The organism is Rubritalea spongiae, assembly GCF_042652385.1.
GTDB classification, from domain to species: Bacteria; Verrucomicrobiota; Verrucomicrobiia; order Verrucomicrobiales; family Akkermansiaceae; genus Rubritalea; species Rubritalea spongiae.
This window is the reverse complement of sequence record NZ_JBHSJM010000001.1, coordinates 169,184-399,869: the sequence shown is the minus strand read 5'-3', so window position 1 is coordinate 399,869 and position 230,686 is coordinate 169,184. Positions and strand designations below refer to the sequence as shown.

Below are 230,686 nucleotides of genomic sequence, written 5' to 3'. Positions count from 1 at the left end.
GAGGAGCCCAAGAATTCCATCAAAACGAGTAATGTAGAAGCTGATCAATAGTCCATAACTGAAAAGCGCTCCACCGAATGCTACACCAGTAGCTGCATTGTCTTGTTCTAATTGTGAGTGGAGAGTTTTATCGATGAAGCTGGAATAGAGTTTGCTGAATGCGAAAATAAGTGTTTGCGAAATTGCAAACCAAAGGAAGGAGAGTCCGATTTCTACAGGAAGTGTGTAGATGTCTTCTCCTGCAATACTGGCGCGAATGATGAGTGCTGTGGTTAAATAGACTGCCGCTTGAACGGCTCCTACCCCGACATTTTTATCGGTAACGAGTTCGCGTTTGGTTGAAAATTGGGGCAAGACACATTTGTCATTGAACCAACGTGATAGGAGCAGCATGGCACAGCCGATCGCTCCCCAGATCGCGGTATTCGTGAGGTCTGCAACTAGTGTCGTAGTGTCCGTGGAGCTTGGTGAATTGAGAACGCCACTGAGGATGATGCCGACAGCTAAGACGAAGCCAGCAAATGAGAGGGCGATCGCTTTATTATCAATATGGGTGATTTGTTCATTGAGCTTGTAGCCAGAGAGGGCTTGGTTCACGAGCTTGGCAATCAGAAGGATCACCAACGAGAGTGTGAGGTAGAGGATGATTCTCCAGTCGAGTAATTCGAGTACTGGAGCGAGGTCTGAAAAGTTATCTAACATCGTGTGAATGAGTAAGGGTTATTTGCCACCTCCGAATGAGGAACCTGAGCGAGAGCTGGAAGAAAATCCTGAGCGGGCTGAGCCGAAGCCTCCACTACGGACGGTGCGCGATGGGTTTCGAGCTTGGAAGGTGCGCTGGCTCGTTGTGGGATTTTTTAGCGGAGCTTTGATGCTTTGTGCTGATTTGTTGAAGTTCGGAGACTTCACGGGTTTGCTAATGCTGGAATAGTTATTTTGTTTGATGTTACTGCTGTAGGAAGCATTTTTGTGGAAGCCTCGGTACTGATCGTAAGATCTAGGACTATAACTATTGTGATAAGAAGGGTAACGGTTCCACCCCCATGATGAATGGTAGGGTGAGTGTGCGTTCCAGAGGTAGCTCCATAGGAGAATCTCGCCGATACCGGTGTGGTGGTGATAGTAGTGGTTGTTGCCGTAGACTTGAGAGTTGCCACGTGTTTCAACATTGGCCGCGTCGCCGTCTTTTTCGAATTGGATGGTGCAAAGCTCTTGTTCTTCACCGGGAGCGACTTCGGTAGTGAGAGATAAGGCGCGCTGAGAGTCGGTGACGATTTCGGTAACTTTAATGAAGTCGACCTTGTCATCCTCGTTGAGGTCGAGGTTGTTGACTTTATTGTTAGGGGTATTGAGTTTCTTTTCAAATTCTTCGGCAGATTTGGATTTTGTTGCTAAATCGGTAACTGCCTTGAGATCGAGTCCATCGGAAGCAGATTGAACGATGGTGGTGACGTACTCAGTTCGGCTGCATTGAGTGAGCGTGGTGCAGAAACTCAGACAGAGTAATGAGCATATGATTCTAGAATGGAGCATAGGATTTTTGATGATTAGTTTTTCCAAGCTGATAGGTAGTGAGGAAGGACGGCTGAATTGGAAAGTGTGTTGATGTCTTTGAATTCTGAATGCAGTTGGTTTTTTCCAAAGTAGGTGGCTGCACGCATTCTATCAGGTGTTAGGTATTTTGTAGGGACAGAAATATTCTCAGTTTGTTGGAGTCTTTCTTTAAGGGCATTTGGTGAATAGATTGAGGAATGGGAGGCTATCCACCAGCCCCATTCGCCGAATGATGGGACATGATCGTGGATGGGCAAGGTGCTAAATCCAGCTTTTGCCATTGTACGGCCGATGCAGAGGAAGGCTTCTTTTGCTTGGTATGGGGATGTGGATTGTTGGATGATAATCCCGTCTGCAGCGAGTTTATTTTTGAGTTCGCCATAGAAGTGCAGGCTATAGAGTTTTGCGAGTTCAGGTCCAGATGGGTCAGGGAAATCGAGAATGATAATATCAAACTGTCCCGTGGCGGTACGGATGTACTTAGAGGCATCGATATTACGGATGGTGAGCTTTACTGCAGATGTATCGACATGTTTGATGCGTCGCTGAGCGGGCTGGGTGAGTGCAGTTTCTTGTGATGCTGAGATTCCTTTTGCTGGAAGCTGAGTGAGTCGCTGATTTTTAAGGCTGTTATTGTTGAGTGTACTCAAGATGGGGTGGTTTGTGGCGAGTTCAGTCATTGCTGGGTCGAGATCGACGAGGACTATCTCTTCGACTTGTGGGTATTTAAGAACCTCTCGAGCGGCCATGCCGTCGCCTCCACCGAGGATGAGGATACGTTTGGCATTTTTATTTAGGAGAAATGCCGGGTGTACGAGTTGTTCGTGGTAGATGTGTTCATCGTCTGCAGAAAACTGGATGTGGCCATTGATAAAGCAACGAAGGTTCCCAGTGAGGCTCTCGGTGAGCACAATGTGCTGATAGGGGCTTGTGTGGGTGAAAACGACTCTGTCTCGGTAGAGGTTTTGTTCAGCGTGGATCGACCATTGATCCGAGCGGAGAAAGCCGGTGGTGATGATCGCGATGGTGGTTATCGAGACGATGAGTGGGAGGTAGTTCGATTTTGCTTTAAAAAAGAACCAGCAGAGGAGGGCTGTGAAAATACTGATGTAGGCGAGAATGTACGCGGTTTCGTGGAGGGTGAAAAATTTTGGCAGAAGAAAAACCCAGAGGAGAGCACCAATGAGAGCTCCGATGTAATCCATTTTTAGGACTGTCGCTAAATTGGTTCTGATATTATCAGAATACGCCTCGTTGAGTCGCGAGATGAGGGGGATCTCAAAGCCAATGAGTATGCCGATGACACTGATGAGGGAGTATTGGACGAGCGCGAAATGGTAGGGGAAGTAGGAAAATGCTAGGAGCATGAGAAGCGGTCCAAAGCCTCCAAGAGTGGCTAGTAGCAGCTGAGAGTATATGAGGCTATTGAGTAGCTTTTTATTGCTGATCCATTTTTGGATTTCAGCACCCATCCCCATGCAGAAGAGCATGACGGCGATCACAATGGCCCATTGTTGGACAGAATTCCCTATGAGGTCTGCTGCGATTTTCGAAAAAGTGTATTCGTAGGCGAGCCCACAACCACCCATAATGAAGATGACGAGACCGAGGATAAATCTCGATTGTTGCTGGGTGTGTTTCTCTGGCTCGCTCATTGCAAAATCTGATAGAGGTCAGCATAGATTCGAGTCTAACAAAATTATAAAAAATGGCTGAAATTATAGAGAGTGAGGAATGAAGAGATTCAAAGATGACGCAGAACTACACGATTAAGTAGGTTGTGCAGATGTCGTGAAATATTAAGGTTGTTGCTGCAGTATATACATTTCTACTGTTCAAGAACACCTCAAGCACCACCTATGAAGCTTAGTTTATTTAGATTTAGTCCCGCTCTCTTATGCATTTCTTCGCTGCAATTAGCAGTGGCTGAAAAATATCCCCACGTTGCTGTAGAAGATTTTCAATTGCCTGATGACTTAGAGGTGACGCTGTGGGCGAAGTCTCCGATGTTTTTTAACCCAACTAATATGGATGTGGATTATAAGGGACGGATCTGGGTGAATGAGGGAAGAGCTTATAGAGCGTTTCGTAACAAATTTGCGTCAGAATATGCTAAGAAGGGGGATCGCATCATGGTCTTGGAAGATTCTGACCAAGATGGAACAGCGGATAAGAGTCATGTGTTTGTTCAAGATCCTCAGTTGATTGCTCCTCTCGGTATTGCAGTTATCGATAATAAAGTCGTGGTTTCTCAGCCTCCTTCGATCATTGTCTATCACGATGTGAATAGGGATGCGGTGTTTGATCCTAAGGTAGATAAGAAAGAAGAACTTCTCACTGGATTTGGTGGTTTTGACCACGATCATTCTCTTCATGCAGTGACTGTGGGACCCAGTGGGCAATGGTATTTCAACTCAGGTAATGCTGGGACACATGTGGTGAAGGATAAAGACGGGTTTACGATTCGCGTAGGTAGTTCTTACAAAGGCGGAGCACCTTCGGTCACTAAGAAGGGGCCGAACCAAGGAGGGAAAGCGGGTTTGGTCAGTGATGATGGACATGTCTATGTGGGGTCTGTGGCTCTACGTATGAACCCTGACGGCACTGGATTAAGAGTGATCGGTCACAACATGCGCAATAGTTATGAAGAGACGGTGACCTCATTTGGTGATGTGTTTCAAAATGATAATGATGATCCACCGGCGTGCCGAGTCACATGGCTGATGGAATATGGAAACTTAGGGTTTGCTTCCGATGACGGATCGCGCACCTGGTTGAGTGAGCGTCGTCCAGGGCAGCGCATGTCTTCAGCGCATTGGCGTCAGGATGATCCTGGAAAGATTCCAGCAGGTGACATTTACGGGAACGGATCACCTACTGGGATCACCTTCTATGAAAATGGAGCTTTGGGTGAGAAATGGGAAGGGCTTCTCTTATCTGGTGAAGCGGCGCGTAATGTTGTGTTTGGTTATCAGCCAAAGCCAGAAGGCGCAGGGTTCGAGCTCAAGCGGACTAATTTCTTTGGAATCAAAGAGTCTGCACTTTCTGGCAAAAGCGAGGTGAGTCCAAATAATTTCCGACCAGCTGATATCACAGTGGGAGCGGATGGATGTATTTATGTAGCAGATTGGTTTGATCCAGGTGTAGGTGGTCACAAGATGGCTGACCAGAAGCTCGCGGGGGCGATCTATCGCATTGCGCCGAAAGGTAAAAATCCACAGACTCCAGCAATTGATCTCACTACGACTGAGGGGCAGATCACAGCACTGAAGAGTCCAGCGATCAATGTTCGGAATCTTGGGTTCACAAGGCTTAAGGCACAGGGTGAAGCTGGTATTCCTGCTGTGAAGACTTTGCTTGGAGAGGATTCAGATTACTTTAAGGCTCGTGCGATTTGGTTACTTGCGCAGATGGGGGACAAGGGGATTGCTGAAGTGAAAAATTTCCTTCAATCCACCAATGATCCACAGCTGAAAATTGTATGCTTCCGCGCATTACGTTTTATTGATCACAAGGTTTTGGAGTTCGCTCAGTACTTTTCCAAGGATGATTCCATTGCTGTAAGAAGAGAAGTTGCTCTCGCACTGAGAGATAGCAGCTGGGAAGAGGCTGGAAGTATTATATACGATCTTGCTGTTCAGTATGATGGCGAGGATCGCTGGTATCTTGAAGCAATCGGAACAGCCGCTACAGGGAAAGAAGTAGAGCTTTATCAAGCGCTGGTTAAGCAATTTGATGCAGCATCGCCAGTGAAGTGGTCAGTTCCGATGGCGCGACTAGCATGGAGGTTGCATCCAGATGAGGCGGTGGACGCATTTAAAGCACGAGCTATCGATGGCTCCATTGACGCACCGTTACGTGAAGAGATGCTCACAGCTCTTGGGTACATTGATTCTGAACAAGCTGCTTTGGCGATGGTAGAGATTGCCGAGAATGGCCCTAAAGACACTGCAGAGCTTGCTAAATGGTGGTTACATAGTCTCAGCTCTGGAAAGTGGAAAAATTATAAAGGGAAAATGAAAGGGTTTGATAAGAAGCTTAATGCGCTTTCAGATAAAGAAGATTACATTGTACCCATTGATGGACCAGCTCTTACAGAGCCGAGTGTAGAAGAAGTCTTGAAGCTCACAGGTGACCCTGAAAAAGGCAAAGCAACGGTGACTCGTTGCTGGATGTGTCATCAGATCGACGGGCAAGGTGTCGAGTTCGGGCCGACGCTTACCGAATGGGGAATCGGTCGTTCAGTGGAAGCGATTGCCGACGCGATCATTAATCCAAGCGAAGGTGTGGCTCATGGTTTTGACGGGACTATTGTGAAAATGAAGTCTGGCAACACGATCCAAGGCATAAGCTTATCAGGTGGTGGTAAAGCTAAGCAGCTGGTTGTTCGCGTGATGGGCGGTAAAGAAGTCGAAGTGAATTCTAAAGGCATCAAGGAACGTGAGGAAATGGAACGCTCACTGATGCTTTCAGCCGGCCAGTTAGGCTTGAGTTCGCAAGACGTGGCAGACATTGCTGCTTATCTACGTGAGCTTGGCAAAGAGAAGTCTGGCAATTAAGAAGATCTAGATTTATCCACTCCATGTGCCGCCTGTGATACCATTCTCCCGGCTATATTGTCGGAATGGATGATTTTGATATGAACGCTAGTCAGCGGAGCTGATTACAATAAAGAGAGGCATTACTTCGGCTTCATTTCTGCGTTTTTCCTCATTCATGTAGCCTGCTACAATCCTTCGTCTTGCCTTGAGATGAAGGCCAAATTAACACCGCCATTCCGACAATCTATCCACTCAAATGGTATTACAGGCGGCATGTGGAGTTTTTTATTTACTGGATAAGGGGAAATTCTACGTGCCAAGCTGCGTTATTTAGCGCAATTGTGGTGTGTAATTTAATTTATGCAAATCACGTTAAAATTAAACATAAATCGCTAAACTGGAGTTGTTAGTGTTTATTTATTAATGCAGTGTGAAGCTACATGGAGCTCTAGGGCGTTGCACGGCTAGTGAGTGCTAGTACCTCGGAATGGATGGGTCAATTTCAAGTGACCAGAGGTCGATTCCTCCACGCATGGAGTAGGTGTGAGTGAAGCCTTGCGCGCGCAGGTAGAAGACCGCATTGAGTGAGCGGACGCCGTGGTGGCAGTAGATAATTGCCGGTGTGTCTTTCTCTGGAAATTCAGCTTCGGCTTTTTCCGTGAAGTTGGAGAGAGGGACTAGAGCGGAGCCATCGATCCTACAGAACGCGAACTCGTTGAGCTCGCGGCAATCGATAAGCAAAGGTGGGACTTCACTAGCCAGTAATTGCTGGCATTGAAGTGGATCGAGCTCGTTGGTGTAGGTCGGGTCGGGGAGAGTCATTAATCTACGATGACTGGGGTGCCATTTGAGGCATTGTGGAAAAAGAGCTTGGCCATTTCTTCTGGGAGGCGCACGCAACCGTGAGAGGCTGGATAGCCAGGTAGGAATCCTGCGTGCATGCCGATCGCACCATTGAAGCGCATGAAGTAGGGCATAGGCGCATGGACGAATACTTCACCTGGACCAGCCTTGTGTTTACGGGTGTCTGCATCGCTGACGATGGTTTGGCCAGTAGCTTTGTCTTTAATAACACCGTAGAGGTTAGATGCGTGGTCGATAGATTTCTGGGTTACCTTAAAGCTGCCTCGTGGAGTGCCGTGTCCGTCGGAACCAGTAGAAATAGGTGCAACGCCTACGAGGGTGCCGCCTTTGTAGAAATAAGCGCGTTGGTCGTGGAGGTTAATGCGGATTTTCGGGCTGCCAGTGACGCCTTCGTCATCCCAATATCCGCGTGGTGCAGCTTGTCCATTATGAGTGAGTGGGGCTTGGCCTGGCTGGGTTTGCTCAAAGCCAGAGAGATAGGAACTGCCACCGTAGATTGAAGAACTCCCGTAGTATGAATCATAGGGGTTTCCGCAGCTAATTAAAAATAAGGAACTTAGTGCGACTAGAATGATGGAAAGGAGTGATTTCATAGAGTGAACTTGTTAGGACTATGAGAGAGCTGGCGCTGCGGGTCAAGAAAGCTCTCAAGTTATCAGTGTGAGGAAGCACGGAGGGATTTGTTCCTAAATTTTACCAGGAATAGTGGTAATCTTTTATTCTTGGGGCGTGACAGTCACATTATTCTTACCTATTTGTGGTGTAGATTATTATGCAACGCACCGCCAAAAAAATCACCCGAATCCTCTCCGTCCTTGTGGCATCAATCAGCATTGTAAGTTGTGCTTCGAAAGATGAAGTGAGCAGTGAACCAGCAGAGGCGGCTACAGGAATGAGTGTGAATAGTGGTTATAGCAATTCTAGTGTGCGTGGACCGGTTCCTCAAAACCCGAATGTCCGTCTACCTTCTGACATTTCTGGTAGTAGCTCGGTCACGATTACGCATGGCTCACGTTCGCAGAAATACATCGCTCTCACATTCGATGATGGTCCTCATCCTGTTAACACTCCGCGCTTGCTCGACATTTTGCGTCGCCGCAATGTGAAGGCTACATTTTATGTGATCGGTAATTTAGTGGATCGCTACCCGCACATCGTGAAGCGGATCGTGGATGAGGGGCACGAGATCGGGAATCACACGTGGACACATCCGAATCTTAAGAATCTTGGTGACAGTAACGTACGGAGTGAATTAGATCGAACTCGTGATGCGATTGTTAAAGCATGTGGTGTGCAGCCGCTGACGATGCGTCCGCCATACGGCTCACTTTCTAGCGCGCAGCGCAACTGGATTTATCGCGATTATGGATATCCGACTATTATGTGGGACGTGGATCCTCTGGATTGGAAAAAGCCAGGATCTGGTGTGGTGGCGAGCCGTTTGATAAATGGGACGCGCAATGGTTCCATTTTGTTAGTGCACGATCTTCACGCTGGCTCAGTGTCTGCAATGCCGCAGACGGTAGATACCCTCCTTCGTAAAGGTTATCAATTTGTGACAGTTTCACAATTGATCGCTGCTCAGGGAACTGTCGCCGTGAGATAAGCCAACAATGCTAGGGGAGGAATATCTCAAGAGCCGCGATGGGCTTATAGAAATTCTCCGTTACACACGGGCGCTTGCGAAGCGCTCGAAAACGGAGTTAGAGGATGGTGAGGAAGAGCTTGAGAAAGGCCTTTTGCGACCGTTCCGCTTCGTCGTCTTTGGGGCGGACTGTGGTAAGACCAGCTTTCTGCAGCGGGTTGTGGAAATGGAGCTCTCCGAGTTTGAGAACCAAGAGCAGAATGTTTGCATCTTACGTGACGCTGGTTATCGGGTTTTCGAAAAATTAGAGGATGTTTGTGAGAAGCGGTACATGCCACGGCTCAAGGGCTATGAATTTGTAGAGGTGCGAGCGGTAGAATCGGCCGATGAGAAAGCAGCGGTTGAGCATTTATTGGAAGGGGCGGATTTTGTCTTCTGGCTACTTCCTGCGGAGAATCCGTGGTTGGCAAAAACATGGGACATGGTGGAAGATGCGTATGAATTTTGTCGTCATAAATGTGCGATCATTTTGCACCAATCGGATCGCCGTTCTGCAGCGGATATCCCGATGTTGCTAGGTCATATCAGCGATCTAGTGAAGCAGCGTGTTAATGGGCAAATTCCTATGCTCGCTGCATCGTCGACGACTGGACAAGGGATTGATGAGATTAGAGCGCGTGTGAGTTACACTTTAGATCGATGTCTCGACCGTCGCAGAGAGTTGCGTGGGGTTTATCAAAAAGTCTTTGAACTTTTGACGCGAACAGAGAGCACCATCGATGATCGCTCACGAACGCTAGCTGGAGATCAGGAGTATCTTCAATCGATCGAAGCTCAGATTGATCGGATGCGAGCCACTGAGGTGCAAGAGGTAAGTGCCAATATGGGGCAAATGGGTCAGTTACTCCAAGGTCAAATCAAGCGAATCATGCGCTTTACTGCTTTGCGGACGAACATGATTTCTAGTCAGATTGCATTATTTGGCAAAGGGGACATGGCGATGAAGGTGGAAGGCTACATGATAGAACGCGTGAGTAAGGATGCGGAAGCCTTCGCTGCCAATGAGGCGGAAAAGATGCGGATTCAGTGTCGTAATAAATGGTATGAAATGAAGCCTCACCTTGAGGATCGTTTGGGGGTAAAGGTGGAAGAGTTCGATGAAGCGAGTTTCGATGTGCAGGAGGAAATTTTTTGTGAAGGAATGCGCAAGGCGATGCAGCAGGCCTTACTTCACCTTAAGTTGAGAAGGTTTTTAGATGTCTTGGTAATGAAGAGGCATCGGGTAATGAAGAAGCTTTTAACGTACTGTTTGTTATTCCTCTTTCTCGCTGGCTTAACGGGCTTTACTGGGCCTGAAGCGATGGGGGTTATTCCTATGGTGTTAGGGGGAATCGGTGCAGCGATTTTACTCGTTTCAGTGTATTATGGGCATAAGACCGCCAAGCTGATGAAATGTTCTTTTGCGGAGTCTCTGCAAGACGCGGCTCCAGCATTGCGGAAGTCGATGCGTGATGGCTACATCGATCGTGTTCGAGCCTATTACCAAGGTTATGCGCCAATGTTTGAAAGTATGCGGAGGCACATTTCTGATGCCCGTGAAGAGCTGCTGCCGCAGCAAAAAGTGGCTGGGCAGCTTTTCTTGCGTTTGAAGGCGCTCGAGCAGGAGATCTAATTTTTTAGCCTTCGGGGAGTTCGGGAAGGGCGTCGAGCAGTTCCTGGTAGCGTTCGACATCGAAGTCGCGCTTGTCGATGAACATGCGGTTCGACTCGTCTGCTAAACACAGAGCGATCATTTTTAGCGCTTCTTCTTCGTCGACATCTTCAAGTTCGAGGATGCGGTCGTATGCTTTTTTGACGTAGGGTGTGTCCTTTGAATTAAGTTGTTCTTGGACAGCGGGGATGAGTGAGGTGACGAGGTCAGTTTCTTCCATGATGAGTTGTTAGGTTAGAGAGTTAGACGATTTTGTTAGCTGGTGCGCCTTCGAGAAATGTCTCGATATTGTTTACGACCCCTGCGAGTAGACGCTTGCGGGCTTCGATAGTACTCCAAGCGGTGTGTGGAGTGATGACTAGCTGTGGGTGGTCGCAGGTGATGAGTGGATTGTCAGTAGCTGGTGGTTCGGAGGAAAGTACATCGATTGCGGCTCCGGCTATGGTGCCTTCAGAAAGTGCTTGAGCGAGCGCAGCTTCATCGATCAATGGCCCGCGTCCCGTGTTGATGAGGTAGGCGCTGGATTTCATTTTTCCTAACACCGAAGTATTGATGCATTTTTCTGTGTCAGGAGTGAGCGGGCAATGGAGTGAGACAAAATCGCAGTTCGAATAAAAGGCTTCGGCACTGAGGCGCGGGAGCTCAGGCAGGGTGGAGTTTGGCGAGCCCTGGCGTTCGAGAACGAGAATGCGCATACCGAAAGCGATCGCTAACTTGGCTACGGCTTCGCCAATGGCTCCCATGCCGATAATTCCGAGTGTTTTACCTTCGAGATCAAAGCAGGGGTGGGCGAGGCTGGTGAAGATCGGGAAGTTAGGCCAGTCGCGGCTCTCGGCGTTGAACTGGGGGATCTGGGTAGCGAAGTTGAGGATGTAGGTGAAGACGTGTTGGGCCACGGAAGGAGTGCTGTAACCCGCGACATTGCTGACGGTGACTCCTGTGGATTTTGCGGCATGGAGGTCGATCTGATTGACTCCAGTGGCGCAGGAGACGATGAGTTTGAGGTGGGGAGCTGCAGCGATGTTGGCGGCAGTCATGAGAGCCTTATTGGTAATGACAATGTCGGCAGACTTGATGCGTTCGGGGATTTCGCTTTCGCTGGAAGCGGGATAGCAAGTGAGGGTGCCGAATTGCTCGAGCACGCTGAGGTCGAGTTCACCGCTGTGTAAAGTGGAGGCATCTAAAAAGACAATGTTCATCGGGTGCAGTCTTGCTTAGGTTGAGCTGTTGGTGCAAGCGCGGATCATGATAAACTGGCACTTGTGCGGAGAGGGAAGCTGGGCTATGGGACGGGCATGAAGGCCTTTCAGAAAGTGGCACTCGCCGCCTTGATATTTACTTTGTTGTTGATGTTTGTGGGCGCCGTGGTGCGAGCGACGGGTGCGGGGATGGGGTGTCCAGATTGGCCAAAATGTTGGGGTCAGTATATTCCACCGACCTCTGTCGAGCAGATTGATGCCGACTCTTTACCGATCGAGCGCTATCAAGAAAAGGCTGCTCGTCACGGACGCGATCCAAGTGAAGTGACGCGCGAGAATGTTTTGGCGGAATTTAATCCAGTGCACACGTGGACGGAGTTTGTGAATCGTCTCTGCTCTTTGCCAATTGGCGTTTTTACACTGCTGACGCTGGTGATGTCGTTTGGTTATTTAAAGAAAAAACCGTTGATTCCAGTGTTGGCGGTTTTAGCGACTTTTTTAGTGGGGTTGAATGCGTGGATGGGCGCGCGGATTGTGTATTCTGGGCTGCAGCCAGGAACGATTACTACGCATATGGCTTTGGCAATTTTATTGCTCTGTGTGCAGGTGGGGATTGTTTGGTTAGCTAACGATGAACGCTGGAGGATCCAAACGAGTCAGCTGGGGCGCAATTTGAAATGGTATGGGCTAGTGGCGTTTATTTTCATCATCGGCGAGGGTATGATGGGTTCACAGGTGCGTGAGATGACTGATGCCTTGAAGAAGTCCCACGGTGATGCTCCACGGATCGAGTGGAGTGCCGAGCTCGAGCAGACATGGATGTATTTGGTGCACCGCAGTTTTTCATGGGCTGTGTTATTGACGACTTTGATGTTTTACTGGGTGGCTCGGAGTTGCCGGATCGGTGGCGCGGGCTGGCATGAAAAGGTCGTCCTCGGCATCGTGATCGCGCAGATGGTACTTGGTCTGGTGCTCTCGCAAGTGGGAATTTTACCCGTGGTGCAGGTGCTACACATCGGGCTGTCCTCGATCTTAGTGGCGGTCTTTTTCCACTGGCTGTTAGCGGCGTTTGCTAGAGCCCAAACTCAGCGTCTATGAGTGCTGAGAAAGAGCATTGGAAACGGACGTTCTCTCTAGATCTGCTTCGGGCTGTGCCGATGGGGATTACGGAGACTGTGAGTTCTACCTTTGCGATGTTTGTGGCGGTGGGTTTGCTGGATGTGGGCACACTTTCTAAGAGTGCCATCATCGCGGGGCCCGCACTTGGCATGCTCTTGAGTATGTTTTCCGTGGCAATGGTGCGTCGGATGGGATTGTCGGCGAATGTGGCTGCAGCGATTGGGTGGATAGGAGCGGCTCTGGGCTATGCTTGCATTGCTCTATTTCCTCAGCAGGAACTTCTTTTTGTAGTGAGCATCGTTTTTGCGACCTTGTCGCACACGGTGGTGTTGCCGCTCCAAGCTCAGATTTACCGGCAGCATTATCCCGACAGGGTACGTGGGAGGCTGTTTTCGATGGTGGGAATGTTGAGATCGGCAGCTGCAGCGGGTTTTGGCTTTTTTGCAGGGGCTTGGTTGTTGAATCAAGGAGAGGGTTTTAGTCCTTTATTCTGGGTGTTTAGCGTGGCGAATGTGGTACAGGCATTGTTTACGCTGGGAATGGGTAAAGTGTACTTGAGAAAGTCGCAAAAGCTCTCGCTGCTGTCTTCATTTAGCCATTTAAAGGAAGATAAGGTGTTTCGGAAGTTGATCAGCTCGTGGATGATTTTAGGGTTTGGTAATTTGCTCTGTATGGCCCTTTTTGTCGAATATATCACGAACCCTGACTATGGGTTTGGTTATGGTGCGGAGAAGGTGAGTTTGATTACGACGACAGTACCGATGTTGATTTTCATCGTATCCATAGTCGGCTGGGGGATGGTGTACGATAAGATGGAATTTTACCGACTAAGGGTGATCGTGAATGTGTTCTTTTTCGCTGGTTTGTTGGTGTATTTTTTAGTGCCGAGCTTCTGGGGGCTGTGCATCGGCATGGCGCTGCACGGTGTGGGGAAGAGTGGTGGGAATGTGTTGTGGTCGCTTTGGACTACAAGGTTTGCACCGGCGGATAAGGTGTCTGAGTATATGTCCGTACACACGTTTTTCACAGGGGTGCGAGGGATGATTGCAGCCTTCCTTGCTTTCTCATTGGCGAAGACCTTAGGACCGGGAAATGTGGCGCTGATTGGAGCAAGCTGTATTCTGATTGCATCACTGATGCTGCTTCCTGAATTGAAGGCAAATTGGCATAAGAGAGTGTAGGGTGAAGACGTGGTCGTTTTTTAGGGGGAGCTCAAATAGCTGTCGCTATTATGCGGCCATGCCTTTGATGAGAAACTCTTTGAGTACCTTCGTGGCCCAAATACGGAACTGTGTAGCTTGATAGCTATTGACGCGGTAGCTGATGGGTATGATGGCGTCTAAATTGTAGAAATCTGCAGTGCGCCTGACAGATCTGTTTCCCTCTTGGCGAACTATTTCCAATTTGGAAATGGTTGAATGTTCATCAAGTTCGCCCGTTTCGAAGATATTTTTGAGATGCTTGTTAATCGCTGGGACACCAACATCAAATGATTCTGAGAGCTGCTTCTGAGTAAGCCAGATTGTTTCATCCATCACGCGGCATTCAATTGGCACTTTACGGTCTTTCCCACTATATAGAAAGAGGACGTATAGTTTGGCAGTTCGGGATGGCGGTGGAATACTGATTGATGAATAATGAATTATTCGAGGAGGCGGCGCTTGAGCTCGATTTTGAGGAGGGTGAGTCCGTTGACCTAGACGGTGACGTCGTAGCGGATCTTGTAGGAATCTTCCATGGTCACTTGCTGGGTGACTTGGAAGCGGTTGCGCTGGAGGTCGGTGTCGTCGAGGAAGTCGAGATAGGTGGTGTCCGAAGATTGGCTTGCACTCCCATCTGGTCGTACGCAGTCACGCTCTAACGCCATCTTATCTCGCAAGACCTTGGCTTTTTCAAAGACAGCATTCGAGCGGGTGAGGTGGTTCATCACCTTGCCGAACTCTGACTCAGTGAGTATGACGCCATTGAAGGCTTCGAGCTGAGCCTTGAGGTTCGCCAACAGACTCGCTTCGTCGACTACATCGGCATTTTCATAGCCGAGGGAAATGAGTTGCTCAACGAGAGTGTTTTCGAGGGTTTGTTCGGATTGAGGCATCGATTGGGTGAGGTTACATGTATGCTTTATAAAATATTCAAATCTCCAGAGGATTGCTTGAGTAGCTTGGGGAGATCGGCGTGTGGTAAAAGCATTCTCGCGTGCGGCGTGTAAACTTGATGTATCCAGTGGTAACAATGCTTTAGCCATTTTTTCCAATCGGATTCCATATCACTAGAGGTAATGTTGTTCTGTTCCATGATCTCATGAAGAAATTCATTATTAATTGCGATCAGAGAAGTTGCTACATGCTGGTATTCATCCACAATTTTTGCTGGGAAAAGAGGGGTTCTTGGAAGGTCTCTATTTTTACTATCTCTATCTCTGTCAGATTTTAGTAAACCTTCTTTTGAGGCTGAGAAAAAATCGAGGATGTTAAGAAAAGAGTAGTATGCTCCATATGCGCCCATTAGCAGGTCAGAGCCGCCAAAGATGGTTTGAAGCCAAGATTGTGAATTGAAGTATTTTTTTAGGAACGTATCAGTTTCTTTACAATTACCACCGAGTGATTCAACCCAACCAGTGATTCTATAATTTAAGAAGAGGTGGTCTTTTTCGTGAGAGTGATATCTCTCCGAGATTTGTGTTGTGGCTAGATTGTATGCAAGTTTTGGTTGCTGACGGTGTAATGTGAAAGAGCCTATGATTGCTTGAAATGTAGAAAGTACTAGGTCTGGAAGATCTACCCATATGGTGTAGCCACTTCTGATCCATCCTTTCGGTTCTCTTATCCAATCTATGAGACTTAGTTGGTTTTTGAATCGTTCGTTATCTGAGTCTATAGCCGCTAATATTATAGCGAACAGGTGATTGTAAATTTCGACGGCTGAACAAAAGAAGCTTGGTAAATCCTTGCTTACTTTTGGCGTATTAGCCTCATTATTTTTCCTCCATGCACATAAAGCTACTTCTGCTGCATTTTTATGCTTGTGGACAAACTTAGTCCATTCAGCAAAATCATTGTTTTTTGCTAGATTTAAAGCTGTCTCATAGGTCTCTAGTGGAGAGTGATTATTATCTAACACCTCTTCGTTAGATATAGCCACTGAGGGTGACGCTTGATCTGATTTTGTAGTGAATGGGTTTGTGCCAAGTTCTGGTTTTTTGAATACCTGTGCACTGTGAAGTTCACGAGCAAGCTCTTCTAGTTTTTCTTCGAAACTATTGTCTTTACTAAAATCTATATAATATCTTGTGCTCAGACACTTAGGTAACACTTTTGTCTCTGCCGATTGCCTAGTGATAGGGATAAATTTGCGCGTCCCTAAATCTGCAACTAGTTCGCCAGTTACAATCATAGCTTCGTAGCCAACTCCACCTTTGCCGTCATCAGCCTTTCTGTTGTAAGCTTCTGTGCATACCATCAGAACGCGTTTAGAATTGCTGACTCCTCGCTCCATGAATTTTGGAATGTCATCACCTAAGCCAAGTTCCCATTGATCTAGTAGTACATCGACCCCAAGTTGTCGCAGGCGAGTAGCTAATTCTCTAACCCAATTCTTATGCTCGTCCGAATCGTGAGAGTATGAGATTAGAACCAATGGAGCAGCGCTATTATCGTGTTCTACAAATTGTGTTTGTGTATCTTGAGACATTAAGGGAAAGATAAAAAAGATTAAACAAACATCTGCTGAAGCAGACCTTTTTTGAAGGTTTGGGTTTGGGTGAGTTGGTGGGTGACTTGTTCGATTTTGGTGTCGATTTCGGTGAGGAATTGGGCTTGTTCGTCTTTTAAAGATGGGATTAGAACCCAAACTAGTTCAAGAGTATCTTGTCCAATGCTGTATCGTGTATTAGCGTAAAGATGAATCTTATCTGAGAGACAATTGAAGAAGATGAAGTCAAGGATGTAGTCGCGGAATTCATCGGCTCCCATTTTGCCACGCAGGGTGTTGGCGATGTTCCAGAGCTGGGATTCGAGTTGCTTCTTTTGGTTTTCTGACATGTTCGCGTGGCAAATTTAAGCGGTCTATATAGGTAGATCTAACTAACGATTCATGTCAGGAAAGCATATGAAACAAGTCGAGCCCATGCCAAAGTTGTGCAAAAAAAGAGTGCAATTCCTGACCAGTCTAGCAGCGACTAACGATTAGGAACTTGATAAAAGTATCTGGTGGTGGGCAAGAATTTTTTAATTAGATGAGATTTAAGGTAGGAATTCCGATCTCCGATGTGATTGATGTATTAGCTCTTTACGTGCTTTTTTATCAGAATAGCGTGCGTGGATTATTATGAAACGTCTTGTTCCAGTATTTTTTGCCTTTTCTTCTGTCTTTGCTCATTCTGATGAAGTTGGCGATAGTGACCCTTCCAGCATCGAATCTCGAAAAGAGTACATCGAAAAGCTAACCCATGATGCTCCTAGTGAAGAGGCTCTAGCGCGGAAGCAAAAGTCCATCGCATTTCTAAAGGGGAAAGGAGTTCCAACTATAGAACACCTTCCTGTAGTGGCTGATTCAAAAAGTATGAAACCACGGACAACCAAGGAAATAGCTGAGCGTCTCGTTGCTTGTACTCTGGCTGCAGTAGGGGGTGAAACTGGTGATGCTAAGCTGATGGCGCAGCTGGTTACCGAATATAAAGCAGAGGATTTGCTTAGCCCTGATGAGGCGGATTTCATCAAAAATGGTTTGGGTGATCAGCAACAGCGTACTCAATTCTCATGGCGTTACGAGAGAGCATGGGTGTTACTATGGGCGTTGGGACTCATTGATGATCTAGAATATCCAACTAATATCTGTGATGTGTCCAAGATAGTGGGAATCATCCGTGACAATTCACTGGATTCTCTTATTGAGAAGGCTAAGCCTAGGTCAAAGACTGAGCTGCTAGATGCCAAAGATCTAATTTATCGACTTCACTGGGCAACGACCGAGGAGAGGGTGAACAAGACATTTGAACTTCCTGCTGAACTTGAGAGAGGTGTGGTATGGGAGAGGCATGCTGCTCTCAATTGGTTAATAGGGTATATGGGGCAATCTTGGGACGAGATTACCACTGATACATAAATCGTAATAACCGCTTTCTTTCTAATAGAATAGCCATGGCGGTAGAAAAAAAGAGCGAGAGGAAGTTATTGAAACAGGGGGGGGAGATATCACTGCGTAGTAGAAAACGGGGCCCCTGTGATTATAGCCCTTTTCACTCGCAAAGTCACTTGGCACAGAAATGGTGGCTCTGATCGGAGCAAACTGTATTCTGATTGCTTCACTGATGCTGCTGCCAGAGGTGAGGGCAAATTGGAAAAAGTAGTTTCACTCGCTGCTCTTATTTTTTAGGATGGAAGTATGTTGAAGCATTGGGTGAGTCTTGGTGGGGTTGCCCTGCTGAGTAGTTGTGCAAGCCAGTTTCCCGGGGAGCCGAATTCGGCCGTCTCAGAATATAGTGAGGGGGAGAGGCATCGGCACGGAATGGATATGCAGCATGCTCACCGAGTAGAAGCCTACGATAGAGCGCATTTTCATCCCAATAAGAACTGGGAGGTGACGCGGACGGTGGCCGAGGAAAAGAAACGTCGGTTAGATCGGTATTATGATCAACGCAGGATGAGCATGGTGATGCGGCCTCGTCGGGTTCGGCACTAAGAGCTCTCTTCTAGGGTTTCGTCGTCGGCTTCGTCGGTCGATTCGACAGGTATTTCGTCGTCAAATGTTTGGCCGGCTTCGATGGCTGCGAGTCGCTGGCGTTCTTCATCGTGTGAGACGATTTGGAGGGTGGCGTTGATGCCATCGCGGATGGCGGCGGCTTTGAGGACGTTGCGGATGGCGCTGGCGGTGAATCCGTTGCGACCGATGAGGATGGCGACGTCGGCTTTATTGAGAACCAAGCGGAATCTGATGTGGTCCTCGCTGACTTCAGCCACCTTGAGCTGCGCGTCTTCAGGGTGACTGATGAATTGCAGTGCGATGAATTGAAGGAAATTGCGAATTTGCTCCGTGGTTTCTTGCATGGCTTCACCATCTAACTATTCGGGATGATTCTCAAGTGAAAATGTAAGTGAGGCTTTTGATTGTTGGGTGTTGGGGAGTGAATTCTTCTTGTAAGTTTGAGGGCTAAGAGAAAGACTTCTGGCATGCGCTACGCAGAGAAACTTGCACAACGAATTAATGCTACGGGTTCACGTCTTTGTGTGGGCCTAGACCCACGTCCTGACGATTCTGGTGGGATCGAAGCGATCCCAGAATTACTGAAAAAAGTGATCGATGAGACGTGGGAGTATGCAGCGGCATTTAAGCCAAATATGGCGTATTTCGAGGCGATGGGTCTCCGAGGTTTAGAGATTTTAGAGGAGATGTTAGGCAACATGCCGAAGGAGGTGCCTATTATTTTAGATGCGAAGCGCTCTGACATTGGAGAGACGCAAAAGTATTATGCGCGATCGTACTTTGAGAATTGGAATGTTGACGCAGTGACGCTGAATCCATTTTTAGGTTATGATACGATGGAGCCATTTCTTGATTGGGAAGGGAAAGCGATTTACATTCTCGCGGTGACTTCGAATCCTGGGAGTGCAGATTTTCAGCGTCAAATGGTGGGAGATCGCTATGTTTTTGAACTTGTTCAGGACATTTGCAAACGTGCTCAGGAAGAACAACGCAAGTCGGATGTTGGGATGGTCGTGGGGCTTACCAATGCGAGTGATGATGTGTTGAGCCGTATCGAAGATTTTCCACTGTTGATTCCAGGGCTCGGTGCTCAGGGTGGTGATTTAGAAAATATGGCAGGTAAAGGGCGTACTGCTCCGGATACAATCAACGTCTCACGGGGAATTATGTACAAAGAGATGGAGAAGGGTTACGCGCAGAAAGCGAAAGAGTGGGCTGATAAGATCGCGGCAGCTTATCCTGCTTAATTTCCGATGCTGACAAGTCTCCGGCTTATTGATTTCCGCTGCTTCGAAGAGCTCAGTCTTGAGTTTTCTGAATGTGGCGGAATTTTTATTGGCGATAATGCGCAGGGGAAAACTTCTATTTTAGAGGCGATCTGCGTCTTGGTACGTTTGCAGTCACCGCGTGCGAAGACGATGCGTCCACTAGTGCGATTCGAAGCCGCAGGTTTAGGACTGGCTGGTGAGTGCTGGGAGCGGGATTTAACGCTTCGTTATGGTCGTGGTGGGGCTCAGTTACAGATCGATGGGGAGAGCTTAGAAACGCAGAATCTCTATCTGCAACAAAGTGGATTGATCGTCTGGATGGGGAATGAAGATGTAGATCTGGTGCGAGGTAGCGGTGGTGGGCGCAGGCATTATTTAGACTTTATTTGTTCGCAGCTCGATAGCGGATACCGACGGGCACTTTCCCGCTATCGGAGGGCATTGAAGGCGCGCAACTTGCTGCTGAAAGATAGGGTTTCAAGCGATGCTGAGCTTAATGCCTATGCGGAAGTTCTCATAGAACATGGTGATTATCTGACAAAAGTACGAGCACAGACTCTGAGCCTGCTGGAACCACTGGCGAGTACTGCTCAGCAGGAAATCAGCGGTAGGGACGAAAAGCTGGAATTGCGATTCCAATCTGGAAGTGGAGGAGACATGCGTGAAGCATTAGCTACGACAGCTGAAGCAGAGCGGAGACAGCGCCAGACACTGGAGGGACCGCATCGGGATGATGTGAGGATCACAATCAACGGCATGCCGGCAGCGGATTTTGCAAGTGAAGGACAGCAACGGACGATTGCCTTGGCATTAAAATTAGCGCAAGGCGAAGCGATCCAATCGATCGCGGGGCGGGTTCCTGTGTATTTATTAGATGATATCTTCGGTGAGCTAGATCCTGATAGAAGGAATGCCTTGATGAAGTATTTGCCGAAACACGCGCAAAAATTTATTACGACAACCACGATTGATTGGTTGCAAGGAGAATGGGCGGATTGGGAGAAGTACGACGTCTGTGAGGGGCGAGTAAAAAGGCTGCTCGCGGAATCGTAAATTTGTGCGAGGGAAGCTTCGTGACAATCGAAGCGGAAAAATGAAAGGAGAAGAAAATACCGGCGGCCGGGATCGAACCGGCACTCACAAGGAACTCGATTTTGAGTCGAGCGCGTCTACCAATTCCGCCACGCCGGCTTCTCCTTAGTGCGTGGGGATACTGCTAAATCTTTTGGAAATGTCAACGTGACAGATTGTCTTTTTTTACGATTTGTTAAATTATTGGCAAAGCTGTTTGACGAGGTCGACTTCGTTGGTGTGCGGGGATGTCGATTCTAAGATTTGAAGTGCTTGGTCGAAGCTTGGCACGTGGAGTTGTTCGCGTTCGATTTGGACGAAATCTCGTGGGTAGAGTGCGGTGGAGAAGCGTGCTTCGCAAAGGTGAAGGCAGCACCATGCGCGGGCGATACGGAGTTCGGGCTGCGGCTGTTTCCAGTTCATTCTGCTGGCGAGGTGTTGGAAGTGGCGGACGGGGTTGCCGAGGAAGGCGTTTTCGGCAGAGTGTTCGATGATCCAGAGGATTGGCTGATATGGGATGGGGAGCTGGCTGAGGATGGGGGTGTCCGCAGGGAGTTTCGCCATCATGGCCTTGTCTAGCTGGAGGATGGCTTGTGCGGGGCGTGCTTGGAGCCATTGGGACTGCGCAAGTTCGTGGCAAGCGTTATAGAATGACTGGCTGCACTCGGCTCTGAATGGTCGGGTGTGGGTGCTCGGGAGAGTTTCTGTGACAGCGGGCAGGTATGGGCACGGATGAATATGATCTGCGCTGTGCTGAGTGTTGAGAGGTTCGCTCAAAATGCTTGGGTGCGTGAATTGGGATTGAATATGTAAATTCTGCTGACAGTACTAACGCGCTTTGGAAACAAAATCAACAAACTCACTGCGCAACATCTGGATCGGGGTGGTGTTCTTTTTGATTTTTATTCCACCGGGTTTGTGGACGCCTGCGCTTCCGAACATTTTGGAAAGCTATGATGCATTGTGGGTGATTCCTTATGCGGCGGCTGTTGGTCCTGTGGTAGCTATTTTTTCGGCCTTGTTGTTTGCCTCGATGGCGGACCGGAAATACGAAGCGCAGAAGCTTCTTGGCTGTTTGACGATTTTCGGGTCAGGCTTCTTGTGGTTGCAATTTTCGGTTCTCTCGTGGGGCTGGAACCCATGGTGGTATGTATTTTTTCAAGGCTGTAACGCATTGATCTCGGCGCCGATGATTCCGATGCTGACGACGATTGCCTTAGCGAATACGGACAATCCACAGAAAAAGTTTCCGCTGTATCACCTGTGGGGGACAATCGGGTGGTTGACTGCGGGGGTATTGGTGAGTTGGTTGGCGCTGGATGCTTCTGCTAATGCTGGGAAGATTGGAGCCTTTGTGCGGCTGGGTTTGGGGGGCTTATGTTTTCTTTTGCCAGTGACTAAGCCAAAAGGGCAAAAAGCGAAGACTTGGCAGGATGCGCTGGGGTTGCGGGCATTTCAGTTGTTTGCGAATAAGTCTCTCCGCGTGTACTATATTTCAGCCTTAGTTTTTGCGATCCCGATTGCTGCGCACTACATGTACGCGCCGAAGTTGTTGAAGCAGCTGGCTGAACTGGAGGTGAATGCTGTGGCGATGCAGAGTTTTATCGCAACTTGGCTGCCAGGGCCGAGTGCGCAGATGGCGCTTGGGCAGATGATGGAGATCGGCGCGATGTTATTGCTGAGCTGGATGGGTGCTCGGGCACGGGTGAAACCATTTGTGATTATTTCAATGAGTTTAGCGGTAATTCGCTACGGCTTGTACGCTTACGCTGGGCACACGGGCTTGATCTACATTATGTGGGTCGGTGTGGCGCTGCACGGACCGATCTTTGCATTCTTCTCGGTGACGGGAAAAGTGTTTGTGAATCGGCGAGTGAGTGAGGATATGCGCGGACAGGCGCAGGCTTTATTGGCGCTGATGGGAGGAAGTGTGGGACAGACGACTGGAGCGCTGAGTTGTGGCTTGCTCTTTACGTGGTCGGAGGCTGGGAAAACGTGGGTGGGTTGGACTCTGTTTTGGTCTATCCTTTCTTCCGTGGTGTTACTTTGCCTAGCGTATTTTGTCCTTGGTTATAAACAGAAGGATGAAACTAAAAACGCCCAGAGTGCTTAAGCTCTGAGCGTTTGAAAATAGTTTGAGAAACTTAGCGCTATGTGCTCTGGAGAGCTTCGATGATGGCGGCGCCCATTTCGGCTGTGCCGACTTTGGTTTCACCTTCGGCGCCAGTATATAGGTCGCCTGTGCGAAGGCCTTTATCGATGGCAGTGTTTACTGCAGCATCGATGGCATCAGCGGCAGCGTTTTCACCGAGTGAGTACTTGAGCATCATGCTTGCGGAAAGGATTTGAGCAATTGGGTTAGCAATGCCTTGACCGGCAATGTCTGGTGCTGAGCCACCAGATGGTTCGTACATGCCGAAGTAGAGGCCGTTGTCCTTTTTGTTGCCGAGTGAGGCAGATGGAAGCATGCCGAGTGAACCGGAGATCATCGCCATTTCATCGGAGAGGATATCGCCGAAGAGGTTACCTGTGACGAGGACGTCGAAGTCAGATGGCTGCTTGATGAGCTGCATGGCTGCATTGTCGACGTACATGTGTGAAAGTTCGACCTCAGGGAAATCTTTAGCGACTTCAGTCACGACTTCGCGCCAAAGGATGGAGCAGGCGAGGACGTTTGCTTTATCAACGGAGAGAAGGCGCTTGTCGCGAGCCATGGCAGCGGTGAAAGCGACACGGCAGATGCGCTCAATTTCCATTTTGCTGTAGACCATGGTATCGTGTGCGGTCGGGTTTTCCTGATTGTCATCGCGACCTTTTGGTGTGCCGAAATAAATGCCGCCAGTGAGTTCGCGTACGCAGAGAACATCAAAGCCATTAGGGATGAGTTCGTTCTTTACTGGGGATGCGTGTTTGAGAGCTGGAAGACAGACGCCCGGGCGGAGATTTGCGTAGAGATTGAAGTGTTTGCGCAGTGGGAGGAGGGCGCCACGTTCTGGTTGGTCGTCAGGTGGGAGGTTTTCCCATTTTGGACCACCAACTGAGCCGAAGAGGATGGCGTCAGCTTTTTCAGAGGCTTCTACAGTTGCTTGGGGAAGTGGGGTGCCGTGGGCGTCGATAGCTGCGCCGCCGACGAGGCATTCTGTGGTTTCGAGGGAGAATCCAAATTTTTTAGAGGCGGCATCGAGCACGAGGAGTGCTTGTTCCATGACTTCTGGGCCAATGCCGTCACCAGCGAGAACGGTGATATTGTGGTTCATGCGGCTGGGTCTAGCAAAGGGTGTTGTGAATGAGAACTACAATTTGAGAAATTCTGAGTGAAATTATAATTGTACTCGCAGAATGCCCCAAGCAAGATCCGGCCGTGGATTTTCTTTATACTCAGTTTCCTTCGTTTGCCGATTCCTTGCTATTTCACCTTGTGTTGATTTTGATCGGGCTCGTTGCTCTATATTATGGGGCCGAATGGCTGGTGAAAGGCGCCTCTGAGATAGCGGTGCGGGTGGGGATTTCACCCTTGGTGGTCGGCTTGACAGTGGTGGCGTTTGGTACGAGTGCTCCTGAATTATTAGTCTGTCTCGAGGCGAACCTTGGTGGGCGGCCCGACGTGGCTCTGGGGAATATCATCGGTTCGAACATATGTAATATTGCTCTCATTTTAGGCGTGTCCGCAGCGATGAAGCCGATTGTTATTAATCGGCAAATTATTCGTCGCGAGATGCCGATCTTGATCGTAGTCACCCTTGCGTTTATTGTGATGCTCTACAATGGTGATATTGGAAGGTTTGAGGGCGGTCTGTTGTTCGCAGGGGTGGTGATTTACGTGGTGGTGAGTATTATTCAGTCGCGCAAGGAGCATAAGCCTAACGATTTCGGGGAATTTAGCGCTGAGGATGTTGAGAGAGTCAAAAAGGCGGGCGCGCTCACTATTTTCATGGATATTGGATTTATCTTATTGGGGCTCGCGGTACTGAAGTTTGGCTCTGAATGGCTGGTTGTCGGTGGTGATTTCACTGCACGCCGTATTGGAGTAGACGATTCCATTATCGCGCTGTTCTTGTTTGCCTTCGGAACTTCACTTCCTGAGTTGGCAACATCGATTGTCGCGGTAAAAAGAGGTGAGGGTGATATCATCACAGGAAATGCTGTGGGGTCGTGCATTTTTAATATCCTGGCAGTCATCGGGATTACTGCTCTTGTGAAGCCTGTGGCAAAGGGGGATATTCTGATGGTGGATCAGATGGTGATGTTGGGAGCGACTGTGGCAATCTTTTTGTTTATGTGGAGTCGCATGCGTTTGAGCCGTATGGAAGGGGTGTGCTTACTTCTGGCATATGTCGCTTATTCAGTGGTGCGTTACAATATGACGTGAGGGAGGCACAAAGAAGGCCACGTAGGAGAGAGTCCTTACGTGGCCTTGCTATGAACTTGTAGAAGCAACGTAGATTTACGCTGCGTCTGTGATTTTCTTCGCTTTTTTGAGTGTTGTTTGGCTTAGTTTGCCATTTACTCGGCGTGAATTGTCGACAAGGTCTTTTAGTTCCTTGAGGCAGTCTTCTGCAGCTTTCATGGCTTTACGTGGTCCACCGTATTTCTTGTCTGAGAAATACTTGGTGAATGTGGTGCCAGCGCGGCTGAGACAAAGTCTCCAGCCTTGGAAGGCTGTGGTCTCGTAAGTGAAACGTGTGAGATTCTTTTTTGATTTCATGATGGTATTCGGGTGGGGTTCCTTTGGTTCTAACATTAAATACCATTTCTAACTGTTTGTCAACTTTGTCACGGGTGTAAGAGTCTAACAAACAGTTATTTAGATTTCATGAGATCCTTTTATTGTTGTTAGATGAATCTTCCAATCTATTGTTTTATAGGAGCTTGTCGTGATTAGATTATCGAAAAATACAATTCAATACTTGTCGAATTAATTAAGCGTGCACGCGATAATTTTTTTCAGGAAAGTTACCTATTTCGCTATGTGGCGCTTTATTTGAAATTTTAGCGCGTCAAAAACGGGAAAGTGTGATCGGAGTGAACAATGAAGTTCAATGGTGCGCACGAGAGGAGTCGAACCTCCACGCCCTAGGGCACTGCCGCCTGAAGACAGCGCGTCTACCAATTCCGCCACGTGCGCACATAGCTGATAGCGCGGGAACGCTAGAATGTGAGCTGGGTGTAAGCAAGTAGGATTTGAACAAAAATGTTTTCCGTTCGGAGGGCGATTTTCTAGGCTCGTTGGTATTGCTTGGCTAGGAGTAGCTTAGCGGTGGATGAGTCGTACTTGGTAGGCGCCTACTAGTTCTGATTGATCAGGTGAGATGAATGCGGCTCTGACGAGGTGCTTGCCTTTGTTGAAATTGAGACCCGTGAATGTCATGCCTTGGGCGCTTTCGTTGACTTTTTGGGTGTAGATCTCGCGACCGATAGTGAGGCGAGCAGTCCAGCCCGTGAGGTCACGGTCAAAGTCGAGCGGGAACTCTATACGCATGTCACAGCGGCCGGAGTGCTCGAAATGTGTTTTCCAGAAGCCTTCTTCTTGGTAGCCCCATGCTTTAGAGATGCGATCTTGCCAAGTGAGGACGAGTGGATTTTCGTTTTCACGATCCACGAGGATATAGGGAGTGCCGCGGTCGCGAATACGTGTTTCTGTGACGTCGTCGAGCCAAGTGTTATAGATATTGAGGAGTTCGACGGATTTGTCTTCGTGCTGTTCGATAAGGTTGGTGGTTTCACCGGGGTCATTATCGATGTCGTAGAGTTCGAAGTTACGTGATTCGAGGCGGGACTCTTGTGGGTTTGAGGGGTTGAGGAGTTTCCATTTGCCTTGGCGGACCATGAAATGGTGGTGTTTGATGGGGGTTGCGCCATTGTGCCACTGAATGACGAGTGGTCGCTCAGGGAGAATTTTTCCAGGTTCAAGGATTTGTGGAAGGAGGGAGCGACCATCGAACTGGAAAGCTTCAGGTGTTCCTAATTCGCATGCATCAAGAATGGTGGGCATGATATCAATGTGTCCAGCGACATTATCGATGACTTCTCTACCTTTTTTAAATTTTTCAGGCCACTTGATCCAGAAGGGGGAGCGAATTCCGCCTTCGTAGATATCTCCTTTTTTTCCGCGGAGCTCTCTATTGAAGCGTAGAGAGTCAGGGCCATTATCGCTGCAGAAGACAATAATGGTGTTGTTGTTGAGTTTTTGGGAGTTGAGGAAGGCATCGAGTTCTCCAAGGTTTTGGTCGAGGTTGTCGACCATGGCTGCAATGCGTGCGAGCGTGTCTTTATCTGTATCCTTGCTCCACGCGCTAAGGTCTTTGGCCTGGTACTTTTTCAGCAAGCTTTCTGGTACGTCACTATAGGGAGCATGAGGGACATTTACTGCGATAGTTGCAAAGAAGGGTTGCTGGTTTTCGTTGGCTTCAGCGATGAACTTTTTAGCAGCGTCGAAGAAGACGTTAGTGGAATATCCGACAGTGCTAATTTCGCTGTCATTTTTGAAAAGAATGGGGTTGGTGTAGCGCCCTTGGTTTTCGATAGGATCAGAGGGCTGGCCTAAGCCTCCTCCACGGAATACGAGTGAGGTGTCGAAGCCTTGGTCACTAGGACGCATGGGGAAGTGGTCGCCCAGATGCCACTTGCCGAAGATGCCAGTCTTGTAACCTGCGCCGCTGAGGGCTTCGGCGAGGGTGATTTCATCGCTAGCCATCATTGAGCGGCCGAGTGAGGTGTCGATGACTTTGGTACGTATGTTGTATCTGCCAGTGAAGGTTGATGCGCGAGTGAGCGAGCCGACTGGGCTGACATAGAATGTTTTCCAACGGATAGATTCTTCGGCCAGTTTGTTGAAGTTTGGGGTGTCGATCCACTTGTTCCCTTTGAAACCAATATCTCCGTAGCCTAGATCGTCAGTCATCAGGAGGATGACGTTAGGAGGCTGTTCTTCAAGAAGTTCTGATGGGTCAAATGGGGTGATGACCTCTCCCTCCGTTTGGGCGTAAGCATTGAAGCAAAGCAGGCTACTGGCTAGGAGAGTTTTGAACGTTCGACTCATATGGTAATATACTGCCGAACTTTCCGGGTTCTTACCAGTAAGAATTGTGCAGGATGTAAACATTGCTCTTGTCGTCTTTGGAGGGCTGCTATAGGCACGAGGTCTGGCTCGTTCTTCAGATGAAGAAGGGCTGATAATCACAATATATCATTATGGCAATTCAACGCGCGTTACTCTCCGTTTCTGACAAGGCCGGCTTGGTCGAATTCGCGAAAGGGCTCCACGACTTTGGTGTCGAGCTTCTCTCCACTGGCGGCACTGCTGCAGCACTCCGCGATGCAGGACTTCCTGTAATCGACGTTTCTACATTTACTGGCGCTCCTGAGCTTTTTGAAGGTCGCGTGAAAACTCTTCACCCGAAGGTGCATGGTGGTCTTCTACACAAGCGCGATGACGAGACTCATCTTGAACAGGCAAAATTACACGACATCCCGCCAATCGACATCGTGGTGGTAAACCTTTACCCATTTGAAGCAACCATTGCTAAGGAAGATGTGACTCTTGCTGAAGCGATTGAAAACATCGATATCGGTGGTCCTTCTATGCTTCGTTCTGCTGCGAAGAACTACAAGAGTGTGACAGTGGTTACTGATGTAGAGGATTACGATCGGGTACTTGCTGAGATGAATGAGCACGAGGGTGACACAACCTTTAAGCTTCGTGAAGAGCTTGCTGTGAAAGTGTATAAGCGTACTTCTGAGTACGATGGTGCGATCACGAATTACCTGAGCCAATCGGCAGAAGGTACGACAGCGAACCTCAGCATCACACTTCCGCTTGAAAGAGAACTGCGTTATGGCGATAATCCACATCAAGCTGCGAGACTGTATGGACACTTCGATAAGTGCTTTACACAGCTGCAAGGGAAGGAACTCTCCTATACAAACATTCTCGATATCGAAGCGGCTGCTGATTTGATATTTGATTTTGCACGTCCAACAGTTGGTATTCTCAAGCATACGAATCCATGTGGTATTGGACAGGATGACGACGATTTACGTGTGGCATGGCAGAAAGCATTTGAGACGGATACGCAAGCTCCATTTGGTGGGGTGATTGTAGTAAACCGTTCGCTTACTGAAGGTCTTGCACGCATCATCTCTGAAATTTTCACGGACGTTATTATTGCGCCTGACTTTGACGCTGAAGCTCGTGCTATTTTGCAGAAGAAGAAGAACCTTCGTTTGATCAAGATGAACATTGACGAGTACTCGGTCGCTAAAAAAGAGCCACTCGTTCGTTCCGCTCCTGGAGGTATTATGGTGATGGATCGCGATCATACGACACTTGGTCTCGATAACCTTGAAGGTCGTGTGGTTACTAAGCGCCCACCTTCAGAAGAGGAAATGCGCGCTATGCGTTTCGCTTGGAGAGTCGTGAAGCATGTGAAATCCAATGCGATTGTTTATGCTAAGGAAGATCGTACTCTCGGTATTGGCGCTGGCCAGATGAGCCGTGTGGATTCTTCACGCATCGCTGTTTGGAAGGCTGAAGAAGCAGGACTTTCGCTCGATGGTGCTGTAATGGCTTCAGACGCGATGTTGCCATTTGCAGATGGACTTGAAGCAGCGATTGCAGCTGGCGCAACTGCTTGTATCCAACCTGGTGGTTCGATCCGTGATGAAGAGGTGATTGCAGCGGCTGATAAGGCAGGTATCGCAATGATCTTCACAGGGCACCGTCACTTCCGTCATTAGTGGTTAAAATTTAGAATTTAGTAAATAGGAACCATAATTTCTCATGCGCCACTCGATTACTCGGGTGGCGCATTTTCTATTTTGTGAACAACTTGATCTCTCGGTTTTTTATTCACGATTCATTGAGCAAAGGTCTTGCCACTGGTCGGCGGAGTGTTACAACAAAGCCACATCATGTCAGGCAAACTTACCTACAAAGAATCAGGAGTCGACACACGCGAGGCAGCTGCGCTCGTAGGCGACATCGGGACACACGTTCGCCGTACTCAGCAGCAACGCAAACTTCATGGAGCCTTTGGTCTCTTTGCAGCTTGTTTTGACCTAAGTGAGTACAAGCAACCAGTTATTGTGACAGGTTGTGACGGAGTTGGTACTAAGCTCGATATTCTTCTCGATCAGAAGCAATACGGCATTGCGGGTAAAGATCTCGTTGCAATGAGCGTGAATGACATCATCACTACGGGTGGTGATCCGCTGATGTTCCTTGATTACGTAGGAATTGCAGCTCTCGACAAAACCATGATCACTGAGTTGATCGCTGGCATGTGTGACTATCTTGAAGATTGTGGTTGTATTCTCGCTGGTGGTGAGACTGCTGAAATGCCAGGAATAGTTCCTGAAGATGTGGTGGAGCTCGCAGGGTTCTGTATCGGTGCAGCGGAGAAGCCAAATCTCATTGACCCGACTCAACTAAAAGAAGGGGACGTGCTCGTCGGTTATCCATCTGATGGACCTCACGCCAATGGCTGGAGCCTTATCCGCCGTGTGCTTGCTGAGAATCCAGACCTTTTTACTGAAGAAGAACTTACAGAACTTCTCGCTCCAACGCGTCTCTATCACGATGTGGTGGCAGATGTTCGCAAATCAGGCGTAACTCCAAAAGCGTATGCACACATCACTGGTGGAGGACTCCCAGAAAATATTGAACGCCTCTTCCAAGGCCTCGGCGCCGATCTTGAAATTCCATTCTGGGACAACAAGCCAATGCGTAAACTTTTTGAATACGTAGATGCTGACGATAAATTCCATACCTTTAACATGGGCATTGGCTGGGTGACCATCGTAGCAGCTGAGGATGCAGATAAAATCCTCGATGCAGGCCCTGGCGGCACGGTCATCGGAACGGTCGTTTCTCAAGAAGGCGTGCGCGTAGTTGAAAAATCTGCATAAAGCGCCACTGTACTCTCACACTCACCCAGGAAACGGCAATTTCCTGGGTGTTTTATTCCATACCGAACACACTATCACACAGTATTTATGAGCGACCCATTGAAACATGAGTGCGGCATAGCCGTCGTTCGCCTGCGTAAGCCAATTAGCTACTACATGGAGAAATACGGCACTCCACTCTGGGGCTTAAATAAGCTTTTCCTCTTGATGGAAAAACAGCGCAATCGCGGGCAAGACGGAGTCGGCATCGGCTCATGTAAATTAAATGTCCCACTCGGACAGCCATACATTTTCCGTCGTCGAAGCGTGCAAAACGATTCCTTATCTCACATTTTCAGTAAAGAGATTAAGTCCTACAACAAACTGGCGAGGAAGGGTCTTTTAGATCCCAACTGTCCAGATAGCGTTAAGGCTGATTACGACTTTGCTGGTGAAATTCTCATGGGGCATTTGCGCTACGGAACTTCCGGTAGATTTGATGAAGGCTCGTGCCATCCGTATCTCCGCCGCAGCAACTGGCCTACACGCACACTGATGGTGCAGGGTAATTTCAACATGACCAATGCTGGTGAACTCAATCGCACGATGATTGAGCGCGGCCAGCATCCAGTGTTTGGGACTGATACTCAGACAGTACTTGAGGAAATAGGCTTCCATCTCGATGAGGCGCATACTGACCTTTATCATGAGCTGCGCGACAAAGGAATCGATGGGAAAGAAATCCCGAATCATATTTCTGACCAACTTGACTTGTACAAGGTGATCTCTGAATCGGCGCAGAACTGGGATGGCGGTTACGCTATCTGTGGAGCCGTAGGTAATGGTGATCTATTCGTTATGCGGGACCCGCGAGGGATCCGTCCATGTTCCTATTATATGGATGACGAAGTGATCGCTTTCTCCTCTGAGCGCGTGCCATTGATGACTGTTTTTGAAGCTGACAAAGAGGAAATTCATGAGCTCGAGCCAGGAACTTGTACTATCGTTTCTCACCACGGCGAAATGCGTAACGAGCGTTTCCATAAGGAAGAAGAATTGAAGCCTTGTTCGTTCGAACGCATTTACTTCTCGCGTGGAAATGATCCCGACATTTATCGCGAACGCAAGGCGATGGGTGCGGCTCTTGTCGATCAAGTCGTTCAGTCGATTGATGGTAACTTCGATAAATCGGTTTTCTCATTTATCCCAAATACAGCTGAAACTGCCTATTATGGATTGATGGATGGTCTCCGTTTGTTCCGTCGCCAAGAAGTTCGTTCTGAGCTCCTAGAGGCTCTTAAATCAGGGACGCTGAATGAGGACATGCTGGACGATGTCATTCTTAAGAATTGGCCTAGCTCGGAGAAGGTGACTCAAAAGGACATCAAAATGCGAACTTTCATTTCTCAGGAAAAGGGGAGAGCGCAGTTGGTTTCACACGTGTATGATATTGCCTATGGGGTGGTGAAGCCTGATGACGTCTTGGTAATGTTAGACGATTCTATCGTTCGAGGCACGACCTTGAAGAAATCGATCTTGAAGATACTTTCTCGTACGAATCCACGCAAGATTGTGATTTGTTCAACGGCTCCACAGATCCGTTATCCAGATTGCTACGGCATTGATATGTCTGAGCTCGGTAAGTTTATTGCATTCAATGCTGCGGTTTCATTGCACAAGAAAAAGGGTAACGAAGCGATTTTCGAAGAAGTACACGAAGCATGTATTGCCGAACTGAAAAAGCCGAAAGAAGAACGCATCAACCAAGTGAAGCGCATTTATGCTGATTTTACGGTTGAGGAGATTTCTGCAGAAGTCAGTAAGTTGGTGTATCCGGAAGATGTTGAGTGGGACGGTGAAGTAGAAATCATTTTCCAGACAATCGAAAATCTTCACGCATCGATTAAAGCTGATTGTGGGGACTGGTATTTCACTGGCAATTTCCCGACAGCTGGTGGTATGGCTACAGTTAATGCGGCGTATATCAACTGGTTCGAAGGGAAGACTGGCCGCGGATACGAAATGTAATGGTTATCCACAAGGGCGAAGTTCCTAACTAACTCATTTAAAAGAGCGCCTGTACATGAGGCGCTCTTTTTTGTTTCATTCAATGACTGAATAGTCCTGAGTTTGTTGTGTGGGCTTCTTTATTGGGAAGCTTCGAATTGTTTGTTGACGATACGCTCGATGCCTTCTTTGGCGAAGCGGCTTTGTGGGTAAATGCTGCGGGCTTTGATGTACCATGAGAGGGCTGAGCCTGTCTGTGGGGTGCCGCTGCTTGTTTCGAGTTTTTGGGCTTTGCTTAGTGCGTTGGTGAAGTTGCCGACTTGCCCGATGAGCTGCGCCTTGGCGTTAGCAATTTTTGGGTCGTCGTAGTACTTGTTTTGGGTGTCGAAGATTGCTTCCCAAGCGGCGTAGGGTTGGCCAGCTTGGATCAGGCTATTGGATTTCGCCAAGGCGCTTTCGATCTCCATGATACTGTCGCCAATTTCTTCGAGCTGGTTTAACCGAGCCTCGTCATTTTGCTGGCCGAGCATCACCACGAATTTCGACTTACGTGGTTCTTCGACCATTGCTCGATAGTTTTTGTCGGCGAGAAGGCGGTCAAATTCTTTAACGGTTTCTGAGCTCATGTCTGCGGCAGTTTCACTCTGCATCAGACGCGCATCAAGTTTGTCGTTAAAGTCTTTGATCGTTGGGTTGCTAGGCCAGTGTTTTACTGCATTTTCGATGGCTATTTTTGCGCGTTGCGTGTCTTTTTCAAAGAGTGCGAACTTGGCATCGCGAACATAGCCATCAGACGCGCGTTTGTGGGCAGCGATGTAGGAATTGGCCTTCGACCCGTTGTAGTCCTTCGCTTGCTTTTTGAGTGACTCATTGAGCTGGGTGGCAATCTCTAGTTCTTTGGCAGAGAGGGCTTCGATGAGGTCGTGGCCATCTTGGACGTATTGTTGAATGCGTTCTTTTTGACCTATAGGAACAGTTTGGACAACCGGCATGAACTCACCGATGGCAAAAGCTTCGACAAGACGCTCACTAGCAGCGTGGATACGATTGCTTTCTAGGTTGTTCTGGAAGGCGTCGATGAGAGTTTTTGACTTACGAATTCCTTCATTTGCCGCAGCGTCAAGGCCAGCGACTGTAGGGTTGACCCCCATGCTTTCGCTGAAGAATTTCTCAGTGTCAGAACCTTTTTGGAGTTTCATTTTTTGATCGCCATCTTTGTAGAGAAGGTTGTAGAAACGCGCGGCCATGACGACGTGTTCAAAGCGGCGCTGGACGAAGAGCTGCAGCATCATCGCTTGATACTGTACTTTAGATTGGGTGAGGCTGATGACGCCGGAAGCTTCGTACTTTTTCTTGATCGCTTCGATCTCGACGAGACGTTTTTTCATCATCGACATTTCCACACTTTCTTGGGATTTCGTAGTGGTTGTCGTTTTGCCTGATTTCTTAATGGAGACGTCACCGAGGTCGCCTTTTTTCTCCAGAATATTGACGTTGTGAATGATACGCCGGCTTTCTGTTTGGAGTTTTTCGATGGCTTCTTTCTTGTTGCCGACTCCAAGGATGGCGAGGCGCGCGGAGTAGATGGAGTTGGCGAGTGAGTCGCAGATTCCGCCGTCGCCAGGGTATTCGGAAGCCGCTTCGAGGAGCGTGTAGGCTTCTTTAAGCGATTGGCCATCTGGATTGATCGGGGAGAGGTACTCGAGAATTTTCTCGATGCGTTCACGGTACTCGATAGCTGCTTGAGATTCAAAATCAGTAGAGGCGAGATAGGCTTCGAATTGGCCGCCAAGGTTGTTGTCCATCAGCGAGTAACTGCGGCCTTGGAAAGTGATGGTTTTCTGGGTGGGATCGATGAGAGGGATTTCTTCGCCGTGAACTGATGGGCTGCTCGACTGATGGCGGTTGATTGTGGTGTTATTGGAAGAGCTATTATTTGAGCTACTCGCAGAGTTACCAGTAACTGCATTCGTTGCGCTGGGTGGGGTGAGCACTTGGGCGGTGAGTGGTAGTGAGCAAAGGCTGGCGATAGTGAGAATGTGTTTCATTAAGACTGCGGGAATAGAAATTATTTAGCGGTGTAGCTTGTGGCGACGAGAGCTCCTTCTTTACGAACATCGACGACGAAGTTGTAATTTTGCTTGGTCTCGAGGTTTGGACCATCGACTTCAGCTGGAACGAGGATTCCGACGCTGTTGGGTAAATCTGGTGAAATGCTTTGGTCACTAGTGTCGACTTTGATCAGGACGAATTTGCCAACAGTCGGATCGTGTTGGGCATTTTCGATAATTTCTCCGGAGATGCTGTATTCGCTGCCCCGCAAGCTGTTGCCATTGTGAATATACGATTCTAGCGGGAAGTCCTTGGCTGCTGGAGTGTCAGATTGGTTGAGGAAAGTATATCCAAATATGATGGCTATAATTGCGACGATGCTGCCGATCAATATCGAGCTGGAATTTGAGTTGTTGCGTTTTCTTCTAGATCTACGAGACATAATGAGGAGTTGCTATAAGTTTACTAAGAATTGGAGAAGTAATGGTTACACTTAATGTTCCCACTGGTGGCGTTTGATGCCGATGTATGAGGCGATGATACCTACCGCGATTTGGATGCCGAGCACGTAGAGACAGATAGTGCTGGAGGATTCGAGTGGGGTTTCAGTGACTGTTTTGACTGCTGCTTGGTAGCGATTGTCGAGTGACTCAATGCTACCGGCCCATGCCCAATAGGCAGAAATGAATGGGCGAGTGATTTGGCCAACGAGCTCAGGTAGGGCAAGGACGGCACCTGAGAGTGGAAGTTGGAAACCAACGAGGTAGATCGAGAGTAGTGAAGCTTGTTCGGAGGTTTTCATGAGTGAGGAAATGCCTAAGCAGATCGCAGTCATGGCTGCATTCACTAAAATGAGGAAGTTGAGATGATCGAAAAATCCTGTTGAACCAGCGGCTTCTGGGTAAGGCCAGAATTGCTCGACAAAAATGGCCATCCAGACTGACTGAACAAGTATCATGCAGGAGAGGAAGGTGATTTTGCTGAAGAGGTAGGCGAGTGGTCGCACGCCTCCGAATTTTTCCTTTTCGAAGATTTTGCGTTCACTCGCCACTTCGCGTGCAGCGTTGTTCGAACCCATCAAGGAAAGTAGGACGACTTGGAACATGATAATCCCTGAGACCGCTCCGCCGACTTTTGCTCGGTTTTCACCGATGGCTTGAAGGTTTCTCACAGCATCCTGCGATGTCATTTCTATGGTGTCAGGGTAGATGCGCAGCGCTTCATTTCCTTGAGGCCCAAAGAGGGCAACGAGGCAGGGGAAACAGAGCAGGATGGCGATTTGGAGAAAGACCTGAGCTCTGTCGCGGAAAAATATTTTCCAGCGTCTTCCGAGAAGGGTGGCGTATTGACTGAAAAACCCTGGAGTCTCGATTGGCTCTGGAGCTTCTTGAATGAGGTCTGATTCCTCGGGAGCTGCAGCGATTTTACTTTTACGGCGTTTTGAGCGTTTCGATTTTGCGGGTTTGTTTTCGATCAATTCCGTTGTTTCATCGAGTTCGATGTCTTCTGACGCCTCCTGAGTTTCTTGCATTAATTTACAATGAGGAAGGGCTAGCGTACCGGCATCGATCAACTTCTGGCGCTCGCGCATGATCTTGTCGAAATAAGTAGGTCCGTGCTTGAGCCAGGATTTACGCCATTTTTCGGAAGGTTGCTTGGCAAGACGTGGGTAGATTTCTTCGGTGTCTGCTACAGAAAAATAATGGGTGAGCCCTTCGGGAACTCCGTGGTAGGCGACGCGACCTTCGTGAAGAACGAGGATGGAGTCATAGAGCTCGAGGTGAGCGAGCGAGTGGGTGACAGAGAGGACGATGCGGCCGTCCCTTCTTGAGAGAGCGTGCAGGCGGCGGACAATGTCACGTTCAGATCGAGGGTCGAGGCCAGAGGTGACTTCGTCACAGAGAAGGAGCTGTGGGTCGGTGACTAGCTCCATAGCTAGACCTAGACGGCGTTTTTGTCCGCCAGAAAGGACTTTGACTTGGCGGTCAGCAATCTCGGTAAGACCGGTTTCTTCGAGGACGCGGTCGATGCGTAAATCGAGGTCGTCGAGGTCGCGTGTTTTTACGCGGAGGCGAGTGACTGCTTCGATTGATTCGTCGACGGTGAGTTCATCGTAAGCGATCGAAAACTGGGGGACATAGCCAAGTTCTGCTGGTTCGAGATCGCCTTCTTCTTCGAGATTTCTGCCATCCCAATAGATGGAACCTTCGGACATGTGGTTGAGTCCGGCGATGGTATTAAGAAGTGTCGTTTTGCCGCAACCAGAAGGTCCAACGATTGCCATGAAGTGGCCAGCAGGGACTTTGAGGTTAACTCGGTCGACTAAGTTGACGGGTTCACCGTCCTTCTCAATGGTGAAACAAAAATCTTTTAATTCTAGCACGATACTGGGGCTATAAGGTGAAAAGCAATGATGGTTACACAATCTTAAATAATTCACTCTGGCGAGAAGAAATCTTGAGCTGTCACGGTGATGAGCTAGTTTCCCGAATATGTCACAACGGAGAAAGCGACGGAATTTAGCCACGGGAAAAGGGAAATCAGGCTCTTTGATGAAATGGCTTATTGCTATCTGTGTGATTCTGTTAGTTGCTGTTAGTTTAGCATACAAGTCGGCTATTGATTATCTCCACAGTACTCGCTTCAGAGAAACGATTGCTGTAAAGATCAGCGAGGTGATTGGCGCTCGTTCACAGTTAGGTGAGATGCAGTGGAGTATGTTGCACATGGAAAATGAAGGGTTTTCAGCCCGTAGTGAAGGAGCTCTGCAGAATGTACAGGCGAATGGGATCGAGCTCAACGTAGCCAGTGACTTTTTAACAAGCGATGCTTGGACATTGTCGGATGTGGTGGTGCAGACTGCGGATATTGAATTGGATTTAACAAAGAAATTCACTACGATTGATGCTGAGATAAAACCAAAGAGCTGGATTGAGAAGCAACTCCCAGAGAAAGCGGAAGTGACTGGTTTAAAGGTGCTGCGTGCTGATGCCAAGGTGGGGACCACGCTGGGAGATATTGGTGTTTCCGGGACGTCGGTTAGCATAGAAAAAGAGGGATATGGATATTCCGCTGAAGTCGTGGGAGGAAGTGTCGATTTGCCGTTATTTGTCCTGACGCACGCAGAATTAGAACGAATGAAAATGCGGATGCTGAATCAACGCGTGGTGTTGGATTTTGCTGAGTTGAGTGTGATGGATAGCGGGAGGCTTGAACTTGATGGTGAGGTGGATTTTTCAGCTGACAGTATTGATTATGAGCTGCACGGAAATGTGACGGGCTTGAAATGTGCGGATATCATTAATGAAGATTGGAAGCAGCGACTGAGCGGCGATGTAGAATCGAGCTTTTCCGCTCAGCCAAGTGCGGGCGGCGACTTGGATGTGCGTGGCAATGTGCTTATTCGTGATGGTCAACTGACAGCCTTGCCAGTGTTGGACACGATTGCTGCGTATACGGCAGTGCGAGATTTTAAGACGCTACGCTTTTCGGAATTTCGATGTGATGTGTTTCGACGGGGTTCTTTATTCCGCTTGAGTAACATTTACCTCCACTGTGACGGCTTGATGCGGATAGAGGGCTATCTTGATTTCAAAGGTCAAGAGATCGCTGGGACATTCCAAGTTGGACTCAATCCAGGGACTGTGAGTCATATTCCAGGGGCTGAAGAAAAAGTATTTTTGCCGGGTAAAGAAGGCATGAGTTGGACGACAGTGCGGATCGGCGGGACTGTGGATGATGTGACTGAAGATCTCAGCGATAGGATGGTCGCAGCTGCAGGGGAAAGGCTTTTTGAAATGATTGGAGGAGAAATGATGCTCAAGTTTGGCGGGTCTGCTGAAGATCGGGCTAAGTTTTTGAAGCAACTTCAAGAAGGTGAAGTGAACCAACTTCTTAAGGGGACGAATGGGTCGGTATTAGAGGTCGGCAAGGATTTATTAGATTCAGATGAGCTACTTACTGATCCTGTGAAGTCTGGCACTGATTTGCTACAAAATGGCTTAGGCGGATTTTTCGGAGGAAGTTCAAGGGAGAAACCGAGCGATGAGAAAAAGGAAGATGAATAGTTTCATCCGTGGTTGATATGGTTTAGAGTGGAGGTGTTAACCTCAAAATAATAATGATCCATTCAGAACTTCAAGACGCCCTTAACGCACAGATCAATCAAGAGCTTTCTGCTGCGTATAACTATCTCGCGATTTCGGCTTATTTCGATGAAGAAAACTTAGGAGGTTTTGCTAAGTGGATGCTTCTGCAGCACCAAGAAGAACTTGAGCACGCGCAGCGACTTCAGACGTATTTAATGGATCGCGGTGGCCATCTGGAGTTGGAAGCGATTGCAAAACCGAGGTCGCAATTTTCTGGGGCGCTCGAGGCTTTTGAGTTTTCGCTGACGCAGGAACAAGAAAACACTCAGTCTATCAACAATCTCTACGAGATCGCTCTGCGTCATAAAGATCACGCGACGAAGAGTCACTTACAATGGTTCTTAGACGAACAGGTAGAGGAAGAAAAAAGCGTGGAAGAGGTGATTACCACGCTAAAGCGCATCGGTAGTGATGTAGCTGGTTTGCTCTACCTGAACGAGAAACTAGGTGAGCGCAAAGCTGAGACTGTGGCAGTCTAAGACTCTTTGTCTTTTTCGAGATCTTCGAGAACATGCTTGGGGATTTCGATTTCGACGAACTCTTCACCTTCAAAGAGACGGCGTACGATGTTGAAGCTGAAAAGCAGGGTGAGCCCGATCATGAAAAAGCTGAGTTCCATGAAGACTGGTGAGCTCATGTAGCCGGCGATCTTGGCTGCGACTTCACCAGGGAAGCCTTCGAGTAAAAAGACGCTCGCGCCAACGATTCCTAGGACGAGGAAGAATCCGCTCATAAAGATGCAGCCGATGATTAGCGTCTTAACCCACTTACGTTCCCAGGTAGGTGCATTTTTTGCAATTTTAAGCAATGCGATGAGCCAAGCGACGAAACCTCCACTGATGACAATTCCCCAGAAAGTCATGCGCTCAGGAGTGAAGAGCAAATCAGCTAATTCTTTAGCTACGTCACCGAGACCACCAGGTCCTAGCACGGAGATCACTTTGATTGCCATCAGAGCGATGACAAGAATCAGGAAGATGGCATAGCCACCGATGAAGCAGATGCGAAGCATAGAGGACAGGTGCACTGGGTAGCTGGAAGTTTCAAGCTCAATACACTAATTGTGGCTGAGTGACTTCATGAGAAAGATGAGTTCTGTTTTATTGATATTTAGCATTCTAGGTTGCAATTACAGACCTAACAGCTATTGGAAGAGCTCATATTAAACGGCTATGAAAGAAAAAATCCTCAAGTTTCTCGCGACGTGTGTTGCTGTCGCAATGGCAGTCTTTTCCTATATTCAATGGTTTATGGGAGATGACACAGTGGTGATTGATGCAGCTGAAGATGCTGAAGTTTTGGCGAAAAATGAAGGGTATGAAAAGATCCACCATCTGGACCAAGGAGCAGTGCAGCTGCCACTATTCATTTTGCTTTCCATGAAAAGTAAAGGGTCAGATGAGCTTCTGGTTAACGCTATGCAGGATTATGGATTTATCACTAAGAATTCAGAAGCAAATCCAGAGGCCATGCCCATTGGTATGTCTACTACGCAAGTAGGAGGTATGAAGTACACCACGATGAACTGTGCTGTGTGTCACACTGGCAAAATTCGTGTAGATAATAAGGCCTATATCATTGATGGAGCTGCAAACCATTTCCATACGATGGCTTGGGCAAAGCACGTAAAAGAATCTATCGAGGCGACATTACATAGTGACGAAGAGCTCTTAGATTTCCTCATTAGAGCAATTCAGAAAAAGACTATTGTAATTAAAAGTGGGGTAACTGGTGAGCCTTACGATGCTGCCAAGATGGAGCGAGTGAAAGAGAACGTACTCAAAGATGATGCCGGGAAGATGTCATTAATGTCTGGTCAAAAATCATCTGTGCAACCTGAGGATGTGGCTGGAATGGCAGCAGAGGAACTTGAAGAATTTGTTATAGCGAAGGCTCTTAATGCTGCGTTGGATGAAGCGAGAGAAGTGAAGTCCTATGAGCTGGATGCTGAGGAAATCTTTGAAGAACAAAAGGTGCGTTTGGAGAAATATATTGATGAGGATAAGAAGCTTTTCACTGCCCCACTAAGTAGTGCCAGTGGTATGAACAAGACATCAGGAGATAAACCTCACGGAGCGTTGGAAGATATTGTGGAATTAGTAAAGCTGATGAAGTTTCAGCTAGAATACGGAAACAACATACTTGGTATTGTAGATCGACTTGGAGACTTTGGCCCAGGTCGAGATGATGCCTGGTCCATCTTGACCAAGCTACTTTGCGACAACAAGGATCACAATGGTGTACTGATGTACGGTCAGTCATCGGCTGGGGCTCCAGCAGATGCTTTACAGTTGAACAAACCAGCACCAGTGAAGGTTCCTAACTTGTTCTCTATTTCGCACTATCACCGTTCAAAAGAATTTAAGCCTGGAGTGTATCATTTTCATTATGATGGGAATACCAATACCATGGTGGAAAGGAATCTACTTCAGGCGTTGGCTATTGGTTCGGTCCAGTATTATGACGAGGCTGCGGGAGGAGAAGCGACTGAGGTGAAGCTTCCTGCACTGATGCAGGCTGAAAACTATTTTTCTTCATTAAATATTCCCAATTTCTCAAAAAACTTTCCTCAGTATTTCGACGAGAAACTAGCGAAAAAAGGAGAAGAAGTCTTCCATAGAGAAATCGAAATTAATTATACAGACAGAAATGGAGAAAAGCAGACCATTAGAGAGTCCTGTTATTCCTGTCACCAGACTAAGCCTGAAGGGCGTGAGTTTCCGATTGAGCTCATTCAGACTGATCCTAAGCGTTGGGCATTCTTCAATGAGAAAAATTATCGTCGAAATTTGGTCAAACTTGGTGAAGTCGCTAAAACTCTTACCGAGAATACTGCTAAGGCACAGAATTTCGATATCGATAGCATTCCAGAAGAAGCAAAAGATCGCAGATGGTACGTAGATCAAACTGGGTATTATGCTCGCACACTAGAGGGAGTCTGGGCGAGCCCACCTTACTTACACAATGGTTCGGTGAGAACGATAAGAGATCTACTTAATCCGGCATCTGAGCGAAAAAACTATTACCTAGGTTCACGAAATTACGATGTAGTTAATCTTGGGTACATGGATGACAAGGAAATGGATCCAAATAATACAGGGAAAAAAGTGCCAGCATATTTCCTTCAGGCCGAAGCGTATACTGACGAGAATGGTGTAGAGCATCCAGCAATCAATGGTGGCCACGAATATGGGGTGGACTTCTCTGATGAAGATAAGGCGGCGTTGATCGAGTACTTGAAGACGCTTGGAGATTCTTAATTTGCAGTTAGAATGCTTGTATGGAATTCACTGAGATTGATCGCGAAGAGTTTCGGCAGTTACTGATAGAGATCGGTCAGACGTGGATGCCTTTCGGGAAGTTCGGACCGAAGAGCTATCCGCCTCGCGGGGTGCCGATTATGGATTTGCCGCCAGAGTATCTCACATGGTTCAAGGAACGGGGCTTTCCCAAAGGTCGACTTGGTGAATTGCTGGAAGCGGTTTGTGACCTGAAAAATGTTGGCATGGATATGGTATTCGAGCCAATGCGAAAGGCGAATGGCGGGCGAGTGAGTATTCGTAAACGCAAACCGAATACTGACTTTTAATGAGGTTCTTTGAGCATCGTTTTACGATTTCTCTAACGAATATTTTTGGTAGGCTAAGGCTGTTAGAGCAAGGTCACCGATTGCTAGGCCTCGGAAGATGAAGGCATTGCGGTCGTTATCACATTTTCGGCCTGAACATTTTCGTAGAACTAGCTCTGATAAATCGCCCGTGATCAACTCGGACGATGCGAGTTTATTAGGTTGAACGGCTTCTTGTTCTAGGTCATCGATAACGACTTGATTGAAGGCTGCGAAACTCTCCTTCTCCCAGGGTGCCGCCAAATCGGTAATTGCTGAAAATGAGCCGGGCTTGAGCCAGTTGGCGTCGAGAAAAGGCGTGAGAGTTGGTGAGTATGTGACTGAGCTGATCACGATATCTGCGCTAGATACAGCTTCCTTTGCTGTTTTGCAGATGACAGTAGGCAAAGCTTGTTTTTTGGCATCTTGGCAGAGTTTGTCGATGTTTGCTTGTCCACGACCAAACATGCGCACCTCTTTGATAGGGAATAATTCAGTGAATGCGTGTAGGTGGCTTTTGGCCTGCACTCCACAACCGACAAAAGCAATGACTGAGGCATCCTTGCGCGCCATGTGTTTGGCTGCGGTAGCGCTGAGGGCTGCGGTACGGACCGCTGTTATCCAGTTTCCGTCGAGTAAGGCTACGGGCAAACCGCTCTGACTATCGAGCATGGTGACTAGACCGTTGATTTGTGGGAGTCCTCTCTCAGGATTGTGAGGATTGAGCACAAGTGTCTTAACAGCCAGTAGGGATGGTTCGTCAGTAGCAGCTAAGGCAGCCATCATGTAGCGTCCATCATCGGGCATGATGACCGTTTTCGGGGCGCTCCAAGCCGTTTTATTTTCAACATTTGCAATCAAGGTTTCTATACTGCAAATCGCATCCTCAGTGCTAATGTCCAAGGCGGAGAGCTCTTGTTCTGAGAGATAAGGGATGGAATGCTGCGTGGTCATGCAGTCTACATACAATCTGTGTGGAATAAGGTAAAGGGTACCAAGTTTGCCATTGTCGATCTTTGAGATATTTAAGGGGCACTCATTATTTCATCGTCAATTCGACTTTGCTCAAAAGTCTGCTAGAATACTGCTAAATATGAAAACATATCCTAGAACACTTTCTCACATTGGTTTATCTGTTCCTGATCTCGAAGCTGCTGTGCGTTTTTATCGAGAGGTAATGGGCTGGTACGTCATCATGGAGCCCACTGAAATCATTGAAGAGCCAGACACCGCGATTGGAGTGATGTGCGAGGATGTGTTTGGTAAAGGCTGGGGGAGTTTTAAGATCGCCCACATGTCGACTGGGGACAAAATGGGGGTGGAGCTGTTCGAATTTAAAAACAACGAGAAGCCTAAAGAATTTGAGTTCTATAAGACAGGGACGTTTCACTTCTGTGTGCAAGACCCCGATGTGGAAGGGCTGGTCGAGAAAATTGTGGCTCACGGTGGTAAGCAGCGCATGCCGATCCGTTATTATTACCCAGGTGAGAAGCCGTATCGGATGGTCTATGTAGAAGATCCATTTGGAATCGTATTTGAAATTTACTCGCACAGTTACGAACTGACATATTCTGCTGGTGCGTATTAGTGGTCAGAGTGCAAAAATCCTTTTGCTATAGCTTGACCAAAACGTGTCCTCCTTTTACGCATAGGCATGGAACCACTCTACGAAGGTAAAGCGAAGCGTCTTTACGCAACAGAAGACCCGAACGTACTTCGTATGGAGTACAAAGATGAAGCTACTGCATTCAATGCGGAGAAAAAGGCTGAGTTTGAAAATAAAGGTCGCCTCAATACCGCCATAACTCTTGCGATCTATCGCATGCTCGAAGCTAAGGGAGTTGAAACACACATCGTCGAATCTATCGATGATACCAACATCCTCGTGAAGAGCGTCGACATTTTGCTTGTTGAAGTGATCGTGCGCAACGTAGCTGCAGGTTCATTCTGCAAGCGTGTTGGCGTGGAAGAAGGCACCGCATTTAAGCAGCCGATTGTTGAATTTTCCTATAAGAGCGATGAACTCGGAGATCCATTGATCAATGATGACTATGCTCGAGAAATGGGACTCGCAACTCCAGAAGAGTGTGCTGAACTCAAGGAAAAAGCTCTGGTGATCAATGAAGTGCTTATTGACTTCTTCAAGCGTGCAGGACTCAAGCTCGTTGATTTCAAGATTGAATTCGGACGTACTAAGGATGCTGATGCGAAGATCGTCCTCGCTGATGAGATTTCTCCTGACACATGTCGCCTCTGGGACCTTGAGACAGGCAAGAAGCTCGACAAAGACCGTTTCCGTCAAGACTTAGGTGGTGTGATGGAAGCGTATGAGGAAGTCCTCAAGCGCGTTGAGCAAATTAGCTAACAAGTAATCACTTTCTCAAATTTAAAAAGGCCACGGAGAATGAACTTCGTGGCCTTTTTTTTATAAGAAGTGAGAGGGTTTACTCAGCGACTTTGGCTTTGTCTTCGAGCCCGAGTTTTTTGATTTTAGGAGCGATTATAGCTCGGCAATAGCCATTTTTCTGTCCGTTAATGCGGTAGTAGTCTTGGTGATAGATTTCAGCTGGGTAGAAGGTACTGGCTTTGGTGATTTCAGTCACGATGGGTGATTTGAAATCCTTTTGCGCTTCTTTGAGTGAGGCTTCTGCGGCTGCTTTCTGGGCATCAGTATAATAATAAATGGCTGAGCGGTATTGGGTGCCAATGTCATTGCCTTGGCGGTTAAGAGTAGTTGGGTCATGTGCTTTCCAGAACCACGCGAGGATCGTTTTAGTGCTGACTTTTTCAGGGTCGTAGACGAGATGGACGACTTCGGCGTGACCAGTTGTGCCAGTGCAGATGTCGGTGTAAGTGGGGTTTTCTAGCTGTCCACCCGTATAACCAGAGACGGCGGATTTTACTCCATCGAGTCGGTTGTAGACGGCTTCGACACACCAGAAACAGCCAGCTCCGAGGCTAATTTGTTCGTGACCTTCAGGGATTTCTGGCATTTTTGCGGGTGATTTATCGGCAGACATGGCTTGTTGTTTGTTAAAGAATAAAGTGGCTGCGATTCCAAGGACTGCGAGGATCGCGATGGATTTTGGTTTCATCATAATGGCGGAGTGTGTTTCTAGGTGTGAGGGCGATGGGGTAGTTCTATTCCTTTTGTTTATAATGAGGTGCAGCTGGGATGTGGCTGCTTAAGGAATCTGAGCGAATAGATTGTGGAGTTTAGAAATTGGCTTGTAAATGTCATAGCGTTTTCACGCATCGTGTTAGATAAACTGCGTGGTCTTTATTTAAGCTTGGATGAGTTGCAATATTTCCTCTATGCATAAGTGATGAGCGCTAGGCCGACAGCGATAGATGTAATTGAAGTGCGTAAGAAATATCGAGGAGGTGTTGAGGCGCTGAAGGGCCTATCCTTGCAAGTTCCACGCGGTGAAATATTCGGCCTGCTCGGACCGAATGGAGCCGGGAAAAGCACCTTGTTGAAAATATTGCTGACGATCATTAAGCCAAGCCATTGCAGAGGTGTGATGTTAGGTCATCCCATTGGAGATAAACAGACACTCGCTAAGGTTGGGTATTTGCCAGAGCATGTACGATTTCCTGATTATCTAACCGGAAGGCAAGTGATTCGTTATTCGGCAGGGCTTTCTGGGATTTGCCAAAAATTCTGTAAAAAGAGGGAAGAGGAATTGTTAGGATTTGTTGGGATGATGGAATGGGCTGATAAGAAGATGAAGAGCTACTCGAAGGGGATGAAGCAGAGGATAGGATTGGCGCAAGCTTTAGTGAATGATCCAGAGCTCATCTTTTTGGATGAGCCGACTGATGGGGTGGATCCGCAGGGCAGGAAAGAAATGCGAGGTGTGCTGCAAACATTACGTGATCAAGGACGAACTGTTTTTGTGAATAGCCATTTGTTAGGTGAACTTGAAATGGTCTGCGACAGTGTTGCTATCCTGAATCATGGTGAATTAGTGAAACAAGGGCGCTTAGCGGAATTGACTTCAGAGGTGGCGAGTTACCAAGTAAGTTACCACGGACATCTCGGAGCTGAGCTGAGGGCTCGATTATCTGAGCTGGGTGAAGTGCATGTTTCTGAACCCTTGTTAGAAGTTGCAACGGATAATTCTGAAATCATTCAGCCAATCATAGATTTGTTACGCTCGCATCAGGTAGTGATCGATGAAGTGAAGAAGTCTAAGCAGAGCTTAGAAGATTTATTTTTATCAATTGTAGACGGCGCTCAGCAAGGAGGGAGAAAGTAATGATTCAGGTGCTTACATTGTTAATGGATTCATTTCGGATGCTACTGGCTCGGCGTTTGTTTTGGGTGAGTGTAGTTCTGTCTTCTTTACTCGCTTTACTGTATTTGTCGATCAGCCTCGAAGCTAATGGGGTTGGGCTCTTCTTTGGTTTAAAATTGATAGAGAACCCAGTGATGCGACTGGGGACGCCTGAGGGTGAATATTTTTATGTCACCTTGTTCACCTCCTACATGACACGTTATTGGCTGGGAAGTGGAGCTATTCTGTTAGCGTTAATTTCGACAGTGTCAGTGTTTCCTGAGTTTTTACGTCAGGGGTCGATAGAGGTTTCGCTGTCGAAGCCGGTATCGCGGATGAAGCTGTTTCTAGTAAAGTATTTAGGCTGTCTGTTATTCGTTGCTATCCAAACTGCGATCTTTGCAGGCATTGTTTTTTTAGCGATTGGGCTGCGCTTGGAATATTGGAATTTCAGTGTGTTTTGGGTAATTCCGGTGATTACCTTTGTGTTTAGCTTGCTGCATTGTGTGCAAGTCTTGGTCGGTGTGCTTACGGGTTCGAGCCTTGCTGCTTTGTTGAGTGCAATTTGTTTTTGGGTGATTGCGTGGGGAATGCAGATTGCGGAGCAGACTCTTTATCTAAATACCTATGCGATGGTGGAGGAAAAAATGAGTATTGATTGGAAATCGGGGGAGGTGAAAGGATTGGATGAAAGGCAAGAGGTTGACCCAGATGCAGCCAAGAACTATGACTTGGTGAAGAAGTTGAGCATGCCCTTACCGAAGGTGCGTGATGTCACCTTGTATCTCGAGCAGTTGGTGCAGTTCCGTGATAGTGGATCGGTTCTTGAGCAGGTTGATTTACTCTCTTCTGTGGAGAAAAATGAAATCCAGTATAAGAGTCAACGTGCTGATAGACGTACTCGAGAGAGGTATAGTCCGGTTTATTTCTTAGGTACATCGCTGTTGTTTGAGGTGCTTTTGTTAGCCATCGCAAGTTATGCTTTTGCTCGAAAAGATTACTAATCGAGAGCGTAGTAACAGTGATGGACAGCGGTGAGAGTCAAAATCGATTGGAATCACTATCGACAGTCTTAAGTAGCTATTTGGACCAACAATCCTTGGAAACTCTTGGCGAGAATGACAAGGTGAGGCGTTTTACCGAATACTACATCGTTACACGGCCAGTCTTGAAAGCCTATCTCTCTGCTTTTCTGGCATCGAATGATGCTGCTATCGAAGATTGCATCCAAGAAGCCAGTCTTGTGGTTTGGAAAAAATGGGATGAGCAATGGGATCTAGACGGTTTCCAGAAATTCATTTTTGTTACTGGAAAGTTCAAAGCGCTGAGCTGGTTGAAGAAGCATCAGCCTGCAAAAAAAGTTCGTCTATCGAATTCATTGATGGAACGACTAGCAGATAAGACGATAGAGCTAGAACGAGATGCCCGACTCGACAGTTTACATTTATGCATGGAGAAGCTGAGTCCGAAGCACAGGGAAATCCTTGATGCTCGTTATGTGCAGCAAGGGGGCAAAGCAATTGGTGAGCTTGCTGAGAAAATGGATCGATCGGTAGGGGCCATATATAAACAATTAGAGAGGCTGCGAACTATCCTGCGCGATTGCGTCTCTAAAAATAAAAGCTTTTAGTAATCATGAGTGATGAATTCATAGTGGGTAAGGAAGATCTGCCAGTGAGCGTGGAGGTTCGCGAGCTTGTCGATAAATTCATCGATGGTCGCTTGAGTGAGGAGGAAAATGTTCGACTCGAAGCGATTTTGGAATCTGATGAACAATCCTTAGGATATTGTGCGGAGCGCATGCGCTTTCATGCTGAGGTCGAAGAATTGATGGCTCCGGTACGCGTGGAACTTCTGCAAAAAAGACACTTAGTGGTGGAGACAAAGAGCGGTTTGGCGACTGTATCTAAAGCTGTCAGTAATGTAGTTCGAGTGGGGAGCCCTAAGTTTGATTCGCCCCTAGAGCTTCCGCCAGGATTGAAATCTCCTAAACAGATATTCGCGTATGGATTAGCTACTCTTGCGATTGTCGTTGTGATACTTACGGTTGTTTTTTACATCATTCGCAATGATGAATCCTCCACTCACTCAGCTAAGTTAGAGCTAAGAAATGCTTCGTTCGAGGCGCTTCCTATCGACAAAGACAACCCTCCATACATTTACACGATTTTGGATTGGCAGGACTATTTTCAGACTAACAAAGTGATGGTTTGTGATGTAGAAAGAGCTACCTCTGGACAGAAAATGGCCCGTGACGGGAAATACGCAGTACTTATGAAAGCTGGAGGTTTTCTCACGCAGCGATTGGCGTTTAACGATGGTGAGACATTAACTGCAAAAAAAGGGCTGAGGTTGAAAATTTCGGGCTGGGCAATGCCAGAAAGCTCCGAGTCAGCAGCGGGTTTATGGATTTCATCACGAGTGGTGGTTAGCGCCTACCCATCGATGGCGCAAGTGAAGCCCGATGAACAAAAGGTCGAAATTGACAGTGAAACTTGGGAAAAGTTTGAAGTGATTCTGTCGTTGCCGAGCGATAGCTTGATGATGGCTCCATCGATAAGCGATCGGAGGAATTCCACAAAGGGGGTAGTGGATATTACTGGGTTAGATTTAGCAATCTCGATCGACAATATGTCCGATAATCCACTGTACTTGGATCATCTTAGTATAGGAGTATTGCCGGATGTCGAAGGAGCAGTGACTGGTGAGTGAATGCGCCTTATTGTTCTGATAGAAAAATTTCTGAAAAAATATGTCAGGAATTTGAGGGATGAGAAATAGCTAAGTGAATAAACCAAGCTGTGGACGATGAGGGTCAAAGAGCGAAGCTGAGCTTTGTAGGCCTCTAGCACAGATTATTCGCTTTATTATGTACAAAATCTATATCCTAAAACTAGTCCAGCGTATACGAATCGCTGTTGGCGTGGCCGCTGTGGCTGGCGCATCATTAGGTCATGCAGATCCTAAAAATTCCAAGCAAGAAACTGAGAGCAAAAAGACCACAACGGACACGAGCGATTGGGCTCCCAAAGAAACTCCAGAAAAGGTATCTTTAGATTATTTCTCTATTCCTGAAGATGAAAACTTAGAAGTCACCCTGTGGGCTCAGTCTCCTATGTTGTTTAACCCAACTAATATGGATATTGATCACAAAGGTCGTATTTGGGTTGCGGAAGGCGTGAATTACCGTCGTGAATCAGGGAGACGTAAAGAGGGGGATCGGATTGTGGTGTTAGAAGATACTACAGGTGATGGGAAGGCGGACAAGTCACACACCTTTGTTCAAGATACGGATCTTGAATCACCACTGGGTGTTGCCGTTTTCGACAACAAAGTGGTGGTTTCACAGCCTCCTAACTTGTTGGTCTATACTGATGTGAATCGCAATTTGAAATACGATCCAGCTGTCGACAAAAAAGAAGTTTTATTGACTGGTTTCAATGCGCGTCAGCACGATCATTCCTTGCACTCGGTGACTGCAGGTCCAGATGGAAAGTGGTATTTCAATAACGGAAACTGCGGAGCGATTTTTACAGATAAATCAGGGAAAACATTTAACATGAATGGTTCCTACCGAGGTGGTGGTGGAAAGTATTATGTAGCCCATAATAAGCTTCGTGGAAAAAAATCTGATGATGGATTTCTGTGGACTGCAGGCTTCGGGGTGCGGATGAATCCTGACGGAACGAATGCTGAGATTATTGGACATGGTTTCCGCAACTCCTATGAACAATCGATTAATTCGATGGGGGATGTTTTCCAAAACGATAATGATGATTATATGAGCTGCCGTAATTCTTATGTGCTTGAATATGGCAGTGCCGGATTTTTCTCACGCGATGGACAACGTTCGTGGAATTCCTTGCGACGCCCTGGGCAAACTGTTGAGCGTGCACATTGGCGCCAAGATGATCCAGGTACTTTTGATTCTGGTGACGTCTATGGATTAGGTTCACCGACTGGTAATGTTTTCTACGAAAATGGTGCTCTTGGTGATAAATGGCAAGGGTCGTATTTGGCTTGTGAAGCTGGACGGAACACTATTTTTGGATATCAGCCAAAAGCGAAAGGTGCCAATTTCCTGTTAGAGCGTCTCGACTTTTTGACTACTAATGTGAAGAAGCAATTCATCGGCGGTGATACGACTAAAAAATTAAAGAAACAAAGTGATACAGAAAATAAGGGAGTGCTGTTTAGACCTTCTGATATATCAGTCGGTCCGGATGGTGCTATTTATGTAAGTGATTGGTATGATGGACGAGTGGGCGGCCACTCCACATTAGATACTACTTGTTCTGGAGCTATTTACCGCATTGCACCAAAAGGGTTTGAATCCGAGGTTCCTGAGTTCGACCTGAGCACCACGGAAGGACAAATTGCAGCTCTGAAATCGCCAGCAATCAACGTGCGTCATCTTGGTTTTACCCGTTTACGCGAAGGCAAGGAGAAGTCTCTTCCAGCTGTTTTGAATCTTCTGGATGATTCTAATAAGTATGTAGCATCGCGTGCTATTTGGTTGCTTCCATACTTGGGAGAAGAAGGAATGGCAAAATGTGTGACCTTACTTTCAGACAAAGATCCAGATGTGCGTGTGGTTGCTTACCGAGCTCTACGTCGTACGAATGTTGATATTGTACCATTTGCTAAACAACTAGCTAACGACCCAAATGCCGCAGTACGCCGAGATATAGCTCTTTCTATGAGACATGTGAGTGCGAAAGAGGCACTGCCTATCATGGTTGAGTTGGCAAAAGCGTACGATGGTGAGGATAAGAACTATTTGGAGTCGATCGGCCTTGGCTCTGAGAACAAAGAGAATGCAATTTGGCTCGGACTCAAGCAGGCGATGGCTGGTGAGGATGCTGAAAAATGGTCTGAGGCCTTTGCTAAGATTACTTGGCGCTTATGGCCGGCTGCAGCAGTGCAAGATTTAGAAAAGCGTGCAAACAGCAAGTCGTTGACCCAAGAGCAAAGAGATTTTGCCGTGGAGTCACTTGCATTCATAGATGACAAGTCTGCTGCAGAAGCAATGCTAAGTCTAGCAGGTGAGAATTCAATAGTGAAGGACTCCACCGCTTATTGGTTGCTCAGGCAAGGAACTGGGCCGTGGTCTAAATTCAATGTTAGAAAAGGACTGAAAGAAAAAGGGATCTACGATCCTGAAAAAATCACAGTCAACTCTATCAGAGTGCCAGCTCCACCCAAAGTCAGCAAGTTTCCGAGTGAGGATGAAATTCTTAAGCTTGAAGGTGATCCTAAAAAAGGTGCGGTCAGCATCCAGCGCTGTGTCATGTGTCACAAAATCAATGGGGCGGGCCCTGACTATGGACCAGCATTACAAGGGTGGGGAGCTACGCAATCACGTGAAGCGATCATTAAAAGTATCGTGAACCCTTCCGCAGATATATCTCATGGCTACAAGGGCAAAGAAATCACTTTGAAAGATGGTACGGTGGTTCAGGGACTTGAAACTCCGGGGAATCCAATAGTGATGATGTCGACTGGCGGAGTTGTTCAAATGATTCCACGCGAGCGTGTCAAATCTAGTAAGAGTATGTCTCGCTCACTAATGCTTTCAGCTGAGCAATTGGGTCTCAGTGCGCAAGATGTCGCTGACATTGTGAGTTACATGCAGCAGTGGAAGTAACTTTCCCATATCGATAGAAAAATATAAAAAAGCCGAGACCTGTGATGGCTCTCGGCTTTTTAATTGGTTGATTAAAAGGGGGGCTTAGTGATGACATTCACAGGCGTACTCCTTGTTGTCACAGGATGTGCAGCCACTGAGGTTTAGGGTGAACTTGCTTACGACTTCTTCGGAGTCGGCTGATGGTTTAATCGCTACAATTGTTGGGAAGTTGTTCCCCATTGGTAGTGGCTTATCGGAAACTAGGGAGTCGCCTTCTAGTTTGAAACTTAGCTCTGTAGGGTTCCTGCGCTCACCTGTAACTACAGTGATATTTTGCTCTTCTGGAGCGACTTGTTTCATGTCCTGATCGAAGAAGCTGATTTGAATCTTACGGTCATCGCGGACGAGAAACTCAGCCTGTGGGCTTAGCTCTGTGATCATACGTCCTTGGTTCGGTCCCGCCTTGACGTGGTCGTGCCCAGAGTGATCGCCGTGGTCATGTCCTTCATGGTCGCCGTGGTCGTGGCCGGCGTGGTCATCGGGCGCTTTTTCGACTTGAGTACTTGGCTTCTCGCCGCATGCTGTGAGGAGTGCGAGACTGAGTACTGTCAGTGGTGTTAGTGTGTATTTTAATTTCATAGTTTTTAGTTTATTGGGTTAGCCAACAGCGGGGGAGTTGTTAGCTAGAGCTTTTTCTGCTGCTTTGCGACCAACGAGATAGAAGACAGCGGGGTTTACGATGAGTCCTAACAAGGTGCTAGAAACCAAACCGCCAGTAATTACGATGGCCACAGGGTGGAGAATTTCTTTACCTGGCTGATCGCCTGCTAGAACTAGAGGAATGAGAGCCAAACCAGCAGAGAGTGCGGTCATGAGGACTGGGACGAGGCGTTCTTTGGTACCACGGATGATCATTTTTCGATCAAAGCTCTCTCCTTCGTGTTTCATCAGATGGAGGTAGTGCGAGAGCAGCATGATGCTATTTCTCGCAGCAATTCCAGCCACGGCAATAAAGCCAACGAGTGTGGCGATGCTAATATTGTTGATAGTCATCCAAGTGAAGGCAATACCTCCGCTCAAAGCGAGAGGGATATCGCAGATCACTTGAATCGCAAAGTTGAGGCTGCCGAAGTAGGTATAAAGCAGCAGGATTACAACTAAGAGTACAATGGTTGAGGCGATGAAAATACGTTTGGAGGCATCTTGTTGGGCTTGGTATGCTCCTTCGATGCTGACCCAGTAGTTTTTGTAAGCAGCCTTGTTCATGACCTTTTCATCGATGCCCTGTTGGAGGCTGGTGATCATCGATTCCAGATCGCGCTCAGTTGGGTTAATTTTTACTACGAAGCGCCGTTGGGTATTCTCGCGCATGATGACGTTGGGTCCTTTTGCGTTGCGAATTTCAGCAATTGCCTTGAGCGGGACGCGCTGACCTGAACGGTTCGTGAGCATGAGGTCTTTGAGCTTTTCAGGATCTTCACGCCATTCTGCAGGAAGACGCATGACCATATCTATTGTACGTTCACCTTCAAAAAGCTCAGTGACGGTGGCGCCACCTAATAGGGTCGAGAGCTTTTGATTTACTTCTGCTGGTCGGAAGTTGTATGCGAGCGCTCGGTCGCGGTCGACTTCGATGCGGAGTTGGGGAATCGGAGCTTGTTGTTCGATACTGGCGGCTTCCAATCCTGGGATATCTTCACACACTTTTTGGATGTCTGTTCCAATCTGGCGCAGGGTTTCTAGGTCTGGGCCGAAGATTTTCACAGCGACTTTAGCCGAGACACCACTGAGCATATGACCGATGCGATCTTTCAGTGGGCCAGAAATGACGCTGAAGGTTCCAGGAAGATTCTCGCTGCTGATGCGTTGACGGATCTCGGCGTTAATTTCTTCTCGAGATGTGTCGTTTTCTTGCAGCTCGATATCGAATTCAACGGTCGACACAGGCACGACGTGGTCACCACGTTCTGCTCGACCTACACGGTGTCCTACCGATTTTACATCGGGCATATCTAACAATAGCTTGTCGACGACGGCAGCAATTTGACTAGTTTTTTCCAATGAGGTGCCAGGGCTGGCGGTCATAGCGACGACGATGGTTTCTTCCTTAAACTCGGGGAGGAATTCTTTACCGAGTTTCGTGTAAAGCATGGCGGTGGCTGCTAAGAGAATGATAGCAACGGCGATCACGAAGGCTGGAGCTCTGAGAGAGAGAGCGAGGAATGTTCGTTCAAAGAACCATTGCATACCTCGGACGATGAAACTTTCCGTATGTTTTTTTCCCGCTTTAGGTTTGAGGAAAAGCGAGCAGAGCACGGGAATCACAGTAAGTGAGACAACAAACGATGCTCCCATGCTGACCATGGTGGCGATGGCAATAGGAGTGAAAAGCCTACCCTCGACACCACTCAGACTGAGTAGCGGAATGAAGACCATGATGATGAAAAGCGTGGCGTAGAGGATCGAATTTCTCACCTCGCCAGAGGCTTTCGCGATGACTTCGAGGCGAGGCAGTGGTGTTTTGAGTGATGCGTTTTCGCGTAGACGGCGGAATACATTTTCAATATCGACGATGGCGTCATCGACCACAATACCGATGGCTACGGCAATACCGCCCAGAGTCATCGAATTCACACTCAAATCCATTATAGAGAAAATGACTGCTGTCATTGCGAAGGAAAGCGGGATGGCTGTTAGGGTGATTAATGTTGTACGGACATTGAAAAGGAAGATGAAGAGAACGATGACGACCATGATGGAGCCATCGCGGATTGCTTCGACTAGATTATCAATGGCGAGATCAATGAAGCTCTTCTGACGAAAGAGAGGTTCCAGATGCACACCAGATGGCGCTTGTTCTTGGAGTTCTTCAAGCGTTGCTTCTACTTGCTCGGTAAGCTTGATCGTGTCGTAGCCTGGCGACTTTGTGATGCTCATGATGACTCCCTTGCGGCCATTGACAGCGGCGTCGCCACGCATGGGTTCGATACCCCATTGTACGGTAGCGACATCGCTGATGGTAACAGGTCGGTCATCTAACATCTTGATGACTGTCTTACCGAGTTCTTCTAGGTCGGTAGTCATGGCGAGGTTGCGGATCATGATTTCCTGCGCTTCGGAGGAAATAAATCCACCAGTAGAAGTGCTTGCTGCCTGGCTTGCTGCTTCGCGGAGTTCTTCAAATGTGACACCGTGGCTGAGCAGTTTGTTAGGATCTGGTAAAACCTGTACTTGTTTGATTCCTCCGCCCATGGAGAGAACTTCGGCGACACCAGGTAGGCTCTGAAGCTTTCTGCGCACGGTCCAGTCAGCATAGGTGCGGAGGTCGCTTGGCTGCGTGCTTCCATCTTCTGAGGAGATGCCAACTAACATGATTTCACCCATGAGAGATGCGACTGGTGTCATGTAGGGAATGACGCCATCAGGGAGTTCTACTGACTGCAGTCGTTCTTGAACGAATTGGCGTGCCGCATAGATGTCGGTGTCCCAGTCGAACTCGACGAAGACGAGAGAAAGCGCTATGTCGGAAGTAGAACGGACTCGGGTGACACCATTGACGCCCATGAGAGCGCGTTCGAGAGGCATGCTGATGCGTTGTTCGACTTCTTCAGGTGCACGTCCGTCGGCTTCGGTTAGAATGGTTACCGTCGGTTTTGTGAGGTCGGGAAGAACCTCGACAGGGAGGTTGATCGTCTTCTGAAAGCCGAGAGCTAGGACTAGGAAGGCGAGAGCGAGAATGATCGCCCGATGCCCTAGCGAGAAGCTGATGAGTTTATTCAACATGGCCCGACTTCTTGAGGGTTACGATGAGCAGCAGTCCTAAAGTGACAGCATTGGAAATGCTCAGAAAGAGAACGATAGGAGAACTCCAGATTGCTTCTTTTTGCGGTCCTTGGGCTTCGGCATCGCGCGCTGCTTTTTGTGCGGCGGTGAGCTCGGAACCATCTTCGTTGTGCTCGTGTCCATGAGCAGCATCGAGAGCTTCTTTAAGCGAGATTCCTCCTCCTTGGGCGAATCCCAAAAAGTAGGCTCCATGGGTGACGACTTCATCAAAACGGGTGATACCAGATTTGATTTCGACAAAACGGTCATTGCGCTCGCCGACAACGACGGGGCATTTCACAAAGGCATTTGGTAGATCAAAATGCTTCACGAAGACATATGGGTCAGCTAAGTCACCTTGCAGTGCTTCGCGTGGGATAGAGATGACATCGTCGCGTTTTGATAGAATGATCGAGAACTCGGTTCGCATGTTAGGACGGAGCTTGAGCTCTGGATTTTTTAACAAGAAGATAGCTTCCAAGGTGCCAGATTCGTGATTGGCTTCTGAGCCCATGCGAATGAGCTTGCCTTCGAATGCTTCATCACCGAGAGAGATGACTTTGATGTGTGCGGTGGCTCCGAGCTTGAGTTTAGATGCTTGGCTTTCAGGAACGCTGGCGACTGCCCAAACTTGCTTGAGATCTACAATGTCCATGAGTTCCTGTGCTGGCTCTACTGGCTGACCCAGGGTGACATGGCTTTCAGTAATGACGCCGCTCATCGGGGCTTCGACGTCGATTACTGGAGGGGGGGAACCAGGTTGGCGGCTTTCGACTTTCAGTACGCTTTCTCCTTTTTTGACAATGTCACCGACGATGGGCGGTGTTTGGACAACGCGTCCTGAGAATCGCGTGCTGATGACGGCGTGTTTGTTAGGGATGGGTTGGATGTGGCCAATAGCGAAGACTGTATGCTGGAATGAAGACTTTTGACTTTTCACTGTTTGCACCCCGAGGTTTTGGACACCTTGCTCGGAGAGGATGATAGTGTTGGTGGCATCAATGCTTTCTTCAGCATTTGTGAATGTGAGCAATGCAGCGCTCACGATCATAAAAATGGATTTCATATTCTTTTGAAATAAAATGGTTGGAGCGTGTTAGAAGCTGGATTTCTCTAGGCCAATCGCGGCAAAATAACGCACACGAGCAGTATGGAATGCTTGCTGGTTACTGAGGTTTTGCGACTGCAGAGCGAGCTGTTGGCTCCGTGCTTTTAGTACGGAAGTAAATGGAGCTTGGCCGTTGCTGTAGGCTTTTTCTAATTGCTCTGCATTGTCATCAGCCAAGGGAAGAAGTCTGTTGTTGAGCTTTTGCGTTTGATTGAGCCAACTTTGCATTTCAGCGTGTTGGGTAGCGACTTCTTGTCGGATTACGAGAGCGAGAGCTTCTTTTTCCTTCACAATACGCGTGGCAGAAGCTCGGGCCGATTGAATGTTTCCTTCGTTTTTATTGTAAAAATTCAGAGGAACGCTGACACCGACGCCGACGGAGCCTTCCGTTTCTAGTCCTTCTGGGGCATCTTCTTCTCGATCGACAGAGGTGAAGATACGACCTTCGACATCTTGGTAGCGATTGGCTTTAGCGAGAGCGATTTGTTGCTCGGATTGATTGATTTCAATGAGTTTTGCACGGTACTCTGGGCGATTGCCCAAGATGAGTGTCGCGCTGGGCATTTTGAGTGTTGGCAAGCTCCCGGTAAGTTGGAGTGGTCGTGCTGGATCGACGCCGATATAGGCTTTTAGTTTATTGAGGAGAATATCCTCTTCGGTGCGTACGCGATCGAGCTGAGATTCGAGGGTGACGGCTTCGACCTTCGCTTGGTTGGCATCGAGTGAAGAGAGAACTCCTTCCTGGACTGAATCTTCAATGTGTTTGGCGAATTGGTTGAGAATTGCGCTTTGTTGTTTGAGGTACGCCGCGCTTTGACGCTTGTGAATGATTTCGACAGCAAGGATTTGCGCTTGAGTAATCAGGGCTCGTTGAGCGACTTTGATTTCTTCTTTCGCGATGGCGAGTTGCTGGCTTGAGATGTGTTTCTCTAGTCGCAGTCGATTGGTGATGGGGAAGCGTTGGGCGAATGTGACTTCGAGTCCACCTTCCGAGGTTTTGACATTTTTATTGAGATCAAATTCTAGTTCAGGATTGGATAGTCTACCGGCTTGAACGACTTGGCCTTGCGCTTCTTGGATGCGTAGTCTTGCCGCGCGGAGTTGCGGGTTGTTCGAGCTGACGCGCGTGGCGATATCGCACAGCTTGAGTTTGGCTGATTGGTTGACTGGACTGTCCTTGCTTAGACTGAGGTCAGCAGCTTCAGGTTTGGCTATGATGAGTTCTGGAGTGGAACTGCAGGCACTTAGTGCGAGTGCGCCACTGAGTGTCGTGGCTATGGTGAAATTTTTCATAATCTTTGATGCAATGCGACTTATGGCATTGTTAGAAATTGTTTGTCTAAGGGGGAATAACGGCAGATCCGCTGTGGGATTCTCACGAAAAAGAGGTGAGAGCTGGTGTAGACGGTGCCGCAAAATCAAGAATGCGGTACAGGTCTCCTATTCAAGTAGGAGTATCAAAGAAGAAAACGGCAGTGCTGTGAGCAGAGTTCAGCAGCCGAAGGAGGGGGAAGAGAGATGTTGGTTGCAATGGGAGGAGCTTTGTTAGAGCGGGCATCAAAGTCGGCTAGCCGGCTCCATTGAAGGACTTCGACGAACTCTGGAGTTTCGATATCGATGCGGGGAGAGGGTAGAGAGCTCAGTTTTACGGGCTCACTGTCGTGACAAATGCAGTCGCAGTTATCGTGGTGATGATGGTGATCATTGACTAGAATGATGACATCGGTGACGCCATCATTCGACTTTTCAACGTGGATATGTTCTTCGTGTAGATGGCTGATACCGTGACCATTACACGCACTAGCGACTTGGAGCGAAGCCAAGAAGCAGAGGGTGAATATGGCAAGAAGAGAGCGCATCAATAGGTAGAGCAATAAAGTAGGTGGTAGCTTTCGGCAAGTCAGATTTTTTAGCGCTCAAATCTTGGTACAGATCAAATGGTGCTAGTTGATGAAAAATGAGAGCCCTAAAAAGTTTCCTTCGAAAGTTTGGTTGAGCTGTCGCCAGAGGTCGTCCTTGGTACGTTCGCCCTTTTCTAGGTAGGGGACCGCGGCGTGGCCGGTGATCCATAATACGACGTCGGTTTCTTTGCTTTCTTCGAACACGCGCTTGAGGTTGATTCCCATTTCTTTAAAGCGCCAATGAGGAATGAGCTTTTCGCCGTTGAGAATGGCTTCGTACTCGGTGAGGAAGAGGTGCCAGTCTTTAACCATTTCAGCAGTGATTGTGATACCTGTAACTGAGTTTTGTTTGGGTGATGGAAGCCATTCTTTACGGTCATCGGTTTCAGCTAGGACAGATTCCCACATCGCTTTACTGAGGGTAACCATATTGAGCAAATGCTGGCGCGATTGTACGAGGCGTTCGGGCTCATTCACTGGCATTTTTGCGAGATGGAGGGCTGCGATGAGGTTGGCGATGTCGCCGTAGTTTTCATCATTTGCACCAAGTGCATTTAGAGTGTTTTTTGGCTTTTGGAATAGATTGTTCGAAATGGCGTTGAAGGCTTGTTCAAAGTCGTGAGCGAGGACGAGATCGCTTAGGCCGAGGCTTACCTGAACGTAGCCTTTTAACCAAATGAGGTCACTGCGGTCGAAACCAATGGTGCCGTCGAATTGATCGAATTCTGCTGCTTGTTGTTGGGAAACGGGGCGGCGTGAATTGATTTGAAGGAAGAGTGCCATGGAGGACTCGAGTTCTGTTCTTTTGCCGTCTTGGTTGACATCGAAACGTACTTTGGTGAGGTCGAGCGGCAGATAGAAATCGTCGTCGCCTAGAGTGGTGAGCGTTTTTTCTATCGCATGGAGGTTCTTATGAAACTGTTCAATGATGGTTCGGAATTTGGTGTAATCAATCTTTTCTGGGTTCGGATTTTGTGCAATGGGGGCTTGGTTGCGAAGACCTATGGTGCGGCTGTTTACACCAAAGCCGTAGGTGTAGAGTTGTTGTTGGAGGTTTTCGATACTCGATCCGAGCTGGCAAATAGCGTTGACGAACTTGCTTTGATTGTCGGAAGTTTGAGCGTATTGTTCGATCGCTTGGGGGAAGGCTCCTTGTTCTAACTGGGACTGTAAGTCGGAAGCTTGGGCTAAGGAGAGACAGGGAGTCAGGAGGAATGAGGCGTATATTGCTTTCATGATGAGTGCAGGCTAACAGCGAAGGTGCTGTCTAAAAAATCGATATTTTTTATAGAAGTATCGACTATGGTGATTATGTTATGTTAGAAACGTTGTTGGCCATCAACGAAGGTGGCCGTGGGCAGTAGGTTTGTGTCGAGGATGGCGATGTCTGCGGTGAAGCCTTTTTCAATTTTCCCGTGCTGTGAGAAACCGAGTGCTTGGGCTTGGTTCAGAGAAGTGGTTTTGACGAGTTGAGTGAGCGGGAGCTTGGTGTATTCCGCGGCTAGTTTAAGGCCTTGATTGTAGGTGAGTGTGGAGCCGGCGAGGGCTCCGCTTTTTTTCAGTCTTGCGACTTTGTTTTCTACAATGACGTCGAGCCCTCCTAGCGAACAGCTTCCATTGGTGAGCCAAGAGCCAGCCATTGAATCGGTAATCAGCTGGATACGGTCGATGGATTTGAGTTTAAAAACGAGCTGGATGAATTCGGGAGAGAGGTGAATGCCGTCACAGATGAGTTCTAGGCTGAGGTCATCATCGAGGAGTCCTGCACCGACTGTGCCGATCTCGCGATGGTGGAGCCCAGTCATTGCGTTGCCAAAATGGGTGAGCTGGCTGAGTCCCGCTCGTTTCGCTGATGCTATCTGAGTATAGTCAGCTTCGGTATGTGCGGCAGAGGTGAGAATTTCTAGCTGATCTGCAGCAGCGATGAGCTGGATGGCATTTCTCTGACATGGGGCAAGGGAGAGAAGACAAATGGGAGTGACTGCGTGGATTGCATGAAGCTCTTCGATACTGGCCTGACGGACGTGTTGAGGGTTCTGGGCGCCAGCTTTGTTGGAGTTAATGTAGGGGCCTTCAAGGTGGATTCCTGGAGTTTTTACGAACTCTTGTTTTGCTCGATATTGCTTACATTTGTCAGCAATTTCTAGCAGGATTTGCTGAGGTTGAGTGAGCGTGGTGGGAAGCCAAGTGGTGACACCTTCGGCGAGCTTTTGTTTGGCAATGTGACGGATGGATTCTAGGTCATTATCGCAGAGGTCAGCTCCAGCGGCACCGTGGGCGTGGATGTCGATGAAGCCAGGAAAGGCGTATTGGCCTTGGGCATCGAAATGTTTGTCCGCCTGTGGGATTGGCTGGTCAGAGCGGTAAACACCTGAAATGAAGCCGTTCTCAAGAGCGATAGCTCCATGCTGGAGTTCGAAATCTGGGGAGATGATGTGCGCATTTGCAATGAGAGTGGTCATAGCGATGGAAGGAGCGCACTTGTTCGCTCTTTTCTAGTGCTGAAGGAGCTGGCGATTGTTATAAATGTAATTGTAGCCAGAAATGAGAGTGAGCGCGGCTGCTAGCCACATTGTGGTGGGGATGATATAATGCTCAGGAGCGGCTAACCAAACAAAGAGTCCTACGACTGGGTTGGCTGCATTTAGGTGGCTGAAGCTGATGTCGGTGAGACAGCCAATGACGAAGATTAGCTGGAAGGTGGTTTTCCATTTCCCTAGTTTGTCAGCGGCGATGACGACGCCTTGTTCTACGGCAATTTGGCGCAAGCCAGTGACCATAAACTCACGACCAATGATGAGACAAGTGACCCAGACTGGGCAGTAGCCTTGGACGGAGAGGAAAATGAAACCGGCTGAGACGAGGATTTTATCAGCAAGTGGGTCGAGCAATTTCCCGAGTGCGGTGACGAGGTTGAGCTTGCGTGCGAGATAGCCATCGAGCCAATCCGAGATCGCTGCTATCACGAAACTCCAGAGTGCGATGTGGGTAGCCCAAGCTACGTCAAAAGAAGCGGCTGCAATAAAGATCGCCGTTAAGAAGAGGCGGAGAACGGTGATAGAGTTAGGCAGGTTCACTCAAACCACTGTGCATAATGTTAGGAGTGGGGCAAGGCTAATGAGGAGACAAGATCGTCTGATCTTGCATAAAAAACACCTTCCAGCTGGGAGCGGGAAGGTGTTTTAGAAATGGAATGGAATTCAGTTTACGCGAGACCGTCCTTGGCAGAAGCGAGGAGGTAGTCACGGTTAAGCTTAGCGATGTTGTCGACGCTGATTTCTTTAGGACAGACAGCTTCACATTCGTATTGGTTCGTGCAGTTGCCGAAACCTTCTTCGTCCATTTGGCGAACCATTGCGAGAGTACGCTTGGTCTTCTCTGGTTGGCCTTGGGGAAGCTTGTTGAGGTGCGCTGCTTTCGCGGAAACAAATAGCATGGCTGAAGCATTCTTACAGGCTGCCACACAGGCACCACAGCCGATACATGCAGCTGCGTCGAAAGCCTCATCCGCAAGTTTTTTCTCGATCGGCATGGAGTTCGCATCAGGTGCGGCACCTGTGCGGACGTCGATGAAGCCACCAGCGGACATGATGCGGTCAAAAGAGCTACGATCAGTGATGAGATCTTTGACTACAGGGAATGCTTTAGCGCGGAATGGTTCGATCCAGATGGTCTCGCCATCTTTGAATTTACGCATGTGGAGCTGGCAAGTGGTGATGCCTTGTTCCTTGGAATGCGGGATACCATTGATGGTAAGTGAGCACATGCCGCAAATTCCTTCACGACAATCGTGGTCGAAAACGATTGGGTTGCCACCGTCGTTGATGACGCGCTCGTTAACGATGTCGAGCATTTCGAGGAAGGAAGCTTCTACTGGGATTTCCTTCGCTTCGTAGGTTTCGATAGTACCACGGTCATTTGCGTTTTTTTGACGCCAGACTTTGAGTGTGAGATTGAGGTTGGCCATGTCTGTGTAGAGATGCGCGGTATTTGATGCCGAGCATTGGTGTTTAGTTGAGAATCTGCAGTTAAAAGAGTCCTACTGGTCTGGCATTTTTAAATGCCATATTCAGCTTTTTGAAAAGAAGGAAACAACGGGATTGGAAAATAATTTCAAATCCCGCTCAGTTTTAAAATGAATTTAATTAATCTTTCTTTTTGGTGTTTTTGAGTTCGATCGGCTTGCGTTTAGGGAGAGTGACTTTCACAGGTTTATCGCTTTTCATTGGTTTAAGAGCGATTTGTTGGGATGCCATTGCTTGGCCGAGGTTGATCTCAGGAGTCGTCGGGTGGTTACTTGGGCCATCGAGGTCTTGAGGTAGGCTCTGGAGGAGTTGCTCAAACTGATCGAGGCTCTGGGTGGAGCGGAAGAGGTTGCCGAGAGCATCTGCTTTAATAGAATCCATCAAGGACTCGAAGAGTGCGTATGCTTCGTTCTTGTATTCGACGAGTGGGTCTTTTTGCCCTTGGGCGCGGAGGTGGACACCTTCGCGGAGGGCGTCCATGTTGTAGAGGTGTTCCTGCCAGAGACGGTCGATTGCAGTGAGGATGATCTGACGCTCGAGGTGATCAAGGTATTCTGCAGGTTGATCGGCGACTTTAAGTTCGTAGGCTTTTTTGACTTCAGCGATGAGCCACTCAGCGTTGTCGTCGGCATTGCGATCTTGGATGCCGCTTTCTTCCATGCTGAGCGCGAGTGGGAAGGTGGAGTTAATCCAACCGAGAAGCTCTGTGTAATCTGGGGCTCCTTCATCGCGCTCTTCCATGAATTCATAAATGGTCGCAGGGATCATTTCTTCGATCACTTCGTTGAGAAGTTCACGAGGATCTTCGGATGAGAGTACTTCATTGCGGTAGCCGTAGACGACTTCGCGCTGCATGTTCATCACATCGTCGAAGTCGAGAACGCGTTTACGCCATGTGTAGTCGCGTTGTTCAACGCGTTTCTGAGCTGTTTCGATGGAGCGGTTGAGCCATTTGTGTTCGAGTGCTTCACCTTCTTCCATGCCAAAGCGTTCCATCATGGTGGTCATGCGGTCCGCGGCTGCGAAGTTACGCATGAGATCGTCTTCGAAAGAGATAAAGAACTGGGAAAGACCTGGGTCACCCTGACGCGCACAACGTCCACGAAGCTGGCGGTCGACACGGCGTGACGGGTAGCGCTCACAGCCGATGACGTAGAGGCCACCGAGTTCGGCAACGCCTTCACCGAGTTTGATGTCGGTACCACGACCAGCCATGTTAGTGGAAACTGTGACAGCTCCTTTCTGGCCGGCATTGGCGATGATTTCTGCTTCTTGTTCGTGGAATTTCGCGTTGAGAACCTTGTGGTTGATCTTGTTGCGCTTGAGAAGGCGTGAGAGCGTTTCAGAAGCATCGACAGAGGCCGTGCCTACGAGAACTGGTTGGCCGCGCTCTTGCGCTTCGGCTATTTTCTTAACAACCGCATTGTACTTTTCACGGCGTGTTTTGAAAACTTGATCGTTGTCATCAACCCGTGTGTTAGGGCGGTTGGTTGGGATTGGCAGAACGTCGAGACGATAGATGTCGTGGAATTCCGCTGCGTCTGTTTCAGCAGTGCCTGTCATGCCTGCGAGTTTTTCGTAGAGACGGAAGTAATTCTGAATGGTGATCGTTGCGTAGGTCTGCGTTTCACGTTCGATAGTCACACCTTCTTTCGCTTCGATTGCTTGGTGGAGACCATCGGACCAACGGCGGCCTGCCATTTTACGACCAGTTTGCTCATCGACGATGACTACCTTGTTTTCTTCGATCACGTACTCTACGTCTTTTTCATAGATACAGTATGCTTTGAGAAGTTGGGAAATAGAGTGCATCTTCTGCGCCTGCTCATCGAGGCGACTCTGAATGTGTTCTTTTTTCGCCGCTTTTTCATCATCACTGAGGGAACTGTCGGCATCGATATCAGCGTAGGCTTCCGCGAGATCTGGAAGAACGAAGGCTTCTGCATCGTTCGGATCAAGGAAGTTGCGACCATTGTCCATGAGGTCGGCATCGTGGCCTTTTTCATCAATGGTGTAGAAGAGTTCTTCTTTGATCGCGTAGAGGTCTTTCTTCTGCGTGTCCTGATACATCTCTAACTCAGTCTTCTCGATGAGACGGCGGGAGTCAGGATCCTGCATGAAGCGAGCGAGTTGCTTGGAGCGTGGCTGGCCGAGTTTGATTTTGAAGAGTGCGCGGCCGGCGGTTGCTTCATCACCTGCTTCGAGAGCTTTTTTAGCTTCTTCAGCGAGTTCGTTACAGAGAACGTTTTGTTTTTTCACGAGCGCTTCAATGCCGCCTTTATAGACATTGTATTGCTCTGAATTTGAAACTGTGGATGGACCTGAAATGATGAGCGGGGTACGCGCTTCATCGATGAGAATGGAGTCGACCTCATCAATGATCGCGAAATAGTGACCGTGCTGAACTTGCTCTTCCTTGGAGGAAGACATGCCGTTGTCACGGAGGTAGTCGAAACCAAACTCGGAGTTTGTACCGTAAGTGATGTCACACTGGTACTGGGCGGCGCGTAGCTGTGGAGGTTGCTGGTTCTGGATACAACCAACGGAGAGGCCGAGATACTGGTAGAGTGCGCCCATCCATTCGGAGTCACGCTGTGCGAGGTAGTCGTTGACTGTGACGACGTGTACACCGAGACCGGTGAGAGCATTAAGGAAAACTGGGAGAGTTCCGACGAGAGTCTTACCTTCACCCGTTTGCATTTCGGCAATCATGCCATTGTGAAGAGCAATACCACCGACGAGCTGGACATCGAAGTGAACCATGTTCCAGGTCGTTTCGCTGCCGCCGAGGTTAATTGTGCGGCCACACATGCGGCGAGCACCATTTTTGACTACTGCGTAGGCTTCTGGAAGGATTTGTTTGAGGTAGGTGTCGCGCTTTGCTGGGAATTCTCCTTCGATTTCAGCGAAAGCAGCTTTTGCGGCTTCAATCGATTCTGGGGATGCTTCTACTTTTGGCAGCGATGGATATTCATCACGCAGGTCGGCGAAGCGAATTTCGAGGATTTCTGCGAGTGAATCGAGAGCTTCAGGATCTAAGGATTCGATGGTGCGCTTAGTCGGAGCGTCGAGTGGAAGATAGCGATGGAGGTGGTGCTGCCACGCAGTAACTTTCGCTAAGACAGTAGCTTCTGACTCTTGCTGGAGTGCTTCCTCGATTTCGTTGATCTTGGCAACGATCGGGTTCATGCGCTTGATCTCGCGCTGATTCTTATTACCGACGATTTTTTGGAGAATCCATTTAAGCATAGCTGTGTGCCCGGATTAGAATGATGGGCTCGAGCTGCATACACCCGTTAGCCTCGATAGGCAAGGGACTTTGTGTATAGCTTTGGCTTAAATCTTCGCCTTTAGTTTGGCGAGAAGCTTTGGGTCGCTTTTGAGTTCGGCGACGAGAGTAGTGATGACGCCGAGTGTGGCCTTGGAGACGTGGTGCTCCATACCCTCGACATCAGCGTAGATCGTTTCTTCATCTATGTCGAAGAGACGGAGGAACTCAGTGAGAGTGTCGTGTCGCTCGATGATGGCATTGGCGATGGTGTGGCCTTTTTCGGTGAGCACGGTGCCGCGGTATTTTTCGTGGTTCACGAGCCCCTCGGTGTCTAGTCGACGCAACATGTTAGTGACCGAAGCTTGGGAAATGCCGAGGTTTTTAGAGATGTCGATGGGGCGGGCGTAGCCTTTTTCTTCGATCAGATTGAGGATCTGTTCGAGGTAGTCGTCCATGGCTACGGAGCCAGATGTGCGGGATGAACTCACGGTGTTAATTTAAAATTAGTGATGTAAAATTAATAGTCTTCGACAGGGCTGCGGGAGTTGGCGATGGAATCGTTTTGGTCACCGCGCGCGGCTTCTTCACCGAGGACTTCGATACGGAGTTCCATGATTTCCTCGTCAACTTTGTCCCAGCGTTTTTGGTCGAAAGCGGGGAACTTTGGTAGCTTTTTCTTCACTTTTCGTACACGCTTGAGTGAGGCTTGGACATCGAAGAGGGAGAGTTCATTGAGGGCTTCGAGTGCTTTTTCGGCGGTATCTGTTTGATGGCAAATGAGCGCCATGTCATTGCCCGCTTTGATTGCCATTTGGACATCGGTGCCGCGGCCGTAGGTGTTGATGATAGCACCCATGTCGAGGTCGTCGGTCATGATGAGGCCATTGTAGCCAAGTTGCTCGCGTAGGAGACGGGTGACTACATTGTAGGAAAGTGAAGCGGGAAGGCCTGGGGTTTCGGGGTCGAGTTCGGAGAAATGAGTGTGAGCGGTGAGGATGCCGTTCATCTCTGGCCATAGTGCAGTGTAAGGCAGGAGGTCGCTGGCTAGGAGTTCTTCCTTGGTCTTATGGGATGTCGGGAGCTTGTGGTGCGGGTCGACATCGGCGAGTCCACACGAGGGAAAGTGCTTGCCACATGTGAGGGTTTTCATTCGGCGCAAGTTGCGGTTGTAGACGCCGGCATTGTTAATGACTTCTTGAGCATCACGCCCGTAACAACGACCGCGGAGTGCATTGTCGGTATCGGACTCGTAAGCAATGTCTAATACTGGCGCGAGATTCATATTGATCCCCAACAAAGAGAGTAATTGGCCAGTTTGGATACCGTGCCACGCGAGTGATTCTGGTTTGCCTGCGATGCGGAGCTGTTCTGCAGATGGTGGGGTGTTGCCGATTTCTTTGGTGCGGGTAACGCGTCCTCCTTCTTGGTCGATGGCGATAATGGGAGGGACATCGCAAATGTCTCTGAGGGAGTCTGTGAGTGCGCGCACTTGTTCGGGGCTCTCGACATTGCGTCCGAAGAGGACAAAACCGCCTGGCTGGATACGACTGAGGTAGTGTTTCTCATTGCTTGAGAGTTCAGTTCCTTTAATGCCGAGAAGGAGAAGTTGGCCGTACATGGCGGAAGGTTGGAGTAGCTGCTTACGGGTGGCAAGTAGCAAGTACGGGGGATTTTCAGTTCCCAGTTGCCAGTGTGATCAATTGAATTTATAAACCAACTATATGGCCAAGAAACCAGTAGTACTTATTATTCGCGATGGCTGGGGAGTGAATCCCGGCGGTCAAGAAACTGCAGAACGCGACGGCAATTCCACACTCCTCGCAGATACTCCATTTCACGATCAATTATTAGAAACATACCCGAAGAGTTTTGTTAGCGCATCAGGGATGGATGTAGGCCTTCCCGACGGGCAAATGGGCAATTCCGAAGTTGGACACCTCAACCTCGGCGCTGGACGTATTGTCTATCAGAGCCTCACGCGCATTAATAAATCGATCGATGATGGTGAGATGCCAAATATCGAAAATTTAAAGAAGGCATTTGAGAAAGCCAAAGGGGGCACTCTCCACTTCATGGGCTTGGTTTCTGATGGAGGGGTGCACAGTCACCAAGATCACCTTGCTGCATTTGTGAAAGCAGCGGCTGAGGCTGGAGTAAAAAATATTTCGATTCATGCGATCACGGACGGTCGTGACACCTCCCCGACTGGTGGTGTGGATTACCTTAAAAAGTTAGAGACGGATATCGAAGGAACTGGAGCGAAAATTGTTACTGTGATTGGTCGGTATTATGCGATGGATCGCGACACTCGCTGGGAGCGCAATAAGCTCGCTTGGGACGCCTTAGTACTGGGTCGTGGCAAGAAATTTGACGGCAAAGCCAGTGATGCGCTCGCTGCGGAATACGAAGCGGGTGAGACTGATGAATTTATCAAGCCCATTATTTTAGCTGATGCAGACGAACAGCGGATCACGGATGAAGATGTGGTATTCTGGTTTAATTTCCGTGCTGATCGCGCTCGGCAGTTATGTAATGCGTTTCTCAATGGGAAGGCTTTCGTCGCTTTTGATAAAGAAGTGAATCCTAATCCGCATTTCCTCACACTCACTGAGTACGATGAGAATTACGAATGTGATGTGGTTTACCCATCGAGTAGCATGAAGAACGTGTTAGGTGAAGTGGTGGCTGATGCGGGACTGAGCCAGCTGCGGATTGCTGAAACCGAGAAATACCCACACGTGACTTATTTCTTTAATGGTGGTGCCGAGACTCCATTTATGGATGAGGATCGCCAGATTGTGGCATCTCCATCTGTAGCGACTTATGATCTCCAACCAGAGATGAGTGCACCAGAGGTGACCGCAACTCTGGTAGAACGCTTGAAGGATTACGATCTTGTAATTCTTAACTTTGCTAATCCTGACATGGTGGGGCACACGGGTATCGTTGAAGCTTGTAAGAAGGCGTGTACGACTATCGACCAAGGAGTGCAGGCAATCGTGGAGGAGACATTGCGTCTCGGTGGTAAGCTTTTGATCACTGCTGATCACGGCAACTGTGAGAAGTTGATTAACGAAGATGGCTCACCGCATACCGCACATACGACCAATCTCGTGCATGCCATTTATGTGGCAGAGGACCATGAGGGAGTGAATGTGAAGGATGGTATTCTGGCTGACATTTCACCAACACTTCTCGACATGTTAGGTGTTGCTCAACCAGAGGAAATGACTGGGAGTAGCTTGCTTGAAAAGAAGGCTAACACCAAATGAGATAGGATGAGAAGAGAGGTGAGGCCGCGCCATGGTTGCTGGTAAGCTCATGCATTATGGAAAATAACACAAAGCAAGCAACAGTAGTCGGCGTCGACCTCAGTGATAAAAAACATCAAATCTGTGTACTAGACAAGAATGGAGATACCCTTGTCGAAAAAACTATTCCTAATAGCTACGCAGGACTCGATACACTCTGCACGAATTACCCCAATGCACTCATCGCTATGGAAGTCGGAACTCACAGCCCATGGATTAGCAACTATCTCAAAGACCGAGGTCATAGAGTCATTGTCGCCAATGCGCGTAAACTACGCGCCATTTATTGCAACGAACGCAAAAGTGATAAACGAGATGCCCAAATGCTCGCCAAGATCGCGCGCGTTGATACAAGCTTGCTGTACCCTATAGAGCACGGGTCGGTTGATAATCTCGAAAACCGCCAACGTATCGCGATGCGTGACACCTTGGTAAAACGACGTGTTGATCTCATCAACTCTGTTAGGTTTAGCCTTAAAAGCCTTGGGGTACGGCTGATGTCCCCTAGTTCAGCAAGTTTTGCAGGCTATGCAAGAAAAGCACTCGCCACATATCCAACTAAACTTGAGTTAGTAGAACCGCTACTCGTAGTGATTGAAACGATGACTGAGCAAATCAAAGAATCCGATCGCTACCTCAAAGAGGAAATGCTTGAAATGCACCCTGAAGCAAAGCGTTTGATGCAAATACCTGGCGTCGGAGCTCTATCAGCGGTTAGCTTCGTTCTGGCTATAGATGATGCATCTCGTTTTAAAAACTCACGAGATGTAGCTGCCTATTTAGGACTCGTTCCACGAAGAGACCAATCTGGAGATGTCGATAAGCAGCTCTCCATAAGTAAAGCGGGCAACAGGCAGATGCGAACACTACTGGTTCAATGTGCACAGTATATCATGCGCAAAAGCAGCCCTGATAGCGACCTTAAGAGGCATGGTATGCGAATCGCAGAGCGTGGTGGACGAATCGCAAAACGCAAAGCGATCGTCGCTGTAGCACGCAAGTTGAGTGTGGTTATGCTTACACTCTGGCAAAAGCAGATCGATTATCAGCCACTTGTGGCATTAAAAGCAAAAACAGCCTAACAGCTATCGAAAACAAGTTTCAATGAACAACACAAATCGATTTTCCAGAACGACTGCGGGCATATCGTCAACATGCATGAATGTGTAAATGAGAGAGCAGCGTTCTGAAACTTTAAACAACGAAACGGAACCAATCCTGCACCGTAAGCCAAGTAGAGCTTCAATAAGAGTGCGTATAAAAGCCAGATTCCGTTGTTCAACACACTTCATCACAAACCAAATAGAAAGGGACTTCAACTTACCAGTTGACCTCTCTTCACATAAAAGACTAATGACTTTTTGGGTAGCTTGAAGAAATGCGCTACGCGAAAACGGTGGTGACGGCTCCTGCTTTCATAACAAATTGCACTGTCGTTTGCCTCATTTGAATTGCGAAGTGGTATTATATCATTCTCCCGGCTATATTGTCGGAATGGATGATTTTGATATGAACGCTAGTCAGCGGAGCTGATTACAATAAAGAGCGGCATTACTTCGGCCTTCATTTCTGCGTTTTTCCTCAGTCATGTAGCCTGCTACAATCCTTCGTCATGCCTTGAGATGAAGGCCAAATTAACACCGCCATTCCGACAATCTATCCACTCAAATGGTATTAATTTACCCTTCTTCTAAAATCTAAAAAAGCCTCAGTTGAACGTATCAGCTGAGGCTTTCTTTTTTAATTGGTGGATTTCAGAGAGCTTATTCTCCAGTTTCTGGAGCTGCTGCTTCCTCGGCAGCTTCTTCGGCGTCAGCCTTTGCTTGCGCATCGAGAGCTTTTTTAGCTTCGAGCATTTGTTGCTCGATAGTTTGGACGCCGCGCTCAGCCCAGAGGATGCCACTGTCGTCAGTGGTGAGGATTTGGGCCGCACCGTGCTCGACTTTAGTCATGTGCTTCCGAGCGGTATTGAGCTGGTTTTTAGTCATTTCATCAGCTCCTTCTAGCATTCCCTGTTCTTCAAGGCTACCGATTGTTTTGTCGAAGAAGTTATAGAAGCTTTTAGATGCGTAGCCGAAGATTTGACCGTCAGAAGGAAGGTCTTCCATCGTCGCTTTGAAAGCATCGCTTTGGGCGAGTGTGTCTTCACCGTTTGAGCATTTTGTTAAAAAGTCACCAGTAGAGCTGAGCCAGATGAAGTCGCCGGCTTTGTCGACTTTCAGAACTGGGGAGTAACCCATGAACTGAGCTGCCATTTCTGGAGGGAGTGAGTATGTGCTAGTTTCGCCTTCGTCTGTTTTAGCAAATGGAAGACCACTACCGCCGATTACCATTGGTCCTACTTTCTCCCAGATCCAGCTGAGACCGTCGATACGGATAGTGAGGTTTGGTTTGTCGAGTTCGCCGAATGGGGTCGGGATTTTTTGTGCTTCATCGAGGTCGAGGACGAAGTTGAGACGGAGGTCGAGTTTTTTGAGGAGATCGGAACCTGTCATGCCTAGCTGCGGGACTTCTTCAGCCATGCCTTCCTCTACTTCTGCTAAGTCTTCAGCTCCGCTGAGTTTAGCGATATCTTTGAGCATTGGCTCCAGAGTAGCGAGGTTGAAGTTTACTTGGCCAGCGAGGTCTGCTCCAGCGGGGGCAATGTCAGCAACGGAGAGACCCTTGTGTTTACTTGTAGTGAAGAGTTTAAACACCCCTTCATGATTACCTCCGTTATCGAGATGGATTTTATTGATCCACTCAGTGCCATCTGGTGTGGATGACTGTGCGTATGATTTAATGGAGCCAAGACCTAGTACTTTGTAGAGTTCTTCTTTGTTGAGGTCTTCAGGGAGCTCTGGAGCTGCGGATGAGCTGAGAGCTTGGTCGATGAGGGTGGTGTAGTCGCTGATCGGGCCTTCCTTGTAGTTGGCTGCAGATTTGTCAACTCCTTGAGCAAAAGCAGGTGATGCTGCGAGACCGAATGCGAGGTATAGTGGTGTTTTCTTCATGTTTTTTAAATGTGTAGAAACCTCTAACAGTAAATGCGCGCATATGCGACTACAAGATGTGTGGAGATTTGTAGTTCATGAAAGGAAGTTGTGAGTGTTCTCGCAAGAAGAAAGAATGCTGTGTTGAATTTGTAGCGGGATGAGACTGCGAATTGTGTTAATGGTGACGAGTGGACTTAAAAGAAATTCTAGATTACTGTATGGCATTACCCGAAGTGGAAGAGACGACACCCTTCGGACCCGATGCTTTGGTGTATAAAGTGGCTGGGAAGATATTTGCGGTGACGCAACCAGACGATGTGCCATCGCGCATTAATTTAAAATGTGACCCGGATCGGGCACTGGAATTACGAGATCAATACGAATGGGTAAAGCCTGGATGGCACATGAATAAACGTCACTGGAATACCGTGGTGTTAGATGGAGGTGCTCCCGATGCTTTGCTGGTCGAGTTAGTGCGACATTCCTATCAGTTAGTCGTAGCGGGAATGAAAAAGGCTGAGCGTGAACGTCTTCAGCAGCTTTTAGACGACTAGTGTGTATTTGTTCGTAGTTTCGCTTGCGTGAAGGCTATTGCTGGAGAGAATCCGCTCACTTGAAACCTCTGAATTTTATTTTTCTATGAGCAACGCCACATTCTCTGAAATCGCCCAAGCTCTTCGTGAGCACAATTCTTTTATTATCATGAGTCACGTTCGTCCAGATGGTGACGCCATTGGTTCACAGCTTGCTCTAGGACATGCACTTGAGGAAATGGGTAAGACAGTCCATTACATCAACGAAGATGGTCTCCCTGAGAACCTCGCTTTCTTGCCACATTCGGATCGTATTGTTCAGCCACAGGGTGAGGAGCTTGATGTGGAAGTAGCGATTGCTCTCGACTGTGCAACTAAGCCACGCCTTGGCGATAATGCTCTCAAGGCTGCATCTAAGGCAAAGCTTTGGATCAACATGGATCATCATAAGTCGAATCCAGGATATGGAGATCTTAATTTTATCGATTCAAGCTCACCTGCGACTGGTCAAATCCTTTACAATTTCATCACTGCGGAAGGGCTTCCTCTATCAGACGTGACACGTGACTCGATTTACGTTGCCGTTTCTACGGACACAGGGTCGTTTCAGTACAGTGGTACTACGGTGGAAACTTACGAAATGGCGGCTGATCTAGTGCGTCGCGGACTCGATGTCGGGGGGATCAATGCGAAAACATATGATAGTCATCCGTATCGTCGTGTGGAGCTCACGCGCCGACTCCTTAATACCCTTGAAATGGCTGATGATGGTCGTTTGGCTGATTGGAGATTGGTGTACAAGACACAAGAGGAGCTCGGTCTCAAACCTGAAGATAGTGAAGGCTTAATCGACATGATTCGTGCGATTCAAGGTGTAGAGATCGCCGTTTTCTTTGAGGAACTGCAGGACGGTCAGATCCGCGTCAGCATGCGTTCTAAGAACAAGGCAGTGGATGTCTGTGAAGTCGCTAAAATGTTTGGTGGCGGCGGTCACACGCTAGCAGCAGGCATCCGCACTGAAGGAACTTTAGAAGGCGTACGCGAGCAAGTTCTCGCTGAACTACGTAAGCGTCTCGATGCATGTGCATAACTGGGTATATAAATAGTGTTTTTCTAAACACCGAGATCTTGTAGGTTTCGGTGTTCATTTTTTCTCGTAATAAAATACCTTTAATCACGGTTGCTTCGGTGACCACTCATTCGGAATAGTAATAGCATGTTAGAAGAAGTACCCAGTGGAGTTCTCGTGGTCGATAAAGACTCGGGGATGACCTCGCACGACCTTGTGGCGATAACGCGCCGTCAGCTCAATTTTAAGAAAATTGGTCACTGTGGCACGCTCGATCCGATGGCGACGGGGGTGATGATGCTAGTGATTGGTAAAGCTACGAAGTTACAAGACAGATTGATGTCTGAGGACAAGGTGTACAATGGGTCACTAAAGCTCGGTGAAACCACTGGTTCTCAGGATAAAGAAAGTGATATCGAAGAGGTGAAGGAGGTTCCACCTCTAAGTGATGAAGAGGTCGATGCTGCGTTCAATCATTTCGTAGGGGATTTTGAGCAAATTCCACCAATGGTATCGGCAATTAAAAAGAATGGTGTGCCGCTCTACAAATTGGCTCGTAAGGGGATCACTGTGGAGCGTAAGCCGCGTGCAGTGAAAGTGATGGACTATCAGATCCACCGTGTGGAGTTGCCGGAGGTAGAATTTACAGTCAATTGTACCAAAGGTTTTTACGTAAGAACTTACGCGCATGATATAGGCCAACGTCTTGGCTGTGGCGCGCATTTGATTGCGCTGCGTCGTACGCGTTCGGGCAAGTTTGACCTCAGTCGTGCGATTAAAACAGAAGATCTCAAAGTCGCGAGCCGCGAGCAAATTATCGAAAAAATGATCAAGCTTGATGAGATCGCAAAGATGCTGGCTGAGTAAGTTTATTTGCGTGTTAGATTTTCTATTCTAGTTTCACTCCGATGCAGGTTTTCCATTCAACAGCTGAACTTTCAAACCTACACGCATCATTGCACCTAGCTCTCGGGGTGTTTGATGGCGTGCATGTGGGGCACCAAGAGGTGATTCGTCTAGCAGTCGAAGGGGCGCGAGCTGAAGGCGGTCAGGCTGGAGTAGTGACATTTGAACCGCATCCGATTCGTGTACTCGCTCCCGAGCGTGCTCCTCGGCGGATTTTGGCATCGATCGAACACAAGGCGGAATTGTTAGAAGATCTCGGTGTGGATTTCCTCTGCGTGCAGGAATTTACACTCGATTTTGCTCAGAGGGAAGCGCGCGAATTCATTGAAACTCTTGCGGGGTCGGCTGGGATGCTGAAACGAGTTGCGGTCGGCGAGGATTGGATTTTCGGTAAAGCCAGAGGTGGCAATGTACAGAGGCTCAGAGAGTGGGGAGAGGAGTTAGGTTTTACTGTAGATGCGGCACCACCTGTAATGGTGCAAGGAGAGCGCGTAAGCAGTACACGGATTCGCCAGGCTGTACGTGATGGAAACCTAGCAGGAGCAAAGGAGATGCTAGGACGAGACTACACGGTGCAAGGCACAGTGGAACGAGGTAGACAACTTGCTCGGCAGTTAGGTTATCCTACGGCTAATGTCGTAGCGCACAATGAGCAGCTTCCACCAGATGGAGTCTGGGAATTAGAAGTGGTGATTGATGGTGCATGTTTCAAAGCAATCGGGAATTTAGGGCGTCGTCCTACAGTTGAAACGGAGGACGCACGGCGCTTGCTAGAAGTACATGTATTTGATTTTCAAGGAGATTTATACGACCGCGTGATTGAGGCTAAATTCCTCAAATTTATTAGACGTGAGCAGAAGTTTGAGTCGGTTGAAGAGCTGAAAGCGCAGATTGAGGCCGATGTTGCTTCAGTGCGTTCCTTGTAGTTAGTTACAGTGTCGAATCCCCTTGACGCTGGGGCTGCGCTTGGTGAGATTAAACTATCTTAAGTATTTATGAGCCACGAAGAATTACCAGAAGCTAGTTTGCGGGACATGTATTCGGACTATTTCCTCGATTACGCGAGTTACGTGATCTTGGAGCGAGCCGTGCCGTATGTGGAAGATGGTTTGAAGCCTGTACAGAGGAGGATTCTTCACTCGCTCAATGAACTCGATGATGGCCGATACAATAAGGTGGCTAATGTAGTGGGGAACACCATGAAGTACCACCCACATGGTGATGCCTCGATTGGTGATGCTATGGTGGGGCTTGGTCAAAAGGATCTACTCATTGATACGCAAGGAAACTGGGGGAACGTCCTTACTGGTGATCGAGCTGCCGCGCCTCGATACATCGAAGCTCGGCTTACATCCTTTGCTAAAGATATCACTTTTAACCCTAAAACGACGGTCTGGACGCCTAGTTACGATGGCCGAAATCAAGAGCCTGTCTGTCTTCCTGTAAAATTTCCGCTCTTGTTAGCGCAGGGGGTGGAAGGTATTGCCGTCGGTTTGGCGTGTAAGATTCTACCGCACAATTTCAATGAGTTAATCGAAGCGTGTATTGCGGCTTTGCGCAAAGAAGATGTTAACATTTTACCTGATTTTCAAACTGCAGGTATCATGGATGCTAGCGATTACCGCGAAGGTTTGCGCGGTGGCAAGGTGCGAGTGCGCGCGCAGATTGAAATCGACAGTAAAAAGCTATTGCGCATTACAGAAATCCCCTTTGGCACGACAACTGGTGGCTTGATGGACAATATTGTCGCAGCGAATGAAAAGGGGAAAATTAAGATTGCAAAGGTGGTGGATAACACCGCTGCTAATGCTGAGATTTTGGTGCATCTTCCTGCGGGTATAGAGCCTGAAATCGCACGCGACGCGCTCTACGCTTTCACGGATTGCGAAGTGAGCATCTCTCCTAACAGTTGTGTGATTATCGATGGGAAACCGAGGTTTATGGGAGTGAATGACATTCTCAAGTACAGCGCTTTCCATACAAAAGATCTTCTTCAACAAGAGTTAGAGATCCGCCTCGGCGAGCTGAATGATAAGTGGCACTTTAGCTCGCTCGAGAAGATCTTCATTGAAAATGAAATTTATCTTAAGATGAAGGAGTGTTCGAGCATGGAAGAGGTGATTTCTGTGATCGATAAGGGGCTGACCCCGTTTAAGAAATTGCTCCAGCGCGAGGTGGTCGAGGATGACATCGTGAAGCTTTCTAAGCTGCCATTCTTGCGCATGACGAAATTCGATAGCGCGAAGGCAGATGAAGCACTGAGAGCGCTTGAGGAGAGTATTGATGAAGTTGAAAAGAATCTTCGCAACCTCACGCGTTATACGATTTCTTATTTCAAGAACCTTCAGAAGAAATACGGCAAAGGGCGTGAGCGCAAGACCGTGATTTCTAGTTTTGAAAAAGTAGATCGCACGCAAGTGGTTGTCGCCAATGAAACCCTCTACATCGACCGCAAGAATGGGTTTGCGGGCTTTGGCTTGAAGAAAGAGGAGGCTCTAGAAAAATGTTCTGAGCTCGATGACATCATCGTGATTGGAACTGACGGGAAGATGAAGGTGATGAAAATTGCTGAGAAGCTTTTCGTAGGTAAGCGCCCACAGCACATTGCTGTTTTCCGCAAAGATGAAGAGAAGATATATTCACTGATCTATCGTGAGGGCCGTGATGGACCTGTACGTGCAAAACGTTTCAAGATTGGCGGCGTGACGCGCGATAAAGAATACGACCTAGCAACTGAAACCAAGGGGACCCGCATTCTCTACTTTGCGGTGCACGACACGGAAGCGGAATCTAACGACAATATGGTGCTTGTGCATCTTAAGGCGCAACTTCGCCTCCGAAACCTTTCTCGTCCATTCAAGTTTGAGGACATTGCAGTGAAGGGGAGAGGGGTAAGAGGAAACCTCGTGACCAAACACGCCGTCGATCGCGTAGTACGTGCTCCTAAGAATCAAGAGCTTGATTTAGGAGATTCGTGAGATGAGTGGGGCACCGATGGATAGATCTGAATACTGGATCCGCTTCGTATGTGCCTTCCTTGTTTTTGGTATGCTCAGCTTCTTTTCCATTTATAAGTGGATCTTCGAATCAGGCCCATTAACCCTGATCGTCTTTCTCGCTGTATTAATAGGTCTTAGTCACTATCTGGCCAAGCGCGGCGATGAAGCCTGGCGTAGCCTGTTGGGCTGGTTTCACTGGTGCTGAGGAGTCTCGTTCGGTTGGTGAAGCTACCGCAACTTCCTCAGCACGTTTTCTGCATAGGTGATGGTCACGCAGGCCATGACGACGTTAATGGCGCACATGGAGATCCAGAAGCCGGTAAGGTGGATGTCGAAGTGGTAGACGGCGATGCTGAAGACGATAAGGGGTAGGAGGAGTTTGCGGATGACTGCTTCGATGAAGCCGTACATGGGGCGTTTCATGGCCTGTAGGAAACCAATGTAAACAAACCCGATCACATAGGCCCATTGGATACAGGCGACGATGCGGACGTATTGTTTTCCAAGTCCTTTGACGATCGGATCTTCAGTGAATAGTGAGACTAGTGGCTCTGCGCAAACGAAGAGTAATAGGGAGGCAGTGATAATGAGGTAGAGGCCGTATTTCAAACAGAGGCGGACGCAGTCGTGTACTCGCTCGAGTTCTCCTGCGCCATTGTTTTGTCCGACAATCGAGACAATGGCGGAACCGATGCCGATCGCTGGGAGGAGGGCGATTTGTTCGATACGAGTGCCAACCCCGAAAGCTGCGACTGCGGCGTGATCAAAGTATTTGAGGAAGTAGGTGGTGACAAAAAAGCCGAGGGCGACCGACATTAGGTTGAATGCGGTGGGAATACCTTGGCGCAGAATCTGCGTGTATATGCTCCACTTGGGTAGCAGGTGGTGGAAGCAATGGAGGGTGACGTGGCCGCGCTTGACCACCACAGCACAAAGGAAGAGGGCACTGAGTGCTTGGATACAGACGGTGGCCCAGGCAATACCACGAATGCCCATAGCTGGAAGACCAAAGCCTCCGTAGAGGAACCACGGGTCGAGAATGAGGTTCGCAAAGAAACCGACAATCAGCACGCGGCTGTAGGTTTTGCTATCGCCGTGGGCTAGCAAGATCGCATTCATCATACTACAGAGCATGAAGAACAAGCTGCCGCTGAACAGCGGACGGATGTACTGGGTGGCAAGTTCTAGGTAATTTCCTGATGCGCCGAGTAGCTGGAATAAGGGGCTGGAGAAGCTCAATCCAATGGCGGCCACAACGGCAGCGCTGATGCAGGCAAGGGAGAAAATTTGGGCGGACAGCGCGACCTCGGATTCTTTGTCTTTTGAACCAATCGCGTTGGCAATCAATGCCGAAGAACCACGCGAGAGGCCGCCGCTGATGGCGATGATGATGAAGAAGACGGGGAAAGAGAGCGCCATGGCGGCGAGTGCCTCGGTAGAGATGCGCCCCGCGTAGAAAGAATCCACCACATTGTACATGGTGTTAAAGAAATAGCCAACACTCATGGGGAGAGCGATGCGGCGAATGTGTCCTGGAAGTGGACCAGTGGTGAGCGAAGGGCCTGCCATATGCTCTACGAAGCTGAGGGAGATCTGCTAGAAATGCAAGCCGAGGGCGTCACGAGCAATAGGTTTCGGCTTTAATCTAAAAAACGCCTCGAGCAGATGGTGCTGCTGAGGCGCTTGGGTGATTTGAATATTATAAACTAGAGAAGTTACGCGGTGAGCTCGTCGAGGGCTTGTTTGAGGAGGTCGAGAGCTTGGGCGACTTCGGCTTCGGTGACGTTGAGGGCGGGGAGCCACCTGAGGGTCTCGGCACCGGCTGGGACGGTGAGGAGGCCTTTTTCGGTCAGCTTGAGCACGAGGGCTAGGGCGGGGGTGACGCCTTCGGCTGTGGTCATGGTATCTGCGTTAAGGGCGAAGCCTAACATCAGGCCTTTGCCCCTGAATTCAGCGATTGCTGGGTGGTTCCACTCGGCGACGGCCTCTTTGATTTGTTGTTCTCTGGCGAGGACGTTGTCGTTGAGCTTGGAGTTTTTGATTTCTGCTAGGACGGCGAGTGAGGCTGCGCAGCCGAGTGGATTACCGCCATAGGTGGAGCCGTGCGTCCTAGGGCCGAGTTGGCTGCTGAGTGTGACGCCATTTGAAATTTCTCTATCGCTGACCCAGAAGGCACCGATGGGGAATCCTCCGCCCATGCCTTTTGCCCATGAGATTGCATCTGGCTTCACATTGGGGGCAATAGCTCTCCATGCCATGTCGTGACCGAGTCTGCCGAAGCCGGCTTGGACTTCGTCGAGCATGAGAAGCAAGTCGTGGTCGATACAGAGGGCTTGTAGCCCATTGAGGAATTCTTTAGTTGCAGCAAAGATCCCACCTTCTCCCTGGATGGGTTCGAGTAAAATAGCGGCAGTTTTGTCTGTGATCTGAGCTTTGACTGAATCGAGGTCATTGTAGATCGCGTAGTTGATTCCCGGAAGAATCGGGGCGAAGCCGTTTTGAATAGAGTCTTGTCCTGTGGCAGTGAGTGTTCCCATGGTTCTGCCGTGGAAGGAATTTCTGAAGGTGATGACTTCGTGTCTCGGTGTGCCGTTGGACGCTGGCTTGGCATTGCCAAATTTTCTCGCGAGTTTGATGAGACCTTCATTGGCTTCTGCGCCTGAGTTGGAGAAGAAGACTTTGCCAGGTGTTTGGACGAAGTCTTCGACGATGGTTTTGGCGAGCTCGGCTTGTTGTGGAATCTCGTATAGATTCGAGCAATGCATGAGCTTGGCTGCTTGGTCTTGAATGGCGGAAACAAGTTTTGGGTGGCAATGGCCAATCGAGCAAACTGCGATTCCGGTACAGAAATCGAGATACTTTTTGCCTTGGTCATCCCAGAGGTAGGAGCCTTTAGCTTTTTCAGGAACGATGGGGAATCTTCCATAAGTAGGAAGTACGTATTGAGTGAATGTGTCGTGTGTAGACATTTTTAAATAGAAAGTTGAGTAATTGAAAAGTGGAGCAGTTAGATTGGTTTCTAACATCTATCCGATACGTAGCAAGCCACTCAGGCTAAAAACTGAATGTTGCCAATTTCAAATAACACTGAGCAGGACTCTGTGTTAGAGCATATCAGGGGTGATGATATGCTTGCCGCCACAGCGGGGGCAGGTGATCTCGAGTGCGTCGTCGTCTTGAAAGAGTTCTTCAGGTTTGTCTTTGTATTGAGCAAGCGAAGGAAGGAACTTTTCTGGGGAACAACCACAGTGGAAGCGAAACTTTCGTGTTTCTAGTACTTTGGTTTGTTCCACGTCCATGATCTTTTCGACGTCTTTGTCGCTGAGGTTTTCAAGCCATTCGAGGTCGCAGTCTGGTTGAGCAGCGATGAGCACGAAGTTTTCATCGGGGAGACGGAAGGCGCGCGCAGGGCGTTGTTCACTTTGAGCGTAATAGCTTTCAATCCAGTGTTTAGGATCGTTGTCCTCGAGCTCGATGGTGGATCGTCGGGCTTCCTTGCCTTCGACCACAGTCTGGCTGTAGAGCAGATTGCGGTCGGCTTCTCTCACACCTTCGGTAAAAAGGTGGCCAGTGATACTTTCGTGAATCGAGTTTCCAGTGACGAAAAAATTCACACGTGGTGCGCGTAGATTGACAGTCCAGGCAATGGTTTCAGCCCACGGGCGTGCGACGAGGTGGAGTGTCAGGAATGCGAGTTGCTCCTTGAGAATGGTGTCGAGCTGTTCCTTATGGCGCAGTTTGGAATCCATGAGATGGATGTAGTAGTCGGTGTAAACCGGCGCAAATTGACCACGTACCATCAGCGCGTTGCGTTCGCGGATGAAAATCGATTCTACTTTTGTGAAATCTTCTACGGTGTCCATGGATTCGTTTCTATTAAGTTATGAGCAAAGTGTTCAAAGGATGGCACTTCACTGTGTAAGGTGGGTCTACTGATGTGTCATTTACACATGCGAGGGGGGGGAGCGCTTTTTAGCGCGCGAGTGACAAGTGGCAACTCATTTTAGCTTTTATGAAAAAGAAAAACTCCCACACCCCCGAGAGGGCATGGGAGACCTACTATCTACACAATGAAAATGATATGTTGAAATTGAGTGGGTGTCGCTTAGGCCATGTGGGCAAATTGCTTCACCACACGACCTAGTCAGCGATGTTGATTTTTTTAGGCAAGCTGTCCTCTCGTTTAAGGATGCTGACTTTAAGAACGCCTTTATTGAGCTGTGCGCTGGTGGTGGCAAGATCGAGATCGCTGTGGACGTTGAGCGCGAGCTCATAGTTGCTTGGGCGCTCTACTTGGTTCAGCAAACTCCACGATTCTTCTTGAGCGTTCTCACGCTTGGCAACGATTTTGAGTTGTTGCTTTTCAGAAGTGATGGATACGGCTTCTTTTGCCACACCAGGTAAATCAATGTGGATATGTACTCCTTCGTCGTGGGTGATGGTGCTGTATTTAGGGGCTTGGGTGTATCCTTTGGAAATTTCAGCTGTGTTTGTCATGGTAAATGGTCTTTCTATCTTGGTGTTATTGAATCTCGATAGTTTTCACGCTTTCTTCCTGCTCTTCTTTTTTAGGAAGGGTGATATCGAGTACGCCGAGTTCTAGCTTGGCCGTGATGCTGTCGACGTCGACTTCTTCGCCTAGTGCGTAGCGACGTGAGAGAGCTGGGCGCTGAGGTTCTTGCTCGGCACTTTGCTCGGCTTTTAAGATGAGTGATTTGTCTTCATAATTGAGGCTGATGTCTTCTTTGTCGAAACCTGGAAGGTCGATGCGGATAAGCCAGCCTGAGTCAGTTGAAAAGAGCTGGTGACTTGCTTGTGGACGCAGTGCGCTGTCGAATAAGGTGTTAAATTCGTCAAGCAGGCTGCGTGTGGTATTGGGTGAAAATGTTCTCATAGTATTTTTCTTTTTGTTATGGTTGTATCCATAATTGCAGCTTGTGTGCCAATGGGTGTTTTTTATGTATATTTACTTTACTATAAGTGTTTAGAAGTGTTTTTTGCAACATTGAGAATGTGGTGAAATCACTCAACATTTGGATATATTGACTCACTGTGAGTCATTTTGACGTGAAGTTTTGTCACACACTGCTCCAATGGATATTACAGCTGTTGCTGGTGAGTTGCGGGAAACAAAAAAGGGCGCCGAGATGGCACCCTTTTGAAAAGATGTGTTTAAAAACTGCTTTAGAGTGTTTTAGCTTGATCGAGTCTTGGATGACCGTTTTTGAGGTCGTCACGGTTGAGGCCTTTACCTTTATTCATTTTATCCATCGAACGAAGGGTGGCTACCATGCCGTGGATCGCTGCTAGAACGTCACCGGTGTGACCAGTTTCGGAAATGGTGTGCATGTTACGGATTGGGAAGCCGATAGAGGTTGCTGCGCAATCAAAGCCAGCGAGGGCAGCTGCCATGGCGTCGGTTCCTGTGTCACGACCAGCGAAGTCCATTTGGTAAGGGATACCTTCTTTCATGCATGCCTCTTCAATGATGGTGTTGAGGTGTTCACTGGTGACGGCTCCTTTAGTAATGGTGAAACCTTTACTCATGGCGAGTGAGTTCATGCGTTTTGAACCAATTCCTGGGGCTGCATCGTAGTCATGGTTGACATCTGAACCGATCAGGATGTCTGGATGCATTTCGCCTGCGATGGCAGTGGCACCGAAGCGACCAATTTCTTCGTGGGTTGCGATGGTGTAGAGAACGCGGATATTTTTCAGAGCTGATTTCGCAAGAATCTTTGCGATTTCAGTCACCACGAAACAGCCGAGCCCATTGTCGAGATAGGCGCCATAGAATGAGTTTTCTGAGAAACCTTTCTTGATAGGGCGCTTGAGTATAATCGGGTCACCGGCGCGAATGCCGAGTTCTTCGATTTTCTTTTTTGGATCCTCGCCATACATTTGTAGTTCGAGGTAAATCATCTCTGGCTTCAAACCTTTTTGGCCGGTGCGCTGTGATGGTTCGGAGAAGTGAATGGCGCCGAGAGCTTCGATGGTGCCTCCTTCGATGCTGCGGTATTCGCTCGGTTGTTTTGGGTTCTGGCAGAAGAGAGTGACTTCGTGGCCAATCAAGGTGCAGGGGAGGAATGAGTCGGAGTTGACCCAGATTTTTCCATCGGAATCGATCTTGCGGACCTGAAGACGAATCTTATCAGCGTGGCCGATGATCATTACGCTGGTCATGTCATCGCAGCCCGGATGGGTGTCGACGACGAGGCCTGCATTTCCTTTAAATTGGTGGATTGCCCAGTCTTTTGGAATGAATTTCTCAAAGGCTGGCTTGAGAATGCCGTAGGACATCGAGGCTTCGAGTCCGATGGGTGATGGGGCGGCGAGGACTTCACGCATGAAGTCGAACTGGGATTTTGGCATGGGTTTCTCCCACGCTGGTTTGGCTTTTTTAGGCACGGTTCAGTTAATCGATTTTAGTTAAATGAAAAATTAAAGCATGTGGTCCATGCGGTCTTTTTTAGTTTGGAGATACTTTTCGTTGTGCTCGTTTGAGCATTGGCGAATAGGAAGTTGCTCGACGATTTCGAGTCCATAGCCTTGGAGTCCGACCATTTTTTTGGGGTTGTTCGTAAGAAGACGAATTTGGCGTACGCCGAGGTCGTGAAGAATTTGTGCACCCATGCCGTAATCGCGAAGGTCTGCGCCGTATCCGAGTTTCTCGTTGGCTTCGACGGTATCGTAACCTTGCTCTTGAAGTTTGTAGGCATGGATTTTTGCGGGAAGTCCGATGCCGCGACCTTCTTGGCGAAGGTAGAGCAGGACACCGCCTTCATTAGAAATGTGTTCGAGCGCTTGGTGGAGCTGCCCACCGCAATCGCAGCGACGCGACATGAATACGTCGCCAGTAAGGCACTCAGAGTGAACGCGAACTATGACTGGCTTAGAAGAATCAATTTCACCTTTAACGAGCGCTAAGTGGTGTGAGTCGTCGGTATCGATTTCGTAGAGGTGGCAATCAAATTCACCGAAGTCGGTTGGCAGCTTAATAACCTCGGTGCAGTGAACTAGCTTCTCTGATTTACGGCGATATTCGACAAGCTGAGCAATGGTGCAGGCTTTGAGCCCATGTTGCTGCTGGTATTCACCAAGGTTGCCAACGCGTGCCATGTCACCATCTTCGTTCATGATTTCACAGATGACACCGGCTGGTTCTAGTCCAGCGAGGCGCGCGAGGTCGACTGCGGCTTCGGTATGACCGGTTCTGCGGAGAACTCCACCTTTGACAGCAGCCAATGGGAAAACGTGACCTGGCTTGACCAGCATTTCAGGAGTGCTGTTAGGATCAGCTAGGATTTTTAGAGCTGCAGCTCGATCAGCGGCGGAGATGCCGGTGGTGATGCCTTGAGCTGCATCGACAGAAACGGTGAATGCAGTTTTAAGTGCTTCGGTGTTGCGTCGACTCATTTGAGGGAGATCGAGTTGTTCCGCTTGATCTTCAGAAATTGGTGCGCAGATGAGGCCGCGACCGTGAGTCGCCATGAACGCGACTACTTCTTTTGTGACTAGCGAACCAGCGCAAATGAGGTCGGCCTCATTTTCACGGGTTGGGTCATCGGCACAGATAATGATCTTACCAGCGGCGATGTCTTCGATAATTTCTTCGATAGGACTGAAAGTGAGTGCGCTCATACTTTTGATAGGGAAACCATTGGGCAGGTAGTTGGAAAAAGAAAGTGATTTAAAACAAAAATCGTCGTTTCAGAGTGAAGGCGATGGGGATTGTTTTTCTTCATAGGCAGGATTGCCGATTCTAAGAACTGCGTTAGTCTGGTGGGGAGATGTTTGATTTAGCCAGTGATTATACGCCGCAAGGTGATCAGCAGCAAGCAATTGATAAAATGGTCAAATCCTTGCGCGCTGGGAATAGGCATCAGTCAGTGCTCGGGGTGACTGGTTCGGGAAAGACATTTACGATGGCGAACATCATCAAAGAGGTGGGTAAGCCGACTTTGATCATGAGTCATAACAAGACCTTGGCGGCTCAGCTTTACTCGGAGTTCAAAACCTTTTTCCCCAACAATGCGGTTGAGTACTTCGTGTCTTACTTCGATTACTATCAACCTGAGGCCTACATTCCGGCATCGGATACTTATATCGAAAAAGACTCGGCGGTGAATGACGAGATCGAGCGGCTGCGCTTGAGCACGATGGGGAGCTTGCTGACGCGTGATGATGTGATCGTGATCGCATCGGTGAGTTGCATTTACGGTTTGGGGTCGCCAGACGACTATAAGGAAATGATGCTGACGATTCAGGAAGGCATGGAGCTTGGACGTGATGCTTTTTTGGAAAAGTTAGTGGAACTTTTATTCGAACGCAATGACGTGGCATTTCAGCGTGGTCATTTTAGAGTGAGGGGCGATGTGGTGGAGGTGCGGCCAGCCTATTTAGAGGACACGGCGATTCGTGTGGAATTTTTTGGCGATGAGGTTGATCGTATTTCTGAAGTCGATGCGACGAGTGGCAAGAAGCGTTGTTCGATGCCACATTATCTTTTTTATCCAGCGAAGCAATTCGTGACTTCTAGTCCGAAGCTGAAGAAGGCGATTCAAGAGATTCGCAAGGAAATGAAGGCAACGGTCGAGGCGTTTGAAGCGGAGGGGAAATTGATCGAAGCGCAACGTATTCGCATGCGAACCGAGTATGACATCGAGATGATGCAGGAGATGGGGTTCTGCCAAGGAATTGAGAATTACTCACGTCACATTACTGGCAGGGAAAAGGGTGCTAGGCCTTATACTTTATTGGATTTCTTCCCCGAAGATTATTTGTTGTTAGTCGATGAGAGTCACGCGACGATTCCGCAAGTGGGAGGAATGTTTGAGGGTGATAAGAGCCGTAAGACAGTGTTGGTGAATCATGGGTTTAGGTTGCCGAGTGCACTCGATAACCGTCCGCTTCGTTTTAATGAATTCATGGAAATGACGGCACAGCGGGTTTATATTTCAGCGACACCTGGCCCATTTGAAATGATGAATTCGCGCCCAGAGAATAAGACGTATGTACCTTGGAAACGGGGTGAACTGTCGGCGAATCAAGCGATTAAGATGCTGCGCAAGCAAGTTTCACCGAGCCCATCTAGTGAAACGGTTGAGGAGTTTGATGTGGGGACGCGTGGGGCGAGTTTGATCGCCGAACAGATTATTCGTCCGACTGGTTTGTTGGATCCGGTTCTAACTATTTTACCCTTGGAGGGGCAGATTGATAAAACGATCGAGCTATGCCACGACAGGGTGAAGAAACATGAGCGGGTGTTAGTGACAACGCTTACTAAGAAGACGGCAGAGGATCTGGCTGATTACTTGGAAAAGGTCGGGTTGAAGGCGCGTTACCTACATGCCGATATTGATGCGATTGAACGGGTGGAAATTTTGCGAGCCTTGCGGGCAGCTGAGTTTGATGTGTTGATCGGGATCAACTTATTGCGGGAAGGCTTGGATCTACCTGAGGTGTCTTTGGTGTGCATTTTAGATGCAGATAAAGAAGGCTTTTTGCGCAATGAGACGAGTTTGGTGCAGACGGCAGGGAGGGCTGCGCGTCACGTGAATGGCGAGTGCGTCTTGTTCTGTGACAAGGTTACGGACTCGATACAGCAATTGTTAGATATCACGAAGTACAGAAGAGAAATTCAGATTTCCTATAATAAGGAGCATGGGATTACTCCTAAGAGTGTAATACGCGCCGTGCAGAAAAGCCTGCAAGAGCACTATGCTGTGGAGAAAGAAAGTAAGAATCTCAATCAGGCCATGGTTGCTGAAGATGAGATGACGTACAATGTTTTGGAACTAATTGCTGAGTTACAGGAAGAGATGCGTGAAGCTGCTGGGAAGTTAGAGTTTGAACGCGCTGCGCATCTGAGGGATCAGATTGAACAGCTACAGAAAAAGCAGCAAGCGAGTGCTCCCGTGAAAAAGGTTAATTACAGGGATATTTAGAGCGAAATCTTGGAGATAATCATTCATCAAGCTTTATAAACAAAAAATCGCCTAGCAGCTGACGCTACTAGACGAATCTTTAGGCAAACAGGGAAAATTCGAAGTTAGGCTGGAGTTCCAACAAGGAGCTCACCTTCTTCCTCCCTAATAGGGTAGGTGTCTAATTTATAGGCGCTATCAGTAAGGCATTCGCCGGAGATTAATGAATAGCGGTACTTGTGAAGTGGGCAGATGACTATTGGCTCACCATCTGCATCACCAGTAAGTCCACGTGAAAGCACCATTCTTTGGTTTTGTGGGTTGAAATTCTGTACTGCATACCATTTTTGTTCGGTAGGTATGTTAAAGATGGCGATTTGCGTACCATTAACTTTTACACAACTTCCTAGATGTTCAGGAAAGTTAGAAGTGGGTCCAATTTTTGTCCATGTGAGTTCTTGAATCATAATTTGGTAGTGTTGTTGGGTTTATGCGTTAGCGAGTTCGTCGGATTCTTTTTCGTCAGACTCATTGAGGCGAGCTGGGCAGATCTGACCACGGAGGTCTACAAATTGGACAGTTTCATCGACATCGTCTGAGTTCTGGAAGTGCTTGAAGCGCTTCATCTTCTCAGGATCGTTTATGGCGTTTTTCCATTCACATTCGTAGGTGTCGATGAGGTGAGCCATTTGAGCTTCGAGCTCATCACAGATGCCGAGTGAGTCATTGATGACTACATCTTGGAGGTGTTCGAGACCTCCTTCGAGTTTGGTCATCCAGGTGGAAGTACGCTCGAGTCTGTCCGCTGTTTTTATGTAGTACATGAGGAATCGGTCGATGTACTTGATGAGTGTTTCGCGATCGAGATCGGTCGCGAAGAGGTCTGCGTGACGTGGTGTGATACCACCATTGCCGCAGACGTAAAGATTCCAGCCTTTTTCTGTAGCAATGATACCAAAATCCTTAGACCGAGCTTCAGCGCATTCACGGGTACAACCAGAAACTGCTGACTTCAGCTTATGCGGAGAACGGATGCCGCGGTAACGTTTTTCTATATCGATAGCGAGGGTGGTGGAGTCTTGAACACCGAAACGGCACCATGTAGAGCCAACACAGGATTTCACTGTACGAAGAGCTTTGCCGTAGGCGTGTCCAGATTCGAAACCAGCATCGATAAGGTCTTTCCAGATGGCTGGAAGTTGGTGAGCGCGAGCTCCCAAAAGATCAATACGCTGACCACCTGTGAGTTTCATGTAAAGATTGTACTTCTTGGCAACTTCACCAATCACGATGAGACCATCAGGGGTGATTTCACCACCTGGGATACGGGGGATGACAGAGTAGGTGCCGTCCTGCTGGATGTTTGCTAGAAAGGCATCGTTAGTGTCTTGAAGGTGAGCATTGGTTAGAATTGGATCATTCCAGCAAGAGGCGAAAATGGATGCAGCCGCAGGTTTACAAATTTCGCAGCCCATACCTTTACCGTGCTTGGCCAGAAGCTCATTAAAATTCTGGATGCCGGTTGCACGGACAATTTGATACATGTCTTGGCGTGACATTTCAAAGTGCTCACAGAGGTGGTCATTCACTTCGGCTCCCATCTCCTTCATCTTGGATTTAAATAGGTCGGTCATCAGCGGCACACAGCCACCACAACCGGTGCCAGCCTTCGTGCAGGCTTTTATTTCTCCGACAGATGTACAGCCATCTTCAATTGCGTTGCAGATTTGCCCCTTGGTGACAGCTTCACAGGAGCAGATTTGTGCAGAATCAGGAAGGTCACCCACGCCGACACCTACTGGTTCACCATCGGAAGCTGGTAGGATGAGTTGCATCGGGTCACCCTTGATGTCCATGTCATTCATGTACATCTGATGGAGGGAACCATAGGCGCTGGCGTCACCTACGAGGATGCCGCCGAGAAGTTTCTTCCCATCGTTAGAGACGACGAGCTTTTTAAAGAGTTTGTTGTGGGTGTCGTTAATAACAATTTCACGAGCATCTGAGCCTTCTGGGATTTCAATTGCGCCGAAGCTAGCAACATCGGTTCCGATGAGCTTGAGCTTAGTGGACATATCTGCGCCAGTGAAGGTAGCTTCAGTACCCATGAGAAGATCGCTGACTGCGTCGGCCATTTGGTAACCTGGAGCAACGAGGCCGTAGATCATGCCTTCGTAGAGGGCACATTCGCCAATGGCAAAAATGTTTGGATCACTAGTAAGTAGGTAGCTGTCGACTTCGATACCACCACGTGGACCGACGGTGATGCCTGCATCACGAGCGAGTTCGTCACGTGGACGGATACCTGCGGAGACGATGATCATGTCGACATTGAGTTCAGAACCATCGGCAAATTCCATTCCTTTGACGGAGTCATCACCTGCGACATTTGAAGTTGATTTTGATAGGTGAACCTTAATGCCACGGTCTTCGATGATATCTTTCAGAAGAACACCAGCTGCTTCGTCGAGCTGTCTCGGCATAAGGCGTGGAGCAAACTCCACGACGTGAGTGCGAAGGCCGAGGTCTTGCGCTGCTTTAGCTGCTTCTAGACCTAGAAGGCCACCACCGATGACGGCGCAGGTTTTTGCATTTGCCGCGTATTCCTTCATGGAATCTAGATCTTCGATAGTACGGTAGACGAAGACGCCTTTCTTTTCGATACCTGGAACTGGTGGCACAAAAGGAGCGGATCCTGTGGCCATGACGAGTTTGTCGTATTCAACGACTTTACCCGAAGAGGTGATGACGCGTTTCGCGTCTTTGTCGATTTGAGTAACTTTATCTCCGATGTGAAGTTCAACACCATTTTCTTCGTACCACTCGAAATGAGTCATGCTGAGGTCTTCGGCAGTCTTGCCTGCAAAATACTCGGACAAGTGAACGCGATCGTATGCTGGGCGAGGTTCCTCACAGAATGTGACGATTTGAAATTTTTTATCGACGTCTTTTTCGACAAGGCGTTCACAGAATTTGTAACCAACCATGCCGTTACCAACGACTACTATTCTCTCTTTCATAACTATTGCTAAAATGATTTATTGCTGCCCAGTACTCAGCATGTCGCGTGCCACAAAAACACCCAGCCAATGAATGGGATTCATCAACTGGGTGAATTGTGTTTGAATAATTAAACTACGAAGAGTTTTTAGAAGCTGTAATTCAGCTCTACAGAGAACTGAGCGACATCTTCATTGAAGCGAGCAAAGTCGGATCCGCCATCTGCAAAGTAGTATGCGTATTTAGCAATTGCTTTGAAGTCTTCAGCGAAGCTTTTCACGGCAACTGCGTCGAGTTCGAAGCCGTAAAATTGATCCATTTCATCGTCCCACATACCGTGAGCAAAGCCTTTAAGAGCAATGCCGCCTGGGATCTTAGTTCCTACAGAAGCATAAAAGTCGGTGAGGCCGTTCCATTGAGCTCCTGTTGCGGTCAAGCCCAATCGATCGTTGATGAAGACATCTGCAAATCCGTTAAAGGCATGAACTGTAGCGAGTGGGGTTACGAAGCTTTCGCCAAGGCGTTCAACTCCGAAGTTGTAGCTTATACTGTTTACCTCGCTGCCGTAGAAGACATGGTAGTAGACGGATTCATAGTCATCTTGTTCGCCAGCTTCTGTTTGGTAGGCGAATTCCGTGTGGAGTTTGCCACCGTTAAGGCCAAAATCAAAGAATCCACCATAGGTATTGTTGCTAGCGCGAGCGAATTGCTGCTCGGCAAAGTCCATGAGATACACATAACCGTGTAGGGAGTGTTCCCCGAAGTTATATGCGCCATTAAGTAAGTGTGCGTCACCTTCTAAAGCTTTGACGGCATCTTGAGCGTCTGTGCCAAAAATGCGGTTCACTCTATTAGAGTAAGCATACTTGAGAGTGAAGTCATCATTGCCATACATCAGGTGTGCTGCGTCGAGCGTTTGTTCATTTTGGCGCCAACCGACATTACCGATAAATGCGGCATTATCATAGATGAGGCGCTGACGACCGACTCGAGCGAGCGCACCGTGTCCTTTGTATTGGCCGTATAGTTGATTGAGTTCGTTGTTTTCTGGGTCCCCAATGGCGGTATTGTTTGCTTCATAAGGGGAGAAGTTGGCGGATTGCGGGGTGCCTACTTGGTAATCGTCTATGAATGCGAGTGTGTGCTCAGTTTCGACAAAACCAGCAAAGCCTTCTGCTTTACCAAGGTAGAATCCTGGGCGAATGCGGAATGTGCCGGCCCAAGAGTTTTCGCTATTTGGGCCGCCGCCTACGTTGCGTTGCTCAATGCGAGCTCGCGCATCAACTGAGAATTTAAACCAATCTTCTTTGGGTTGTTCAACGACTGGGACTTCACCTGCAAAGACTGCTGTTTGTGTGAGCGCCAATAATGGCAACAATGTATTTTTATTCATATCGACAGGGAGATCAGCAGTGGATGTGCCAAGATGTTAGGGTGGGGAGTTAGTAGAAATAATTTGTCATATTAATGAGATTCATTATTAGTGTTATATTGAATTCACATTAGGATCGTTCATTATACTAAAAAAGCTCCACTTATAACAAGCGGAGCTTCTTAAATATTCGGAGAATTGCTTTAAGATTAAGCTCCGATTTCTTCTAGCTTCTTTCCAGTATGAATTGCCTGATCCATTTGATCGCGGCAGAGGCCGATAAATTCTTCCTCAGGAAGTGAGAATGTTTTTCCGCTATTGGAGAATACTCCCCAATTGCGTCGCGGAGGAGGGGAGGAGATGGTGTGGGCTATGAGTTCACCTTTTTCGAATTCTTTTTTAGCAACCCACGGGGGAATGATGCCAACTCCGAGACCGATTTTGGTCATTTCTTTAATAGCTTCCATATTTCCGAGCGAGAGTGGGTGGCGGTATTTTACTACGTTTTCACTAAAATGTTTCGTGATCAGGCGCATGGTTTCACTTTCTGCGCCATAGGCGATAAGTCGAACGTCGGTGAGGGAGCCGCCTCGGTTGGTTTGACGTTGCACCCAGTCGTGATCTGGTGAGGTGACAAAGCAGAGGGTGTCTTCGGTGAGTGGGGTGAAGATGAAGTTGTTGTCGCTTGGAGCTAGGTGAATACCTATAGCGAGATCTAGTTGTCCGTGGGCAAGCTTCTTTTGCATAGCCATAGTGTCGCCGAGGTCGACAGTGACTTCACATTTTGGGTGCTTTTTAGCAAACTCTCTGAGGACGGCAGGGAGGATGTATTGGCAGATTGTATCAGAGGCACCTACACGTATAGAGGAATAGCCCCAATGCTTTAGTGTTTCAATTTTAGTGAGTGAAGATTCCAGTTCAGCAATCACACGTTTGGCGTGATGGAGAAAAACTTCTCCGTATGGGGTAAGTGTGATGCGTTTTCCCATGCGCTCGATAAGGCTGCAGTCGAGTTGCTTTTCTAGTGACTTTATAGAGTGGGATACCGCTGACTGTGTAATAAAGTTCTTGTTAGCCGCTGCAGTGAATGACCTCGTCTCCTCAAGAGCGATGAAGATCTTGAGCTGTCTGATTTCAGGTAAGTTCATGGGTGTGTGAAATAAAATGTGGAGTTCTAGATGGTGGCCTAGTGAGCTCTTATATGGCTTAGAAAGCAGAATGCGTACCATTCGAGTGAATGAATCGCATTCATTTTTTTGATGTATCCTGAATCATTGTGGGAGCTTGGTTTGGCACGGGTAGTGCTGAGTGGCAGATGTTCCAAAATTATGAAAACGAACCCGTTCATTAAAAAAATTAGTACGCTTGTGAGTATCGCAGGCGTGATGGTAGTACCTGTAGTTTATGCCGAGCAACTCGATGTAGAAAAAGACTCACTGAAGTTTGGTTTTATCAAGCTGACTGACTGTGCTCCTATTGTTATAGCGAAGGAGAAAGGTTTTTTTGACGATGAGGGACTACAAGTAGATGTAGTGGCTCAGCCAAACTGGAAAACTTTGTTAGATAATGTGATTTCAGGTGATCTAGATGGTGCTCATATGTTGTCAGGTCAACCGATTGCAGCGACAATTGGTTTTGGCACCAAGGCGCACATCGTCACATCCTTCACCATGGATCTCAATGGTAATGGTATTACCGTTTCCAATAACATCTGGTCTCAGATGCAGGAAAATGATCCTAAGTTAGACTCAGACACACCGCCGCATCCTATTACAGCGGATTCTTTAAAGCCGATTGTGGTGGAAAAGTTAGATGAAGGTGAAAAGTTACAAATGGGTATGGTGTTCCCAACATCTACTCACAACTATGAGTTACGCTACTGGCTTGCTGCGGCAGATATTCATCCAGGGATGTATACCAAGTCCGATGTGGGAGGACGCACCGATGCTCAAGTTGAGTTATCAGTAACACCACCACCGATGATGCCGGCCACGCTCGAATCAGGCAATATTCAAGGCTACTGTGTCGGTGAACCCTGGAATCAGCAAGCTGTTGCAAAGGGGATTGGTGTTCCTGTGACAACGAATTACGATATCTGGAAAAATAACCCAGAGAAGGTGTTTGGCGTTTCGAAAGCATGGGCTGATGAGAATCCAAAGACGAACATCGCGGTTACTAAGGCTTTGATTCGTGCTGGTAAATGGCTCGATGCAACAGATGAAAGTGGCAAACTCGTGAATCGCGAAGAAGCTGCACGTATTCTTTCTCGTTCGAACTACGTGGGTGCTGATTACGATGTTATCAAGAACTCAATGACTGGTTACTTCTTCTTTCAGAAGACTGACAAGCGTGAGATGCCAGATTTCAATGTGTTCTATAAAGAGTTTGCAACCTATCCATGGTATTCTGATGGTATTTGGTTTCTTACCCAGATGCGTCGCTGGGGGCAAATTTCAGAACCTAAGTCAAAAGATTGGTATTTCGAAACAGCGAAGAGCGTTTACATGCCAAGTGTTTACCTAGAGGCGGCCAAGATGTTGGTTGAAGAGGGTAATATCGATAAATCTGAGATTCCTTGGGATACTGATGGGTTTAAGGCGCCAACGACCGACTTTATTGATGGAATTGAGTACAATGGTAAAGAGCCAATCAAGTATCTCAATAGTCACAAGATAGGTAATAAAGATTCAGAGTGATCATATAAACTGTATTCATAGTGTAATATTAAGGCTACCCAGAAGTGGGTAGCCTTTTTACTTTATTATTAGATGTAGCAGTGGAGTTCACTGGAAAGATGAATGCATCTAATGATCAATGGTCTAGCGACTGCTGAGAGTGTACCAAGATTATTTCTACGTATGATATGAAATTCCTAAAACAATTAAAATACACACTTCTCAAAGCTATCGATCTTAGCGGTCTTACTTTTTTAGCTCCTATAGTGAGGCTTTGCTATGGTGAAGAACCTAAAGTCCAAATGCAGAAGATTGGGCAATGGATTCTTATACCGCTTGCAGCAGTGCTCGCCTTCCTTTTCCTCTGGCATATCACCTCAGGGGGGATTCAGACCAAATCTGGCACTTTGCCCAACCCGGCGCAAACCTGGATTGGATACAACGCTATTGATAAGCAAGCTGAGCGTGAAAACCTTAAGATGAAAGCCTATGAGCTCACTGGTGAAGAGCGAGAGACAATGCTTCAGCAAGCGCGAGCGCAGCTTGTAGAAGTTGAAAAGCGCGTTATCACTTCTAATCAAGCGGTCGATGAGGCTAAGGCGGCTGTTACTGAAAAGACGAAGAAGTTGATCGATCCACTCGATGCTGAATACGATGCCAAGAAAGCTGAGTATAAGGCGGCTGCAAATGCGCGCAAAGAAGCTCTGATCGCGAAAGCTGATACTTTAACTCAAGGTAATCAAGCTGCGTATACAGCTTACCTCGAGGAGGTGAAGGCTGCGGAAGAGCAATATGAATCTGAAAAAGAGCACTTAAGTGTTCTGAAGAAGGAAATTAGCAAGATTCGCGACCTGAAGTCTCCAAAAGTAGCTGATGCATTGCTTGCTCAGACACTCGCGGCAGAAGAGGCGCAATTTCTTAAGAAGCAGATCGAGTTGCTCAGTGATCGCAATAAGGCAATTGAGATTGAAGAGGCGAGTGGTAAAATTAGTGAGAGCAATACCGAGTTTCTCACGCTTTCAGGTAAGGAGGCGTATGATAAAGCGCGCTCGATCGCTAAAGCTGAGTCACGATTGAAAAAGGCTGAAGAATCAGAGTATGCGAAACCTGCAACGATTTGGTATCAGGTAAAGCGTTCCATTTTCTGCGTGTTTACAGGGTTCATTATCGGCACAGCAATTGCAGTTCCTATCGGAATTCTCTGTGGTCTCAACTCGACCTTCATGGCGGCAATGACTCCCTTCATTGCGATTTTCAAGCCGGTATCACCGATCGTGTGGCTTCCAATCGCTTTAATCATTGTTTCAGGCCTCATTCCTGATCCAGACAACAATCCACTGATGGAATTCCTTTGGGATTTGCCGATCATTGGTGAGTATAAAATTAACCCAGCATTTATTGCGTCCGCGGTAACTGTAGCACTCTGTTCACTATGGGCGACTTTAGCAAACACGGCGCTTGGAGTGGCTTCGATTGATAAAGATCATATGAATGTGGCTCGCGTACTCAAGCTTGGCTTCTTCGCACGCCTCTTTAAGATCGTTATTCCATCTGCGCTTCCATTAATCTTCGCAGGTCTGCGCATTTCACTTGGTGTCGGCTGGATGGTGTTGATTGCTGCAGAACTTCTCTCATCCTCAGAAGGTATCGGTAAGTTTGTTTGGGATCAGTTCAATAATGGTGCTTCTGATTCGCTCGCTAAGATGATGGTGGTGGTATTCCTCGTCGGAATCATTGGACTCATTCTCGACCGAATCATGATCGTCTTCCAACGAATGGTCACATTCGACGGGGCAGTAAGCGTTTAAATTTCTACCTCAATTACGATTATGGCAATTTTAGAAATAGATAATGCTTCAGTTAGTTTTGGGCCGCCATCCAACAGGACTGATGTGCTTACGGATCTCAATCTGCAAGTCGAAGAAAATGAGTTTGTGGCTGTCATTGGTTTTTCGGGGGCTGGTAAAAGTACTTTGATGAGTTTGCTGGCAGGTTTGCAAAAACCAACGACAGGTGAGGTGCGGTTCAAGGGTGAGAGTATTAAGGAGCCTGGTCCGGATCTCGGTCTCATGTTCCAAAACTACTCCTTACTGCCTTGGTTGAGCGTGGTTGAAAATGTGAAACTTGCGATCAATGCTGTGGATCCGCGACTCTCCAAGAGTGATCTCGAGGAGCGCGCACGGCACTACGTGAAAATGGTAAAACTCGACCATGCTTTTGATAAAAAGCCGCACGAGTTGTCCGGAGGTATGCGTCAGCGAGCCTCACTTGCGCGCACGCTCTCACTCGATCCAGAAGTGCTCCTTCTCGATGAGCCGCTTTCAGCACTCGATGCTCTGACGCGTTCCGAATTGCAGGATCAGATTCTTAATATTTGGGAGAAAGATAAGAGAACTGTAGTGATGATCACCAATGACGTCGACGAGGCTGTGTTGATGGCTGACCGCATTGTGCCTTTGACCATGGGGCCTGGCGCGACGCTGTCTGAGGAGTTTAAGGTGAATATGGAGCGCCCTCGAGATCGGCACACATTAAATGATCACCCCGAGTTCATGCGTCTCAAGTCTGAGATTACAGCATTTATGATGGGGCTCAACAAGGAGAGCAAGAAGCTCAGTGCTGATATTATTCCTATGCCGAAGGTGACTCCGAAGAGTTTTTCTCCACCTTCACTAGCTCCGACATTCAAACAGAATCCTGTATCTAATAAAAACTCCAACAACGTAGCTTAACATGTCTGAGAATTCAAAATTTGTAGAAATCTCCAATCTCATCAAGGAATACCCGAATCCATATGGGGATCCATTCCGCGTCGTTGAGGATTTTAATCTAAATATCAGAGAGGGGGAGTTTATTTCGCTGATTGGTCACTCTGGCTGTGGTAAATCCACTGTGCTTACAATGTTGGCTGGACTGAATGAGATTTCAGGCGGTGGTATCATTGTTGGAAATAAAGAAATCGACGGGCCAGGCCCTGATCGTTCTGTGGTCTTTCAAGCACCTTGTTTGATGCCGTGGCTGACAGCGTATGGCAATGTAATGTTAGGAGTGAAAAATGTGTACCCTCATGTCGATAAAGCGACACAGAAGCAAATCGTAGAGCATTCGCTTTCGGTTGTAGGTCTTGGTGATTCTATGAAGAAATACCCAAAAGAGCTATCGGGAGGAATGCAGCAACGTGTTGGCATTGCGAGAGCGATCGCTCTGCAGCCAAAAGTCCTCTTGCTCGATGAGCCCTTCGGGAGACTCGATTCATTAACCCGGATGGAGCTTCAAGATGTGATTATCGATATCCTCGAGCGTGAAAAACTGACCGCGATGATTGTGACCCACGATGTCGATGAGGCTGTTTTTATGGCGGATCGCTGCGTTATGATGTCGAATGGGCCTAAGGCTGGGCTCGGTGAGATCTTGGAAATTGATTTCCCTCGTCCGAGGAATCGAGAAGAGATCTTCAGTGATCCTAAATTCTTCGAGTATCGCGAGCATCTTTTGGCTTTTCTTGAGCAACGTTCACACATCAAAGGTGAGACTCGTGTTTTCTCTGGGGAGACTATGGGATTCCGAAATAAAGAGCAGATCCAAGATCTGGCAGATAAAGCCATGGGAGTGGTCGCGTAATTCGAGTACATCAAATCATGAGCGACAATCATGCTATCCATGATTGTCGCTATTTTTTCGCGTAATGTCTTGGCACATGCATTGCTTTCATGACTAGCGTGAACACCAATGATAAGTTAAACGTACTCAATCTAAAGAATCCAAGTATACGTACATTGCACGTCTCTTGGGTGGCATTCTTTATTACTTTTGTCGTCTGGTTTAACCACGCTCCACTTGGCGCGGTCATTTCAGAGGCATTTAATCTCACCAAAGCTCAGTGGAAAGCGCTTCTTATTGTGAACGTGGCGCTGACGATACCTTCCCGAGTCATCGTAGGGATGTTAGTTGATAAACTAGGACCGAGGAAAACATTTTCCACCCTTCTTGTCACTGCGGGCGTGCTTTGTGCCTTATTTGCTTCTGCGCAAACTTATGAGCAATTAGCTCTCGCGCGATTCGCGATGGGCTTCGTCGGTGCAGGTTTTGTGATCGGTATTCGCCTAGTGGGTGAGTGGTTTCCTGCGCGCCAAGTTGGCTTGGCTGAAGGGATTTACGGCGGCTGGGGAAATTTTGGTTCAGCTGCAGCAGCAATGACACTACCTACATTGGTGACTATTTTCGGCGGTGAAAACGGCTGGAGGTACGCTCTTTATTGTACTGCGGTGATAGCTTTCTGCTATGGTATCTTTTTCTATATTGTCGCTCGTGACACGCCAAAAGGTTCCACATATTTCAAGCCAAAAAAGAGTGGTGGTATGGAGGTCAGTACGCCTCGCGATTACTATTTCCTCATTTTAATGACCATTCCAATGTACATCGCGCTAGGAGTTTTAGCGTGGAAGCTGATCTCTGTAGGGTTGTTGACGCAAACGACGGCGAACATCATATACGTAGGTTTGGTTGGACTCTTCGCCTTCCAGGTGAGTCAGATTTATCGAGTCAACAAAACCATGCTCAAGGAGGGTGGAGTGCCAGAGATGTTCCGCTATAAGTTTAAGCAAGTTGCTATTCTTGATCTCAACTACTTTGTGACATTCGGGTCTGAATTAGCGGTCGTATCGATGTTGCCATTCTTTTTCATGGAGACGTTTGATCTCTCTCCAGTAACTGCGGGTTTGCTCGCTTCTGGGTTTGCATTCATGAACTTAGTGGCTCGTCCAGCAGGGGGGCTCATTTCTGATAAGTTTGGACGACGCAAATCGATGATGATTTTCATGGTGGGGCTGGCGATTGGTTACTTCGTGATGAGTCACATCGATAGCACATGGGCAATTCCTCTCGCAGTGATTGCTACTATGTGTTGCTCGTTCTTCGTTCAATCTGGAGAAGGCGCAGTCTTTGCAATGGTGCCACTTGTGCAGCGCCGCATGACTGGGCAAATTGCTGGAATGGCTGGCGCCTACGGGAATGTGGGAGCAGTGGTATTTCTTACGATTTTCTCCTTTGTAGATGCCTCGACCTTCTTCATGATCATCGCAGCATCTAGCTCAATTGGCTTCATCGCAACCTACTTCTTAGATGAGCCTGCCGGTCACACCGCTGAAGTCATGCCAGACGGTTCAGTGGAGTTGATCGAAGTCTCTTAATAACCACTATGATCACTACATTACCCACTGAGCAGACACTTACTGTCTCAGTGGGACAATGCTCCCGTGCGGGAGTAAAAGAGCAAAACGAAGACTGTATCGGAGTACGCATCCCTGATACAGATTCTTTATTTACTAAAGGTATCGCCGCCGTAATCGCGGACGGCGTGAGTGCTGCGAGTGGGGGTAAATTAGCGGCGAAGATGTGCGTGCAGAGTTTTCTTTCTGATTACTACTGCACTCCAGATACCTGGTCAGTGAAGACCTCGGGGCATCGAATCCTTACCGCCTTAAACCGTTGGCTCTACAGTCAAGGACACAGTGAAGGGTTATCTGATGAAAAAGGATATTTATCGACTCACAGTTCGATCATTTTCACCTCAAATACGGCACATATTTTCCATATTGGTGACACTCGAATTTATCGAATTCGAGGAGGTGAGATCGAGCAACTCACCAACGATCATAGCGTTCAAATTTCGAAAGACACTACGTATTTAGGCCGAGCCATGGGCTTAAACTTAAATGCAAAAGTTGATTTCAAGGAATGCAGTATCGAAGTTGGAGATCTTTATTTGCTGAGTTCTGATGGTGTGCACGAGTGGTTGCGCGACAAGCAAATGTTAGAAATGGTTAGTCTGCACGATTCACTTGATTCTGCAGCTAATTCGATTGTCGAATCTGCGCTACTTTCAGGTAGTAATGATAATCTTTCTTGTCAGTTAGTGCGGATTGATAGTTTACCCGAGGCTCATCAAGAGGAGCTAGAGCGCTATCTTCGCGAGCGTCCTTTCCCGCCAATACTCTATCCAGGGATGAGTGTTGATGGGTTAGAGGTGGAGATGGTGATGTTTGAAAGTAGACGTAGCCAAGTCTATCGGGTGCGTGATAGTGTCACTAAGGAGGTGTTCGTGATGAAGACCCCATCGCCCAATTTTCAAGATGATCCACAGTACATTGATCGATTCATCGCAGAGGAATGGATCGGACGAAGAGTGGATCATAAAAATCTCATTAAACTCATTGAGCGAGAAAAGAAACCGACCTTTCTCTATTACTTGATGGAGGAAGTGAAGGGGCAGACCTTAGCTGAATGGATGGATAAGAGCAAAGGTGATGTGGATACTTTGAGGGTGGTTCGCATTGTAGAGCAAATTGTTTCAGGAGTGCGAGCGCTGCATAGAAAAGAAACGATTCACCAGGATTTAAAGCTCGATAATATCATGCTGGCTGAGGGTGATCGACCAGTTGTTATCGATTATGGATCCTGTAAAATCGAAAGCATCCACGGAAAGGGGCAAGGAGTTGAACAGCCGACTGCGCTCGGAACGATCGATTTTTCAGCACCTGAGTACAGGCTTGAAATCGATTCTTCAATCGGTGTGAGGTCTGATCAATTTTCTATCGCCATGATCGCCTATCATTTGTTGACTGGTGGAAAATGCCCTTACGGAGATAAGTGGACAAAGGCGCAGACCTACCAAGACTTTAGTCATTTGGAATACATACCCGCTTATAAGTATCAGCCGATGGTCCCGGTCTGGATCGACGGCGCTTTAAAGCGGGCTTTGAGTATAAATGCCAACTCTCGTTACACCAGTATGAGTGAATTTGTGAGCGACTTAAAAGAGCCAAATCCGCTGTATGTGGAATCTCGTCACATGCCGCTGATGGAACGTAATCCTGAGAAGTTTTGGCAGGCTATTTCTACAGTGCTTTTCATTGCTCTCATTCTTGTTTTGCTTCTTAAATGATGAATATAGATCATCTTTATATTGCGGTTTCATTCATGACCTAGCGGGTGCATGGCACGCATATTGCTTAATTGATGGCGTATGACAGGGATGAACAAGGGGATGCCGATTTTAGATCGCGTAGACTCATCGAAAATAACTGAACTTTCTAATGCGGCCACAGAGGTGACCTTGATTGATCAGTTGTTGACTGAGCAACGCAGCTTGTCAGCTGTCGAACGTTTCAGTCAAAAGCATGAGGCGGAAAGTACTCCCATCCAGTCGAAATACTACAAAGACCTGATTCCTATCCGCAAACCATCAACTGGCGAGCAATATGCTTTCGAAGTCGATATGGATAAGTGCACTGGTTGTAAGGCCTGCGTGGTTGCTTGCCATAGTCTCAATGGACTTAAAGAAAAAGAATCATGGCGTGACGTTGGGACCATTCGCGGTGAAGTCGATGGCGTTGCCGAACAACAGACTGTCACCACCGCTTGTCATCATTGCATAGATCCAGGTTGCTTAAGTGGCTGTCCAGTTGGGGCCTACGAGAAAATGGAAGACACTGGAGTTGTGAAGCATTTGGATGACCAATGTATCGGTTGCCAGTATTGCTCACTCAAGTGTCCATACGATGTTCCTAAATACGATGACGATCTCGGGATTGTGCGTAAGTGCGACATGTGTCATGAACGACTTGCTGAAGGGGAGGCGCCAGCTTGTGTGCAATCTTGTCCGAACGGTGCGATTTCTATACAGGTGATCAATGTCGCGGTATCGCGAGAGAAATCGATGAAAGGCGGCAGCATGGTTGCTGGAGCATTCCGCTCAGATTACACACTCCCGACTACCAATTTCCGTAGCAAGCGTAAGCTTGATACAAACATGCTTCCAGCAGATGATAAGGATCTAACGCCAGCGCATAATCACATACCGCTTGTGTGGATGTTGATGCTTACGCAGGTAGCTGTTGGTGCATCGATCACATGCTTTGTCGGCCAGACTTTCGCTGCTGATGCATTCCAAAAAGTTGCGCTCGCGCTCTCCGCTCTCGCCGTTGTGTTAGGAAATGTTGGACTGGTTTCAAGCTTGCTCCACCTCGGTAGCCCACTCGGTGCATGGCGAGTCTTCCTCGGGTTGAAGACTTCATGGCTCAGCCGCGAGATCCTCATCTTTAGCGCCTGGATGCCAGCGCTCATTGGTTATGCTGCTCTACTCTGGTATCCTGTCGCACAGGGATTCCTTCCTGAGCTTCTCACATTTGAAATACCATCGATTATTACGACTGGAGTCGGAGCCTCGGCAGCTATCCTCGGTCTGCTCAGTGTCTTTTGCTCAGTAATGGTTTATGTGGATACCAAGCGTGCCTTCTGGAGCATGCCGAAAACTTTTGCACGTTTCTTTGGTACAGCGCTGCTTGGCGGGTTTGCAGGACTTGTTTCAGCTCAATCTATATTGAATGACTCTGTTGGTCTCTCTGCTATAGTAGGACTCTTAATGGCTCTTTTCCTAAAAACGGCCATTGAGTTCTCCTTACTCAAGCCAGCGCAAGAAAAAGATTGGAGCTATGCTAAGAAGAGCGCATTGATTCAGCTCAAATCTCTAACGAGCACGCTCAGAGTGCGTGGAATCTTCATTGCTCTGGCAGTTCTAAGTCTAATCATTAGCCTCAGTTTCCCATTAGCTGGCCTGCTCTGTCTACCTTTGGTTCTGGTAGGTGAGTGGATAGAGCGCAGTATTTTCTTCCAAGCCGTGGTGACCCTCAAAATGCCTGGTGAACTTAATAAAGCCCATTAATATGCTCACACTTCCAAAACAACTCCAGAAAGTGGTCCCGCCAATTCGTCAGTGGGAGGGGCCGAAAACTGCAGAACTTTTACGTTCACCAGGGAAGTTTGGCTTAGGTCAAGTCCCCGCCAATCTAGTGCCAGATTCTACGACCAATGTGGTGTGTGGCTTTTGCTCCACAGGATGCGGTCTAAATGTGCATCTTAAAGATGGCCAGGCCGTATCGCTCACTCCGTCGACCCAATACCCGGTAAACATGGGGATGGCGTGCCCAAAAGGGTGGGAGGCGCTAACACCTCTAGAGGCTAGCGATCGCGCGACTACTCCTATGATCCGTCGCAAACGCGGCGGCGATCTGGAAGCTGTCGATTGGGACGAAGCGATGATCCAATTTTGTGAGAAGCTTAAAATGGTGCAAGAAGCGCACGGCCCAGAGTCCGTCGCCTTCCTTAGTACTGGTCAGATCGTCACTGAAGAAATGGCATTTCTCGGTGCTCTCACCAAGTTTGGTATGGGAATCCTTCATGGCGATGGCAACACCCGCCAGTGTATGGCGACCGCTGTAGCTGCTTACAAACAAAGCTTCGGCTTTGATGCTCCACCATATACCTACCAAGATTTTGAGGAATCCGACACCATCGTGCTCGTCGGCTCAAACCTCTGTATTGCACACCCGATCATGTGGCAGCGCATCGAGCGTAATCAGCACAATCCAGAAATCATCGTTATCGATCCACGTAAGACCGAGACTGCAGTGGCCGCTACACAGCATTATCCAATCGCTCCGAAGTCTGACCTCGTCTTTTTCTACGGACTGGCCAATGTCCTCATCTCAAAAGGCTGGGTCGACGACAGTTACATCGCTGAGCACACCAACGACTTCGACGCTTTCCGCGAGCACATCTCCAAATTTACCCCTGAAATGGTCAGTAAAGAAAGTGGCATTTCTGAGGAACAACTTCTGCATCTCGCCAAAACGATCCACCAAGGGAAACGCGTTTCTTTCTGGTGGACGATGGGGGTCAACCAAGGTCACGAAGGGACGCGCACAGCTCAGGCACTCATCAATCTAGCACTGATGACTGGTAACATAGGTCGTCCAGGTACTGGTGCGAACTCGATCACCGGTCAGTGCAATGCAATGGGGTCGCGGCTGTTCAGTAACACCACCAATCTACTTGGAGGTCACGATTTCGCAAATCCACAGCACCGTCAGAAAGTTGCCGACATCCTCGAGATCGACGAGTCGTGCATACCGACACAAGCCAGCTGGGCCTACGATCAAATCATTGATGGTATTTTCGAAGGTAAGATTAAAGCCCTGTGGGTTATCGCCACTAATGGTGCGCACTCATGGATTCATCAAGACCGCTTTAAGCAAGCGATGGAGAAACTCGATTTCCTCGTGGTACAAGACATGTATTCCATGACCGAGACAGTGGCTCACGCAGACTTACTCCTACCTGCTGCTGCATGGGCAGAAAAAGATGGAGTATTCATCAATTCTGAACGACGTATAGGCCCTGTCAAAAAGGTGGCGATCGCGCCTGGCCAGGCATTGTCTGATTTTAACATTTTTCGGCTCGTGGCCCGTTATTGGGGTTGCGACGACATGTTTCGTCGATGGACGAATCCTGAAAATGCATTTAAACTAATGGCTTCTCTCAGTGAAGGTCAACCATGCGACTTTTCAGGCATTAACGATTATCGTATGATCGACGACTGTGGAGGAATCCAATGGCCATGCCCCCCTGATGAGGTGGAGGGTTTAGAAAATGACAACGAGCGCCGGCTCTTCAGTGATGGTAAGTTTTTCCACCCTGATCAAAAAGCAAAGTTCTTGTTCAGTGAACCCACACCAGTGGCCGAACCAACTGACGATGAATTTCCCTTTGTACTGCTTACAGGTCGTGGAAGTTCAGCACAATGGCATACCGAGACTCGCACCAAGAAGTCTGAAGTGCTACGCAAGCTGCATCCTGCAGAGATTTACGTCGAAATAAATCCCAAGGATGCGCAACGTCTCAAGATCGAGCCTAACAGCAAGATCGTGGTGAAGTCGCGTCGCGCAGAAGTGGAAGTAACCGCAAGTGTCACTCCGAGCGTGTACCCTGGCCAACTCTTCATGCCAATGCATTACGCAAAAATGAACAAGCTCACCATGGGCTCCTTCGATCCATACTCACGCCAGCCGAGTTATAAGTTCTGCGCTGTAAATGTATGCTTATAGTAGAAAATAGTGGCATTGGTATATTCGCTGTTGGCGCATCAAAACGGAATGGTTTTATTCATTTTTGATGAAATCGTTCTTTTGTTTTGTCATGAGCGTTTAAACTCTCTAACGGTTTTCGAGTCGGTGAATTTTGTTCTTCGTGTGCGCTAAGAATAAAATTCACATTGCTATCTAAATTATTGTCACTCAAGAAAACTCACTATTCATGCAATTATTCTATAGGGAGGTCATCCTTACGCTTTCTTTAGGCTTACATGCCATTGGCGCTCCAGACGACGAGGTTCGTTCATTTACAAGATCGTCAGATAATAAAAGTATTGAAGCTCACGTTGTTTCTTATGATGGGAAGCAAGTTGTTTTAGCTGTGCAGGGCAAAAAGAACTACACGTTTGATTCTGCTATTTTCACAGAAGACGACCAACAGTATTTCCAAAAATGGGTTTATACAAGTAAAGGTATGCCAGCTCCTAATGAGCTAGATCCACGTATCAAGCCAAGTGCAACGTTTAGAGTCGAAATGCCGAATCTTGCTCAAACCTACACCAATAAGCCTGCAGGTTTTACAATTTCTCTCCCGCCAAACTATAGTTATCCCGAAGCAACACCACTTTTAGTATTTCTTAACGGGGGGACTGGGAGCGAAAGCCTTAAACAGGCTAAAACAATTGCTGGGTCTATGGGGTATATTCTAGTCTCGCTACCTTATACCTCTGAAATAGATAAAGATGGCCCCCTAGGAAATTCAGAAAAGAATATGGAGCTTATCGAGGCATACCACAGTGTCATGTTAGAAAGGCTTCGTAAATTAGTCCCAAATCTATCGCAGACGCATCGAGTAATTGTGGGGAGCAGTAATGGAGCACATATTATAGGCTCGGCAATAGCTATGGATTGGGACTGCTATTTAGATTACTTCAATGCATTTGCTCTTTGGGAAGGAGGTGGATCAATTTCTAGAAACTTCAAAGCGGCTCGAGGGAAGGAATATCAAGTTTGGGTTGGTTGGGGAGAAAAAAGTGAGTTTAAGGATTTCACTATTGGGGTAGCTGAAGCGATGGATGAGTCGAGAGTCAATGTTACGCAGCAGGCTGTAAAAACTGCAGGCCATGGCCTTAATAAAGAAGCAACTTTATTGATAAAAGAATGGTTGAAAAAAATTGCTGAACCTCACATGCAGGGTATAGGATCTTAAACTTTCCTATATGCTTAGCCCTACAATCATTTAAGACTTACAGCTTGAAAGGGATTATGCTTTAAATGAAAAATCATGATCCAAAATCCCTTATACTGTGTTATGTTCAAAACACTTGCGTTGATCCTCACTTCCACCAATATCCATGCAGCAACGCAAGTTTCAGCCCCTCACGCCAATCTTTCGTATATAGGAAAGGCTCTTATCAAAGAACAGAGCACACATACTTTCCAAGAGCTAGATAAGTTCCACCTGTCTGATATTCATTTGAATCAGGGCACACTTGCTCAGGCTCTCAGTGTTATTTACTCGGAATATAAAAAGACGTGTGTACTCACCAAACAGCAGCCCCTCAAGATTCAATACACAGGGGTAAGCACCAAGAGCAGAACGCTCAATGTAACACTCAGCGGAACATTTGCAGAGTTGAATAAACTCGTCGCAACCTATTACGGGTGTGAGCTCCAGTATACACCAGCTAGCAATACAATTGAGTCAAAATTCTTAGCTCCCGATAGCGCTATTACTCAAGCTGAGATAACGCTTCCACCTGATTGGGCTCAGATCTTGGAGTTGGCACCATTTGCGGAAGCAGGGGAGACAAAGGATGCCGAGGAAAATTCACTCAAAAAACTAACAGCTTTGCTGGATTTGGAAGAAGATACTCAGTATGCATATTCCTCAAAAAAGTGCACGCTGAGTGTCAGTGGTAGCCCTCTTTCGATTGCGAAGCTCCAAAAGATTTCCAGTATTTTGCAAAAGAGGAAGCCTAAACAAATACGGGTAGCCACGAAGTATGTTGGATTACCCAATACACTAGACGTACTTGCTGATACTCTAGTCGGAGACAAAATGCTATTTCTTAATGATGGGCAAACACAGATGATTATGCGCAGTATATGTCAAATTAAAGGGGCCAGCATAATGACTGCTCCGAGCACTATTTCCAGGAATCAAGAGCTTGCACAACTTGAAATTATAGATGAGTTCGAATCTGGAATAATTACCAAGAAAAAGCAATGGACTGGGTTGCGGATGCATCTCTACGGAGAACTCTGTGGTTTTGATATCACTTTAAATCGAGAAATATTTATCGGCCAACGTGAAGGGGTTCTGAAAAAGGTCCATTATTACGATTACAAGTATCTTAGCAGGACTAGGGATGGAAATACGACAGCACGCTATTCACACAGTCGCGATGGAGTTAATTATTACGTGTTCATGACCAGTAATATCATCGATGCCACAGGAAAGCGAGTGAAGGACCTAAACTAAAAAGTTGTAACGACCTTTAGAAAATCGAATATATCGATTGTTATGTTGCCTCTATTGACAGCATAGAGGATTGCTTTTCGAGCCCAGACGAACACACTGTCATATCCATGAAAAAGGTCGCTAAACACACTCTAACTATTCTATATCGCTGTATCGGCTATGGTTTGTTAGTCACGTTTGTTTCCATAGTCTCGATTGTTGTCTATGTGTTAGAGCAGCGAGCTGACCTTGATATTTGGCATGAGGTTGATCTTGATACTGAATACCGCGAGTCGATGGACTTGCAGGATTTTTCTGAATACCTCGCACTTGAAGATCGGCTTTTTGAGCAACTGGAAAAGGAGGTTTATGAGAAGACTCCTGCTGGCGACGCCACTTCGATTAATCGGTTCCACAAGGGGAGCATGATGGATCCCACGAGTATGACAACGAATTGGAACAGGACCTTTATCATGGAGCAAAATGAGCCAAGTGCTGGAGTCCTATTGCTCCATGGTCTCTCAGATTCACCCTATAGCCTTCGTCATTTTGCAGATAAATTCTATCAATCAGGTGCCAACGTTATAGGATTAAGGATTCCTGGTCACGGGACCGCTCCGTGTGGGCTAGTCGATGTGAAATGGAAGGACTGGGCTGCAGCTGTACGTCTCGCGGCAAAGCATTTGAAACAGGAGATTGGCGACAAACCGTTTTATCTGGTCGGATATTCGAATGGCGGTGCACTCTCGGTGATCTATTCCTTAGAATCGATCAATGAACCTGCACTCCCAATTCCCGACGGAATTATCCTGCTCTCACCCGAAATAGGAGTGAGTAAGGCTGCGTCCTTGGCTGTATGGCAAGGGCGAATGGGGCATTGGCTAGGTTTAGACAAGCTTGCTTGGAACTCTATCAAGCTAGAATACGACCCCTACAAGTATTCGTCATTCGCGGTCAATGCGGGTGATCAAGCTCACCGCATTACGCACGAAATTGAGAAACGTATTTCAAAAATGGAAGGTGATAGGGGACTTGGTGCCTTCCCACGCGTGCTCGCATTTCAGTCCGCAGTTGACGCCACGGTCACTGCGCCGACTCTGGTATCCCGCTTATTTTCGCGACTTCCCGAAAAAGGGCATGAACTCGTCCTTTTCGATATTAACCGACGAAAAGGGATTGAACATTTACTTACGAAAGATCCCGCCGCTGAGTTTACTCCTTTATTAAAAGGTTCTGAGCATTCCTTCGCGTTGAGTGTGGTGACTAATGCACGAGAAGAAAATGCTGTCTCATCTGAAGTGCTACTCAAGCATCGCGATGCGGGACAGTCAGAAATCACGAGTACTCCGATAGGGATTGACTGGCCACAAGATATTTTCTCGCTTTCTCACATTGCCCTCCCATTTCCAGAATCCGATCCGCTCTATGGCAGTGGAGGGAGTAAAAAGGCTGCCACTCTTGGGAATCGAGCCCTTCGAGGTGAGCGAGGCACCTTGCTCATCAGTCCAGGGGAGATGTTGCGTCAGAAGTGGAATCCTTTTTATCCGTGGATGGAAAAAAAGACGCTCGAATTTATGAAACTTTAGCTCTATGTCTATGAAAGTCCATGCGATCTTAGATTATGACCGCATTGCAGATCTCCAACTCCATTAGTTATTTTAATGAAAGCTTTTCGCAAACTCATCACGATCCCTCTCTTTTTACTCTCTGCATTAGTCGCAAGCAGTGAATTCTATACTCCGAAAGACGATCTGGAATCTCTTCAGAAAAATAAAAAAGAAGATGCTGCGCTACCAAACGTACTTTTGTTAGGCGATTCGATTTCAATTGGCTACACACCTACTGTGGTCGAACTATTGGATGGAAAAGCTAACGTGAGCCGCCCGACCAACAAAGCTAGAGTTAACTGTGGTGATACAGAGAGGGGACTCAAGGATCTCGATAAGTGGCTCGGCGATAAGAAGTGGGACGTGATCCATTTTAACTGGGGACTGCATGATTTATGCTACAGACACCCTGATGCTAAGGTGTACGGGAAGCGTGACAAAATCAACGGCACCGTTTCCGTGCCAGTTGAGAAGTATCAAGAGAATCTGGAACAGTTAGTTGAGCGTTTAGAGAAAACGGGAGCGATTTTGATTTGGGCGAGTACTACTCGAGTTCCCGAGGGTGAAGCTGGAAGGTTTGTGGGCGATGATGTGAAATATAATGCCGCAGCTAAGCAAGTGATGGATAAACATGAGGTGACTATCAATGACCTCCACGCGCTCACAGCGAGTTTCGGCCCCTCATTATTCTCGAAGCCAGGTGATGTTCATTTCTCTAAAGCTGGTTCTGAACAGCTGGCAGCTCAAGTGGCTTCCGAGATCTCTAAAGCTCTGGACAAATTAAATACGCCGAAGGAGTAAAGAGATCTGAAAGCTTATTTCACCGTTGTTGATTTCAGCTTATAAATTTCCTCCAGTCGGCGAGATGCGAGATATTCTTAGCACCATTTATGGGATCTTTTAGCACATAAGGCTCACAGATAAAACCTGGGTAGTCCTTACCATCTTTAAGTTTAACTTTCCCAATCCCTAATGGCGCAGGAATATTGGCGACAAAGGATCCAAATTTATCTGTAGGAATTAACCATACTTCTACTTCAATGGCGATGGCATCTTCATTGTCTTCAGCAAGTCTCAAAACACCTGGGCGAGGAGGGATGTTGTCACCGACTGGGGGCAAGGCAAAGAACTGATACAAAGGTGCAGTCTGCGTCTTTTTCCATAGCTTAGCATTACGTGTCGTGAGTTGCCAATTAAGTGCCAAACCTTCGAGATGCGCACCACATACGACGATTGGATTCCATCCAGCTGGAACCTCAGAGCAGTCATGTGAAATACAAGGGGCATCTTCCATGAATTTAGTGGCGAGGTCTAATAATTTTGCATCGTGGAATGCAGGCGCAAAAGCAGTCACACCAAATGGCATTTTATTTTTATAGAAACCTGCTGGGAACGCAGTGGCCGAAAAATCTAGCAGATTCATGAAGTTCGTATAATAGCCTAAGTTCGAATTGAGTTCGACGGGATTAGCTTCTACTTCTTCTCTGGTGTAACATGTGCCAATGGTCGGTGTAAGTATGAAGTCGACCCTTGCAATAGTCTCATCAGCAATTCGTTTGAGAGACTTTAACTTGTATTCAGCCTTAAAGGCATCTGCTGCTGTAAGGTTCTCCCCACCAGCAATGATAGACCGAGTGACTGGGTGCAAAATTTCAGGGTTCTTCTGTATAATATCTTCTATCGCGACATAACGTTCAGCTACCCATGGACCTTCATAAAGTAAGAGGGCAGCGTCGAGAAATGGAGAGAAATCTATGGTGTGCTTTTCGCCACCCATAGCTTCCAATTTCCTCACTGTATTAAAAAATAGCAACTCAGCCTCTTCGTTACCAAAAAAGTCCAACTGTGATGCATGGGGAACTCCAAAGCGAAAAGTGGATCCTAGCGCACCTAGTGGTGCAGCTTCGGGTAGCAGCTTATTCTCTACAGCATAAGGGTCTGCCGGGTCGAACTTCGATGCCACATCATAGACTTTTTGTGCGTCTACAGCGTTGTTGGCAAATATCGACACACAGTCTAGAGACTTACAAGCAGGAATGACCCCAGTGCAGCTCAATAGTCCTTTAGTTGGTTTATGGCCTACAATATTATTCAATGATGCAGGAACTCTGCCGGAGCCAGCTGTGTCAGTACCTAAGGAAAAACTCACTAAACCTTTTGCGACAGCAATAGCGGACCCTGAACTAGAACCTCCGGGGATATACTCAGGTACACAGGCGTTTTCAGGCACTCCGTAGGGAGAACGAACACCGACGAGGCCAGTGGCAAACTGGTCGAGGTTTGTTTTACCTATGGGAATCGCGCCGGCGGCAATGAGTTGCTCTACCACAAACGCAGATTCTTTTGCGAAGTATTTGAAATCAGGACAGGCAGCGGTAGTTGGTGCATCAGCTAGGTCAATGTTGTCTTTGATCGCAAAGGGTACTCCATACAGTGGTAAATCAGCTGGATCTTTCGTTTCTAGTTCTCTTGCATAATCGAGTAATTCTGACTCCGAAAGAAGATGAATCCAGACAGCAGATGGTTCGAGAGCTGTTAGCTTTGCATGCAGTAGTTTAACTAGCGATGAAGGTGTGAGTTCCCCGGCTTGGTAGGCTGTGGACAGTGAAGAGATTGTTAGGTCGGGCAGGGTGGTCATTGAAAGAATGCGTTAGTAATTTTTGAAAAATCGCGTAGTTAGTTTTGGATTGAGGCAAGTATGTCTCCAGCTTTCACTGAGGCTCCTTCTTCTGAAAAGATACCTGTTACTCTGCCTTTACAGGGGGCGGTGACGGGGAACTCCGTTTTCATGCTTTCAATGATCATGAGTGTTTCATCTTCTTCTACTTCAGAACCTTCTTTTACGAGAACCTTCCATAAACTACCAACGATAGGGGCGTAGACTGCTTCGTCAGAATCTGGGATCTCGATAGTGTCTTTCTCAGTCATAAGCTCAGAGTCTACTGCAGAGAAGTTCATCGCTCCGGTGCGTTTCCAGTCGAGCCTCTCTTGTTCAAATGCTTCTTGTTGGACTGATCTGAACTGTTGGATGTCATCCTCATTTGTTTTGAGGAAGTCATGATAGTCGGAAACTTTAAATGTGGTTTCCTCTATCTTCACCTTGTACTGTCCTGTGAGAAACTGCTCACGCATTTCTAGCAATTCAGATTCAGAGACGGGGTGCCATTTAATCTGATCAAAAAAGCGCAGTAACCAAGGCTGCAAGAATTGCTCTGTCTTGTGGTAACGATTCCAAATCGGCAATGTGCGACCAACGAACTGGTACCCACCGGGGCCTTCCATACCGTAGATGCACATATATGCACCGCCGATACCTACCGCATTTTCAGGTGTCCACGTCCTCGCTGGGTTGTACTTAGTCGTGACTAATCGATGCCTTGGATCTAGCGGAGTGGCTACAGGTGCGCCGAGATAAACATCTCCGAGACCTAGGACAAAATAGTTTGCATCAAAGACGATTTTTTTCACATCCTCGATCGAGTTTAGACCGTTGATTCGTCTGATGAATTCGATGTTTGATGGGCACCATGGAGCATCGGATCGGACGATCTGCATATATTTTTCAATCGCGAGTTGGGTGCTAGGATCATCCCATGAGAGGGGAAGGTGGACAATTCTGCTAGGGAATTCCATTTCGCTCACTGGAGGCAGAGCTGTCTCCTTTTTAGCGATTTCATCAAAGACATCATTGAGGCTGACAATGAGTGGATCGAATTGGACTTGGAGTGAACGAATCCCTGGAACTAATTCTAACAAACCATCAAAAGGTGAATCACTCAGTGCTTGGTAGAGTGCTTGAGCTCGAAACCTTAAATCAAGATCGAGCTCCATTTCACCAAACTCGATTAACACAACTCCATCACCACTTTGGCGGTAGGTAGTTTGTGGACAGTCTACTGAATTGCTCTGCTTGATGATAGGATTTGTTAGAGGTTCAGAAGGCTGAGTTGTGGTGAAAGGCTGTTTGATGCTTGCAGTAACATCCTCCATTATTGAGCACAGCTGTTGCTCTTGTGCTGCTAATAATTGTTCTGCTGTAGTATTTGAGATGTTGATAAAACGAATTTTATCTCCTGCTTTAAGTTGGCCAATTTTCCAGAGGTCAGCCTTTGCTACTACTGCTGGGCAGACGAAACCACCGAGACTTGGGCCGTCGGGGCCGAGGATGATTGGCATATCACCGGTGAAATCGATCGAGCCTATTGTGTAGGCATTGTCATGAATATTCGATGGATGAAGTCCAGCTTCGCCACCGTCTGAACGAGCCCATTCAGGTTTGGGACCAATGAGTCGAATCCCAGTTCTATCAGAGTTGTAGTGCACCTCCCAGTCGCTTGAAAAGAAGCTATCAATGTCGGACTGTGTAAAGAATTCGGGTGCGGCATGTGGCCCATAAATCACATGGATTTGCCATTCATTGGATAGCGTTGGGAATTGGGTTTTATCGACAAGAGCATGACTGGTCGTTTTTTCAGTCGGCTTAATTTGAAGAATGTCACCAGTTTGCAATGGACGGCCAGCGTGTCCACCAAACTTCCCGAGACGGAAGGTGGATTTACTGCCTAGATAGTCAGCAGCATCAAGCCCGCCTTGGAATGCTAGATAGCAACGCTGTCCAGCACCTTGCGATAGGCCTAGCTTGAGTACGTCTCCTTGCTTCACTTCGAGGATCGTGTTGGTGAATACATTCTGCCCATTGAGATGAGGCGACATATCAGCACCCGCTATGCAAATTGTGGTATCGCAGCCGAAGCGCAAAGTGGCACCTTTCACTGAGCATTCTAGTCCCGCTTCGGTAGGGGAATTTCCTAATAGGATATTAGCTAAGCGGAAATTGAGTGAATCAAATGGTCCTGAGGGGGGTACACCCACATCCCACATACCTATGCGACCGGGGTAATCTTGGATTGTTGTTTCGAGACCAGGTTGGAGGATTTCTATACGTCTATCTTCATAGGTGAAGTCATTCAGAAAACGGGTGTGTACTATACCCTTGATGAATGCTTCGGATTGGAGCGTAGCTTGTAAAAAACGTAAATTGGACTCGATGCCGAAGATCTCAGTCTCCGTGACGGCGCCTAATAATGCCTTGCGAGCTTCTTCTCTATTGTCTTTATAGACAATGATCTTGGCGAGCATAGGGTCATAGAATGGTGAGACTTCTGTGCCTGAAGTTAACCAAGTGTCGCAGCGAGCATCTTTCGGAGCAACGAAGAGATTTATGAATCCTGTGCTAGGTTGAAAATCCTTTTTAGGATCTTCTGCGTAGACTCGCACCTGCATAGCGTGACCCGACGGTTTAAGATGCAATGATGAAAGCGGTGGCATGTCGTCAAAACCTAGCTTCACCATCCATTCAACAAGATCGATACCCCATACTTCCTCCGTGACGCCGTGCTCGACTTGCAGACGCGCATTTACTTCTAGGAAGTAAAAGGTCCGATCAATGTCATCCCAAAGAAATTCCACGGTTCCAGCTGAGCGATAGCGCACGGATTTCGCTATCTGAGAAGCCGCGTCAAATAATGCTGCACGTTCATCGTCACTGAGACCTGGAGCAGGAGCTTCTTCAATGACTTTTTGGTTGCGTCGTTGAGTTGAACAGTCGCGTTCACCGAGCGTAAGAATATTTCCTTCACCATCACCAAAGACCTGAACTTCAATGTGTCTCGCACGCTCAATATATTTTTCTATGAAGACGCTGGAATCAGAGAAGTTAGAATCGGATAGACGTACGACTTGAGCGAATTTTTCAGCAACCTCATGCGAATCATAGGCAACTTGCATACCAATTCCACCACCACCAGCAGAGGATTTAATGATGACTGGATAACCAATTCGCTCTGCAACAGAAATAGCCTCCTCGTCAGTGAATAAAAGATCACTACCTTCCAATAATGGCACACCGTGTTTGCGTGCGATGTCTCTACATAGGTGCTTAAGACCACAAGTTTCCAGTTGATCAGGAGTCGGACCTAGGAATTCGATGCCATGATCAATACATTGTTGAGCGAAACTAGCATTTTCACTTAAAAATCCATATCCGGGGTGGATGGCATCCACTTGAAGTTTGACAGCTTCTTTAATGATATGCTCGGCATTGAGATATGTTTGTTGAGGGGCGTTACCCGGAAGATGGATTGCTTCGTCGGCCTCGAGCACGTGAGGGGAGTGCTTGTCAGCATCTGAATAGAGAGCTACGGAGCGGATTCCAAGTTTGCGAAGCGTGCGTTGGATTCTACAGCTAATGGCACCACGGTTGGCGATGAGAACTTTCTTTTGCATGGTTTATTCCCAGATGAAAACTTCAACAGGTGTTGGGTTGTATGCGTTACAAGGATTGTTGAGTTGCGGGCAGTTAGAAATGAGGGCGATCACATCCTTCTCTGCCACCATTTCGACGTATCGACCAGGAGCTGAGATTCCATCAGCAAAGCTAAGTTTCCCTTCAGAAGTGACAGGCACATTCATGAAGAAGTTGATATTGCACGTGATGTCGCGCTTGCCCATCTCGTGTCCCCAGCCATTGAGACCGCAAATAAAACTATCACGACATGCGTGCATGTGCTCTTTTTCAAATGCATAGCGCATGACGTTAGACTCACGGGAACAAGCACCGCCAAGAGTATCGTGCCGGCCACAGGTGTCTGCAGTGACCTTGAGAAGCGCATTTCCTTGATTACTGTATAGTATAGTCCCCGCTGTGATATAGAGGTTTTTCTGACGTTGAATCGTGTCGCTTGCACTGTATCTGTCAGAGGTGTCTTTCGCGCAGTAAAAGAGCGTGTCTGCAGCTTGATTTCCTTCTAGATCAAGAATGCGAAAGGTTTGTCCCTTCTTGATTTTATGCATCCAGTGATCTCCGGCTAGGATGACTTTTCTGTAAAATGCCTTATTTATATCTTTGTTAGATTCGATCATTTGAATGCCTAGGTTAGGAGTTTAGCAGGTAGTAGTTCTCAGTATTCTTAAAAGCCCGTATATTTTCGGGGCGTGAGTTTTTACAAGCATCGTCATCAGCCACAGGATCAGCATTGAAGACTTCTAATGAAACTTTCTTTGCCTGATAGTTTGATGAATTATCTAAAGGGTGAGGGCAGCTGTTGAGTACGACTAAGGTATCCATTTCAAAGCGCAGCTCGATGTAATCCCCAGCTTTTGAGTTTCCCTCGACGAAGTTGAGGTTTCCTAATTCATCAGGAGTGACTTTGCTGAATAGATTGATGTTGGGTACCATATCTCTGATGCCGAGCCCCCATTTACTTAGCTCGATGAGGAAGTTCTCATGACCGTCACGGTAAAAGTCATTGCCTGCTTCTTGGTAGGTTTTTACGCCATACTTTTCCTCTATTAATTGTTGGTTAGAACAACCACAGACAGTGTCGTGCCAACCCACTGTATCAGCTGTAATACTTGCTAAAATGTGTCCCATGTCTGAGTGTAAACAGTAGGGATGAGTGAGGTAGAAAATGTACTGACCTTTTAGTGTGTCAGGCATGTTGTAGCGCTCTAACATTTGATCCGCGTTGTAGAGCAGTACTCCGACATTTGCGCCTCCTTCTAGATCTGTTATCCGCAGGGTTTTGCCGCGTTTGATACGTTGTGACCACATGCCAGAAGGCTGTAGTGTCCATTGGTAAAGTGCTGATTTTGACATGGTTTTAAATACTTGATGAATTATTTGAACGTGGGTGGATCGGGGGCATAATGATTGAGGTGAGTGCCAAGTTGCCGGTACGTACACCTTTGCAGGACGTGAGACGGTCACATATGGCTCGCAATTTTGAAGCAGGTCCTTGAACCAAAAGTACTTCCATTGTGTTGTCGTCTTCTAATAGGACATGTTGCGAGCTGATTACTTCATCAATGTATTCTCGCTGGATTTTAGAAATATTCTCCAAGAGACCTATACGAGACTCATCGTAGACCAAGGTGATCGTGCCCGCGACGGTGTCGTCTCCATAGTGGTTACAACTAGCAATCAGGCTTTGATTAATCATTTCGGATATTGCCTGCGACCGACTTTGAAACCCTTTTGTTTGAGTGTACTTATCAAGATCTTGGTAGACCTCTGGACTGAGGGACACACTAATGCGTTTGACCTTTTCTTTCTTTAGCTTCTTCCGTTCCATAATTTGGTTATTCAACTTCATCTCCTTTCTTCGTCATTTTGAAAACAGGGGCTTGTTCTTCATCCATCCGTGGGTGGATAAGTTTTTCTAAACGTTTCTTTACCGCTAAGAATTCTGGTTGCAGGAATTGATCTAAGGAGCGAGGGCGTGCGACTGGGTTTTCGATCAATTCAGCAATTCTTCCCGGGTTAGGTTCGAGCACTAAAATCCTATCCGAAAGGTAAACGGCTTCATCTAGATCATGGGTGATGAAGATGATAGTGATGTCGACCTTGCTCCAAATCTGAAGGAGAAGGCTTTGCATTTGCGCTCTCGATTGAGCATCAAGTGCACCAAATGGTTCATCCATGAGCAAGATTCGAGGTTTATTGGCGAGGGCTCGAGCGATTGCGACTCTCTGTTTCATACCACCTGAAAGTTGGTGAGGGTAAGAATCGGCAAAGCGTTCTAAACCAACAAAAGAAAGCCATTGAAGGGCTTCAGATTCAGTTTCCGCGCCCTTACCGACAGTCATTTCTAATCCAAACATCACATTTTGTTTGGCCGTAAGCCACGGGAAGAGAGTGTAGCTCTGAAACACCATGCCTCGGTCTGGCCCAGCCCCGTGGATTTCGTTCCCTTGAAGTTTCGCCACGCCGGAGCTCGGGGTTTCGAAACCAGCGAGGATACGCATCAACGTGGATTTCCCACAACCTGAGGCTCCCAAGACAATGAGAAATTCCCGATTGTGCACTTCAAGGTTGATGTCTCTTAGTGACTCTACATCTTTTTTGCCGCGAAATACTTTTCCTAATCCCTCAACAGAAAGCTCGATGGGGCGTTGCTTAAGTTTGTCGAAGCGTTGTTTAACATCTGCTGATTGGAGACGGTAATCGGGAAGTTTAATGGTGTTCATATCGAGAAATGGAGATTGGATTAAGAGCTGTTATTTTTCGTTTGATTGCCAAGGGAACAACTTAGTTTTGAGGTAGGCTAAAATTTGATCAGTAATGAAACCTGTGATTCCAATTAAGATGATGACTGGGTAGACGCGATCAAAATTCCTTCTAACGCCTTGAGTGTCGATAACTTCCGTGAGCCCTGTTTTAACACCAATGAGTTCTGCAATGACTAGCCATGTCCATGCCCAGCCTAGGGCGATGCGAAGATCGTTGTAGATAGATGGGAGACTTGCAGGAACGACAACACGAGTGAGCAGCCCTTTGTTCTTAGCACCTAATGTCTGTGCAGCTTCTAACAAGGGAAGATCCACCATGCGTACTGTTTTTGTGAGCATTAACAGCAGATGAGGAAAGGTTCCAATGAAGATAAGAGCTACTTTAGGAGATTGGTGTGCACCTAGAATAGCGACTAAGAGAGTTCCGAAGGCCGGCGCTGGCATATAGCGGAAGAAGTCCCAGAATGGTTCAAAAAGTTTGGCGAAGACATCATAGGTGCCGGCGATCACGCCAAGCGGAATTGCAATCAAAGCAGCCATCAGAAAACCTAACAGTACTGTTTGTAGAGAAGTGAGATAACGGTCGAACATGCTTGGCTTATCACCAGTAGGCTCAGCCTCCCAATCGCGGATCCCTGTTTCTAATACCTCATGTGGAGCTGGTAAGAATACTGGATTTGCAGGTCTCCCTTGAGGAAGTAGATTCAGTAAAGGTTGCTTAGGGAACTTACTTTTCTCGTAAGTAGGAGAGTAAGAGGAGAGAATAGCCCAGTTCTGTTTGATAATCTCAATATTTTCCTGAGTAAGTGGCCTTTTTCCTAGGATAGATGGATCGGCAGCAACTTTACCCCAAGCTTCATAAATCAAGTCGTCTGAATCAGACTGCTCGTCAGAAATAAGCCCATTTTTCACTAGAATATCTGAGAGGCGTCGTACTATTTTGAGGTTTTCTCTTTTTGAACCACCTGTTTCTCCAGCGGCCCGTTCATCAAGAATTAGCTGATTCTGTTCCTTGGTGATTGCAACAAGATCAGGTAAATAATCTTTGCGCACATGATCACCTGCAGTGTAGACCGTGGATCCAAAGACTCCACCAAGATCTAACTTAACATCAGGATGCCAAATGAAAGGAGTGTAGCTTACAATGCACCATATAAGTAGTGGCAGGATAAATGAGAGGGCACTCAGCGATGCTGCGCGACGCTTGTTCAGGGGCTTGGCAATTCTAAACCAAGCTTCTGTCCGCTTGTGCTTAGTTGTATTCGCAGCACTCATAATAATATTATTTAATCAATTGGTAATACTTTCATTTTTACAAAAAAGGCCTCTGTCGCCGAGGGGAACGATGAGGCCTCTCAGTATGGAAAATTATTTTTTGAGAGCTTTCGTTAGGGAAGGATCGAGGTAGTTTTCGATTTCTAAAGGCTTCTCGTACACTTCGAACTTCACATTGAAGCTATCGACAAATTTGGTTGATCCGTAGACCGACTCTAAACCTTCGCTTTTTTCCCATTTAGCGAGTGCTTCATCAAGACTGAGGATATAAGTACCCTTAAAGAATGGTTCGTATTCCTCTGGTTTGACATCTACGCGTGCCGCAAGGATTTTCAGCGCTTCATCCATGTTATCTTCATCATGGAGATAATCCACGACTTGATACCAAACTTTGACCACTTTGGCCCATTCATCTTTTCGGGTAGCAAGACTTTCTGCATCAACACTAAGTAGGTCATAGATGATACCAGGTGCGTTCTTAGATGTGTATACAGCAGTGGAGCCATTTACTGCTTTGAGAGCGTTACCGGAGTTAGGTTGCCATGCACCAATCGCATCTACGGCACCAGACTTGAGAACTTCCGCAGTCTTATCAGTCGGTGTATTTACGATTTCTACATCATCAGGCTCGAGACCGTTGTCCTCCAGAGCTTTAAGTAAGAGTAAGTGGCAGACAAATCCTTCTTCAACACCCACTTTTTTTCCTTTGAGCTCCTTCACTGATGTGATGCCAGGCTTAGCAACGATCATGTCATTGCCGTTAGAATAATCGTTAATGATAATACCGACTGATGGCTTACCTGTCGCGCCAGTAACCAAGGCGTCACCATTGGTCATACACACTGCATCTACTTTACCTGCCGCATATGCATCCATTGATGCTACATAATCAAACCAGAGAAATTCAACGTCGACTCCGGCTTTTTCAAACCATCCTTTTTCGATAGCAATTTCCCAGGCCACCCAACCAGGCCAGTCTGAGTATGCAATTTTTAAGGCTTCGGCTTGACCGAAGGTGGTCGATGCGAGGAGGGCGAGCGTGGCAAGTGATTTCTTAAAGTTAGAAATGAGTTTCATGGTGTGGGTATTATTTAACGCGAGTTTATTAATACTGACCTTCACATCATTTTACTGACGTATCCAAATGAGATCAGTTAATGAGTACAAAAGCATTGACCGTGCCAAATGCGCTTTTGAATCACTCCCAAGATGCATGAATTCAATTAATAACTTCGGAACCGTATTAATGGTGCCCGTACTAAAAAAGTCAGACGATTAGTCTAAAGTCATGGCCTGAATCGACTTCGATAGCTCCAGTGCCATGATCAATGAGTAAGTAGCCATTCTTGCTTAAGCCTTTTCCTATACCTCGAAAAACCTTTGAGTCCATAGTGTATTGGAGCTCTCGATTATAAAACAAGTCTAGGGGAGCAATACCCTCTATGATACTTTGATAGTGATGCTGGCATAGGCTCACTTTCTGAACGAGTTGATTCAAGATAGTTGAAAGTAGCTCTTCGCGAGAAATTTCATAATCGAGCTGGGAAAATATTGAGGTTGCAGTCTCGAGTACAGGTGTCGAATTTACGTTGATACCAATTCCGATCAGCGTAAATCCTTTGATTTGCTCAATGAGAATTCCAGCCACTTTGAGTCCATCTATATAGATGTCGTTTGGAAATTTCACCTGTGGCATGAGCTTGTATGACTGCATTACATTGGCCAGTGCCAGCGCCACACTTGTAGCTACTTTATGCACCTCGGATAGCGGGAGCTCGGTCTCGATTACAGCTGTCATTAGTAGATCTTTTCCTGCTTCACTCTCCCATGAGTTTGCACGTCTACCGCGTCCGCTTGACTGTTGCTCCGCTAGGAATACGCATGGGGAGGATGGGGGATTTTTTAATATATACTCCTTGGCTTGCTGGTTGGTCGAATCTGTTTCCTCAAAATAGTGAAGCTCCCAATTTTTTTCAGTGGATCGAAACTGGCTGGCTGAAAAGAGAGAGTGCATGATATGGGTGTCTAGTTATAGGCTTGAATATATTAGCTAGAGACTGAGCTCACCGTTAACAAACAAAAAGGCCGCCCAATTGAATGGACGGCCTTTCAAAAAATCTTCTAACTAAAAATTAAGCTTCGAGAGCTGCTTTCTTAGCCTTCTTGATGATGTCACGAACTGTGTCAGAAGGTTGCGCTCCATTAGCGATCCAGGCGTCAGCCTTTTCAATGTCGATAGTGAAGTTAGTACCTTCTTGCATCGGGTTGTACGCTCCGATTTGCTCGATGTAACGGCCATCACGACGCTTGCGGCTGTCAACGGCTACGATCTTGTAGTAAGGACGATCTTTCGTGCCTTGGCGATTTAGTCTTAGTGCTACCATAATAATAAATGTTTATTTGATAAACGCTTTCCCAGAGAGTCCAGGTCGGCGGGTGCGCGAAACTTGCACAGAAGTGGGTGCTTTGCCAAGTTAAATCTGATGAAATTGCTTGATAATCATATACTCTAGGCGAAAAAAGCGGGATTTCTCACCGATTGTTGGTTGCTGAAATAAGATTTACTGTTAAGAAGTCGCTCCGCCCAGAAATTTTCCACACTTTTACTGAACTAAAACAAAGCCATGTTTGTCGATAATATCCGAGTATACTGTAAAGCCGGTGACGGTGGTAACGGAGTCGTGCACTTTCGCCGTGAAAAATACCTTCCTAAGGGTGGCCCTGATGGTGGTGACGGTGGTGACGGTGGTGATATCATCATCGAGTGTAGTCCCAATACCGACAATCTACGTGAGTTTTTCTACGACCCTAAGCTGGTTGCTAAAGGTGGAGCACACGGCGCAGGGGCACGTAAGCATGGTAAAAATGGCAAAAAGGTAATCGCTCGGGTTCCTCCTGGGACCGTGATTTACAAAAGCCCAGCGCTTTCTATTAAGGATGCTGTGGAGATGGAGCGCGAGGAGGGGATCGATCTCGAACCTGTGGCCGATCTTACCACTCCCGGTGAAACATTTGTGCTATGTAGGGGAGGAACTGGCGGAAAGGGGAACTGGCATTATAAGTCATCGACTAACCGCGCACCAGAAGAGCACACGCTCGGAACCGAAGGTGATGAGGGAGTCTACTATTTTGAATTACGTCGAATTGCCGACGCTGGAATGGTGGGATTCCCTAATGCAGGGAAATCCACATTGGTGGGCAAACTTTCAGCAGCTGCACCAAAGGTTGGCAACTACCCATTTACCACACTTCAACCAACTGTCGGTGTAGTCGAGTTCCCTGGTTTCCGTCGCTGCACTGTGGCTGACATCCCCGGACTCATTGAAGGAGCCCACGAGAACCGCGGCTTAGGTCACGAATTTTTACGTCATATCACACGTTGTCATCTATTACTTTTCGTAGTCGACATGGCTGGTTTCGATGGTCGAGACCCAATCGAAGATCTTCAAACCTTACGTACAGAAGTGAAAATGTACGATGAGGAACTAGCGAAGTTCCCATGGATTGTAGTAGCTAATAAAATGGATCTTGAGGGGGCTGAGGAAAATCTTGCGGATTTCAAGATGCGCTTCCCTAAGGTGAAAATCATTCCAGTTTCGGCTGAAAAGGAAGAAGGTCTAGATGAGCTACGTGAACATCTCAACGAGAATGTGGCGTATCATCTACACGGCACTAATCATCAAGACGGGTTAGATGACGAATTGGAAGAAAGTGAATCTAACTAGCGTCTATCATTCTGTAAATTAGCCAGTTGAGTGTCATTTTCATGAACTTTAAGTAGTTTTATTTATGGCGAAATTTGAGCGTGTATTCGTGTATGGCTCTTTGAGAAAAGGGGCTTCGAATGCACATCGTATGGCAAAAGCGAACTTCCTTTGTAAGGCAATGGTTGCTGGTGAACTTTATCAAGTGAGCTGGTATCCAGGTTTGGTGCTTAATGGGGCATCACCGGTGATTGGTGAAGTGTATGAAGTACCTCGTAAGCTGATGGATGATCTCGATGCGTACGAAGGCTCCGAGTATCGGCGTCTTCGCAGAATGGTTACTGATTCAGGCGGTGCGCAGCATGAAGTCTGGATTTATGAATTTATCGCAGACGCAAAAAACCTCCAAAAAATCCCGAGTGGAGATTGGATGGAGGTTGAGAAGGGGCTTTGAGTGAATGCTCAGCGCGTCGGCAATCCTACATGCTTATTCACGAGTGTAATCTTGTGAGGGTCGTAGGTATCTTTGGGAGAAAATAGCCAACCTGGTTGGCGGTCTAGCACTTGATATCCTGATGCTTTAAACTCAGGGAGAAAGAGATTGCTCGCAGGATCGTACACTTTGCGTCCTGTGTAGGAGCCGGTGATTTTATAATCATAGTTTTGATCGTAACCATGGCGAGCATTTGATGGGCCGCTTTCAGGGAGTCTATCTGGCTGGGGCCGTACGGATTCATTCATCATCACCAGCTTTGCCTCCGACCAAGGCTGACGAGGTTTTCGTACATATCCCCAAAAACGAGTTTTCGAGACGAAGTAACGTCTGCCGTAATAAAAGTCTCCAGTGGGTTCCGTGAGGATTTCAAGCTGGCGTTGCTCGGGGCTAATGTCACGACCGCCGAGGCTGCCGCTAGATCCTGAGCTCGCCGACGTGCTTGCGCAGTTAGTTAGACCTACGCTCATGAAAACAGACGAGACAACTACGAGAGCCTTTGCTGAAAGTGAATGCATCCCCACATCCTTTACGGATACTCAGGCGCGTCAAGTTCAAGCAGGGCTCCACGCTACACTTTTAAATTCCGCATTACATACATTGTGTTAAGTTATTAGAAGTGGGTAATATGGAGGTTCTGCTCGGATTATGAAGCTTTGGTGCTTTTGTTGGCTTAAAATGTTTTTGTGAGTCACTGAAGGCTTGCTTGCATGAGCGTGCAGATTTATTGAATTTGCGTACACGCAACCGGCGTCTTCTCCAACCCAACTTCATTCTACACGTGCCACTCAACGATATACGAAAAAAAATCGATGCGATTGATTCTCAGCTCATTCAAATACTGAACGAGCAAGCTAACAATCCTAGTGATCACGCTGCGTTCGTAGAATCAGAAGTACGCTCCAAGCTCAACAGCATCAGTGATGGCCGCATACCTGAAGATTCGATATTCTTTATTTACCGTGAAATTATTTCAGCGGGTTTAGGCATCACTAACGAATCGAAACTGAGCAAGCTTGTCCAGCTGCTCAATGATCGCGCCGACTGTGTGCACATCGTTGGCGAAATTAAGAAAAAAGAAGGTTTACAGATTTACGCTCCTGAGCGTGAAGAATCCTTATTGCGGAAACTCTCTTCCATGAGTGACGGCGTCATTTCTGAAAAATCAATCAGAGCTATTTATCGTGAAATCATGTCAGCAGCGCTCGCTCTTGAAGACGATTTAAAGATTGCCTATCTAGGACCTGAAGGCACGTGGACGCATCAAGCTGCTATCTCTAAATTTGGTCACAGTGTGGAGTATTTACCACAGGCCAATTTCTCTGACGTTTTCGAATGCGTGAACCACGGTGATGCAAGTTACGGTGTGGTGCCGATAGAAAACTCTACGGAAGGCGCCGTTTCTCACACGCTTGATTTATTTGTCGACTCTCCATTGAAAATTTGCGCTCAGATTCTTATGCGGATCGAAAATGGTTTGATGGCTGACATTGATCGCGACGCTATTAAAACTCTCTACTCGCACCCGCAGGTATTCGGTCAATGCAAGAACTGGATCCTTGAGAACTTGCCACATGCTGATCAAGTTGAAGTTTCTTCCACGACTAAAGCGGCATGTATCGCTAAGGAAAAAGCTGGTGAAGGAGCTGCAGCAATGGGCGGCCCGCTCGCTGCTGAAATGTACGGCTTAACGATGTTAGAGTCGGGGGTTCAGGATAATTCGAACAACACGACTCGCTTCTTGGTGATCGGTGAAAAAACTTGCCCACCTACTGGCGACGACCGCACTTCCCTGCTCTTTTCAGTAAAAGATGAACCAGGTTCCTTAGTTAAAGCGCTGCAAACTTTTGAGGCTCAGTCGATCAACATGTCAAAAATCGAGTCACGCCCATCGAAGCAACGCGAATGGGAATACTATTTCTACGTCGATGTCTCCGCTCACGCTGAGGATGTCAATGTCGTCAAGGCTCTGGAAGAACTTAAGAAACATTGCTCAATGATTAAAATTCTAGGCAGCTATCAAGATATAAAAATTTCAAACACAACTAACTAATACTTATGCACTCCTTCGAATATAAAAATGGATCTCTCTACTGTGAAGATGTTGACTTGCAGAAAGTGGCAGAGGAATTTGGCACTCCAACATACGTTTACAGCGCAGAAACACTTCGCAACAACTATACGCGTCTAGATCAGGCTCTAGCTGAGCTCGACCACGGAATCGAGTACGCAGTAAAAGCTAACTCTAACCTTTCTGTTCTTAAACTTCTCGCTGACCTTGGTTCCGGTTTTGACATTGTATCAGCTGGTGAGCTCAAGCGCGTGATCGCAGCTGGAGGCGATGCTGGAAAATGTACATTTGCAGGTGTTGGTAAGACTCGTGCTGAAATCGAATACGCAATCGAACAAGGCATTTACTGCTTCAATGCTGAATCTGAAGCTGAAGTGGCTTTCATCGATAAAGTAGCTGGTGACCTTGGTAAGAAAGCGCCTGTGGCAATTCGCGTGAACCCGAATGTAGACGCGAAAACGCACAAGTATATTTCCACTGGTAAATCTGAGAATAAGTTCGGTGTCGATTTCGAATACATTGAAGATGCCTATGATCGCGCATCCAAACTTGAAAACATCACACTCCGCGGATTGCAGATGCACATTGGTTCACAACTTACAGATGTGAAGCCATTCATTGAAGCGGCAGAAAAAGTGGCACCACTCGCTGCTAAATTGAAAGAGCTTTACGGGATCGAGTTCTTCTCTATCGGTGGAGGGGTAGGCATTGTCTATTCCCCTGCCCTCGCATCGGGTTCTCAAGACTGGTGGGATAGTCACACAGAAGAAGCTCGCCCACTAACTCCTGAGAAATACGCTGATGGCGTGATTCCGTTTCTCAAAGATTTAGGGCTTAAAATCTTAGTTGAACCAGGTCGTTACATCGCTGGTAACGCTGGCGTGATGCTTACTGAATGTCTTTACGAAAAGAAAGGTTCGGCCAAGACATTCAAGGTGGTGGATGCCGGCATGAATGATCTCATTCGTCCAGCTCTTTACGAGGGTCACCATGAGATCTTGCCCGTCGCCGAGCCCACAAAAGAAACTCCACACATCACTATGGACGTGGTAGGTCCGATCTGTGAAACTGGCGATTTCTTCTGCCAAAACCGCGATCTCCCGGATTTCGCGGAAGGTGAATTTGTGGCCTTGCTCAGCTCTGGTGCCTACGGATTCGTAATGGCGTCTAACTACAATACGCGCGGACTTCCTGCAGAAGTGTTGATCGATGGCACATCGACAAAAGTGATTCGTCCACGCCAAACTGTAGACGACATTCTCGCTACTGAGATTGCTAGTCTTTAAGCACTAACTTCAAAAAGGTTCCTGGAATAAGTCGTGCCCATGGCACGGCTTGCACAGAACTCACTAAAGCTTCCTCCTCTGTTAAACGCGGTAGAGGTCTAGACTTTTCTATGCGGCTCACCATTAGGTGGGCCGCTTCTTTTTCCACTGACATACTGAGCCAGAGCATGACAGTGCTTAATCCTAGACTGAAGGCTAATAGGCAGATGCCAATTATGAGAGGAAGCTTCCCTAAGAGACAACTAAAGCTGATGATTAAAATGATGAAAAGTGGCGCCGTGTGACCGAGTTTGAGCATTTTAAGTCTCCAACCGATTGGTCCGCTATGATTTTCGTGAAGTAAGATAAGCCCGAGATTGACGATCGCTCGAGCGTGGTGCGACGCGAGTTGACTCTCCTCATAATGCGCTGGAAGTTGAAGGGTCTTTTTTTGGGGATGAATCGCGCCCCTCTTGCCGCTGAAGGTGATGATGACATCTTTTCGGCCTAAATCGCATGAGAGCTTTTTAAGTATTTCTCTGACAGATGCACTGACTTTTTGTTCATTTAAAAGAATGCGGAGCCCAAATATATTGGCGAAAACGCCTCCAATGATGAAAGGGATCAAGGAGGCTAGAATCAATAATCTCCACATAGGAATTAATTTTTAATCAAACTCGCTGGAAGCGGGCTATGCTCGAAGCGTGCATGTTGGTGAGTGAGATCCCAGAACATAGAGGAAATGACAGCGTATTGATGCTGTGAACTCGACATTCGTTTGTGCTCCCCAGCTTTTGTGGTCAAAGAGTTGAGTGCTTTATGACTCGTATGTATCGCAGATTCTCTATCGCCCATGGCAAAATATACTTCAGCTAATGTGTCTAGGTAAGCTGGCTGATCGGGCTGAATACGCAAGGCGATTTCTGAATGGCGTTTGGACGCATCTAACTTAGCAACGGATCTTGAGCCGAGCCAAGCGATGGTGTTGTGCGTATTGTGTGCCTTTGGGTAGCGCTGAATTTCCTCTTCTAATTTTTGCCAAGAAAGCTCGAACCATTCATTGCGTTCTTTTTTTAGATCAACTTGTAGCAGACTAGGGAAAAAGTGATTAGCGAGAAGACCATCGCCTACTAACGAATTATGCGCATAATTTAAAAACTCTATCCCTTGCTGACGTCTACCATTTTCTAACAATGCCATCCCGTAGGTGAAGTTCGCATTAAATCCAAGGCGTAGCGGCTGGACCGCTGAAGTTAATGGATGAGCGTTAGGGTCCATGTAGATCGCAGCTTCAACGATAGCGAGCGCGGATGCCGTTTTCCATTGTTTTCGATTAATGAGCTGATGAGAAACGTTGTTGATGTGATTGAGCGTCATGTAGAACTCCCAATTAGAGGCATTATAACTTGCTAGATTATGCATCCAAATTTCGAGAGCCTCGTCTTGGTAGCCAGACTCATGAAGAATCACAGCCATGCTGTTGAGTGTTTTAGAGAGTCCTAAACTAAGTGTTTGCGCTCGCCCCATGAGTTCCTGATATCGTGCTTCATTGCCAAGCTTTCTGTGCGCAGCTGCGTAGCGCGTGAGGTGGACAGCATTACGTTCGTAGAAAGTAGGCTGGAGGTCATAGGACTGGATGATCTCCTTCCAGTGCATTTGAAGCACGGCAGCTTCTCTATATTTTTCTGTATAACGAGAAACGTCTGGAACCAACTCCGTGAGTGTTTTTGCATAAGCGAGCACGCCAGCATAGTCGCCTCTCTTTTCTGCACAATAAATTAAACTCTCTAAGCCTTCGATGCGTTTCTCTTGATCTAAGTCTTCAACGAGTGCGACCAGTTTCGCTTCGATTTCTTCACCTCGGTCAGAACTCTGTGGGATTGCCATCAGGTGGCATAGATTTTCAAATCGTGTATGTACCTCTTGATCTAACCTTCCTAATAAATTCCAAATTGTGTCTATATCCGGTGATTCTCCAAAGATCCGGCTTGCCAGCTGGACGGTTTCCTCATCATTGGGAGCATCCTCTTCTATAAAACTGAGCATGAGCCCCGCCATGTCGTCTTGTGGCATACTTGCTAGTACATCTCGCCACTGCTCTTCATCTACTTTTTTGAGGGCGCTGAGGTATTCCTTATAAATAAAACGAGCTTCCTTTATTTTTCCCCGTTGATGGTAGAATTTTGCAAGATCTTCGACCTTGTTCTTAGATGCGTTATCTAGATGATTTTTATCTAAATCGAGTTCGTGTGCTATTTGCTGACGGACCCACTTTTCAAATGATTGATAATCGAGTTTCGGATCAGGGCAGCCAAAAAGGCGGAGTTCTTGGATTGATGATTCAAGGCTTTGATAATAAGCGCTCGCTAGTGGCTTGCTCGCTTTTTCTAAGAGCACTTCTCCAGTATCTCGCTGACCAAGTAGCATCGCGAGAGCGCTCTGGTAGAGGACTAAATTCTCATCGCGAGACTCACTGAGTTTCTCAGAAAATTGAATGGCACTTCGCGTGGAGTTCTTCTGATAGGTATTTTTGAGGACTTTCAGCGCATCGCTGTGAAGCTCTTCATGACTGCCATCAATCAACTCATTCAACACCAAATGAGGATTCCCTTCGATCATTGCGATGACGCTAAGGACGGAGTCTAGGTGTTGATCTTCGGCAAATTCTTTAATCAGCGCTAGGTCACCTTTGCTTTGGAGCAGATGAAGCATCCATTGCTGGCGCTCACCATTCATTTCAAGTTGCTCTATCTTGGAGATCTCTTCTTCCAGTTGGCCGTTCTGTTTTAATAAATGGGCTAGGGCTCGGAGGTTGAAGTTCTCATAAGGAGCCAGTCGTAAAATGGAAATTGCTTCTTCGATTCGTCCGTCTGCGGCCTCTGCGTGAGCTGCTGATAGAGCGAGTTGTCTTATACTGCGCTCTCTCGCGAGTTGCTCGCGCATTTTGTCGTCCTTTTCGTTGCGAAGTAAATAGAGAGCTTGCTTATGCGCCTGCAACCCTACCAGCGACTCTAGCGCCTCAAGTTTTGTGTGAACTGTGTGCGTGTTGTTGTATTCAGCAATCGCTTTGAGAACCTCTTTGTTAGTGGTCGGGAAAATGCCAGCTTCGATATTCTGGATAAGCATTGATGAGCGTGAAGCGAGCTCCGGATCGTCTGAGTCGCTCGCCGATTTTAAGTAAGGTAACATCACCGAACCTAAGCCCCAAATAGTACTAGTGGCATTTTCTCGCTCACTGAAGCTCTCGGATCCGAGTTCTTCGATCAAACTGCTATAAGTAGAATCATCTTGCTCAGTTGTGCTGTCAGCAAGGTCTGCTGCCAACATTACATGACTCACACTCGCGCACATGAATAGGAGTTTCAGATGGTAGATGGGCTTCATTAACTATTGATCAAGCTTTACTCCAGATTGCCGTCTCTTTCAAATGACTATTTGGCAAGACGGGAATAAGAAAAGGCCGAGTCAGTGTTTCCTGAATCGGCCTTTTCTATCAAATTAATTGAGTAAGTATGTTTACTCTTCAGTTTTTTTTGCAGCCTTTTTAGCAGTAGTTTTTTTAGCTGTTGTTTTTTTTGCAGCCTTTTTAGCAGTAGTTTTTTTAGCTGCTTTTTTCGCTGTTTTCTTAGCTGCAGGCTTAGCTTCCTCTTCCTTTGATGGTTTAGAGATTTTTTTTACTGGAGCTTTGGCTGCTGCCGCTGCATTTGCCTTTTTTCGACGAAGGTACTGCTTGCGACGACGACGTTTGATTACTTTGTTGAATTGCTGTCCCATAATAGATGTAAGATATATTTAAGCTTTCCGAAGCAGGTCTAGCAAGACGAAAATTGCTCACCAATGGAAAGCTTCAGGTATTGACCGTCGTGGCTCCTGTGAGTAGCTCTGTGCTGTATATATCACCCTTTGGAGTATCTTCTCACTTTGGGAATTCAACTTATTTACTATCAATAACATTATGGCTGGTCTCATTATCAAACCTCGTTCCCGCATTTTTCATGGTCATGAATGGGTGTACGCATCTGAGATTCAAAAAACCTTGGGAGATCCACAGGCTGGCGACCTTATCCAACTTAAAGATTTCCGCGATCGCCCCCTCGGCACTGCCATTTTTAATCCGAACTCGCAGGTAGTTGCGCGTCGCATTTCACGACGAAAGCAAAAGCTGGATCTTGAATTTTTCGAGCGTCGCGCTCAGCAAGCTATTGAGTTGCGTCAGCGACATAGCAAGTCAATCGATTTAAACATATGCCGGCTTATCGACGCCGAGTCGGATGGCTTACCGGGGCTCATTGTCGATTGCTATAATGAACACCTCGTGCTGCAACTACTAACTCCCGCTATGGTTATGCAGAGGGATCTCATTGTTGCTGCTCTCCTTAAACTGCTGAGTCCACGATCAATCGTTTTGCGAAATGACTCGCCGCTATTGGTAGATGAAGGGGTTGAACCCGAAATTACGGTGCTTCATGGGCAACTCACTGAGCCATTTCAGCTTAATCTGAATGGGCTGTTGGTAGAGATAGACGTTTTCAATCAACAGTCGCCTCTGCTGCCCGTCGATAGAATACATACGTCCAAGGACCTTGCTCCCCTCATGAAGGATAAACGAGTGCTCGAAGTGTTCTGTGGGCATGGAGTGTTATCTCTGTCATCCGCCGTAGCTGGAGCGATTCAAGTGACTGCCGTTGATGCCTCAATAGATGCGATTAATGCGGTAACTCGCAATGCTGAGCTCAATGATGTGAAAGTTGATGCTCTCAGACATAACCCCTTTGATTTCCTCAAACATCACGATGAGAAATACGATAGCATTATCCTAAATCCGTCCTTTCTTATAAAAAATAAAAAGACGCTGAACGAAGCACTTCGAAATTATCGGGAACTACACCAACGCTGCTTGCAGCTACTCAATCGCGATGGCGTCCTGTCGACTTTTTGTGATTCCCATCATATCTCACGTGATGCATTTCTTCACAATGTAGTTCAAGCATCGGTTGACGCGAAGTGTAGTCTTCGACTACTACGCTCATATCATCAGAATCTAGATCACCCAGTATTACCCAGCATCCCAGAAACTGATCATTTTAAGGGGTTTAGTTTCGAGCTTGCCCCGAGCCGCTAAGGATAAAGATTACTATTATCAAAGCAATGCCAGCTGATTACCACACCCACACACCACTCTGCATGCATGCAGAAGGAATCCCAGAACAGTATATCGATGCCGCTATCGCAGCGGGCCTTACCGAATACGGAATTGCCGACCACGCTCCAGTAGGTGAAGGTTTTTTCGATGACTGGAGAATGCTCGATTCGCAATTACCTGAGTATTTTGAATGGGTGGAGCGAGCGAAATCTCATGCTAGTGATAAGCTTTCCGTCCGTGTAGGAATGGAATGCGACTGGCTTGCTGGCTGCGAAAGCTGGATAACTGAACTCAGAAATCGTCATCAATGGGATTACTTGATCGGCTCCGTACACTACATCAACGATAAGTGGGATTTCGATAATCCTAAATGGGTCGGCTCGAGATGGGCAGAGGCTGACATCGACCAGGTTTGGGAGACATACTGGCAGACATACATAGAGATGGCGGATAGCGGATTGTTCGACATTCTCGGGCACTCCGATCTCATCAAAAAGTTTGGCCACAAACCTGCTGGAGATCTATGCCGTTTTTACGAACCGGCTATCGATGCGATTGCTACGTCTGGCGCTATTATTGAGCTGAATACTGCTGGCTGGCACAAGCCATGTGCAGAACAATATCCTCACAGTGAATTTCTCGAACTAGCACGCGATGGCGGGATTGACCTCGTGATCTCCTCAGACGCTCACCATCCCGATGAAGTTGCTAGAGATTTTGAAAAAGCGAAAAAGGTGGCGAAGGCGGCTGGATATATTGAAACGACTCTGATCAAGCAAGGGGTTAGAAGTTACGAGGCGCTTTAGTCTGCTGAGAAACGATTTCCCTTGTTTGCTTATGGGATCGTTCTAGCTTCGCGCTATGTTTTATTTAAACCTTTGTGCTTCGCGCCCTCTATTAGTGGGCGGTGTGAGTGAGTGAGTCGCCTAAGTTTGAGCATGTGCGTTACAAACCGCCAAGTACACTCACGCAGCAACGTCAGCTTATCGTAGCCTGCTCCCCTCTTCGTAGTAATGTGAATCTTTCTACGATACTCCGCACTGCCGGTTGTTGTGGAGTGACCGAAGTGATCGCTACGGGAACAGCGAAGGTGAATCCAAAAATTGCGCGTGATGGTGCTGAAAATGTAAAACTCACCGTCAAACGTAGCCTCGTGCCAGCACTCAAAAAGCTCAAAACCGAGGGTTATACATTAGTCGGTCTTGAGCAAACGACCAATTCATGCTCACTCCGTGAATATTCATTTCCACGCAAATGCGTTCTGGTGATTGGCTCTGAGCGCGAAGGCTTGTCGCAAGAGTGCCTAGATTTGTTAGACGCTGTCGTTGAAATCCCCATTTGGGGCCTCCCTTTTAGCTATAATGTGGCCACCGCAACTAGCATCTGTTTAATGGAATACTGTTCTCAATACCCCGAGGGTTAGCCGCTGCTGGTTTCCCTATTCGAGAATGTGAACTGCGCTAGCATCCGCAAGGTGGATACTATATGTGCTGGGGTTCTTCTTGAGTGGTCCAGTAGCGATTATCTGCTTTCCTAGTAGTTCACTCCTAAGTTGTTTAAGGTTTAGATCGGGAAAAAAGGTGCTGGGGTTAGCTGTCGCGCAGATCGTTCCTCGACGCGCGCTTGCTGGTGTGCAGGTGAGAACATAGATATCACCATTCGCGAGGATGATGTCCTTTAACTTACCCTTGAGGCCGATTACTTCACCAAGGTGCTGGTGGGCCGCTTTAGTGTCTTTGCAGGTAAGAATAACATCAGCTGCAGAATCGACTAGAGCAGCTTGAGTAACGGAGGTTGCTACTGCTTGATGCGCTTGTTTCTTCGGTGACTTTTTCTCAATAGGCTCTTCCGTCAAAACTTTAAAACCTGGATCGTCGTTAGAGTTGTCACGCGAAAGGTAATAGGCACCAGCTCCTAGCACGAGTATGAATAGAACAAGCACGACCAACACGGGAGACTTCTTTTGGTCTTCTAATTGCACAGCTCCGACAGCGGCTTCTGGTACCTGCCCGATATCTTCGTCCTGTAGTAAGTCAGTCGCAATTCCAGCGAAAATCGGCGTAGGTTGATCAACTGTAGATTCATCTTGCGCAACAGTAGAATCATTGTTGTCAGATGCTATCGCTTCCCTAAGAGCATTTAAAGCCTCTTGAGCACTGCTATAGCGTTGGTGAGCATCAGCGTTTACCAATCGTGTATGCCAAGCTTGAAGTCTTGAATCGTCAGTGTATTCACAGGCTACATTCTCAAGAACCTTCCCGAGAGCATAAAGGTCAGACTGAGCTGTTGCTATATCCCCATTGATGAGTTCTGGAGCTGTGTAGTAGTCGTTCTCAAAGCGATTCACTCCATGTTTGCAGCGCAGCGCTCTTATCGGATCCCATAAAATAACCCAAGGCGACTTTCCTTCTGTTTCTGTGTAAAGAATTGTTTCTGGAGTGAGCCGAGCTTGTAAAACGCCTCTCGCGTGGAGTTCAACTAATCCTTTTAAAATGGATTGAGCCATTTGCGTGAAATTTTCTAAACCTAGACTCGGATGGTCGGCTTGTATTTGGACTAAAGAAGTTGCATTTAACCATTCAAATATAGAACATGCTTTCCCGTCATTAGAATCTAAACCTCCGTCGATTATATTACGGACACTCGCAATTTTGAACGCCTTAAATTGTTCTAAAAGCTCAGTGAATTGATCTTTCCATCCTTCGATTTGACCAATCTCCGATGAGTCATCGACAAGATACCTTTTGATGAGACACTTTTCTCCAGATCGTTTATCCAGCGCTTCATACACTACATAAAAAGGAGCTTGTTCAACCATCTCCTCAATCTGGTAATTTTCTTCAATCATAATTCTGCTTTTAATGTTCCCTTGGCTCTTAAGCGTGCTCATGGGGGGCAGTGATTATCGACACGCCAACTACTTAGCTGGCTGTGCTATTTCATCAAGGGTAAATCACGAGATATACTTCATTCTAACTATGAAAATATAACCACGTCTACCAGCCAGTACTTTCGATCTGCCACTCTTCTACGAGGCTTTGATCGAAATCCTCAAAAAAGCGAGAAGCTGTCTGCATGTACTCACCAGTATAGCTTCGTGGGTTGGTTGTCGGATAAGTTAAATAAAGCTCATCTTTTGCCCTTGTCAGAGCTACGTAGAACAAACGGCGCTCTTCCTCTAACTGCTGTGCGTCCTCAGTTTCAAGAATGCGTTGATTGGGAAACATTCCATCGGCGAGCCATACCAAGAAGACGACTTTCCACTCGAGCCCTTTTGCTTGGTGAATTGAACTGAGCGTGACGGCTTCTTCGGATTTCTCTTCTTGCTTCGCTTTCGGATCACCATCAGCGGAACTCATCAAGGAAAGCTGCGCGAGAAATTCATTCACATCTGTGTAGCCTTGCGCATACTGCATGAGTTGCTGGATATCTTGTTTGCGCTGTTCGTAGTTATCAAAACTCTCACGCATGTAGTCATCGTAAACTCCTTCGCTAATGCTGAGGATCATTTCAGAAGGAGCTTGAAAACCTTCTCGGGTAACGAGTTCGTCGAGTGTGTAACACAATTGCTCCCAATGCGCTGCAGCCTTCTTCGGCACTTTAAATTCGCTGAGGTATTCAGAAAATGCCAACGGTGGATCTTCGTGCTGACTCACAGGACACTCTAACCAAGCTTTCCAGAGGTTGTCTGCACTTTTAGGGCCGATGCCTGGCAGCATATTAGCCATCCGCTTGAAGGAAATTTCGTCTCTGCGATTCACTGCAAAACGGATAAATGCTGAGACATCTTTGATGTGCGCTTGCTCGAAAAACCGCAAGCCAGAGGTAATCTGAAATGGAATATCGCGCGAAGTCAGCTCCATTTGAATTTCCATACTTTGATAGTGCGCACGGTACAGCACAGCGATCTCGTTGAGGTCCATTCCCTCGCCTATCAAATCCTCGATTCGCTGCGTGACGAAGTCTGCCTGTGCTCTAGGGTCAGTCAGTGGAATCACTGCTGGCACCATACTCCCCTTGTCGCGTGAAGCACGCAGTTCCTTGGGAATTTGACTCCCATTGGCTTTAATCGCAGCATTGGAGAGTTCTAAGATTTCCGGACGACTGCGGTAATTCGTCTCGATTTTGTAAACATTGGCATCGGGATAGCGCGCGTGAAAGCTGAGAATGTTATTCATGTCAGCTCCTCGCCACGAATAGATCGATTGCGCATCGTCTCCCACCACCATTAAACTGTTTTTTGGGCCTACTAGAATATCGATTAACTCACACTGAATACTGTTCGTGTCTTGATATTCGTCCACTAACACATAACGGAACTTGCGCTGATAAAGCTCGCGCAGGTCTTCGTCCTTTTTCAGCAACTTGAGTGTGAGGCCGAGAAGATCATCGAAATCCATGCTGTTAGTATCGAGCTTCTTCTTCACGTAAGAACGTTGCAGCTGCTTGATCTCTTCCTCCCATTCTTCAAAGTAAGGATAGGATTCTTGAATAATATCGCGCACCGAACTCTTAGTGTTCTCCGAGAGACTGAAAATGGTGAGAAGAACGTCGGGTTTAGGGAAACGGCGATTTTTCGTATCAATTTTCGCCTCAGCGATTAACGCTTTGAGCAACGATTTCTGATCATCTGTATCGAGGATAGAAAAGCTGCGAGTAAAACCTAACTCGTCGGCGTGGCGACGGAGAATACGGTTGCAGATCGAGTGGAATGTTCCGCCCCACAGCTCACTAGTGTCGTGAGGAATGAGTTCGGTGACACGCTCCACCATTTCCCGAGAAGCTTTGTTCGTGAAAGTGAGGAGTAAAATGTTTTTAGCTGCGACCCCTTGATCTAATAAAAAGGCAACACGGTAGGTCAGCGTGCGAGTCTTACCGCTCCCAGCTCCAGCAATAACCAGAGCATGGCCTGGACGCGAAGTAACTGCAGCGTATTGCTGGTCGTTCAGCTCGGCTTGATAATCGATACCTGAAGCTGTGCCGTCCTTCTGGCGGGACTTGAGTTTGTATTCGCGTGCCATCGGGTTCTACTCTGCAGCTTGCTTGAGGAACTTCAAGTACTTGGAATGCTCGTCCTCAAACAATTCTTTACCTTCTAGCTCGAGGGCTTTCGATAACATCGTTTGTGCAAGTTCTTGTTTGGTGAGTTCGAGCGCGCATTGACCTCGGCGCAAACAGAGGTAGGCGTTGTCAATAGACGACGAGTCACGATTGAAAACTTCATCGAATTTCTCAAGAGCTAGCTCAAACTCGTCTTGTTCGAAATAATTGTCGCCGATGTTAGAAATTAGCCATATGTAGGCTTTCCATTCTTCTTTCGGTTCAGGAAGGAGTTCGTAAACATTAAGAAGATCGCGATTTGAAGCGTGAAAACGTTCTTCTTCCTGCGCTTCGAGCGCCTTGTTACAGAGCTCGACAACTTGCTCTTTCAGTCCTGATTCTAAATCCTTCATAGCGTATTTCTATTGTGCTCCAAGTTTGTCTCCAACTGCAATTTGTCCGCTAACGAGAAAATCTTTCGCTGCCATCCTGCGTTTCCCATCGGGCTGCAACTCTGTAATGCGCAATCCACCTGTTTCGCAGGCGATAATAAGGCCATCATCAACGCTCACCACTTCTCCATCTTCTGCATCGACATCGTACAAGATTTCGCATTGAGGGAAGATTTTGAGGCGCTTCGTTTTTCCTTTCGTATCTATAAAATAAGTTAAGGTTCCTGGCCATGGATCGTAAGCGCGAATCCGTCGCTCGATGATTTCAGCAGGTTGACTCCAATCGATTTCACCATCGTTACGCATCAATTTAGGAGCGTAGTTAGAGAGTTTGTCATCTTGAGGTTGACGTACTGCGGTTCCATCAAAAAGCATTTGTAGGGCTTTGAGTAGACACTCTGGCCCGTCGTTCATAAGGATGTCGTGCAACTCACCACCTGTAATCTGCGGAGTAAGTTTGAACGGTTTGCGAAGAATTACATCACCCTCATCAAGCCCTTCGGTGACATGCATCACTGTCATCCCCGATTCTGCGTCACCTTGATCAATCGCAGCTTGAATGCAGGAGGCTCCACGGTGTTTTGGCAGAAGGCTCGCGTGTAAGTTAATGATTGCTACAGTAGGGATTTCTAACAATACCTTAGGCAAAATCTGCCCGTAAGCCATCACCACGATAACATCGGGATTAAGATCACGTAGAATTTGTAGTTCGTCCTCTGCTTTAACTTTGATTGGTTGAAAGACAGGAATATCTGCCTCTTGCGCTACTGTTTTAATGCGTGGTGGCGTGAGAACTTGCTTTCGGCCTACTGGTTTATCGGGCTGAGTGATCAGTGCGACCGTATCGTAGTTGGAATCGGCGATGAGTGCTTCGAAGGCTGGGATAGCAATATCCCCTGTCGCCATGTAAACTATGCGTTTGCTAGACATAAAAAATGTGTTGATTGTTTATACAAAAAAAGAGCTGCCGCGGCAGCCCTTTTCAAAAGAAATCGTGTGATCTGCTTAGATAGAAACCTTGTTCATTTCCTCGTAGAAAGGAAGGGAAACGATTTTACTAATGATGTCGTGCATGACCTTGATTGGCTGCTGAGTCGCATCGATGTCAGTGCGAATTTCATCTGGGTAAAACTCAAGGATCGGCTTGGTCTCCGCTTCGTAGGTGCGGATGCGATCTTCAATCACAGACTCAGAAGCATCGTCGATACGGTTCTCACGGAGTGCCCGCTTTTGCATGCGGCGAGCAAGCTCGCTGCGGTCTGGGCAAGAAAGATGGAAAATATGATGAACATCGATGTAGTCGCTGAGGATCTCAGCTTGTTTTACATTGCGTGGAATACCATCGAGAATAAGAATGTCAGTTTCTGGGAAGTAGACGTTGCCCTCTTTCCAGTTTTCAATTTGAGCTTCCCAGAGCTGAATAGTGAGTTCGTCAGGCACGAGCTGACCTTTACTGGAGTATTCTACAAATTTTTTCCCGAGTTCAGTGCGGGTGTCGAGTGAACGAAAGACGTCACCGCAGGCGCAGTGGAAGAAGCGTGGAACCATGCCCAGCGCTTTGCCTTGGGTGCCTTTCCCTGATCCTGGAGCTCCGAGGATGAGGATTGCCGGGCGTTTACTATTGCTCTCTGTTGCCATAGGCGCGGCATCCTAGGGATTGTCGTCTCTAGAGCAAGCGGAATTCTCGCAAATTGTGACACCTTTGTCTAATTACTCGAGCAAGCTCTTCAGTCCATCGAAGAAGCTTTCGGTCTCCTCTTCTGTCGCTTCTGCTCCCATGATGTCGTCGTAATCCTCTTCGATAATGTCCTCAAATGAAATTTCTTTAAGAAACAGGCTCGGCTCACAGCTCGCTTTTTCGCCATACTTAGTGCGCCAAGCGCAGTAGCTCATGGTGAATTCGTCCTGAGCGCGAGTGATGCCTACGTAGAGGAGGCGACGCTCTTCATCAGTTGTCCCCTCTTCTAAACTCCGTTTGTGAGGTAAAATGCCATTTTCGAGTCCAACGAGGTAAACGATTGGAAATTCGAGCCCTTTCGATGCGTGCAGCGTGATCATGCACACGCCCTTTTGCTTCTCGATGTCATCATCCTTGTCTGACTGCAAGGCCATGTGGTCGAGAAACTTCTGCAAAGTTTTATTTTTTGACGAAGCAAAGTTGAGGTCGGATAGAAGGTCGTGAATCCCTTCTGCGCGCTGTTGCTTTTCATTGTCCGTTTTGCAGTGGCGGCGCATCCATTCCTCATAACCGACTTCTTCTAGAAATTCTTTAAAGACATCTCCCATCGGCTCTTCGTTTTTGAGAATGCGCTCGTGGTATTTGAGCACGAGTTCGACAAAAGTGTTCACCGAGTTCTTCACTTTTGTACTGAGCTGATTCAGCACATCCTCAACGCCCATCGCCTCCCAGATGCTGCATTCACGTTCACGGCTCGCTTCTGTAATTAACAAGGTTGATCCCTGCCCTATTCCACGCGGTGGCGCATTAAGGATACGTAAAAGTGGTACGTCAGAAATAGGGCTATTCAGCACCTGCAGGTAGGCGATGCAGTCGCGTACTTCCTTGCGATCGAAGAAGCTTTGCGCACCCACCATGCGATATGGGATTTTCATTTCACGCATTGCAGATTCTAAGTTGCGACTCTGTCCGTTGGTGCGGAATAAAATCGCGAAATCTTCCCACGGAATTTTTTCTACAGCATTCCGTTCATGGATTTCCTCGGCAATAAATTGTGCTTCCTCCTCATCTCCAGGCATGGTGATGAGTCGCAATGGCTTACCACCTTCTTTGTGAGGTTTGAGTTCCTTTTCTCGGCGACCGTAGTTGTGCTTAATCAAAGAGTTAGCTGTATTTAACACAGCTGCTGATGAACGGTAATTAACCTCCAAAAGAATGATTTTCGGGTTGGGGAAGAATCGCTCGAACTGCAAGATGTTGGTCACATCCGCTCCACGCCAACCGTAGATCGATTGGTCATCATCCCCGACCACACAGACATTGTAGGGTTCTCCTACGAGCTGCTGTAGCAACTTCATCTGTAAACCATTGGTGTCTTGAAATTCGTCCACAGTGACGTGAGTGTACTTTTTGCGAATTTGTTCACGGATATCCGCGTGCTCACGTAAGAGCTTTTCCGCGAGCAGGAGCAAATCATCGAAATCAACCGCATTCTGCGCGCGCAGCTCGTTGTTGTACGCCTTGGCAATTTCTGCAACGAGGTCGTCGGCTTGATCTTCTGCAGGAATGCCGGCGTTTTTGTTGTTTGAAATGAGGCTGATGACTTGGTTCGCTTCGATATTGAGATCCTTCCCGCCTTTGCGCACGATAAGTTGTTTGATCATACCCACCTGGTCTTGGCCTGAGTAGATCGTGAAATTCTTTTTATACCCAAGCTTCTCAATGCCCTCTCGTAGAATGCGGACGCAGAGTGAGTGGAATGTACAGACGGTCATCGCATCGGCTGCTTTTTTGGACACCATGCCAGCGACACGCTCATTCATCTCGACTGCTGACTTATTTGTGAAAGTCACCGCTAGAATGTTTTCGGGCTGAATTCCCTTTTGCAACATGTGAGCGATGCGACAAGTCACAGTCCGCGTTTTCCCAGTCCCAGCACCTGCAAGAATCAATACAGGGCCATCAATCGCATCTACTGCTGCGCGTTGTCCATCATTGAGACTAGAAAAAGAAAAGCCTGTTGCCATGGAGCGAGATAGAATCTAGCTCGAGGTGAACTGTCAAATCAGGAATCGCTCAAACGTAAAAGAGAGCGAGTAAGAAGCCTTAACGCATTTTGCGAAGCAGTTTCTCCCCCATGAAATTTTCGCTAAAATCCGTACCATTGATCCGTATTTGAGTCTTAGGGTCATGCAAAAGACCATATTCCTCATTGTTGTGGATTTGTGAATTGCCGATGTTTAACCGAGTTTCTGGCCATTGTGCAAATATGCCTGAATGAGCATTTTTTGAGATGTCACATGTGTTGAGTTCGGCCGATGCACCTTTACTCACATACACCCCAGAGTGGGTGTTGAATGAGATTGAGGAATCTCGTATGAGTAAGCGACTATTGGCATCAACCACGACAGCGCCTGCCTTAGCGTTATTTTGAATGCTGCACTTACTCGCGTTTAAAGAGGCTCCCTGCCACACCTCGGCGCCGCACCCTCCATTGAGATTGAGCTGGCTACCAGTGATGTTTACTTGAGATTGCTCACCGTGGATGGCGATTCCATCGCTTGAGTTACGTTGAATTTGAGAATTCTCTATAACTACGCTTCCCTTCTTCACTTCGATCCCGTGACCGGAGGAGTTGGTCACCCTAACATTTCTAAACACCACTGATGCAGCGTTAATATGAACCAATGATTGAGTTTGATCCTGACTAGTGCTCAAACCACGCAATTGCAGATCCTCCATGATGAATGTCCCTTGAGTGTGCTTGATTTGAAGCAAGGGTGTCGCCAAGGTTTGCCCTTCAATGATTGTTAGGTCAGGTCCAGCGCCTGTAATCGTTAACTCCTTGTCAATGATGGATTGAAGGAAGAAAACTCCCTTACCTAGACGGATATGACTTTTTTGAGGAGCCACGAGCAAGGCTTCTTCAAGGTCGGCGAAGTCGCCTGGCACAGCTATCGTCTCTAGGTATGCTTCGAGTTTCTTTTTCAATGCGATCAATGAAGGATGGTCTGGATACTTAGGGAGCGCACTGGCGAGGCGAGTGTTCAACTCGGTTGAGAAGCGACCGTGATCAAATGCGCTAATTTGCTTGGCTATTTCGCGCGCCTCATGGTCGATCGCCTTTTTTAAATTCAGAGACTTTAGCTGTGCGTTTATCGCTTCAGATTCAGCATACACTTTCATCTGGGAAAGATATGACTCAGCGGATTCTATATCCCACTCAGACAATGACTTCGTGAACTTTGCTGAAAGGTCTATGAGGATACGCTCTTTTGCTTTCTCCACCTTTTCTTTCAATCCAGCAATCTCACTTCGGCCGAACAATGAATCGCCTTGCTCGATTATTTTCTCGGCAAGATCAAATTGTTTTTTGTGAAGCTTCGTCTCGAAAACTTCTAACACTTTAGCTCGTTCGGCATTTCGTTCTAACTTGTGATATCTAGCAATCACCTGAACAAGCTCTTCAGAATGTTTTGCATACACATCTAGCAACGATGCTCTGCGAATCTGTTTTTTTGCTGCATCGAACTCACTCTGTTCGAGCGCTTCGTTAGCTAACTCAATCGCCTGCTGCACGTCTCGGCTAAGCTGCCTATCAGCTGCCTCAAGACGCTCTTGCTTTGATGCTTTCAGACGCTCAATCTCCGCATTTTTCAAATAAAGAAAGCAGCCCACTCCACTCAAAATGAGCAAGAGAAGAAAAGCAAGGAAACGCAATAAAGCTTTCCCTCGAGGATGTATTCTGGCGACGACTAGCATCTCAAAAGGGAAACTAACATGAGTTTAGCAATTTAGTCTACAAAGCTCTGAATCATCGGCATCCTTCGGCTCATACCGAAAGCCTTGGACGTCACTCTAATAGTTGGAGCTGCCTGCTGTCTCTTCCACTCGTTTAAGTCTACTTTCCTCTGAATCCATCGCACTGTGGGCTCATCGTACCCATGGCCATTGATGATATCTTCCCCAGATTGTTGGTAGTCAATATAGAGCTCTAAGATGAGATCTAATAAAATATAGGGAGGCGCTACTTCCTTACCATGTTTGTGTGCTTTTCTCGAGAGTTCTTCTTGTTCAGCGATGAATTCTTTAGGTATGAATTCGTTCTCAATGTTGAGATAGTTCGCCAGTTTGTGGACGAAAATTTTAGGAACATCTCCTAACACTCCAAGACCATTTGATGAGTCACCACCTACCACTTCATGACCAATGCTGAGGTCAGATCTATTTGCGGATGAAAGCATCAGAAAATGGTTTTCTCGAGCATACGCCATCAGCAGCATTGATCGAATGCGAGACGCTAATCCCTCATCTACAAGTGGATGGCTCGAGTCTTCCATGATTTCACTTATAGCGCGATCTGCAGATTGTTTTATAAGATCAGTGGAAACCCGCTTAAACTCGATGCCAAGCGTTTCCGCTAATTCTACGGCACGCTGTTCGGACTTACTTATATCACCATCGTGTTCAGCTATAACTAAAGCCTTTACTGATTCCTTTCCCAAAGCTTTCACCGCTAGACATGCTACCACAGAGGATTCGATATCCCCCTTCAGAATCATGCATGCTGAGGAAAATCCCGTTTTCTTTACGTAATCCTTAATCCCTAACTCCAGAGCATCGTTAATGTCTTTGATGTCTTTACTGCGAGGTTTTGGTGCACCATTACCTTTCGTGTCGAGATCTACAACTTTATAACAGGCCTTGAAACCTGGGAGGTTGGCGATTTCGTTTCCACTTTCATCGAGGATTAACGAGTTGCCATCGAAAACTAACTGTTCATTCATGCCAACTGCATTGCAATAGATAATGGGCGTCTTAGCCCCACAAGCCAAAACCTCCAACAAGTTAGATCGCTTCATTGGACTCCCCTTATAAAAAGGTGCAGCACTGATATTGATTAACAGATCAGCCCCGCTCTCAACCAGCTCACTTGCTGGATCCCTGTGATATAACGGGCGACGAATAAAATCATCTAGCCAGATATCTTCGCCAATAGTAATTCCTATTTTTACTCCATTGTACACAAATGGCTTACAATGGTCAGCCGGTTCAAAATGTTTATGCTCATCGAACATGTCGTACGAAGGCAATAATGTTTTCCAAACTTTGCGTCTTATTCTCCCTTGGTGGAGAAATGCTGCTGCATTGCGAAACGGTTTTCCAGGTTGTACAAAATCGTGGTAATCAATATAACCCACGATTAATGGCACATCTCCAGTTTCGTCAGCTAGATAGTCCAGCGCCTGGAGACACTTTTCTACGAATGTAGTTTTTGTCACTAAGTCTCGCGGTGGATAACCGACAAGCGAGAGCTCAGGTGTGACTACAATATCTGCGCCTGCATCCACACAAGCTCGATAGGCTTGCATAATGCGTTTTGCGTTCTTGGGGAAATCTCCAACATCCGAATTGATTTGCGCGATACCTATCTTCATGTGTGTCTAATAATCATGCATATGATCTAACAATTTACCAGAGTCCGTATTTACCAAATTGGAGAGCGTACATCCCCATGATCAAATTTGCGACTGCATGCATAAGTACGCATGCAGTAAGACTCTTAGTTTTCACTGCGAGGAAATACATGAGAGAGCCAAAAAAGAATGCACCGACATAATCGACTGGAGCGTGAATCCCCATAAAGCAGGCCGTCACAATCAAATAAGATTTCCAATGGAATTCACCAAATGGCTTTTTCCAGTAATTGCCATCTGGGTCTATAATGAATCGCATTAGGAAACCTCGCCAGAAAATTTCCTCTACCAATGATACGATAACCACAGCTCTTAGAAAGCGAAATATGGTAGAAGTCCAAACACCAATGGCGCCGAACTCTACTTCTAACTCGCTAGGGTTAAATCCATCACGCCGCGGCATGAGCCCGAGGTGCTCAAGGAACCCGACATTGTCCTCAGTGTAGCCTAACACATCGAATAAATGTGTCGGTAAAATCCAAAGTCCAATCCCAACAATTCCTAACACTGTCGCCAATAGCAATCCGCGAGCTGGCTTGAAATCGTAGTGTTTCCAAAAGAATCCCAATAACCCAGCGATCAATATTGTCTGCAGTGGGTACATCCACTGCTCAGGCCACTCGCGCCACCATGGCGCGTCTGGATGCGCCCACTCGAGGCCAGACTCGTTGGCGACCTGCATCAGCAGGTTGAGGATTAAAAACGCCGCAAACGGCACTACGTGCGCGTACGTCTTACTCTCGCGGATAGAATGGAGTGTCATTGTTAGGAGCTTTGCAGATCACTAACAAAAGCTTCCATGCGATCCATAGCAACTACTATTTCATCCATCGAAGTAGCGTAGCAGCATCGTAAGAAACCTTCACCGCACTTCCCAAAGGCATCACCTGGTACAGCTGCCACGTCCTTAGCATCGAGCAATCTCAAGGCAAATTCCTTACTGCTCAGGCCTAGATGTGATATCTCTGGGAATACATAAAACGCTCCCCCAGGTGTGTGACACGGTAGGCCCATTTCATTGAGACGCTTCACCATGTAGTCACGACGCTGATGGTAGCTTGCCTTCATCTTTTCAACTGACTCAGCACCATTTTGTAAAGCTTCGATCGCCGCAGCCTGTGAGGTGATTGGCGCGCAGAGCATTGAATATTGGTGAATCTTCATCATCGCTTCAATGATCGGCTGAGGTGCACAAGCATAACCAAGACGGAAGCCAGTCATCGCAAAGGCTTTTGAGAAACCATGGAGAAGAATCGTACGCTCTTTCATTCCTGGTAAACTAGCGATCGAAATATGATCGGCTTTCTCGTAACGAAGCTCACTGTAGATTTCATCAGAAATCACCATCAGATCATGCTTGATACAAAGTTCGGCGATTTCTTCTAAATCTTCTTTCCCTATAGTTGCTCCGGTTGGGTTCGTCGGGAAGTTAAGCATCAGCACTCTGCTCTTAGAAGTAATGACTTTTTCAAGAGTCGACGCCTTTAAGGAAAAGTTATCCTGCTTGAAAGTTTCGACAGGTACAGCATCTCCGTAAGCCATGGTAATGCTCGGGCTGTAGGAAACGTAACATGGTTCGTGGAAGATCACTTCATCGCCTGGATTGAGCAATGCGCGCAGTGCTAAGTCGATCGCTTCACTCACACCAACAGTGATCAACACCTCGTTAGAGGCCTCATAATCTACCTTAAAAAAGCCACCAACATACTCAGAAATCAGCTTACGTAATTGAAGTAAACCTAAGTTTGAAGTGTAACTGGTATTGCCTTTTTCGAGTGAATAAATAGCAGCTTCACGGATATTCCATGGTGTCGCGAAATCTGGTTCGCCAACACCTAGAGAAATGACATCTGGTCGACCTTGTACGAGTTCAAAGAAATCTCGGATCCCCGAGCGAGGAACTTCGCCAACTTGACGGGCGATTTTGTTAGTATAATCCATCGTGAAAACTCACTTTTAAAATTATGGAGAAACAGCGAGACGACCTTCCGTCTCTTCCTGTTCAAAAATGAACCCGTATTCTTTATACGATTTTAGTTTGAAATGTGTCGCCGTGGAGAGGACACCATCGATCGTGCTAAGTTTTTCACTCACAAAGCTCGCGACCTCACGCAAGCTTGGTCCTTGCACAATGACTAGAAGGTCGTAGCCGCCGCTCGCTAGATAACACGCCTCCACTTGCTCGAATCGAGCAATACGCATGGCTAGCCTATCAAATCCACCACCGCGTTCTGGTGTTAGTTTTACTTCGATAAATGCAGAAACATTAGTATCGCCAGCTTGATCGCCATTGATGACAGCATGGTAACCTAAAATTGTACCATCATCCTCGTAATCAGAAATTTTTGCAGCAACCGCATCGGCATCCATTTTGAGCGCTTCTGCGAGTTCTTGGTGAGAATAGCGTGCTTTCTGACTGAGTATTTGAAGTAATGGATCAACGGACATGACGCGCTCTGGTTAACCAATCAGAACAGATTTGCCAACGCTGATTCTTACTAATTACACAAATAAATGCGAAGGCTATCAAGCGGCATAATCCGCATTCAACTACAAGAATAGTGCGCTAAGCACTATGCTGTAGCAATATAGATCGAAGCAATGCCGCCACTGAGTGGTATACAGGATATATCTCGGTATCCTTGATCAGCGATGAGCTTGCACATAGCTTCACCACTTGGGAAATCACCAATCGATCCAGCTAGGTAGCTGTATGCCCCTTCTTCACCTGTAAGCACGCCTGCAATCTTAGGTAAAACCTGATTGAGATAGAAATTATAGGGCTTGCCTAAAATTCCCTGTGGCGTGGAAAAATCGAGCACCAACAAGTGGCCGCCCTCGCGAATCACTCGTCTCATTTCCGTAAGTGCACCTGCGTAATTCGCCATATTCCTCAAGCCAAAAGCCACGGTCAGCACATCGCAGGTATTATCCTCAAATGGCATATTCATAGCGTCTACCACCTGAGTTTGCTTCACGCCTCGTTTAGCAGCATGTGCTAGCATTTCTGGACAAAAATCAGATGCTATCAAATTTGCATCTGGGCACACTTTTTGAAGCTCCAGAGCTAAATCACCAGTGCCAGTGGCGACATCTAAGATGTCATTCGGCGCCCATTTTTTGACGATGCACCCTACCTTCTTACGCCAGAGAATATCTGTCCCCAAACTAAGCACATGATTAGTCACAACGTAGCGGTCAGCGATCTTGCTGAAGGCATCTTTTACAAAATTAGGATCTTGCATAGTAATTTTCGTTAGTCTGGAAGAATGTCACGATAGATCCCTGGGTCACTGTTAGGAATTTCTATGGCCCCAATGGTCTTTTGGTAAAATTCGCGTGGGCCAACACCGCCTATCACACCGTAAACGTAACCGTTATCTTTCAATGCTTCCATTGAACGGAACAGCAAAGCCTTGCCAATGCCTGTGCCTCTAGCATCTTCTCCCACCCCAGTAGGGCCGTAAAAACCTTTCGCCGTGGTCTCAATACAAGCAAACCCCAACACCTCTTTTTCGCGAGTAGCAATGAAGCAAGTGATAGGCTGACGACTAAATGCCACCTTCACCTCGCTCACCCACTTGGGAGAAAAATGCGCGCCAACCCAATCAGCCACAATGTGACGTTCATAAGCATTCGCTCTACGCAGTATGATTCCTTGTTCCTCCAGCCTTTGATAGAGCTCAGAGGAGTCAGGAAGTTCGTAAAGGTTGACTAACATGTCGATCATGACACCAAACTAATTCTATCAATTCAGCTTACAAACCTAAAAGCTCAAGAAATGGCCAAGCTTCGATCTCTCGCTGCTCGCGGATCACATCGGTGATCACCTCAACACCGCACATGTCTTCGACAATTCCTTTGTTAGTGATTGTCGCCGTGTCGAGCTCTTCCACTAAATTGTTGAAAATGAGACCAGCAGGTTCAATGCCGCGAGACCGCATGGCCTCTACTGTGAGCAAGGTGTGATTGAGAGCCCCGAGTTTGTTGCCAACCACCAGAACGACGGGATCGCCAATATCTATTGCCATTTCCGCAATCATGTAGGATTTACCCGCTACAGGAACTAGCAGGCCTCCCGCTCCTTCAGTAATCACCGCTTGGTGGTGCTGCTTGAGTTGCTTGTTGTGTCGAACCAGCAGCTCTGTATCAATCTCTTGGTTTTCAAACATTGCAGCTACGTGTGGTGCTGCCGGAGTTCTTAGCCAAACAGGATTAATCTGATCTGCCGTAACTGTGTCGTCCGCAGCGTCAACTAACTCCATGGCATCATTTCTATCACCACAGCAGATTGGCTTGTAGCCAATCGCATCGACTCTTTCAGCACGTAATGCTCGAATAATCAACGATGTGATATACGTCTTGCCGCAATCCGTATCTGTGCCCGTGATGAATAGTCCTTTGCTCATGTCTTGGGAAAAATGCTCTGGAGCAAAAACACATGACTTGCAAGCCTAGCTCGCAATTATTCGACGACTATTCTGCCGGCTCCACTTCCTCAGAACCTTCTCGATTCTGGAAACTGAAACTCTCAATCTCTCCACTAATCAGAAACCAAATCACGATCGCTAGAATCAATGCGGTTATCTTTGCTATCCAATGTTTCTTCAGCATCGTCGTCGTTTTGTTTTTGTTCCGGCAAAAAGATGCCTTCTAACATCTCTCGAAATTCTGTGTCGGTAAGATTGCGTGTCAGCTTTCCATTTTCAGCAATGGAAATGGAGCCAGTTTCCTCACTCACCACCACACACACCGCATCTGTTTCCTCGGTAAGTCCAATCGCGGCTCTATGTCGCAAACCGAGTGTGCGATCGCTCATTTCACGCTGACTAACTGGGAATACACAACCAGCTGCAGCAACTCTGTTTTGAGCTAAAATCATCCCGCCATCGTGCAATGCTGCTTTCGGGTAAAAAATACTCTGCGCCAACTCAGGTGAGAACTCAGCATCAAGTGGAACACCAGTTTCCAAATGATCCTGCAGACTGATGTCGCGCTCGAGCGCAAAAAGAGCACCAATCCGGTGTTTAGATAATTGGATGGCCGAGTCGGCGAGCATCCCCGTAAATTCAAGTTGTTGGTTCTTTGTAAAAGTAAAAAACTTGCTGCTGCCCAATTTTGCGAGCGCGCTGCGCAACTCAGGTTGGAAAATAATCACCAATGCAAATACACCAAATAATCCAGCGCGAGTCAAAATCCATGCAATAACCTTGAGTTGGAATAAAAATGCCAAGGAGGTAACAATGGCGAGAATCATTACTATCCCCACCAATATAGAGGCTCCACGAGTTGCGCGGAAAGTGCGATACAGTTGATAAATACCAATCCAAAGAATTAATATCTCAACTCCATCTCGCCAATGTTCTAGCAGAAATTGCATTGTACCTCATTTCTAGCCCTAAGCATCAGTCTTGAAAAGAATTATCTCTCCCCCAACACAAAGAAAGCGCCCACCTCGTCTCCAAGGGGGCGCTTAGTAAATTTAAAACTTAAAAAAACTACTCGCTAGCAGCTTCTTCTTTTTTCTCTTCTTCTGCAGGAGCATCAGCGTTGAGTCCCTCAAGGAGAACAGGAGTGACGTCGAACTTATCTTTAGTGAAAGCAAAGACTTCAGTGCGGGATGCGCTGCGTGCTGACTTGTCGATCACTAGGTCAAGATCTTGCTCGCGAGCGTAATCTGCGATCTTCTCTTGGATTTTTTCGATGATTGCACGTTGCTCTTCGGAAACTTGCTCACCGAGAGCTTTGTTCTGGCGCTGAAGCCACTGACGGCGCTCGTTGTCAGCTGCATTTCCTTCAGAAACTTTAAGCTTAATCTCACGCTCAAGTTCAAGGCGCTTCTTGTCACTGATAGTAGCATCACTGCGCTGCTTGCTGAGTTTTTCGATTTCAGTTTGTAGACCACGGATGTGCTCAAGGCGGCTCGCATTGTCTTTCTGGATACGCTCTTGGTCGACTTTAACCTGAGCTTGGACCTTCTTCGTCATGTGGTACTCATTGAAGAGTTTTTGCACATTTACAGATGCGATCTTGAGATCTTCAGCATTTACTGAAGAGAGGCCGATCATGGTTGCTGCTACAACGAGGAAGGATTTAAGAATTTTTTTCATATAAAACGGATAGTATGTTTAACGCTTGGCAAAAATGTGAACACCTTTCCCTGTCTCGTCAACGATCATCCCGATTCTTTTTTTACTTTATTCTTCTCCACCCAGCCTCCACCTTCCCGCCACCAGCATTATGGAAATTGCAAACACAGTAACAGAGCTTCTGTTAGCTAAGAAAAGGTTCCCCTTCCCGCCCGTACTCGTTCCCACGATGGGAGCTCTCCATCAAGGACATGTGGCGCTTATTAGAAAAGCGAGAGATATAGCGGGTCCCAATGGCTGTGTTGCGGTGTCGATTTTCGTAAACCCAATTCAGTTTAATAACCTTAACGACCTAGAAAATTACCCCAACAAGCTCGCGAACGATATTTCCATCTGCGAGACGGAGGGAGTTGATTTGCTATATACTCCTTCTACTGAGAGCCTTTATGCAGGTAATCGCTCGATAACCATAAACGAGAGTTCGCTCTCAGCACAACTTTGTGGCGCGGCTCGCCCCGGCCATTTTGATGGAGTTTGCACCGTTGTCGCTAAACTTTTTAACCTGTTTTCTCCTATCGATGCAGTCTTTGGAAAAAAAGACTACCAGCAACTCGCAATTATTAACCGTATGGTGCGCGATCTTAATTTTCAGACAGTAATTCATGGTGTTGACACTGTCAGAGAGCAAGATGGCCTCGCTCTATCGTCAAGAAACGTAAGGCTATCCGTTAAAGCTAGAACACAAGCACCAGTTTTACATAAAGCTCTTAAATCCGCCTGTGAGCTTCTTGAACGCGGTCAGAAAGATGTCGCAACCCTGCTTAAGCACGTGCGTGAACACATTTCCCAAAACGCACCACTTGCGAAAATCGATTACATAGAATGCGTAGATGCAGCCACGCTGCAGGCCGTAGACTTACTCAACCACAAGTCCATTATAGCTATCGCAGTATTTTTCGATGATGTTAGACTTATCGACAATGTCGAACTCAACCCAAACTATTAGAGAATAGCTATGCAATCAGACTTTCTTGTAATTGGCTCAGGTATCGCTGGCTTATCATTCGCCCTCAGAGCTGCCGAACACGGCACCGTTGTTATTCTCACTAAAGGTGAAGCGATAGACTCTAACACTGCTTGGGCTCAGGGTGGAATCTCAGCAGTCCTTAATCCCCCGCTTCGCTCGGATGGTGATAACTATGAAACACACATAAAAGATACCATCGATGCAGGCGCAGGCCTTTGTGATGAAGGTGTCGTGCGAGCGATCATTGAAGAAGGTGATGAAACGATTAAGGAGCTCGTCAGCCTAGGCGTAGTCTTCGATAAGGAACCTGATGATGACGACCGATTCGCCTTGGGAAACGAAGGCGGCCATTCCAAGCGTCGCGTCCTTCATTCCAAAGATACCACGGGCCACGCCATAGCTTCAGCTCTCATTCAAAAAGCGAAAGAACATCCGAATATTACTTTTCTGGAGCACCGATTTGCCATCGATATCATTACTACAGGGAAGCTGGGTGTCGTAACAGAAGATCGCGTTCTCGGCGCCTACGTCCTCGACGAACAGTCCGATGAAGTTGAAATTTTCCACTCTGATAGAATTGTTCTCGCTACTGGCGGCTGCGGCAAAGTGTACCTCTACACAACAAATCCCGACAGTTCAACTGGTGACGGACTAGCAATGGCCTGGAGAGCTGGAGCAACAATCTCTAATATGGAGTTTGTTCAATTCCACCCAACTTGTTTCTATAACCCTGCAGCGCGTGGAGCTAAGGCACGTTCATTCTTAGTGTCCGAAGCTGTCCGTGGCGAAGGCGGAAAGCTGATAAATGCCAAAGGAGAGGAATTTACTCTGGATCATGATCCTCGTGGCTCGCTAGCGCCGCGTGACATCGTGGCCCGAGCGATTGACCACGAAATCAAAAAGACTGGCGCGAGCTGCGTCTATCTCGATGTCACACACAAACCAAAAGGGTTCATGAAGGAGAGATTTCCTAACATCTATCGAACACTGTTAGGCTTTGGTTTGGATTGTGAGAAAGAACCGATCCCCGTCGTTCCTGCTGCGCACTACCAATGTGGTGGTGTCAATACAGACGCCAATGGCAAAACCACCATCCGCGGACTCTTCGCAGTAGGTGAAGTAGCCTGCACTGGTCTCCATGGAGCTAATCGCCTCGCATCTAACTCTCTTCTCGAAGGTAATGTGGTGGCTCGTCGAGCGCTTGATGCGATGATGAAAAGTTACCCCCCATCTAGCCCGTCCCCGTCTTCTCCAAAAATCCCAGAATGGCACATCGGAGATGCGACGCGCATTGATGAACAAGTACTAATTTCACACAACTGGGATGAGATTCGCCGATTAATGTGGAATTACGTCTCAATTGTCAGAACTGATAATCGTCTCCTCAGAGCTGCACACCGCTTGCGCAATTTACGTAAAGAGGTACGAGAATTCTATTGGGGCTTCAAAGTGAACTCTGACATTCTCGAGCTTCGAAACCTCGTCACCGTGGCGGCACTCGTTGTGGATTGTGCAATACGGAGAAAGGAGTCGCGAGGAATTCACTACACTCTCGACTATCCTGAACGTGACGAGAAGTACTGCAAGGACACTGAGCTGCGCCGATTTTAAGATTCTTCGAGCTCTCGGAGCTCAGCTGCGAACCCTCCAGATAAAATCGGAAACCGGCACCAAGTCTTCGGATCTAGATTTTTGTCATCCACGTGGAAAGATGGCGCATAGCGTTCACGCTTCCATTGGTTGCGGCACCACAATCTGAAAAACTTGACCACCCAAGCCTTTAGTTGTGAATAACTATATCTCTCACCAAATTCATCAGCAATTAAAGTCAGGGTGTCTTTAGGGGAGCGTTTATCTCGAATTGTCGCTTTCTCGATCGCTTCTAATACTGGATATGGCATGAGATCAGATTCATCTGTTTGCCCTTGATCGCTCGGTCTGAGTTCAGCTGTTGGTTGTAGACTATTGACGTAATGCAAAGCTGGGATGGTTCCCACTTCGTCGCTCCCAACAGCCTCTAACCACACTAGCCACTCACGGAGAAATGCTTTATCAATCCCCCCCACTGGACTTAAACCACCAGAGGTATCGCCATCCATAGTAGCGTAACCCACTGCTGCTTCAGAACGATTACTCGTTGCCAACAAAAGTGCATTGCGCACATTCGCTAACATCCAAATCCCAGGAGCTCTTACTCGCGCTTGAATATTTTGCAGAGGAATGTCGTCAGACTCCCAAGTGAGTTGTCGACCCAATCCGCCACTGACCATTTGTGTGTAGCCATCCACTAGCTTTCCGATTGACCACGATTGGTATTCAGCGCCTATAGCGACAGCCAACTTTTGGGCGCTTTGCTCAGTCGCGTCGCCGCTATTTTCTGAGGCTTGGTAAACGCAGGCTAAGATAACTTTCATCCATTCTGCTGACTCAGCAGGAAGCGCCATGTACGCTAGGCGATCGCGCACACCACTTTCGCCTAACTCTTTCACCGCAAGTTGAATCGCTATAAATACTAAACAGCTCACAGCGGACGAGTCAGCCCCACCGCTGAGTGAAACCACAAAGCCGCGAGAATAGCTCTTCCGCATATAATCAAAGAGAGCGAGTCCTAATGTGTGTGTAAATTCTTCTTCTTTAGAGTAAGTGCAATGTTGGGCGAGACTTGTAGGAGCTCTATCGCTCAATGCAACTTCCCATTTCACAGTCACCAATCCGGGATGCGGCTTCACTTCTACTCTGCGACTAGCTGTGCTAGCCACCCTTGAGCGATTTAACTCGATATCGACATGAGCTGAGGAGAGTACGTGATCCTTGAAGCTAAATCTCTTTCCACTAGCCACCAGATCGCCACAATTTGAGATGAGCGGTCCACCATCAAACACGACTCTGCCCGACTCGTTTCCTAACAAGTTAGCGTAGAGGTAGACGCAACCACATGATCTTGCGCCTTCGTTGATAAAGCGTTCCCGCAATTTTTGTTTGCCAAATGCGAAATGGCTCGCACTTGGATTGAATAAAAAGTCGATACCATATGCTGCTAGTTTCGAGCCAGGTCGTGTCGCTGACCACGCATCTTCACAAATTTCAAAACCAAATCTCACTCCGCCAATATCGAACATTAGATCCCCCATCGGGATTTCTTTTCCAAGGCAGCGAGTAGTAACTACTTCACCTTGCGGCCATTCTGAGAACCAGCGCGGTTCATAGTGTAAACCATCGCCCGCAAGGTGTTGCTTCCCGACAAGCCCAACCACTTCACCATCCACGATGACTGCCGCGGTGTTAAATAATGTGTGGTGGTGGCGCCAAGGAAGTCCAACGCTGAGGATGATATCATTCGCATACTTAGCAAGTTCACCCAACATCCATTCAGCGCGCTCGGCAGTGTTCGGCATTAAAAAGGCATCCTCACAGCCGTAACCAGTAAGTGAAAGCTCAGGCAAACAAAGGATCTGAACACCCTCAGACTTTGCTTGATCAATAATGGCTAGAATGCGACTGAGGTTCCCCTCCCAGTCGAGCGGAGTTTGGTTAACGCTACCTGCGGCTACGTGGATAGTCTTCATAGAATGCTGATGAATCCAGCATCACACATGCATTCTTGCTCGTCCACCCTCGACTAACAAAAAGTACAATCTTGATATTTTTACACCATCTACCTATTTACCTCCTATGGAATCTTACGAAATTTTGCGAAATGCCTTTAAAGAGACCTCTCCGAAGGTCGTTGCTTCTGAACTAGGTGTCTCCCTCTCCCTCGTTTATAAATGGTCTCAGGATCAATCCGATACTGGATCGGGGAGTCGAAACCCGATCGATCGCGTCGTTAATATTTACGAGCTCACCCAACACCAAGGCATCATCGAGCATCTGGCTGAACGCTGCGGGGGGTATTTTGTGCGCAACCCTGAGAGTCATTGCCAGAAAGGATTCCAATACCTACCTGCTACGAATGCTATCGTAGGCCAGTTTTCAAACCTTCTGACACGTATTTCCACTGCCGCGCTCGATAACTCAATTACCAGCGATGAAGCTGAAGAAATTCGACAAGTTTGGGATCAACTCAAAGGTTACGCTGAAGGTTTTGTGCGTTGTTGCGAAGAAGGCGACTTCGAAATTATGCATGAACGCCCAGATACTCCTCAAAATACAGCTCTCGAAGAACCGAAGCAAACACTCTATTAATGGTTCCCCTCGGTGATATCTCGCACCCAGTTGAGGTAGGCTTCCGCACCACCGTCGACACCAGTGTAAATGATTTCAGCATTTTCGTATGGGTGTAACTCTTTTAATACTGCCTCTAGTTGATCGTAGCGTCTCCGAGAGGTTTTCATAATCGCTAGGTACTCCTCGTCTTGCTGTACTTCACCACCCCATTGGTAAATTGATTCCATCTTGGGTAATAGATTCATGCAAGCAACGAGTTGCTTTTCCACTAACTGTGTGCCAATCTGTCGCGCACATTCCCTCGTCGGAAAAGTGCATAATACAATGATAACCTCCATTTCAGCTAAGCTTACATGAAAGACGGCTTCCTCGACAAGCTCATCAAACGACTCGATCGATTTTCTCCTAGCGAGGTGCAAAATCTCGTGAGTCGCCTAGTACGAGAAAAAGGCTTCTTAGAAAATGTCTTCGAAGCTCTGCGCGAAGGTGTCCTTATTCTCTCGCCAGAAGGCGTCATTACCTTTGCCAATAGAGCAGTCCAAGAGATGTTTGGCCTCACCAATCAGGCGCTTGGGCAACACATTAACTCCGCAATACGAGGATTCGACTGGAGTGCTGTAGCAAAGCCTGAAAGCACCACAAATAGAGATATGGAGGTGTTTTACCCTGAACACCTTACACTCAATTTTTACATATCACCATTAAATGGTTACATCGCCAAAAACGATGAACATTTAGGCTATGTGATGCTCGTTAGAGACATTACCAAATCAAAAAAAGAAGCCGAGGAAATGCTAGAGAGTGAAAAGCTCAATGCTCTCACCTTATTAGCCGCTGGCGTCGCTCACGAAATTGGTAATCCACTTAATTCTTTAGATATTCATCTCCAGTTAATGCAGCGGAAATTGCGCAAACTACCAAAAGGAGATCAAGATGAACTCGGCGCCTTATTAGCCACTGCTCAAGGTGAAATTCACAGGCTCGACTCCATTCTCAAACAATTCCTACACGCAGTGCGCCCCACTGCCCCAGAGCGAAGTAAGGTACACCTTCACGATGCGTTAGCCACCACGCTCAACACACTCAAAGCGGAGCTTGAAAGCAAGCACGCGAAAATCATTCTTGGGCTAGCAGAAAGCACTCCTCTCTTGGAGCTTGATTCCACTCAGATTCAGCAAGCTCTATACAATCTCATCAGAAATGCTGCGCAATCACTTCCTGCATCTGGCGGCACCATCCTCATTCATTCAGACGTTGATGAAAACGAAGTCACCCTGAGCATCAGCGACAATGGCTCAGGGATTTCACCGGAAGACATGGGCTCACTTTATGAACCCTACCGAACCACTAAAAAATCTGGCACAGGTCTCGGTTTGATCGTTGTGAGGAGAATTATTCGTGAGCACGGTGGCGAGCTCGAGGTGCAAAGCGAAGTCGGTGAAGGCACCACAGTGACCATTCACTTCCCGCGCAACGAGAATCAACTAAAGCTGCTCCCCGTCGCATCACCCACAATCGAAATTGAAAGTTAACTTATGGAGCCCACTGTTCTCATTGTAGATGACGAAAAATCCACCCGCGATGGCTTGCGCATGGCACTGGAAGATTCATTTGATTGCTACGTCGCATCGGATATCCGGGAAGCTATGAATGTTCTCAAATCTGAGAAGATTGATGTGCTCCTTACAGATCTCAGGATGGGCGGCGACAGCGGCATGGATTTACTTGAAAAGGCACTCAAGCTGAGTAATCCGCCAATTGCTATCATGATGACAGCCTACGGCTCCGTCGACACTGCAGTAGAAGCAATGCGCCGTGGAGCTTGGCATTTCGTCACCAAGCCTCTCAACTTAGATGAGGTGGAATTGCTCATCAAACGTGCGCTCAGAAATAAAACGCTAGAAGCTAGTAATAAAAAGCTAGAGAGCGAAAACCAAGAGCTGCGTCAAAAAGTAAGCAAACAATCACACGGGCTCGAGCGCCTCATCGGAAAATCGCCAGCAATGGCGCAAATTCACAGTATGATCACTCAGATTGCACCGACCAAAGCCACGGTTCTTGTCGAAGGTGAATCAGGCACCGGTAAAGAGCTAGTCGCCGGCGCGATCCATAGCCTTAGTGGGCGTCCTAAGGAAAAAATTATCACCGTCAACTGCGCAGCCCTTTCACCTCAACTGCTAGAAAGTGAGCTTTTTGGCCATGAAAAAGGAGCATTCACAGGCGCGACTCAGCGTAGAATCGGGCGCTTCGAGCAAGCGAATGGCGGCACGATTTTCCTCGATGAAATCGGTGAGATCGACCAGACCACTCAAGTGAAGCTCCTGCGCGTTCTTTCCGAGCGCACTCTCGAGCGAGTGGGATCAAACATCCCGATAAAAATCGATGTGCGCGTCATTACCGCCACTAATAAAAATTTAGCAAAAATGGTCTCCAAGGGAGACTTCCGAGAAGACCTCTTCTTCCGGCTCAATGTCGTTAAAGTCACTATCCCTCCGCTGCGCGAACGAAAAGAAGACATTATCTTGCTCGCTCATTCCTTCCTCAAGGAATTCTCAAAAGAAAACAACAAGCAGATCAACTCATTCTCTGAAAATGCTTTACAGCTCATCCAGAATTACAATTGGCCGGGCAATGTGCGCGAACTCCGCACCGCAGTCGAACACGGTGTCGTGATGTGCAATGGCGACCAAATAGAGGCGGCACAACTCCCTCTTAACGTGCAATCTGGCGCATCATTACTTCACCTAGAAGCCCAACCTTCGAGGAACTCTTCTGATGAATTTAACCCTTCTGAAGAAAACACCCTTGCGCCACCCCAAGAATTCAACTTGCATGCTCTGGAAAGTGTGACAATCCGACAAGCACTCGCTCACACGAATAATAATCGTACAGCGGCAGCTGAATTGCTCGGCATCAGCCGTCGTACTCTTCAAAGAAAACTCAAAGATTTAGGTATCTAATAACACCCTCTAGAATGACTCCATCATCCAGCCAATTTGATTCAGGAACCTTTTTTAGGCGCTCCATTTTCGCAGTTCTCTTGATCGGCATTTTCCTGCTCAACACTACCTTCAACTTCAAAGGGCTCACCCACTCTGGCGGCATTGATCAAGCGCAAGTCGCTCGAGAAGTTGCCAAAGGAAATGGCCTAACGACCCAGTTTGTTCGGCCACTCGCTATTCAGCAGCTCATTGATAATCAAAAGGAAGTCAACCTGGAGCACATGTTTGAGACCTACCATTCTCCACTCAATATTCTTGTCTACGCTGGAATATTGAAAATGGTGGGTGGCGACGACCCTACAAATTACCTCATGCAAGCAGACGATGGATTCTACTTTTTAGATCAAGTCATTGCTATGACTTGCGCCACGTTTTTCATCATATCCATCGGAGTAAATTACTTATTGATCAGCAGAATCTTTGACAAGAAGGTCGCCTCTGTAGTGGCTATCATCATGCTCTTTTCCGAGTACATGTGGCAGGTCACTCATAGCGGCCTCCCGCAAATGTTGATGCTCACTCTGTTTTCCACAGCGATGTATCTATCGTGGAGAGCTGTCGAAGCACAAGAAGCTGAGCGTTCACCTCTCGTTCCTGCGCTACTTTCCGGATTTTTCTTCGGTCTGTTAGCGTTAACTCATTGGATGACACTATGGATCTTCATTGGTTACTTCATTTTTGCCACTTTCTATTTTAGACCGCGCGGAGTCATCGCTGTAGCCTTATTGGCTATCATCAGTATATTCATTTGTGGCCCACTCATCTTTTACTACAAACACACCGGTCAATTGTTAGGAACTGCATTCCACGCTATTCACGGCACAGAATCTGTCTTCCGTATTATGGAAACTCCTGGTTTCAACGTGAAAGGCTTACTCGGCACCACTGCCAATGAAGCACTGCTACAAGCTTCGAATATTCACAATTACTTGGGCGGACTAATCATTGCTCCAGCTTTCTTTATCGCCTTGCTGCACCCATTTCGGCGTTCTAGCATCTCCCTCTTCCGTTGGAATATTCTAGTAATGTGGATCTTTGCCGCGATCGGTATGGCCATCTACGGCTTGCGCAATAATGCGATTGATGCCAACCAGCTGCACATGCTCTTTGCTCCATTAATGATGGCCTACGCTGTTGCAATGATGAGCATCATCTGGTCGCGTTGCGAGTTAAGTAAACAGCCAGGGCTTCTTGGTAATCTCCACTTCGTAGTAATCATTCTAGTTACTGCAGCGCCAATGATTCTAACGGTTAAAAACCTTGATAAAGCCAGCGTGCGCAATGCTTCAGTCGCAGGCATTCACGCCTTTAGCCTTAATAAAACTCTAGCAGAGAATACGGACGAGACCGACATTATTGTCTCTGATCAACCATGGGCAGTCGCTTGGTATGCTAACCGTCACGCTATCTGGACGCCGACCAGCTACGCCAATCTCGAAAAAGTAGAAGAGCTCGCTCAATTAGCCAATCCGATCTCCGGCATCCATGCATCAAGTATGAGCTACCGTGGTGCAGACATCCGCAGCACATGGATTAATCAGCGTGACCTCACGCCTCTTTCCTACTCGGTGTGGTTTAGCTTTTTTACTAACTCGAATAGCTACCTTTACCAAAACAACACAGAGATAAACGCCCTAATTAATCCACAAACTGGTCGCTATCCAAAACCAGTCTACCTCTCAGGTTTACTAGAGCCTAGCGTTTATTACACAACGCAAGATTAAGGTGACATCCATACCACACTCGTTAAATCCTCACACATTTCATGCCTAAAAAACCACACAACTTTGAAGCCTCAATGGAGGAACTCGACTCCATCGTCGAACAAATGGAGTCGGACCAACTCCCTCTCGAAGAGCTCATTAGTCACTATGAACGTGGCGCTAAGCTTTTAAAAGAATGCGAATCCGCGCTCTCAGTTGCTAAAAAGCGACTTGAAACTATCAAAAAAGGTGACACCAAGGGCGCCGACGCATCTAACCAGCGTTCAGCAAACAGCACTCCATCATCCTCAGACGACGATGAAATCAGACTCTTCTAACATCTCCGAGCCGCTCCCGCGCCTCCTCTCCACCATCAACGAACCTGGTGACCTCAAGAAACTGCATCGTACAGATTTACCTGAATTGGCTCAGGAGATTCGTGATGTCCTAATCTCACGTCTATCTGTCACTGGTGGTCACTTGGGGCCCAACTTAGGTGTTGTCGAGCTATCGATCGCTCTTCACTACGTTTTTAACTCACCTACTGACAAGTTTACTTTCGATGTCTCTCACCAAGGGTACGTCCATAAAATGCTCACCGGCCGTGCGAAGGATATTCACACGATCCGTACGTATGAGGGATTGAACGGGTTTCTACTGCGCACCGAATCCGAACACGATTGCTACGGGGCAGGACATGCAGGCACCGCTGTTTCCGCTGCACTAGGAATGGCTGCTGCGCGTGATTTAGCAGGCAGAGATAATGAAGTTGTCGCCGTCGCTGGTGACGCAGCTTTCACCTGCGGGACCACACTCGAGGCGCTGAACAACATTTCAGACGCTACAAAAAAATTCATCGTCGTTCTCAATGACAATGAGTGGTCGATTGACAGAAATGTTGGAGCCCTCGCTCGTCATTTCAATAGTCTTCAAACGAGCTCCACCTATTCATCCGTCCGTAGCAAAACGGCAGACATCCTTGAGAAAATTGGCGGCATGAGCGCTCGCAAACTCGCACACAAGCTTGAGCAAGGCGCCAAAAACTTACTCGCCCCTAGCGTTCTCTTTGAAAAGTTCGGTATCCGCTACTTTGGTCCGATCGATGGTCACAACATTGAAACCCTCATTGACACTTTCGAATATTTGAAAGCTCAAGAGGAACCAGTCGTCCTTCACATTATCACTGAAAAAGGTCGAGGCTACAAACCTGCTCTCAGTAATCCAGGAAAATTTCATGGACTTGGAGCCTACAAAGTTGAAGACGGATCCACTGCCGCCTCAGACCTGCCTACCTATTCAGAAATCTTCGGCCGAACACTCACAAACTTCGCCAAGAAAGACGAAAAGATCACCGCTATCACCGCAGCTATGCCTGGTGGTACTAAACTCGACATCTTCAAAAAAGAAGTGAACGAGCGCTATTTCGATGTTGGTATCGCTGAGGAGCACGCAGCTCTGTTCGCCTGCGGCCAAGCCTGTGAAGGCTTCCGTCCATTCCTCACCATCTATTCCACCTTCATGCAGCGCGCTTATGACATGATCATTCATGACATCGCGCTTCAAAACCTCCCTGTGAGACTCTGCATGGATCGCGCAGGATTGTCTGGTGACGATGGTCCGACCCACCACGGACTTTTCGATATCGGCTACCTTCGCGTCGTGCCTGACATCATCCATATGCAGCCAAAAGACGAAGAAGAATTCGTCGACATGCTGTGGACCATGGCAAATTACGACGATGGTCCAACAGCTATCCGCTATCCGCGTGGTGCTGGCACCGGTGCTTCACCTAAGGCTGAACCAAAGCTTCTCACCATCGGCGAAGCAGAACTCGTGCAAGAAGGTTCAGATGTCTGCCTCATCGGTCTCGGTCATCTCTTCGAAATGGCTGAAGAAGTAAAAGACGCGCTCGAGTCCCAAGGATACTCCGTTACTCTCATCAACCCTCGCTGGATCAAGCCTCTCGACGCAAAACTCATTACCGAGCAAGCAGCGAAATGTAAGATCGTCTGCACCTTCGAAGATCATGTTCTCCCTAACGGATTTGGTGCAAGCATCATCGAGTTGCTCGCTGACGCAGATATCAACACCAAAGTCGAACGCATCGGCTGGCCGGATAAGTTTGTCGAACACGGCAAAGTCCCGATTCTACGGGAACTTCACGGTGTCACTTCTGAAAATGCCCTCCAGCTGATCAGTAAACATCTCAGCTAACACCCATTCTCTTAAAGGCGTACATTGTGCGCCTTTTTTGTTGCCCTTTTTTCACCGATTTTTCCATTGGCATTTTAGATTCCACGTCTAGTCTCACAGCTGTGAGTTATCAGGTATTCGCTAGAAAGTATCGCCCTAAGACATTCAACGACGTCCTTGGCCAGGATCACGTGATCCAAACCCTGCGCAATGCAATCGACCAAAATCGACTCGCTCACGCCTACCTCTTTGTCGGGCCACGAGGCACAGGAAAAACATCCACTGCCCGTATCCTATCAAAGGCGCTTAATGCCCCAGACGGACCCAGCATCGACTTCGATCCCGATTCAGACATCGCTCAAGAAATTGCCGAAGGCCGATCACTCGACGTCCTTGAAATCGATGGTGCCTCTAACAATGGTGTAGAGCAAGTCCGTGATCTGCGTGACAATGTCCGTTTCGCCCCCTCTCGCTGTCGTTACAAGATTTACTACATTGATGAGGTTCACATGCTCACCACTGCAGCGTTCAATGCTCTGCTTAAAACCCTTGAGGAACCACCCGAGCATGTGAAATTTATCTTCGCGACCACTGAACCTAACAAGATCCTCCCGACTATTATTTCCCGCTGTCAGCGCTTTGATCTGCGCCCTATCAGCACTCAAACCATCGCTGACCACCTCGCCTACATCGCAACTAACGAAGGCGTCACTCTAGATCCTGCCGCTGCCTGGGCTGTCGCAAAAGGTGCCGATGGCGGCATGCGCGATGCCCAATCGATGCTCGACCAACTCGTTGCATTTTGCGGCAATCACGTCACTGAACCCGATGTTTTAGACGTCTTCGGCTTCACTTCTCGCGAAACTGTCGCAGGACTCACACAGAGTATCCTCAAGAAAGAGACCTCTGCCGCCTTAAACATTCTCAACGAGCAAGCGAAAGCTGGCAAGGAGCTCAGCCAATTGTTAGACGATACCATCAGCTGCCTTCGCGCATTGCTGGTAGCAAAAGTAGATCCACAAGCTGGTAGCGACGGAATCCCGCAAAACCTTTGGGAAACACTCACCGATGTTAGTAAAGGTGTTCAAACTGACCGTTTACTCAACCTCGTTGACATCTTCGCCGACACTGAAGCTCGCATGAAATGGGCAAGTAACAGAAAGCTCCATTTCGAAATTGGTATCATCAAATCCATTCAGTCACTCAATGACGCGCGCATTAGTGATGTCATCTCAGCACTCGCCGGTGCAGGCACACTCAGCCCCGAGCAGCTTCCCACGGAGGTCCCTGCTTCCGAAGAAGTTACTAACAAAGAAACTGCTCCAGCGCCAGAAGTCGAACCGGGCAAAGAGCCTGAAGCTAAACCAGAGCCGGTCATAGAGCAACCTGAACCAGTCGCTCCACATGCTGAAGAAAAAGTAGAAATTGCGGAGCCACAAGCTGAACTCGTTCAAGAACCACCAGTTTCCGCCAGTACTCAGCCAGCGCAACAGACCTCTCCACCGCCGCTAGAAAAACGCAGCGTATCCGACACCATTTCTGGCCTAGACAGCCTCATTGAGACGGCCCCAGAGCAATCAGAGGCTCCACCAATCATCGATCCAACCGCTCAGAAATCTGAAGCGCTCCCAAAAACTGAAACAAAAAAAGAAGCTAAAGCAGAGGACGACGAGTCGCCTCCTGAATTCGATGAAGAAGAATTTTATAAAGATCCTCTCATTGTGAGCGCCTTAGAAATTTTCGAAGCTACTCTTAAACCCGCTTAACCAACTCAAATACATTTTTCATTATGGATATTAACAAACTCATGAAACAGGCCCAGCAAATGCAAGCTGGGATGCAGAAAGCACAAGAAGAACTCGCTAACCAAACTGTCGAAGCATCTGTCGGAGGTGGTAAAGTCACAGTCGTCGCTACCGGAGCTGGCGAAGTAAAAGACATCAAAATCGACCCATCCATCGTCGATCCTGAAGATGTAGAATTCCTTCAAGAACTCGTCCTCAAAGGTGTCCAAGAAGCCATCACCAAAGGCAAGGAAATGGCCACTGGCGAAATGTCCAAACTCACAGGCGGTCTCAACATCCCAGGCCTCAGTTAAATCACCTTATTCAAAACTCAGCACACATGACACGCGAAGACATCGCAGACGTGCTAGACAACATCGCCCTTCTGCTCGAGCTGAAGGGCGAAAATGTTTTTAAGACTCGCGCCTACAAAAATGGTGCAGAGATCGTACGTTCACACGATGAAGATATTGTCCAGCTCGCCAAGAATGATCAGTTAGAGAACATCGCTGGCATCGGAAAGGCGCTGCAGGAGAAAATTCATGAACTCGCTACGACGGGTAAACTTGAATTTTACGAAAATTTAAGAGCTGAGTTTCCACCCACTCTTTTCGAGCTATTCGACATCCAAGGGCTGGGGCCGAAGAAAATCAAAGCCCTCTACGACAAACTCGACATCGACTCCATCACTTCCCTAAAAGAAGCCTGCGAAACTGGCTCCATCAGCGAACTTCGTGGCTTTGGCACGAAGACTGTCGAGAAACTCCTCGCTGCTATTGAGTTGCGCGAAAAATTTGCCTCGCACTTCCGTCTCGGCGACGTCGCAGTCATGGCTGAAGTGCTGCTAGAATCCGTTAGGAATCACCCAGCAACGCTACGTTGTTGCCACGCTGGATCCTACCGACGCTCGAAAGAAATCCTACACGACATCGACATTCTAGTCGCCACGGACAGACCTGCGGAACTCACCAAGTATTTCTCAGAGCTCGACGAAGTAGAAGAGATCATTGCTTGCGGTGACACCAAGGCATCGATTCGACTCGAAAATGGCCTGCAAGCGGACTTGCGAGCAGTTTCTAACAAAGCTTTCCCTTTCGCCCTACAATATTTTAGCGGCAGCAAAGAACACAATGTCGTCCTGCGCCAACGTGCGCTCAAGCGTGGTTGGTCGCTTAATGAATACGATTTCACAGTCAAAGAAGGCGCCGAAGAACCTCCGCCTATCAATGATGAATCGGATATCTACAAAGCACTTCAACTAGACTTCATCCCGCCCGAGTTGCGCGAAAACCGTGGTGAGTTCGAAGCCGCAGAAAATGGTCAGATTCCACGCCTTGTAGAACTCGAAAACCTACGCGGAACCTTTCATAACCACACAACAGCATCCGATGGTCGCAATAGTCTCGAAGAAATGGCCGAAGCCGCTATCGACTTAGGACTCGAGTATCTAGGTATTGCAGACCACTCGAAAGCTTCATTCCAAGCAAACGGCCTCTATCCAGAGCGCTTGCTAAAGCAAATTGAGGAAATTAAAAAACTCAACCAACAATGGGACGGCAGCTTCCGCCTCCTCGCTGGCTCAGAAGTCGATATTTTGAAAGACGGCTCACTGGATTTCAGTGACGACATTCTCTCACAGTTAGACTACGTCGTCGCTTCAGTCCACAACGCTTTCACACTTCCTGAAAAGGAAATGACCGCACGTATCATCAAGGCAATGGAGAACCCGCATGTTACCATGTTAGGGCATCTCACGGGACGACTGCTCCTTCGTAGAGAGGCCTACGCTGTCAATGTGGATAAGATTATCGACTGTGCTGCAGAAACAGGAACGATTATTGAACTCAATTGTAATCCGCGTAGACTCGACATGGATTGGCGCCATTGGCACAAAGCAAAAGACAAAGGTGTGAAATGTGCTATCAATCCAGACGCTCACAGAGTAGAACAATTACAATTCTTGGCCTTCGGTGTTAGATTAGCTCGCAAAGGCTGGCTCACTAAAAACGATGTCATCAACACCAAAACGCTTCCTGACGTTCTCAATTTCCTAAACATCCAATAAAAATCTAACCAACACTCTTCATGTTTACTCAATCACTTGCTCAAACCTCGATAGAGGGCCCAAGCTTCGTCACACTCATCATCGCGGGTGTACTTCTCCTCTTTGGCCTCATTTTCTTTTACCTCATTCTCAAGTTCTTCAAGACTTGGCTGCGCGCTCGCCTCTCACAAGCACCCGTCGCATTTGGAGCACTAATCGGAATGTGGCTCAGAAAAGTTCCCTTCCCACTCATTGTCGATAGCCGCATTACAGCTGTCAAAGCTGGCTTAAACTACAGTACTGATTTATTGGAAGCGCACTACCTTGCAGGTGGTGACGTCGCAGACGTCGTCCTCTCACTGATTGCCGCAGACAAAGCTGGGATCAGCCTCCCCTTCGAACGTGCTTGCGCAATCGACCTCGCAACCAAAGATACCGGTAAGACAGTACTCGAAGCGGTCCGCACTTCCATCAATCCGAAAGTGATTGATTGCCCTACTCCGACCAATGGAATCAACAAGATCACCGCAGTCGCTAAAGACGGTATCGCAGTGAACGCTAGAGCGCGTGTCACAGTGAGAACCAACCTCGACGGCTTTGTGGGCGGTGCTACAGAAGAAACCATCATTGCCCGTGTCGGCGAAGGTATCGTAACTTCCGTGGGTTCAGCTGAATCCTATAAAGCCGTTCTCGAAAACCCCGACTCCATTTCTAAATTAGTTCTCTCTAAGGGAGTCGATTCCTCTACTGCATTTGAAATTCTCTCCATTGATATTGCTGACATCGATGTCGCCGACAACATTGGTGCACGGCTCCAAGCAGAACAAGCTGAAGCCGACAAGCAGATCGCCCAAGCGAAAGCTGAAGTACGTCGCGCAGCCGCAGTGGCCGAAGAACAAGAGATGTCAGCTCGCACGCAAGAAATGAAAGCGAAAGTCGTCGAAGCTGAAGCGCAAATCCCGATGGCTATTGCTGAAGCATTTCGCAACGGCAACCTAGGTGTCATGGACTACGCGAAGTACCAGAATATCAACTCTGATACAAAAATGCGTGATTCTCTCTCCGACGGCGAAGAATAAGTCTAACCGACTCAACTAATATGCCTTTTTACGAACTACTTGCACAGGATGATGGATTTCCAGTTCAGGGAATCCTATTCCTAGTTATTGCTATCTTCAGCTTCCTCAAGTGGCTCTACGAAAACATCGTTCAAAAAGGCAAAAGTCAAGAATCTGAATCTAATGATCTAGAAGATCTCTACGATCAATACCGTGACGAGATTAGACAACGTCAATCACAGTCACATCAACAGCCTCCTCTCATCGAGGAGAGCAGCTACTCTCCTCCGCCTCTTCCAACTCAATCCTCGCAATCAGCATCACCTTCTAAGAAAACGGACAGCTCAACTCCCCCGCAAGGTTCACCACAACACATGCAGCAGGAGATCGAGCGCCTGCGGCTTAAAAAAGAGCGCGCAGCCTACAATGTCGATTTTCCTAGCCCCAATAATGACTTCAAAAAGAATCGGCCCGTCACCGGACTCCGCGCGGAACTTCAAAAAAAGAACTCTTTGCGCAAGGCGATTCTTCTCCGCGAAATCATCGGACCTCCAAAAGCTCTGCAGGATTAGTGCTATAAAAATCTCTTGAGAGTCTTCGTGGCTCATGTGAGCATCGTTGAATCAGCCTAGGAGTTTGTTCGTCAATAGGGGCAAGACTTAGCTTATAAGACATTAAAGTAACCGTGAGAAGTCTTCCTCACTCGGTTCATTAATAGGGACTTCGTTCATACCATGGCGAAATTGAGACATCGCCTCATAAGCTCTCAAGCGGGCATAGTTAATCTCGCCAATCGGTTGATGAACATTGAGACAATGCGCCGGCGAGTACGACAAATTCTCTCCGAACTCAAAGCGCTCCTGCGTTCCCACAGCTTGCTTTGGAAGTGTGAGCGTAGCCACTTTAATGTATGGACTGTCTGACTCTTTCCAAATTTGCATATTGTCCTTCAGAGAAGTCGTTTTATCGTTCTTAAAAAACTGCACGCAAAAATCAAAGCTCGCTTCACCGGCCTTCAGATGGCTTTGTATATTCTGAGACAAATAAGAATCTGTCAGCGGCTTGGGCTTGTTGCTCTTCCTTGCTGAAGTCGGAATAAGCGTGTATTTTACATACTGATCCCCGAGCTTATAGGGCGTCATACTCCAGTATTGAATATCTAACAAACTCGTCTAATTTTTGAAAGATTGAGCCACGTACGAAATTGTCTTGTATTGGCCAGTCTTAAGCAGGAGCCACAAAACAGCAAACATCCTCTTCTCAATAAACAGCTTCGCAGCTGGAACAAAGCATTTCAAGTTAGCGAAGAAAAACGCCGGCCAAGAAATCAAGATGAAGTCCTGCGTCGCCAGTTCTTTATTAAATTTCACAAACCTCTCACCATCAACACCAAGCAGTTTAATCGCCATACCTCGAGCGTCTTTCTTCTTATCCGCCTGTGGGCTCGGGCTGGAATGTGAGGCGCGCACGAAAGCTTTGTAAATCCGTGGTTTAGCAAACACACCGATACGGCATTCTTCTGGGAGATTAGGCTCAACCCGAAACTCTGCCGTCATTAACCCTACTGTCTTAGAATGTGCCGAGCGTGTATAGAGACCTTCAGCTTCTTGACGGTTTTTGCCAGACTGCATAATTTCTATGAGTTTTTCTGTTAGCCTTAATTGCTCATCACTCACCTCTTCCATGCCTAACAAAACATTACCAAATTAGTCTGTGTGGCAATCAAAATCAGCTGTGCCGACTAACTCAAATTGCCCCACTTATCCCATCATCTCAATAGAGCTTGGAGGTGAACCGTAGAATATAGCAGCGCCCCCCCAGTATATAAAAACACCTCCGCAGAGCAAATGTTACAGATGCTCTCGGAGGTGGATCTAAAGTTAAGAAAAAACGTTTAGCGAGTTTCTACTTTTCGACTAAACAAACTTCCTTTTTCGTGAACGCCTTCTAACACAAATTGGTGAATCGTTGTGAGGTCGTAACCACTACAAAGGAACATCTGACGATTCCTGTTCATCAAGTATTGAGCCGCCTTAAGTTTTGTTACGATGCCACCTGTCGCAAACTTATTGTTAGGAGTATGTTCTTCAGTAAGTTTGTCTGGGTCGATCGAATGCACATCCTTGATGATCTTAGCTTTAGGGTTCTTTGACGGGTTGTCGTCATAATACCCATCAATATCACTAAGCAGTACTAACAAATCTGAGTTAGTGTAATGCGTGATGTGCGAGGAAAGTTGGTCGTTGTCACCGAAAAGCTGGTCTTCCGTCGTTGAAATATCATTCTCGTTTACAATCGGGAGAATTCCGTTTGCCAAAGTTGTCTCAATAATCTGTTGGAAAATAACAGTATGCACTCTGGAATCGAAATCTTCCTCTGTGAGAAGAATCTGTGAAATGCTGATGTCGAAAATATCAAACATCCTCTTGTAGTTACTCATGAGGATTGGTTGTCCTACGGATGCCAAAACCTTCTTACTGATGTCTCTCTTACGATCCAACTGCAAGGCGGTGTAACCAGCTGAGACTGCACCAGAAGTCACAAGAATCACCTCATGTGTCTTTTTAAACTCTGCAATCAGTGAAACTAAGTTGAGCATACGCTCTTTAGCGATATGGTTTGCTTCAGTAATAACTCCACTGCCGACTTTAATAACGATCCGTTTTTTCTTCATTTATAGGTATCCTATGACGAGCTTCCGTCTCGCGGTTCCTCGTCTATAAAAGCTCTTTCAGCTTTTTTATTTATCCAGGCGCCATCGCCTGTTGCTCCGCTTACTAGCACGATTCTCCCACTATTCCAATGGAAATCCTGTTACTCAATTACACCTAACAAGAAACAACTCATTCAATAATAGCTGGTTACATTTGTTATTTTAGACTTAAAATAGAGGCTCTTCATTAAAGATTGGGGACATGAGGCAAATCAGCCAACATGCCCCCTATGCTTAATAAGCTAAATATAGGTCTGAAGGGTTACCCCCCTTCAAGTCCAACATAATCATACATACACCATTCAGGTAAAGCTGCAGTCTCAGCTCGAGCCGCTGCGACGCTCCATTTACAAGTTTCATGATCAAGGCTTGTGTTCTAAAACATTAGCCAAAACTAAATGAATAGGACAGGCTGCCGTAAGTAGGATTTACACTCAGTTCTCAGCTCTTAAAGCCAAAGAACGCCTCTTAGAGTGCAGCCCTCAGGTTCTTGGCATCGATGAACACATCTTGCACAAAGCTCAGCGCTTTAGTACCACGCTCTGTGATCTGAAGAACCACAGTGGTGGAGGGGCGTAGCAAATCTAAACTCGAAACATACTTCACCCACAGTTAAAAAGCTATCGAGGTGGTCTAGCTGCTATGCGCATACGTCCTGAACGTCTCAGCTCTAAACAAAAGCGAACTCTACGTGAATTATTCAATACCTCTCCAACCCTCAAACACGTCCAACGACGAGCATACGGATTTAGAAGCTTCGAAAACTACAGATTACGCGTGATCGCTCAATGCGGCTAGCCAACACAATAAACTAAAAAACATGCCTCTCCGCAAAATTTGGTGTAGACTGTAGCCGGCCATCCTACTTTAGAAAATGGGACAGAGGTTTTGGAAAACTACCCTGCAGCCCCCCTGCAAATACTCTACTACACTAGTGCATCATTTAGGTCAATCCAAGGCGCACCATGATATGGACGGTAGCGTAAGATTCTAAAATCGTAGCGATCCGCACTTCGTGCCGTGTACGATCGCACCTCACTAGCGTCCGTCACTTCATCCACTGGAAGGTTAATCTCTAAGTAGTTGCTAGCATCAGTCTCCGTCTCAACTCCCGTACCAGACCACTCCACTATTTGTCTATCCACCTCCACCCAAGTTCCAGCGTTCTCATAATTTTTGTAAAATCCATACTCCACCTCAAACCATGAGTTCTTGAAACCAGAGAGAACATCCCGCTCATACCCTAGAAGAACACGGTACTTATCCAGTCTCACGCTATATAGGTCACCGGTATAAGCGTCCTCACTGGCCGACACTCCGTAGAAGAATGCAACCTTATTGGATAAAGAAACCGAACTCAGGGCATCCCACTCTGGATCTAGCGAGAACACTGCCTCCAGAGTAGAATCGTCCACCACCTCGCTCAAAGTAATACCCCCTGACTCATCACTGCCGTCCGCAGCTTTGTAATCATCAGCACTTACGTCGAAATCATTAAATCTATAATCCCAATGATCCCAAAAGCTGCCATTCAAATCCACATTACATCCCGCATAATAATAGCTCTGAATATCGAAAGCACTCAGCACCCCGCTATCAGAATTTGAACCCCTATACTCATACTCATTATGAGTATTTACCTCGCAAGTACTAAAATAGTAGGTGGTATGAGTAAAATCGCTGTAATGATTAGAACTCATACTAAACGATCCATCTGCATCACCCTCTGAACCATCGAAATCCTTCCCCACTGTGCCAAACGTCGGCTCTGATTCTGTGGTACTATTGTAGTTCGCCGTAATATTGGTATCTGTGACGCGAGTAGGTCCGCAGCTATTGCTTTCCTCGGAATCTTCCACATCTGAATAACTCAGCCCCACCACACACTTCATGTACAAGTGCTGGTTTTGAAAACCTCTCACCACATCCACCTCGCCTGCCACTACTTCTTCTTGAAATATAAACCCCAAGCTTGGAGCGCCTATCTCACAGCACTCCATCCACGCCCCTTTTTCATTGTCTATAAAATTCCCCATCGCACCTCACCTTACGAACTTCACGTGCGCGGTCGCGCCACTCGAACAGACCGCTAAATAAATAGCCCCACACCCAGCATGCTCGAAGCGGAATAGCGGGTCTCCTTCTCCGTCATTCTCGTCCACCCAGTGACCCAGCTCTATGTGAATCGATCCCGTCTTTAGCACCGGAGTAAAATCCGTATCATCGGGGAGAGTCGCACCTTGGTAGATCTCCACATCGTCCACACTGAATGTATTCATCAGCACCCCGTCCACTTCGTCTATCGTGATATCTACCTGCACCCACACCTTATCCTCGTGGACAGGAGTGAGGTTATCTTTTTCCAGGAACTCCGTCGACCCAGCGCCGTACAAATACCCACTGCGGATTTTATACTTCGTCACCGACTCGGTACTATTATCCGCATCCACCAGCATGTCTCCCAGAATACACTCACTAGTGGATCCACCACTACCGCCACCCACTCGGCTAAAGTTCAGAACCGCAGATGCCACACCACCGCCGATGCCTTCCTCGATCTCATCCTCACCACTTTGAATTTTGTAGTAAAATGCATTGGAGCGAGCCGCGCGTAGCCGCTCCACCATATCCGCCGCTCCCAGCGCCTCACTCGGCCCGAAACTCACCGTCGTTTCGCCCTCCGCTATGTCACAATACACTTCCGAAACACTCTCTCCCATACTTGCCCACTCAGTCAGTCCATTCGTTAAGTTCACCTTGTAGCCAGGATGCACATTTAGGGTGGCATCGTCTTGTAGGAGAGTCACCGATCCTGAGTAACGCACCACGCTCAGCTGGCTCAATAAACCAGCTGCTATTCCCATCGGAGGCTCCTCACCAGGATCGCTCGTCACCACCCGTTTATAGTTTTTCGTGCGGGCATTCGTCCCCATGATCTGGGCTGCGAAATTCGCTGTAAGATACTCTGTGCTATTGAACGTTTTTGGGAGACTGAATACCTCTTCCAGCATCTTTTTCAGAGAGCCATCAGGAAGAAGATCGTAGTCAGTTTTCGCAATGGCTAAAGTGGAGCTGCACGCCACTAAGGCATAGCGTTTTTTTGCCCAATACGGCAAACTACCTTCCACGATATAACGAGGATAATCCCCGACTTCCTCGCTCTGTTCTATAGGATCTGAATGAGGGTTGATTGGGTCCGGACGTTGCGGTTGATCGACCAGCTCTCGCTTCCATTTTTCTACGTTCTCAGTCGGCACATCTACATCCGCCACACGCAGTAAATTAAGAAAATCTTCGCCGTGTCTCGACACTATCGTCTGCAGCTCAGACGAGCGACTTGTCCAGAACTCCACCACCTCCTCATCATTGGCATTTTCGTCCGGAATGTCCGCCGTTGTCACCGGCGCGTACTCAGTCTGATACACTCCTCCCTGAAGAGCCACTGAGTCCTTCATCAGACCTACAGCTGGAGCTGACGAACCAGCTATATCTTCCACGATTCGGGTGTATGGATCTGAGTCTATTGAGATCGGTTTCTCGTATGCTATCACCACCGAGCTTACTAACTCATTGGCGTTATCTTCCACGTCTGCATTCAGCACCACAGAAGCCGATCCTATGTCGTAACTCACACTCGGCATCGTCGCTCGTTCCACCAGCTGAAATGCACCACTAGGATCAATGTACGCCGTGTGCTCGGGCATCAGAGCCAGCATGCCTCTTATCAGCTGAGCACAGGTCATATCCTTGTAGCCAGAGCGGTACCACCCTATGCCGGCAGCTATATTACCCACCGTCATATTCACTCCGCTTTCCGCAGCGAATGCTGCAACATTTCCTATGCGAGTACCCAGCGGCACATCCTCCATCCAGTGAACCGTACCAGACCATCTATCGGCATACTCCAGCTCAGTATCCTCATCTTCCTCACTCTCTTCTACCGAGGCCACATATGCTCGCTTCACCTGGTACACTAGCCTCTCTAAGTCACCCCACGCATCCGTACACAGAATGCTCAGACCCGTATCATTACCACTCGCCCGGCGAGGAACCTTGCGAACCACACCGGTAAATTTAGCACTACCATTGTGCCGTAAAACTACATTCTGCCCCACACTCAGCGGCGCACTCTCGGTCATGCTATCAGACACTACCGTCAGCACCATCTCACTCGCATTTTGCTGGCGATAAACCACCCGCCCCACCTCCACACCCAGCTCTTCCAAACTCACTCCATTGATCGTCCAACTCATTTTAACGACTATTTTTTACCTTTAACTCTAGCGACTGCAGTTTCTTCTCCGTGTTCTGCCATTGCCTGATTAAGCTCTGCAACATTTGTAGCGCCGCATCATCGCGTGCCGCACTACTCCCCATAAGCTTACTTACTGCAGCACTCAGCGCAGGCTGCTCAGCAGCTGACACCGCACCATCCTCAAACGCCTTAGCGATCTCATCCACTATCTTCTGACCCGCTTTGTTACCCACCTCTACAGCCTCAGCTTTACCACTTATTTCATTACCTAATCCATCTCGCTTGCTGCGCGCGGTATTTAGCTCCAGTTGTACCACCCCACGTCGGCGAGTTTTCTCTCGCTCAGACGCCGTCTGCTGACGAATCTCTTCCACTATTTGATTAGAAGTCAGCTGAGACTCTTGTAGACCAGCCTCATCCCTTAGCTGTTGCAGCTCTGCCCGACCCGCAGCGATATCACTGCGCAGCTTTTCTACATAGTTTTCATACTCACTTCTGTTAGCGAAATCACCCCTCGCTGCCGTGTCCCGCTCCAGCTGGTTCTCTATCGTTCTCGCCTCCGTAGATCCCCTATTCGCCTGTGCAGCCTCAGCCGCTTTTTGAGCCGCACGCAGAGCCTCTGCAGCTTCTCTGCGGTCATTATTTCTCCGCGCACTACTCAGTGCCTCCTCAGCCTTCACCAGCTCCGCATTCGTTCGGCTCACCTCGGCATTTAGTTCAGCCAGCCTCGCCTCCTTCGCAGCCCTATCCTCATCCCCCAGTATCAGTCCATCCAGCCCACTCGCCCTATTCAGCTCTGCCAGCTTTTGGTCATCAGCTCGGCCCAGTACACCTCGTCTCTTCTCGTTGATCTTCAGTGTACTCTCCGCCAGAGCCTGATCTATTCCAGCCAATCTACGCTGCAGCATCTCATCTATCAGAGCCTTTTGCTCCGCCGCCACCGCAGGATCTGTCTCATTATTATCTATCTGCGCCTTCAGCAATTCCGCCTTTGCGGTGATGTATTCACGCGTAGCGCTTGCTTGTTGTTCCAGCTTCCGCTGCTGCAGATCCAGTGCAGAATTACTGCGCCCCATCTGATCAGCCCACGCCTTCTCCAGATCAGCCCGGCGCTCCACAGACCGTTCATACTCCACCGCTGCATCCGCCGCCCTCAGCGTAGCATCAGCCTGCTCCGCAGCCTCTCGAGACGCCGCACTCGCCGCTTCCACAAACTCCTGCGCCGCATCATCTGCCTGCTTAGCTTCCTGCGCCAGACCTTCTATCTGTTCCTCCGCCTCTTCCAGCTTGTCGATCATCTCCCCCAGCCCCTCGGCCCCCTCATCTCCCAGTTCCACCATTACCTCCTTCAGCTTCTCAGCCTCTATCTTCAGCCGCACGAACCTTTCCTTCGCCGCCTCGGCATCCCCCTCACTCACAGCTTGCTCGAACTCCGTTCCCAACCGCTGCATCTCTGACACGATCTGATCCAGATTCTGATCCAGCTGATCAAAACTCGCACTCGCTGCCTCCACCCCCTGCGTATTCGCAGAGGTATCTATATGAAACTCTACCTTCTTATCCGCCATACTCTTCCTTCCTCAGTTAAATCTCCTCCTCCGGCAGCAGCGACTCGTACTCAGCCTTGGTTAGCTCGACAATATATCCAGCTGCTATATGAGGAGCCATCTCCACCTCATCTGCCGGCTTCACATCGTTGTGAGCGAGAGCTACGACTAGCATACCACTACCATCATTCGCTACAGGCTGATCCTCAGCCACAGGTAGCGCTGTTTCAGTGGTCGCGACCTCACCAACAATGGGTAGGTTACGGTGATTGTCCGCTACTTGGCGCATCGCATTGTATACAGCAACTGCTACTTTAAAGTACCTCTTCTTATAACGATTACTCATGGCAGTAAGAGGTTAGATATTTCCAGCATTTCAGCAGCGGTTAGCGCACGACTAGCTGACAAAACGTTATACTGTTTGTTTTCAGGGTCAGTAGAGGATGACGACAACATTGCAGAATCGTAGATACCTAAGGTCGAGCTTGGTGTGATTGTGTTATATGCCACTCCATTTTTATACCACGTAAATAAATTATCCTCTGCATCATAGGTACAGCCGACCACAGCTCGCTCGTTTAGCGGTATAGCAGCCCCCATGTGACCAGTCAGTTCTCCGAGAGAATCATAACAATAAAGGTTCCCTGCGTTCCATCCCAACCTGAAATGCCCTCCAGCAGTATATACTCGGCCAAAATAGCGAATAGCCGTAGCATCTAAAATCTCTACATCGACCATGTACGTGAATGAAACCCCATTGGATAGCGACAGATCCATATGATCACCCGCACCATTGAAATAAAGACTATCCCCCTCGTCTAGCGGCTGGTTAGCACCTACCGTTTGAGTCGCGTTGTCTCCACTGCCCAATAAATCTACCCAGGTCGCCACCTGCCCACCATTCGCGGGCACGTCACCTGCTGTGAATTTGCCACGCGAGCCGTTAAGGTAGAGACTCAGATCGTAAGCCAAAATTGGATCCACATCCCCTCCCAGTCCCAGCCCGAACCCACTGGGCAAACTCAGGTCAAAGCCCAGTCCCTCTTGTCTCACAAACGGCCTCTGTCTATTCAACATCGCTCGATTTCGTTAGATTAGGTTAGAACGTCACCGCCTTGAACCGCAGGTCGGGATTCGTCGCACCAGTCAGCCGCGCATACACAATGGTGTCCACTGGCATCTTCCCGCCCTGGTACGGCGGCGTCAGCGTCTCCAGCACATCGCCGTCACTATCCTCCAGCGTGAATGTGCCGCCACCAGCGTCGCCGAAAAGCGTCATTCCCAGCTCGAAGCTCTCCACCGGAATTGGCAACTCCCAGTTCCCGCCATCGAGATCGGCCGCCTGAATTGTCTGATTATATCTACCCATTTCTTTAATTTCTATTGGTTAAATTTTATTCCTCCAGCGCATCCAGCGCCGCTTCGAAAAGTGTCAAATCGATCATCCCCCCACCGTCATAAACAGCACTCATATCCACGGGTGGAACTGGAACACGAGATGCAAAGGATGGATCCCTCGCCACCAGCTGCGCCCAGCGTAGTGCATGCTCAGCAAAGACAGCCTCAGCCGTTGTCCCCTGGTTCAGCGCATGCGCATTCAGCCCCGCCGCCATCGCCAGCCGCTGTGCCTTGTCACCTCCCCAAAAATCTTTATAAGACTGCTCCAGCAGATACGCTTCTCGCTGATTCGCCTGCGCAAACTTCTGGTGCGACCTCGCGATCTTCTGTTCCGGTGTAATTGTTAGTGTGCTCATAATTTTAAGGTCTCAGATCTTTCACAAAGGCTTCACAGCGATATACATCCCCGCCATCATACCCACCTGCCGAATCGACTATATCAATCATCAAATCAGATCCATCAGCAGTTAGGGTCACGGTCGGGAGTTCTGTTCCTGAATGAAAGCTGCCGTCAAAAGACGCCATCTCAAGATATTCGATTTCAGAGGTGGTGGAGTGACCTCTAAACTGCACGAGATATTTACGTTTCCAGTAGCGACCAAGTCCTGCTGAAATACTGCGCCCACCGAAAACCTCTAACTCAAGCAACACTCCATGCGCTGGCGTATTGAAAGCTAAACCTAAAGAAGATAGATCGAGAGCTTGGGGGTTGCTAGCTTCTGTATAAGTCCAACCAGCTAGACTAAGATCAACTTTGCGATACCTCCCATCCGCCTGTCCCACATTAATAATATGATCAGGATTACTCAGGTCATTCCCAGTAGACGTACTCTCACTAGCCAGCTCCACATCATCTTGAACTGCACCGTTAGAATCTAAGTTAAGGTAAGGTTGAAAATGCAGAAGGTGCTGCTCTGAACCGGGGTTGTTTAATCCTACAAAATCAGCATGATCTTCATCTTCTACAACAACATCACACTCATGGAATGCGGGATAACTAGAATCTCCTCGCATTTCCCTAACCACAATTTGCACTGTATCAGACGCGCCAGGATTTTCCCCACTCCTTGTGTAATGGAAGACTAGAGAGCTTAGCCTGAAATCACTATCTGATGGATCTACAGTTGTCGTTTCAGTAGTAGTGCCGATACCAGAACACTCACTCAGCGGAGTCACGTCATACGCTATACTGCCACCATAGTAAGTCCTAGCTACTACCTTAAACGTGCCATATTTCCTTCCACCTCCTTGGGCTTCCCTAGAGTAAATCGAAACATAATACGTACACATGTAGCTATTGGACCACCTGTGCCTAAAGTTTAAGGAGATTTTTTTATGTTGTCCTACGACTGCAGGTAATTGCTCGTCATATAAAACCTTGCTCGTACTATCAGCCCACGATTTTAGCTCATCCACGAGCGCCTTCAGCACCTTCCCCTGCTCAGCCGTCAGCGCCTTATTTGAGCCACCAGTCGTCAGATCATCCACTAGATCCGCCACCCCCAGCGCCTCCAGCGCTGCGCGACCTTGCGCAGTCGATTGACTCACCATCAATGCATCAATAAATGCGCTTACTGTAAAATCTGCCATCTCCTAAATCTTAAATCTTAATTCATGCAGGTCTCAGGTAGGTAGAAAACCCATCTGGCCGCACATATTGGTTCCCGTCACCAGGTGTCGCCGTCACTGTCAGCGCACCACCCACCAGCGTCACGGTGCGGTAGCTCATCACATCACTCCATCTCGCTGGCCAGCTCTCCACCGTCGTGCTCGCTATCTGCCAGTTCCACCCGCTCTCCGTCGCTATCAGTAGCGGAGCACTGTGCCTTGGCAACACCAGCGGATGATTCATCCCCGCCGCCACCGCCGCATCAGTCGTCACCTCCGTCTCCACCAGCGTAAACTCCAGCTCGTGGCGTTCCTGCCCGCGAGCAAAGGTATGGATACCTACCGCATTGATAAACTCAGCTATGCGGACAATCTGCCCGCCGCTACGCTCCATGCCATCATCCACCAGCGCATCGCCATAATCCACCAGCAGCGTATTCTGCCCATCCGGATCATGCACTATCTGCACTATCGACTCGAAGATATCCATAACCGCTCAGCTACTAGAGATTCGTCACAATGCCTGAGTTCAGCTCACTATCCAGGACCTCCACTTGCAGCGCATAGGGATCCACACCCTCTTTAAACTGATACGTACCCACGCTCAGCTCCGCCCACACAAACATGTCCAGGATCTTATTACCCGTGATTGTGTTAAAATTCTCCACCCGCAGCACACACCGCACTGGATCCGTCCGATCACCTGGTACAAAGTCCCCAGCCACCGGAGTGTTAGAATCCAACAGCAGCTCCACTAAGGTAAGCTCACTCCATTCCTGCAGCGTAAAGTTCCACACCAGTTCCTTATTCGTCCGTACTGTCTTGCGAGTACGGTACGCAGCACCATCGCGGCTCGCGCGGCGCTTGATCACCGTCTCGCTCTTCGTCGGCTCGAACTGCTCCACAGTCCCCAGATTCGTGTAATTAGTCGACGGATCCGTATCCGGAAACGCATCCACAGCCACCGTGATCGCATCAATCGTCTCTCCCTCCCGCGCGATGGAAATCTGACTACCTGGTAAAATATCTACTAAATTCATAACGTTAAATTCCTAATTCCTAATTCTTAATTCCTACTTCTCCCTCACTTCCAGAATCTCCACCAGCCCTTGAGCTGCCTTGTACTCTGCATCCACCAGCGGCACAGGATCTGCGATCGCACCCTTGGCGATCTTCCCGCCTGGCACTGGCACTGGAGTCACTAGCGCCCGCACACGCGCCACACGCTTCTCTGCAGTCTTAGACTCTGCAGCCGTCTTATTGCTTGCCGGCTTAGCGGCTGTTTTTTCTTCGCTCATTGCTTTGCTTGGTTAATTTTGAATGATTGTTTTGACCTGCACCTCGTGCACGTTGTAGTCCGCGTCAGCCACGTCATAGCTGCTCTGCACCTCTATCGCCGCCGCTGCCTGCAGTGCTCTAGGCTCCGCCGTATTCAGCACTAACTGACTCAGATGGTTCTCCAGATCCTCCATGATCTCCTCCTCCGGCTTCTGCCCCTCATGGTACAGAGGCTGCACCCACAGCCGCAGCACCAGCTCAGTTTCCCACCTCGGCCGCTCCGCCATCGGTGCCAGGTTCCGCTTCTTCGGTGATAAAATATGCAGACAGATCCCATTCTCTGAGCGAGAAACCGTATCCTCTATCTCCCTAAAAATATCCCCCTGCCGCGCGATGATAATGTCATCCGCAGTCAGTCCTATATTCGCAGCCACGATGCTCGCCTTCAGCGCATCCCTTAAATCTCCTGCTCTGCTCACACCACACCTCCCTCAGCTATCAATTCGATAAACACATCCTCAGCAGCCTCACCTGCCACCTCGCCCACCGCTGCATCACTCGGTAACAACTCACGCTGCTGTTCCTGTACTACCTTCTTCTTCAGCCAGTAAAACACCGTATCCACGCCACTCGCTTTATCGCGCCGCATCAGCGCAGCAGTCTCAGCCCCCAGTGGCACGAACTGCAGATCCGTCACCTCACCCGCCCGTCGCCCATACGCCGCTGCCACCGCCGGTATCGTCAACCACTTCTTACCAGCCCTCGGCGTGATCTCCACCTGCTTAAATGCCCGTGCAAATGCCTCTCTCGGAGCTACACTCACCGTCACGCCAAACGCCGTAGACGTCCCCTCGGCACTCTCCGCCGCCCGCTCATAAAACCCCGTAGGCTGTGCACCCAGCCGCCGCGCCGTAGCATGCTTATTCACCGCATAGCCACGGATGTAATCGCGAAACAGATTCTCCTCCGCAACCGCTATCCGTGCATTTACCTCACTCAGATCACCCAGCTTCTCCCGGAGATACTGCAGTGTCTCACGCGCCGTATCATCCACCGTAATATGCAGCCTCAGACTCATACCACCCCTCCTTCCTTAGCCGCCGCCAGCTCTCGCTGCAGCAGACTCTCATAGCGCGCAGACTTACTCTTCCCCTCACGCTTCGCCTTGATCTTCCCTAACAAGCTCGTCGCTAAATCATCATCCATCCCATCCAGCCGCTTCTCCGCCACTGGCAGCAGCGCATCCGCAGACGGCTTCTGCCCCTCCCACTCTATGCCCAGATCCTCTAGCTCACTCGCACTCACCGCGCGCCAGCCCATCCCACTATTAAACGCAAATGGCGGATGCTCAGTATCCAGCGCATCATCAAAATAACTACTACTCCCCAGCTTCTTCCACACAGGATCAGTCTTCAGCGCGATCAATCGACCCGTACTATTCGTAGGGCCACCTACCTCGAACCAACGTCTCTGCCAGCCCAGTGTCCCAGTCCCTGGCATCCCCCTCGGCTCACGTCTGCTCTGCACCCGCACCAGCTCCCATGCAGGATACCCGCGCAGCCCAGCCTCGCTGTTCCCACGCGCCTTCTGTGCCGCCCCTCGGTGCTTCTTAATCTCAGTCTCTAAAATCAAATTCAGCCGCTTATCTGAGCTCAGATCTCTTAGGCTCCCAGCCTCAGCTGGTGGTATCCCCAGCGTCTCATCACCGGGAAATCCATTCTCAGGCGTGTACTTCAGCCGAGTCAACATCCCACGCAGCTCCTGCTTCAGCCTCGGCAAGTCATTATTATACCCACCCTGCAGCGCCCGTTCAATCGCACTGCGCAGCCCCTGCAGATACTCGGCCTTCGTCGTGCGCGCAATAAATACAGACCTCTCACGCAGCTCTTTCTCCAGCAGATCACGCAGCTCAGCACTACTCAGAGCACTCGGCAGCACATCACGCCCCAGCGCACCCTGCAGTGCCTGGTCGATCATCTCTATACTGGATTCCCTTAGTGGCATTCCTAATTCTGTTTCGTTAGTTTGGGTTAGATTTGATTAGAGTTTCATCGTGCTGGTTCTGAAAACTGAACACTGCACACCGAAAACTGCGGCCTTAGATTCCATCTTGACTTGCTCTATTAAATTGTTGAGGCCGCTTCGTGTGCGTAGGCCTCGGATACCATTGCGCTGTATCATCCGCCCCACTCGGCGCAGGGATCGCCACCATGCAGCGGCTCACATCGCTCAGAAATGACCGCGCATCTTTGTACTCCACCTCTCGCGCGCTCTTCACGCTCAGCCCTAGCCGCGTCAGCAGCCGGTAACGCACCAGCGCCACCGGCAGCGTCGCCCTATCTGCCAGCTTATTCTTCGAACACGCCGCTATCCGCCCCCTGCACTCCATCACCACAGCCTCCATGATCTCCGGCAGCACGTCCCCGTCAGAACCATCCTCATTCGCCTGTATCCGCCTGTACGCAACCAGCTCAGCCGCATTCAGCCCATTCAGCACATCTTCATCTGTTAGTTCTCTCCACATTGCATTAGGTAGGGACGCATCTCCGAGGCGTCCATTGTTAGATAGTTGTTATTTTGCTCAGTGCTGCCCCCCGCAGAGCAAGGAGCAGAGGCCGAACAAAATGGCCTTACTATAGATGACGGCAGGCGTTGTAGTGCCTGTTAGCGCGCCGTCATGATTTGTTAGTCGATAGCGATCTGCTTCGCTGCGGCGAGGTTGGAAACCTGCACATCTTCTGACCAATCCATCTTCGTCACCTTGCCACGGCCATCTACCTTTTCGTAAACACCTGGCACCATCCAGCGACCACGTGGACGGAACGTCTTCATGAAGCTCGGATCACGGCGAGTCGGCTTAGTCGAACGAGCAAAAATGAGCACTTTATTAACCATTGCGAACGCCATGCTCTCAGACTTACCACGTGCTGCAGTATCCACTGCGAGCCATGATGTCTTGGCCGCGGTCTTGCCAATGAGAAGCTGACGCATGTTGTCCAAGTTCGGTGCGATCGACTCAGCGCCAGGGAAATAGCCCTTTGTGTTCGGATTAGAGAAGAACGCGATGAGCGATGTAGGATCGATCACGATACCTACCTCAATGCTAGGATGCCCACCCGCAGCTAAATACACCTGCGAAATCAGCTGATTAAGCTCCTTCACTGGATTCACAGCAGGATCAGACCAGGTACCCTTCGTCGCATCCACTGGCGCGTTTGCCAGAGCCGTCTCGATCACGCGCAACTCGTGCGACATACCAGCCAGAGCTGCGGACTCATCCGCGTTCTCTTTAAGTAAGTCCTCACCATCAGCCTCATCGATCTCGATGTTGTCTAGCGGGCAGTCGAGCGCATGCGGCTTCGCGTCAAACTTCTCATCCGTCTTACGGAACTGAAGCTGAGTCGCCTCGCCTCCCAGCTCACGCAGAGTCTCCGGAATCTTGAAGCGGTTAGAGTCATCATACTTGGAAAACTTTCCAGTATGAGTCGCTGTCTCTACCGTAGGAGCGATAAACTCCGCGATCTCGCCTACGGCATCACGCGCGCGGCCTTGTGCATACTCGCGAATCTTAGGTTCGCCCGACAATTGAACTAAGTCTTTTGACATATATTTGGTTCCTTTCGTTTGTTATTAAAATTCAGCGATGATTACGAAACGGTGACTGGACGCGGGAACGGACGGAAGCGAACCAGCTGTCCGTCTTCGAAGTCTTCCTCTGCGATACCAGGACTGAAGTAGTCGCCTGCACCTGCGGGAAGAGTACGAACCTTGCCCCTATCGGCGGCAGTGCCAACATCAGCCAAGACTAGCACATCGCCGGCGCTGCCTGAGCCTTTCGCCCAGACCATTGCATTCTCTTCAGGGGAAAGCGGCTTGAGACCAGCAATCGCGCCCTGAATCGCTTCCTCTTCCACTAGGTAGAGAGTCGAGTCGTCATTGGCGGTCGGAAGAGATGATTCCGGCACCCCAGCATTACTGACTACCTTCGCAAGGAAGCCCGCTTTACCAGTAAGATCTTCGTTCGCTACGAACGGCAGCTTACCCCTGCGTGTATCATGTTGTGTATTTCCCATAGTACTATTTGGTTAAAATGTCTTTGTCTGCGTTATCTCCTGAATGTTAGGATTTTGAAATTTCACCTTCTGCCTGGTCCCAGCATTCTCCGTAGTCTCGATTCGGATTCTGATTCTTCAGCTCCTGTGCACGGTTGCGGATCTGGCGCGCTTCTTTTTCAGCGACACCATCACTCTTCCCACCACCATCACTCACCGGCTCCGGTGATGTGACTCGGTTCTTGATAGGCGTCGTGTCTGGCTTCTTCTCAGGCTCGGCCAATCCCGCCAGAAGCTCCTCAGTCCCCTCACGGTTCGCCAGTAGTTGCTTCTTCCAGTTCTCACGTTGACCCGCAGGAAACTTCTTCGCATGGCGATTGAGAATCTCCTCAGCCTCTGCATCTGCCTCTTTGTTTTCCAACTCAGAAACTCGCGCCTGGAGTTTCCCTACTTTTGCGAGGATCTCATCCTCTGTCGCTTCGGGAGCTAGTCCCAGTTTTTCAGCTAGTGTTTTCATATCATTGTTAGTTGATTTATCGTCAAATTCGTCACCTTCAGCGTCCCGATTAGAAATAGGTCGCCCACCCTTGTTGTTAGGCCTATTCGTCAGAGCCAGACCGCTCAGACACACTGGCCGCACCTTACCTTTTTCGATCACTTCCAGATCCTGCGCATCGTACTCCGTGCTAAAAAATTTATACCGCTTGTTACGGATCGCCGCCTCGCCGATATCCGTCCACTCTATGCGTCCCTCGATCTGTCCATTCCTCTCCCGCAGCTCCTGCAGCCAGCCATACGCCTCAGTCTTCTGATCCAGGTCATGACTCAAGTGATCGGCATCTATCAGCATCCCAGCCCAGCCACCTTCAGCACGGCGGTTAAACTGCGCCACTATCGTCCCCACCGCCTCAGCATCGATTACCTGCACGCGCCCAGCTCCAGCCGGATGCTCACCCGTCACCTCTATCTGATACCAGTTATCCTCCGGCAGCTCACCGCCGCCTCTATTTAAAATCAATGCTCTCATTCTTTTGCTCCTTCTTCGTATGCATCACTCAGCACCTGCTCCCACACAGCCTCCTGCTGCGCCGTTGCCGATACCCACTCGGGGAGCTCGGCAGAAAATTCCTTCAGAGCGGCGACCATTTGTTCCGCGCTCTCGCTTTGCAGCGCCCCTGCTAGACGCTCGTAAAGATCCTCATTATCCGCCGCCATCGCCGCATGCATCGCAGCCATCGCAGCCTCACCTAACCTATCACCCACACGCCTATTCTTAATCCCAGCCGAAGGCTGCAATTCGTCACTTTCACCTTTATCCTTTTCCCTTTCTCCTGGCGTCGCCGTCGCCATCGCAAGCTTATACCCAGTCTCCTCCTCGATCTGTGCATCATCCACCACCTTGCCAGCGCTCTGTAGCTTCACCACACCATCGATGAACTCACCTGCATCTGTCGCCTCATCCACTCCCAGATCAAAATACACCAGACTCTCCTCATCTCCGTATCCTTCCTGCAGCAGTAGTTCAGCATCCAGAGACGCACGCACTAACTGCGCTATCTTTATCCCCTCAGCCTTCGCGATCTCGTCAAAAACATCCTGATGCACATCGCCCTGGCTCCCGCCAATACCCGTCGCCTCATTCAGCATCGTCAGCTTCCCACCAGTGCCACGTAAGACTAACATCTCATCCTGGTACTTTAGGTGATCGCGGAACGGATTCACCCCGCGTGCGCCATTGTCCACCGTCTTGATCTCACTCCCACCAGGCAGCGTCCCGCGCATATTCCCTATGATCGCTTCCGCCACCTCTTGATACTCCTCCAAATCATCTGGGTTAATTCCAGTCGGTAGAGTGATAAAGATCGCCGGCACCCCATACACCTCCACAAAGGCATCCCAGTCCTTCTGCGATAAACTCTTCCGTATAAAACTAATCACCGCCACCTCATTGATCGGTCGCTCTACCTCGCGGATGATAAACTCACTCTCATCGATAGCTTCACCCTGCGTTGTACCAAACGTCGCATCCTCATTAAACTTCCACTCCCCATACAGACCCTCGCGCACCCAGTGCCACTGCTCCACATGATCCAGCCCCACTATCTTCCCGTCCTTCGCGATCTTCTGCAAATGAGCGTACCCACGGAAACTCGCATGCGCTAAATCACCCAGCGCATCAGAAAAATTCTCAATCCTCCCATACGCTGCCTTCAGCGCCTTCCGCTGCTCCTCCGCCCTCTGCTGCTGACTGTCATCCAGCTCCTCACGCACCTTAATATCCCAGCCCAGCTTCTCAATCGCCGCCAATCTGCGGTCTACCAAAGACCCCAGCACAGCATCACGCTTCTCGATGTACCTATACAGCCACTGCAGCTCCGCATACGCACCGCGCTCACCTGCCTCCAAATGAGACACCGCCCGCGCAATCGTTAGCCCCCTCAGCGGATTATACTGGCTCCTCCACGCATTCGCCCTCGCAATGTGCGCCTTATAGCTCAGCGAGTGCACCGCACGCACTGCCCGATTCATAAAACCCTGCTTCGCGCCTCCGCTCTTTCGACGAATCTCAAAACCAAACATACTATCCGACGAGCCCCCTGTTAGAGTTTCTACCCATGCGTCTACGCGCTCCAGCAGCTCTCGGCATCACGATCGCACTCGGACAGTCCGCCGCTCTCACGGCCAGCGCTAGCGCCGTGCATCGATCCGAGTGACCTTCAGCCGTTCTCGGAGCCACATAGCTATAGCTCCCACCACGCACCACCTGCTCCATCGCATGCAAATCTTCACGGATCGGCACGCTCACCGGAATCCGCACCGAGCAGGGAGCCTCAAAGGCTCTGCGCAGGCGTGGGAAAATCTCTGCCTTGAGGTTCGCCGTAAAATTCGCCAGCTCCACCTTGCCGTTCAGCTTGTGGTCTTGTGGTTTCCATTCACCGAAACTATCCACCGCCAAATCACCGAGACCAATACCACCACCAGTGTAATCTAACACCGCCTTGCGGCACGCCTTGAAGCGCGATGTGAGCAGCGCGAACTGATCCACAGTCGACATCCCCTTCAAGACCAGCACCTCGCGTGTCCATAACACGTCACCAACTTTTTCCAGCGTCCAGCATACAGTCGGATCACTGATGCGGCCAAAGTCAATGCCGAGGAAAATCTCACCGCCAGCTCTGCCAGCCATATCCCACCAGCTAGAGTCGCGGCTCTCAGTCGCCTCGAAACTCTCAGCCGTTTCTATCAGGTCATAAGGTAGGAGGACGTTAGAGCTATCGATAAACTCACACTCAAACTCCTGAGCCCATGCGATCGGGTCATCGATGCCGTCACGCAGCTCGTCAATGTCGACTGGTAGACCATAGCGCACCGCGTCTTCGATCGTTACCTTGTGCACGCTCCACTTGGTCTTGCGACCTTGCTTCGGCTCTAAAAGGTTATCTCTAACAATCTCGTAAAAACGCTTCCCTCTACCTCCCTTGCCGTTCGGCGTAGAAATCAAGCGAGCCTTCTTTTCACCACCGCGCAGCGGATTCGTGATCGACGGCAAGATAGCCTTCCATGTCGCATCTGGATCCTCGAAGAACGCAAACTCAGTCAGCAGAATATTCGCAGAGAACCCGCGCACCGTATCCGGCTTACCTGGCACCGCAATAATCCGGCTGCCGTTCGGATAGTGAATCTCAGCGCTCTTTAATAGCGCCCCCTCGAACGCGCGCTCCTCCACCTCATTCTCGATCGCAAACTGAAACGCCTCTGACCACTCACGAGACTTGCCCAGTGACTCCACCGCCTGACGCTCAGATGGCGCAGCTATCATCCATGTCGTCTTAGGATTAGACATGCAGTCGACCACAATCTCCGCATTAGAGGAAAAGTCCTTACCGACCTGACGCGACCAGATCCCAGCCTTGAAGCGCGCATTGTCCGCAACCCAGCTCCCTTGGTATGGCAAAAGTAATTCTAACGGCGTCTTCATAGTTCCACTCTCTACCCCAGCCCAAAAATCTCGCGCATCCGCGCATCCTTCTCCTCCGCGCTCAGCTTCCCATCCCCAGTCACAGCCTCCGCCTCCTCGGCCTTCCGTGCTGCTGCCTCTAGTAACTTCACCCGCCGCTCCGTCATATCCTGGTCGCGACTCTTCAGCACTAACCTCAGTAACTTCTCTGTCTTCTCGAAATCCGCATTCGGGTCCTGCATGAACTCGAACACCATCTGCTTCACATCCTCCAAAATCGCAGCATCCCAGTCCGTCTTCCCAGCCTCCTCTACTAACACCTCTGCCTTCAGCGCCGCCAGTTGCCTCCGCTGCTTCAGCACCGGCTTGCAGTGACGTTTGAAAAAACCAGATAAGGCAGCCATAGACGATGACACATCGCACTCGGTCTCTAACCAGCTCAGTGCATCCTCGTAACGCCAACCGCCTAACAAGCCATCTCTGAGTTCTAACACTCGGCTCTCCGGTAAATTGTCCAGCTTTGAATCGCTGCGTGGTTTCCTGCTCATTCATCTTTATCCTTTAAACTTTTCCCCCAGTCCTACTACTCCGCCAGACGCGCCTCACCCGCCTGAGTAATCTTCGCCTTATCGCGATCTTCCCCTGGCACTACCACCACCTGTTCCTTCTCCTCCAGCTTCTGCAGAGACTTCCGGAACACCGAATAACTCACTCGGTCATCCTCCAGATGCACGTCACTCCACAGCGTACCCACATTCAGCAGCCGTGGCTTCGCCTCATCTAACACTCTCAGAATTGTTCTCTCTGCGTTCATAAAATCTCACTTCATACTGCGTTCGACCAATCGACCTAGATTCTCATTCACCTGCTTCAGCTCGCCCTTAATCTCACTCGTATTCTCCACCACCTTATCGATCCGCTTGTGCACATTTCTGATCGCCATCCGCGCAGCCACACGCTGCTGCTCCTGAGTCTCCTCTAAGCGATCAAACCGCTTCTCAATATCCGCCTCAGCCTCCCGTAGCTCCTCCTTCGTCGCCATCTGCCGCGTAATCTCCACCGGCAGCGGCAGCGGGGACAGCTTCACCGCCTTCCCCTCATCCTTCGCCGGAAACCATTCCTTCTTCAGCTTCGTGCCTAACAACAGCGCACCCATCACCGCCACCAGGCAGCTCACAAACGCCGCAAATTGCACCCCACTCACATCGCCATAATCCGATGCCAAAACCTCTGAAAACTGAAAACTCCCCACTGAATACTGGAGACCAACTATAAATTGCCCAAACCCCGCCTGCATTCCGCTTGCAAAATCGCTTGAGTAAGATTCACCACCAATCGAAGCAGAAATTCCCGCAAACGCGAAATTCGCCAAATATGAAGCATTTTGCAAAATCACGCTCCACCTCCATTTCCATCGATCAAAGAACCACCCATCGCCTCATCAAATCCTTCCGCTCGCTCTAACGCCTCTCGCTCGTCCACCACCGGCGCATCCACCAGCTCCAGCGCACGCTCACCCAGCTCAACAAGCGCGCAGCTGTAGACCAGCCCAGCTATCCCCTCACTCTTCTGCTCAGCATGCCCCTGGATAAACCGTCCCAGCTCTGCCAACGCATCCTCACTCAGATCCCGTACATACCGACAAACATCCTCAGCCAGACACGCATTCAAAAACAAGCTCTCCCCCGTGTAGTCGAAGTTCTCCTCAAATACCTCCGCTCCACCACTCATGACCACTTACCCTCCTGGTAAAGCACCCGCGCCGTAGCCAGCGACTCTGACACCTTCAGTTGATAATGCGGAATATCCTGGAACGACTTCCAGTCACCACCCCACTCCAGCCCACACACCTCTGCATGCTTCGCGCAGGCGATATGCACCCGCCGTGCAAGCTCTGGAGCATCACTATCTAAATACGCCCCATCCCGGAACACCCCGAAATCCAGCGCAACACCAAAATTATGCCAGGAATACCCAGCCCGCGCATTCGTCACCCGCGCACCTGGCTTCGTCCGTCCCTGCGCATAAAGCTCATCCTGCGCATGCCAGGACCGCGTCCCACAGATAGCTATATAGTCACACCCCATCGTCGCCGCCGTAGCCTTCGCTAACCTGGCAAACCTCTCAAACGGTTCACGAGCACGACTCACCAACGTCGCAATATTCTTCGCTGTCCGCTTATCGACTCCATCCCTCGGCACCTCACTATCCCCTATCTTGGCGGGTAAGACAGCGAGCTCTAACGCCGCCACAGTCCTCGGTCCCACTATGCCATCAGGCACCACCCCCACAGCATCCTGTATCCGTTGTATCCGATTCCTTAAATTCATAAAAACTCCTTCGCCGTTAAAATCGCGGGGCTTCCGCACTGGTTTCGAAATCGCGTCTCAGCTCCACCCCTTAAACTCCCAGGCTACTTGCCTGCTGCCTCCACCGAGAAGGAACACCCATCATCATCACACTCCAGATCCGCACCCACTCCCTCCACTCCAGGAATCGGAATACTCACCTCCACACGAGACCCATCTGGTAGGCGTGAAGCGCATGACGGCAGCAAACCCCCGAAGGCTACCGCCATACACATACCGATGAGCAACATCGGAACCTTATCACTCCTATCACCTACAAAAGTCTCAATCTTCCCACTCGTCACAAACCGCACCAGCGTATTGATCGCTGCAAACACTGTCACCACCTCCACCGGATTCTCAGCCAGCCACTCCTGCACCACTGGAAACAATAGGGAAATCACTGAAATCGCCTGCACCCAGAGGGTCTTACTTTGCCAAAACTTCTTCGTATTCATGATCGTAATTTTTTTATTCTCGTATTCTGAATTTCCGCCGCAGGCGCTGATTCATCTGAAAACTGCCAACTGAACACTGGCTTCTCTGACTTCAGCTCTCGGAGATGACGTCAGTTAAGCACACTACCCGCTAGGGCTTCTCCACACCTGCCACACCTACCACACCCACCCTACAAACCTACTCGTCGAAGAGGCTTTCTGCCTCTTTAGCTACTCCCCATGGACTTTAAAATTCACATCAACGACTGCCTCACTGCCCTCCAAAACATCCCTAGCGAATCCGTAGACGCCCTCATCACCGACCCGCCCTACTGCTCAGGCGGCTTTACCGAAGCAGGAAAAATGGCCGCTAAGACACAAGGCATCACCAGTTCATCGGACACCCTCCAGCGCCTCGGCTGGTTCCAGAACGACAACATGACCACCGCAGGTCTCATCTGGATGCTGCGCGAAATGATGATCCAGGCAGAACGCATCCTCAAACCAAACACCTCAGCCCTCGTCTTCTGCGACTGGCGGATGGTACCGCTCCTCGCCCCCGCCCTTGAATCCAGCGGCATGATGTACCGCAATATGATCATCTGGGATAAACTCAATGGCGGCCTCGGAAACGGCTTCCGCCCTCGCCACGAAGTCATCCTCCACTTCATCAAAGGAAAAGCCACCTTCTACGACCGCACCAAGCACAACGTCCTCCCACACAAACGCGTCACCCCGAAAAACAAACAACACCCCACCGAAAAACCCGTCGCCCTCCTAGAAGACCTCATCACCATGGTCACTGACAAAGGTCACACTGTCGTCGACCCATTCATGGGCTCCGGCTCCACCGGCCAAGCATGCAAAAACCTCAACCGAAAATTCATCGGCATCGAGAAAAGCGAATTCTTCGCAACCAATGCAAAGGAAAAACTCGATCTATAATCGTCGTATCATGTGGGAGAAGTTTCTCATCTTTGTAATGGTGAAAATCTCTAGATTAGTCTGTTATTCAAATGTCGCACAACAACTGCGCCCCCACAAATTATGAAAATGATAGCATTCCTTGATGAGTCTTTTGACTCATTTTTTGACCTAAAGAAAAACGACGGATACTTTTGCATGGGTATCTTTATACTCCCAGAATCGAAGCTCCGTGAGTTTTCCAAAGTATTCAAGGAATACAAAGAGAAACTCGAAAACCTACTTCAGCGACCAGCGCACCAGAGGCGAAAAGAGCTTAAATCCTCCGCACTTCGGAATTTAACCATTCAGCAGCGCAATGAAGCAGCTAAAAACTTACTAGACTGGGCAATAACCAATGACGCATATGTAGGAGGATTTTATACGTCAACCAAGGGATTCTGTAACTTTACTCTACGTGACAGTAAAGCTACTGATCAGCAAATTTCAGAGGAACTATATACGGATGAAAATATCAAAGCCGCACGCCTAGACATTCTAGCTCAAAGAAAAAGTGCTGTTGCTGAGAGCTACATGATCGGCCAAATCGCACAGACGGTAGCTGGGATTCTCTTAGGTTTTTGTGGTAATAGTGGTCACACTTTTTCAATTCGCTACGACCCTCGGAATGAACAAGAAGATCATATAGTGTTTGGGGAAATCGTAAAACGCACTATGCAGGTAGAAAAGGTTATGCATCAACGTAAAGTCTACCTTGGCTATAGTAACACACTTACGTCAAGTCAGTGTGAAGGCCTTCAGATGGTCGACTTTGTCACAAAGGACCTAAAATCAATGTTCAAAGAACACCCGCGGTTATTGACTGACTTTAACAGTCGTCAACTCATCACACCTGAGATCAACACCACTAGACATACAGTCACGACAGAGGTCGCTGGGAGAAAGCATAAGTGGGGAGACCTTGAGCACATGGATAGCTCTCTCGTGACTTCCTTGTTTGCCCCCAACTCTCCATTTTCTCTTCTAAATTATCATGAAATAATTATGAGCAAATTTGTTTCATGTTATTCAGATCACGGTACTGCGCGTATTATTGACCTCAACGACTTCGTCTTTCAAGACATGGTCGATTAATTAACTCTTTTCACCGTACAAGCTCTGAAAACTGAACACGTCCAACTAAGCACTTCTAGTACTCTAAAACAGCGAACAATTTTCCATCCGCTCTGCAGGAGCCATGCACTCCTCTTGCATCCGCTGCCGGTGCATCAGCACACTCTCAATATCCACCACAAGCTTACAATTACTCGCCCGGCCATCCCGACGCTGCACCCCTGGCATCTTCTTCCACGCGCGGATATAACCACGTCGAATCAAGCGATAAATATCATCTCGCGTCACTGCATCCAGCCCACCTAACACCCGCCGTGCCTCATCCACACCGCCCTCCAGCAACGGCTTCTTAGCCACCACCTGCGCCCGACCATTCCCAGTCGGTACAACCTCAGTCTCCCAAAGCATCAATTGGCGGCTCATACCACCACTATAACCAACCCCACAAAAATATGCGGCAGTTTTTTCTTAAACTATAAGTCGTTCACCTCCTCCCCTATTTAGGGGGGGAGACTAAAAATGTGAGATCCACTATGATACTAATAGTAAAAAACCCCTTACCCCTCATGAAATATATCTATTTAGCCATTTTTATGGCGATACTAAGTACAGGAAACACTCAAGCTCAGTACTACCATTACCCTAAGTCTCCTCCTATTCAATCTGTTGGAATTCCTAGCCATCAAATGCAATGGATTGCTTCCTCTCAAAGAAATACCCAATGGTGTTGGGCTACATCTATTCAAATGATTTTGAATTATTATGGTGTCGCCATCAATCAGGAACAAATAGTTCAGCGCACTTACGGTGTGCACCCTAACGGTCAACTACCCAATTGGGGTGGGAGTTTCGAAAATATGACCGCAAACCTCAATAATTGGAATGTAGACAATATGGGTAAGCGTTACGCTGTCAGTGCAGTGTTTGGTCATGGGATACCTAATCACAATATCATATTAAAAGAATTAGCACATGGTCGGCCTATATTATTAGCTTACAGGCACCAAGGTGGTGGTCATGCAGTCGTACTCACAGCCGCTACATACATGCAAACCCCGCAGGGTAATCAAGTTCGCTCTCTCATCGTCCGAGACCCTTGGCCGAACATCACTAATAGAATGAACCGTGGTCGTGTAGAGTATAACGCAGCGCAATTCATTCAAAGTGTCCAACATTATTGGTTTGTGAGAGTGAACCCTCTATAGCCAATTCACTCAAATGATAATCGGCAGCTTTCCAGCGCACTATAACAAAACCTGCGGTAGTTTCTACTGAAACTGATAATCCCACATATGCACAAAATCAGCAGAGTTGACGTAACATCCTATTTACTCATTATTAATCACCTATGAAATACATAAACCTTCAAGGCGAGCTCATCAATCTCGCTAATGCCTGTCGTATAAAAAAAGAAGATAAAGAAATCGTAGTTTATTGGCCTTCTATAGCATCATCTGAAAGAGCGGTCAAAAATCTACACAGGATTTTTCGTTATCCAAGCGAAGAAGATTGCAATACCGATTGGGAACGCATTACGCAAACTACTGGTTCAAACGGATCTGCAGGAACCTTCTAATAAGCAGTCCTCCATAAGAAACAATAAAGGGCAGCCATAAGCTGCCCTTCTCTATTTCATCACTTCGATATTTAAATTTTTAAATGTCTTCACTCATTTACCTCTTCTTGCTCTAGCTCCGTATGCTCTATATCCGCTTTTCTTTGTGCCTGAAGTAACGCCTCAGCTGGAGTACGGGCATTATCTCTAGGCTTACCAACACCAACAACTTCAGCATTCCGGATTCTTCGTGAGTTCACCTCCGCAGTCACTTGCAGATCTATATCTACCACAGCTTTTCCTTCAGCTCTCGCTTGTGCGTAAGCCTCGCCTAAAAGTTTATCGTCCTTAATATCTAATTTAAGCTTAGCCGTAAATCGCACATCATGACCATACTTCAACTCGACTTTCCATTGGTCGGGTTGACCTTCTGGAGTTTTGTAATCTTCAATCACATAGTGGGCATCAATGTGGTAATCTTCCATTTTACTCACATCCTGCTTGACAAAGCGACCAGCTAGTTGGCGCTTGGTGTACTCTTCCCCATCGGGAAGTTCGATAGTGTCACCTTTATCCATCGCTTGTTGCACACCCCGCATAGGGGCTTCTAAAGGTCTCTCGTTATTCTCTAAAACGGTTCCAATAGCTTCCACCAGATCAGCATTTCCTTTCTTCTCAATCTGCGCAAGTTCGAGACGTTCATTTGCCTGAACCTTCGCGAGCCCTATCTTTTCTTTATAAGCTGAGACCTTGTTTATGCCACAAATCACCACATACCCTCCTATAATCACTAATAGCTGTTCATATGTCATACCTTTACATGCATTTACTAACTCGGTTACAGGAGCAGCCCAATCGGCGCTTCCGTCTTTCACTCGAATTTTTACCAGCTGTTTCTTTTCTAGCCAATCTTTATCAACACCTGAGTCAATGAGGACGTCCTTCAGCTTCTTCTCAGCCAGACGCACAAAATTTGCAGTAGTGGTGGTAACATAACCATCCCATTGATCGCCCTTAATGTGGATCTTATATTCAAGGTTCTCGATATCAGCCAAAAGAGCATCTATATCTGCCAGTTTTTCACCTTTTAAGTGGCCTTCCATTGCTCTCTCCAAAATAACCTGAAGGCTGTCTGACGAGTTTGTTCCATCATTCTGTTCTGTATCACTCATAAAAACTTCACACCTTCGGGGTTGCGGGAAGGATTCATAAATCATTCACAGCTTACACATTCAGCACAACTGAAAAATGGATTAAGCCCGTCAGCTTAAACCCAAAGAGGAGCGGCCATACAGCCGCCCCTCATGTGTGTTTTGTATTTTGTTGGTGTCCTTGCGGACATCTAACATCTAACTAAATTCCCCCTCTATCAGTCAACCCCCTGTTGAGGGGGGGGAATCATCCTCCTCTCACTCCTCCACCAAGTCGCGGCCGCCAGCCTGAATAAACAAATGGTGCTCAGCATCCACCTTGGAAATCCCAGTTTTTTGCAGCAACTTCAGCGCCTCGTCATGCGTGATACGACCAGCTCTGAAATCACCCAAAATCTCTAACCTCTTTTGCTGACGCTTCGTCAACTTCATAACTTCAACTATCAGCGTTACTGCCCCGGCCAATACCACTCCATCAACCAGCGCACATACTCAGTCGTATTCTTCCATTTATCTGGCGGTGGTGGAATTTCTTTACTCATTGTCCTGTTGAGGGGTGAAATCATTCGGCCATAGCCACACTTTCATATCTAACTTAGCGTGTTTGATAGCAGACTCTAACCTTACAGCATGCATGTAATCCTTCTCCGAGTCTTCAAGAATAAGGACTATTCCAGCCTTCTTGTTAGTCTGCATCGAGTACCATAAAGCCTGGCCTATCGCTTCTTTCCACTTATCAGCAAACTCCACCTCGATGGCATGTGTGTCCGTTAGAATGTCCACACGACCATTCACAACGGAAACCTCCGTCTTGCCGCCTAGCTCCGCTGCCGCCTTCGCTTGATACCAAGCTTCATACTGCTGCCGTTTCCCAGCCCCCACTAAAGAACTGAGCCCCAGCAGAACAAGAACAACCCTAACCACCACACTTCTTGCAGGCACGTCCTTCGTTCTTAGTGCATGCTCTACCTTTTGAATTTCTATAGTATCTGCAACTTTTGTTATGCCTAATTCCACTTGAGTTAGTGATCCAGTGAGTCTTCTCTTCAGCATAAATCACATGTTCACGCGGTTCAATATGTGCCGCCGTTACATTCTCAGTACCAACAATAGCCCCTACTGCAGTCACACATGCAGCAAGGAATAATGGTAATGTGTTTTTCATTTTTTTCATAAATTTATCTTTTCGGGGAAGTCTCCCCCTCTATTGATTCGCGGCTTTAAGCAGCTCTATCATCGGAGGCTCTATCTCCTCAAACCCCTCTAACACCTCATCGAAGCGAGCTTCTGCATACTGTAAGGTCTTCACATATTCAGAGTCAGCATGCTCATAGTTTACTCTATAAGCTCGTTCTAAATGATTAGCAGAGAGCAGCGACATAATGTTTTCGTCATGCATCTCCAGCACCTCGTCTATCAATACTTTTGCTGTGTTATACCTACGTGGATCATCCATAACTAGACCATAAGCCTGTATGGCTGACCCTAAACTATGCATGATCAGTAAGCGAGTTCGAGCCAATCTAAGACGCGACTCAAAAGCTTTCCTAGCTAGCACAGAAGACTCTTCTTCACCAAAAATAGATTCAAGATCAAGGGTTTCTACCTGCTGCAAGGCGATCTCCATTTTCTTCCAACGTTCTGTCATGGGAGTTACTAGCTCAGCCATATCTTTAACGACTTTTGCATGCGTCTCAGTCACTTCATCGGCCGAACACAAGAGGTTCATGACAGCACTCACACACAACAATAATACTTTAATTTTCATTTTTTCTAGGGGGTTAAGCTTTCCATAAAAGTGTCCGTCTCTCGAACACAGGGTATATCCATTCAAAATCTTCCTTCGCATGCTCCGTAATCTGGTAACGAACATTCAGCGGTATTAATCGTACTGTATCTAATTCGATCTCTACCCGTCGAAATGACACACCACCATCGGCAAACTTGCACACAGCAAAGCAGCCTGAGTGCGGTGCCTCACTTGGCATAACTACCAAAATGTCATCATCATAGAACCTCGGTTCCATCGAGTCTCCCTCGATCCGTACCGCATACGCATTGTTGTCGCGGCAGTGCGTCGAAATCTCCTCCCGCCAGCTCTCCGGCAGTTCTTCATAGTTAAACGGATTCCCAGCATGCGCCCAACCAACGATCGGAATCACCTTGCAGCTCGTAGACGTTCTGTAAAACCCGCCCTCATCACTTATCATAGGCGCTGACTGATTAGACAAATTCGCAGCACTGTTAAGCAGCTTAACATCACCACTTGTCGTTTGTCTAACTCCAGCCTCTGCCTCTAACTCCGCTAGTTTCCTCAAAAACTCAGTAGGAGGTTCGTTCTGTCCCGTTTCGTACAGGTAAAGCATAGGCCTAGAGCAGCCTAAACGCTTAGCTAGCTCCTCTTTGTTTCGTATTTGTAGCCTCCCTTTGACAGAAAAGATGCGTTCTTTAAGTGGCTGCTTACTATTCATTTGTCTAAATTTTGTCTAAATTTTGTCTAATTGTTTAACATTTTTGCTTGCAGAGTTAGACGTTTTGTTTAATTTCTACTTAACAAAGTTTTATTCAGTTAATCAGATGTCTCACGCTGCACAAGAAAAAACCGCCCCTAATCCCGTTACTGAACTCAATCCTAAAGAGGTTCGTATTCAGCTCGCCGTACGCGGCTGGACTCAGTCCGATCTCGCAAAACGCGTCAAAGCCTCACTCACAGCAACCAACCTATCCATCAACCACAACACATACCCAGCAATTACCCTCCGTATCCGAGAAGCCTTAGAACTATGAACTCCGATAACTCCTTAGCTTTAGAAGCAGCACAGTTAGTAGCCATCACCGCACTAGAAGCAGCTGAAACTATGCCAGTAGCTAAACGCATCATGATCCAACAAGGCATCATGAACCTTTTCCCTGAAGGATCTAAAATATGGGAACAAGCAAAACAGACCTCAGAAGCTCTCCTCAGCTACCAACAATCACAGCTCAAACTCAACCAACTCCTAGAAAACTAGCCCACTCCCCCCAGCGCTTCATCGCGTTGGTCTGAAAACTGCCCACTTTCTAAAATGTCCGACCCACACCCACTTGAGCATCTCCCCACCAGCCGGCGAATCGACGCCGTCATGGCCATCCTCTCCTCCATGGAGACGCAGAAGCCAGGTGGCTGGACTGTCGCCGAACTCGCAGACCTCTGTGGCTGCTCCACCTCAGCCATACACGAGCGCCAGCAGTGCGCCCTAGCCAAACTCAAACACAGACTCCCCCAAGACATCACCCCCTAACAACCACTTCAACTAAACACAAATGAACACCCCAGCCATCCAAACCACCGACTCCGACCACACATTCGACTCCCGCCGACTCTCCTCAGACGTCAGCCGAGCCTGCGACAACTTCCTCAAAAGCCGTGGCCTCCCAACCGGCCAAGAAGCCCGCCGACAAGCCATCGTCTCCAGCTTCCGCAAACGCAAACAAACCCCACAAAAAACTGCCAACTGAAAACTACCATGCACCTCAAAATCTACATCGAACTCGTCATCCTCCTCGCCGCCTACTTCATCGGAGAGCACTTCCTAGCAAAAACCTTCAGCACCCTCCCAGCCGAACACCTAAACGCCCACCTCATCCTCCACATCGCCTGGGTGCTCTTCCTCTCACTCGGCTGGTGCGCCCACTCCATCTACCTCATCCGAAAAGATGCAGAACAACGCCGCGCCCAACAACATCGCAACAACTGGAAAAGAGACAACCGAATCTAGCAGATCGTTCAACACGCACATTAAAACAATGCCAAAAACCATCACACTACCAAACCCCAGCGAACTCGCTCTCAATATCGAGTCTGAACTCCACAAGCTCCCCACCGAAGCCGCCCACAACCACTTCCACAACCTCGCTACCAAAGGAGAGAAAATTCAAGAGCAAGCAAAGGTTGTGAGTCTAGTCGCAACCATACTCTGCGGACTTGAACTCGACCACATCCAGAAAGAGCTAAAACAAAAAGGTGAACCACAATCACGTAATGGTTCACCAAAAATCAACTGGAAGCAATGGGTCTCTGAAAACTGTGAATACTCTCACAAGACCGTTACCAAATACATCAAAGTCATCAAATGCGCTCGTGAAGGGCTCATTGACGGAATAAACCCTGAACTCATTCCAAATGAACAGCCCTCAAAGATGAACAAGCAGGACTTGCAAGACACCTGCTCCAACCTCGCAAACGCACTGCAAGGATTCGGAAGCCTTCGCCAACTCTATTTAGAGCTCGAAGTCATCAAGACCCCACAGCGAGTCACCATCCACGAAAACCGCAACACCAAAGGCTCCACTGCAAAGAGCGACAACCAACAAGCCTCAGAGCCCACAGCGCCAGACATAGACCTAGAACGCCAAGACGCCAAAGCCGCCATCATCCCCACACTCAAACCACTCGATGACTTCCTTAAACTCAACAAACACACCTACCTCGAACGCACCGAACTAGAGCAGCTCGATCAGGCACTTCAAGCCTACCGAGACATCCTTAAACCATTCCTAAAATAATGCACTCTATCTCCACGCTCACTCCTCTGGAACGTAAGTACCGCATGGCGAGAAGCAAACGCGTCTCCACCAGAACTCGTACACTCTATCGCGATGGTGACTTCCACACATTCCATGTCGCCTACCTAGCAGGCATCCCCATCAACAACAGCCAAGGCAATATCTACCACACCACTAAAGAACAAGCCCTCGAAACCGCACGCCGCGTCCGCAGACAACTCCGCGAAGAATTAAATATCAACTAACCACACAACCCATGTTTCTAACGACTCCAGAACCAAACAGCCCAGACTTTGCCCAGCTCACTATGGAGCAGCGTGACGGCGTACGCGCATGGCTCAGAGCGTTTGAATCCCACCCCATCACTAAGCCGATCACCCAATGGTTTGCCACTGTCGCCCGCTCCGTTGGCGTCACCCCCTCTACAGTCAAAACCAAATACTACGCCATTAAGAAAACAAACGACTGGCGCTGTCTCATCGACTCCAGAAAAAGTGCTCACACCCCTACCACATGCCGCACTAAGAACCCAGAATTCCAGCAGTTCTGGAAACTCCTCTGCGAGCGTAACCAGCGCTCCACCAAGGCCGCTTACCGCCACCTCATCCGCATGTGGCGTAACAAAGAAGAAATACCTGGCTATACAGACCTACCAGACTGGCCATCCCTCCCACAGGGCTGGAGCTATCGTAATCTCAACCGCATCTCACCCAATAAACTCGAACTCACCGCCATGCGTCACGGCATCAAAGCCGCTGCCAAATACATGCCCATGGTCTACTCCACCCGCGTAGGACTCTGGCCCGGTGCATTCTACCAGTTCGATGACGTATGGCATGACAACTACGTCCGCTGCGGCTCAGAACTCACCCGCGTCATCGAACTCGGAGCCCTCGACGTCCTCTCAGGATGCCGCTTCGCCTACGCCGCCAAACCTCGCCTCCGTAAAGACGGCGGAAAAGGCAAACAAAACATCACCGAAGCTGAAGCCCGCCTCTTCGTAGCCGGTGTCCTCTGGGACCACGGCATCAACCACCAGCTCGGCACCACACTCGTCCTCGAGAACGGAACCATGACCGTCTCAGGAGAAGTCGCCAGAATCATCGAAGACTATGGCACCCGCCCAGATGGTTCCCCCCTCATACAGCTCTCCTTCTCAGGCATCTCTGGCAAGCAGCAAGCCGTCCTCGGCCACTACGCTGGACGTGGCGGCGGCAACCCCAGACATAAAGCCTCACTCGAATCACTACACAACCTCATCCACAACGAACTCGGAATGCTCATCGGCCAGACCGGACACGACCGCAATGAACCAGAAATGACCCACGGCATCACCCGTGAGCAAGAACAACTCCTCAAGGTCATAAAAAACCTCCCAGCCGAACGCGCAGCACTCCTCAAGCACCCCGTCATCGACTTTCACTCACAGTTCCTCCCCCTCCTCAATGACCTCTACGCAGACGCTATCAACGGTCGCACAGACCACAACCTAGAAGGCTGGCACAAATGCGGATTCGTCCAGACCGAGTACACCCTCATGCCCGGCTCCGAACAATGGCTGCAGCTCGAACAAATCCCAGACGAAACCTTCGGACTCATATCCTCAGCAGCGCGCCAAGAACCAGAAAAGTGGACACGCACCCGCAAGCTCTCACCTGCCGAAGTCTGGGAATCTGGACTCGACCAGATCCAACCGGTCAAACCCTACCTCATCTGCGATATCCTCGGCAAAGACCTCGCAAAAAAACGGAAGATCACCAGCTCATACATCACATTCACAGACTCCGCTGTCGATGCCGAGCCACTCAACTACTCCACCCGCATTCGCACCACAGAAGGCAACTTCCAAGAACTCGAACACGGGAAAGAATACCAGGTCTACGCCAACCCATTCGCACCAGACCAGCTCTTCATCTGCGACATGAACTTCCGCTGCCTCGGTATTGCACCACGCCAGCAACGCGTCTGCAGCGCAGATACAACCGCCCTGCAAGCATCCTTCGGTAAAGCCGCCGAACGTAAAGCACAACTACTCACATCACTCCGCAATCGCCACGCACCCGATGCTCAGGAAATCCAAGAGCGCCGCGAACATAATCGCCGAGTGGCTAATGGAGAGCTAGTCACTGCACACGAACGTCGCTCCGAAGGTGGCAGAATAGGGTCTAACACCCGCCGAGCAAACGCCCTCGATGAACACGAAGTCCACGAAACCTTCAGCGCCATTTCCGAGCGCACTGAGACACCTGCGCCAATGGCATCAGACGATGACATCTCACTCTCCGACCTAACTTAAATTTCCCAAAAAGCCATGAGCAAAGATAAAGACAACAACGACAAGAAAGAAAACAAACTGGAAGCATCCAATCAATACCTCCAGTTCTCCTACGAAATGATCGTCAAGGCCACCCGCGACCTCAGCGACACCGAGAAAAAAGAAATCCGCTGGCTCTTCCAGCTTGCCAAGCAGTCCCAATGGACGCTCAAGCAAACTGCAGAGCGCATCAGCTACTCGCCCACCGTTCTCCACAAGGTTTTCAAAGGGACTTACGAAGCCAAGCTCGACTCAATCATCAAGGCTATAACCCAGTTCCGCTCGCTCTACGAAAAACGCCAATCCATCGAGCGACCAGACTTCATCGAAACCTCGCTCACCAAGCGCATCTTTGAAGCGTGCGACTTCGCCATTGCTTCTCAGTCCGTCGTATTCCTTTGGGGCGAAAACCAGATCGGCAAAACCGAAGCACTCGAAGAATACCAGCGCCGCAACAACCACGGCCAGACCATCTATGTCCGCATCCCTGCCGCCTCTGGAATCCTCATGGTTGTCCAAGAAATTGCCAAAGCCATGGGAATCTCCCCCAACTCCTGCTACACCAAGATCCGCGAGCGCATTCTCCGCGCACTTGATGACTCCAATACTCTCATTATCGATGAACTTCATCTGGTCTTTTCCACCTACCAAAAAGGCGCAGCAGTAAAGGCGCTAGAGTTCATCCGCGAACTCTATGATCGCTCCAAGTGTGGCCTCATTCTTTGCGGCACAAACGTACTCCGAGACGAGTTCATGAGCGGTGAACACAAGAAGATGCTCGCACAGCTCCTCAACCGAGGAACCGCCCACATCCAGCTCGAAGATAAACCTCTCCCAGCCGATCTCGAAAAGTTCTTCGAGTTCTACGACCTCGGACTCCCCACAGGCAAGGCTGCATCAGCCGTCAAAGACATCGTCCACTACCACGGTCTCGGCAAGTTCGTTAAAACTCTTCAGGCGGCATCCCGCCTCGCCCACAAACAGGAAAAAGCCCTCACTTGGGACCACTTTCTAACCACCCAAAACGCCCTCACCCGCCTCGGCAGAAAGAAGGACAAATAATCCACTCAAAAACACCACAACCATGAACGCAGCCAAAGCAAGACAAACCACCCAAAAATCCCGCACCTTCGAAAAGCTCAAACAGCCCCTCGAAGAACTATTCCAGATCATTCAAGACGCCGCCGAACATGGTAGCTCCCACACCTCCATCCCACGCAGCGACGCCTTCCTAAACCTCTCAAACGAACTCATCCACGACCTCCTTAAACACCTCAAAACACTCGGCTACCACACCCGCTACGAACGACTACCAGACCCCAACACCACACCCACCGGCGAACTCGACCACACTCTAAACATCCACACCATCATCATCTCCTGGCACTAATCATGGCTCAATCAACCCCACCCAAACCAACCCCTAAAAAAGGCTGGCGTAAAACCTCCGAACTCCTCCCAAAAAACTTCCTCACCGTCCTAGCTAGAACCGAAAACAAACAACCACTAATCGCATACTACGACAAAGTCACAAACGCCTGGTACGACGCAGACGATATCCTCCTAAACCACAAACTAAACATCACCGAATGGCAACCCATTCCCAAGTAACTAGCAACTAACTCAACACTCAAAAACCATGTCGAAAATCAATCTTAATGATCTAACCGAAGAGCAGCTCACCGCCGCTCTGGAGCAAAAGCGTAAGGCCAAAGAGTCCAAAGCAGCCGAAGTAAAAAAACAATATCGTAAGAACAAAGAAGTGTTCTGCGAAACCACTGCTCAGAAGTTCGACGAACTCCATAAGCTCCTCAAATCATTGAAAGAGGCCACCTGTTCCTCAGCCAACGAACTCTACGAGCGAATGTACGAAATCGCCGGCAAAGAACCAAAGCCAACCAAGAGCTTCACCCTGAAGAATGAAGCCGACACCATTAAGGTCGTAATCGATCGCCAAGAGCGCTTCGAGTTCACCCCTGAAGCCATTGTCCATATCAATGCGATTCGCGATATCTTTAAGGCCAAATTCAGTGAACGCAATAAGGCTATGTATTCCATCCTCGACGGACTTCTCGTTAAGAACTCCAAGATGGAATACGACCCTAAACTTTTAGCTAAAGCCAGACGCCAAGTACGCGACCTTGGAGACACAGAACTCATCAACGAATTCGACAAACTAGACGAGTGTCAGCACGTCACAGGATCAGCCCTCTACTGCCGCCTCTACCGCCGCTCAGGCGATGGCAAATGGCAAGATATCTCCCTCCAATTCTCCGCCCTCTAAGTCATGAGCAAGAACATCACTATTAAGCCTGGCAATTCTGCCAGAGGACAAGCCAACACATGGAATTTTTTAAGATCTATGGCAGGCAAACCAACTATTCCTCAATGCGAAAGCTGCGGTGGATTACTAACCACAGAAACAGGTCCACGTACTGGACAATGCCAATGCTCACAGAGCAAAAACGCACCCCCACACATCACCGAATCTTAACACACAACTAGCCCCGCAAGCCGGGGCTTTCTTCTCTCAATCTTCCCGATCCATTCAACATTTAAAACTCAACATTCAACACTCAATCCCCATGTCCTCCGCCTATCACCCACTCAGCAAAAAGCAAAAAGCCATGCTCTCCCAACTCGCGCGCCAAGGCTTCGACAAACTCTACGACCTCGACCTCATCGACGCACCAGGCGACACCAAATCAAAACAATTCGCCAACTGGCGCAGACGCGAACAAGCCGAAGCCACCGGAGAATCCTCCCTCACCAAATGCGTACAAAAAGACTTTCTCCCACTACGCGCCCACTTCAACTCCATCCTCGGCCTCGACGACAAAGCATTCACAGACCACCTCCGCTCCCAGCCAGCAACCGACCACTCCGACCCACTCGACACCCCAGAAGAGCGCCAACGCAAGCTCCACCTCATCCACCAAGCACTCGCCGAACAAACACAATTCAAACTCGGCTACGTCATCGCCATCGCCCGCAACAAATTCGCCAACCCAAACCTCAAACACCTAAACACCCTCACCACCAAACAACTCCAACAACTCCTCATCACACTCAAAGAACGCATTCGCAAAGCAGCCCTCAAATAAAAACAACCACCTCCCATGGAACAACAAGAACTCAAATTCAGCCTCGCCCAACGCGCCACCAAAACCCAGCAGCTCAACACCCTCGTATCCTGGCTCAAAGGTAAGGCCGACTGGCAAAGTTCAAGCGCCATCACCACCGCTCTCGGACTCCACTCCCGCACCATCCGCTCACTCGCCAACCAGAGCGACGGACTCATCATCTCCGCCCAAGGCACACCAGGATACAAACACATCACAAACTGCACCATCGCCGAACTCGAAATGGTCATGGCCAAACTCGACCACGCCACCCAAGAACTCGCCAAACGCGTCACAGCCATCCGCAAACGCTACCACGCCCGCCACACAGCATGATCACCTCCGACATCCGCCCGAGGCACACCTCATGCAGCACATCTGCAAATCCATTGCAGCCCACTCAAAAACTCCCTAAAGTTTCCAAAACCTCTGTCCAAATCCCCCTTTTAGGCCAGATCTTTCCAAAATCGATTCAGCCACAGTTTTCGGCCTAGAATCTCCCCCATCGCCCCAGCTTAGGGCTTTTTCGGCATCCTTCGCCATCCTTCACCCTTTCCAAACCCTCCTGTCCTTATTCAAGACCCCAAATAAATTTACTTATAATGGCACTCCCTACAGGATTCGAACCTGTGACCTACGGATTAGAAATCCGGTGCTCTATCCAGCTGAGCTAAGGGAGCGCATTATGAAAAAAGTGCCACCCCCGCAGTGGAGGCAGAGGCAGCGGGGATTTGTTACTGCTGCCGTGTGTAAATGGCAAGCTGAAACTTAGTTTTCTATCAAAGAATAAACGCTTAAATCCTTCGCTAAGCTTAGCAAGTAGTTAACCCTAAGTACTCAGATCATCTCAAGATTTACCTTCCGTTCTTAATCCTCAGATAGAAATGCTATCAGTTCAGAGTTGCGTGTGCTGGCATTCCCCAGTAGTTCACGGCCAAGCAACTAATTCTACTATGTTTAAATTTCAAAAAAAGCGAGGCACACTCAAAAACGACTTCCTGTCAGGTCTCACTGTTTCGCTCGTTTTGGTCCCTGAGGCTATCGCCTTCTCTTTCATCGCTGGTGTACGTCCCGATGTCGGGATCTGGTCTGCTGTTTTCGTCGGCTTCATCACTGCCGCATTTGGTGGACGCCCAGGAATGATCTGTGGAGCTACTGGTGCTATCGCTACAGTAGCAGCAAAAGCATTTCAGCTCGGGGAAGCTACTGGTGGGGAAGCTATGGCCTACAAATATCTCTTCGTCTCACTCATGCTCGCAGGGGTAATCCAAGCCATTATGGGACTATTAAAAATGGGGCGCCTGATTCGGCTCGTCCCCCATCCCGTCATGATGGGCTTTGTCAACGGTCTTGCTATTATGATCGCCCTAGGACAACTGACATTTTTTGTCGATGGCCAAGACAATTGGCTTACTGGGACACCTCTCTATATGATGCTTGGGCTTATACTAGCAACCATGGGTATCATCATATTCCTGCCAAAGCTAACTAAAGCAGTCCCGCCTTCGCTTATAGCCATCGCAGGTGTTGGACTAGCAGCCTACTTCATTCCTGGCATCGACGGCCGTACCGTAGGAGACGTCTTGATGGAGCGCACAGGCTCTTCTACCATTCCCACAAGCTTCCCTAACCCAGCTGACTTATCTGGAATCACTTGGGACTGGGCATTCTTTAAAGCCATCCTCCCGATCTCAATTAGCATCGCTCTCGTTGGTCTCATTGAATCCTTGCTCACACTCCAGCTCATTGATGAAATCACCGAAAGCCGCGGCAAATCTAACCGTGAGTGTCTCGCACAAGGTGCAGCCAATATAGCATCAGGTCTTTTCGGCGGCATGGGTGGTTGTGCTACAATTGGACAATCACTTCTCAACATGAAGTCCGGCGGTCGTGGAAGAACCTCAGGCATTGTCGGAGCTCTCTCCCTTGCCATCTTCGTACTCTTTGCCTCGCCGCTCATTCTAAATATCCCTATCGCTGCACTGGTTGGAGTGATGTTCATGATCGTTATCGCCACCTTCGAATGGTCTACCTTTAAAACCTTCGGCAAGGTGCCGAATGCTGACATTCTCGTGATTGCCGTAGTGACTGCAGTCACAGTTATCACACACAACTTAGCTATTGGTGTTCTGGTAGGCATCCTCCTCTCAGCTCTCGTTTTTGCAGTGAAAAGCTCGCAGCACGTCATGGTAGAAGTCGTGAAAGAAACCGAAGATGAACGCGTCTACGCTGTTGAAGGCATGATCTATTTCGCTTCGGTCAGCGATTTTTCCGATAATTTCCAAGCAAAAAGTGACAAGAAAACCATCGTCATTGATTTCGAAAAAGCACGCATCAGCGATCATTCTGGCATCGAAGCAATCCACGCCATGTCTGAACGCTACCGCAAAGCTGGCAAGAAACTACGTCTGCGCCATCTCTCACCCGATTGTCGCCAAATGATCAAACGCGCGGGAACCCTGGTAGACATTGAAGTACTTCCTGATGACCCTGCTTATTCCGTAGCCAACTTACGCGCGGAGAAAGCATAACGCTGAGCTTCCCCCTCCACCGCCGTCATTTCTACCACGAAATGGCGGCATTTTTGTTTGCGGTCGTTCTAGCAATTGCTACTAACACCTAATGGAAGATCAAAAGAAGCGTGGCCTACTCATCGTCATCGAAGGGATCGATGGGACTGGGAAATCCTCTCAAGCCAAAATGCTCGCGGAACATCTTCGCTCTATTGGTGAAGACGTACTACTCGACCGCGAGCCGTCCGACGGCCCCTTCGGTAAAATCCTCCGGGCTTCCATGACGGAAGGCAGACTCGCTCCCGACGAAGAGCTCGAACTATTCCATAAAGACCGCCGCCAACATGTCAGCGACGTCATCACTCCAGCGCTCAAACGAGGCTGCCATGTAGTGCTTGACCGTTACTATTTCTCCACCATGGCCTATCAAGGAGCTAATGGCTTTGACGTCGAAGAACTCCGAGCAATCAATGAGTCCTTCGCCCCCGCCCCTGATATCCTCTTTATCCTCGATCTAGATGTAGAAGCAGCTCTCACCCGTATTGGAGCACGTGGCGACCAAGCCAATGAATTCGAACAACGCGATGCTCTCCAGTTCTGTCGCGACGTTTTTCTTTCTGTAAAAGACGAAACCTACGCACGTGTCATCGACTCAAGCCCATCAATCGAATCTATCCACGAATCGTTAAAAAAGATCAGCCTTGCAGAAATTAATAAAAAATAGATTGTCTAATCCATTCCAACTATTCTCTTAAGAAATTAGGTTGATCTGCAGAAATGGAACCCTTAATTTACTGAGCATCATTACCTTCCGAACTATTATTATGCTTATCAAGTCACTCATCACTCTTAGTTTCACCTTGCTGACTACAGTCGCGCATGCGCAGAGTTTGAGCTCTCCTACGGCCAGACAAGATCCTTTTGAGCGCATCAGTTACCCTTGGAAGAAAAACATCACGGCAACCATTTTTTGGATCGGTGAAGAACCAACTGCCAAAAACCCAACACCCAACCACGCGAGCTCTTGGGATACTAAATGGGAAAAAAGCTACGGCGGGTTCGATAATCCAGATCCTGCTGCACGCACGTACGGCTACAGACCAAAAGCGTTTCGTCCGAAGCAAAACCCATTCTACATCGCCCTTCCCTACAATGACCGGATCGATTGGCGCCGGCATAAGCCTGAAGCCTCACGTGTCATTCCTTGGTTTAATAAATACAATCCAAGACCCGGAAAAACGGTGCTGAAAGGTCGTTGGCTACAGATTGTCTACGGCAACAAAGTCTGTTACGCACAATGGGAAGACTGCGGTCCTTTTACTACAGACGACTGGCGTTATGTTTTCGGCAATGCTCGTCCGAAGAATACCAAGAACAAGAATGCAGGGATCGATGTCTCTCCCGCTGTTCGTGATTTCTTAGGCCTAAAATCAGGAGATAAAGTTCACTGGCGGTTTGTCGATTTCGCACAAGTCCCAATGGGTCCATGGGCCAAATTCGGCGATAACAACCCCTTCGTGAACCCCGCCATGGACCGAGACCTTTTAGCGAAACGCCGATACATGGAATACTTGCGTGAACTCCGTGACAAAAAACACGGCCTCTCTAACACTCAAGGCTGAAGGCTCCCAGTCTTCAAAAATCTCGGCACTCCTGCTAACACCTCTTCATGTAGAGTAATTAAAGTATGATCTGCGCTTATCACTTTAAACTCTTTCACTCCACCGGCTTTCCCAGACTCGACGCTAACAATTCCGTCAGATTCATCGTCGATTATTTTGTGTAATAAGGGAATCCGCACCCGATTCCCCATGATGACGGCAGTTTCTATCTGAGTAGGTAGAAAATCTGGTTCTCTCGCCATGGACTCTGTAGATAAAAAAGAGCCTGCTGGCCCCAAAACAAAGTTTAACTTAGCTCCCTGCAACCAATCCACAATCTTGCTACCACGTAGGGGCGGAGCCAACATCACAACACGCGAAGAGTCCGTGTGGTCGTAGTTATGCAGATAATTCCTCACAATGACTCCCCCAAGAGAATGCGTCACAAAATGAATCTTTGAATAATGTTCGCGTTCCACCTCGATCGTTCTGTGTAACCTCATGACCATTTCTTCCAAACTCTCTTTATAAGATGGGTATGGAATATTAAGTGCACTGTATCCATTTTGGGTGACAGCTTTCACGATAGGGTCCATCGCTCTGTAGCTCCTCCATAATCCGTGCATGAGAATGACGAGTTCATCTCCCCCTTCAGTTTTAGAAGGTTTATGCCAAGGCATGGGCGTGCGTAAGACGCCTAAGGTATCTATTACCTTGCTGGATTTTCTGCTGCTCATTTACGTAAACTCTAACCGACGAATCGCAGATGAACAATCGATTCTATCAATGCCTTTATTTCTTTATGAATTTTTTATGGAAATTTTCGGAATAAAAGCCAAACTGCCGCGTCTTATGAATGATCACTGACTAATTCAGGATCATCATTAATCAAGAAACTAAAACTAATCCGACCTATGAAATTATCACTTATCCTCTTCGCAGCAGCAGCAATGTTTGGCGCAACAGCACAAGCAGAAGAAGCAGCAACTCCAGCCAAAAAAGAGTGTTGTTCTTCCAAGTGTGACAAGAAAAAAGACTGTGACAAAAAGAAAGATTGTGACAGCAAGTGTGACAAAGAAAAAAAGAGCTAAGTTCTGAGGCCCCAGCAGCCAAGAAAGTCCACTACACTGTAGCGGGAATGACTTGCCAAGGCTGCTCGGTGAAACTCAGAAAGACTCTCGCTTCCGTCGATGGAGTTGAAATCAACAACATCGAACACAGGACAGGTGACGTAGACCTCACTCTCAGTGAAGGTACCACTAACGCCCAAGTCGAAGAAGCTATCAAGAAGTCTGGTTTTTCATACGTTCCAGCAGAGTAAGAGTCTAACTTTTTAAGCAAAAGCGCATTGGATTTTCCAAGGCGCTTTTTTTTCTACAAAGTGCTGCGTTAAACCATTTTTTGCAACGCCCCCTTTTCTGGAGACATGAAGGGCCTTCAGAAAACTAAAGAGATTAAAGTTTCTCAATGTACACATAGTACGCTGGATAAACTCTGCCGTCCTTGTCGATCAACTGAGCTTCCATATCGTACTTCCCAGCAGCCACGCGACCTTCAAAAGTCACTTCGTCTTGGTCAGCAGAAATTTTCTTTTTCCCCTCAATCCCCGCCACATATAAGTAAGCTTCGGTGAAATCTGATTTCGTACTAGCTCCAAGCAGTCGATGCAGCTCTGGTTTCTTCTCCTGACCTAGAAATGTTTCATTGATGGCCAAGCCGCTTTCACGCGGGAAACGTCTCAAAGTGATGCTGTATTTGCCATCTTCGACAAATTCAATTTTCCAGCGCCCAGTTGCTTGCGAAGCAATCACTGCTCCATTTTGGCTCCATGCCCCACCATGTTTACCTGTGAGCATGTCATGCGCATTGATCCGACTCGGATTTTCATGCGGAGAACCCACTTTGATGTAAGCGTAGCGCTCATTAACACCTTCATCTATAATCGACTTCCACCATGTCTCGTACCCTTCTGCTAGACGTGCTGCTACTTCAGGATACTGGCTGATCACGTTATTCTTCTGCTCTAGGTCTTCAGTCACATTATATAGCTCCTTGCCATTAACTAAACGCCAATCCTGATCCATCACCGCGTAGTCCTTATATTTCACCAGATTTTGCAAACGCTGGGTGTCCATGTAGAAAATGCGATTCGGCCATTCGACCTGTTCGCCTAACAATAAGCTCTTAAAACTAATTCCATCGAGAGGCTTACGCTCAGTAAATTTGAAATCTAACAGGTCTACAAAAGTTGGTAATACATCGACATGAGCCACGAAGCGATCGTCATCACGGCCACCTCCGATTCCTCCCTCTGGCCATCGCACAAAAAACGGCACGCGGTGTCCTCCCTCATAGGGACTTCCCTTCCCAGCCTTTAAACCACCAGTATATGCAGGACGACCCCATGTTCCTCCATTGTCAGTCATGAAGATGAGAATGGTGTTCTCACGTAGGCCCAGCTCTTCTAACTTATCCTCTAGGCGCTTCATGTTGTCATCGATATTAGTGATCATCCCGTAAAAACGCTTCACTTTGTCGTCTAGCTCAGGAACATCCTTATAGATGTCATAATACTTCTGCGGCACATTCAGCGGAGCGTGTGGGGCATTGGTCGATACATAGCAGAAAAATGGTTTCTCCTTATTCTCTTCAATAAAGCGCATCGCTTCATCAAAGAACACATCCGTACAGTATCCTTCATATGCTTTCATCTCCCCATTGTGCCAATAACTATCATCAAAGTAATCATTCCCCCAATAGTCTGGACCTTGGCCGATTCCACCGCCGCCATGGCGCACGACTTCATGGAATCCTCTATCCATCGGACGAAATGGATAATTATCGCCTAAATGCCATTTGCCAAACATCCCAGTTGCATAACCATTTGCCGCAAACACCTCAGGGAGTACGACTTCATCTTCGAAGAGCAAGGAACGACCCGTAATTGTATGATATACATTCAAACGATTACAATGGCGCCCCGTCATCAACGAGCCACGGCTTGGTGCACAGGTTGTTGACACATGAAAATTAGTAAAGCGCAGCGACTCACTATGGAGTTTGTCTAAGTTTGGCGTTTTAATGTACGGATTCCCCCGAGAGCCCAAGTCGCCGTGACCTTGATCATCAGTGATCACAATAATGACGTTAGCTTGCTTCGGCTTTGCACCATAACTTGGAAGCGCTACCAGACAGAATAGAGCGATTGTGTGGAAAATAGATTTCATTGGTATGATGTGTGAAAATTAGAGCTAATTCTATACTTACTGCGCTGCAGAGTTTTTCTTTCGCCGGCCCATTTTTGAAATATTCAGTGGCTCAATGCCAAGTTGTATGGCTGGACTCCCCGAACGAAAGCTGAAGTCTCCACCCGCTGGATCGACAAACATCGGGTCACCAACTAAACTCTCTTTTTCATTCCCGACAGCACGCATCTTCTCGAAATGCTTATCCATCCATTTTGGGTCTTGCGGATGAAAATAAAGGTTCGAATCCATTTCAGTATCCACCAGTTTTGGGAACGGATTCCCGCGGTTATCCTCGCCTCGTGGACGTTCATTGTGAGCAACTCCACCATCTGGATGCGACACAATAATGTTATGATACACTTTAGAACCTGCCACTGGCACCCACTCGTAGCTAATGTAGCCACTTCTAGGGACTCTCTGAGGTTCAACGATGAAATTATTAATAATGTCGTTCACCCCCTTTGTTGCAATCCCAGCAGAGAAACCTCCATTACGATAAAGAATATTACCATAAATTAGCGTCTCATGCTGATCATCATCACAACGAATCGGTGCGGGGAAATGCTCGGCCAAATTATCATGCAAGTAGTTATAACGGATGATATTTCCAGTCCCCGTCCCCGAAACATAGATTCCATTGCCGTCAGAGAGCAACTGGACACAATGTGAAATATCGTTATATTCTAACAAATTATGCCGAGCGTGATTGTATTTCTCACGCACTTTCCAGTTCTCATAACCACCACGACCGAGTGACTTAAGGCCTTCATCAATCTCATTGTGACGGATCGTCCGGCCACCTTCTCCATTGAGACTCCTATTTGGCTCCACTCTTGTGGTGATACAAACAGCAGCGTAACCACTGTGATGGAGTTCATTGTGCACCATTTTGTTATGTCCACTTTGCCAAGCCCATAAACCAGGAGAATGCCAAGTGATTTCACTAAAGTGATGGATATGGTTATTCTCGATATCATTATGATGATTCACATCTTTTAAGCCTGGCCCATATCCAGCCAATAAAATCCCAGCTTCCCCAAGATGATAAAATTCTGAATCGACCACACGATTTCTCTGAGCGTGGAGATCTAGGCGCACTCCAGTGCCCCCTGAAGCGGTGAATACACAATCACTGACCACACATTCCTCAGCTCCACGAAAACGTAAAAGCGCAGTCGGCCGATCAAACATTTCCCAATCGTGCTGAAGTCCCCAGCCAACTCGATCCTCATCACCTTGCCACGCCCAGCGGTCAGCATGCGAAAAGGTCAGCCCGGAAAAGGCAATACCTCTTACTGGTGTATCGACTGGACCATCGTAATCAATTCCTCCTTCAACTCGTATCAGTTCTGTCGTGGATGGAGCCAAAATTTCTTCGGGAGCGGCGCCTGCCACGACATCTCTTGGCCACAGGTAAATTTTACGCGTCTTGGTATTCACTACCCATTTACCCTCTTCATCCAAAGCTTCTAAAATATTCTCCACCCAAACTACTGACTCACCATCTTTATGTAAATATCCAGGCAAGGGGCCCATTTCATACGTCGCAGAAGCGCCAGTCGTCGCGACTCCATTGGCTATATCGACAGTCTCTAAGGGCAGCATATTAATCGTCCACGCACGGCCAGGTCGTACCTGAATTTCAACATCTTTTAGGTTGGCCCAATTTTTCAGAGCTCCTTCAGGAAAATGCAGCGTCCGCTTATTACCAACTTTGGTGTAAGCAAAGCCAGAATTGCGCGCACGTTTCAGACGTCCCTTTTCATCATACAAAGTGTAAAACCGCTCCATTCCCTCAGGCATGTCTGCCACCCAAACCTTTCCATGCGCTTCTTTAGGTAAATCAGCTGGAACGTCTTCTAACAATTTCCACCCACTCACTGGCACACCTCCACTCACTACTGGTTTCTCACCAGGGTATGCCTCAAATGTTAGCCAAGCTGGAGCTATCTCACCTGCTCCATACTTCGGAAGTTCTTTCTCCACCACCTCGGCTTGAGCCCCATCATCTAAACCTAACACTAATGTCTCATTAAGCTGATGTCTTCCCTCTCGTAAATACACTGTCACTGGCTTGGAGTAACCAGACTGACGCAATTCTCTCACCGCATCTATGGCTGCTGGGATCGTAGGATAGGGGTGCTCCGCGCTTCCATCGGCGGTTTGCGAATTCAACCCCGGTGACACATGAAAATCTTTAGCCAGCAAGCTATGAGTGGAAAATATCGAAGTAATAAGAAGAGTGAAATAACAGGAGCGTTGCATGGACAGTTCGTGTAAATAATTCAGTGATTGATAGGTGCCCGCTCATTTATAGTTACTCTAATGCCTTCTCCACTTATGAGATCTAAGAAGCCAATTGCATGTCATGTATAATGTGCAACGCAAAATTAGCAGGTTGTCATATATAGAAGTAACCTATGCCGCAGCAAGCATAGAGTTATTTTGTGCGCCATATAGCACCAGATCGACACGTAAAAGCGCTCGCTGGGAGCTTCCCAGAGCGCTTTTATAAACTTCTGTTAGTTGGCGATAGTCTACGCTTTTTCAGCGGCAACAACCGATACTTCTACCAGCAACTCCGGTCGAGCCATTCGAGCTTCGACGCAAGCTCTAGCAGGTGCGTGCCCTTCAGGAACCCAAGCGTCCCATACAGCATTCATCGCTGCAAAGTCTTTCATGTCGCGCAGATAAACCGTTGCCGAAAGCATATGCTCGCGATCCGAACCCGCTTGCTCTAACAAGGCATCCACCTTATCGAGCATGGTCTGCGTTTGCTCCTCTATCCCCTTTGTCGCATCCGCGCACACCTGACCGCATAAATAAATAGTGCCATTGTGCTTAACAATGCGGCTCATGCGCTGCTTGATTTCTTGACGTTCAATTGCCATGCCTTCGTATACTTACCCATATTAAAAAGGACGAGTGTAATTCCGATCAGAATTCTAACTAAATTTCCGCTCGAGCTCTTTAAGTGAAATCTGGATTAAACTGGGTCGACCGTCTGGAGCGCAGTAAGGTAAATCACATTTAAAGAGTGCGGCTAACAAGTGCTCAGCTCCACTGAGTTTGCAAACTTCATTCCACGCTGCACGCTTTGCCAGTTTTTCAGCGAAGATCTCAAAAGCCAATTGCTTGCCTCGTTTTGCACCCACTGTTTCAACAAGTTCATCGATGAGTTTAATGACAAAAGCACGTGGATCCTTTTCTGCAAGTACGGCTGGCATACTCCGAACTTGTAATGTCGATCCGCCAAAGGGCTCGATCGAAATCCCTGCTTCTGTGAAATTTTCCATATTTGTAAGCACTACATCGAGATCCCGAGCATCAAGCTCGATCAGTTCTGGTACTAACAACCCTTGCGATTCTACGGCCTCCCCTCCTCCTTCTAAAAAGGCTTCGTAAACAATGCGTTCACGAGCCGCTTTCGGCTCCAACAAAACCAATCCATCCTCACCCTGCATCAATAGGTATCGATCATGTAGCGTAGCTAGAATTTGAAATTTAGGAGTGTCTTTTTCTTTCTTTTCCATCTCAAGCTCTTCCTGCTTTTCAGGAGCATGGAATGCCGCAGCTGGCTTCACTGCGGTTTGTGTAGGCACACTTGGCTTAAGCTCTGTGACTGAGCTAACTTTCTCAACCCTTTGGCTTGAGACTTCCTCCGCCTTTTCAAAAGGCTTACGTACTGGCGCCGATGAACCATCTTTTCGCGAAACAATTTTCGGCACACCACGCAGTTCCTGCGTCTTTTCTTTTTTCACCGATAGGGCATCTTCAACTGCAGTAAAAACCAAATGACGCACTTCCAGTGGTTTGTGAAAACGTACCTCTTTTTTTGCTGGATGTACATTTACATCTACAAGCTTCGGATCCATTTCAATCCAGAGCCAAGCTGAAGGATTGAGCCCATCAGAGACGGCCCCTTTGAAACCATCTTTAAGCGCCCTACTAATGGCTGGATCTTCAATCGGTCTGCCATTAAGAAAAACAAATTGCTGGCGCTTGCCTTTGCGAGCAAACTCTGGAGGCAACACATATCCATGCACTTCCATTCCTGATTCTTCAGTGAGGGGAACTTCAACCAGTGCTCTCCCAGCCTCAGCTCCAGCAAGACCAGCGATACGCATGCGCTTGTCACGTACTCCCGCAAGATCAAACAGAGTTCGGCCATCTTTTTTCATCGTGAAACGCACTTCTGGCCACGCCAGAGCATGCAATTTCACCTGATGCTCGACATGCGCACTCTCGGTCGATTCCGCCCGCATAAACTTACGACGAGCAGGAACATTGAAAAATAACTGCCTGATTTCAAATATTGCACCCGCTTGAAGTCCAGCAGCTTTGACGTCTTTGACGATACCACCCTCAACGATAATTTCCGTTCCTTCCACCGCATCGTGTTCACGCGTGCTCAAGCGAAATTTAGAAACCGACGCAATACTCGGAACCGCTTCACCGCGAAACCCCATCGTAGTAATAGCCGAAAGCTGGGACGCATCCTTTAGCTTACTCGTTGCATGACGCTCCAGACACATCAATGCATCTTCCCTGCCCATCCCTGATCCGTCATCGGTGATTTTAATGAGACTCGCTCCACCTTTCTGGATTTCCACCTCAATATGCTTCGCCCCCGCATCAAGCGAGTTCTCCACCATTTCTTTGACGACACTGGCCGGACGCTCCACTACTTCGCCTGCTGCAACTTGGCTGGCGAGAACATCCGGTAATATCGAAATCTTTGGCATCCCGAGAAAAATGCCAAGAGCCGCCCGAGAAACAACCCAGAAGTTCAAAAGATTCCTAACACCCGATCACGATGCCATCCATAAAATCCCAACCGCTTGCACAGTAATATCCTTCTTATACGGTTTTACTTGTACTTCTTCCAACTCTAACGCTGCAGGATCAAAACGTTCAGCTAGCTCCGCAACATCCTCAGCAAGTTCATTTTCCATTTCTTCAATGAGTCGGCGTAAATCTTCCACCTTACCCTCTGCTAGTTCGACATCACGTCTTTGCTGAAGTGCACGTGACGCCGAACGCGCCGCACTAGTGCCTCTACGCACAGCGGTACTTCCGAGTTTGCGTGAACCTAATAAGGTTCCAAAAATAGTACTCAGCACAGATGCCCCAGCACTAATCTGAGCACTTTGGGCCTGAGACTTTTCTCGTTCTACCGCTGCTAAAGCACGCTGCAGTTGGCCTTCCTTCGTCCTCAGCTTACTCCGCATTTTATCACGCATTTTATCGACCGCTATATCTCTTTCTTCACGCACACTTTGTCCAATCCTAGCACGGAACGACCCTTCACTCTCTCCAAGTTTCGAATACTCTTTCACTAGTGGCGCATAAAAGACTTCCACCCGTTCATTGCGATAAATCCAATCAACAAACTCTTTCTCCACGGCTTTGTAATTCTTTGAATGCATGGCATAACCCGGCAAATCAGCAAAACTTACACCTTCTTCAGGATCGTTAGCGAGACCGTCTAGATCGCCAGGGCATTTCAAATGGGTATCCCAATCAATGCCCTTTTCCTCGATTGGATTGACAAATCTAACAACACGCGAGCCTTCCACCCCTGTTTTTGCGTTACTAAAATACACGGTAGCTTCTCGCAATAGCGTGGGCTGATATACTTCACCTGCTGCTGGAGCGAAGTATTCCTCGACCCCATTACCTACCACCGGCCGTGTTTTCACTGAATTGTCACCCGTGGACGACCCCATTACCATCGGATTAGTACTTTCAGCAACTCCATCCTCGAGCCACGCATCGCGTTTGGGGTTCATTAACGTCTTAATCTGTCGCTTAGTCAGTGGGCCGCAAAGATAACTCATGACCCAACGCACATGGAAGACTACCGGGTGGTCTTCGTGCACATTGTTCATCAAGAAAACCCGACTACCCAAGCCAGCTAGCAACACCTCCATCGACTTTCTATCAAATCCACCCTCCTGCCCGGCCGCAGCACCTTGCAAGCCATCTAACACCCGCATTTTGTCGCGCTCGGTTTGCAATCTGCCTAGCCACCAAGTACCAATGTTAGATAGTGCCTTGTAATCCAGATCCACTGGGTTTTGTGTCGCCAGCAAAGCGCCAAGCCCAAATGCACGACCTTGTTTTAAGATCGTCATCAATGGTTTTTTACTCGCAGGATTTGCAGTCGGCGGCAGGTAACCATAAATCTCATCCATATAAAGCAATGCTCGCAAACTAGTCGTCCCATTCTGCATCCGCATCCACGCCAGCATCCTATTGAGCAAGGTGCTTACAAAAAACATCCGCTCGCTATCACTTAAATGCGCAATAGAAAAAATGGAAATCCGAGCCTTACCATTGTCTTGATACAAAAATTTCTGAATATCTAAACTAGGCCCCTCCATCCATGTACTAAAACCCGGTGACGCGAGGAGGTTATTGAACTGAATCGCTAAATCTTGCCGCTTATTCTGCGGATAGTACGATTCTAGATCGATCACTCCAACCTTATCAAAAGGCGGCTGCTGGATCGCATGAATTAACGACTCAATGCTCAGATCCTTTCCTTTCTGCCAATAATGATTAAAAATAGTTCCTAACAACACAGCCTCATGACTTTGTCGCTGGTCTTCTTGATGGCCGACCAAAGATAAGAGTGAACTCACCGAACTCTCAATGTAATCACCTAGCAATTCCGCATCATCGAGTACTTCAAATGGAGGAGCCTCCATCGCTCCCAAGATTGAAACTGGAACACCTGCCCTGCTTCCGGGCGTAAAAATATTAATATCTACATTCTCCTTAAATGTCTTCACTCGCTCCGATGATTGCCCCCACTCACTTACACCTTTCTCCCACATTTTTGCTGTTTTCTCAGCATAGTCATCAGGATCCATGCCTTTCTTCAAAGCATCACTTTCATTCACCCACGGCCGGAAATCGCTTCCCTCAAATTCAGGGAAAGTGAGCATCAAGTTTGCAATATCCCCTTTGGGATCGATCACAATCGCTGGAATATTATCCATTGCCGCTTCTTCAAGCAGGCTCAGGCACAAGCCCGTTTTCCCTGAGCCCGTCATACCTAACACAACACCGTGAGTGACCAAATCCTTAGAATCATAGAGAACTAACTCATCCTGCAGTTGCTTCTCTCCTAGGTCATACTCGCGACCTAAATAAAATGACCCTAACTTCTCGTAATCCTGCATGCTCTATCATTACCCGTTATAGCCCCTCTTAGGCAAGAAAACTCAAAATCTATGACATTGCCCTTTTCAGAACCTCCCCTGCCATTTTCAATGCAAACCAGATTGAAGACTGAAACTATATCACCACCACGTACTTGGGCTGAAATTAACCTCAGCGCTCTGAAACATAATCTCAGCTTTGTGCGCCAACATTCAGAACAACAAGTAATGGCCGTCCTCAAGGCTGGAGCCTATGGCCATGGCATCGAACAAATCGCCAAGGCACTCGATTCAGAACATCTCGCCTACTTCGGAGTCGCCAGTGTCATTGAAGCCAGGAAACTCAAGAACGCGAAGATCCAAACCCCGATTTACCTACTCGGCCCAACCTTTCCTGAGGAACGCCAAGAAATCGTCGAACAGCGCTGGGTTGCCTCAATCTCAACACTCGAAGAAGCCCAACACTTTAACAGCCTGAATAGAGGATGCGAAAAACTTGTAGTGCACATTACATTTGATACCGGCATGGGACGCGGTGGTTTTCTACCAAGTGCTCTCCACTCGGCTATCGATCAAATCCAAGCACTTCCTAATCTCCATTTAGCAGGAATTGGCTCCCATTTACCTAGCGCCGATGAAGACCGCGAGTTTACTCTCCGACAATTCAGCCAATTCGAATCAGCTGTATCAAATTGTAAATTAGAATACTTACATCTTTCAAATTCTGCAGGTCTGCTGGATTATCAATCGAAGGTAACCAACCTCGTCCGACCAGGGCTCATGCTGTACGGCATTTCCCCCATTGCTAGATACCAAGAGCTACTCCAGCCCGTTATGCAGCTCAAATCCCGTGTATCCTTAGTTCGTACCCTCCCAGCTGGACATGGAATTTCCTACGGCCGAGAAACTATTCTAAAACAAGACACACGCGTCGCCACTATTGGTGCTGGATATGGCGATGGTTTACCGCGTGCTCTATCAGGCAATAATGCCGAAGTGCTCATTCGCGGAAAGCGCTGTCCATTGCTAGGACGTGTCACCATGGATCAGATTATGGTCGATGTGAGTAAGCTGCCAGTTTGTGAACCTGGGGACGAGGTCGAACTCTTCGGTAAGCAAATTCTCGTCTCAGAAATTGCAAAAAAAGCGAGAATGATTCCATGGGAGGTACTCACCGGTATCACTCCTCGCGTCACTCGCATTTATCAATAATCAATTGTTGGCGCGCTCAACTCTCCATAGATATCCCTACCAGCTAGCTCGCCCAGAGCTCGTAACTCTTTTTCTAACACCTTCCACGCTACTTGCCCCCCAGCGTCCTCCCGGCCACAATGTGTGCACGAGGCGAAACCTGGATAATCGTCTTTTTTCTGTGGGTCGTTTACGGCATTGACTAGAGTGATCACCGGCCGAGTTCGCTGACGCCCAGCAGGCAGAATGACTACTGGATGAATCCAACACGTCAACGGTTTTAAATACCACTCTCCTAGGCCGTCTTCCATACAAAGACTCTGAATTCCGCAACGGCCAAGAGAGTCCAGAAATACACAACGTGTTTTATTAAAATGGTTGGGAAAATCACACGCAAGTTCATCGGGTTCGGCCACTCTCACAGCCGTCTTCTGAGACATTCCATTGCGAACAGTTTCCACCACTTTCTGAGGCAACTTCAGCCCGTATTCTACAAATCGACCTCGTTCCTTATCAACCAGCCATTCGACGCCCCGAGCCTCCTCCTCAGACAAGTACACACCATCATAGCAGCACGTGGCAGAACAACGCTCTAGTGTACATGGTCGCAACAACATTTCAAATGCATCGTGATCGATATGTGCATCTCTAAGTTGGTGCGCTAAGCCAGCCGCAGTCTCAGCATAATGAGTCAACATCACTCTAAACCAGTCTGTTGCCACTGCTGCCACCCACCTTTGAAAACACTGGTAGCTATGCCCTTCTTCGCGAATCGCGTCGCCATCTCATAGGAATCTGGACATTCCGCACTAGCGCAATAAATTACGACTACCTTGTCATTAGCCAAGGCCTGCTTAATCTCACTTGCTTTCTCAGAGTATATTTTATCGAAGTGCTTCAATGGAATGTTCATAGCACCCGCAATGTGTCCTCTATTGAAAAATAACGATGAGCGAGTATCGATTAAATAGACTTTTCCAGTCTCTCGAAGTTCAAAAACATTCTCAACCTCTACACCGGTAATTAAGCTTTTATCAAAGTAAGCAACCTCATCCTTCTGCTCCACTTTTTTCTCTTCCGCCAGTTGAGTTGCAGCGACAAGAGAATCTGGCTCCAATTCCGTCGTATTCGAGCAACTAACAAGAGTGCAGATGACGACTGATAGAACGAAGACTTTCATATCCACATTCTACCTCCCAACACCACTAGCTACAAGAATTCAAATCGCTACACTGAGTGCTAGCGACGTTGCACTTAGTCTGCGTCGTGAAAATATTTAATTAATTCAGCATGTGAATGAACATCATACTCTCTATAAATATCACGGACATAGGCTGACACTGTATTCACACTGATGCCTAACTGAGCTGCAATCATCTTCCTAGAATGGCCTTCTTTCAAAAATTTAAGTACCAATTTCATTTTGGGAGTTAATGCCATTTTTTTTGCATCGTGTACATAATCATGAATGAATGGGAGATAACCTAACGATAAATCTAAAAAATGGGTCTCACTCTCAGTGAAACTGGTATTATGCTCTGTTCGAAATGAAACGAATAAACTCGTGTTCCCATCTTCCATTTTGCGCAGTGAATAAATACAAGAAAAAGGTCCACCGTCATTGATGACCATAGTTCTTTGGCTTCCCACTTCTTGAGCTCTGTAAACTTGGAAAATGTGAGATTTCAGCATCTCTTGAATATATTGGCCTAATTCACCACCTCCGACATAGTTAGTCTGCTCAGATCCTGCTACTATAAACTCTTCACTAACTCTACACCAGAACCAAGCATCAGAACCTATCAACTCAGCGACTTGATTCAGCGCGCTTTGTTTTTTTTCTGATAATGTCTCTTGTGAACTCGCAATTCCTCCGAACAATTTCAACAAGCTTAATTGATCCGCGTTTGTAATTTTAGCAATACTCCCATCCTGAGATTTCTTGTTTTGAGTAATGGATTTCAGAGTTCTTGTTTTGAAACCATGTGTTGCTTTTGGTTCGCGAGAGCTCCCTCTATTTATTACTTGGGTAGAACTGCCTATTTGAATGTCTTGAATCATAGTAGTGAATGGGTTGGTCAACCAGCTCCTCGTTTGAGATGCTAAGGTTTCTTTAGCTTTCACTTCTATGTATAGTGATTAAACGACAGTTCATCTATGGGGAGATCTACCCAATCTTCCTCTTTTCCTACTCTGCTAACCTTTTTTTAGGCTCGGAATCTATTCAAAATACTCACAACGCACTATGTAGTGCCTGAAAAAAGCTGTTTCTATTTGGAACATTCGCATGAGAAAGAATGTTAGAAATATGCTTTTCGACGGTGCGTTCACTTACATCCATTTCAGAAGCGATCTGTCCATTGGTGAGTCCCTTTACGAGCAATGGAAGGCACTCACTTTCACGACCACTTAAATTGTGAAGATTAAAAATCTGTAAAGCTGAGAACAAACTATAGTCTCTACTTGGGCAAGTTAGAGATAGAGCATAGCTCGGCATTCCTTGATCGTCCCAAGCCAAAGTTTTACTCACCCCATAAACTTGTTCATAGAGTCCTTTACTGTTTTTTAATAAATAGTCTTGTTCAAAAAAACCTAAAGAGTTTCGATTAAAAAACTGATAGCACTGGACGAGTACATGGTATTTTGATGGGTGAAAGGTCTTAAGATAGAAGAACATGTTTTGGTGAGATTGATCATTCTCGCCCAACCCATAAAATTCACGCATCTGATCATTAATGAAAACAGTGAGCCTATAACGATCCATCCCGTGTAAAGTGAGCATGAATGGGTACTCATTCATTTTCTCAGTCAAAGTGTCGCCGCAAAAAGACTCCTTACTGAAATCGTAATCTTTTAAATCTTCGATACAGTCATTGAGAGTAGATTTTAATGATTTCATGAGACGACAAGGTTAATAAGTGCAATAGGACTCTCTACTTCTGCCAAATCGATGATTGTAGCAATATGTTTTTCAGCGGTCCTAATAGAAATCCCGAGTTCCTCTGAGATACTATGCTTGTTATATCCATTCAATAGAAGGTGAAGTACTTCTTGTTGACGAGCAGTTAAATGAAAAAAATCGAACACCGAATACGCCCGCACCAATTTCATGCGGTGTGGTGCACATAAGAGGTGGATAGTGTAACGCTGAGGTTCACCTTCTGCAGGCGGAATAACAAACGAAAAGCTATTATACTCAACTGCGGAACCATCTGTACCTAATACTGTATAATGCCCTACTTGATCATCAGACCTGCCACCAAGATGTGCCTCATGAACTACACTAAAATTCATTGCGCTGGCTGGATCAAACGCCATGTAACCAGCATATTGCTCCTCTACACTAACGATATTGCCTGAAAGCCCTATTATTTCAGCAAAAGTGGAATTCACTAGTACGATTTTCGGTGCATGTAAATCGAACAAAATTCCATGAATACCTAATGCGTCAAAAAGTTTTACCCATTCAGCAAAATGATCTAGCTCACCATTATCATCAACAAGCTTCTTCTTGAAAATCTCAAAAAGAATTCGCTCCTTGATGACTGAAAATCCCTGCATTGCCTAAAAAGTTCGCGCGACTCCTAAATTGATGAAAAATCCTTCACCACTGTAATCACCATCCGCGCCATAAACAGAACCACTCACAGATCTATCCTCCGTGATGACGTACACAGCGGCCGTGTGTACTTCCCACTGTTCTATACCGTAGCTGACACCACAGGAGAGGAAATGTTGGACAAAGTCACTGTACACGAGCGTCTTATATTTATCATTAACAATACTTTCTGCATACATGTACCCAAAGTGTAGGTCTAAAGCTGAATTATAGGAATATGTCGCTCCGAGACTGTGCATCCAACTATCATTCCATTGCGCGGGATTCTTTTCCGCTCCAGCTCCAGCATCGTAGTGAAAAGCATCCACCACACTCCACTCAGTCCACTGACTTTGCGCTGCCACCGTCCACTGCGATGTGAGATCATACTCAAAACCTACAATCACGTGCGATGGCATGGAAAACCCTAATTCACCTTCAGAAGATGAGTTAGGGACACCTGCTAAATTACTCACGTACTTGTAGTCACCCTCATAATCCACTTCAAACCCCGTCCTATAAGAAACACCTATCCGCAGCTCATCCTGAGGTTGATACAAAATTCCAAAATTCGCAGAAAAGGAATCGTCCTCCCCTTCAAAGCTTAAACTATCCGATGGCAGAACCACCCCACTCGATGTCTTAAGCGTACTCGGTGAATAATTTAGCGTCCCTCCTATTCCTAGGCTGTCATTAAATCGGTGAGATAAAGATAGCCCAAATTGCGGAAAATCTAACTCACCAGAATAACCTGAATTTCGTGCAAAAATATCAGAAGGCCAATCAATCGATTGCCCGTACGGGCGGGTCACCGAAATCGCAACCGCCCAGTCCCGATCAAGCCATTCAAACGGCATTGCGAAAAATGCAGAGCCTGAAAACTGCATATCATCATCAGTGCTGTAGGATGCTGATCCCGTGTCGTAATGAGATTCACTGTGAATGCTAACCACATTAAACTCGAACCGAGAAGCATCGAGAAAACTCAAAGCTCCTGGATTATAATGTGCTGCCGCTGCATGTTCTGTATGCGCAACTCCAGTGTTACCTCGAGCTGACATTTCTGTGGACTGATATTCGAAGCCAAACCCAACTCCATATGTATACGTACACAATACTAGTGTCGTTAACCCTACATAATATCCACATTTTTTCGCTGCCATCTTGGAGCGTAGTACAAAATAAAACGCTCATCTGTAAACAAAAACTGATTCAAGCGGGAATTTGTAATCCAGCTCGACTTCCTCCAATTCCCTTACATTTGCATATCGATCATTGAACTCTATCAGAAACATCAGTCAAATATCACTCATTTTCAAGCAGAACAACAGCAGAGTAACCCAAACAACGATTTAAGTCATACTTGAACGTATATGTCGGAAACTGGGATTAATTTTCCTAATTTTTTTTCTAACCGAACCTCTGTTTGAGCATATGGTAATTGCCCCCAAACATCTCCAGCTATTTCTAGAATAACTTTTCCACTAGGACTCTGTCTCATCGGCAACAGCTTTTTTGATCTAAACATAATTGCTGATCTCCTATGAGGATCTAGCGAAAGACAGGCTGGGCCAAACTGCACGTCTACGCCATTCAAACTCTCACACTCTAATTTGTACTGATGCGTATTTAACAAGGAATTAGTCATTAAAAAATAACGCCAATAGCTTTCTCGTTCTTTAAAAGCCACTTCGTATCTCTCAGCAGCTCTGGGAGATTTCTGCTCTGATTGATCTCTATTAAACCATTCATAAACTCCCACACCTGGCCTCCAACTTAAACTTGGCGCATACACAAACCGGAAAGAGGGCAGAGACATCCCAGAATCAAGAGTTATCACCAGCTCGTACATCCCCTCACTCAAACCAGCGAGAGTTAAGTCAATCTTTGTGAGTAGTTGGTTTTCTATACTATCAAACACAACTTCACCATTTGGACGAATCAACTGATACCGGACTAAGATCCCTCCTCCATTATTTAGTCGCTCAATATACTCAGTCCCTCCGACATTAAGCCCAGTAAGAGCTTCATCAAGATGATAAGACCAATGCTTAGAACGACACGGCAAAACACTCCAGCCCCCCAGTCTTTCATCTGTGTTATCTTGATCCAAATTATTAGCGTAGAGTACTAGTGAACTTCGTTCTGGCAGCTCTGAAACCTTTGCCAACAACGATCCAGGATATCTCAAAACAAAAGCAAGCGTCCCAGCTCCAGCCATCTGGAGGTCTAGTTGACTTCCATTCGAAACCCTCTCTATCACTATAAAGCCCCCTGATCCCTTGCGGATCTCTAACATCCCAGAACGGAAAAAAGAGCTAGTGGATTCCGTTGGTTCTACCTCCATATCTTCCACATATTCCGATTCAAAATACGCATGAGGGAATCGAACCTCTAGTCCTATATTCGCAGAATAGATCATCTCCTCATTTAAGTCACTACATCTACAGTACGAATCAATTCATCATCGAGAGTCTCGTCATCTTGAAACGAAATCATCCTTACTTTATAAACGACTGATGGCATATACTTCGCACCTAAAATCCCCCACATATGATTCTGAGCATTAAAGTCTAATGGTTCCATACTGAACTCCAAACGCTCCACTCCATTGGGTAAATTCGGAGAGTTCGCACGCGTATATGACGCCTTTGATTGAAAAAACTGTATGATTAAGGTGAGATAATTTAGCGCATCCTTCGCGCGATCACCTTTAAAGTATGCAGAAAATAGCACCATCAAATTTACATGGAGCGAGTTATATTGAATTTCTTGTGTTAATGCGCCGCCAGAAACTGAATGCACCCGCTGTGAATAAGCCAATGGATCAAGCGCTAGATCCACCAAAGTCACCAAAACTACATTCTGTTCATTTGTTGCAATCGAACCATCTTGATCGACCACATAGGACAACAACACCTTCTGTTCGTCCTGCGAGAGCCCTTGATTCTTACAAATGTAGCGATTCAAGTCATCTGAAACGTATGCTAGTAAATCGCCAATCATCGTGCCGCGTCCTCCTGCTTTACTTTAGAAGAAATTAACTCAGTTTCTTCAATAACTTCGATGAGATTTCCATCAATCACTACACTTTTCTCTCTATTCTCCACTATTTCCATGGCGTCGAGCGAGCAGTCTCCTCGGCGGAACACAGCATTAATGGCTTCATTATGATACACCCACTCGGGTGTGCCTCGGATTTGACTACGTTGCTCGTCAGTTAGTTGATTCATGTTTACTTTCACTCCCTCAAAATTCGCACCGAAAAGATTAGCTCCAGCCAGATCAGCTCCTCGCAAATCGGCCCCTACGAGACTCGCCCCAAACAAAGAAGCCCCCTGCAAGTCGGCGCCCTGCATGTTCGAAGCATCTAGGCTGGCACCATGCAAATTACAGCCGCGCAAGCTAGCCCCACTAAGATTCGCCTCTCTAAGATTCGCCTGGAACAAACTCACTGCTCTAAGCTTTGCACCTTTCAATTGAATGCCGACAGCTTGGCATCTGTCCATCAAAGCACGCTCCATATGGGCATTGCTCAAATCAGCCTTACATAAGCTAGCTGCGATAAAATTCGATCGCTCAAGCGTGTTCCCATACATCACCACTCCGTCTAAATGCACACCGTTGAAATCCACCGAGCTCAAGTTGCAATCAACCCACTTGGTATTTTCATCAATTGTCACATTTTCAAAACTCACATGCTCTAAATTCACCTTATCAAAGAGTGTACCACAAAGATCTGAATCATTGAGACTCGCAGCATGAAGATTAGTAGATTCTGAAATAGTGGCATTACTAAAATCTACACCGTTCAGGCTAGCTCCTTGGATTTCACATTCTTGGATACTTGCACCCCGCATCAATGACTTTTCTAGATTTACTCCATCCATCAGGCATTTCTGAAAACGAGCATCCTTCAACTCTGCCCGGTACATCCCCACATTCTCCATGCGTGTGTCTATAAATATCGCATTATTCATTGCCGCGTTCACCATGCTAGATCCGCTAAGCTCACATTGATGAAAACTCACTTGCTCCGCTAGCACTTCGTCTAATGAACAATCCATGAGCCGCGACTCTCTTACGCTACAGCCACTCATCACGGCTCCATTCAAACGGGCTTGATTCATACTCGTATTGAGTAGCAATGCATTGCTGAGATCAGCCCATGAAAACACACATGAATCTGCACAGGTTTCGCT

At 47.9% G+C, this 230,686-nt stretch carries 216 protein-coding genes, 3 tRNA genes and 2 pseudogenes (2 of these 221 cut by a window edge); 89 read left to right on the top strand and 132 right to left on the bottom strand.

Features of this window, described 5'->3' with window-relative positions:
* The 3 genes in view from ACFPK9_RS02040 to ACFPK9_RS02030 are tightly spaced (at most 18 nt apart) and all read right to left on the bottom strand, a layout consistent with a single transcriptional unit that may run on beyond the window.
* A protein-coding gene (locus ACFPK9_RS02040) for a DUF350 domain-containing protein (protein ID WP_377092890.1) crosses the window boundary here: on the bottom strand, window positions 1-702 show its 5' portion. Its footprint begins 180 nt before the window's first position; 702 of the gene's 882 nt are visible here — the first part of the coding sequence; its start codon is at window positions 700-702; its stop codon lies beyond the left edge, outside the window.
* Between the two features lie 18 nt (window positions 703-720).
* Window positions 721-1,533 (bottom strand): hypothetical protein, encoded by an 813-nt coding sequence (locus ACFPK9_RS02035; RefSeq protein ID WP_377092888.1) that lies wholly within the window; start codon window positions 1,531-1,533, stop codon window positions 721-723.
* A gap of 14 nt (window positions 1,534-1,547) precedes the next feature.
* Entirely contained in the window at window positions 1,548-3,209 is a 1,662-nt protein-coding gene (locus tag ACFPK9_RS02030) for a polyamine aminopropyltransferase (protein ID WP_377092887.1), read from the bottom strand.
* A gap of 267 nt (window positions 3,210-3,476) precedes the next feature.
* On the opposite strand from ACFPK9_RS02030, the gene ACFPK9_RS02025 reads away from it, so the two are divergent.
* On the top strand, window positions 3,477-6,113 hold the full coding sequence (locus tag ACFPK9_RS02025; protein WP_377092885.1) for a PVC-type heme-binding CxxCH protein: 2,637 nt from the start codon (window positions 3,477-3,479) through the stop codon (window positions 6,111-6,113).
* 456 nt (window positions 6,114-6,569) lie between these two features.
* Here ACFPK9_RS02025 and ACFPK9_RS02020 read toward each other — a convergent pair whose 3' ends face one another.
* On the bottom strand, window positions 6,570-6,917 hold the full coding sequence (locus ACFPK9_RS02020; RefSeq protein WP_377092883.1) for a rhodanese-like domain-containing protein: 348 nt from the start codon (window positions 6,915-6,917) through the stop codon (window positions 6,570-6,572).
* Window positions 6,917-7,552, bottom strand: coding sequence for a L,D-transpeptidase family protein (locus ACFPK9_RS02015; protein WP_377092881.1), 636 nt, complete (start codon window positions 7,550-7,552; stop codon window positions 6,917-6,919). The genes ACFPK9_RS02020 and ACFPK9_RS02015 overlap by 1 nt, the downstream gene beginning before the upstream one ends.
* 179 nt (window positions 7,553-7,731) lie before the next feature.
* Here ACFPK9_RS02015 and ACFPK9_RS02010 point away from each other — a divergent pair, with 179 nt between their 5' ends.
* Window positions 7,732-8,565 carry a polysaccharide deacetylase family protein gene (locus ACFPK9_RS02010; RefSeq protein WP_377092879.1) on the top strand — a complete coding sequence of 278 codons (834 nt, stop codon included), beginning with the start codon at window positions 7,732-7,734 and terminating at the stop codon, window positions 8,563-8,565.
* A gap of 7 nt (window positions 8,566-8,572) precedes the next feature.
* Window positions 8,573-10,216 carry a GTPase domain-containing protein gene (locus ACFPK9_RS02005; RefSeq protein WP_377092878.1) on the top strand — a complete coding sequence of 548 codons (1,644 nt, stop codon included), beginning with the start codon at window positions 8,573-8,575 and terminating at the stop codon, window positions 10,214-10,216.
* A 4-nt stretch (window positions 10,217-10,220) separates the two neighbouring features.
* Here the strand turns inward: ACFPK9_RS02005 and ACFPK9_RS02000 are convergent, their stop codons facing one another.
* Together ACFPK9_RS02000 and ACFPK9_RS01995 are read right to left on the bottom strand one after the other, a co-directional pair.
* Complete coding sequence (locus ACFPK9_RS02000; protein WP_377092877.1) at window positions 10,221-10,475, bottom strand: hypothetical protein; 255 nt, start codon at window positions 10,473-10,475, stop codon at window positions 10,221-10,223.
* A 22-nt stretch (window positions 10,476-10,497) separates the two neighbouring features.
* Window positions 10,498-11,454: a D-2-hydroxyacid dehydrogenase gene (locus tag ACFPK9_RS01995; protein WP_377092876.1), complete on the bottom strand. Its 957-nt coding sequence runs from the start codon at window positions 11,452-11,454 to the stop codon at window positions 10,498-10,500.
* A 96-nt stretch (window positions 11,455-11,550) separates the two neighbouring features.
* Here ACFPK9_RS01995 and ACFPK9_RS01990 point away from each other — a divergent pair, with 96 nt between their 5' ends.
* Window positions 11,551-12,552 carry a COX15/CtaA family protein gene (locus tag ACFPK9_RS01990; RefSeq protein WP_377092875.1) on the top strand — a complete coding sequence of 334 codons (1,002 nt, stop codon included), beginning with the start codon at window positions 11,551-11,553 and terminating at the stop codon, window positions 12,550-12,552.
* Window positions 12,549-13,754 (top strand): MFS transporter, encoded by a 1,206-nt coding sequence (locus ACFPK9_RS01985; protein ID WP_377092874.1) that lies wholly within the window; start codon window positions 12,549-12,551, stop codon window positions 13,752-13,754. Before ACFPK9_RS01990 ends, ACFPK9_RS01985 begins: the two co-directional genes overlap by 4 nt.
* A gap of 48 nt (window positions 13,755-13,802) precedes the next feature.
* Here the strand turns inward: ACFPK9_RS01985 and ACFPK9_RS01980 are convergent, their stop codons facing one another.
* The 4 genes and pseudogenes from ACFPK9_RS01980 to ACFPK9_RS01965 form a co-directional block, all read right to left on the bottom strand.
* Window positions 13,803-14,108: a virulence RhuM family protein gene (locus tag ACFPK9_RS01980; RefSeq protein WP_377092872.1), complete on the bottom strand. Its 306-nt coding sequence runs from the start codon at window positions 14,106-14,108 to the stop codon at window positions 13,803-13,805.
* 161 nt (window positions 14,109-14,269) lie between these two features.
* The gene (locus ACFPK9_RS01975; RefSeq protein ID WP_377092870.1) at window positions 14,270-14,668 is read right to left on the bottom strand and encodes a type I restriction endonuclease; all 399 of its coding nucleotides are present in this window, start codon (window positions 14,666-14,668) and stop codon (window positions 14,270-14,272) included.
* Window positions 14,669-14,694: 26 nt separating this feature from the next.
* Entirely contained in the window at window positions 14,695-16,263 is a 1,569-nt protein-coding gene (locus ACFPK9_RS01970; protein WP_377092867.1) for a toll/interleukin-1 receptor domain-containing protein, read from the bottom strand.
* A 194-nt stretch (window positions 16,264-16,457) separates the two neighbouring features.
* Window positions 16,458-16,613 (bottom strand): annotated as a pseudogene (locus ACFPK9_RS01965) (type I restriction-modification system subunit M N-terminal domain-containing protein); the annotation flags it as partial.
* A gap of 286 nt (window positions 16,614-16,899) precedes the next feature.
* Here ACFPK9_RS01965 and ACFPK9_RS01960 point away from each other — a divergent pair.
* Together ACFPK9_RS01960 and ACFPK9_RS01955 are read left to right on the top strand one after the other, a co-directional pair.
* Complete coding sequence (locus ACFPK9_RS01960) at window positions 16,900-17,676, top strand: DUF4272 domain-containing protein (RefSeq protein ID WP_377092866.1); 777 nt, start codon at window positions 16,900-16,902, stop codon at window positions 17,674-17,676.
* Between the two features lie 279 nt (window positions 17,677-17,955).
* A complete protein-coding gene (locus ACFPK9_RS01955; RefSeq protein ID WP_377092865.1) occupies window positions 17,956-18,252 on the top strand; it encodes a hypothetical protein in 297 nt (98 codons plus the stop codon).
* On the opposite strand, the gene ACFPK9_RS01950 is transcribed toward ACFPK9_RS01955, so the two are convergent.
* Window positions 18,249-18,617 (bottom strand): KH domain-containing protein, encoded by a 369-nt coding sequence (locus ACFPK9_RS01950; RefSeq protein WP_377092864.1) that lies wholly within the window; start codon window positions 18,615-18,617, stop codon window positions 18,249-18,251. The two genes, ACFPK9_RS01955 and ACFPK9_RS01950, sit on opposite strands and share 4 nt — an antisense overlap.
* 123 nt (window positions 18,618-18,740) lie before the next feature.
* On the opposite strand from ACFPK9_RS01950, the gene pyrF reads away from it, so the two are divergent.
* The gene (gene pyrF / locus ACFPK9_RS01945; RefSeq protein ID WP_377092862.1) at window positions 18,741-19,520 is read left to right on the top strand and encodes an orotidine-5'-phosphate decarboxylase; all 780 of its coding nucleotides are present in this window, start codon (window positions 18,741-18,743) and stop codon (window positions 19,518-19,520) included.
* Between the two features lie 6 nt (window positions 19,521-19,526).
* On the top strand, window positions 19,527-20,594 hold the full coding sequence (gene recF, locus ACFPK9_RS01940) for a DNA replication/repair protein RecF (RefSeq protein ID WP_377092861.1): 1,068 nt from the start codon (window positions 19,527-19,529) through the stop codon (window positions 20,592-20,594).
* A 57-nt stretch (window positions 20,595-20,651) separates the two neighbouring features.
* On the opposite strand, the gene ACFPK9_RS01935 is transcribed toward recF, so the two are convergent.
* Both ACFPK9_RS01935 and ACFPK9_RS01930 read right to left on the bottom strand, forming a co-directional pair.
* Window positions 20,652-20,732: transfer RNA gene (locus ACFPK9_RS01935), tRNA-Leu, on the bottom strand.
* Between the two features lie 81 nt (window positions 20,733-20,813).
* A complete protein-coding gene (locus ACFPK9_RS01930) occupies window positions 20,814-21,389 on the bottom strand; it encodes a hypothetical protein (RefSeq protein WP_377092859.1) in 576 nt (191 codons plus the stop codon).
* Between the two features lie 61 nt (window positions 21,390-21,450).
* Between ACFPK9_RS01930 and ACFPK9_RS01925 the strand changes: the two genes are divergently transcribed.
* On the top strand, window positions 21,451-22,725 hold the full coding sequence (locus tag ACFPK9_RS01925) for an MFS transporter (RefSeq protein ID WP_377092858.1): 1,275 nt from the start codon (window positions 21,451-21,453) through the stop codon (window positions 22,723-22,725).
* Window positions 22,726-22,762: 37 nt separating this feature from the next.
* On the opposite strand, the gene leuB is transcribed toward ACFPK9_RS01925, so the two are convergent.
* The gene (gene leuB, locus ACFPK9_RS01920) at window positions 22,763-23,869 is read right to left on the bottom strand and encodes a 3-isopropylmalate dehydrogenase (RefSeq protein WP_377092857.1); all 1,107 of its coding nucleotides are present in this window, start codon (window positions 23,867-23,869) and stop codon (window positions 22,763-22,765) included.
* A 104-nt stretch (window positions 23,870-23,973) separates the two neighbouring features.
* Between leuB and ACFPK9_RS01915 the strand changes: the two genes are divergently transcribed.
* Window positions 23,974-24,981, top strand: coding sequence for a calcium/sodium antiporter (locus ACFPK9_RS01915; RefSeq protein WP_377092855.1), 1,008 nt, complete (start codon window positions 23,974-23,976; stop codon window positions 24,979-24,981).
* Window positions 24,982-25,056: 75 nt separating this feature from the next.
* On the opposite strand, the gene ACFPK9_RS01910 is transcribed toward ACFPK9_RS01915, so the two are convergent.
* The 3 genes from ACFPK9_RS01910 to ACFPK9_RS01900 all read right to left on the bottom strand — a co-directional run bounded on the left by ACFPK9_RS01910 (window position 25,057) and on the right by ACFPK9_RS01900 (window position 27,651).
* Complete coding sequence (locus tag ACFPK9_RS01910) at window positions 25,057-25,317, bottom strand: hypothetical protein (RefSeq protein ID WP_377092853.1); 261 nt, start codon at window positions 25,315-25,317, stop codon at window positions 25,057-25,059.
* Between the two features lie 335 nt (window positions 25,318-25,652).
* Window positions 25,653-25,737, bottom strand: a tRNA-Leu gene (locus ACFPK9_RS01905).
* Window positions 25,738-25,863: 126 nt separating this feature from the next.
* Window positions 25,864-27,651: an arylsulfatase gene (locus ACFPK9_RS01900; protein WP_377092852.1), complete on the bottom strand. Its 1,788-nt coding sequence runs from the start codon at window positions 27,649-27,651 to the stop codon at window positions 25,864-25,866.
* 152 nt (window positions 27,652-27,803) lie between these two features.
* Here ACFPK9_RS01900 and purH point away from each other — a divergent pair, with 152 nt between their 5' ends.
* The 3 genes from purH to ACFPK9_RS01885 all read left to right on the top strand — a co-directional run bounded on the left by purH (window position 27,804) and on the right by ACFPK9_RS01885 (window position 32,525).
* The gene (purH, locus tag ACFPK9_RS01895) at window positions 27,804-29,348 is read left to right on the top strand and encodes a bifunctional phosphoribosylaminoimidazolecarboxamide formyltransferase/IMP cyclohydrolase (protein WP_377092851.1); all 1,545 of its coding nucleotides are present in this window, start codon (window positions 27,804-27,806) and stop codon (window positions 29,346-29,348) included.
* Window positions 29,349-29,522: 174 nt separating this feature from the next.
* On the top strand, window positions 29,523-30,518 hold the full coding sequence (gene purM, locus ACFPK9_RS01890) for a phosphoribosylformylglycinamidine cyclo-ligase (protein ID WP_377092850.1): 996 nt from the start codon (window positions 29,523-29,525) through the stop codon (window positions 30,516-30,518).
* 87 nt (window positions 30,519-30,605) lie between these two features.
* Window positions 30,606-32,525, top strand: a complete 1,920-nt coding sequence (locus ACFPK9_RS01885; RefSeq protein WP_377092849.1) for an amidophosphoribosyltransferase — start codon at window positions 30,606-30,608, stop codon at window positions 32,523-32,525.
* Window positions 32,526-32,644: 119 nt separating this feature from the next.
* On the opposite strand, the gene ACFPK9_RS01880 is transcribed toward ACFPK9_RS01885, so the two are convergent.
* Genes ACFPK9_RS01880 through ACFPK9_RS01870 form a run of 3 tightly spaced genes read right to left on the bottom strand, consistent with a single transcriptional unit; the run spans window position 32,645 to window position 36,939 of the window.
* Window positions 32,645-34,552, bottom strand: a complete 1,908-nt coding sequence (locus ACFPK9_RS01880; protein WP_377092847.1) for a hypothetical protein — start codon at window positions 34,550-34,552, stop codon at window positions 32,645-32,647.
* A 20-nt stretch (window positions 34,553-34,572) separates the two neighbouring features.
* The gene (locus ACFPK9_RS01875; RefSeq protein ID WP_377092845.1) at window positions 34,573-34,998 is read right to left on the bottom strand and encodes a hypothetical protein; all 426 of its coding nucleotides are present in this window, start codon (window positions 34,996-34,998) and stop codon (window positions 34,573-34,575) included.
* A gap of 51 nt (window positions 34,999-35,049) precedes the next feature.
* Window positions 35,050-36,939 (bottom strand): ATP-binding cassette domain-containing protein, encoded by a 1,890-nt coding sequence (locus tag ACFPK9_RS01870; protein ID WP_377092844.1) that lies wholly within the window; start codon window positions 36,937-36,939, stop codon window positions 35,050-35,052.
* Window positions 36,940-37,048: 109 nt separating this feature from the next.
* Between ACFPK9_RS01870 and ACFPK9_RS01865 the strand changes: the two genes are divergently transcribed.
* Window positions 37,049-38,623, top strand: a complete 1,575-nt coding sequence (locus ACFPK9_RS01865) for a hypothetical protein (RefSeq protein WP_377092841.1) — start codon at window positions 37,049-37,051, stop codon at window positions 38,621-38,623.
* 53 nt (window positions 38,624-38,676) lie between these two features.
* Window positions 38,677-39,183: a ferritin gene (locus ACFPK9_RS01860; protein WP_377092838.1), complete on the top strand. Its 507-nt coding sequence runs from the start codon at window positions 38,677-38,679 to the stop codon at window positions 39,181-39,183.
* Here the strand turns inward: ACFPK9_RS01860 and ACFPK9_RS01855 are convergent.
* Entirely contained in the window at window positions 39,180-39,716 is a 537-nt protein-coding gene (locus ACFPK9_RS01855) for a hypothetical protein (RefSeq protein ID WP_377092836.1), read from the bottom strand. The two genes, ACFPK9_RS01860 and ACFPK9_RS01855, sit on opposite strands and share 4 nt — an antisense overlap.
* A gap of 160 nt (window positions 39,717-39,876) precedes the next feature.
* On the opposite strand from ACFPK9_RS01855, the gene ACFPK9_RS01850 reads away from it, so the two are divergent.
* A complete protein-coding gene (locus ACFPK9_RS01850) occupies window positions 39,877-41,964 on the top strand; it encodes a c-type cytochrome (RefSeq protein WP_377092835.1) in 2,088 nt (695 codons plus the stop codon).
* Window positions 41,965-41,984: 20 nt separating this feature from the next.
* Window positions 41,985-42,293 carry a putative quorum-sensing-regulated virulence factor gene (locus ACFPK9_RS01845; protein ID WP_377092834.1) on the top strand — a complete coding sequence of 103 codons (309 nt, stop codon included), beginning with the start codon at window positions 41,985-41,987 and terminating at the stop codon, window positions 42,291-42,293.
* 21 nt (window positions 42,294-42,314) lie between these two features.
* On the opposite strand, the gene ACFPK9_RS01840 is transcribed toward ACFPK9_RS01845, so the two are convergent.
* Window positions 42,315-43,265 carry an ornithine cyclodeaminase family protein gene (locus ACFPK9_RS01840; protein ID WP_377092832.1) on the bottom strand — a complete coding sequence of 317 codons (951 nt, stop codon included), beginning with the start codon at window positions 43,263-43,265 and terminating at the stop codon, window positions 42,315-42,317.
* A gap of 139 nt (window positions 43,266-43,404) precedes the next feature.
* Between ACFPK9_RS01840 and ACFPK9_RS01835 the strand changes: the two genes are divergently transcribed.
* Window positions 43,405-43,899 (top strand): lactoylglutathione lyase family protein, encoded by a 495-nt coding sequence (locus ACFPK9_RS01835; protein WP_377092831.1) that lies wholly within the window; start codon window positions 43,405-43,407, stop codon window positions 43,897-43,899.
* 66 nt (window positions 43,900-43,965) lie between these two features.
* Window positions 43,966-44,676 carry a phosphoribosylaminoimidazolesuccinocarboxamide synthase gene (gene purC, locus ACFPK9_RS01830; protein ID WP_377092829.1) on the top strand — a complete coding sequence of 237 codons (711 nt, stop codon included), beginning with the start codon at window positions 43,966-43,968 and terminating at the stop codon, window positions 44,674-44,676.
* A gap of 79 nt (window positions 44,677-44,755) precedes the next feature.
* Here the strand turns inward: purC and msrA are convergent, their stop codons facing one another.
* Entirely contained in the window at window positions 44,756-45,409 is a 654-nt protein-coding gene (msrA, locus tag ACFPK9_RS01825) for a peptide-methionine (S)-S-oxide reductase MsrA (RefSeq protein WP_377092828.1), read from the bottom strand.
* Window positions 45,410-45,637: 228 nt separating this feature from the next.
* Here msrA and ACFPK9_RS01820 point away from each other — a divergent pair, with 228 nt between their 5' ends.
* The 5 genes from ACFPK9_RS01820 (at window position 45,638) to ACFPK9_RS01800 (ending at window position 52,238) form a co-directional block, all read left to right on the top strand.
* Window positions 45,638-46,573, top strand: a complete 936-nt coding sequence (locus ACFPK9_RS01820) for an ABC transporter ATP-binding protein (RefSeq protein ID WP_377092826.1) — start codon at window positions 45,638-45,640, stop codon at window positions 46,571-46,573.
* Window positions 46,574-46,596: 23 nt separating this feature from the next.
* The gene (locus ACFPK9_RS01815) at window positions 46,597-47,595 is read left to right on the top strand and encodes an ABC transporter permease (protein ID WP_377092825.1); all 999 of its coding nucleotides are present in this window, start codon (window positions 46,597-46,599) and stop codon (window positions 47,593-47,595) included.
* A gap of 47 nt (window positions 47,596-47,642) precedes the next feature.
* Window positions 47,643-48,221: a sigma-70 family RNA polymerase sigma factor gene (locus ACFPK9_RS01810; protein ID WP_377092824.1), complete on the top strand. Its 579-nt coding sequence runs from the start codon at window positions 47,643-47,645 to the stop codon at window positions 48,219-48,221.
* 5 nt (window positions 48,222-48,226) lie between these two features.
* A complete protein-coding gene (locus tag ACFPK9_RS01805) occupies window positions 48,227-49,303 on the top strand; it encodes an anti-sigma factor (RefSeq protein WP_377092823.1) in 1,077 nt (358 codons plus the stop codon).
* Window positions 49,304-49,460: 157 nt separating this feature from the next.
* Window positions 49,461-52,238, top strand: a complete 2,778-nt coding sequence (locus ACFPK9_RS01800; protein WP_377092822.1) for a PVC-type heme-binding CxxCH protein — start codon at window positions 49,461-49,463, stop codon at window positions 52,236-52,238.
* An 84-nt stretch (window positions 52,239-52,322) separates the two neighbouring features.
* Here ACFPK9_RS01800 and ACFPK9_RS01795 read toward each other — a convergent pair whose 3' ends face one another.
* The 12 genes from ACFPK9_RS01795 to nagZ all read right to left on the bottom strand — a co-directional run bounded on the left by ACFPK9_RS01795 (window position 52,323) and on the right by nagZ (window position 67,965).
* Entirely contained in the window at window positions 52,323-52,859 is a 537-nt protein-coding gene (locus ACFPK9_RS01795; RefSeq protein WP_377092821.1) for a hypothetical protein, read from the bottom strand.
* 18 nt (window positions 52,860-52,877) lie between these two features.
* Window positions 52,878-56,003, bottom strand: a complete 3,126-nt coding sequence (locus ACFPK9_RS01790; RefSeq protein ID WP_377092820.1) for an efflux RND transporter permease subunit — start codon at window positions 56,001-56,003, stop codon at window positions 52,878-52,880.
* Entirely contained in the window at window positions 55,993-57,108 is a 1,116-nt protein-coding gene (locus ACFPK9_RS01785) for an efflux RND transporter periplasmic adaptor subunit (RefSeq protein WP_377092819.1), read from the bottom strand. Before ACFPK9_RS01785 ends, ACFPK9_RS01790 begins: the two co-directional genes overlap by 11 nt.
* 30 nt (window positions 57,109-57,138) lie before the next feature.
* Complete coding sequence (locus ACFPK9_RS01780; RefSeq protein WP_377092818.1) at window positions 57,139-58,443, bottom strand: TolC family protein; 1,305 nt, start codon at window positions 58,441-58,443, stop codon at window positions 57,139-57,141.
* 164 nt (window positions 58,444-58,607) lie between these two features.
* Entirely contained in the window at window positions 58,608-59,009 is a 402-nt protein-coding gene (locus ACFPK9_RS01775; protein WP_377092816.1) for a hypothetical protein, read from the bottom strand.
* An 84-nt stretch (window positions 59,010-59,093) separates the two neighbouring features.
* On the bottom strand, window positions 59,094-60,287 hold the full coding sequence (locus tag ACFPK9_RS01770; protein WP_377092815.1) for a hypothetical protein: 1,194 nt from the start codon (window positions 60,285-60,287) through the stop codon (window positions 59,094-59,096).
* An 83-nt stretch (window positions 60,288-60,370) separates the two neighbouring features.
* Window positions 60,371-61,513, bottom strand: coding sequence for an N-acetylglucosamine-6-phosphate deacetylase (nagA, locus tag ACFPK9_RS01765; protein WP_377092814.1), 1,143 nt, complete (start codon window positions 61,511-61,513; stop codon window positions 60,371-60,373).
* A gap of 33 nt (window positions 61,514-61,546) precedes the next feature.
* Window positions 61,547-62,128, bottom strand: a complete 582-nt coding sequence (gene pgsA, locus ACFPK9_RS01760; RefSeq protein ID WP_377092813.1) for a CDP-diacylglycerol--glycerol-3-phosphate 3-phosphatidyltransferase — start codon at window positions 62,126-62,128, stop codon at window positions 61,547-61,549.
* A 128-nt stretch (window positions 62,129-62,256) separates the two neighbouring features.
* Window positions 62,257-63,018: a succinate dehydrogenase/fumarate reductase iron-sulfur subunit gene (locus ACFPK9_RS01755; RefSeq protein ID WP_377092812.1), complete on the bottom strand. Its 762-nt coding sequence runs from the start codon at window positions 63,016-63,018 to the stop codon at window positions 62,257-62,259.
* A 178-nt stretch (window positions 63,019-63,196) separates the two neighbouring features.
* Entirely contained in the window at window positions 63,197-66,325 is a 3,129-nt protein-coding gene (secA, locus tag ACFPK9_RS01750) for a preprotein translocase subunit SecA (RefSeq protein ID WP_377092811.1), read from the bottom strand.
* A gap of 87 nt (window positions 66,326-66,412) precedes the next feature.
* Window positions 66,413-66,835: a transcriptional regulator MntR gene (gene mntR, locus ACFPK9_RS01745; protein ID WP_377092810.1), complete on the bottom strand. Its 423-nt coding sequence runs from the start codon at window positions 66,833-66,835 to the stop codon at window positions 66,413-66,415.
* 29 nt (window positions 66,836-66,864) lie between these two features.
* Window positions 66,865-67,965: a beta-N-acetylhexosaminidase gene (gene nagZ, locus ACFPK9_RS01740; RefSeq protein WP_377092809.1), complete on the bottom strand. Its 1,101-nt coding sequence runs from the start codon at window positions 67,963-67,965 to the stop codon at window positions 66,865-66,867.
* A 103-nt stretch (window positions 67,966-68,068) separates the two neighbouring features.
* Between nagZ and gpmI the strand changes: the two genes are divergently transcribed.
* A complete protein-coding gene (gene gpmI, locus ACFPK9_RS01735) occupies window positions 68,069-69,619 on the top strand; it encodes a 2,3-bisphosphoglycerate-independent phosphoglycerate mutase (protein ID WP_377092808.1) in 1,551 nt (516 codons plus the stop codon).
* A 56-nt stretch (window positions 69,620-69,675) separates the two neighbouring features.
* The gene (locus ACFPK9_RS01730) at window positions 69,676-70,740 is read left to right on the top strand and encodes an IS110 family RNA-guided transposase (RefSeq protein WP_377092807.1); all 1,065 of its coding nucleotides are present in this window, start codon (window positions 69,676-69,678) and stop codon (window positions 70,738-70,740) included.
* Between the two features lie 681 nt (window positions 70,741-71,421).
* On the opposite strand, the gene ACFPK9_RS01725 is transcribed toward ACFPK9_RS01730, so the two are convergent.
* Window positions 71,422-72,651: a hypothetical protein gene (locus tag ACFPK9_RS01725; protein WP_377092805.1), complete on the bottom strand. Its 1,230-nt coding sequence runs from the start codon at window positions 72,649-72,651 to the stop codon at window positions 71,422-71,424.
* 200 nt (window positions 72,652-72,851) lie between these two features.
* Between ACFPK9_RS01725 and ACFPK9_RS01720 the strand changes: the two genes are divergently transcribed.
* From ACFPK9_RS01720 to ACFPK9_RS01700, 5 genes are all read left to right on the top strand, one after another.
* The gene (locus tag ACFPK9_RS01720; protein ID WP_377092804.1) at window positions 72,852-73,187 is read left to right on the top strand and encodes an MmcQ/YjbR family DNA-binding protein; all 336 of its coding nucleotides are present in this window, start codon (window positions 72,852-72,854) and stop codon (window positions 73,185-73,187) included.
* 85 nt (window positions 73,188-73,272) lie between these two features.
* Window positions 73,273-74,256 (top strand): DHH family phosphoesterase, encoded by a 984-nt coding sequence (locus ACFPK9_RS01715; protein ID WP_377092803.1) that lies wholly within the window; start codon window positions 73,273-73,275, stop codon window positions 74,254-74,256.
* A gap of 126 nt (window positions 74,257-74,382) precedes the next feature.
* A complete protein-coding gene (gene truB, locus ACFPK9_RS01710; RefSeq protein WP_377092802.1) occupies window positions 74,383-75,102 on the top strand; it encodes a tRNA pseudouridine(55) synthase TruB in 720 nt (239 codons plus the stop codon).
* A gap of 41 nt (window positions 75,103-75,143) precedes the next feature.
* Window positions 75,144-76,067: a bifunctional riboflavin kinase/FAD synthetase gene (locus ACFPK9_RS01705; RefSeq protein WP_377092800.1), complete on the top strand. Its 924-nt coding sequence runs from the start codon at window positions 75,144-75,146 to the stop codon at window positions 76,065-76,067.
* A 69-nt stretch (window positions 76,068-76,136) separates the two neighbouring features.
* Window positions 76,137-78,119, top strand: coding sequence for a DNA gyrase/topoisomerase IV subunit A (locus ACFPK9_RS01700; RefSeq protein ID WP_377092799.1), 1,983 nt, complete (start codon window positions 76,137-76,139; stop codon window positions 78,117-78,119).
* 249 nt (window positions 78,120-78,368) lie between these two features.
* Here the strand turns inward: ACFPK9_RS01700 and ACFPK9_RS01695 are convergent, their stop codons facing one another.
* From ACFPK9_RS01695 to ACFPK9_RS01665, 7 genes are all read right to left on the bottom strand, one after another.
* Window positions 78,369-79,709 (bottom strand): MATE family efflux transporter, encoded by a 1,341-nt coding sequence (locus ACFPK9_RS01695; protein WP_377092798.1) that lies wholly within the window; start codon window positions 79,707-79,709, stop codon window positions 78,369-78,371.
* Between the two features lie 146 nt (window positions 79,710-79,855).
* A complete protein-coding gene (locus tag ACFPK9_RS01690; RefSeq protein WP_377092797.1) occupies window positions 79,856-81,109 on the bottom strand; it encodes an aspartate aminotransferase family protein in 1,254 nt (417 codons plus the stop codon).
* A 135-nt stretch (window positions 81,110-81,244) separates the two neighbouring features.
* Complete coding sequence (locus ACFPK9_RS01685) at window positions 81,245-82,003, bottom strand: Hsp33 family molecular chaperone HslO (protein WP_377092795.1); 759 nt, start codon at window positions 82,001-82,003, stop codon at window positions 81,245-81,247.
* 277 nt (window positions 82,004-82,280) lie between these two features.
* Entirely contained in the window at window positions 82,281-82,637 is a 357-nt protein-coding gene (locus tag ACFPK9_RS01680) for an Hsp20/alpha crystallin family protein (protein ID WP_377092794.1), read from the bottom strand.
* 25 nt (window positions 82,638-82,662) lie between these two features.
* Window positions 82,663-83,034: an Hsp20/alpha crystallin family protein gene (locus tag ACFPK9_RS01675; RefSeq protein ID WP_377092792.1), complete on the bottom strand. Its 372-nt coding sequence runs from the start codon at window positions 83,032-83,034 to the stop codon at window positions 82,663-82,665.
* A 290-nt stretch (window positions 83,035-83,324) separates the two neighbouring features.
* A complete protein-coding gene (locus ACFPK9_RS01670; protein ID WP_377092791.1) occupies window positions 83,325-84,512 on the bottom strand; it encodes a peptidase M42 in 1,188 nt (395 codons plus the stop codon).
* Window positions 84,513-84,581: 69 nt separating this feature from the next.
* Window positions 84,582-85,781, bottom strand: a complete 1,200-nt coding sequence (locus ACFPK9_RS01665; RefSeq protein ID WP_377092790.1) for a bifunctional 3,4-dihydroxy-2-butanone-4-phosphate synthase/GTP cyclohydrolase II — start codon at window positions 85,779-85,781, stop codon at window positions 84,582-84,584.
* Window positions 85,782-85,930: 149 nt separating this feature from the next.
* Here ACFPK9_RS01665 and uvrB point away from each other — a divergent pair, with 149 nt between their 5' ends.
* Window positions 85,931-88,087, top strand: a complete 2,157-nt coding sequence (gene uvrB, locus ACFPK9_RS01660; RefSeq protein ID WP_377092789.1) for an excinuclease ABC subunit UvrB — start codon at window positions 85,931-85,933, stop codon at window positions 88,085-88,087.
* Between the two features lie 104 nt (window positions 88,088-88,191).
* Here the strand turns inward: uvrB and nirD are convergent, their stop codons facing one another.
* The 4 genes from nirD to ACFPK9_RS01640 all read right to left on the bottom strand — a co-directional run bounded on the left by nirD (window position 88,192) and on the right by ACFPK9_RS01640 (window position 93,586).
* Complete coding sequence (gene nirD, locus ACFPK9_RS01655) at window positions 88,192-88,533, bottom strand: nitrite reductase small subunit NirD (protein ID WP_377092787.1); 342 nt, start codon at window positions 88,531-88,533, stop codon at window positions 88,192-88,194.
* A 21-nt stretch (window positions 88,534-88,554) separates the two neighbouring features.
* A complete protein-coding gene (gene nirB / locus ACFPK9_RS01650) occupies window positions 88,555-91,086 on the bottom strand; it encodes a nitrite reductase large subunit NirB (protein ID WP_377092785.1) in 2,532 nt (843 codons plus the stop codon).
* A gap of 128 nt (window positions 91,087-91,214) precedes the next feature.
* Window positions 91,215-92,459, bottom strand: coding sequence for a hypothetical protein (locus ACFPK9_RS01645; protein ID WP_377092784.1), 1,245 nt, complete (start codon window positions 92,457-92,459; stop codon window positions 91,215-91,217).
* Between the two features lie 188 nt (window positions 92,460-92,647).
* Window positions 92,648-93,586 carry a LysR family transcriptional regulator gene (locus ACFPK9_RS01640; RefSeq protein WP_377092782.1) on the bottom strand — a complete coding sequence of 313 codons (939 nt, stop codon included), beginning with the start codon at window positions 93,584-93,586 and terminating at the stop codon, window positions 92,648-92,650.
* 237 nt (window positions 93,587-93,823) lie between these two features.
* Here ACFPK9_RS01640 and ACFPK9_RS01635 point away from each other — a divergent pair, with 237 nt between their 5' ends.
* The 12 genes from ACFPK9_RS01635 to ACFPK9_RS01580 all read left to right on the top strand — a co-directional run bounded on the left by ACFPK9_RS01635 (window position 93,824) and on the right by ACFPK9_RS01580 (window position 110,913).
* A complete protein-coding gene (locus tag ACFPK9_RS01635; RefSeq protein WP_377096528.1) occupies window positions 93,824-95,134 on the top strand; it encodes a CmpA/NrtA family ABC transporter substrate-binding protein in 1,311 nt (436 codons plus the stop codon).
* A gap of 167 nt (window positions 95,135-95,301) precedes the next feature.
* Entirely contained in the window at window positions 95,302-96,921 is a 1,620-nt protein-coding gene (locus ACFPK9_RS01630) for an ABC transporter permease (RefSeq protein ID WP_377092781.1), read from the top strand.
* A 21-nt stretch (window positions 96,922-96,942) separates the two neighbouring features.
* Entirely contained in the window at window positions 96,943-97,845 is a 903-nt protein-coding gene (locus ACFPK9_RS01625; RefSeq protein ID WP_377092780.1) for an ABC transporter ATP-binding protein, read from the top strand.
* A 1-nt stretch (window position 97,846) separates the two neighbouring features.
* A complete protein-coding gene (locus ACFPK9_RS01620; protein ID WP_377092779.1) occupies window positions 97,847-98,734 on the top strand; it encodes an ABC transporter ATP-binding protein in 888 nt (295 codons plus the stop codon).
* Between the two features lie 89 nt (window positions 98,735-98,823).
* The gene (locus ACFPK9_RS01615) at window positions 98,824-100,302 is read left to right on the top strand and encodes a NarK family nitrate/nitrite MFS transporter (protein ID WP_377092778.1); all 1,479 of its coding nucleotides are present in this window, start codon (window positions 98,824-98,826) and stop codon (window positions 100,300-100,302) included.
* Between the two features lie 8 nt (window positions 100,303-100,310).
* Complete coding sequence (locus tag ACFPK9_RS01610) at window positions 100,311-102,056, top strand: bifunctional protein-serine/threonine kinase/phosphatase (RefSeq protein ID WP_377092776.1); 1,746 nt, start codon at window positions 100,311-100,313, stop codon at window positions 102,054-102,056.
* An 81-nt stretch (window positions 102,057-102,137) separates the two neighbouring features.
* Window positions 102,138-103,835, top strand: coding sequence for a DmsC/YnfH family molybdoenzyme membrane anchor subunit (locus ACFPK9_RS01605; RefSeq protein ID WP_377092774.1), 1,698 nt, complete (start codon window positions 102,138-102,140; stop codon window positions 103,833-103,835).
* A 1-nt stretch (window position 103,836) separates the two neighbouring features.
* Window positions 103,837-106,056, top strand: a complete 2,220-nt coding sequence (locus ACFPK9_RS01600; protein ID WP_377092773.1) for a molybdopterin oxidoreductase family protein — start codon at window positions 103,837-103,839, stop codon at window positions 106,054-106,056.
* A 208-nt stretch (window positions 106,057-106,264) separates the two neighbouring features.
* On the top strand, window positions 106,265-107,251 hold the full coding sequence (locus ACFPK9_RS01595; protein WP_377092771.1) for a hypothetical protein: 987 nt from the start codon (window positions 106,265-106,267) through the stop codon (window positions 107,249-107,251).
* Between the two features lie 102 nt (window positions 107,252-107,353).
* Window positions 107,354-108,526 (top strand): hypothetical protein, encoded by a 1,173-nt coding sequence (locus ACFPK9_RS01590; protein WP_377092770.1) that lies wholly within the window; start codon window positions 107,354-107,356, stop codon window positions 108,524-108,526.
* A gap of 107 nt (window positions 108,527-108,633) precedes the next feature.
* Window positions 108,634-110,091, top strand: coding sequence for an alpha/beta fold hydrolase (locus ACFPK9_RS01585; RefSeq protein WP_377092768.1), 1,458 nt, complete (start codon window positions 108,634-108,636; stop codon window positions 110,089-110,091).
* A gap of 75 nt (window positions 110,092-110,166) precedes the next feature.
* Window positions 110,167-110,913, top strand: coding sequence for a GDSL-type esterase/lipase family protein (locus ACFPK9_RS01580; RefSeq protein WP_377092767.1), 747 nt, complete (start codon window positions 110,167-110,169; stop codon window positions 110,911-110,913).
* Window positions 110,914-110,947: 34 nt separating this feature from the next.
* Here ACFPK9_RS01580 and atzF read toward each other — a convergent pair whose 3' ends face one another.
* From atzF to rpsP, 10 genes are all read right to left on the bottom strand, one after another.
* Window positions 110,948-112,750 carry an allophanate hydrolase gene (gene atzF, locus ACFPK9_RS01575; RefSeq protein ID WP_377092765.1) on the bottom strand — a complete coding sequence of 601 codons (1,803 nt, stop codon included), beginning with the start codon at window positions 112,748-112,750 and terminating at the stop codon, window positions 110,948-110,950.
* A 38-nt stretch (window positions 112,751-112,788) separates the two neighbouring features.
* Window positions 112,789-116,397 (bottom strand): urea carboxylase, encoded by a 3,609-nt coding sequence (gene uca / locus ACFPK9_RS01570; RefSeq protein WP_377092764.1) that lies wholly within the window; start codon window positions 116,395-116,397, stop codon window positions 112,789-112,791.
* Between the two features lie 3 nt (window positions 116,398-116,400).
* Window positions 116,401-117,033: an urea amidolyase associated protein UAAP2 gene (locus ACFPK9_RS01565; RefSeq protein ID WP_377092762.1), complete on the bottom strand. Its 633-nt coding sequence runs from the start codon at window positions 117,031-117,033 to the stop codon at window positions 116,401-116,403.
* 13 nt (window positions 117,034-117,046) lie between these two features.
* Complete coding sequence (locus ACFPK9_RS01560) at window positions 117,047-117,769, bottom strand: urea amidolyase associated protein UAAP1 (RefSeq protein WP_377092760.1); 723 nt, start codon at window positions 117,767-117,769, stop codon at window positions 117,047-117,049.
* A 4-nt stretch (window positions 117,770-117,773) separates the two neighbouring features.
* Window positions 117,774-118,244 (bottom strand): nickel-responsive transcriptional regulator NikR, encoded by a 471-nt coding sequence (gene nikR, locus ACFPK9_RS01555; RefSeq protein ID WP_377092759.1) that lies wholly within the window; start codon window positions 118,242-118,244, stop codon window positions 117,774-117,776.
* 7 nt (window positions 118,245-118,251) lie between these two features.
* Window positions 118,252-119,139 (bottom strand): ABC transporter ATP-binding protein, encoded by an 888-nt coding sequence (locus tag ACFPK9_RS01550; RefSeq protein WP_377092758.1) that lies wholly within the window; start codon window positions 119,137-119,139, stop codon window positions 118,252-118,254.
* 30 nt (window positions 119,140-119,169) lie between these two features.
* On the bottom strand, window positions 119,170-120,456 hold the full coding sequence (locus tag ACFPK9_RS01545; protein ID WP_377092757.1) for an ABC transporter permease: 1,287 nt from the start codon (window positions 120,454-120,456) through the stop codon (window positions 119,170-119,172).
* Window positions 120,457-120,549: 93 nt separating this feature from the next.
* Window positions 120,550-121,533 (bottom strand): ABC transporter substrate-binding protein, encoded by a 984-nt coding sequence (locus ACFPK9_RS01540; protein ID WP_377092756.1) that lies wholly within the window; start codon window positions 121,531-121,533, stop codon window positions 120,550-120,552.
* A 190-nt stretch (window positions 121,534-121,723) separates the two neighbouring features.
* Complete coding sequence (locus tag ACFPK9_RS01535; RefSeq protein WP_377092754.1) at window positions 121,724-122,470, bottom strand: biotin--[acetyl-CoA-carboxylase] ligase; 747 nt, start codon at window positions 122,468-122,470, stop codon at window positions 121,724-121,726.
* A 118-nt stretch (window positions 122,471-122,588) separates the two neighbouring features.
* Window positions 122,589-122,840: a 30S ribosomal protein S16 gene (gene rpsP / locus ACFPK9_RS01530; RefSeq protein ID WP_377092752.1), complete on the bottom strand. Its 252-nt coding sequence runs from the start codon at window positions 122,838-122,840 to the stop codon at window positions 122,589-122,591.
* 240 nt (window positions 122,841-123,080) lie between these two features.
* On the opposite strand from rpsP, the gene obgE reads away from it, so the two are divergent.
* Together obgE and ACFPK9_RS01520 are read left to right on the top strand one after the other, a co-directional pair.
* Entirely contained in the window at window positions 123,081-124,181 is a 1,101-nt protein-coding gene (gene obgE / locus ACFPK9_RS01525) for a GTPase ObgE (protein WP_377092751.1), read from the top strand.
* A 64-nt stretch (window positions 124,182-124,245) separates the two neighbouring features.
* Complete coding sequence (locus ACFPK9_RS01520; protein WP_377092750.1) at window positions 124,246-124,614, top strand: gamma-glutamylcyclotransferase family protein; 369 nt, start codon at window positions 124,246-124,248, stop codon at window positions 124,612-124,614.
* A gap of 8 nt (window positions 124,615-124,622) precedes the next feature.
* Here the strand turns inward: ACFPK9_RS01520 and ACFPK9_RS01515 are convergent, their stop codons facing one another.
* Entirely contained in the window at window positions 124,623-125,171 is a 549-nt protein-coding gene (locus tag ACFPK9_RS01515) for a hypothetical protein (protein WP_377092748.1), read from the bottom strand.
* A gap of 263 nt (window positions 125,172-125,434) precedes the next feature.
* Here ACFPK9_RS01515 and pheA point away from each other — a divergent pair, with 263 nt between their 5' ends.
* Together pheA and lysA are read left to right on the top strand one after the other, a co-directional pair.
* On the top strand, window positions 125,435-126,706 hold the full coding sequence (pheA, locus tag ACFPK9_RS01510) for a prephenate dehydratase (RefSeq protein ID WP_377092746.1): 1,272 nt from the start codon (window positions 125,435-125,437) through the stop codon (window positions 126,704-126,706).
* Between the two features lie 5 nt (window positions 126,707-126,711).
* Window positions 126,712-128,010 carry a diaminopimelate decarboxylase gene (lysA, locus tag ACFPK9_RS01505; RefSeq protein ID WP_377092744.1) on the top strand — a complete coding sequence of 433 codons (1,299 nt, stop codon included), beginning with the start codon at window positions 126,712-126,714 and terminating at the stop codon, window positions 128,008-128,010.
* Here the strand turns inward: lysA and ACFPK9_RS01500 are convergent.
* The 3 genes from ACFPK9_RS01500 to ACFPK9_RS01490 all read right to left on the bottom strand — a co-directional run bounded on the left by ACFPK9_RS01500 (window position 128,000) and on the right by ACFPK9_RS01490 (window position 131,763).
* Complete coding sequence (locus ACFPK9_RS01500) at window positions 128,000-128,644, bottom strand: hypothetical protein (protein ID WP_377092743.1); 645 nt, start codon at window positions 128,642-128,644, stop codon at window positions 128,000-128,002. The two genes, lysA and ACFPK9_RS01500, sit on opposite strands and share 11 nt — an antisense overlap.
* Window positions 128,645-128,649: 5 nt before the next feature.
* Complete coding sequence (locus ACFPK9_RS01495) at window positions 128,650-131,373, bottom strand: tetratricopeptide repeat protein (protein WP_377092742.1); 2,724 nt, start codon at window positions 131,371-131,373, stop codon at window positions 128,650-128,652.
* A 132-nt stretch (window positions 131,374-131,505) separates the two neighbouring features.
* Window positions 131,506-131,763, bottom strand: a complete 258-nt coding sequence (locus tag ACFPK9_RS01490) for a hypothetical protein (RefSeq protein WP_377092741.1) — start codon at window positions 131,761-131,763, stop codon at window positions 131,506-131,508.
* Between the two features lie 181 nt (window positions 131,764-131,944).
* Here ACFPK9_RS01490 and ACFPK9_RS01485 point away from each other — a divergent pair, with 181 nt between their 5' ends.
* From ACFPK9_RS01485 to ACFPK9_RS01475, 3 genes are all read left to right on the top strand, one after another.
* Window positions 131,945-133,111, top strand: a complete 1,167-nt coding sequence (locus tag ACFPK9_RS01485; protein ID WP_377092740.1) for a class I SAM-dependent rRNA methyltransferase — start codon at window positions 131,945-131,947, stop codon at window positions 133,109-133,111.
* Window positions 133,112-133,137: 26 nt separating this feature from the next.
* Window positions 133,138-133,938, top strand: coding sequence for a histidinol-phosphatase (locus ACFPK9_RS01480; RefSeq protein ID WP_345485242.1), 801 nt, complete (start codon window positions 133,138-133,140; stop codon window positions 133,936-133,938).
* Between the two features lie 107 nt (window positions 133,939-134,045).
* Window positions 134,046-134,555, top strand: coding sequence for a TrmH family RNA methyltransferase (locus ACFPK9_RS01475; protein ID WP_377092739.1), 510 nt, complete (start codon window positions 134,046-134,048; stop codon window positions 134,553-134,555).
* 15 nt (window positions 134,556-134,570) lie between these two features.
* Here the strand turns inward: ACFPK9_RS01475 and ACFPK9_RS01470 are convergent, their stop codons facing one another.
* The 16 genes from ACFPK9_RS01470 to ACFPK9_RS01395 all read right to left on the bottom strand — a co-directional run bounded on the left by ACFPK9_RS01470 (window position 134,571) and on the right by ACFPK9_RS01395 (window position 151,889).
* Window positions 134,571-136,022, bottom strand: coding sequence for a protein kinase domain-containing protein (locus ACFPK9_RS01470; RefSeq protein WP_377092738.1), 1,452 nt, complete (start codon window positions 136,020-136,022; stop codon window positions 134,571-134,573).
* 106 nt (window positions 136,023-136,128) lie between these two features.
* Window positions 136,129-138,153, bottom strand: a complete 2,025-nt coding sequence (locus ACFPK9_RS01465; protein ID WP_377092737.1) for an ATP-dependent helicase — start codon at window positions 138,151-138,153, stop codon at window positions 136,129-136,131.
* Between the two features lie 6 nt (window positions 138,154-138,159).
* Window positions 138,160-138,585, bottom strand: coding sequence for a hypothetical protein (locus ACFPK9_RS01460; protein WP_345485257.1), 426 nt, complete (start codon window positions 138,583-138,585; stop codon window positions 138,160-138,162).
* A gap of 9 nt (window positions 138,586-138,594) precedes the next feature.
* Window positions 138,595-139,554, bottom strand: coding sequence for a methionyl-tRNA formyltransferase (fmt, locus tag ACFPK9_RS01455; protein WP_377092735.1), 960 nt, complete (start codon window positions 139,552-139,554; stop codon window positions 138,595-138,597).
* A 75-nt stretch (window positions 139,555-139,629) separates the two neighbouring features.
* Window positions 139,630-140,262 carry an adenylate kinase family protein gene (locus ACFPK9_RS01450; protein ID WP_377092734.1) on the bottom strand — a complete coding sequence of 211 codons (633 nt, stop codon included), beginning with the start codon at window positions 140,260-140,262 and terminating at the stop codon, window positions 139,630-139,632.
* Window positions 140,263-140,334: 72 nt separating this feature from the next.
* Window positions 140,335-142,329 (bottom strand): ATP-dependent helicase, encoded by a 1,995-nt coding sequence (locus ACFPK9_RS01445; protein ID WP_377092733.1) that lies wholly within the window; start codon window positions 142,327-142,329, stop codon window positions 140,335-140,337.
* Window positions 142,330-142,408: 79 nt separating this feature from the next.
* Window positions 142,409-143,962, bottom strand: coding sequence for a right-handed parallel beta-helix repeat-containing protein (locus ACFPK9_RS01440; protein ID WP_377092732.1), 1,554 nt, complete (start codon window positions 143,960-143,962; stop codon window positions 142,409-142,411).
* Window positions 143,963-144,096: 134 nt separating this feature from the next.
* Window positions 144,097-145,740 (bottom strand): NAD(+) synthase, encoded by a 1,644-nt coding sequence (gene nadE, locus ACFPK9_RS01435; RefSeq protein WP_345485267.1) that lies wholly within the window; start codon window positions 145,738-145,740, stop codon window positions 144,097-144,099.
* A gap of 34 nt (window positions 145,741-145,774) precedes the next feature.
* Complete coding sequence (locus ACFPK9_RS01430) at window positions 145,775-146,542, bottom strand: CAAX prenyl protease-related protein (RefSeq protein ID WP_377092730.1); 768 nt, start codon at window positions 146,540-146,542, stop codon at window positions 145,775-145,777.
* A 2-nt stretch (window positions 146,543-146,544) separates the two neighbouring features.
* Window positions 146,545-147,720: an aminotransferase class I/II-fold pyridoxal phosphate-dependent enzyme gene (locus ACFPK9_RS01425; protein ID WP_377092728.1), complete on the bottom strand. Its 1,176-nt coding sequence runs from the start codon at window positions 147,718-147,720 to the stop codon at window positions 146,545-146,547.
* A gap of 21 nt (window positions 147,721-147,741) precedes the next feature.
* Window positions 147,742-148,227, bottom strand: coding sequence for an Lrp/AsnC family transcriptional regulator (locus ACFPK9_RS01420; protein ID WP_377092727.1), 486 nt, complete (start codon window positions 148,225-148,227; stop codon window positions 147,742-147,744).
* Between the two features lie 125 nt (window positions 148,228-148,352).
* On the bottom strand, window positions 148,353-149,024 hold the full coding sequence (locus ACFPK9_RS01415) for a ubiquinone/menaquinone biosynthesis methyltransferase (RefSeq protein WP_377092725.1): 672 nt from the start codon (window positions 149,022-149,024) through the stop codon (window positions 148,353-148,355).
* Between the two features lie 11 nt (window positions 149,025-149,035).
* Window positions 149,036-149,509: a GNAT family N-acetyltransferase gene (locus ACFPK9_RS01410; protein ID WP_377092724.1), complete on the bottom strand. Its 474-nt coding sequence runs from the start codon at window positions 149,507-149,509 to the stop codon at window positions 149,036-149,038.
* 28 nt (window positions 149,510-149,537) lie between these two features.
* Window positions 149,538-150,188, bottom strand: a complete 651-nt coding sequence (gene bioD, locus ACFPK9_RS01405; protein ID WP_377092723.1) for a dethiobiotin synthase — start codon at window positions 150,186-150,188, stop codon at window positions 149,538-149,540.
* 134 nt (window positions 150,189-150,322) lie between these two features.
* Complete coding sequence (gene cdaA / locus ACFPK9_RS01400) at window positions 150,323-151,159, bottom strand: diadenylate cyclase CdaA (protein ID WP_377092722.1); 837 nt, start codon at window positions 151,157-151,159, stop codon at window positions 150,323-150,325.
* A 118-nt stretch (window positions 151,160-151,277) separates the two neighbouring features.
* Complete coding sequence (locus tag ACFPK9_RS01395) at window positions 151,278-151,889, bottom strand: OmpH/Skp family outer membrane protein (RefSeq protein WP_377092721.1); 612 nt, start codon at window positions 151,887-151,889, stop codon at window positions 151,278-151,280.
* Window positions 151,890-152,019: 130 nt separating this feature from the next.
* Here ACFPK9_RS01395 and panC point away from each other — a divergent pair, with 130 nt between their 5' ends.
* Together panC and nadB are read left to right on the top strand one after the other, a co-directional pair.
* Window positions 152,020-152,874: a pantoate--beta-alanine ligase gene (gene panC, locus ACFPK9_RS01390; protein WP_377092720.1), complete on the top strand. Its 855-nt coding sequence runs from the start codon at window positions 152,020-152,022 to the stop codon at window positions 152,872-152,874.
* A gap of 9 nt (window positions 152,875-152,883) precedes the next feature.
* Window positions 152,884-154,506, top strand: coding sequence for an L-aspartate oxidase (gene nadB, locus ACFPK9_RS01385; protein WP_377092719.1), 1,623 nt, complete (start codon window positions 152,884-152,886; stop codon window positions 154,504-154,506).
* On the opposite strand, the gene nadE (ACFPK9_RS01380) is transcribed toward nadB, so the two are convergent.
* Complete coding sequence (gene nadE / locus ACFPK9_RS01380; RefSeq protein WP_377092718.1) at window positions 154,503-156,461, bottom strand: NAD(+) synthase; 1,959 nt, start codon at window positions 156,459-156,461, stop codon at window positions 154,503-154,505. The genes nadB and nadE (ACFPK9_RS01380) overlap by 4 nt on opposite strands.
* 106 nt (window positions 156,462-156,567) lie before the next feature.
* Between nadE (ACFPK9_RS01380) and ACFPK9_RS01375 the strand changes: the two genes are divergently transcribed.
* Window positions 156,568-157,080 (top strand): hypothetical protein, encoded by a 513-nt coding sequence (locus tag ACFPK9_RS01375; RefSeq protein WP_377092717.1) that lies wholly within the window; start codon window positions 156,568-156,570, stop codon window positions 157,078-157,080.
* Here ACFPK9_RS01375 and cutA read toward each other — a convergent pair.
* A complete protein-coding gene (gene cutA, locus ACFPK9_RS01370) occupies window positions 157,077-157,400 on the bottom strand; it encodes a divalent-cation tolerance protein CutA (RefSeq protein ID WP_377092716.1) in 324 nt (107 codons plus the stop codon). The genes ACFPK9_RS01375 and cutA overlap by 4 nt on opposite strands.
* Window positions 157,401-157,415: 15 nt before the next feature.
* Between cutA and ACFPK9_RS01365 the strand changes: the two genes are divergently transcribed.
* The 10 genes from ACFPK9_RS01365 to ACFPK9_RS01320 all read left to right on the top strand — a co-directional run bounded on the left by ACFPK9_RS01365 (window position 157,416) and on the right by ACFPK9_RS01320 (window position 169,418).
* Complete coding sequence (locus ACFPK9_RS01365) at window positions 157,416-158,594, top strand: two-component system sensor histidine kinase NtrB (RefSeq protein WP_377092715.1); 1,179 nt, start codon at window positions 157,416-157,418, stop codon at window positions 158,592-158,594.
* Window positions 158,595-158,597: 3 nt separating this feature from the next.
* Window positions 158,598-160,022: a sigma-54-dependent transcriptional regulator gene (locus tag ACFPK9_RS01360; RefSeq protein WP_377092714.1), complete on the top strand. Its 1,425-nt coding sequence runs from the start codon at window positions 158,598-158,600 to the stop codon at window positions 160,020-160,022.
* Window positions 160,023-160,036: 14 nt separating this feature from the next.
* The gene (locus tag ACFPK9_RS01355; RefSeq protein WP_377092713.1) at window positions 160,037-161,788 is read left to right on the top strand and encodes an ArnT family glycosyltransferase; all 1,752 of its coding nucleotides are present in this window, start codon (window positions 160,037-160,039) and stop codon (window positions 161,786-161,788) included.
* 41 nt (window positions 161,789-161,829) lie between these two features.
* Complete coding sequence (xseB, locus tag ACFPK9_RS01350) at window positions 161,830-162,105, top strand: exodeoxyribonuclease VII small subunit (RefSeq protein ID WP_377092712.1); 276 nt, start codon at window positions 161,830-161,832, stop codon at window positions 162,103-162,105.
* Window positions 162,086-163,981: a 1-deoxy-D-xylulose-5-phosphate synthase gene (gene dxs, locus ACFPK9_RS01345; protein WP_377092711.1), complete on the top strand. Its 1,896-nt coding sequence runs from the start codon at window positions 162,086-162,088 to the stop codon at window positions 163,979-163,981. The genes xseB and dxs overlap by 20 nt, the downstream gene beginning before the upstream one ends.
* 101 nt (window positions 163,982-164,082) lie before the next feature.
* On the top strand, window positions 164,083-165,726 hold the full coding sequence (gene dnaX / locus ACFPK9_RS01340; protein ID WP_377092710.1) for a DNA polymerase III subunit gamma/tau: 1,644 nt from the start codon (window positions 164,083-164,085) through the stop codon (window positions 165,724-165,726).
* A 23-nt stretch (window positions 165,727-165,749) separates the two neighbouring features.
* On the top strand, window positions 165,750-166,058 hold the full coding sequence (locus ACFPK9_RS01335; RefSeq protein ID WP_377092709.1) for a YbaB/EbfC family nucleoid-associated protein: 309 nt from the start codon (window positions 165,750-165,752) through the stop codon (window positions 166,056-166,058).
* A 26-nt stretch (window positions 166,059-166,084) separates the two neighbouring features.
* A complete protein-coding gene (polX, locus tag ACFPK9_RS01330) occupies window positions 166,085-167,809 on the top strand; it encodes a DNA polymerase/3'-5' exonuclease PolX (protein WP_377092708.1) in 1,725 nt (574 codons plus the stop codon).
* 20 nt (window positions 167,810-167,829) lie between these two features.
* A complete protein-coding gene (gene floA / locus ACFPK9_RS01325; protein WP_377092707.1) occupies window positions 167,830-168,867 on the top strand; it encodes a flotillin-like protein FloA in 1,038 nt (345 codons plus the stop codon).
* A 20-nt stretch (window positions 168,868-168,887) separates the two neighbouring features.
* Window positions 168,888-169,418, top strand: a complete 531-nt coding sequence (locus ACFPK9_RS01320; protein ID WP_377092706.1) for a hypothetical protein — start codon at window positions 168,888-168,890, stop codon at window positions 169,416-169,418.
* 102 nt (window positions 169,419-169,520) lie between these two features.
* On the opposite strand, the gene ACFPK9_RS01315 is transcribed toward ACFPK9_RS01320, so the two are convergent.
* The 29 genes from ACFPK9_RS01315 to ACFPK9_RS01175 form a co-directional block, all read right to left on the bottom strand.
* On the bottom strand, window positions 169,521-169,988 hold the full coding sequence (locus ACFPK9_RS01315) for a catalase (protein ID WP_377092705.1): 468 nt from the start codon (window positions 169,986-169,988) through the stop codon (window positions 169,521-169,523).
* Window positions 169,989-170,018: 30 nt separating this feature from the next.
* Window positions 170,019-170,531 (bottom strand): catalase family protein, encoded by a 513-nt coding sequence (locus tag ACFPK9_RS01310; protein ID WP_377092704.1) that lies wholly within the window; start codon window positions 170,529-170,531, stop codon window positions 170,019-170,021.
* Between the two features lie 209 nt (window positions 170,532-170,740).
* Window positions 170,741-171,520, bottom strand: coding sequence for a glutamate 5-kinase (gene proB / locus ACFPK9_RS01305; protein WP_377092703.1), 780 nt, complete (start codon window positions 171,518-171,520; stop codon window positions 170,741-170,743).
* A gap of 965 nt (window positions 171,521-172,485) precedes the next feature.
* Window positions 172,486-173,595, bottom strand: coding sequence for a hypothetical protein (locus ACFPK9_RS01300; RefSeq protein WP_377092702.1), 1,110 nt, complete (start codon window positions 173,593-173,595; stop codon window positions 172,486-172,488).
* 6 nt (window positions 173,596-173,601) lie between these two features.
* On the bottom strand, window positions 173,602-175,812 hold the full coding sequence (locus ACFPK9_RS01295; protein ID WP_377092701.1) for a hypothetical protein: 2,211 nt from the start codon (window positions 175,810-175,812) through the stop codon (window positions 173,602-173,604).
* 1 nt (window position 175,813) lies between these two features.
* Entirely contained in the window at window positions 175,814-177,382 is a 1,569-nt protein-coding gene (locus tag ACFPK9_RS01290; protein WP_377092700.1) for a hypothetical protein, read from the bottom strand.
* Window positions 177,383-177,398: 16 nt separating this feature from the next.
* Entirely contained in the window at window positions 177,399-177,707 is a 309-nt protein-coding gene (locus tag ACFPK9_RS01285) for a hypothetical protein (RefSeq protein WP_377092699.1), read from the bottom strand.
* A complete protein-coding gene (locus ACFPK9_RS01280; protein ID WP_377092698.1) occupies window positions 177,704-178,438 on the bottom strand; it encodes a hypothetical protein in 735 nt (244 codons plus the stop codon). Before ACFPK9_RS01280 ends, ACFPK9_RS01285 begins: the two co-directional genes overlap by 4 nt.
* Window positions 178,439-178,460: 22 nt before the next feature.
* Complete coding sequence (locus ACFPK9_RS01275) at window positions 178,461-178,730, bottom strand: hypothetical protein (protein ID WP_377092697.1); 270 nt, start codon at window positions 178,728-178,730, stop codon at window positions 178,461-178,463.
* Between the two features lie 25 nt (window positions 178,731-178,755).
* On the bottom strand, window positions 178,756-179,115 hold the full coding sequence (locus ACFPK9_RS01270) for a hypothetical protein (RefSeq protein WP_377092696.1): 360 nt from the start codon (window positions 179,113-179,115) through the stop codon (window positions 178,756-178,758).
* A 4-nt stretch (window positions 179,116-179,119) separates the two neighbouring features.
* Complete coding sequence (locus tag ACFPK9_RS01265; RefSeq protein ID WP_377092695.1) at window positions 179,120-180,349, bottom strand: hypothetical protein; 1,230 nt, start codon at window positions 180,347-180,349, stop codon at window positions 179,120-179,122.
* Between the two features lie 22 nt (window positions 180,350-180,371).
* Window positions 180,372-180,857, bottom strand: coding sequence for a hypothetical protein (locus ACFPK9_RS01260; protein WP_377092694.1), 486 nt, complete (start codon window positions 180,855-180,857; stop codon window positions 180,372-180,374).
* A gap of 13 nt (window positions 180,858-180,870) precedes the next feature.
* Complete coding sequence (locus ACFPK9_RS01255; RefSeq protein WP_377092693.1) at window positions 180,871-181,407, bottom strand: hypothetical protein; 537 nt, start codon at window positions 181,405-181,407, stop codon at window positions 180,871-180,873.
* Window positions 181,408-181,440: 33 nt separating this feature from the next.
* Window positions 181,441-181,665, bottom strand: a complete 225-nt coding sequence (locus ACFPK9_RS01250; RefSeq protein WP_377092692.1) for a hypothetical protein — start codon at window positions 181,663-181,665, stop codon at window positions 181,441-181,443.
* A gap of 12 nt (window positions 181,666-181,677) precedes the next feature.
* A complete protein-coding gene (locus tag ACFPK9_RS01245; protein WP_377092691.1) occupies window positions 181,678-182,124 on the bottom strand; it encodes a hypothetical protein in 447 nt (148 codons plus the stop codon).
* Window positions 182,121-182,723: a hypothetical protein gene (locus ACFPK9_RS01240; RefSeq protein WP_377092690.1), complete on the bottom strand. Its 603-nt coding sequence runs from the start codon at window positions 182,721-182,723 to the stop codon at window positions 182,121-182,123. Before ACFPK9_RS01240 ends, ACFPK9_RS01245 begins: the two co-directional genes overlap by 4 nt.
* Complete coding sequence (locus ACFPK9_RS01235; RefSeq protein WP_377092689.1) at window positions 182,720-183,622, bottom strand: hypothetical protein; 903 nt, start codon at window positions 183,620-183,622, stop codon at window positions 182,720-182,722. The genes ACFPK9_RS01240 and ACFPK9_RS01235 overlap by 4 nt, the downstream gene beginning before the upstream one ends.
* Window positions 183,623-183,743: 121 nt before the next feature.
* Entirely contained in the window at window positions 183,744-184,169 is a 426-nt protein-coding gene (locus ACFPK9_RS01230; protein WP_377092688.1) for a hypothetical protein, read from the bottom strand.
* Window positions 184,170-184,330: 161 nt separating this feature from the next.
* Window positions 184,331-185,251, bottom strand: a complete 921-nt coding sequence (locus tag ACFPK9_RS01225) for a hypothetical protein (protein ID WP_377092687.1) — start codon at window positions 185,249-185,251, stop codon at window positions 184,331-184,333.
* A 41-nt stretch (window positions 185,252-185,292) separates the two neighbouring features.
* Entirely contained in the window at window positions 185,293-185,718 is a 426-nt protein-coding gene (locus ACFPK9_RS01220; protein WP_377092686.1) for a hypothetical protein, read from the bottom strand.
* 46 nt (window positions 185,719-185,764) lie between these two features.
* Window positions 185,765-186,724, bottom strand: coding sequence for a phage protease (locus tag ACFPK9_RS01215; protein WP_377092685.1), 960 nt, complete (start codon window positions 186,722-186,724; stop codon window positions 185,765-185,767).
* Window positions 186,721-188,226 (bottom strand): phage portal protein family protein, encoded by a 1,506-nt coding sequence (locus tag ACFPK9_RS01210; protein WP_377092684.1) that lies wholly within the window; start codon window positions 188,224-188,226, stop codon window positions 186,721-186,723. Before ACFPK9_RS01210 ends, ACFPK9_RS01215 begins: the two co-directional genes overlap by 4 nt.
* A 52-nt stretch (window positions 188,227-188,278) precedes the next feature.
* Window positions 188,279-189,676 carry a terminase large subunit domain-containing protein gene (locus ACFPK9_RS01205; RefSeq protein ID WP_377092683.1) on the bottom strand — a complete coding sequence of 466 codons (1,398 nt, stop codon included), beginning with the start codon at window positions 189,674-189,676 and terminating at the stop codon, window positions 188,279-188,281.
* 11 nt (window positions 189,677-189,687) lie between these two features.
* The gene (locus ACFPK9_RS01200; RefSeq protein WP_377092682.1) at window positions 189,688-190,203 is read right to left on the bottom strand and encodes a hypothetical protein; all 516 of its coding nucleotides are present in this window, start codon (window positions 190,201-190,203) and stop codon (window positions 189,688-189,690) included.
* A 35-nt stretch (window positions 190,204-190,238) separates the two neighbouring features.
* Window positions 190,239-190,469, bottom strand: coding sequence for a hypothetical protein (locus ACFPK9_RS01195; RefSeq protein ID WP_377092681.1), 231 nt, complete (start codon window positions 190,467-190,469; stop codon window positions 190,239-190,241).
* A 6-nt stretch (window positions 190,470-190,475) separates the two neighbouring features.
* Complete coding sequence (locus ACFPK9_RS01190) at window positions 190,476-191,045, bottom strand: hypothetical protein (protein WP_377092680.1); 570 nt, start codon at window positions 191,043-191,045, stop codon at window positions 190,476-190,478.
* A 2-nt stretch (window positions 191,046-191,047) separates the two neighbouring features.
* Window positions 191,048-191,386, bottom strand: coding sequence for a hypothetical protein (locus ACFPK9_RS01185; RefSeq protein WP_377092679.1), 339 nt, complete (start codon window positions 191,384-191,386; stop codon window positions 191,048-191,050).
* Window positions 191,383-191,985, bottom strand: a complete 603-nt coding sequence (locus ACFPK9_RS01180; protein ID WP_377092678.1) for a M15 family metallopeptidase — start codon at window positions 191,983-191,985, stop codon at window positions 191,383-191,385. Before ACFPK9_RS01180 ends, ACFPK9_RS01185 begins: the two co-directional genes overlap by 4 nt.
* Window positions 191,986-192,068: 83 nt before the next feature.
* Window positions 192,069-192,461 (bottom strand): hypothetical protein, encoded by a 393-nt coding sequence (locus tag ACFPK9_RS01175; protein ID WP_377092677.1) that lies wholly within the window; start codon window positions 192,459-192,461, stop codon window positions 192,069-192,071.
* 219 nt (window positions 192,462-192,680) lie between these two features.
* On the opposite strand from ACFPK9_RS01175, the gene ACFPK9_RS01170 reads away from it, so the two are divergent.
* Both ACFPK9_RS01170 and ACFPK9_RS01165 read left to right on the top strand, forming a co-directional pair.
* Entirely contained in the window at window positions 192,681-193,385 is a 705-nt protein-coding gene (locus tag ACFPK9_RS01170) for a DNA-methyltransferase (RefSeq protein WP_377092676.1), read from the top strand.
* Between the two features lie 102 nt (window positions 193,386-193,487).
* Window positions 193,488-194,498 carry a DUF3800 domain-containing protein gene (locus ACFPK9_RS01165; protein ID WP_377092675.1) on the top strand — a complete coding sequence of 337 codons (1,011 nt, stop codon included), beginning with the start codon at window positions 193,488-193,490 and terminating at the stop codon, window positions 194,496-194,498.
* A 63-nt stretch (window positions 194,499-194,561) separates the two neighbouring features.
* On the opposite strand, the gene ACFPK9_RS01160 is transcribed toward ACFPK9_RS01165, so the two are convergent.
* Entirely contained in the window at window positions 194,562-194,900 is a 339-nt protein-coding gene (locus ACFPK9_RS01160) for a hypothetical protein (RefSeq protein WP_377092674.1), read from the bottom strand.
* Window positions 194,901-195,043: 143 nt separating this feature from the next.
* Between ACFPK9_RS01160 and ACFPK9_RS01155 the strand changes: the two genes are divergently transcribed.
* Together ACFPK9_RS01155 and ACFPK9_RS01150 are read left to right on the top strand one after the other, a co-directional pair.
* Window positions 195,044-195,682, top strand: coding sequence for a C39 family peptidase (locus tag ACFPK9_RS01155; protein ID WP_377092673.1), 639 nt, complete (start codon window positions 195,044-195,046; stop codon window positions 195,680-195,682).
* A 143-nt stretch (window positions 195,683-195,825) separates the two neighbouring features.
* Window positions 195,826-196,053, top strand: coding sequence for a hypothetical protein (locus tag ACFPK9_RS01150; RefSeq protein WP_377092672.1), 228 nt, complete (start codon window positions 195,826-195,828; stop codon window positions 196,051-196,053).
* An 89-nt stretch (window positions 196,054-196,142) separates the two neighbouring features.
* Here the strand turns inward: ACFPK9_RS01150 and ACFPK9_RS01145 are convergent, their stop codons facing one another.
* The 6 genes from ACFPK9_RS01145 to ACFPK9_RS01120 form a co-directional block, all read right to left on the bottom strand.
* Entirely contained in the window at window positions 196,143-197,249 is a 1,107-nt protein-coding gene (locus tag ACFPK9_RS01145) for a hypothetical protein (RefSeq protein ID WP_377092671.1), read from the bottom strand.
* Between the two features lie 192 nt (window positions 197,250-197,441).
* Window positions 197,442-197,615, bottom strand: a complete 174-nt coding sequence (locus ACFPK9_RS01140; protein WP_377092670.1) for a hypothetical protein — start codon at window positions 197,613-197,615, stop codon at window positions 197,442-197,444.
* A gap of 102 nt (window positions 197,616-197,717) precedes the next feature.
* Window positions 197,718-198,125: a hypothetical protein gene (locus tag ACFPK9_RS01135; protein WP_377092669.1), complete on the bottom strand. Its 408-nt coding sequence runs from the start codon at window positions 198,123-198,125 to the stop codon at window positions 197,718-197,720.
* Window positions 198,100-198,357 (bottom strand): hypothetical protein, encoded by a 258-nt coding sequence (locus ACFPK9_RS01130; protein ID WP_377092668.1) that lies wholly within the window; start codon window positions 198,355-198,357, stop codon window positions 198,100-198,102. Before ACFPK9_RS01130 ends, ACFPK9_RS01135 begins: the two co-directional genes overlap by 26 nt.
* Before the next feature lie 30 nt (window positions 198,358-198,387).
* Entirely contained in the window at window positions 198,388-198,951 is a 564-nt protein-coding gene (locus tag ACFPK9_RS01125) for a hypothetical protein (protein ID WP_377092667.1), read from the bottom strand.
* Between the two features lie 13 nt (window positions 198,952-198,964).
* Window positions 198,965-199,654, bottom strand: a complete 690-nt coding sequence (locus tag ACFPK9_RS01120; protein WP_377092666.1) for a helix-turn-helix domain-containing protein — start codon at window positions 199,652-199,654, stop codon at window positions 198,965-198,967.
* A gap of 106 nt (window positions 199,655-199,760) precedes the next feature.
* On the opposite strand from ACFPK9_RS01120, the gene ACFPK9_RS01115 reads away from it, so the two are divergent.
* From ACFPK9_RS01115 to ACFPK9_RS01050, 14 genes are all read left to right on the top strand, one after another.
* Window positions 199,761-199,970, top strand: a complete 210-nt coding sequence (locus ACFPK9_RS01115; protein ID WP_377092665.1) for a hypothetical protein — start codon at window positions 199,761-199,763, stop codon at window positions 199,968-199,970.
* Window positions 199,967-200,194 carry a Clp protease/crotonase-like domain-containing protein gene (locus tag ACFPK9_RS01110; protein ID WP_377092664.1) on the top strand — a complete coding sequence of 76 codons (228 nt, stop codon included), beginning with the start codon at window positions 199,967-199,969 and terminating at the stop codon, window positions 200,192-200,194. Before ACFPK9_RS01115 ends, ACFPK9_RS01110 begins: the two co-directional genes overlap by 4 nt.
* 54 nt (window positions 200,195-200,248) lie before the next feature.
* On the top strand, window positions 200,249-200,464 hold the full coding sequence (locus ACFPK9_RS01105) for a sigma-70 RNA polymerase sigma factor region 4 domain-containing protein (protein ID WP_377092663.1): 216 nt from the start codon (window positions 200,249-200,251) through the stop codon (window positions 200,462-200,464).
* A gap of 22 nt (window positions 200,465-200,486) precedes the next feature.
* A complete protein-coding gene (locus ACFPK9_RS01100; RefSeq protein ID WP_377092662.1) occupies window positions 200,487-200,681 on the top strand; it encodes a hypothetical protein in 195 nt (64 codons plus the stop codon).
* A gap of 8 nt (window positions 200,682-200,689) precedes the next feature.
* Window positions 200,690-200,941: a hypothetical protein gene (locus ACFPK9_RS01095; protein WP_377092661.1), complete on the top strand. Its 252-nt coding sequence runs from the start codon at window positions 200,690-200,692 to the stop codon at window positions 200,939-200,941.
* 28 nt (window positions 200,942-200,969) lie between these two features.
* Window positions 200,970-201,728 carry a hypothetical protein gene (locus ACFPK9_RS01090; RefSeq protein ID WP_377092660.1) on the top strand — a complete coding sequence of 253 codons (759 nt, stop codon included), beginning with the start codon at window positions 200,970-200,972 and terminating at the stop codon, window positions 201,726-201,728.
* Entirely contained in the window at window positions 201,728-201,973 is a 246-nt protein-coding gene (locus tag ACFPK9_RS01085) for a hypothetical protein (RefSeq protein WP_377092659.1), read from the top strand. Before ACFPK9_RS01090 ends, ACFPK9_RS01085 begins: the two co-directional genes overlap by 1 nt.
* Window positions 201,974-201,984: 11 nt before the next feature.
* Window positions 201,985-204,024: a hypothetical protein gene (locus ACFPK9_RS01080; RefSeq protein ID WP_377092658.1), complete on the top strand. Its 2,040-nt coding sequence runs from the start codon at window positions 201,985-201,987 to the stop codon at window positions 204,022-204,024.
* A 15-nt stretch (window positions 204,025-204,039) separates the two neighbouring features.
* Window positions 204,040-205,104, top strand: a complete 1,065-nt coding sequence (locus ACFPK9_RS01075) for an AAA family ATPase (protein ID WP_377092657.1) — start codon at window positions 204,040-204,042, stop codon at window positions 205,102-205,104.
* 22 nt (window positions 205,105-205,126) lie between these two features.
* Complete coding sequence (locus ACFPK9_RS01070; protein WP_377092656.1) at window positions 205,127-205,432, top strand: hypothetical protein; 306 nt, start codon at window positions 205,127-205,129, stop codon at window positions 205,430-205,432.
* A gap of 2 nt (window positions 205,433-205,434) precedes the next feature.
* The gene (locus tag ACFPK9_RS01065) at window positions 205,435-205,653 is read left to right on the top strand and encodes a hypothetical protein (RefSeq protein ID WP_377092655.1); all 219 of its coding nucleotides are present in this window, start codon (window positions 205,435-205,437) and stop codon (window positions 205,651-205,653) included.
* Between the two features lie 28 nt (window positions 205,654-205,681).
* Window positions 205,682-206,326, top strand: coding sequence for a DUF3164 family protein (locus ACFPK9_RS01060; protein WP_377092654.1), 645 nt, complete (start codon window positions 205,682-205,684; stop codon window positions 206,324-206,326).
* Window positions 206,327-206,627: 301 nt separating this feature from the next.
* Window positions 206,628-207,146, top strand: coding sequence for a hypothetical protein (locus ACFPK9_RS01055; protein ID WP_377092653.1), 519 nt, complete (start codon window positions 206,628-206,630; stop codon window positions 207,144-207,146).
* Window positions 207,147-207,161: 15 nt separating this feature from the next.
* A complete protein-coding gene (locus tag ACFPK9_RS01050; protein ID WP_377092652.1) occupies window positions 207,162-207,500 on the top strand; it encodes a hypothetical protein in 339 nt (112 codons plus the stop codon).
* Window positions 207,501-207,767: 267 nt separating this feature from the next.
* Here the strand turns inward: ACFPK9_RS01050 and ACFPK9_RS01045 are convergent.
* Window positions 207,768-207,844, bottom strand: a tRNA-Arg gene (locus ACFPK9_RS01045).
* Between the two features lie 273 nt (window positions 207,845-208,117).
* Here ACFPK9_RS01045 and ACFPK9_RS01040 point away from each other — a divergent pair.
* From ACFPK9_RS01040 to ACFPK9_RS01030, 3 genes are all read left to right on the top strand, one after another.
* Window positions 208,118-209,695, top strand: coding sequence for a SulP family inorganic anion transporter (locus ACFPK9_RS01040; RefSeq protein WP_377092651.1), 1,578 nt, complete (start codon window positions 208,118-208,120; stop codon window positions 209,693-209,695).
* A 91-nt stretch (window positions 209,696-209,786) separates the two neighbouring features.
* Complete coding sequence (gene tmk, locus ACFPK9_RS01035) at window positions 209,787-210,401, top strand: dTMP kinase (protein WP_377092650.1); 615 nt, start codon at window positions 209,787-209,789, stop codon at window positions 210,399-210,401.
* Between the two features lie 100 nt (window positions 210,402-210,501).
* Window positions 210,502-211,299 carry a hypothetical protein gene (locus ACFPK9_RS01030; protein WP_377092649.1) on the top strand — a complete coding sequence of 266 codons (798 nt, stop codon included), beginning with the start codon at window positions 210,502-210,504 and terminating at the stop codon, window positions 211,297-211,299.
* Here ACFPK9_RS01030 and ACFPK9_RS01025 read toward each other — a convergent pair.
* A complete protein-coding gene (locus tag ACFPK9_RS01025; protein ID WP_377092648.1) occupies window positions 211,290-212,015 on the bottom strand; it encodes an esterase/lipase family protein in 726 nt (241 codons plus the stop codon). The genes ACFPK9_RS01030 and ACFPK9_RS01025 overlap by 10 nt on opposite strands.
* Before the next feature lie 177 nt (window positions 212,016-212,192).
* Between ACFPK9_RS01025 and ACFPK9_RS01020 the strand changes: the two genes are divergently transcribed.
* Both ACFPK9_RS01020 and ACFPK9_RS01015 read left to right on the top strand, forming a co-directional pair.
* Complete coding sequence (locus tag ACFPK9_RS01020; RefSeq protein WP_377092647.1) at window positions 212,193-212,369, top strand: hypothetical protein; 177 nt, start codon at window positions 212,193-212,195, stop codon at window positions 212,367-212,369.
* Between the two features lie 44 nt (window positions 212,370-212,413).
* Window positions 212,414-212,599, top strand: a pseudogene (locus tag ACFPK9_RS01015) (heavy-metal-associated domain-containing protein); the annotation flags it as partial.
* A gap of 133 nt (window positions 212,600-212,732) precedes the next feature.
* Here the strand turns inward: ACFPK9_RS01015 and ACFPK9_RS01010 are convergent.
* The 5 genes from ACFPK9_RS01010 to ACFPK9_RS00990 form a co-directional block, all read right to left on the bottom strand.
* The gene (locus ACFPK9_RS01010) at window positions 212,733-214,505 is read right to left on the bottom strand and encodes an arylsulfatase (protein ID WP_377092646.1); all 1,773 of its coding nucleotides are present in this window, start codon (window positions 214,503-214,505) and stop codon (window positions 212,733-212,735) included.
* Window positions 214,506-214,541: 36 nt separating this feature from the next.
* Window positions 214,542-216,701 carry a right-handed parallel beta-helix repeat-containing protein gene (locus tag ACFPK9_RS01005; RefSeq protein ID WP_377092645.1) on the bottom strand — a complete coding sequence of 720 codons (2,160 nt, stop codon included), beginning with the start codon at window positions 216,699-216,701 and terminating at the stop codon, window positions 214,542-214,544.
* 362 nt (window positions 216,702-217,063) lie between these two features.
* On the bottom strand, window positions 217,064-217,417 hold the full coding sequence (locus ACFPK9_RS01000) for a RidA family protein (RefSeq protein WP_377092644.1): 354 nt from the start codon (window positions 217,415-217,417) through the stop codon (window positions 217,064-217,066).
* A 54-nt stretch (window positions 217,418-217,471) separates the two neighbouring features.
* Window positions 217,472-219,271 carry a DNA mismatch repair endonuclease MutL gene (gene mutL / locus ACFPK9_RS00995; RefSeq protein ID WP_377092643.1) on the bottom strand — a complete coding sequence of 600 codons (1,800 nt, stop codon included), beginning with the start codon at window positions 219,269-219,271 and terminating at the stop codon, window positions 217,472-217,474.
* Window positions 219,272-219,337: 66 nt separating this feature from the next.
* Window positions 219,338-221,716, bottom strand: coding sequence for a helicase HerA domain-containing protein (locus tag ACFPK9_RS00990; protein ID WP_377092642.1), 2,379 nt, complete (start codon window positions 221,714-221,716; stop codon window positions 219,338-219,340).
* A gap of 90 nt (window positions 221,717-221,806) precedes the next feature.
* On the opposite strand from ACFPK9_RS00990, the gene alr reads away from it, so the two are divergent.
* Window positions 221,807-222,907 (top strand): alanine racemase, encoded by a 1,101-nt coding sequence (gene alr, locus ACFPK9_RS00985; RefSeq protein WP_377092641.1) that lies wholly within the window; start codon window positions 221,807-221,809, stop codon window positions 222,905-222,907.
* On the opposite strand, the gene ACFPK9_RS00980 is transcribed toward alr, so the two are convergent.
* The 9 genes from ACFPK9_RS00980 to ACFPK9_RS00940 all read right to left on the bottom strand — a co-directional run.
* Window positions 222,901-223,608 carry a DUF3109 family protein gene (locus ACFPK9_RS00980; RefSeq protein ID WP_377092640.1) on the bottom strand — a complete coding sequence of 236 codons (708 nt, stop codon included), beginning with the start codon at window positions 223,606-223,608 and terminating at the stop codon, window positions 222,901-222,903. The genes alr and ACFPK9_RS00980 overlap by 7 nt on opposite strands.
* The gene (locus tag ACFPK9_RS00975; protein ID WP_377092639.1) at window positions 223,584-224,066 is read right to left on the bottom strand and encodes a rhodanese-like domain-containing protein; all 483 of its coding nucleotides are present in this window, start codon (window positions 224,064-224,066) and stop codon (window positions 223,584-223,586) included. Before ACFPK9_RS00975 ends, ACFPK9_RS00980 begins: the two co-directional genes overlap by 25 nt.
* A gap of 74 nt (window positions 224,067-224,140) precedes the next feature.
* Window positions 224,141-225,010, bottom strand: a complete 870-nt coding sequence (locus ACFPK9_RS00970) for a helix-turn-helix transcriptional regulator (protein ID WP_377092638.1) — start codon at window positions 225,008-225,010, stop codon at window positions 224,141-224,143.
* A gap of 109 nt (window positions 225,011-225,119) precedes the next feature.
* Entirely contained in the window at window positions 225,120-225,785 is a 666-nt protein-coding gene (locus ACFPK9_RS00965; protein ID WP_377092637.1) for a LuxR C-terminal-related transcriptional regulator, read from the bottom strand.
* Complete coding sequence (locus ACFPK9_RS00960) at window positions 225,782-226,447, bottom strand: helix-turn-helix transcriptional regulator (RefSeq protein ID WP_377092636.1); 666 nt, start codon at window positions 226,445-226,447, stop codon at window positions 225,782-225,784. The genes ACFPK9_RS00965 and ACFPK9_RS00960 overlap by 4 nt, the downstream gene beginning before the upstream one ends.
* A 3-nt stretch (window positions 226,448-226,450) precedes the next feature.
* Window positions 226,451-227,647 (bottom strand): OmpP1/FadL family transporter, encoded by a 1,197-nt coding sequence (locus tag ACFPK9_RS00955; protein WP_377092635.1) that lies wholly within the window; start codon window positions 227,645-227,647, stop codon window positions 226,451-226,453.
* A gap of 194 nt (window positions 227,648-227,841) precedes the next feature.
* Window positions 227,842-228,597, bottom strand: coding sequence for a hypothetical protein (locus ACFPK9_RS00950; RefSeq protein ID WP_377092634.1), 756 nt, complete (start codon window positions 228,595-228,597; stop codon window positions 227,842-227,844).
* A 317-nt stretch (window positions 228,598-228,914) separates the two neighbouring features.
* On the bottom strand, window positions 228,915-229,490 hold the full coding sequence (locus ACFPK9_RS00945) for a Pvc16 family protein (RefSeq protein WP_377092633.1): 576 nt from the start codon (window positions 229,488-229,490) through the stop codon (window positions 228,915-228,917).
* On the bottom strand, window positions 229,487-230,686 hold the final stretch of the coding sequence (locus tag ACFPK9_RS00940; protein WP_377092632.1) for a pentapeptide repeat-containing protein. It continues 2,520 nt past the right edge of the window; only the last 1,200 of its 3,720 coding nucleotides appear in the window; the start codon falls outside the window, past its right edge; it ends in the stop codon at window positions 229,487-229,489. The genes ACFPK9_RS00945 and ACFPK9_RS00940 overlap by 4 nt, the downstream gene beginning before the upstream one ends.

Bases quoted from the DNA above. Each gene is read 5' to 3' on its own strand.
- ACFPK9_RS01410 (WP_377092724.1), bottom strand. From the start codon at position 149,509: ATGATCGACATGTTAGTCAACCTTTACGAACTTCCTGACTCCTCTGAG.
- ACFPK9_RS01490 (WP_377092741.1), bottom strand. From the start codon at position 131,763: ATGGGACAGCAATTCAACAAAGTAATCAAACGTCGTCGTCGCAAGCAG.
- ACFPK9_RS01155 (WP_377092673.1), top strand. From the start codon at position 195,044: ATGAAATATATCTATTTAGCCATTTTTATGGCGATACTAAGTACAGGA.
- ACFPK9_RS01690 (WP_377092797.1), bottom strand. From the start codon at position 81,109: ATGTCTACACACGACACATTCACTCAATACGTACTTCCTACTTATGGA.
- fmt (WP_377092735.1), bottom strand. From the start codon at position 139,554: ATGTCTAGCAAACGCATAGTTTACATGGCGACAGGGGATATTGCTATC.
- ACFPK9_RS01240 (WP_377092690.1), bottom strand. From the start codon at position 182,723: ATGAGTCTGAGGCTGCATATTACGGTGGATGATACGGCGCGTGAGACA.
- ACFPK9_RS01030 (WP_377092649.1), top strand. From the start codon at position 210,502: ATGCTTATCAAGTCACTCATCACTCTTAGTTTCACCTTGCTGACTACA.
- ACFPK9_RS01430 (WP_377092730.1), bottom strand. From the start codon at position 146,542: ATGACACTCCATTCTATCCGCGAGAGTAAGACGTACGCGCACGTAGTG.
- ACFPK9_RS01200 (WP_377092682.1), bottom strand. From the start codon at position 190,203: ATGAGCAGGAAACCACGCAGCGATTCAAAGCTGGACAATTTACCGGAG.
- ACFPK9_RS01850 (WP_377092835.1), top strand. From the start codon at position 39,877: ATGAAAGAAAAAATCCTCAAGTTTCTCGCGACGTGTGTTGCTGTCGCA.
- ACFPK9_RS01840 (WP_377092832.1), bottom strand. From the start codon at position 43,265: ATGACCACGCAGCATTCCATCCCTTATCTCTCAGAACAAGAGCTCTCC.
- pyrF (WP_377092862.1), top strand. From the start codon at position 18,741: ATGCGCTACGCAGAGAAACTTGCACAACGAATTAATGCTACGGGTTCA.
- ACFPK9_RS01855 (WP_377092836.1), bottom strand. From the start codon at position 39,716: ATGCTTCGCATCTGCTTCATCGGTGGCTATGCCATCTTCCTGATTCTT.
- ACFPK9_RS01365 (WP_377092715.1), top strand. From the start codon at position 157,416: ATGAAAGACGGCTTCCTCGACAAGCTCATCAAACGACTCGATCGATTT.
- ACFPK9_RS01820 (WP_377092826.1), top strand. From the start codon at position 45,638: ATGAGCGCTAGGCCGACAGCGATAGATGTAATTGAAGTGCGTAAGAAA.
- ACFPK9_RS01950 (WP_377092864.1), bottom strand. From the start codon at position 18,617: ATGCAAGAAACCACGGAGCAAATTCGCAATTTCCTTCAATTCATCGCA.
- ACFPK9_RS01865 (WP_377092841.1), top strand. From the start codon at position 37,049: ATGTCACAACGGAGAAAGCGACGGAATTTAGCCACGGGAAAAGGGAAA.
- ACFPK9_RS01025 (WP_377092648.1), bottom strand. From the start codon at position 212,015: ATGAGCAGCAGAAAATCCAGCAAGGTAATAGATACCTTAGGCGTCTTA.
- ACFPK9_RS01910 (WP_377092853.1), bottom strand. From the start codon at position 25,317: ATGAAATCAAAAAAGAATCTCACACGTTTCACTTACGAGACCACAGCC.
- ACFPK9_RS01020 (WP_377092647.1), top strand. From the start codon at position 212,193: ATGAAATTATCACTTATCCTCTTCGCAGCAGCAGCAATGTTTGGCGCA.
- ACFPK9_RS01145 (WP_377092671.1), bottom strand. From the start codon at position 197,249: ATGATTTATGAATCCTTCCCGCAACCCCGAAGGTGTGAAGTTTTTATG.
- ACFPK9_RS01610 (WP_377092776.1), top strand. From the start codon at position 100,311: ATGATCACTACATTACCCACTGAGCAGACACTTACTGTCTCAGTGGGA.
- ACFPK9_RS01480 (WP_345485242.1), top strand. From the start codon at position 133,138: ATGCCAGCTGATTACCACACCCACACACCACTCTGCATGCATGCAGAA.
- obgE (WP_377092751.1), top strand. From the start codon at position 123,081: ATGTTTGTCGATAATATCCGAGTATACTGTAAAGCCGGTGACGGTGGT.
- ACFPK9_RS01095 (WP_377092661.1), top strand. From the start codon at position 200,690: ATGCACCTCAAAATCTACATCGAACTCGTCATCCTCCTCGCCGCCTAC.
- ACFPK9_RS01165 (WP_377092675.1), top strand. From the start codon at position 193,488: ATGAAAATGATAGCATTCCTTGATGAGTCTTTTGACTCATTTTTTGAC.
- ACFPK9_RS01460 (WP_345485257.1), bottom strand. From the start codon at position 138,585: ATGAAGGATTTAGAATCAGGACTGAAAGAGCAAGTTGTCGAGCTCTGT.
- ACFPK9_RS01560 (WP_377092760.1), bottom strand. From the start codon at position 117,769: ATGTCAAAATCAGCACTTTACCAATGGACACTACAGCCTTCTGGCATG.
- nadB (WP_377092719.1), top strand. From the start codon at position 152,884: ATGCAATCAGACTTTCTTGTAATTGGCTCAGGTATCGCTGGCTTATCA.
- ACFPK9_RS01225 (WP_377092687.1), bottom strand. From the start codon at position 185,251: ATGTCAAAAGACTTAGTTCAATTGTCGGGCGAACCTAAGATTCGCGAG.
- ACFPK9_RS01805 (WP_377092823.1), top strand. From the start codon at position 48,227: ATGAGTGATGAATTCATAGTGGGTAAGGAAGATCTGCCAGTGAGCGTG.
- purC (WP_377092829.1), top strand. From the start codon at position 43,966: ATGGAACCACTCTACGAAGGTAAAGCGAAGCGTCTTTACGCAACAGAA.
- ACFPK9_RS01495 (WP_377092742.1), bottom strand. From the start codon at position 131,373: ATGAAGCCCATCTACCATCTGAAACTCCTATTCATGTGCGCGAGTGTG.
- ACFPK9_RS01335 (WP_377092709.1), top strand. From the start codon at position 165,750: ATGGATATTAACAAACTCATGAAACAGGCCCAGCAAATGCAAGCTGGG.
- ACFPK9_RS01500 (WP_377092743.1), bottom strand. From the start codon at position 128,644: ATGTGGAGATTATTGATTCTAGCCTCCTTGATCCCTTTCATCATTGGA.
- ACFPK9_RS01280 (WP_377092698.1), bottom strand. From the start codon at position 178,438: ATGTTGAATAGACAGAGGCCGTTTGTGAGACAAGAGGGACTGGGCTTT.
- mutL (WP_377092643.1), bottom strand. From the start codon at position 219,271: ATGCCAAAGATTTCGATATTACCGGATGTTCTCGCCAGCCAAGTTGCA.
- nirD (WP_377092787.1), bottom strand. From the start codon at position 88,533: ATGATTCAAGAACTCACATGGACAAAAATTGGACCCACTTCTAACTTT.
- ACFPK9_RS01990 (WP_377092875.1), top strand. From the start codon at position 11,551: ATGAAGGCCTTTCAGAAAGTGGCACTCGCCGCCTTGATATTTACTTTG.
- panC (WP_377092720.1), top strand. From the start codon at position 152,020: ATGGAAATTGCAAACACAGTAACAGAGCTTCTGTTAGCTAAGAAAAGG.
- ACFPK9_RS01465 (WP_377092737.1), bottom strand. From the start codon at position 138,153: ATGGCACGCGAATACAAACTCAAGTCCCGCCAGAAGGACGGCACAGCT.
- proB (WP_377092703.1), bottom strand. From the start codon at position 171,520: ATGAAGAAAAAACGGATCGTTATTAAAGTCGGCAGTGGAGTTATTACT.
- ACFPK9_RS01065 (WP_377092655.1), top strand. From the start codon at position 205,435: ATGGCTCAATCAACCCCACCCAAACCAACCCCTAAAAAAGGCTGGCGT.
- ACFPK9_RS01310 (WP_377092704.1), bottom strand. From the start codon at position 170,531: ATGGAAGAGGTGAGTGATGAGCAATTAAGGCTAACAGAAAAACTCATA.
- bioD (WP_377092723.1), bottom strand. From the start codon at position 150,188: ATGAGCAAAGGACTATTCATCACGGGCACAGATACGGATTGCGGCAAG.
- ACFPK9_RS01515 (WP_377092748.1), bottom strand. From the start codon at position 125,171: ATGCATTCACTTTCAGCAAAGGCTCTCGTAGTTGTCTCGTCTGTTTTC.
- xseB (WP_377092712.1), top strand. From the start codon at position 161,830: ATGCCTAAAAAACCACACAACTTTGAAGCCTCAATGGAGGAACTCGAC.
- ACFPK9_RS01110 (WP_377092664.1), top strand. From the start codon at position 199,967: ATGAACTCCGATAACTCCTTAGCTTTAGAAGCAGCACAGTTAGTAGCC.
- ACFPK9_RS01185 (WP_377092679.1), bottom strand. From the start codon at position 191,386: ATGAGTGGTGGAGCGGAGGTATTTGAGGAGAACTTCGACTACACGGGG.
- ACFPK9_RS01565 (WP_377092762.1), bottom strand. From the start codon at position 117,033: ATGATCGAATCTAACAAAGATATAAATAAGGCATTTTACAGAAAAGTC.
- ACFPK9_RS01470 (WP_377092738.1), bottom strand. From the start codon at position 136,022: ATGAGCACGCTTAAGAGCCAAGGGAACATTAAAAGCAGAATTATGATT.
- atzF (WP_377092765.1), bottom strand. From the start codon at position 112,750: ATGACCACCCTGCCCGACCTAACAATCTCTTCACTGTCCACAGCCTAC.
- uvrB (WP_377092789.1), top strand. From the start codon at position 85,931: ATGTTTGATTTAGCCAGTGATTATACGCCGCAAGGTGATCAGCAGCAA.
- ACFPK9_RS01295 (WP_377092701.1), bottom strand. From the start codon at position 175,812: ATGAGTTGGACGATCAATGGAGTGAGTTTGGAAGAGCTGGGTGTGGAG.
- ACFPK9_RS01195 (WP_377092681.1), bottom strand. From the start codon at position 190,469: ATGAACGCAGAGAGAACAATTCTGAGAGTGTTAGATGAGGCGAAGCCA.
- ACFPK9_RS01715 (WP_377092803.1), top strand. From the start codon at position 73,273: ATGAGCAACGCCACATTCTCTGAAATCGCCCAAGCTCTTCGTGAGCAC.
- ACFPK9_RS01975 (WP_377092870.1), bottom strand. From the start codon at position 14,668: ATGCCTCAATCCGAACAAACCCTCGAAAACACTCTCGTTGAGCAACTC.
- ACFPK9_RS01640 (WP_377092782.1), bottom strand. From the start codon at position 93,586: ATGAACTTACCTGAAATCAGACAGCTCAAGATCTTCATCGCTCTTGAG.
- dxs (WP_377092711.1), top strand. From the start codon at position 162,086: ATGAAATCAGACTCTTCTAACATCTCCGAGCCGCTCCCGCGCCTCCTC.
- ACFPK9_RS01100 (WP_377092662.1), top strand. From the start codon at position 200,487: ATGAACACCCCAGCCATCCAAACCACCGACTCCGACCACACATTCGAC.
- ACFPK9_RS01795 (WP_377092821.1), bottom strand. From the start codon at position 52,859: ATGAAATTAAAATACACACTAACACCACTGACAGTACTCAGTCTCGCA.
- gpmI (WP_377092808.1), top strand. From the start codon at position 68,069: ATGGCCAAGAAACCAGTAGTACTTATTATTCGCGATGGCTGGGGAGTG.
- ACFPK9_RS02000 (WP_377092877.1), bottom strand. From the start codon at position 10,475: ATGGAAGAAACTGACCTCGTCACCTCACTCATCCCCGCTGTCCAAGAA.
- ACFPK9_RS01695 (WP_377092798.1), bottom strand. From the start codon at position 79,709: ATGGCAGGCCCTTCGCTCACCACTGGTCCACTTCCAGGACACATTCGC.
- ACFPK9_RS01790 (WP_377092820.1), bottom strand. From the start codon at position 56,003: ATGTTGAATAAACTCATCAGCTTCTCGCTAGGGCATCGGGCGATCATT.
- ACFPK9_RS01755 (WP_377092812.1), bottom strand. From the start codon at position 63,018: ATGGCCAACCTCAATCTCACACTCAAAGTCTGGCGTCAAAAAAACGCA.
- recF (WP_377092861.1), top strand. From the start codon at position 19,527: ATGCTGACAAGTCTCCGGCTTATTGATTTCCGCTGCTTCGAAGAGCTC.
- ACFPK9_RS01270 (WP_377092696.1), bottom strand. From the start codon at position 179,115: ATGAGCACACTAACAATTACACCGGAACAGAAGATCGCGAGGTCGCAC.
- ACFPK9_RS01685 (WP_377092795.1), bottom strand. From the start codon at position 82,003: ATGGACACCGTAGAAGATTTCACAAAAGTAGAATCGATTTTCATCCGC.
- alr (WP_377092641.1), top strand. From the start codon at position 221,807: ATGCAAACCAGATTGAAGACTGAAACTATATCACCACCACGTACTTGG.
- ACFPK9_RS01670 (WP_377092791.1), bottom strand. From the start codon at position 84,512: ATGCCAAAATCCCAGTTCGACTTCATGCGTGAAGTCCTCGCCGCCCCA.
- ACFPK9_RS01625 (WP_377092780.1), top strand. From the start codon at position 96,943: ATGGCAATTTTAGAAATAGATAATGCTTCAGTTAGTTTTGGGCCGCCA.
- ACFPK9_RS01215 (WP_377092685.1), bottom strand. From the start codon at position 186,724: ATGAGAGCATTGATTTTAAATAGAGGCGGCGGTGAGCTGCCGGAGGAT.
- ACFPK9_RS01150 (WP_377092672.1), top strand. From the start codon at position 195,826: ATGAAATACATAAACCTTCAAGGCGAGCTCATCAATCTCGCTAATGCC.
- ACFPK9_RS01955 (WP_377092865.1), top strand. From the start codon at position 17,956: ATGTTGAAGCATTGGGTGAGTCTTGGTGGGGTTGCCCTGCTGAGTAGT.
- ACFPK9_RS01360 (WP_377092714.1), top strand. From the start codon at position 158,598: ATGGAGCCCACTGTTCTCATTGTAGATGACGAAAAATCCACCCGCGAT.
- ACFPK9_RS01450 (WP_377092734.1), bottom strand. From the start codon at position 140,262: ATGGCAACAGAGAGCAATAGTAAACGCCCGGCAATCCTCATCCTCGGA.
- ACFPK9_RS01235 (WP_377092689.1), bottom strand. From the start codon at position 183,622: ATGATCGACCAGGCACTGCAGGGTGCGCTGGGGCGTGATGTGCTGCCG.
- purH (WP_377092851.1), top strand. From the start codon at position 27,804: ATGGCAATTCAACGCGCGTTACTCTCCGTTTCTGACAAGGCCGGCTTG.
- ACFPK9_RS01545 (WP_377092757.1), bottom strand. From the start codon at position 120,456: ATGAGTGCTGCGAATACAACTAAGCACAAGCGGACAGAAGCTTGGTTT.
- purM (WP_377092850.1), top strand. From the start codon at position 29,523: ATGTCAGGCAAACTTACCTACAAAGAATCAGGAGTCGACACACGCGAG.
- ACFPK9_RS01995 (WP_377092876.1), bottom strand. From the start codon at position 11,454: ATGAACATTGTCTTTTTAGATGCCTCCACTTTACACAGCGGTGAACTC.
- ACFPK9_RS01725 (WP_377092805.1), bottom strand. From the start codon at position 72,651: ATGAAGAAAACACCACTATACCTCGCATTCGGTCTCGCAGCATCACCT.
- ACFPK9_RS01665 (WP_377092790.1), bottom strand. From the start codon at position 85,781: ATGAGCGCACTCACTTTCAGTCCTATCGAAGAAATTATCGAAGACATC.
- ACFPK9_RS01160 (WP_377092674.1), bottom strand. From the start codon at position 194,900: ATGAGCCGCCAATTGATGCTTTGGGAGACTGAGGTTGTACCGACTGGG.
- nikR (WP_377092759.1), bottom strand. From the start codon at position 118,244: ATGGAACGGAAGAAGCTAAAGAAAGAAAAGGTCAAACGCATTAGTGTG.
- ACFPK9_RS02020 (WP_377092883.1), bottom strand. From the start codon at position 6,917: ATGACTCTCCCCGACCCGACCTACACCAACGAGCTCGATCCACTTCAA.
- ACFPK9_RS01535 (WP_377092754.1), bottom strand. From the start codon at position 122,470: ATGCACTCTCTCTTTTCAGCCAGCCAGTTTCGATCCACTGAAAAAAAT.
- rpsP (WP_377092752.1), bottom strand. From the start codon at position 122,840: ATGGTAGCACTAAGACTAAATCGCCAAGGCACGAAAGATCGTCCTTAC.
- ACFPK9_RS01255 (WP_377092693.1), bottom strand. From the start codon at position 181,407: ATGAATTTAGTAGATATTTTACCAGGTAGTCAGATTTCCATCGCGCGG.
- ACFPK9_RS01775 (WP_377092816.1), bottom strand. From the start codon at position 59,009: ATGCGCTCTCTTCTTGCCATATTCACCCTCTGCTTCTTGGCTTCGCTC.
- ACFPK9_RS00990 (WP_377092642.1), bottom strand. From the start codon at position 221,716: ATGCAGGATTACGAGAAGTTAGGGTCATTTTATTTAGGTCGCGAGTAT.
- ACFPK9_RS01420 (WP_377092727.1), bottom strand. From the start codon at position 148,227: ATGTCCGTTGATCCATTACTTCAAATACTCAGTCAGAAAGCACGCTAT.
- ACFPK9_RS01445 (WP_377092733.1), bottom strand. From the start codon at position 142,329: ATGGCAACAGGCTTTTCTTTTTCTAGTCTCAATGATGGACAACGCGCA.
- ACFPK9_RS01010 (WP_377092646.1), bottom strand. From the start codon at position 214,505: ATGAAATCTATTTTCCACACAATCGCTCTATTCTGTCTGGTAGCGCTT.
- ACFPK9_RS01250 (WP_377092692.1), bottom strand. From the start codon at position 181,665: ATGAGCGAAGAAAAAACAGCCGCTAAGCCGGCAAGCAATAAGACGGCT.
- ACFPK9_RS01605 (WP_377092774.1), top strand. From the start codon at position 102,138: ATGACAGGGATGAACAAGGGGATGCCGATTTTAGATCGCGTAGACTCA.
- ACFPK9_RS01355 (WP_377092713.1), top strand. From the start codon at position 160,037: ATGACTCCATCATCCAGCCAATTTGATTCAGGAACCTTTTTTAGGCGC.
- ACFPK9_RS01970 (WP_377092867.1), bottom strand. From the start codon at position 16,263: ATGTCTCAAGATACACAAACACAATTTGTAGAACACGATAATAGCGCT.
- ACFPK9_RS01550 (WP_377092758.1), bottom strand. From the start codon at position 119,139: ATGAACACCATTAAACTTCCCGATTACCGTCTCCAATCAGCAGATGTT.
- secA (WP_377092811.1), bottom strand. From the start codon at position 66,325: ATGCTTAAATGGATTCTCCAAAAAATCGTCGGTAATAAGAATCAGCGC.
- ACFPK9_RS01580 (WP_377092767.1), top strand. From the start codon at position 110,167: ATGAAAGCTTTTCGCAAACTCATCACGATCCCTCTCTTTTTACTCTCT.
- ACFPK9_RS01175 (WP_377092677.1), bottom strand. From the start codon at position 192,461: ATGAATACGAAGAAGTTTTGGCAAAGTAAGACCCTCTGGGTGCAGGCG.
- nadE (WP_345485267.1), bottom strand. From the start codon at position 145,740: ATGAAGATAGGTATCGCGCAAATCAATTCGGATGTTGGAGATTTCCCC.
- ACFPK9_RS01290 (WP_377092700.1), bottom strand. From the start codon at position 177,382: ATGGCGGATAAGAAGGTAGAGTTTCATATAGATACCTCTGCGAATACG.
- ACFPK9_RS01120 (WP_377092666.1), bottom strand. From the start codon at position 199,654: ATGAATAGTAAGCAGCCACTTAAAGAACGCATCTTTTCTGTCAAAGGG.
- ACFPK9_RS01180 (WP_377092678.1), bottom strand. From the start codon at position 191,985: ATGAATTTAAGGAATCGGATACAACGGATACAGGATGCTGTGGGGGTG.
- ACFPK9_RS01770 (WP_377092815.1), bottom strand. From the start codon at position 60,287: ATGAAAGCAATATACGCCTCATTCCTCCTGACTCCCTGTCTCTCCTTA.
- ACFPK9_RS01140 (WP_377092670.1), bottom strand. From the start codon at position 197,615: ATGAAGTTGACGAAGCGTCAGCAAAAGAGGTTAGAGATTTTGGGTGAT.
- ACFPK9_RS01285 (WP_377092699.1), bottom strand. From the start codon at position 177,707: ATGAGTAATCGTTATAAGAAGAGGTACTTTAAAGTAGCAGTTGCTGTA.
- ACFPK9_RS01070 (WP_377092656.1), top strand. From the start codon at position 205,127: ATGAACGCAGCCAAAGCAAGACAAACCACCCAAAAATCCCGCACCTTC.
- ACFPK9_RS01675 (WP_377092792.1), bottom strand. From the start codon at position 83,034: ATGAGAACATTTTCACCCAATACCACACGCAGCCTGCTTGACGAATTT.
- leuB (WP_377092857.1), bottom strand. From the start codon at position 23,869: ATGAACCACAATATCACCGTTCTCGCTGGTGACGGCATTGGCCCAGAA.
- ACFPK9_RS00945 (WP_377092633.1), bottom strand. From the start codon at position 229,490: ATGATTGGCGATTTACTAGCATACGTTTCAGATGACTTGAATCGCTAC.
- ACFPK9_RS01585 (WP_377092768.1), top strand. From the start codon at position 108,634: ATGAAAAAGGTCGCTAAACACACTCTAACTATTCTATATCGCTGTATC.
- ACFPK9_RS01265 (WP_377092695.1), bottom strand. From the start codon at position 180,349: ATGGCAGATTTTACAGTAAGCGCATTTATTGATGCATTGATGGTGAGT.
- ACFPK9_RS01315 (WP_377092705.1), bottom strand. From the start codon at position 169,988: ATGACGCCCTATAAGCTCGGGGATCAGTATGTAAAATACACGCTTATT.
- ACFPK9_RS01170 (WP_377092676.1), top strand. From the start codon at position 192,681: ATGGACTTTAAAATTCACATCAACGACTGCCTCACTGCCCTCCAAAAC.
- ACFPK9_RS01090 (WP_377092660.1), top strand. From the start codon at position 200,970: ATGCCAAAAACCATCACACTACCAAACCCCAGCGAACTCGCTCTCAAT.
- ACFPK9_RS01815 (WP_377092825.1), top strand. From the start codon at position 46,597: ATGGATTCATTTCGGATGCTACTGGCTCGGCGTTTGTTTTGGGTGAGT.
- nirB (WP_377092785.1), bottom strand. From the start codon at position 91,086: ATGAAAGAGAGAATAGTAGTCGTTGGTAACGGCATGGTTGGTTACAAA.
- ACFPK9_RS01705 (WP_377092800.1), top strand. From the start codon at position 75,144: ATGCAGGTTTTCCATTCAACAGCTGAACTTTCAAACCTACACGCATCA.
- ACFPK9_RS01595 (WP_377092771.1), top strand. From the start codon at position 106,265: ATGCAATTATTCTATAGGGAGGTCATCCTTACGCTTTCTTTAGGCTTA.
- lysA (WP_377092744.1), top strand. From the start codon at position 126,712: ATGCACTCCTTCGAATATAAAAATGGATCTCTCTACTGTGAAGATGTT.
- ACFPK9_RS01960 (WP_377092866.1), top strand. From the start codon at position 16,900: ATGAAACGTCTTGTTCCAGTATTTTTTGCCTTTTCTTCTGTCTTTGCT.
- ACFPK9_RS01620 (WP_377092779.1), top strand. From the start codon at position 97,847: ATGTCTGAGAATTCAAAATTTGTAGAAATCTCCAATCTCATCAAGGAA.
- ACFPK9_RS01230 (WP_377092688.1), bottom strand. From the start codon at position 184,169: ATGTGGAGAGAACTAACAGATGAAGATGTGCTGAATGGGCTGAATGCG.
- ACFPK9_RS02030 (WP_377092887.1), bottom strand. From the start codon at position 3,209: ATGAGCGAGCCAGAGAAACACACCCAGCAACAATCGAGATTTATCCTC.
- ACFPK9_RS01085 (WP_377092659.1), top strand. From the start codon at position 201,728: ATGCACTCTATCTCCACGCTCACTCCTCTGGAACGTAAGTACCGCATG.
- ACFPK9_RS01125 (WP_377092667.1), bottom strand. From the start codon at position 198,951: ATGAAAATTAAAGTATTATTGTTGTGTGTGAGTGCTGTCATGAACCTC.
- ACFPK9_RS01105 (WP_377092663.1), top strand. From the start codon at position 200,249: ATGTCCGACCCACACCCACTTGAGCATCTCCCCACCAGCCGGCGAATC.
- nagZ (WP_377092809.1), bottom strand. From the start codon at position 67,965: ATGTACGGCCAACTTCTCCTTCTCGGCATTAAAGGAACTGAACTCTCA.
- ACFPK9_RS01800 (WP_377092822.1), top strand. From the start codon at position 49,461: ATGTACAAAATCTATATCCTAAAACTAGTCCAGCGTATACGAATCGCT.
- ACFPK9_RS01000 (WP_377092644.1), bottom strand. From the start codon at position 217,417: ATGGCAATTGAACGTCAAGAAATCAAGCAGCGCATGAGCCGCATTGTT.
- ACFPK9_RS01845 (WP_377092834.1), top strand. From the start codon at position 41,985: ATGGAATTCACTGAGATTGATCGCGAAGAGTTTCGGCAGTTACTGATA.
- ACFPK9_RS01720 (WP_377092804.1), top strand. From the start codon at position 72,852: ATGGCATTACCCGAAGTGGAAGAGACGACACCCTTCGGACCCGATGCT.
- ACFPK9_RS01875 (WP_377092845.1), bottom strand. From the start codon at position 34,998: ATGTCTCGTAGATCTAGAAGAAAACGCAACAACTCAAATTCCAGCTCG.
- ACFPK9_RS01680 (WP_377092794.1), bottom strand. From the start codon at position 82,637: ATGACAAACACAGCTGAAATTTCCAAAGGATACACCCAAGCCCCTAAA.
- truB (WP_377092802.1), top strand. From the start codon at position 74,383: ATGTTAGAAGAAGTACCCAGTGGAGTTCTCGTGGTCGATAAAGACTCG.
- ACFPK9_RS01980 (WP_377092872.1), bottom strand. From the start codon at position 14,108: ATGGATGAAACAATCTGGCTTACTCAGAAGCAGCTCTCAGAATCATTT.
- ACFPK9_RS01985 (WP_377092874.1), top strand. From the start codon at position 12,549: ATGAGTGCTGAGAAAGAGCATTGGAAACGGACGTTCTCTCTAGATCTG.
- ACFPK9_RS01210 (WP_377092684.1), bottom strand. From the start codon at position 188,226: ATGAATCGGGCAGTGCGTGCGGTGCACTCGCTGAGCTATAAGGCGCAC.
- ACFPK9_RS01885 (WP_377092849.1), top strand. From the start codon at position 30,606: ATGAGCGACCCATTGAAACATGAGTGCGGCATAGCCGTCGTTCGCCTG.
- ACFPK9_RS01835 (WP_377092831.1), top strand. From the start codon at position 43,405: ATGAAAACATATCCTAGAACACTTTCTCACATTGGTTTATCTGTTCCT.
- cutA (WP_377092716.1), bottom strand. From the start codon at position 157,400: ATGGAGGTTATCATTGTATTATGCACTTTTCCGACGAGGGAATGTGCG.
- ACFPK9_RS01730 (WP_377092807.1), top strand. From the start codon at position 69,676: ATGGAAAATAACACAAAGCAAGCAACAGTAGTCGGCGTCGACCTCAGT.
- ACFPK9_RS01320 (WP_377092706.1), top strand. From the start codon at position 168,888: ATGCCTTTTTACGAACTACTTGCACAGGATGATGGATTTCCAGTTCAG.
- ACFPK9_RS01080 (WP_377092658.1), top strand. From the start codon at position 201,985: ATGTTTCTAACGACTCCAGAACCAAACAGCCCAGACTTTGCCCAGCTC.
- ACFPK9_RS01900 (WP_377092852.1), bottom strand. From the start codon at position 27,651: ATGAGTCGAACGTTCAAAACTCTCCTAGCCAGTAGCCTGCTTTGCTTC.
- ACFPK9_RS01115 (WP_377092665.1), top strand. From the start codon at position 199,761: ATGTCTCACGCTGCACAAGAAAAAACCGCCCCTAATCCCGTTACTGAA.
- ACFPK9_RS01860 (WP_377092838.1), top strand. From the start codon at position 38,677: ATGATCCATTCAGAACTTCAAGACGCCCTTAACGCACAGATCAATCAA.
- tmk (WP_377092650.1), top strand. From the start codon at position 209,787: ATGGAAGATCAAAAGAAGCGTGGCCTACTCATCGTCATCGAAGGGATC.
- cdaA (WP_377092722.1), bottom strand. From the start codon at position 151,159: ATGCAATTTCTGCTAGAACATTGGCGAGATGGAGTTGAGATATTAATT.
- ACFPK9_RS01260 (WP_377092694.1), bottom strand. From the start codon at position 180,857: ATGGATATCTTCGAGTCGATAGTGCAGATAGTGCATGATCCGGATGGG.
- ACFPK9_RS01700 (WP_377092799.1), top strand. From the start codon at position 76,137: ATGAGCCACGAAGAATTACCAGAAGCTAGTTTGCGGGACATGTATTCG.
- ACFPK9_RS01880 (WP_377092847.1), bottom strand. From the start codon at position 34,552: ATGAAACACATTCTCACTATCGCCAGCCTTTGCTCACTACCACTCACC.
- ACFPK9_RS01780 (WP_377092818.1), bottom strand. From the start codon at position 58,443: ATGAAAAATTTCACCATAGCCACGACACTCAGTGGCGCACTCGCACTA.
- ACFPK9_RS01520 (WP_377092750.1), top strand. From the start codon at position 124,246: ATGGCGAAATTTGAGCGTGTATTCGTGTATGGCTCTTTGAGAAAAGGG.
- ACFPK9_RS01055 (WP_377092653.1), top strand. From the start codon at position 206,628: ATGTCCTCCGCCTATCACCCACTCAGCAAAAAGCAAAAAGCCATGCTC.
- ACFPK9_RS02005 (WP_377092878.1), top strand. From the start codon at position 8,573: ATGCTAGGGGAGGAATATCTCAAGAGCCGCGATGGGCTTATAGAAATT.
- ACFPK9_RS01425 (WP_377092728.1), bottom strand. From the start codon at position 147,720: ATGGATTATACTAACAAAATCGCCCGTCAAGTTGGCGAAGTTCCTCGC.
- uca (WP_377092764.1), bottom strand. From the start codon at position 116,397: ATGCAAAAGAAAGTTCTCATCGCCAACCGTGGTGCCATTAGCTGTAGA.
- ACFPK9_RS01375 (WP_377092717.1), top strand. From the start codon at position 156,568: ATGGAATCTTACGAAATTTTGCGAAATGCCTTTAAAGAGACCTCTCCG.
- ACFPK9_RS02010 (WP_377092879.1), top strand. From the start codon at position 7,732: ATGCAACGCACCGCCAAAAAAATCACCCGAATCCTCTCCGTCCTTGTG.
- ACFPK9_RS01075 (WP_377092657.1), top strand. From the start codon at position 204,040: ATGAGCAAAGATAAAGACAACAACGACAAGAAAGAAAACAAACTGGAA.
- floA (WP_377092707.1), top strand. From the start codon at position 167,830: ATGTTTACTCAATCACTTGCTCAAACCTCGATAGAGGGCCCAAGCTTC.
- ACFPK9_RS01205 (WP_377092683.1), bottom strand. From the start codon at position 189,676: ATGAAGACGCCGTTAGAATTACTTTTGCCATACCAAGGGAGCTGGGTT.
- ACFPK9_RS01275 (WP_377092697.1), bottom strand. From the start codon at position 178,730: ATGGGTAGATATAATCAGACAATTCAGGCGGCCGATCTCGATGGCGGG.
- ACFPK9_RS01635 (WP_377096528.1), top strand. From the start codon at position 93,824: ATGGTAGTACCTGTAGTTTATGCCGAGCAACTCGATGTAGAAAAAGAC.
- ACFPK9_RS00955 (WP_377092635.1), bottom strand. From the start codon at position 227,647: ATGGCAGCGAAAAAATGTGGATATTATGTAGGGTTAACGACACTAGTA.
- ACFPK9_RS01615 (WP_377092778.1), top strand. From the start codon at position 98,824: ATGACTAGCGTGAACACCAATGATAAGTTAAACGTACTCAATCTAAAG.
- polX (WP_377092708.1), top strand. From the start codon at position 166,085: ATGACACGCGAAGACATCGCAGACGTGCTAGACAACATCGCCCTTCTG.
- msrA (WP_377092828.1), bottom strand. From the start codon at position 45,409: ATGATGAAACCAAAATCCATCGCGATCCTCGCAGTCCTTGGAATCGCA.
- ACFPK9_RS01645 (WP_377092784.1), bottom strand. From the start codon at position 92,459: ATGAATAAAAATACATTGTTGCCATTATTGGCGCTCACACAAACAGCA.
- ACFPK9_RS01050 (WP_377092652.1), top strand. From the start codon at position 207,162: ATGGAACAACAAGAACTCAAATTCAGCCTCGCCCAACGCGCCACCAAA.
- ACFPK9_RS01540 (WP_377092756.1), bottom strand. From the start codon at position 121,533: ATGAAACTCATTTCTAACTTTAAGAAATCACTTGCCACGCTCGCCCTC.
- ACFPK9_RS01220 (WP_377092686.1), bottom strand. From the start codon at position 185,718: ATGGGAAATACACAACATGATACACGCAGGGGTAAGCTGCCGTTCGTA.
- ACFPK9_RS00965 (WP_377092637.1), bottom strand. From the start codon at position 225,785: ATGAAATCATTAAAATCTACTCTCAATGACTGTATCGAAGATTTAAAA.
- ACFPK9_RS01395 (WP_377092721.1), bottom strand. From the start codon at position 151,889: ATGAAAAAAATTCTTAAATCCTTCCTCGTTGTAGCAGCAACCATGATC.
- ACFPK9_RS01040 (WP_377092651.1), top strand. From the start codon at position 208,118: ATGTTTAAATTTCAAAAAAAGCGAGGCACACTCAAAAACGACTTCCTG.
- ACFPK9_RS01600 (WP_377092773.1), top strand. From the start codon at position 103,837: ATGCTCACACTTCCAAAACAACTCCAGAAAGTGGTCCCGCCAATTCGT.
- ACFPK9_RS00960 (WP_377092636.1), bottom strand. From the start codon at position 226,447: ATGCAGGGATTTTCAGTCATCAAGGAGCGAATTCTTTTTGAGATTTTC.
- ACFPK9_RS01485 (WP_377092740.1), top strand. From the start codon at position 131,945: ATGGCTGGTCTCATTATCAAACCTCGTTCCCGCATTTTTCATGGTCAT.
- ACFPK9_RS02035 (WP_377092888.1), bottom strand. From the start codon at position 1,533: ATGCTCCATTCTAGAATCATATGCTCATTACTCTGTCTGAGTTTCTGC.
- ACFPK9_RS01060 (WP_377092654.1), top strand. From the start codon at position 205,682: ATGTCGAAAATCAATCTTAATGATCTAACCGAAGAGCAGCTCACCGCC.
- ACFPK9_RS00975 (WP_377092639.1), bottom strand. From the start codon at position 224,066: ATGAAAGTCTTCGTTCTATCAGTCGTCATCTGCACTCTTGTTAGTTGC.
- ACFPK9_RS01785 (WP_377092819.1), bottom strand. From the start codon at position 57,108: ATGAAATCCATTTTTATGATCGTGAGCGCTGCATTGCTCACATTCACA.
- ACFPK9_RS01130 (WP_377092668.1), bottom strand. From the start codon at position 198,357: ATGAAAAAAATGAAAAACACATTACCATTATTCCTTGCTGCATGTGTG.
- ACFPK9_RS01630 (WP_377092781.1), top strand. From the start codon at position 95,302: ATGAAATTCCTAAAACAATTAAAATACACACTTCTCAAAGCTATCGAT.
- ACFPK9_RS01590 (WP_377092770.1), top strand. From the start codon at position 107,354: ATGTTCAAAACACTTGCGTTGATCCTCACTTCCACCAATATCCATGCA.
- ACFPK9_RS02015 (WP_377092881.1), bottom strand. From the start codon at position 7,552: ATGAAATCACTCCTTTCCATCATTCTAGTCGCACTAAGTTCCTTATTT.
- ACFPK9_RS01300 (WP_377092702.1), bottom strand. From the start codon at position 173,595: ATGGGGAATTTTATAGACAATGAAAAAGGGGCGTGGATGGAGTGCTGT.
- nadE (WP_377092718.1), bottom strand. From the start codon at position 156,461: ATGAAGACTATCCACGTAGCCGCAGGTAGCGTTAACCAAACTCCGCTC.
- nagA (WP_377092814.1), bottom strand. From the start codon at position 61,513: ATGACCACTCTCATTGCAAATGCGCACATCATCTCCCCAGATTTCGAA.
- ACFPK9_RS01415 (WP_377092725.1), bottom strand. From the start codon at position 149,024: ATGCAAGATCCTAATTTTGTAAAAGATGCCTTCAGCAAGATCGCTGAC.